Here is a 206,139-nt window from a genome sequence, read left to right on the forward strand (position 1 = left end):
GCCAGTCCATGCAGGCGGCCAATTGCAGCCAATCGCGATGGGTGCATCTGCGGAAAAATCAGCGCCGGGTATTGCAGGGCATCGTAAGCAAATGCTGCGGTCACGGGTTGTCCTCTTTGGGGAGCGCTTTGGCCGCCAAGACCGCGGCCAGCATTGCTTCGCGCAGGCGTTGCGGTGCTACAGGTTTGAACAGCACAGGGATGCGTTTGGATGTAATTATTGCAATCTGCTCGGGGCGGGTTTCGCCGGTCACCAAAAGCCTGGCAAAGCTCGGATGTGCGGGGTCACACCGATAGCGATGGCTGACCGCATCCAGCACATCAAGGCCACTGAGCTCCGGGCCAAGATGTAGATCGCTGAGAATGAGATCCGGTGGCAGACTCCAGTCCTCGAGTTGGATGAGAGCACTGTCAACATCGTGGGCGGTACGCACCTCGCACCCCCATTCCAGCAACAGCGCGCGTAGCCCCTCCAGAATACTGGGCTCGTCATCAATGGCGAGCACGCGCAGGCCACTGATATCGAGCGGAAAATCGAGACTGTCGTTATCCGTAGGCATCACTTCCACGCTGCGATCCAAGGTGAGTGAAACCAAGGTGCCGCGTGCGGGTCGCGATGACAATGTCAGCGCGCAGCCACATAATTCTGCCAAACGCCGCACGGTCGCCAGTCCCAGCCCAAGGCCGCGCTTGCGCTCACCGGCGGGCAAGGTGCTCTGTTTGACCTGATAGAACTCATCGAACACCCGCTGTTGGTGTTCCGGTGCAATCCCGCAACCGGTATCCCAGACATCAATGCGCACTTGGCCGTTGTCTTGATGACGAACCCCGACCAAAACACCGCCGCTATCGGTATAACGCAGCGCATTACTGACCAGATTGTTGAGGATCCGTGCCAGCATGGTGCGGTCACCCTGCACCCAAGCATCGGTCTTGCGTACAACCAGCCGCAGGCCGCGCGATTCGGCCAGCATGCGGAAGTTGCGACTGACTTCATCGAAGACATCATCCAGCCGCACATTGGACACGCTGGCCTGCATGCTGCCGGACTCCAGGCGTGACAAATCCAGCAATTCGGCAAACAGTTGATCCAGCGAGGCCACGCATTCCTGGATATGCATGATGCGGGTGATCTTGTCAGGATCGGTCTCGCCGGCGCGCAGTGTCGAGGAAAACAACGTCAGGGCATACAACGGCTGACGCAGATCGTGGCTGGCCGCGGCCAGCAGCCGTGCGCGTGACAAGTTGGCGGATTCCAGCTTTGCGTTTTTTTCGGCCAATTCAATACTGGTGCGCCCCAGCGCACTTTGCATCCGGTTCTGTACCTGGGCCACCGACCTGGATGCTTCCTGGATCGCGTATTGAAGTTGCCACAATGGATTGTCGCGGCCATCCAGCGCCAATTGCAGGGGGGCACCCTTGCCCAGACGCTGCACCGCCAGCGTCAAGGCATGTATCGATGCGCGGAAACGCTGGGCGATACCCCAGCTGATGACCAACACCACGAGCACCGCCATCAACAACAAGCCTGCCGCCTTCCATAGCGCTGACCGTAATTGGGCAGCGGGCAACTGGGTATCCAATGGAAGTGCGGCCAGCGCCAACAAACCAAACGCCAGCAGCGCGGCCATGACCAGTGGCAATACCACGGCAATGGCCCATTGCCGCAGCAGCGAAGGAGCTTGACCTGTCGGGGAAGCTGAATGGGGAGATGACGAGGACGGTGCCTGCATGCGCATATTGAACTGGCGGTTGCCGATCTTTACGCAATTTGCGGGGTTGTCGGGCCAGATGCAATCCATGATGCCAGCAAAACAAAAAACCGCCTTGCGGCGGTCTTTGACTGCTCCCGAATCAGGTGTTCTGCAGAGCACGGGATTTTTCATTACCCATGAAATCAAGCTTGCCCAAGCAAAGGGAGTTTGTTTGGGTCGCCGGCATCAATCAGGCGATCAACAGCCAATTTGGCGGCGGCAAAGTCCACCTGCTGATCTGGTGATGCGAACTGTGCCTTCAGACTGGCGAGGGGGGCAGAAGCCCGAACAACAGGAATGGCTGTTGCAAAGAACAGCCCTGCTAGCCAAACAAGCCAGAAGCGGCGAAGTAGGCTGCCCATGCGTCCATGCACCAGTCACGTGACCCGAATCCTAGCCAATCATGAAGAGGGGTGCGATTCGAGTGCAGTTACAGCATGCCTGCAATGGATCCAGAAGCAGCGCAATTGCACGTTGGTGCTTGCAATCTTGTTGTGACACCAAGCTGGCAACGAAAAAACCGCCTTGCGGCGGTTTTGTCGTAACACCTTGAATCTATTGGTCGGGGAGACAGGATTCGAACCTGCGACCTCTACGTCCCGAACGTAGCGCTCTACCAGACTGAGCTACACCCCGATGGTGAGCCGCCCATTTTATGGAGAAGATGCGACATCTGCAAGGGGGGCAATGTGGCGGGGCTCACGAGTCCAGCAGTGGCGCAAGATTGGGTTCCAGGAGTTGCCGGCGCCAACCTGCCAGTGCGCCGGTCCAGCCGCTGCCGTCCTGCAAGCCTTCCAGCAGGCGGCGGGAGGCCAGGACACCTTCGGGCAGGCCGAGGTCGGCGGCCAGTTTGGCTACGGCGGCCTGCATGGCGCGCAACTGCGCTTTGTTGCGATCGTCGCCACGCATGGGTGGCGCCTCGTTTTCGTCGGCCAGCGGTGTGCTCAACGCGAGCCATAGCGCCTCGCGCAGGCTGCGCGGGGATTTGGGCGAGGTATCCAGCAGGCCATCGCAGCTGCGCTTGTCGGGCGGATTCTGGCGCGCCAAGGTTACCGCCAGTTCGTTGTCTAGAATCCAACTGCGCGGTCGATCGCTGCTGCGTGCTTGCGCATCACGCCAGCGCAACAGCCGCAATAAGCGGCGTTGCCCCGCGGGGTCGAGAAATTGCGCGCTGCGCAGGGCCAAATGCGGCCAGCGTTCGCCATCGTCCTGCGCTGCATTGGCCAGTTGCCGGCGGCTGTCTTCGGCCAGCCAGTTGGCGCGGCTATTGGTGGTAAGCGCGGTCTGCAACTGACGGTGCAGCGCATGCAGATGGCGCACATCGTCCGCGGCATAGTCCAGTTGTGCGGGCGAGAGTGGCCGACGCAGCCAATCCGAACGGGTTTCCCCCTTGGCCAGTTCGACGCCGGTGATGGCGTGCACCAGTTTCTGGTAGCTCAATCCGGCCCCCATGCCGCACAGGGCGGCGGCGGCCTGGGTATCGAACAAGGGCGCAGGCAGTGCACCACAGCTGTGCTGGAATGCCACCAGATCTTCGCTGGGACTGTGCATCAGCTTGAGCACTTCAGGATTTTCCAGCATTGCGACCAAGACCGTGCAGATGCCGGGGACTTGCGGATCGACCAACAGGATGTCGTCGTCGGCTTCGCCCAGCGCAATCTGCACCAAAGCCAGTTGTGGCCAATAGGTGCGCTCGCGGATGAATTCGGTATCCAGCCCGATACAAGGAGGCAGGTGTTGTAAGCGCGCATGCAGCGCGTCGGGGGTGTCGATCCAGTGTGTCATCCGTGCATTATGCGGTTGCAGGCGCGTGGGGGATCACCTAACGTCACCCAGCATCCAATATCCAGCCTGCGCCGGGCAGGGTAAGGCGTTCATGGAGCATGCTTTGCGCACACGCGGTGTACTCACGTTGATGCTGTTGCTATTGGTCGGGTGCAAGCCTGCGGCCAATCCGCATGCCGTGACTGCGCAACCCCGCCAGCTGCCGACGTCCCCCCCCGCCAGGCCGGCGCAATCTGCTCAACCGCAAGGGCAGGTGCGCGTACAGGGGGACGACGCATTGGCGGTGGTGTTGAGCTGGTCGCTGCCAGAGGTAGCCATCTCCCATCCAGCAGCTGCGCGCTCTGCGGCGCGCAGGGCCTTGGCCAAGGGTGATCTGTTCGAGACTGCGCAATCGGCCATTCCTCTATTGCTGGCCCTGCAGAAGTTGCAGCCGGGCAATTTGCAGGACGCCAAGCTGTTGGAGAAATCGCGCACCGCGTTATTGTCCCAGGCATGGTCGGCATTGGCGGAAGACGAAGATCTGGCATCCCTGCGCTATGCCCAACGTCAAGCAACGGTATTGCGCAGTTTGTGGCCGGAGTATCCGCATGTGCAGGAATATCTGGCTGCAGTGGATCAGGTGGGTCAAGCGTTTGACCTTACCTTGGCGGGCGAGGCCAAACTGCGTGCAGGGGAATTGGACAGCGCCGGAGGCGCCCTCGAGAAATTCCGCAAGGCTTTGGTGCTGTGGCCGCCGCTGTTGCGTGCGCAGCGTGGACTGGGATCGGTGGAGGATGTTTTGGTTGCCAAGGCCCAGATGCTGGCGGCAGCAGGTGATTACGATGCCGCCTATGGCCTGCTGGCGCGTGCCGGCCAGGTACGGGGTAGCCCGTTGCTTGCACAAGTGGTGGGTGCGCGCATCGAAGCCGCGCGCAATGAACGGTTGCGACGTATGCGCGATGCCGGTTTGATTGCATTGGGAACCGGTAGTGGCCTGCAGTTTGCACGTGAGCAATTGGCGGACATGCTGCGCATTGCAAAACCCGGCGATGCCGCCAGTGTGGAGTTGCGCCAACGCATTGATATGGTCAGCCGGTACGACGTATTTCAGCCCAGGCAAGTGTTTACGGATGAAATGCCTGATGCCAGCCGTGGCCCATCGATGGTGGTGGTGCCGTTTGGCGAATTTCTAATGGGGTCTGCCAATGGTGAGATCGATGCCAATGCGGATGAACAACCCCAGCACCGAGTATCGTTCGAGCGTGGATTTGCGATGGGGCGTTACGAAATCACGGTGGGGCAGTTCCGTCGCTTTGTGGAGGCCACCGGTTACGTGGCGCGCGCTACCCAGCGCGGGCATTCGATGGCCTATGACGTGCGCAGCGGCAACTTCGTGCGCGGCAGCGGCATTGACTGGCGATCCGGGTATGACGGGCAGCCGGCCGTGGATGCCATGCCTGTGGTTCACGTCACCGCGCGCGATGCCGAAGCTTATGCGGCATGGCTGAGCCAGCAGACCGGCGCACACTACCGTTTGCCCAGTGAGGCGGAATTTGAATACGCGCTGCGTGCCGGGGGGCGAGGGCGTTATCCGTGGGGCAATGCATTGCCGCCAGCGGGGGTTGAAAATCTGGCAGGCGGCAAAGATGTTTCGCCCCGCGGCCGACACTGGAATAACGCATTTGCCGGATATGCCGATGGCTGGTGGGGGCCGGCACCGGTTGGGAGTTTCACGGCGAATCGGTTTGGCCTGTATGACATGGGCGGAAACGTCAGTGAATGGGTGGTCGATTGTTGGCACAAAGGCTATCGGCGTGCGCCGGCGCGCGGTGAGGCGTGGGTGAACCCGGGTTGCCGTAACCGGATGTATCGTGGTGGGGCATGGTCCAGTGCGCCAGTACAAGCGCGTTCTGCATGGCGCGTTTCGGGAGGCGTGGATATCACCAATGCACGGATCGGTTTTCGCTTGGTGCGGCAACTTTGAAACCAGGTGTTGGCAAAAGCTTGAAAAACTGACACCGCGACAGTCACATTGGCACAGAAGGAATCGAGGCATGAATCAATATCCAAGCGGGCAAAGTACGGGGCAACGCCGCGGCGGCTTGCGGCTATGGGTGTTACTGCTGTTTGCCGGTTATGCAGCGTGGTATTGGTTTTCCAACCGCAGTATTGATCCCTTGACCGGGCAAGCGGTGGTGATTGACAAGAGCATTTCACCGGAACAGGAGAAATCACTGGGCTTGCAGGCCTATCAACAAGTCTTGCAACAAGAAAAGCCTTTGCCCGCCGATGCCGAGGCTTCCAAACAAGTGCAAGCCATCGCCGAGCGTTTAATTGGAAAGATCCCGCAAGTGACCGATAGTTTGGCTGCCGAGCATCATCTGCAGGCCAGCCATATCGAAAAATCCTTTGACTGGGCGGTGACGGTATTGCAGTCGGATCAAGTCAATGCCTTCTGTTTGCCCGGCGGCAAAATTGCGGTGTACACCGGCTTGTTGCCGGTGGCGCAAAATGCCGATGCCATGGCAGTGGTGATGGGACATGAAATCGCCCACGCGCTGTTACGCCATGGTGCGCAGCGGATGACTCGCGGCAAGCTGGAGCAACTCGGCCAAATGGCAGGTGCGGCCAGCGGGATGGATTCGGGTACCTTGCAGACGGTGATGTCGGCCTATGGCTATGGCAGCGCATTGCCGTATGCACGCAGCCAGGAGACGCAGGCGGATGAGTTGGGCCTGATGCTAGCTGCTTCCGCCTGTTTTGATCCGCAACAAGCCATTCCGCTATGGCAGCGCATGGATCAGTCCTCCGGGGGCAGGGCACCCTCGGAGTTTGCGTCCACCCACCCCAGCGCCGGCACCCGGATCCATCAGTTGGAGGCATTGATGCCCAAGGCAGAAGCCTACAAGGCAAAGTTGTGTGGGGGTGCGCAGGCTGCCAGTGGCATGCACTGAATACGTCGAACTTGAAACAGCGCGGCGGTTATTTCCACCCGGTCGTATTGCAAGGTGCCGCTGCGTAGCGGTTCAGCGCGGCTTGCGCGTCTCTTTATTGCGCACACTGCCGGGGCCGGTACCCATGCTATTGCCCAGGTTTTGCTGGAAGTCTTTCCACAGCGCCATATTGCGATCAGTCAACTGGTTCAACATCGCCCACGGGGTTTGCCCCAGCATGCCACCCATCTGCGAGCGGAACTGCTGCTGCTGTTCCAAGAATAATTGCATCGAGCGTTCCAGGTAGTTGCCCATGAAGCCCTGCAATGAATCGCCATAAAAGCGAATCAATTGGCTCAGCAGCTGGGTGGACAACATCGGCTGCCCATCCTGCTCGTGCTCGGTAATGATCTGCAACAAGACCTGACGGGTCAGGTCTTCACCGGTTTTGGCATCACGCACTTCGAAGGATTCGCCATCCACGATCAACTGGCGCACATCCTCGATGGTGATGTAGCTGGAAATTTCGGTGTCGTACAAACGACGGTTGGGGTACTTCTTGATAACACGAATTGCAGACATTGAGCAATGACTCTAGTTGCACTATGCGCAGCATGGCGCAGTGCAGCAGCGCTTGCAACTGCTGACCGGAAACACGCTTGCCGGCGCAGCGTAAAATGGCGCATGGATACGCTTTGGAAAGAACGTTTTGGCGGTATCGACCGCCTGTATGGCAGCGGCGCGTTGGCGCGGCTGCGCGCTTGCCATGTGACGGTGGTCGGTATTGGTGGTGTGGGGTCATGGGCGGTGGAAGCGCTGGCGCGCAGCGGTGTCGGCAGGTTGACCTTGATCGATGCCGATGATTTGTGCGTGTCCAATACCAACCGGCAATTGCCGGCGTTGGATGGACAGTTCGGGCGCGCCAAGATCGAGGCGATGGCCGAGCGTTGCCGTGCGATCAATCCGCACATCCACTTGGATTTGCACCCGCAATTTGTCACCCCCGGCAATCTGGATGCACTGCTGGGAACGCCGGTGGATCTGGTGCTGGATGCCTGTGACAGTTTTCGCAGCAAGGTGGAGATGATTGCCTGGTGTCGTCGCCGCAAGCAGCCGATCATTGCGGTGGGCTCGGCCGGTGGGCGCAGCGATGTCACCCAGATTCGCGTGCGCGATCTGTCGCGCACCGAGCACGATGCGATGCTGTCGTTGATTCGCAAAAAACTGCGCGGCGAATTCAATTTCCCGAAAAACCATGACCGCTACTTCGGGGTGCCGGCGGTGTATTCGCTGGAAAACGTGCGCTACCCGCAGGCCGATGGCAGCGTGTGCGGTGTACGCCCGCAGTTGGGCAAGGACGAGGCGTTGAAGCTCGATTGTGGCGCGGGTTTGGGGGCAGCCACCCATGTGACGGGCGCGTTTGCATTTGCCGCAGTAGGCAAGGCGATGGAGTTGTTGTTGAAGCCGAAGCAGCCCTGATGCTATTGGAGCTCGCAGCCTCAGGCGGCGCACGCGGCCGCTTATTGCAGCGTGAGGTTGAATAAACGTTGTGCATTGGCCGTGGTCGCTGCGGCAAGCGTGTCTTGCGAGATGCCGCGCAACTTCGCCACCACGTCCAGTACCGCGACCAGATGGGCGGGTTCATTGCGCTGGCCGCGATGCGCCGATCCAGGTTGATCGGGGGCGTCGGTTTCCAGCAGCAATTGTTCCAGCGGGATGTGGGCCACCAGTTTGCGCAGGCGATTGGCGCGTTCAAATGTCACTGGCCCGCCGATGCCGAGCAGGAACCCCAGTTGGTGCAGCTGCGCGGCTTGTTCAGGGCTACCGGGGAAACTGTGGATGACGCCGCGCAGTCCGCCGGTGCGGCGAATCGCGGCAATCACCGCATCCACGGCGCGTCGTGCATGCACGATGACAGGCAAGTCAAACTCGCGCGCCAATTTGAGTTGTGCGTCGAAATAAAACAACTGCGTGTCGGCATCCAGTCCACCCACGAAAAAATCCAACCCGCATTCGCCCACTGCCACCGGGGTTTCGCGTTCAACCCAGTGGCGTAGTTCATCCAGATGTTTGCGCTGGTGCTGGTCCAGATACATCGGATGCAAGCCATAGGCAGGATGCAGGCCGGTTTGCGCAGCGCAAATGGTTTTCAGCTTGGGCCAGCCGGCGGCATCGACCGCTGGCACGATTTGGTCGGTAACACCTGCCGCACGTGCACGTGCTTGCACAGCGGCGCGATCGGCGTCGAACTCTGCGGCATCGAAATGGCAGTGGCTGTCGATCAAACGCATGGTTAGGGTAATGGTGGTGTTTCGCCAGATGGTTTTTTCCAGCGGGCCAAGAGCAGGGTTCCCAGTCCGAGCAGAATGTCGTCCCAGGGCACAAAATTCGGGATCGCGAGATCCACAACAAACAGCGCGCCAATCACAAGGAAAAGGCGAGGATGGCTGAGCTTGCCAAGCCAGCGCACCAGTGGGGCAATCAATGGATTAGGCATGAACGTGACCTGAGGGTGGGGCAGCTCGACTTGGCACCGAATGCGACTGGATCCAATGGTAAATGTCTACGCTCGGCCGGTGGAGGGAGTACCTCACCACTGCAATCAAATGTAGGCGGGGGTGCAAGCGCTGCTAATGTGATGATCGCAGTGCGGGCAGTAGCGGTGTGATGTCGCCATCATTACGCTCGGTCGGCAGTTGCAGCAAGCGCATCAGTAGCGGGTAAACGTCCACATTGTCGAACACGGGCAATTGCACGCCATGACCGAATGCAGGGCCGGCAGCTATAAACGTGGCACGCATCTGCGGCAGGTCGGGGTCGTAGCCGTGGGAGCCACGCGTGGTGGGTGGCTGTTGCATGCGGTAGGCGTATTTCTTGGGCCACAAGGCATCCCAGCCGGCATCCATCTGGCAGATGATGGCGGGAATGCGTGGGTGGCTGCCGTAATGCCATTGCACGGGCAAGTCTTGTTTGCGCCAGCACTGGTAGTGGTCATGGCGACCTAACAACAGCTGTTCGGCGTCTGGGGTTTTGCCTTGGATCGGTGCAAAGCCAATCACCTGCCCATCGCTGACGGCTTCGGCCACGCTGGGTGGGGCCATCTGTTCCACATTGAGTGTGTGCCCCGCAGGGACGGTGTCAAAGCCATGATCGGACACAACCAGCAGGTTGGTGTTGGCAATTTGCTTGTCGTTGGCCAGCCCTTGCAGCAGTGCCGCGATGGCGGCATCCACCTCACGCCGTGCGGCATCGGCTTGCGGTGAATTTGGCCCGTGGTTATGGCTGGCATCATCCACCTGATCCAGGTACATGGTGATGAACCGTGGCCGTTGGTTTGCTGGCAATGCCAGCCACTGCAGCACTTGCTGGACGCTGTTGATGGCGCGGGTGTTTTCGGCATAGTGGCGCCATTGCCAGGGATGCACACCGTCGATCGCCGCTTCGCTGCCCGGCCAGAACATGGTGGCGCTACGCAGCCCGGCGCGTTGCACGCTCACCCACACAGGTACGCCGCCCCACCAGTCTCCGGTTTCCACTGCGCTACGGTCGGCGGTGCGGAACTTGCCTAGTATGGAATCGGACATCGAGTTGTGAACGATGCCGTGACGATCCGGGCGCAGCCCTGTAACTAGCGCGTAATGGTTGGGAAAGGTCAGCGATGGGTACGACGGGCGCATGCCCACCGCGCGCACATTGGCATCACCCAGTGCATTCAATGTCGGCATGTTGGTGGCTGTGACATCAGTGGGGCGCAGCCCATCCACCGAGACCAGCAGCACGGTGGACGGTTGTAATGTGCCTGGCTGAGTGGCGCAGCCAGCCAGTAGCAGGAACACCAGCGCCAGCGTGGCGCGAAGCAAATTAGGCATATATTGATGATAGCGATTGTTGGCGAAGGAATCAGGCGCGCAAGCCGTCCAGGATTCGCTGCAACGAAGTTTCGTGGAAGCTGCGGAAGTTATGTTCATCAAAACTGAACCGCCCGGCGCGATACAGCGTTATCAAGCCATGCGAATGCGCCCACAGTGTCATCGCGATATCCCACGGCTCGCCTGCGCGCAACACCCCCGCCGCTTGTGCGGCGACCACGGCATCGTGGCCCACGTTGAATGTGGGTGAGCGACGTGCGTGGAAATCCTCCGGGAAACGCCGCGCATTGCCGCGATGCGATGAAAACGCATGCTCGAACACATGTGGATGCGCCAATGCGTAATCCAGATAAATGCGTTGCAGGGCGATGAGTTGCGCCAGCACATCGCTGCCGCTGCGCATGGCCAACCAGTGATGCGTGATCTCGTCGAAACTGTCGTCGGCCAGTCGTTGCAGCAAGGCATCGCGGTTGGCGAAATGGCGGTAAATGCCCATCGGGCTGATGCCGGCCAATTGCGCCACCTTGCGCATATGCACCGCAGCAACACCTTCGCGCTGCAGCAGGCCGCGAGCGGCGGCAACGATACGCTGTGCGGTGGGTGTGCCAGTCATGCGTACAGCGTACGCAATGGGTCTGTGTTTGGGCAAATTTCAGGCTGAATGCTTGCCAATGCCGATGGGTTGCGGGGTCAGGTGGTGGTGGTACGCGGGGACTCGGCGCAAAATTTTGCACACCGCACTTCCTGTCCCGGATCTCACCATGACCACCAGCAGCCGCCTCGATCCCTCCCGCAAGATTCGCGCGCCGCGCGGCAACCAGCTCAATTGCAAAAGTTGGTTGACCGAAGCGCCATATCGCATGTTGCAGAACAACCTGGATGCCGAAGTGGCGGAAGACCCCGCCTCGCTGGTGGTGTACGGCGGCATTGGTCGCGCCGCGCGGGACTGGGCGAGCTACGACAAGATTCTGGACACGCTGAAAACCCTGGGCGATGACGAAACCCTGTTGGTGCAGTCGGGCAAGCCGGTGGGGGTGTTCCCCAGCCATGCCGATGCACCGCGTGTACTGATCGCCAATTCCAATCTGGTGCCGCACTGGGCCACCTGGGAGCACTTTAACGAACTCGATAAAAAGGGTTTGATGATGTACGGGCAGATGACCGCCGGCAGCTGGATCTACATCGGCAGCCAGGGCATCGTGCAGGGCACTTACGAAACTTTTGTCGAAATGGGGCGCCAGCACTTTGGCGGTAGCCTCAAGGGGCGCTGGATTTTGACGGCGGGTTTGGGTGGGATGGGCGGCGCGCAGCCATTGGCGGCCTCGCTGGCCGGGGCGTGTTCGCTGACTATCGAATGCCGCCAGAGCAGCATCGATTTCCGCTTGAAGACACGCTATGTGGATGAGCAGGCCAGCGATATTGATGACGCATTGGCGCGCATCGAAAAATACACGCAAGCCGGCGCAGCCAAGTCCATCGCGCTATTGGGCAATGCTGCAGAAATCTTGCCGGAATTGGTCAGGCGCGGCGTGAAGCCCGATTGCGTGACGGACCAAACCAGCGCGCACGACCCGGTACACGGCTACCTGCCGATAGGGTGGACGGTCGAGCAATGGTTGGCCGAACAAAAAGCCAATCCTGACGCCGTGCGCGATGCCGCCAAGCAATCGATGCGTGTGCATGTGGAAGCCATGCTGGCGTTCCACGCACAGGGCATCCCGACCGTCGATTACGGCAACAACATCCGCCAGATGGCGTTCGATGTGGGCTGCGAGGACGCGTTCACGTTCCCCGGCTTTGTGCCGGCGTATGTGCGCCCGCTGTTTTGCCGTGGCGTGGGTCCGTTCCGCTGGGTGGCACTCTCGGGAGACCCCGAGGACATCTACAAGACCGATGCCAAGGTCAAGGAACTCATCCCGGACGACGCCCACCTGCACCACTGGTTGGACATGGCGCGCGAGCGCATCAGCTTCCAAGGCTTGCCGGCGCGCATTTGCTGGGTGGGTTTGGGCCTGCGCCACAAGCTGGGCTTGGCGTTCAATGAAATGGTCCGCAATGGCGAATTGAAAGCACCGATCGTCATTGGTCGCGACCATCTGGATAGCGGCAGCGTGGCCTCGCCCAATCGCGAAACCGAAGCGATGCGCGACGGCAGTGATGCGGTGTCGGACTGGCCGCTGCTCAACGCCATGCTCAATGTTGCCGGTGGCGCCACCTGGGTCAGCCTGCACCACGGTGGCGGGGTGGGCATGGGCTATTCGCAGCACAGCGGCGTGGTGATTGTGTGCGATGGCAGCGAAGCCGCCGGCAAGCGCATCGCCCGCGTGCTGTGGAATGACCCCGCTACCGGCGTGATGCGGCATGCCGATGCCGGCTACGAGATCGCGCAGCAATGCGCGAAGGAGCAGGGCCTCAAGCTGCCGATGCTGTAAGCCGATGCGCCGCCTGCCGGGAGTGCTGCTGACGCTGGTCCTGTGGGCGCTGGTCGCGTGGTCGGCGCTGGCGCGGGACATCCGCGTTCCCGCCGGACTGCACGGCGACGGACGCGCGATGCCGGCGCTGGCGCGCGAGGCGCTGGCCGCGTATCGCGGCGAGCATCCGGGCGATGCCGATCCGGGCGTGCTGTTCCGCTTGCAACTCGCGGCGGGGCAGTACCGGGAGGCGCTGGCCAGCATCGACGCGGTGCGCGCGCGCGGCGGCGCGGGCAGCGGCTGGCTCTATCTGCAATACGAACTGCATGCGCGGGCGAAGCTGCTGCAGGCGCAGCAGCGTGTGCCATATCCGCAGGCGTGGCGCAGTGCGTTCCGCGACCGCTTCGGTACGCTCGACGACGCGACCGCACTGCAGGCCGAGTTCGCCTTCGGCGGCAACCTCGTGCGCATGCGCGCCGATTTCGACGCGGCGCGCGCGGCGCAGGCGCACGGAACGATGCCGCTGGCGGATGCGCTGGAGCTGATCCGCAAGTACCAGGTGCAGGACGCCTATTCGAGCTTCGTCCCCCTGTTCGCCGCCGCGCTGGCCGAGGACGACGCGCGCCGCTACGCCATCGACCGCGACGCGCTGGTGCGCACGCCGGACGGCGCGAGCATTTCGACGCTGGTCGTGCGTCCGGCCGGCGCGCAACCGCTGCCGACGCTGCTGACCTTCACCGTCTACGCCAACGACGACTGGGCCTGGGCCGACGCCAAGAAGATGGCCTCGCGCGGTTACGTCGGCGTGGTCGCCTATTCGCGCGGCAAGGGACGCAGCCCCGACGCCATCGTTCCCTTCGAGCGCGACGGCGACGACGCCGCGGCGGTGATCGACTGGATCGCCGCGCAGCCCTGGAGCGATGGGCGCGTCGGCATGTACGGCGGCAGCTACAGCGGCTTCACCCAGTGGGCCGCGCTGAAGCATCGGCCGAAGGCATTGAAGGCCATCGCCACCTCGGCCACCGCCGCGCCCGGCATCGACACGCCGAAGGAAGGCGGCATCTTCCTCAATTTCATGTACGCGTGGCCGGCGTACGTCGCCAGCAACCGCGCCCTGGACGACGCCGACTACGGCGACGCCGCGCGCTGGGCGCGCGTCAATCGCGACTGGTATGCCAGCGGCCGCGCCTACCACGATCTGCCCACCATCGACGGCACGCCCAATCCGCTGTTCGCCAAATGGCTGACCCAGCCGGCTTACGACGCGTACTGGCAGGCGATGATCCCGCAGGGCGACGCATTCGCGGGCATCGACATCCCGGTGCTGGCGACGACCGGCTATTTCGACGGCGCGCAGATCGGCGCGCTGCACTACTTCCGCGAACACCTGCGGCATCGCCCGGATGCCGACCACACGTTGGTGATCGGCCCGTACGAGCATTTCACGATGCAGACCGGCGTGCCGCCGGTGGTGCAGGGCTATCCGCTCGATCCGTCCGCGCGTATCGACCTGCAAGGGCTGCGGCTGGACTGGTTCGACCACGTGTTCAAGGGCGCGCCGAAGCCGGCCCTGCTGGCCGACCGCGTGAACTGGCAGGTCATGGGCGCGGATGCGTGGCGGCACGCGCACACGCTGGAGGCGATGGCGCCGCGCACGCAGCGGCTGTATCTGGTGCCGGGCGCCAGCGGTGCTTCGCACGCGCTGTCGGCGCAGGCGCAGCCGCAGGCCGTCAGCGTGCAGCGCGTCGATTTCGCCGACCGCAGCGACGCGGACTGGACGCAGCCGCCGAACGTCGTCAACACCGCGCTCGATCCGCACCTGGGCCTGGCCTTCGTCGGCGAGCCGCTGCCGCGCGATGCCGAACTGTCCGGCCCGTTCTCCGGTGCGCTGGAGTTCACCGTCAACAAGCGCGACGTGGACGTCGCCATCGGCGTGTACGAACTGAACGCCGCCGGCGAATACCTCGACCTCGCGTTCTGGCTGCAGCGCGCCAGCTACAACGCCGACCGCCGCCAGCGCCATCTGCTGACGCCGGATCAGCCGCAGCGCCTCGACGTGCGCGACACGCGCCTGCTCGGCCGCAAACTGGCCGCCGGCAGCCGGATCGTCGTCGCGCTCGGCGTCATCAAGCAGCCCGACCGCCAGCTCAACCTCGGCAGCGGCAAGGAGCCTTCCGACGAAACCGTGGCCGATGCCGGCGCGCCGCTGGAGATCCGCTGGCACGGCAGCAGCTATCTCGATCTTCCCTTGCAGGACGTCCCATGACCCGCGTCGCCATCCTCACTCCCGATCCGGCGGAAGTCGCGTATCCCGACCTGTGGCCGAAAGTGCTGGCGCGCCTGCAACGCGCGCTGGACGGTGCGGGCATCGAGGCCGTGCCGACGCCGTGGACGGCGCACATGGACGATGCGGCTGGCCTGCGCGATTACGCCAGCGTGCTGCCGCTGCTGGTCTGGGGCTACCACCACGACGCCGCGCGCTGGCAGCGGGCCTGCGCGACCTGGGAGCGCGAAGGCGTGCGGTTGGCGAACCCGGCGAAAGTGTTGGCTTGGAACACCGACAAGCGCTACCTGCGCGAGCTGGCGGAACGCGGCGTGGCGATTCCACCGACCACGTTCACAGATGCGTTGTCGCAGAATGTGGTCGAACGCGCCTTCGCCGACACCGGCACGGACGAACTGATCGTCAAGCCGGCGGTGTCCGGCGGCGCATGGAAGACGCGGCGGCTGCGGCGCGGCGAAGCGGTCGGTGCGACGGACGGCATGGCGATGCTGCTTCAGCCCTTCCTTCCGACCATTGAAACCGAGGGCGAAACCTCGCTGCTGTATTTCGGCGGACGCCTGAGCCACGCGGTGAACAAGCGCCCGGTGGCCGGCGAGTTCCGCATCCAGGAGGAATTCGGCGGCCAGTACGCGCTGGTGCCCGAGCCGCCGGCCGCTGCGGTGGCGCTGGCAGAGCAGGTGCTGCAAGCCGTCGGCGAGCCGCTGCTGTACGCGCGCATCGACATGGTGCCGGATGCCGACGGCCGCTGGCTGCTGATGGAAGCGGAGCTGATCGAGCCGGATTTCTACCTGGGTGTGGATCCACGCCACGGTGCTGGATTCGCGCAGGCATTGGACAACCTCATTCGCGCCCGCGATGTGCGTTAAGCCGCAATCTCCAGCCAATGATTGCTGGGCATGGAATGACCAAACAGGAAGCCTTGCCCACGCGTGCAGCCGAGCTCAACCAACTGCAGGCGTTGCGCCTCGGTTTCTACGCCTTCTGCAATGACTTGCAGCCCTAATGATGCGGCCATCGCCAATACTGCGCGCACCACGGCAGCACTTCCACCGGCAGCCTCTGGTTCGAGGTCGCGCACAAACGAACGATCGATCTTGATCGCGTGCAAAGGGAAGATATGCAGGTAGCTGAGCGAGGAATAGCCGGTACCAAAATCATCCAGCGCGGCCATGACGCCGGCATCGCGTAGCTGGGCCAGCGTTGCCAGAACTTGATCGGGGTTTTCCAGCATCGCGTCTTCGGTAATTTCGATACGGATGCTGTGATGATCGACCTGATTGCGATCCAGTTGTGCCAGCAGGCGTTGGGCCAGGTCCGGTGCGTGGAAGCGTCTGGGTGAGACATTCAGCGTGACATAACGGTCACCCTGTGCAAGCGCTGGAATGGCCTGGCAGGTCAACGACAGCATTTGCCAATCAATTTGCTCGATGATTCCGGTGTCTTCTGCCACTTTCAGGAATTCACCGGGAGCCAACACCCCGCGGGTGGGGTGGTGCCAGCGCAGCAAGGATTCATAGCCAACGATATGACCGGACTGCAGATCGACGATGGGTTGAAAATAGGGTTGGAATTCATGTCGCGTGACTGCGTGGCGTAGCTCGCTTTCGAGCTCCAGCAAATGCAGCGCTTCCTGATGCAGGCGTTCGTCGAATAGCGCAAAGCACTGGCGACCGCGTGACTTGGCACGATACATCGCCACGTCTGCATCGCGCAGCAATTCCTCGGCCTGCCGATAGCGGGACCCGCCCAAGGAAATACCAACGCTGGCGGAAGTGAAAAGTTCCTTGCCATCAATCAACATCGGCTCGGATAGTGCGTGGATGGTGCGCTGTGCGGTATGACAAGCATCTTCAGGCCCATTCAAGCCGGTCATCAGAATGGCAAACTCATCCCCACCCAGCCGCGCCACGATGTCTTGGCCACGGATGCAACGAGACAGCCTATGGGCGGCTTCTTGCAACATCTTGTCGCCGAACATGTGGCCCACACTGTCGTTGACCACCTTGAATCGATCCAGGTCGAGGAACAGCACGGCAAAGATTTGATGCTGATCACGGTGGAAGCGCGCCAACGCCAGCTCGAGCGCATTGAGCAAGCAGGCACGGTTGGGTAGGCCAGTCAGCGCATCGTGCAAGGCCTCGTGCTGCAAGCGTTGTTCGGCCTGTTCACGCACTGTGATCTGCTCACGCAACTCATCCACGACCTTGGCCAATTCTTGCGTGCGATCTTCGACTCGGCGCTCCAGTTCGGACTGGGCTTTCTTGCGCTCCAGCGCGGTCATGATGTGCTGCGCCACATACGCCAGTAGTGCGCTGTCCTCCATGCTGTAATGCACGTCGTGTTCGTAAGTTTGCACTACCACTGCGCCGCGCACGCCATTGTCATCGATCATCGGCACCCCCAGAAAATCCAGCGCAGGCGTGCCAAGGCCAATGCCGGTAGCGATGTGAAGCTGCTCGGCAACCTTGCGCGCGGGCCCATGCACGGGTTTGCCATGGCGGATCAAGCCCAACGTGAGGCTGTCCTTCATTTCTGCCGCCGGCATTTCGCGGTCAATTTCGTAAAAGTTGATGTCCTTGGCATCAGCGAAGTAGATGAAACGCACACTATCGTTGCCCGAGTCATATAAGGCGATATAGAAGTTGTGTGCGTACATCAACTCGCCCACGGTGAGGTGGATGCGCCGCAACATGTCTTCCATGCTCAACTGGCTACTGGCCAGATCGGCGATGGAATACAGCGCGGCTTGCAATTTGGCCACGCGTTTGCGTTCGCGGATTTCTTCGGTCAGGGCTTGAGTGCGTTCCTCTACGCGGTGTTCGAGTTCATCCCGCGCTTGCCGTCTGGTCAGCGCAATCAGGATGTGATGCGATACAAATTGCAGCAGGGCCTGATCTTCCAAAGTGTAGCGTTTGGGTTGGTCATAGCTTTGCAGCACGATCGCACCCCGCACCAACCCATCGTCGATCATCGGTACGCCCAGCCAATCGGCGCTCTCGGGCCCGCATTCTTCGGAGGTTATGGGCAGCCCGAATTCCGCGCTCACCTTGCGCGATGGCCCCATCGCCGGGCGTCCGGCGCGAATGACGCTCAAGGTCAAGCTGTTGCCTAGTTCCTCCGCGCTGAATTCGTGCTCGGGATCGACGATACGCGGATCTTTTTCATCGGAAAAATAGATGAAGCGAATGCTGTCTTTGCTGCTGTCATGCAGGGCGATGAAGAAATTGGGTGCATACATCAATTCACACACCACAAGGTGGATGCGGCGCAGCATGTCCGACATGTCCAGTCGTGCCGATGCGAGGTTGGCCACTTCGAACAGGGCGGCTTGCAGCCGGGCCGTCTTGCCTAAGCGGTCTGCCGCAAGCTGCTGATCGCGCAGTTCGAGTGCAGTGCGGACCCTGGCGGCGATCAGCACCAGGAAGTCGGCCCATTCGGAGGACGCAGGATTGAACTTGCGGCCGGTCACCACACCTTCGGCGGACATCCAGGTACCGGGCGGTGTGCCCACAAGTTCAAACTGGTACGGCCGCTTGTCCGACGCGAGTCGCGGTGCATGCAGTGGCACCACGGCATGCGTGTCGTCCGCCAGTGGCGAGCTGCCCACCGTCGTTGCGACCCAGTGCAGGCGCAGTTTACTCAATCCAAAGCGTGACTCGGCTTCACGCGCAGTGAGAACCTCGATGTCATCGAGACTGGTCGTGGAAAACAGCGCCGATACGAAGTCGATGCCTGGCCCAGTCCCTGAGCCAGCGCCCCCCGCATCGCGCGGCCCCCCGTATTGGACGCGCGTGCTCATCTTGGATTCGAGTGTACGCCTATTTCAGGTGAGCATATCCCTCTGTGCATGGAGCGAGATGGCAGCAAAAAAGTCGCCACGGGGGATCATGATTTGCAGATGAAAACAGGCCGTCGACGTGGCTATCCGCCGCGCCACAGCAGCCCGCCGTAGACTGCCAGCGAGACCAAGACGTAGCCGTTGTTGACCCACTTGCGCCGTACCTGGCTGTCACGGCTGTGGGTGATGTCCAGCAAGAATTGGCGCAGCAAGAAGGTGTACAACACGTAGTACAAAAACGGGGTGACGTGTACCGGCCAGGGGTAGTTGTCGATGTTCTTGCCAAATCGTGCCAACAGCCAACCAATTTGCGAATAAATGCCAAGGATGCCGAGCGCGGCATTGATGAACATCCACCGGATTTCATCGCGACCGAAAATCAGCAGATAAAACGCGATGTACACGACAATCGCGATGCCGCCATGCAAATACAGAAACGTCAGGTCCGCATGCTCGGGTGCGTAGGCCAAAAGAAAGCCTGACAGCCCGAACATCAACATGTGAATGCCGAAGAACGGATAGATGAACCACCTCTGCGAGTGCATTTTGGCGGCGGTGTCGAAATCCTCGCGCTTGAGTTGGGTCATCGGCAGTCCCCTGAGTGCCTACGCATGATGCACCTGCGCGGTTGGGGTCAGAGCAAACTGACCCGAAATTTGCGCCCCTTGATCTTGCCGGCGCGCAGCTGCGCCAGCGCGTGCCTGGCGTGATTGCGGGCGATGGCCACATAGCTGCGGGTGGCAAATACGTCGATCTTGCCAATGCTGTCCTTGTGCAGGCCGGCATCGCCGGTCAGTGCGCCCACGATATCGCCGGGGCGCAGTTTGTCGGTGCGGCCGGCGTCAATGCGCAAGGTGGCCATCGCTGCCTGCGGCACGCCGCTGGGCTTGCCGGCCAGCGCGTCGATGCGTTCGAAGCGGATCGGCTGACCTTGGCGTTCTTCGATCAAACTTGCGCGATTGCGTTCGCTTGCGGCCACCAGACTCAATGCCAAGCCCTTGCGGCCGGCGCGGCCGGTGCGGCCCACGCGATGCAGATAGGTGTCGGCATCGGTGGGTAATTCGTAATTGATGACCGCGCCGATATCATCGATATCCAGCCCGCGTGCGGCCACGTCGCTGGCCACCAGCACCGTGCAGCTGCGGTTGGCAAAGCGCACCAGGACTTCTTCGCGGTCGCGTTGCTCCATATCGCCATGCAGGGCCAGCGCGGTGAAGCCGTAATGTGCCAGCGAGCCCACCACTTCCTCGGTGTCACGGCGCATATTGCAAAACACCACCGCCGAATCGGGGCGGAACTCCAAGAGCAGGGCGGCCAGTTGTGGTGCGCGGCGCGCAGGCTCGGCATCGAAGAAATGCGCGGCAATGGTGGCCGGTTGCGCACCGCCATCCACGCTGACCTCCAGCGGTTCGCGCAACATGGCAGTGGCCAGGCTGCGGATGCTGTCCGGGAACGTGGCGGAAAACAGCAGGCTCTGGCGTTCTTTTGGGGTGCGTTTGACCAGTGCGCGGATCGGTTCCTCGAAGCCCATATCAAGCATGCGGTCGGCTTCATCCAGCACCAGCGTGCGCACGCCGCGCAGGTCCAGTGCATCTTTTTGCACCAGCTCCAGTACCCGCCCCGGCGTGCCCACCACCACATGCGGCGCATGCGCCAGCGAGGCCAACTGCGGTGCCAGCGGAATGCCGCCGCACAGCACCGACAATTTCAGGTTCGCAATCCCGGTGGCCAGCTTGCGCAGCTGCTTGCCCACTTGGTCGGCCAGCTCGCGGGTGGGGCAGAGCACCAAAGCCTGCGTGCGCAGGCTGCCGGCGTCGATGGCGTGCAGCAGGCCCAACCCGAATGCCGCAGTCTTGCCGCTGCCGGTAGGGGCCTGCGCGATCAAGTCGCGGCCTTGCAAAATCGCAGGCAGGGCCTGCGCCTGGATGGCGGTCAGGGTGGTGTATTCAAGCGCATCCAGACCCGCACGCAGGGTGGGGTCGAGCGCCAGTTCGGCAAATGCGGTGGGGAAGGTCATTGCCTATGATCGCAGGCAATCGGCGGGAGGGGGGGATTTGTATGGGGTGATGTTGCCGCAGTGACGCGGTGGGTCTTGCATTTTGCTTGGCCGAGGCCTTTTGAAGTGGCGATGGTCACTGCCGCTGCCTTCGACTATGCCCTGCCGGTGGTGCAGGCATGGGCCGTTGTGCAGTCGCATGTCCGGCGTGGCAGTAGCCGGTGTTGACGGCAGTACGCCGGCTGGCGGCACGCTAGTTCACCCAAGGTTATGGGCAGACCGTGGAGGTGGCCCTAAACTTGGCTTGCCTCTTTCATGTGTGATGTTCTCGATGCGCCTGCGCTGGAGTTTGTTGTTGCTGTACCTGCTGGCCGGCGCCTGTAGTCGTCAACCCGCGGCTGTACAAACCAATGCGGGGCCGCTGGAGCCGCCTGCACAGGTGGTGCAGCGCAAGGAGCAGGCTGAAATTGATTGGTCGCCGGTGCGGTTGGAAGCCGGCGATGCGTGGGTTGATTGCAGCGCGGACTACCGCCAAGGCGATGGTCGCCCGGTGTTGTCGCTGGCTTATCTAGACCTGCGCAACACCATGCAAGACTGCCGTACCTCGGGGCTGATTCGGCTGCGCTACAAAGGCAAGGTGTCGGCCAGTTTTGCGGCGTTGGCCGAGCGAGTGGGCAAGGTGGCCAGTGATCTGGGAGTCGGCAAGCGCATTCTCGATATTGATTCGGGTGGTGGTAGCGTGGAAGCAGCGATGCGTGCCGGCGATGCCATTGGTGAGAACGATTGGACGATCTGGGTGCGTGGCGATTCGGTGTGCCATAGCGCCTGTGTGCTGCTGCTGGCGGCTGGCGATATGCGCGTGATCGTGGGCCCGGTGGGGGTGCATCGAATGATTCGGGTTAGGTCCACCGCGACCTCCCGCAAGGAGTTGGGTGAAGAATTGCGTCGCCTCAGCGAAGAATTGCGCAACTATCTGGAGCGCAATGGTGCTTCCATCGAAGTCTATGATCTGATGACTACGGTGCCCAACCGTACCTTGCGGATTCTTACCGATGATGAGTTGGAAAAGTTTGGCCTGGCCGGGGCCAACGCGGTGGAAGATGATCTGGATCGCATTCGCCTGGCGCGCCGTTGCGGGATTGAATTTTTGCAGCGGCGCGATGATTTTCGACGTGCATACGAGGCGCAGTGCGTGGCACCTGCGGACGCGGCACACCAGGATGTGGCCGATATCAACACCTGTGGCCTGACACTGCGCCACCGATACGGCTTTCCCGACCCGAAGTGTCCGGTGGAAAGCCCAATGGCCGAACTGGATGGCGCGGTGTTGGCGATGCCCGTCTCAACACCGCCCGAAGAAGCCCTGCAGGCCAAGCATGAAGACGAGCAGGCGGTGGACAGCAACCTGCCAAGCGTTGCACAACCGGGCAAGCCGCATCCTGAAGTTGCGCACCCGTGATCGACTCAGCGCCCGCCGCCACCACCGCCGCCGCCGCCACCGCCGGAAGAACCACCACCGCCGCCGCCTGAGCTGCTTCCAGGGGGGGTGGATGCCGAGGCAATCGACGCACTGAAACTGCCGCTGAGCCCGCTGGTGAACTGGTTCATGCTGGAAAATGCGCTACCGCTATACCAGCCCATCTGCGCAGTGGCCTGCTGTGCGGCGGCTGCGCCCACGGCGGCGGTGAATTTTTTTGTCCACGCGTCTTCCACGTCGAGTGCGATGGCATAGGGCAGGAGTGCCTGGAATTGATCGGAGTCCAGCGAGGGTGCCTGCATGCGCGCCAGATCGTCACGCTCGGCCACGCTGAGGTAGCGCTTCAGGCCATCGACTTCATCCAGCAGCTTGCGGCCTTCCGGGGTAGGTGCGGCGAGCAGGATTCCAAACCAGACCAGCATCATGAACATTGCGCCACAGGTCACAATCAGAACAACGGTGCCGGCACCGTTGGCGATCACGAATGCCGCGATCATGCCGGCAAGGCCAATCAGAAACGCCCAGCCCGAGGGGCCGCCGTTGCGCTTGAACATGCGACCGTTGTAGGCAGCATTCAGCGATTTGAACAAGGCGAGTTTGGCAGCCATCCATTTTTCGCGATTGGCGGGTGTCGCTGCCAGTGTCCTGGAGGATGCAAACAGCGACTGGAGCAACTCGCGCTGCAGCTTCGGCAAGTCTTCACCGGGCTGCAGCTCGGTGCGTTGCAGCGTCCACTCTTTGCTGCCAAGCAGCTTGGGTTCGCAGGAGATGTGGATCAGTCCCTTGATCGCCATGTCCACCAGATCCGCGGTAAAGCCAGCGTCATCGGGTGCCATCTTGCGGATGAAGCGCAGCGCTGAAGGCGGATAGCCGGCCGGGGGGGTGTAGCGGGCGATGATGATGCCCGGGTCGGGGTCGCGGCCGACGCGCAACCAACTCAGCAGCAAGTAGCAGAACATCAGCAGAAACGTGCCGAGCCCGAGCAGGATGGCTCGGTTGTCATGCAGGAACCAGCGCACGTATTGCCCGGTGGAAGGCTTGGCAATGATGCCCTTGGGAAAGCGCAGCACTATCGTCACCCCTTCGTGCGGCATCAGGGGTTGCGTCAGTATCCAGCGCGCCACGCCGGGCTCGGGAATGGAGGCGGCATAGCCTTGCCCCTTGCTGCCTTGCGCGCCGGTATAGCCTTCGGCCTGCATATCGGCCACTGGCACCGGCTGTGGCAGATGCACGCTGACGCTGGCGTGCTCGATGGGGAAATCCCAGCCGGTACCGATGGCATTCCAGTACAGCTCATCGTGATCGCTGAAAAAACCGACCTGGCGATTGGTGCGATAGCGCAGGGTGTATGTGTAAGTCGCGGGTACTTTCAGGAAATCATCGTTGCCAAAATTCACCCGAATGCCGTTGGACATGGATTCGGTAAACCACGGCTCCGCTTGAGCGTCGCGCTTGAGGCCGGTGACGTCGAACCCGACCACCACGTTGTTGCCGTAGCGGTCCTTGTAGCGAGTCGGAAAATCGCGATACAGACCGCGCCGAATCTGGACGCCCTGCGCCACCACGCGAATGGTTTCGGTGACATCCAGCGTGTTGTTTGCATGCGCGGTGACGTCGATGGCATACGACAGGATGCGTTCGCTGCCGCTGCTGGGATTGATTTGCGCCACAACGTCCTCGCTGCGGGGTGCGCTTGCGGGCGAGTGGGCATCCTGAGCTGGCGTGGTCTGCGCCAGCGCTGGAAACGTCAGCAGCGCCGCAAGGCATAGCAAGCGTCGTGCGAATGGATGATTCATCGGCCCAGCTCCACGTTTGGCGCCTGCTGGCTACCGTTCTCGGTTTGAAAAAACTCTGCGCTGCGAAAACCGAACACGCCGGCAATCAGCATGGCCGGAAAACGCTGGATGCCGTCATTGAAGTCGCGTACCGCGCCGTTGTAGAAGCGACGCGCATATTGCAGATGGTCTTCCACCTCCACCAGTGCCGCCGACAGCTGCGCGAAATTCCGGTTGGCCTTCAACTCCGGATAGGCTTCGCGAAGTGCGATCAAGCGACCCAGCGCTTGCGATAGCGCGTCTTCGGCCTGCCCTTGTACGGCTGCGCCATGCGCCGATTGTGCTTGTGCACGCAGCTCAGTCACCGCGGCAAGCGTTGCGCGTTCGTGGGCGGCATAGCCCTTCACGACTTCGACCAAGCGCGGCACCAGATCGTGCCGGCGCTGGAGTTGCACGTCGATATCGGCCCAAGCGGTGCGCGATTGGTTGCGCAGCCGTACCAGCCGGTTGAACGTGAGCATCACCCACAGTGCCGGCACGGCACACATCAAGACAACCACTATTGCCATTGCCGCGTTCCCGGTTGCGTTCAAGCATGGTAAACGCAGATTGCAGGTCAGCGCGGCAGTCCGGGCCAATCGCGCAGTCAAAACGCCAAGACCTTGTCCGGATTTTCATTCCGACCCCAGGGCAGGGTTCCGCAATTAATCGCGTTCGAACTGCCGCAGATCTTCAAGCTGTGCCAGCGCCTTGCGCAGACTGCCGCCGGTCAGGCTGTCATCGATCTTGCGGCCCAATTCGGCCCGTTCCGGGCGGCGTGCCCAGCGGTGGAACCAGCCCGTTGCCAGCAAGCCCACGATGCCGATAGCGTAGCCACTGACCACCAGCGAGGGTGCTTTGGCCAGCAAGTCCACATGCCCCAACCCGGCCAGCACTTGCAGCAGCGGAACCCACAAGAACCACCATGGCAGGCCGGCCAGCATGCCGCTGCGGATATACAGGCTGCGGGCACGCAGGAGTTGCTTTTGGATATCGAGCACCGGTTTGCCGTAGTCCACCTTGCCCAGCTGGCCCAGCACCACACCGGCACAGGTGATGGTCAGCACGCCATAGGCATGCACCAGCACGCCGGCGACAATCGTGGCGAGATGCACGGGATGGCTCATCCACAGCAGGGCGGCAAGTGCGATGAATGGCAGTGCAAACAGGATCTGTGCGATCTGTCCCCAGGCCAGTGGGCGCAGTGCGCGGCGGGCCTTGTGGGTGCTGCGCTCATGCAAGGCGTGCAGCTTGAGCCGGTTGTCCAGTTCCAGGCGGCGGTCGAGGCTCTGCCAAGCGGATTTGAAGTCGTCGAGTTCCATGATCGTGTCCATGTGGGTGATTGCAGTCAGAGGGTTTGCTGGATGCGCTGCTTGAGGCGTCCGATCTTGGTGGAGACATTGCTTTCGCTGATGCCCAGAATGTCGGCGATCTCGCGCTGTGGTCGTTCGTCCAGATACAGCAGCAACAAGGCGCGATCGAGCGGGGCTTGCTGCTGGATGAAGCGTTGCAGCAGCAAAAGGTGATGCCGGTGCTCGTGGTCGCTGGTATCGGTGCCGGTAATCTCGTGCAGCTCGGCATCCAGTGGCACGGCGTCGTGGCGCAGGCGCATGCTGTGTTCGCGCACATGGCTGATCGCCACGTTCAAAGCCACCCGATACATCCATGTGCTGAAGCTGCGCGCGGGGTCGTAGCGTGGCCATGCGTGCCACAACTGGGTGGCGATTTCCTGCGCCAGGTCGTCGCGATCGTCGGCTTGCCACGCATAGCTGTTGGCGACTTTGAACACGATGCCGCGGTGTTGCTGCAACAGCGTGCCGAAGGCCTTGCGTGGGTCATCCTGGGGGTTGGAGGCAATGGTGTGCATGGTGCTCCTGGCGCGGTGAGGGCGCGTGTCGAACCATGATTCGTACCAGGGCGGGCATTCTCACACCCGGCACCAAGACAATGTCAGCCTTCGGCCGTCACCCGGATCTCGACAGCACCTGCTTGCACCCGCTGCCCGGCGCGGATTTTGGCGGTCTTGCGCAGTTCCACCACGCCATCGACACGCACCGCGCCGCTGGCTACCAACTGCTTGCCGGCACCGCCCGAGTCGCACAGGCCGACCAGTTTCAATAATTGGTTGAGTTCGATGAATTCGCGACCGGCATCCAGTGCGAAGTGGAGTGCTTGCTTGTGCTGATTCATGGCAATGGGATCCGTGCGCGTTGGCCGTTGCGTTCGATCACGACGCCATTGCGTTCAATCGCAATGACACTGAGTGCGCCGCTGCGATCGCCTTCGCCCATGCGTTGACCGTCCAGAATGACAAAGCGCCGCGCCGGGTCGGCATCCCACATATGCATGCTCAATTTGACCGCCGGCAAGCTGGTGTCTCCGATATCGGGGGCGTCATTGCTGGCAACCGGCCGTGCGGTGTGGGCGGGTGCTGGTGGGGCAGGTGCAGGCGAGGGTACCGTGGCCACCGGTGGCGGTGGCGGCAGGATGGACGCGTCGGGGCGGGCCATGGATGCCGCAGGCGTTGTTGCGGGTGCCAGTGTGGGTGCGGCCGGGACCGGGGCCGGAGCGCGCACGGGCGCAGTGGGCTGACTCATGGTAGGGAGGGCAGATGCCGCTGGCGCTTCTGGAGTTGGCGGCGAACGTGTGGCGACGGATGGCGTGGCCGCAGCGGTTTGGTCACGCACGGCCATCCGGGTGCCCAACCACACGCCCAGTGCCAGCAATGCCGCCGTGCAGAGCAGTACCGGCCATAGCCAGGTGGGCATGCCGCGGCTGGCGCGGGGGGCGGGAGGGGGCAGCTCCAGGGCAACGTCGGGCGTGCTGTCGCGGCGGCGTTCGGCTTCGGATTTACGCAGGGCTTCCAGAATCAGGGACATCGGTTCAATCCAGTGCGCGCAACAGGCGCGGGCCGGGCAGGCCATTGGCCAGCGCCATCAGGGTCAACGGACCGGCCACGCCGTCCGTCGGCAGGCCGCGGGCATTTTGGAAATTGCGCACGGCATCGCGCAGAGTGGTGTCATAGGCGGCATCAGCACTGGCCGATTGCGGCAACAAGCGCAGCCACAGCCAGTTCACGGCCGGGCCCACGCTACCCGTAGTCGGGGGGGTATCCAGCACCGCCGGGCCGCGCCACAGCCCGGCATAGCTGCCATCCCATTGGGCTTGCAATACCTGCCGATCCACATCGAACCGCTGGCCGCCAAGCTCCAATCGCACACTGCGCGCATCGGCGCCGAGTAGCAGTGCCCAGGCACGGGTATTGCTGGCATGCAGACGCAGCAGGATCGGGCGATCGACCGCCAGCAGCGTGTCCAGCCGGCTACGGCCTTGGACGCAGTGCACCTGGTCTTGCAGCCGCTGGCATGGACCGGCCGGATCCACGGTGATGGCATTGGATGGCAGTGACCACTGCGCCAGCAGTGCTTGCCATGCCGGCAGCGGCGATGCCCCGGTTGCGGCGATGCGTCTGCTGAATTGATCGGCATCGAGGCTCTGCGTTTTTTGCGTGCGCGGGTTGCCGGTGGTTGCCGATGCGATGGCGGAGGGTGCTGCGGATGCCGGCGCACTGCGCCACTGCACGACGGCAAACCCCAATGTAGCCATGGCCGCAACAGCTGCGACAATCGCCAGCCAGCGCCAATGGTGCGATTGCATCACGGGTGGCAGCACTTCATCGGCGGCAAGGTCGATGAGCTTGGCATCAATGCCGGCGGCATCGCGCGCATACCCGGCCAGTAGCGCGCGTTCGGCAATCACATTGAGCAAACGTGGCACGCCGCCGGAGCGTGCGTGCAGGCGTGCCACTGCTTTGCCATCTAATGGAAAGCGGGTGCCACCGGCCACGCGCCAACGATGACGCAAGTAGGCATCGGTTTCTTTCGCATCCAGCGGGGCCAAGTGGTAGCGCGCGGTGATGCGCTGCGCCAGTTGGCGCAGTTCGGGTTTGCCCAGCAAGCTGCGCAATTCGGGCTGGCCCAGCAGCAGGATTTGCAGCAGCTTTTGGGTGTCGGTTTCCAGATTGGTGAGCAGCCGCACTTGCTCCAGCGTGTCGGCCGGCAGGTTTTGAGCCTCGTCAATCAACACCACCACGCGCAGGCCTTGCGCATAGGCCGCAAGTAAGAACGCATTGAGCGCGTCGATCAAGCCCTTGGCGCTGCCGCGCTTGCCGGTGATGTCGATGCGCAATTCTTCGCAAATCGTTTCCAGCAGCTCGATGGCGTTTTGCTTGGGGTTCAGTACCAGCGCGATGCGCGCGTGCTCGGGCAGTTGTTCCAGCAGCAGTCGGCTGAGCGTGGTTTTGCCGGTGCCCACTTCGCCGGTGAGTTGCACAAATCCGCCGCCACCGCCTTTGTCGATGCCAAAGAGCAGATGCGCCAAGGCATCCCGGTGGCGCTCGCTCAGATGCACGAAGCGCGGGTCGGGGGTGATCGAAAACGGCGGCTCGGTCAGGCCGTAATAGCGCAGATACATGGGCCTAGCGTGCCATGTCTTGGCGTGTTCTGTCTTGCCTCACTGCCGAGTTCTAATCGGCAATGTGGTGGGCTTCGCTCACGCCCACCTGCTCGGTGTGAACAGGTTTGCGCCGGGCAGCCAGCAAGCCTTGTGCAAACACCACGCCCAGGATGATGGCCACGCCAAGATAAAATTTGGCCGATAACTGCTGCTGCTCGCCAAACAAAATCGCGGCCAGCACGATCGCGTACACCGGCTCCAGGTTCACCGATAGCTGCGCGGTGAATGCGGATAAATGGCGCAGCGCCACCAGGCACAGTGCAAACGGCAGCAAGGTGCAGGCCAGCGCCAGCAGCAACAGCCAGAGCACATCCATGCCCGTAGGCACTACCAGCAGAGGCCCGGCAAATGCGGGGACCAGCGTCGGCATCAGCGGGGCCAGCAGGCTCAAGGTGAGCGTGCCTGCGCCCAATTCCAATGCCGTGACGGTCAGCGGATCGCCGGCATCCACCATGCGCTTGTTGAGGCTGCTGAACATCGCCACAAACAGCGCCGACACCACCCCGGCCACGATCCCCGCGTGCATGTCCGCGGGGACCCCGCCGACCACCAACCAAATGCCGGGCAGCGACACCACGCCCAGCAATAAATCACCCGGGCGGAAGCGTTGGCGGGTAAACAGCGGTTCCAGCAGTGCGGTGATCGGCGTGGCAAATGCAATGCAAGTTGCGGCGACCGAGGCATTGGCCAGCTTGATCGCGCCATAAAACGTCAGCCAGTGCAGCGCCACCAGCACGCCAATCCCGGCATATGCCCAGCGCGTGCGTGCCGGCATCGCGGCCAACCCGCGCCAGACCTTGGGTAGCAGCGCCAGCGTGGCCACCACAATCAGCATCCGCCACCACACCAGCGGTAGCGCCGGCAGGGTGATGAGCTTGCCCAGAATCGCGGTGAAGCCCCATAGCAGGACACAAAAATGGATTTGCCAGAGGGCGCGGGTGGTGTTGGGCAGGGTGTTGAGGGCGGACATCGTCCCATTATCCACGGCAGCACGATTCCATAGTTTCCAACATCCCGGCATGACCGATGGCGCATCCCATGGCTGGGCGGCTGCGGCATACTTCGCGCTTTCGATGGATAGGACGCGTTGCCATGCGGATCGCCCCACTTGCTTTGGCTTTGCTGTTGGCGCTGGGTGCCGCCAGCCCGGTGCTGGCGCAGCAAGCGCCACCGATTCGGGTGGATGACACGGCAGCGCCACTGGCCACGCAACTGCCCGATGCGGCGCGGCTGGCGCGCTTTGATGCGTTCGTCGCGGATGTGCAAAAGCGCTTCGACGTGCCCGGCGTGGCGGTGGCCATCGTCAAGGACGGGCAGGTGGTGATGGAGCGCGGCTACGGCGTGCGCGAGTTGGGCAAGCCGGCCAAGGTGGATGCGCACACGATGTTTGCCATCGCGTCCAACACCAAGGCATTCACCGCTGCCTCGCTGAACATGCTGCAGGACGACGGCAAACTGAAAACCACCGACCGCGTCATCGACCACCTGCCGTGGTTCCGCATGAGCGATGCCTACGTCACGCGTGAGATGCGCATCCGCGACCTGCTGGCGCACCGCAGCGGTCTGAGCTTGGGGGCAGGGGATTTGCTGTATTGGCCCACCACCACGTATTCCAGCCGCGAAGTGGCCGAGCGCCTGAAAGATGTGCCGCTGACTGGCGGTTTCCGCGAGCAATATGCCTACGACAACATCCTGTTCGGGGTGGCCAGTCTGGTGGTCGAGCAAGCCTCGGGCATGCCCTACAAGCAGTTCCTGCAAAGCCGCATCTGGCAACCGCTGGGCATGACCGAGACGCGTTTCAACAGCGATGATCTGAAGCCTTCCGACAACGTGGCGGTGGGCAACGCCAAGTTCGATTTCAAGGACCTGCGCCCGGTGGGCGTGACAACATGGCGCAATGTGTCGGGTGCGGGCGGCATTTATTCCAGCGTGCATGACCTCACCAAGTGGATGAACGCGCAGCTGTATGGCGGCGTGTATGCGGGCAGTGGCGAGACGGCCAAGCGCCTGTTCTCCGAGCAGCGCCAGCGTGAAATGTGGACGGTGCTGACGCCGATCCCGGTGCGCCCTGCCGCAATCCCGGAGTTGGTTGCGGCCACGCCCAATTTTTCCGGCTATGGGCAAGGCTGGCAGTTGTCCGATTACAGCGGCAACCGGCTGGTGTGGCATACCGGCGGTTGGCCGGGTCAGGTCTCGCGCTTGACCTTGGTGCCGGACAAGAAGATGGGTGTGATCGTGTTGACCAGCGCCGAAGTGGGCGTGGCTTTCAACGCAATCACCTACGAAGCGCTGGACATGATGCTGGGCAACGGCGGCCACGAGTGGCTGAAGGGCTACGGCATCGCCTTCGAGAAATCGCAGGGCAACGCCGACGCCGACTGGCAGAAGCACGTCGCCGCCCGCGACGCCGACAGCAAGCCGTCGCTGCCGCTGGCCAAGTACGCCGGCACCTACCGCGACCCGTGGTACGGCGATGTCGTGATCCGCCAGGGCGCGAAGGGCCTGGAGATGCAGTTCAGCAAGACCGCCGAGCTGCTGGGCGACATCGAACACTGGCAGCACGACAGCTTCATCGTGCGTTGGCGCGATCGCGGCCTGAATGCCGATGCCTTCGTCAATTTCACCTTGGACGCCGACGGCAAGATTCGGGAAATGCGGATGGAGCCGGTGTCGCCGCTGACCGATTTCAGCTTCGACTTCCAGGACTTGCGGCTGGTGCCGGTGGCGGCCCGGTGACGACGTGCCGGGTGTGCGTGGCGCGCCCCGCCGGCTCCACGCGACAACGGGGCGGGCCGGGCCGGCATCAGACGTCGGGCCAATCCAGCGTGCCGGCCACCACCGGCACCGCGCGGCCACCCGACCACACCTCGCCGTCGGTATCGACGGTGAGCTCGATGATGGCGTCGAAGCCCACTTCGCGGCCCTGGCTCACGCGGTAGAAGCCGTCGTTGCCCGGCAGGGCGCCGCGTTCGGCCAGCCACGCCGCAAGGGTGGCGTTGGCCGCGCCGGAGGCGGCGTCCTCGAAGCGCGCAGGTGCGCCGACGAAGGCGCGCACGGCAAAGTAATAAACCGGATCACGGCTGCGCGCATACACGAACAGGCCCATGCTGTCGGTGGCCTCGGCCAGCGCGGCGATGGCATCCCAGTTCGGGGTGGCGCTGCGCAGGTGCGCTTCGCTGGCGAGTTCCACCAGCCACCAGCGGCGACCACCGTCCATCAGCACCGGCGGCAGGGCGCCCAGGTCCAGCCCGGCCAGTGCGGCGGCCAAGCGCGCATCGTCGGGCGCGGCGATGTCCTGCGCGCACGCACGTGGTGTGCGCACGGCCACCGTGCGCGCCGTGCCCTCGCCGCGCACGCGCAGTGGCAGCAGGCCGGCGATGCCTTCCTGCACCAGCAGGCCGTTGCGCGGCGTCACCAGCCCTGCATCCAGCAATGCGTAGGCGGTGCCGACGCTGGGATGGCCGGCAAACGGCACTTCCCGGCGCGGGCTGAAGATGCGAATGCGGTGGGTGGCATCGGGCGAGGTGGATGGGAACACGAAGGTGGTTTCCGGTAGCCGTGTCCAGCGGGCGATGGCCTGCATCGCGGCATCGCCCAGTCCCTCCGCATCCAGCACCACGGCAAGCGGATTGCCAGCTCCGGGGCGCGAGGCGAAAACATCCAGTTGCATATAACGACGTGTCATGTTGCGATGCATCATCCAAGCGTGTAGGGCCGCTAGAATGCCTGACGTCGCAGCTTTCGCGACATCCCCTTCCGCAACCCATTCAGATGCCATGTCGTCGACATCCCCCGTCTCCACAGATCGCTGGCTTGTCCTCAAGTTTGGTGGCACATCGGTCTCGAAACGGGCGCGTTGGGACAACATCGGCAAGCTCGCCGCTGGCCGTGCCAAGGACAACGATGCGCGGGTGCTGGTGGTGGTGTCGGCACTGTCGGGCGTCACCAATGAGCTGACCGCGATTGCCGATGGCGCGGTTGATAGCGCACAGCGCGTGGCCAAGTTGGAGGTGCGCCATCGCGAATTTCTGGCCGAACTCGAACTCGATGCCGATGCCGTGCTGGGTGCACGTCTGGCCGCCCTGCATGGCTTGCTGACCGACCCGCGTGCCGCCACCCGTCCGCTGGATTGGCAGGCCGAAGTACTGGGGCAGGGCGAGCTACTGTCTTCCGCCCTTGGCGCGGCGTACTTGCATGCGCAGGGCTTGGACATCGGATGGATGGATGCCCGCCACTGGTTGGCCGCGCTGCCGCCACAGCCCAATCAAAGCGCATGGTCGCAGCGGCTATCCGTCAATTGCCAGGCACAGGCCGAGGGTGATTTCCGCCAACGCTTTGCGCAGCAGCCCACGCGCTTGCTGATCACGCAGGGCTTCATCGCCCGGCACCAGGATGGGCGCACCGCGATTTTGGGGCGTGGCGGTTCGGATACGTCGGCGGCCTATTTCGGTGCGTTGCTGGGTGCCCAGCGAGTTGAAATCTGGACCGACGTGCCCGGCATGTTCAGCGCCAACCCGCGTGAAGTGCCGGATGCGCGCCTGCTGACGCGCCTGGATTATTACGAGGCGCAGGAAATCGCCACCACCGGCGCGAAAGTGCTGCACCCGCGCGCGATCCGCCCCTGCCGCAACAGCGGCGTGCCGATGGCGATTTTGGATACCGAGCGCCCGCAGTTGCCGGGCACCAGCATCGACGGTGATGCCGAGCCGGTGCCGGGAGTGAAGGCGATCAGCCGCCGCAATGGCATCGTGCTGGTGTCGATGGAAGGCATCAGCATGTGGCAACAGGTCGGCTTCCTCGCCGATGTGTTCGCGCTGTTCAAGCAACATGGCTTGTCGGTAGACATGATTGGTTCGGCCGAAACCAATGTGACGGTGTCGCTGGATCCATCCGAGAATCTGGTCAATGGCGACGTGTTGGCGGCGCTGTCGGCCGACCTTGCCGGCATCTGCCGGGTCAAGATTATTGTTCCGTGCGCGGCGATCACCTTGGTCGGGCGCGGCATGCGTTCGCTGCTGCATAAATTGCAGGATGTGTGGGCGATGTTCGGGCGCGAGCGCGTGCACCTGATTTCGCAATCGTCCAACGACCTCAATCTGACCTTTGTGGTCGATGAATCGGCCGCCGATGGCATGTTGCCGAAGTTGCACGCGGCCCTGATTGATTCCGGCGCGATGCCGGTGCATGAAGCGGCCGTGTTCGGCCCGCGTTGGCGCGAGATTGAAGGCAGCTTCCGGCCGCGCCCAGCGCGCTGGTGGGAAGCCGCCGGCGCGCAGGCGGCGCTGCTGGCCTGTGCCCAGCAAGGCACGCCGCGCTATGCCTATCACTTGCCCACCGTGCGAGAGCGGGCGCGCCAGCTGAAAGCCATTGCGGCGCTGGATCGGCATTTCTATGCGATCAAGGCCAACGCGCACCCGCAAATTTTGCGCACGCTGGTGGACGAAGGTTTCGGGCTGGAATGCGTGTCGCAGGGCGAGCTGGATCGCGTGTTCGCAGCCGTGCCCACATTGGCACCCGAGCGCGTGTTGTTCACCCCCAGTTTCGCGCCGATTGGCGAATACGCCGCCGCGCTGGCGCGTGGGGTCAACGTCACCATCGACAATGTGGAGCTGCTGCAGCAATGGCCAGAGGTGTTCCGTGGCCGCAAGCTGTGGCTGCGCATTGACCTTGGGCATGGCGATGGTCATCACGAAAAGGTCAACACCGGCGGCAAGCAGTCCAAATTCGGGTTGTCGGCGCAGCGCGTGGACGAGTTGGTCGGTCTTGCACGCACCTTGGATGTGCGCATCACCGGCGTGCATGCGCATCTGGGCAGCGGTATTGAAACCGTGGGCCACTGGCAGGAAGTGGTGGACGAGCTGGCCGGCTTTGCGCGCCGCATCGGCAGTGTGGAAATTTTGGATTTGGGTGGCGGTTTGCCAATCCCGTACACCGAAGACGACGAGCCCTTTGATCTGCAGACATGGGCAAACGGGTTGGCCGCCATCAAAGCCGTGCACCCGGCGTTCCAACTGGCGATCGAGCCGGGCCGCTTCCTGGTGGCCGAGGCCGGTGTGCTGCTGACCCATGCCAATCAGGTGGTGGAAAAAGACGGCGTGCTGCGGGTGGGCCTGGACGCTGGCATGCATACCCTGATCCGGCCCGCGCTGTATGACGCCTGGCACGACATCGGCAACCTGTCGCGTTGGAATGATGCGATCGTGCAGGACTTCGATGTGGTCGGCCCGATTTGCGAATCCAGCGATGTGTTCGGCCAACGGGTCAAGCTGCCGCAGGCTACCGCCGCCGGTGATGTGATGGTGATTGCCGATGCCGGGGCCTACGGGTTCAGCATGGCAAGCACCTACAATCTACGTTCGCTGCCGGCAGAATCGATTCTGCCCAGCGCTTGAGATGGCAAGAAACGAGACCATGACCGACTGGATTTTCAATCGCGACACCATTGGCTGCTTCCGCTTCATGCGTTGCGCGTTTGATACGCAGACCGGCGTGGCGCAGTTGGTGTATGCCTTCGATGACGGCCCCGAGCTGACCGAAACCGTGACCCTTCCGGGCGCGCCATTTGCGCTGGATGCACAGCGCGAGGCCGCCGCCCAGCGTGCGCTGCGCCTGCTGCATCTCATCGCCGGGGTGAGTTATTACAAGGCAGCGGTGCCTTCCGGGATTCGCATTGATGACTACAGCATCGATGCCGAAACCGCTGCACTGTTGGAAGAGATCTATCACAACGGCTTGGGCGAGTTCGCCTACCGCAATGGTTTGGAGTTGCGTGGCAAGATCCGGTTTCCGGTTGCGGCATCGAATGCTGCCGCCGCGCCCACACTGGGCCTGCGTACGCACGCATTGGTGGCCATTGGCGGTGGCAAGGACTCGCTGGTCAGCATCGAGGCGCTGCGTGCCGAGGGCGTGGAACAGACCGTCACCTGGATCGGCGGTTCGCAGCTGATCGCCGCCTGCGCCGCGCACACCGGCCTGCCTACGCTCAATATCGGCCGCCAGCTTGCGCCGCAATTGTTCGACTTCAATCGGCAGGGCGCGTGGAACGGGCATATCCCCGTCACCGCAGTGAACTCGGCCATCTTGGCGTTCGCGGCGGTGGTGTCGGGTGTGGATCAGGTGGTGTTTTCCAACGAACGTTCGGCCAGCTACGGCTCGATGATCGTGTCCGCCGACGGCACGGTCACCGGCGAGGTCAACCACCAGTGGTCAAAGGGCTGGGCATTTGAATCGGCATTTGGCGACTACTTGCAAACGCATGTGGCCGCGGATTTGCAGTACTACTCCTTGCTGCGCCCACTCAGCGAGCTGGCGGTGGCGCGGCAGTTTGCCAAGACCGACCGCTATGACGCGCATTTTTCCAGCTGCAATCGCAACTTCCATATCCTGGGTGAACGCCCCACCAGCCGCTGGTGCGGGGTCTGCCCGAAGTGCCATTTCGTGTTTCTGGCATTGGCCCCGTTCCTGCCCAAGCTGCGCTTGGTGGGTATCGTGGGGCGCAACCTGCTGGACGATGCCGCGCAACAGGCGGGCTATGACGCGCTGTTGGAATATGGCGACCACAAGCCGTTTGAATGCGTGGGCGAAGGCCGCGAATCGCGTGCGGCGATGGCCACCTTGGCGCAGCGCGCGGAATGGCGTGAAGACGTGCTGGTCAAACGCTTTGCCAATCAGATTGCACCGCAGTTGGATGCTGGCGAATGGGTGATCGAGCCACTCTTGGCATTGAGCAACGAACACCGTATCCCCGCCGCGTTGTGGGAGCGTCTGCGTGTCCGTTTCGCTGCCTGAGTATCTGCGCATCGCCGACCTTGCCGGCCGGCGGGTGGCGTTATGGGGTTGGGGGCATGAAGGCCATGCCGCCTATCGTGCCTTGCGCACACGCTTGCCCAGTCTGCCGTTGACGTTGTTCTGCAGCGCGGCCGAAGCCTGCGAGGCGGCGGCCTTGAACGATGCGTTGCTGGCAATTGAGCTTGAGGCCAGCGGCGAGTGTTTGGCGGCATTTGAGGTGGTGGTGAAATCGCCGGGCATCAGTGCGTACACACCCGAAGCACTCTTCGCTGCGCAACACGGCACGCGTTTGCTGGGTGGCACCGCGTTGTGGTTTGCCGAGCATGCCGATACCAATGGCGAAGTTGCCAACGCGATCTGTGTGACGGGCACCAAGGGCAAGAGCACCACATCCTCGCTGCTGGCGCACCTGCTGCGCGCTGCGGGGTTGCGCACGGCCTTGGCCGGCAATATCGGCGTGCCATTGCTCTCGCTGTTGAACGCACATGCCGATATCTGGGCGATTGAACTGTCCAGCTACCAAACCCGCGATGTGGCGGCATCTGGCGCACACCCGCGGATTGCCATCGTCACCAATTTGCACCCCGAACATCTGGACTGGCACGGCAGCCAGGCGCGCTACATCGAAGATAAATTGGCACTGGTGACAGCGGCCCAGCCACGCATCGCCGTGCTTAACGCGGCCGACCCGCTGCTGGCGCAACTGGCATTGCCCGGCTGCGATATTCGCTGGTACGGCAATGCCGCCGGTTGGCACCTGCGCGAGGACGCGCTGTATCGCGGCGATGCCTTCGTGATGGCGACCGCCACGCTGCCGCTACCGGGCCGCCACAACCGCAGCAACCTGTGCGCCGTGCTCACTGCGCTGGAAGCCTACGGTCTGGATGCCGTGGCCTTGGCGCCACATGCGGCCAGCTTTCAGCCGTTGCCCAACCGCCTGCAAGCATTGGGGAAACACGGCGGTTATCTGTACGTCAACGATTCCATCAGTACCACGCCGATGGCCACCCAGGCGGCGTTGGACGTATATGCAGATCGCCCGGTAGCGGTGCTGGTGGGCGGCCATGATCGCGGCCTGCCGTGGGATGAATTTGCCGATGCCATGCGCGTGCATGCGCCCAACGCCATCATCACCATGGGCCAGAACGGCCCGCGGATCCATGCCCTGCTGGCGCCGTTGGCCACGCAAGCCGGCTTTGCACTGCGTGCGGCCAATGATCTTGCCGATGCGATGACCAAAGCCCGCGAGGCCTTGCCCGAGGGTGGCGTGATCTTGCTGTCGCCCGGCGCGCCCAGCTTTGGGGCGTATAAAAACTATGTGGCCCGCGGCCGCCATTTTGCCGAATTGGCCGGCTTTGACCCGGACATCATCAGCAGTATTGCGGGGATGGGGATTGGCTGAGGCCGGATTCACGCATACTGAACCCGGGCGCGCTACTGTTGGCGCTTTACGCCCTCGGATTTGCCATGACCCGTCTGTTGATGGCCATTGGATTGGCCCTGTTGTCCTTGCCTGCGGTGGCTGCCATGAAAACCCGGCCTGTCGAATGGAGTGCTGGCCACGATCACTTCAGTGGTTACGTGGTCTATGACGATGCCAGTGCCGCCAAGCGCCCCGGCTTGCTGATGGTGCCGGACTGGTATGGCGTGACACCTGCTGCGCTGGACAAGGCCAGGCAGCAAGCTGGTAGCGACTATGTGGTGTTCGTGGTGGACATGTATGGCAAGGGCGTGCGCCCGGCCGACGACAAGCAGGCGCTGGCGCAGGTGCAGGTGCTGTATCCAAAGCCGATGCTGATGCGCGCGCGCATGCAGGCAGCGCTGGATGCGTTCAAGGCGCAAGCTTCGGCGGTGCCGCTGGATGCCACGCGGATCGGGGCGTTCGGCTTCTGCTTTGGCGGCTCATCCGTACTTGAATTGGCGCGCAGCGGCGTGAAGCTGGCCGGCATCGTGACCTTCCACGGCGGGCTGCACACCGAACTCCCGGCGTCGCCGGGCGCCATCAAGACACCCATTCTGGTGTTGAATGGAGCCGCAGATCAAAGCCAGAAAGCGGCGATCGTGCCGTTCGAAGATGAAATGGACAGCGCGGGCGCGGATTGGCAGTTCGTCAACTTCGGTGGTGCGGTGCACTGCTTCGCGCTGGAAACCGCCAACAAACCCGGCTGCAAGTACGATCCGCGTGCCGCACGTCGCGCCTACGCCATGATGCATGGCTTTTTCGCTGGGCGATTTGCGCTGCGCGAGTGACCCGAGTCAGTGATCGCGATTGACCGCGTAATGCGCGAGTCCGCGTAGTGCGGCGGTGTAATCGTTATCGGGCAAGCCGCGCAGCGCCGCATTGGCGGTTTCGGCATACGCCAGTGCGCAGCGCCGGCTGTAGTCCAGGCTGTCACAGGCAGTGATAGCGGCTTGTGCGGCGGGTAGCCCATCCAGATCGCCATGCGCGACGATGTGGCGGAGCGTATCGCGGGTACCGGCATCCGATTGCGCCATCGCATGAATCAGCGGCAGGGTCATCTTGCCTTCGGCCAAATCATCACCGAGGTTCTTGCCCAAGGTGGCCGCGTCAGACGCATAGTCCAGTACATCATCGGCAATCTGGAAGGCATAGCCCAGATTCAGGCCATAGGTGTGCAGTGCATCCTGGGTGGTGGTATCGGCGCCGGCCAGCAGCGCGCCAAGCCGGGTGGCCGCCGCAAACAGAATGGCGGTCTTGCGTTCAATCACGCGCAGATACGCGGACTCGTCGGTGTCCGGGTTGCGCACATGCAGCAATTGCAGCACTTCACCTTCGGCGATCATGTTGGTGGTGTTGGCTAGAATTTGCTGCACCGCCATGGATTCCAGCTCCACCATCAACTGGAAGCTGCGCGAATACAGAAAGTCGCCCACCAGCACCGATGCCGCGTTGCCCCACACCGCATTGGCGGTCTTGCGCCCGCGCCGCAGGTCGGATTCGTCCACCACATCGTCGTGCAGCAGGGTTGAGGTGTGGATGAACTCCACCACCGCCGCCAGCTGGTGCGCATCCGCGCCGCGATGACCCAGGGCACCGGCCGCCAGCAGCAACAGCATTGGCCGCAGGCGCTTGCCGCCGGCCCCGATGATGTATTCGGCCACCTGGTTGATCAGCACCACGTCCGAGGCCAGCCGACGGCGGATCAGCGCATCCACCGCAGCCATATCGGCGGCGGCCAGCGCTTGGATGGCAGGAAGACCAGGTGGTTCGCTGCGGCATGGAGTCATGGGGCAAGTTCGACAATGGGCAATCGCAATTATAGGCGGTGCGGGGTTTCCCGACCCCCGGATGCGGAATCCACCGTATAGCCGGCGACAGGGCCGTTATACTTCAATGGCATCGTCCGGATTGGACGGTATTACATCGAGGAATCCCATGGCACGCGGCGTCAATAAAGTCATCTTGGTCGGCAATCTGGGCAATGATCCGGATGTGAAGTACACCCAGGGCGGCATGGCCATCACCACGCTCAGCGTGGCCACCACCCATGTGCGCAAGGATCGCGACGGCAACCAGCAGGAAAAGACCGAGTGGCACCGGGTCAAGCTGTTCGGCAAGCTGGGCGAGATCGCCGGCGAGTACCTGAAAAAGGGCCGTCAGGTCTATATCGAAGGCCGCTTGGAATACGGCAGCTACGAGAAGGACGGTGTGAAGCACTACACCACCGACATCATTGCCGATGAAATGCAGATGATCGGCGGCGGCGAAGGCGGCGGCCAGCGTGGTGGCAGCGAAGGTGGCGGCTATTCGCAGCAGCGTAGCGGTGGTGAGGGCGGTTATTCGCGTGACGGCGGTAGCGGCGGCAGCTATGGTGGTGAGCGCCCACAGCGCAGTGCCCCGGCACAACGGCGCGAGCCGGCACCCGCGGCGAAGGTGCAGGATTTTGACAGCAGCGTGCCGTTTGACGATGACATTCCGTTCTGATCAAACACCCACATGAGTGGCTCCCAGCGCCAGTTGACGCAGTGCTTCCTGGCCGAACCGTCGGATGTCAATTTCGGCGGCAAGGTACACGGCGGGCAGGTGATGCGTTGGATCGACCAGTGTGGCTATGCCGCAGCGGTGGGTTGGAGTGGCCGCTATAGCGTGACGGTGGCGGTGGGCGGCATTCGCTTTGTCGCCCCGATCCGGATTGGGGACTTGGTCAGTGTGGAGGCCACCCTGATCCATACCGGCACCACCTCCATGCATTTCGCGGTGGATGTGCGCGCCCGCGACCCCCGTGCGGATGCAGTACAGGCGCGGCTCTGCACGCATTGCGTGATCGTGTTCGTGGCCGTGGACGACGCGGGCAAGCCGGTCGCCGTGCCCGGCTGGACGCCGGACAGCGATGAGGATGTACGTCTGTCCGAGTACGCACTGAAGGTGATGGAGCTGAGCAAAGGCATCGAATCCACGATTGCTCGCTATCACCCGGCGGCAGAGTAGGCCTGAGCCAGCGATCAAGCCCAAATGCAAACGCCGCCTTGCGGCGGCGTTATCTGGCGGGGTACCCCGAATTAGCTGCCTGTGGCCAAGCGGCGGGCTTCCAGGTACTTTTGTGCCCAGTAGCCGGTGGTCAGGCTGGAAACGGTGACGTCGCGGCCGGTGCGTGGTGCATGCAGGAACTGGCCGTTGCCGATATAGATGCCCACGTGATCCACATGGCCCCGGCGGCCAAAGAACACCAGATCACCTTCGGCAAGTGCGTCACGGCTGGCCACCTTGGTGCCTTGGTCGGCCATCGAGCGGGACACCCGCGGCAGATCAATCCCGATCGTGCGGAATACATAGCCGACCAAGCCGCTGCAATCAAAGCCACCATCGGGGCTGTTGCCGCCCCAGCGGTAAGGCGTACCCAGCAGTGCGAATGCATTCTGGATGGCGGTACGCGCGCGGCTGACGGTGCTGATGCTGGCTGCGGTGTTCGGTGTCTTCGCGGTGTTGTCTTGGATGCTGGCGGCTGTGGCGACATCCGGGGTCGCAATGGCGGTTGTCGCTGGCAGCAAGGCCGATTGGACAGATGCGCCTGTGGTGGTCGCTGCAGTGGGATCTGCTTTTGCCGTGATCGGGTTCATGGCGAATGCCGGAACACTGGCGGCAAGCAGCAGGCCGGCAATGAGTAGACGAAACCCACGATTGGGGTGAATTTCGGCACGGCCGTCGGGCAGTTGGGCTGTCTTCACGCGGTCATCACATTGCAAAGCAGCGGCGACTATGCCCGGGATGGCCGGCGAAAGGGTCAAAAAAACGTTAGGCGGGCGAATATGAATGGGTAAAACACTGAATTTACCCGTTCATATTCGTGAATCTGTGGAAAAAATCACACCGAACCTCAGGCATTTCAAAACAGCAGGCGTCGCGCGCCGCTGTAATGCGTCTGCCACCAGCGGCCATCGAGCCGATCCAGCCGTACCGTGCCGCCGCTGCTGGGAGCATGCACAAAGCGACCATCACCCACATAGATCCCCACATGGCTGACCGTGCCTGCATCACCAAAAAACACCAGATCGCCGCTGGCCAATCGCGCCGGATCAATCTTTGGCCCTTGCAGCTTGGCCAGTTCACGCGTGGTGCGTGGCAGACGCAGATCCAACATGTCACGGAACACATAGCCCACCAGTCCGCTGCAATCAAAGCCACCTTCAGGCGTATTGCCGCCATAGCGATACGGAATTCCCACCAGGCTAATGGCACGCATCAGCACGGCGTTGGCCTTGGCCGGATCCACTGGGCGGGCATCTGTGCGTGGTGCATTGGGCGGCGGTCTATTGGGCCGCAACGGGCTGCCACCGCAGGCCGTCAGCAGCACGCTCACAATCGCAATGACCAGTACCGGTGATGGCGAAGGCAGGCCATTACACCGATAATAGGCGTCCGGTCGCTGCTGACAGTCGGCTGGTTTCATCATTTGCGCAGTGTTGCCGCATCGTTTCGCGGTGGCAAGCGCCCAACCGCAAGCATGAAGGCCCCCATGAAGATCGAACAAGACCGTGTCGTCCGTTTCCACTATGCCGTTGCCGAAACTGGACAGGAGGCGCTGGAAACTTCGAAGGATGCCGGTGAACCCTTGGCCATTCTGTTTGGTCGCGGCCACATCATCCCGGGGCTTGAAAAGGCGATGGCAGGCCGTGAAGCCGGCGAATCGTTCAAGGCGGACGTGACCGCTGCCGAGGCCTATGGTGAGCGCCGTGAAGGGCTTGGCCAGCGCATCCCCAAAAAGCATTTTGGCAATCAAAAACTGGTACCGGGCATGCAAGTGGTGCTGCAAACCAATTTCGGGCCGCGTGCAGTGACCATCGAAAAGGTCGGCATGAGCGTGGTGGACGTGGATCTGAATCATCCGATGGCGGGCAAGGATCTGACCTTCGACATCGACATCATCGACGTACGCGAGGCCAGCGAAGAAGAATTGGCGCACGGTCATGTGCACGGCGAGGGTGGTCACCAGCATTAATGACGGCCGCACGTCTCCGCTTTCCGTCGTTTGCGTTACATCATTTAGCGAGTCCTGTGCATCGTGAATGCTGCCAAGCCTGAAACTACCATCGACTGTTTGGTGATCGGTGCCGGTGTTACCGGCTTGGCGACCGCCTTGGCCTTGTTGGATGACGGTCGCGAGGTGACCATCATTGATCAGGGCTTGATCGGGAAGGGGGCATCGCACGGCAATTGCGGCACCCTCACGCCCAGTCATGCACCGCCACTGGCGGGGCCCAGCACATTGCAGCGTGCCGCACGTTGGATGTTCACGCCGGATGCGCCGCTATACATCAAGCCCACGCTGAATCCAGACACGCTGCGCTGGATGCTGGGGTTTGCGTTGCGCTGCAATCATCGCGATTACGAGGCCAGTGCGCGTGCAAAGTACACGTTGCTGGCAGACTCACGGCAGCGCATCCAGCAGTGGGTGACACGCTATCAGCTGGACTGCGAATTTGCAGAAACCGGTGAAGATTACGTGTTCAGAACCCGGCGCGACATGGATCGGGAGTTGGGCGACGTGCCAATGCTGCGTGAGCTGGGTGTGGATGTCGAAGTGGTGGAGGGGCGCGATTATGAGGCCCGCGACCCCGCCTTCAAGCCTGGTCTGGCTGGCGCATTGTGTTTTCGTGGTGATGCCGCTCTGCGCCCCGACCGTTACGTTGCGGAACTTGCGCGGGTAGTGCGCGAACGCGGTGGCCGCATCCTTGAACAATGCGCCTTGCTTTCGCTGGAATCCGGTGTGCAGGGCGTTGTGGCGAATACCGCACAGGGCCGGCTGCGTGCACGCGACGTGGTATTGGCCACCGGTGCGTGGGCGCCGCGTATTGCCAATGCCGTGGGGCTGCCTTGGTTGCGCAAGACCATTCAGCCAGGCAAGGGGTATTCGATCACCTATAGCTCGCCTGAGTTGACACCGAAGCGCCCGGTGATTCTGTATGAACCCTCCGTATGCGTGACCGCGTGGCCAAGTGGTTATCGACTTGGCAGCACGATGGAGTTCAGCGGCTACGACGACCGCCTCAATGCACAGCGTCTGGGTGCATTGGAGCGCGGGGCTGCGCAGTTCCTGCAGCATCCCGTGGGGCCAGAAGTACGCGAACAATGGTGTGGCTGGCGGCCGATGAGCCGTGATGACATTCCGCTGATTGGGCGCGCCCCGGGGCATGCCCATCTGTGGATGGCGGTTGGCCACGGCATGATGGGCGTCAGCATGAGTGCCAGCACCGGACAGCTATTGGCCGATATGATTGCCGGTCGCACACCCTGCGTGAACCCTGCGCCGTTCGACCCGGCGCGGTTTACCTGAGTACGCCCGGTGGCGTCCGGCAGCAGGTTGGTCGCCCAATCAGCTTAAATTGCTGGCACCGTATGTGACGATGGATGACCGGAGGCAAATCGATGCTCCCTGCAAGTCGACGGAAATACAGTGTCTTACAACAACTGCTGGGCCTGGCCGCAGCGTTGTTGGGTGCCTATTTCATCTGGTGGCTGCTGAATATGGCGTTCCCGGACAAGATGCATACCCTGATCGCTGCGGTCAGGGCGGCGTTGTGACGTCAGGCCGGAGTTATTCGCGGCTCTAGGATCAAGTCGCTCACAACAACCGAAGGCGGCCTGCGCCGCCTTCGGTTGTTTGATGCAGCGCAGGATTATTTTGCGTTTGATCCGATATGTTTCTTCAGGAATGCATCCATGCGGCGGAACAACTCGGCTCGATTTTCAGGCTTGTAGAAGCCATGCCCTTCACCGGGTGCCAGAAATGTCTCGACTGGCTTGCCGGCATCCTTCAGTGCTGCGGTCATTGCTTTATATTGATTCAGATCGGCAGTGTGGTCATCGCCGCCATGTACCAGCATCACGGGAACATTGATCTCAGCCACACGTTGCACCGGTGATACCTTCGCAAGGGCATCCATGTCAGTTCCCAGTGTGCGATCAAAAAAACGGGCGGTGCGTTTTGACTGTCCCATGTTTTTGTCAGTCTTGCGCATCAGTGGCAGGTCGTACACGCCGACATAGCCGATTGCGCATTTGTACATGCCTGGATTGAGGATTGGCTGGAATAGTGCGGTATAGCCGCCAAAGCTGGCACCAAAGGTGCAAATGCGGTTGGGCTCTGCCAGCTTTTGATCGATAGCCCAGCGGACGCCGTCGGTGATGTCATCCTGGATCGTCGTACCCCATCCTTTCCAACCGGCCTGCTCAAACTCCTCGCCGCGGCCACCCGAGCCACGATAGTTCACTTGCAATACCGCGTAGCCGTGACTGGCGAGGAACTGGACTTCGTCATCGAAGCCCCATGTATCATAAATGCCGAATGGGCCACCGTGTGCCATGACAACCATCGGCTTCGGGCCTGTGCCCATCGCGGTATAGAGGCCGAAGATATTCTGGCCACCGCGGTTGACGAACGTGATGGGGCGGGCTTTTGCCATCGTTTCAGGCTTGAGCCAAGGCCGATAATCGACCAATTTCTGTGCCTTGCCGGTGGCGCGGTCGAAGGTGTAGTAGCTGCCGGGATCGCGATCCGACCACACCGAGAACAGCACTTTGTTGCCGTCGCGACTGAAGCTGTTGAATGACAGCATTTCGCCGGGGAAGGATTTCATCAAGCCAGCATGCAGTTTTGCCCATTCCGATTCGGGGTCGATGTACTGGATCGACGGTGAGCGTGCGTCAAAGGTGACAGCAAATGGCAATCCTTCCAGCCCGCCGTACATGAAGCCGCTGACCGCAACGTCGGGATTACTCGCCAGCTTGGTGCGCGTGCCTGATTGGATGTCGACCCGGTAAGCCTGTGCGGGCTCCAGTTTGTCGGTGATCAGGGCGTACGCAGTGTTGTTGTCGGCGGCGAAACGGACGCTGTATATCTGACGGCCGGCAATCGATTTCGGCAGCGGTGCCCAATCTGCACCCTTGTTGCGACGGTAGTACTGAACGGGTTCATCGTTATCGTCCCAAGTGGTGCGAAGTCGCGCCTCACCGGTTTCGTCAAACTGGTAATACGCCCGGCCGCTAGTGCGTTCGACTTCTTTGCGTGCACCTGTGCGGGTGTCGACTTTGAAGATCACGGTATTGGGTTCGGTACCGCAATCCCAACACAGGAAATTCACCAGCGCCATGCCGGGCTCGTTAGGGAGGACCTTGGCAAGTACAGACCAACCGTGGTCATTGCGCTTGCCACGCTTGCCTTCGTGCTCCGGGACGTAGCCGAACAGCACGTCTTGGTTCTTGCCCTTTACGTCGGTGGTATAGAGCTCGCCTTGTGTGCTTGGGCGGGCTTTTAATGGTTCCATTTCTGCGCGGGCAACAACCAGTTGGTCGTCTGCGGTCCAGGTAATGTCAGAGACATGCTGTTGTGGGCCGAAGCGAAGGATTTGCGATTTTCCGCTTTGGATGTTGAAGATTTCCAGTCGGGTTTCCATTCCATCCGCAGTTGGTACCGCCATTGCCACGTATTGGCCGGAAGGAGAAAGGGACAACTCCCAGGCATCGGGTCGTTTTGCGAAATCTTCGGCACTGGGTGTCTGTGCTGTTGCCACCGTAGCGGAAAACAGCAAGAGTGACGCGAGCATATGCCGCGCATGGTATTGTTTTCTCATGTGGTTTCCTGTCCATGTGATGGCCGTTGCTCCCCAGCACGGCAGGGTCGATTTTAACGGTTTCGTGGCGGAAAGATGCAATAGGGCATCCCGGATTGAGGTAATCCATCGGATTGTCATCAGCGGCCAATCACGAATCGTTGATTGTGGGTGTGCCGGAGTGGCTTCATACCTCCAGTGTCGCCAAATCGCCCTTCTGTTCCAGCCATGTCTTGCGATCGGGTGCGCGTTTTTTTGCCAGCAGCATGTCCATCAGTGCGCGGGTGGCGCTGTCGTCATCCACGGTGAGTTGTACGAGGCGGCGGGTGTCGATGTGCATGGTGGATTCGCGCAATTGCAGCGGGTTCATTTCACCCAGGCCTTTGAAGCGCGTGACGTTGACTTGGCCTTTGAGTTTTTCGCGCTGGATTTTTTCCAGCAGCAGGCGTTTTTCTTCTTCGTCCAGTGCGTAGAACACTTGCTTGCCCACATCGACACGGAATAAAGGCGGCATCGCCACGAACACATGACCGGCGCGCACCAGTGCCGGGAAGTGGCGCAGGAAAAGAGCGCTCAACAACGTGGCGATGTGCAGGCCGTCGGAGTCGGCATCGGCCAGGATCACGATCTTGCCGTAGCGCAGGCCGTCGATGTCGTCCTTGCCGGGGTCGCAGCCGATGGCGACCGCAAGATCATGCACTTCCTGCGAGCCCAGCACTTGTCCGGAAGCCACTTCCCAGGTGTTCAGGATTTTGCCGCGCAGCGGCAAGATGGCCTGAAAGTCTTTATCGCGAGCTTGCCGTGCGCTGCCGCCGGCTGAATCGCCTTCCACCAAAAAAAGTTCGGTGCGCGAGAGGTCTTGCGAAATGCAGTCGGCCAGCTTGCCGGGCAGGGCCGGGCCTTGCGTCACTTTTTTGCGGACGATTTGTTTTTCGGTTTTAAGCCTTGCGCTGGCGCGGTCGATGGCCAATTGCGCGATTTTTTCGCCGAACTCGGTGTTGGTATTGAGCCACAGCGAAAATGCATCGTGCGCCGCACTTTCCACAAAGCCGGCCGCTTGCCGTGAGGATAGGCGCTCTTTGGTTTGCCCGGAAAACTGCGGATCGGTCATCTTCAACGAGAGTACAAACGCCACCCGGTCCCACACATCTTCCGGCGCAAGTTTCACCCCGCGCGGCAGCAGATTGCGAAAATCGCAAAACTCACGTAGCGCGTCGGTAAACCCGCTGCGCAGGCCGTTGACATGGGTGCCGTGCTGGGCGGTGGGGATCAGATTGACATAGCTTTCTTGCACCAGCTCGCCTTCGGCCAGCCACGCCACCGCCCAGTCCACCACTTCGGTGTCTTTTTTCAGGCTGCCAACGAATAGCTCCGGCGGTAGCAAGTCGCGATCGGTGAGTTCACCTTTCAAATAATCGCGCAGGCCATCTTCGTAATACCACTGTGCGCGCTCGCCGCTGGCCTCATCCCAAAAGCTCACGGTAAGGCCGGGGCACAGCACGGCTTTGGCGCGCAACAGGTGTTTCAGCGCGCGCAGGTTGAATTTGGGTGTGTCGAAATACTTGGCATCCGGCCAAAAACGCAGGCGGGTGCCGGTGTTCTTCTTGCCGACGCTGCCAGCTACCGATAATGCGGAGACACGATCCCCATTGGCAAAGCCCATGTGGTATTCGTTGCCGTCGCGCTTGATGAATACATCCACCTTGCACGACAGCGCATTGACCACGCTGACGCCCACGCCGTGCAGGCCACCACTGAAGGTGTAGTTCTTGTTGTTGAATTTGCCGCCGGCATGCAGCCGGGTGAGGATGAGCTCAATGCCGGGAATTTTTTCTTCGGGATGAATATCCACCGGCATGCCGCGGCCGTCATCGCTGACCTCGCAACTGCCATCGGCAAACAGGGTGATGCTGATGGCTTTGGCATGGCCGGCCAGCGCTTCGTCCACCGCGTTGTCGATCACCTCTTGTGCAAGATGATTGGGACGGGTGGTATCGGTGTACATGCCGGGGCGGCGCTTGACCGGATCCAGACCGGAGAGAACTTCGATATCGGCGGCGTTGTAGCGGGTATTCATTGGCGAAAACAAATCCTACGGGTCTTGCTTGGGCGTGCAAGTGTGCGGTCTTGCGGCGCGATTTGCACATGCGGTGCGGTCGGTTCACGCCCGGCAAGCCCTACAATAGGCGCACAGGGTGAATTGGCCAGCTGTTCGAGGGGGTTTTGTGGGGGATGTTGAAGGGCGCGGCACAACGCACGCGGCCACGTTGCCGTTGCTTGCCGCCGATGTGGGCGGCACCTATGCGCGGATCGGGCTGGTGCAGGTGGATGGCCAGACCATCACCCTGGGTTTCCATCAGCGCTATGCCTGTGCCGAGTTTTCCGGGCTGGCGGAGATCTTGTGCACCTTTCGGCAGGCGCTTGCCGACGCCGCTGGCGCGGAGTTTCCGGATACCTGTGTGGTGGCCATTGCCGGCGTACTGCAAGGCGATGTGCTGCTCAATAGCAACCTGCCGTGGCAGGTGTCGCTGGCCGAAACCAGGCAGGCCGCCGGGATCGCGCAGTTGCACCTGATCAATGATTTCGAAGCACTGGCCTGGGCACTGCCACAGGTACCGTTGTCACAGCTGGAGGTGCTCGGCAAGGGCGATGACAGCGGGCTGTCACTGCCGGCACTGTTGCTGGGGCCGGGAACGGGCCTTGGCGCGGCGCTAGTGGTGGATCAGGGCGGACGCATTGGGGTGCAGCCGAGCGAGGCCGGGCACGCGCAGTTGGCGGGCAACACCCCGTTTGAGTTGGATGTGGTGCGCCTGCTGCAGGCGCGCTTTGGTCATGTGGCCAGCGAGCGCGTGTTTTCCGGGCCCGGGCTGATCAATCTGTATCAAGTCCTGTGCGAGCTGCGCGATATCCAGCCGCGCTGGCGCATGCCGGCCGATCTGGTGGATGCCGCCGATGCCGGCAGCGATGTGCTGGCGGCCGAATGCGTGGCGTTGTTCTGCCGTTGGTTTGGTAGTTTTGCCGGCGATCTGGCGATTACCTTCCGCGCCCGTTCGGTGTGTCTGGCGGGCGGATTGACGGGGCATTTGCAGCACTACCTGCGGCAGGGCGGCTTCATGCAGCGCTTTATCGACAAGGGGGTGCTGTCCGACACCTTGCGTGAGGTGCCGGTGTACACGCTGGAACACGGCCAATTGGGCTTGATTGGCGCAGCGGCGTGGTACGTCGCGCGCACGCACGCTTGAAGAATTTGGGGGCTGCTGCGGCCACAAAAAGGCAACTTGCCGCCAGAAATCGCTAGAATACGGGTTTCCAGCGCCGCGCTGCTCACATGACAACCCCCAATTCCCATACGCCCTTGCTCTTTGTTACCGGGGGCGTGGTGTCTTCGCTTGGCAAGGGTATTGCCGCTGCCTCGCTTGCCGCCATTCTTGAGGCGCGTGGTTTGCGCGTCACCATGATGAAGCTTGACCCGTATCTGAACGTGGATCCGGGCACCATGAGCCCGTTCCAGCATGGCGAGGTGTATGTCACCGACGATGGCGCGGAAACCGACCTTGATCTGGGCCACTACGAGCGCTTCGTCAACACGCGGCTGTCGGGCCTGAACTCGATCACCACCGGGAAAATCTACGAGGCGGTGATCCGCAAGGAGCGGCGCGGTGATTATCTGGGCGGCACCGTGCAGGTGATCCCGCATGTGACGGATCAAATCAAGACCTGTATTGATGCCGCCACCGATGGATTTGATGTGGGCATCGTCGAAATTGGCGGCACTGTGGGCGATATCGAATCGCTGCCGTTTTTGGAAGCCATCCGCCAATTGCGTACCGAGCGCGGTGCTGACAAGGCGATGTTCATGCACCTGACCTTGGTGCCCTACATTGCTGCCGCCGGCGAACTCAAAACCAAGCCCACCCAGCATTCGGTGAAGGAATTGCGCAGTATTGGCATTCAGCCGGACGTGCTGATTTGCCGTAGCGAACAGCCGCTGCCCGAGGGCGAGCGCCGCAAGATCGCGCTGTTCACCAATGTGCCGGAAAAAGCGGTGATCTCGGCCATTGATCTGGACAACATCCACAAGATTCCACGCTGGTTCCATGCGCAGGCGCTGGATCAGATCGTGGTGGATCAGCTGCATTTGTCTGCGCGCGAGGCGGACCTGTCCGAATGGGATGCGGTGGTCGATGCCGCCAGCCACCCGGACGATGCCGTCACTATTGCCGTGGTCGGCAAATATGTGGATCACCAGGACGCCTATAAATCGGTGGGCGAAGCGCTCAAGCACGGCGGCATTCGCCAGCGCACCAAGGTGACGCTGAAGTGGCTGGAAGCCGAAGACGTGGAGCGCGAAGGCGCGGCGCAGGTGCTGGCCGGCGTGGATGGCGTACTGGTGCCCGGCGGGTTTGGCGATCGCGGTTTCGAAGGCAAGGTGTTGACCTCGAAATATGCGCGGGAAACCGGACTGCCGTACTTTGGCATCTGTTATGGCATGCAGGCGGCAGTGGTGGATGTGGCCCGCCATTTGGCTGGGTTGGAGGGTGCCAACAGCACCGAAAATGACAAGCAAGCCAAGCACCCCGTCATTGGTCTGATCACCGAATGGCGCACGCAAAGCGGTGATATCGAACGCCGCGATGAGGGCTCCGACTTGGGCGGCACCATGCGTCTTGGCTTGCAAGAACAGCGCGTCAAGCCGGGGACGCTGGCGCATGCGTTGTACGGCAAGGATGTGGTGGGTGAACGGCACCGCCATCGCTACGAATTCAATAACGGCTATCGTGAGCAGTTGGAAGCCGCGGGCATGGTGATCTCGGCCAAGTCGATGGATGACTTGTTGGTGGAGATGATCGAAATGCCACAAACCGCGCATCCGTGGTTCCTGGCCTGCCAAGCGCACCCTGAATTTTTATCCACCCCGCGCAGCGGGCATCCGCTGTTTGTGGGGTTCATCAAGGCCGCGCGTGAGCGCAAGGCGAGCAACCAGAAGTGAGTGCATCGATGAAACTTTGCGGCTTTGATGTGGGCTTGGAACACCCGTTGTTCCTGATTGCCGGACCCTGCGTGGTGGAAAGCGAACAGCTGCAATTGGATGTGGCCGGGCAATTGAAGGAAATCACCGGCCGGCTTGGCATCCACTTCATCTTCAAGTCGAGTTTCGACAAAGCCAATCGCACATCGATATCGAGTTTCCGCGGCCCCGGCATGGAAGAAGGCCTGCGTGTGTTGGCGGAAGTCAAACGTCAGATCGGCGTGCCGGTGCTGACCGACGTCCACGAATACACGCCGATGGACGAAGTCGCCTCGGTGGTGGATGTGCTGCAAACACCTGCCTTTTTAGTGAGGCAGACCGACTTCATCACCAAAGTTTGCGCCACCGGCAAGCCGGTCAACATCAAGAAAGGCCAATTCTTGTCGCCGTGGGACATGGCCCCGGTGGTGGAGAAGGCCAAGTCCACCGGCAACCAGCAGATCATGGTGTGCGAGCGCGGTGCCAGTTTTGGCTACAACAATCTGGTCAGCGACATGCGCTCGCTGAGCGTGATGCGCCAGACCGGTTGCCCGGTGGTGTTTGATGCTACTCACTCGGTGCAATTGCCGGGCGGGCAGGGCAGCACCAGCGGTGGTCAGCGCGAATTCGTGCCGGTGCTGGCGCGCGCTGCGATTGCGGCAGGCGTGGCCGGTATCTTCATGGAAACCCATCCGGATCCCAGCAAGGCGTTGTCCGACGGCCCCAATGCGTGGCCATTGGGCAAGATGGAAGCCTTGCTGACCACCTTGCTGGAACTCGATGCGATTACCAAACGCAGCGGTTTTCTGGAACACTCCCTGTAATCCCCTACGACTACTCAGCGACGCCCACACGATGACCACGATTACCCACATCCACGCCCGCGAAATTCTGGATAGCCGCGGCAACCCCACCTTGGAAGCGGAGGTCGCACTGAGCGATGGCTCGTTTGGCCGCGCCGCGGTACCGTCGGGCGCATCCACCGGCAGCAAGGAGGCGGTGGAACTGCGCGATGGCGATAAAACCCGCTATCTGGGCAAGGGTGTGTTGAAAGCGGTGGGCCACGTCAATGGCACGATTGCCGACACCCTGCGCGGATTTGATGCGGCCGATCAGGCCGGTCTGGACAAACGTCTGATTGATCTGGATGGCACCGACAACAAAGGCCGCTTGGGTGCCAATGCCTTGTTGGGCGTTTCGATGGCGGCGGCGCATGCGGTGGCCGCATCGAAAAAGCTGGCACTGTGGCAATACCTTGCCAGCCTGACTGGCGCAACCCCGGTGTTGCCGGTGCCGATGATGAACATCATCAATGGTGGCGCGCATGCCGACAACAACGTCGACCTGCAGGAGTTCATGGTGCTGCCGGTCGGCTTTGATTCGTTCTCCGAAGCGCTGCGTAGTGGGACCGAAATTTTCCATGCGCTGAAGTCGGTGCTGAAGGGGCGCGGCCTGTCCACTGCGGTGGGCGACGAGGGCGGTTTCGCCCCCGATCTGCGCAGCAATGAAGAGGCGTTGGAAGTGATCCTTGAAGCGATCGGCAAGGCCGGCTACAAGGCTGGCGAAGACGTGATGCTGGGGTTGGATTGTGCGGCCACCGAGTTTTACGAAAATGGCAAATACAATCTCACTGGCGAAGGCAAGCGGCTCAGCTCCGAACAGTTCGTGGACTTCCTGGCGCATTGGTGCGCGCAGTACCCCATCATCACCATTGAAGACGGCATGGGCGAAGACGATTGGGACGGTTGGAAGCAGCTCACCGATCGCTTGGCCGGCAAGGTGCAATTGGTGGGCGATGATGTGTTCGTCACCAATCCACGCATCTTCCGCGACGGCATCAGTCGTGGTGTGGCCAATGCCATTCTGATCAAGGTCAACCAAATCGGTACGCTCAGTGAAACGCTGGAAGCCATCGCGATGGCCGATGCGGCCAAGTACGCGGCGATCATCTCGCATCGCTCGGGTGAAACCGAAGACACCACGATTGCCGATATCGCGGTGGCCACCACCGCCACCCAGATCAAGACCGGCTCGCTGTGTCGCAGCGACCGCGTGGCCAAGTACAACCAATTGCTGCGCATCCAGCAGCAGTTGGGCAGCGCGGCACGCTACGCCGGGCGCGATGCCTTCGTGTCGATCGAGCGCTGACGGAGCCCCTGGATGCGACTGCTGGGTGTGTTGCTCGCGCTGGCGTTGCTGCTGGCCGCATTGCAATACAAGCTGTGGTACGGCCACGGCGGGCAGGCCGATGTGGTGGCGTTGAATGCACAAGTGCTGGCCCAGCAATCCGAGAACGGCAAGCTGCAAGCGCGCAATGACGCGCTTGCAGCGGAAGTGGCTGACCTCAAAAGTGGTGGCGAAGCAGTGGAGGAGCGTGCGCGTAGTGAGCTGGGTCTGGTCAAGCCTGGCGAGACCTTTTACCGCGTGATCGACCACGCGGCGGTGCAATCTGCGCCACCGCGAGCTGCGGAGCCAGCACTTGCACCTGCGCCTGTGGCAACTCCAGAAAAGCTACCTGTTGCGCAACCTGGAACGCCGCAAACAACGGCTGCACCGGCGCCTGCCGATGCCGCCGTCGATGAGCCAGTAGCCGACCCGGATGACGTTACGCCATGATCTGGGCGTTGGTACCGGCTGCCGGTAGCGGCCGCCGCTTCGGTGGCGATGTGCCCAAGCAATATCTGCATGCGGCGGGCAAACCGTTGATTGGGCACGCGCTGGAGGCATTGCTTGCGCACCCGCAGATGGATGGCGCGGTAGTGGCGTTGGCAGCGGACGACCCGCATTGGCCGGGTTGGACAACCCTGCACGGCAAGCCGGTGGTGACCTGTGTGGGCGGCCTTGAGCGCGCCGATTCGGTGCTGGCGGCGCTGTATGCGCTGCCAGAAAACGTGGCGCACGATGCTTTGCTATTGGTGCACGATGCCGCACGCCCCAATGTGCGCGGCTGTGATTTATCGACATTGATTGCCGCTGCCAACGCGCAGCGAGATGGTGCGATTTTGGCCGCGCCGGTGCGCGATACCTTGAAGGCTTCAGATGCCGATCACCGCATCGAAGCCACCGTGCCACGCGCCGGCCTGTGGCGCGCACTGACGCCACAAGCGTTTCGCCGTGACCTGTTGCAACGCGCACTGCAGGCGGCGCAGGCCGCAGGGGTGACGGTGACGGACGAGGCGATGGCGGTAGAGCGGTTGGGCCTGCATCCGGTACTGGTGGAAGGCCGCGAAGATAATCTCAAAGTCACCACCCCGGCGGATTTGGCGTTGGTGGAATTTTTGTTGGCGAGGGCGGCATGAGCATGCGCATTGGTCAAGGGTTTGACGTCCATGCCTTCGGCAGTGGTGATCACATCATGCTGGGTGGTGTGCGCATCGCACATACGCATGGCTTGCGGGCGCATTCCGATGGCGACGTGGTGCTGCACGCGTTGTGCGATGCCATGCTGGGCGCGTTGGCGCTAGGCGATATCGGCATGCACTTCCCGCCCACGGATGCGCGCTGGAAAGATGCAGACAGCCGCAGTTTCTTGCGTCACTGCACCGCGCTGATTCGCGGGCGTGGCTGGCAGGTAGGCAATTGCGATATCACCGTGATTTGCGAGCGACCCAAAGTGGGCCCGCATGCGCAGGCGATGCGCGCGTGCATTGCCTGCGATCTTGGGATTGCGGTGGACGCGGTGAGCGTGAAAGCCACCACCACCGAAACCTTGGGCTTCACCGGGCGTAGCGAGGGCATCGCCGCGCAGGCGGTGTGTTTGTTGGAGCGGCCGTGATGGAGCTGCCTTGCGCTCACGGCGCTGCGGTACTGGGTGCGCATATTCGCAGCACGGATGCAGATTTCTTCGTGGAAGAATTGCCGGGGTTCGAGCCCAGTGGTGCGGGTGAGCATCTGCTCATCAGCATCGAAAAACGCGGCATGAACACCGCGTTCGCCGCCAAAAGGATTGCGCAGTGGGCCGGCGTTGCCGAATCCGCAATTGGCTATGCGGGCCTGAAGGATCGCCATGCCGTCACCCGGCAGCGGTTTTCGGTGTGGATTCCGAAAAAGATCGCACCCGATATCGGCTTATTGCAAAGCGACGATTTGCGTGTGCTGGAACACGCATGGCATTTGCGCAAGCTGCCGCGTGGCGCACTGGCGGGCAACCGCTTCGTGTTGGTGCTGCGTGAGTTGGAGGGCGAACGTGTGGCGATTGAACAGCGCTTGCAGGCGATTGCCGCACACGGCGTGCCCAACTATTTCGGCGAACAGCGCTTTGGCCGCAAAGGCGACAACGTACAGCAGGCGGTGGCGATGTTTGCCGGGCGCAGGGTCAAGCGCGAAGAGCGCAGTCTGCTGTTGTCGGCAGCACGTGCTGAATTGTTCAACCGCGTGTTGTCGGCGCGGGTTGCGGCGGGCACCTGGAATGCTGCGCTTGACGGCGAAGTGTGGATGCTGGACGGCAGCCGTAGCGTGTTCGGGCCGGAAGCCCTCACGCCCGAGTTGCAGGCACGGCTGCAGGCATTCGATATTCATCCCACCGGCCCGTTGTGGGGCGCAGGCCAATTGCGCACGAGTGGGCCCGCACGCGCGTTTGAATTGGCTGCACTGGCAGGCGATACCGCATCAAGATTGCAGCGCGGCCTGGAGCGTGCCGAGCTGCAGCAAGAACGCCGCAACTTGCGCCTGCGGCCGGTAGAACTGGCATGGGCATGGCACGGTGACGGCGCATTGGAGCTGCGTTTTGCCCTGCCGCCGGGCTGCTATGCCACGACGCTGCTGCGTGAGCTGGGCGACATCCGGGATATTCACTCCGCAGTGACCTGATGCGAAGCACGAAAAGCCGCTCGCATAACGGGTGAACCTTGGTTCGAATCTTTGATGTGGCGCGAAAGAAAACGCCCGGCGGTAAGGCCGGGCGTTTCGGGATTGGTGGGCCGTCAAGGATTCGAACCTTGGACCTATTGATTAAGAGTCAACTGCTCTACCAACTGAGCTAACGGCCCCGAAAGAAGCGAAATTGTAGCAAACAATCCAATTCTTGCAAGCGCTGCAATGCAACAACAAGCGAAGAAGTGGGGTGGCTGAGGGGACTCGAACCCCCGACAACTGGAATCACAATCCAGGACTCTAACCAACTGAGCTACAGCCACCACAAAAAACCTCAAACCTTCACAACAATGGCGCGCCCGGCAGGAATCGAACCTGCAACCACCGGCTTAGAAGGCCGGTGCTCTATCCGGTTGAGCTACGGGCGCCCGATCCGGAGTGGTGCATCGTACGGTACCGAAATGGTCGGGGTAGAGGGATTCGAACCCCCGACATCCTGCTCCCAAAGCAGGCGCGCTACCAGACTGCGCTATACCCCGACGATGGAACCGAACATTTCGAAGACACTTGGTGGATGCTTCCTGTTCCCTGTCGTGGCACGCCAGCGCTACGAAAGGCCCGGCATTGTCCAGCGCTAGGCGTCGCATGTCAACGCCATTCCATCAGACAGGTGGCGCGAACGGGCAAAATCGGCGAAACTAGTACGTTCCGCGCGGCCATGCTGCGCCCGTCCAACCCTTCGTACCCGCAACCGGGCTGTGACATGCCCGCCCAGGAGTCATCGCATCATGCAAGTCTCGGTCGAATCCACCGGCAACCTCGAGCGCCGCGTCATCCTCAGCCTGCCCGCAGGCGACGTCGAAGCGCAAATCGGCAGCCGCCTGCGCGAAATCGCGCACAACGTGCGCATCAAGGGCTTTCGCCCAGGCAAGGTGCCGACCAAGGTGGTTGAGCAGCGTTATGGCGGCCAGGTGCGCGCCGAAATCGTGGATGGCCTGTTGCGCCAGGGGCTGGATCAAGCCGTGCGCGAAAACGAATTGCGCGTGGCCGGTCTGCCACAAGTGACGCCGGGAGAAGATGCTGCCGAAGGTGAGCTGAAGTATGTGGCTGCGGTCGAGCTGGTGCCGGAATTTGGCGACCTCGACATGACCAAGCTGGAAGTGGTTCGGCATACAGCGGAAGTGACTGATGCCGATATCGATCGCATGCTGGAAAACCTGCGTCAGCAGCGCGGCAGCTGGAGCAAGGTCGAGCGCGCTGCCAAGGCCGGCGATCTGGTCAATGTGGAAACCTACAGCATCCTCGACGGCGCCCGTATGCCTGCGGAAGGCGTGGAAAAGACCAGTACCGTGCTGGGCACTGCGGCGATGTATCCGGAGGTTGAAACCGCACTGGTTGGAATGCAGGCGGGTGAAGAAAAAACGCTGGATGTGACCCTGCCGGCAGACTGGCACGCCGTGCAATTTGCCGGCAAAACGTTGACATCCACCTTCAAACTGGGTGAAGTGTTTGAGCAGGCGTTGCCTGACATTGATGCCGCTTTCATTCGCAGCTTCGGTGTCAAGAGCGGTGACATCGAACAATTCAAGGCAGACATTCGCAGCAACCTGGAGCGTGAACTCAAGGGTGCGCTGATGAACCGCTTGCGCCGCGAAGTGGGTGACCAATTGGTTGCCGCTTACAAGGATGTGGAATTGCCGCCGCGTCTGGTTGAAAACGAAGCCAATGCGCTGCAAGCCAATGCCGCCGAACAAGCGCGCCGCCAAGGTCAGCAATTGAATGCCGATCCGTCCGCGTTCCAGGAGGCTGCGCGCAAGCGCGTATTGGTCGGCCTGTTGGTGGGTGAGGTTGCCCGCCGCAATGATCTGCGTCTGGAGCCCGAGCGCCTGAATGAGACCATGCGCCTGATTGCATCGACCTACGAGCAGCCGGAACAGGTGATCGCGCTGTATCGCAATGACCAACAGTTGATGCAGGGCTTGCAGAACCGCGTTATGGAAGAACAGGTCATCGACTGGATTGCGGAGCGTGCTCAGCATACCGAGCAAGCGCTGAGCTTCCAGGACGCACTTAACTCGTAAGCCTGCGACTGCCGGAACTCGCCGCTTCGGCGGCGGTCTGGCAAGGTAGTCGACAGTCATCCCGCAACACACGTCTTTCGCAGCGAGTACCCATGGATCCGATCAAAGCCCTCAATTTGGTGCCGATGGTGGTCGAACAGACCAGCCGCGGTGAGCGCGCCTACGACATCTACTCGCGCCTGTTGAAGGAGCGCGTGATTTTCCTGGTGGGCGGTATCGACGATCACGTGGCCAATGTGGTGTTGGCACAGATGTTGTTCCTCGAGGCGGAAAACCCCGAGAAAGACATCAGTCTGTACATCAACTCGCCTGGCGGGATCGTCACTGCGGGCATGGCGATCTACGACACCATGCAATACATCAAGCCGGACGTGAGCACCATTTGCGTGGGGCAAGCCTGCTCGATGGGTGCGGTGTTGCTGGCAGCGGGTGCTTCGGGCAAGCGCTATGCGCTACCCAATTCGCGCGTGATGATTCACCAGCCGCTGGGCGGTGCACAGGGCCAAGCCACTGATATCGACATCCAGGCACGTGAAATCTTGACGATGCGCGAACGCTTGAATGAGATTTTGGCGCGCCACACTGGCCAGCCGATCGAAACTATTGCCCGCGATACCGACCGTGACAACTTCAAGAGTGCCCAGGCTGCGCGTGAATACGGCTTGGTAGATGAAGTGCTGGTGCGGCGTCCGGACGAGTCGATTCAAGCCAATTGAACCAGCCTGCGCAGCCCCGATACTGGATTGCGCCGGCGATAAATCAGGGATGCACCGGCCTGTCAGGCCCGGCGGGTGCATATGGTATTCTCGGGCCGAAAGCGCGGATGCGCGGCAAGTGAGTGGCGAATGAGCGAAGACCGTCAGGGACGCAACACCGGCGACAACAGCAAGATCCTGTACTGCTCCTTCTGTGGAAAGAGTCAGCACGAGGTACGCAAGCTGATCGCAGGGCCCAGTGTGTTCATCTGCGATGAATGCGTGGAGTTGTGCAACGACATCATCCGCGAGGAGCTTGAGGAAAAGGCGCAGTCCAGCCGCAGTTCGCTGCCCAAGCCGCGCGAGATTCTCGAAGTACTCGATCAATACGTGATTGGCCAGCAGCGTGCGAAAAAAACGCTGGCGGTGGCGGTGTACAACCACTACAAGCGCATCGAGAGTCGACAGAAGTCGGACGACATCGAGCTGGCAAAATCCAATATCCTGCTGGTGGGCCCCACCGGCTCGGGCAAGACGCTGCTGGCGGAAACGTTGGCACGCATGCTCAATGTGCCGTTTACCATGGCCGATGCCACCACCCTGACCGAAGCCGGTTACGTCGGTGAGGACGTGGAAAACATCATTCAGAAGCTGCTGCAAAAATGCGATTACGATGTCGAAAAAGCGCAGCAGGGCATTGTGTACATCGATGAAATCGACAAGATTTCGCGCAAGAGCGAAAACCCGTCGATCACCCGCGATGTCTCTGGTGAGGGCGTACAGCAGGCGCTGCTCAAGCTGATCGAAGGCACCTTGGCCAGCGTGCCGCCGCAGGGTGGCCGCAAGCATCCGCAGCAGGAGTTCTTGCAAGTCGATACCCGCAATATCCTGTTCATTGTGGGTGGCGCGTTTGCCGGGTTGGACAAGGTGATTCAGCAACGTTCCAGCGAATCTGGCGGGATTGGCTTTGGCGCCAAGGTCAAGAGTGCCGAACGCAAGGCAGATATCGGCCAGGTGTTGTCGCAAGTGGAACCGGAAGACTTGATCAAGTATGGCTTGATTCCGGAATTTGTCGGCCGCTTGCCGGTGGTAGCAACGCTGGAGGAGCTGGACGAAGCGGCGCTGATCAAGATTTTGACCGAGCCCAAAAATGCCATCACCAAGCAGTTCAAGAAATTGTTTGACATGGAGGGCGTGGAGCTGGAAATCCGTCCCGACGCGCTGGCTGCGATTGCCAAAAAAGCAATCAAGCGCAAGACCGGTGCACGTGGCCTGCGCACCATCGTCGAATCAGTATTGTTGGACACCATGTATGACCTGCCCTCGCTGGAAAACGTCAGCAAGGTGGTGGTGGATGAATCCGTGATCGAGCACAAGTCCGAGCCATATCTGATCTACCAAAGTGCCCCGGCCAAGGTGGCAGCTGCCGATTGAGTTGCCTGCCGGTGGCTCCCGCAAGCCGCCTTCGGGCGGCTTGTTTGTTTTTTGGATTCGGTAACGTATTGATTTTCAGATTGTTTTTCTGTTGTTGCAAAAATGCTTGCAACACGGCGACAACAACCCCATAAACGAGTCAGGCATTGTGATTGCAGTGCCGCACCAGGAGATCTTGCATGTCTGCCCCTACTGACTCTACTGCCCACATCCTCCCAGTGTTGCCGCTGCGTGACGTGGTGGTGTTCCCGCATATGGTGATCCCGCTGTTCGTGGGGCGCGAAAAATCCATTCGCGCACTCGATATTGCCGTGGAAGGGGATAAACGCATTTTGCTGGTGGCGCAGACCTCCCCGGAGACCGACGACCCTGGTGCCACCGATCTGCACTCGGTGGGTACTTTGGCGCAGGTGCTGCAACTTCTGAAGTTGCCGGATGGCACCATCAAGGTGCTGGTGGAGGGCGTGACGCGCGCGCGCGTACAGCACGTGCATGCGCATGATGGTGCGCTATTTGCCGATGCGCAGGATGTGCCTGTCCCGATCAGCCGCGAGCCGCGTGAAGTCCAGGCCATCGGGCGCACGCTGCTGGCGCTGTTTGAGCAGTACATCAAGACCAATCGCAAATTGCCGCCGGAGCTGCTGCAAACCTTGGCCGGGATTGAAGAGCCCGAGCGCCTGGCCGATACCGTGGCTGCGCATCTGGGCGTGCGTCTTGCCGATAAGCAAAAACTGCTGGAAACCCTGGATACCGCTGAGCGCTTGGAATTGTTGGTGGGGTTGGTAGAGGGTGAAATTGATGTGCAGCAGATGGAAAAGCGCATTCGCGGGCGGGTCAAGACGCAGATGGAAAAAAGCCAGCGCGAGTACTACCTCAACGAGCAGATGAAGGCTATCCAGAAAGAGCTGGGTGAGCTGGATGAAGCGCCCAATGAACTGGAAGAAATCGCCAAGAAAATTGCTGCTGCCAAGATGCCCAAGGCGGTGGAAACCAAAGCCAAGACCGAGCTCGCCAAGCTCAAGCAGATGTCACCGATGTCGGCCGAGGCGGGTGTGGTGCGCAATTACTTGGATTGGTTATTGGGCGTGCCGTGGGACGTGCGCAGCAAGGTGCGCAAGAATTTGAAGGCCGCGCAAGACACGCTGGATGCAGACCATTACGGGTTGGAGAAGGTCAAGGACCGCATCCTGGAATATTTGGCGGTGCAGTCACGGGTCTCGAAAATGAAGGGCCCCATCTTGTGCTTGGTGGGGCCGCCTGGCGTGGGCAAAACCTCGCTGGGGCAAAGTATTGCCAAGGCCACCAACCGCAAATTCGTGCGCATGGCACTCGGTGGCGTGCGTGATGAAGCCGAGATTCGCGGCCATCGGCGCACGTATGTGGGCTCGATGCCCGGCCGGATCGTGCAGAATCTGAACAAGGCGGGTAGTAAGAATCCGCTGTTCATGCTCGACGAAATCGACAAGATGTCGATGGACTTCCGTGGCGATCCTTCTTCGGCCCTGCTGGAAGTGTTGGATCCCGAGCAAAATCACGCCTTCAACGACCACTACCTGGAAGTTGATCTGGATTTGTCCGAAGTGATGTTCGTGGCAACGTCCAATTCAATGAACATTCCAGGTCCATTGCTCGATCGCATGGAGGTGATCCGGATTCCGGGTTACACCGAGGAAGAAAAGCTCAATATCGCCAGCCGCTATCTGGTGCCCAAGCAGATCAAGGCCAACGGTCTGCGTGAGGCTGAGTTGGTGATTGCCGAGGCGGCGATTACCGACATCATTCGTTATTACACGCGGGAATCAGGCGTGCGCAACCTTGAGCGCGAGCTGGCCAAGATTGCCCGCAAAGTGGTCAAGGATATTGCGTTGCAAGGCCCGAAGGTCAAAGGCAGCACGCCCAAGACGATCACCGTGAATGGCAAGAACCTGGCCAAGTATCTGGGGGTGCAGCGCTTTGATTTTGGCCGTGCCGAAGCAGAGAACGAAATCGGCCTGGTCACCGGCTTGGCATGGACCGAAGTGGGGGGCGATCTGTTGCAAGTCGAGTCCACTTTGGTGCCGGGCAAGGGGCAGGTCATCCTGACCGGGCAGTTGGGCGATGTGATGAAAGAATCGGCATCGGCGGCGCTGTCGGTGGTGCGCGCGCGCGCGGCGCAACTGGGCATCGAAATTGATTTCCTGCACAAGCACGATGTGCATGTGCATGTGCCCGATGGCGCCACACCGAAGGATGGCCCCAGTGCAGGTATTGCAATGGCCACCGCGCTGGTGTCGATGCTGACCAAAGTGCCAGTGCGGCATGATCTGGCGATGACCGGCGAGATCACCTTGCGTGGCCGTGTAAGCGCCATTGGTGGGTTGAAAGAGAAATTGCTGGCGGCTTTGCGTGGTGGGATCAAGACGGTGCTGATCCCGGAGGAAAACCGCAAGGATCTTGCCGACCTGCCGGCGACAGTGACCCGGAACTTGAAGATCGTGCCGGTGAAATGGATCGACGAAGTGCTGGAGCTTGCGCTGGTGCAACCGGCTCCAGCACGCAAGACGGCTGGCAAGGCGGCGGCCAAAACGCCCGCTGTGCGCGTGCGGGCCGCAGTGCCAAAAGGCAGGGGGAAGGGCACCACCCGCCCTTCGCTCAAGCACTGAATATGGGGAAAATGCGACCTGATCCCAAATGAACCGCTGAAACCCGCACCAGAGCTTGTTTTCGTGTTGCATGCAGGAAATGGCACTGGTATAAAGTTTGGCAACCGTGGCGTGCACCTGTTCTCGCTGCGGTAAGCCCAAAGCACAGGCAGGGGAGCGCCTTTATTTTGGTCAACCGATTTCTTGCACCAACAACCGCAACGGAGCCAATACACCAATGAACAAAGCTGATTTCATCGAAGCCGTAGCCGATGGCGCTGAACTGACCAAGGCCGATGCCGGCCGTGCTGTCGATGCGATGATCGCTGCCGTTACCAAGGCCCTCAAGAAGGGCGACACCGTGACCCTCGTGGGCTTCGGTACCTTCTCGGTTCGCAAGCGCGGCGCCCGCACCGGCCGCAACCCGCGTACTGGCGACACCATCAAGATCAAGGCCTCCAAGAACCCCGCATTCAAGGCAGGCAAGGCATTGAAGGACGCGGTCAACTGATCGCAGCGCAAAGTTTTCGCGCAAAAGCCCGGCTAAATGCCGGGCTTTTGCATTTTGGTGGTTTCGCTGCGCGCACTGGCCTGCGATAATGTCGGCTCCGGGCACTTAGCTCAGCGGTAGAGCGGCTCCTTTACACGGAGCGGGTCGGGGGTTCGATCCCCTCAGTGCCCACCAGATGTGTAGTCGTGATCCAGACCGGATGTCCAATTCACATTGGGCATCCGGTTTTTTTATGGCACAAAGACCGAAGATTTGCGCTGCAGCATTTCAATGCTGTTACATTTGCTGCAATGCGGCATCTTTCCGCCGTTAGCCCGTTTTCATCGTCCCCATCGGGGTCACGGATCAGCCCTTGAACACCTTCGGCCATCTGCTGCGCGTCACCACTTTTGGCGAGTCGCATGGGCCGGCCATCGGCTGCGTCCTCGACGGCTGCCCGCCCGGCATCGCCATCGCGCCGGAAGACTTCGCGCATGACCTCGCACGCCGTGCCACCGGCAAGACCCGCCATACCTCGGCGCGGCACGAAGCGGACGAGGTCGAAATCCTCAGCGGCGTGTATGAAGGCGTCACCACCGGCACGCCGATCGCGCTGCTGATTCGCAACACCGACCAGCGCAGCAAGGACTACGCGAAGATCGCCGCGCAGTTCCGCCCCGGCCATGCCGACTACAGCTATTGGCAGAAGTACGGCACCCGCGATCCGCGCGGCGGCGGGCGCAGCAGCGCGCGCGAGACCACACTGCGCGTGGCTGCCGCGGTCATCGCCAAGAAGTGGTTGGTCCAGCGTGGCGTCACCGTGCGCGGCTGCATGACCCAGATCGGCGATGTCGTGCCACGTTTGCACGACTGGAGCGCGGTGGAAGGCAATCCGTTCTTCTGGCCTTGCGCAGAGCAGGTGGCCGAGCTGGAAAGCTACATGGACGCGCTGCGCAAGTCCGGCGATTCGGTCGGCGCGAAGGTCATGGCGGTGGCCGATGGCGTGCCGCCTGGCTGGGGCGAGCCGATCTACGGCAAGTTGGACGGTGAGCTGGCAGCGGCGATGATGTCGATCAACGCGGTCAAGGGCGTGGAGATCGGCGATGGTTTTGCTTCGGTGGCGCAATTGGGCAGCGTGCACCGCGATGTGATGACGCCGGATGGCTTCCTGAGCAACCATGCCGGCGGCATCCTCGGCGGTATTTCCACCGGGCAACAGATTTCGGTATCGGTGGCCTTCAAACCCACGTCCAGCTTGCGGCTGCCGGTGCAAGGGTTGGACGTGGACGGCCACGTGGTGGATGTGGTCACCACCGGCCGCCACGACCCCTGCGTCGGCATCCGCGCAACCCCTATTTGCGAGGCGATGCTGGCGCTGGTGCTGATGGATCAAGCGTTGCGTCATCGTGCGCAGTGTGGCGACGTGGGTGAGATGTCCCCGCGCATTGCCGGCAACATCAACATTACCGGCGCGAAACGATAGCGGCGCGCCGCCGGCTTAGCCCCCCACGGGCAGCGACGCGCCGCAGGCAATACCGCACACGAGCTTGGTTTCCTTCTGTCGGCGCAGGCTGCGCCGCACTCAAAATTTCAAAGGCAAAGAGTCATGAGCAACAAGTACAAGGTCGCGGTGGTGGGTGCCACTGGCGCCGTGGGTGAGGTCATGTTGTCGATCCTGGCCGAACGCAAGTTCCCGATCAGCGAATTGGTGGCATTGGCCAGCGAACGTTCTGCCGGCAGCCATATCGATTTTGGTGATGACGAGGTACTGGTGCAGGACTTGGCCAACTTCGACCCGTCCAGTGTCGATATCGCACTGTTCTCGGCCGGTGGCGCGACCAGCAAGGAATACGCACCGAAATTCGCCGCCGCCGGCGCGGTGGTGATCGACAATTCTTCCACCTTCCGCTACGACGATGATGTGCCGCTGGTGGTGAGTGAAGTCAATCCTGACGCAGCAAAAAACCGCCCGCGCGGCATTATTGCCAATCCCAATTGCTCCACCATGCAACTGATGCCGGTGCTGGCACCGATCCATCGCGAATACGGCATCGAGCGCGTCAATGTGGCGACCTATCAGTCGGTGTCCGGCGGTGGCCGCAGCGCGATGGAAGAGTTGGGCAGGCAAACCGCCGAGCTCCTGAGTTTTCAGGACATCGAACCGAAAAAGTTTCCGGTGCAGATCGCCTTCAATCTGATTCCGCATATCGACGAATTCCAGCCCAACGGCTACACCAAGGAAGAAATGAAGTTGGTGTGGGAAACCCAGAAAATCCTGGGGGACAGCACGATCCAGGTGAACCCCACCGCAGTGCGCGTGCCGGTGTTCTTCGGGCATTCCGAAGCGGTGAATATCGAAACCAAACACAAAATCACGGTCGAGCAGGCGCGTGCGCTGCTGGGCAAGGCGGCAGGGGTGGAAGTGGTGGATGAGCACAAGGCCGGCGGCTACCCAACCCCCGTCACCCATGCCTCCGGCAAGGATCCGGTGTTTGTGGGCCGCATCCGTGAGGATTTTTCGCACCCGCGCGGGCTCAATTTGTGGGTGGTGGCCGACAACATACGCAAGGGTGCGGCGCTCAATGCGGTGCAGATTGCCGAACTATTAGTGGCAGAAGGCTTGCCGCCGAAGGCCACTGGGGGCTAGAGTCGCAACGCCTACTAGCGGGGATGGAGAGCGTGTGAATCGAGCATTGCGCACAGCGGTGATGACCGCGTTGTTACTGGCGGCGGGAAATAGCTGGGCACTTGGGCTGGGCCAAATTCAGGTCAAGAGCAAGCGTAATCAACCGTTAGTAGCAGAAATTCCCATCATCTCCACCACCCCAGGCGAGCTGGCTGCGCTGCAAGCACGGCTGGCCTCTCCGGAGACGTTTCGCCGTATCGGGCTGTCGCCTCCCAGCGGGGCGGCTGCAGATTTGCAGTTCAGCTTAGGCAGCGATAGCAAGGGGCGCCCGGTGATTCGCGTCACCACGCTCAAGCCGGTGGATCAAGGCGCGCTCAATTTCCTGGTTGAAGTCGATTGGGGCACCGGCCGGCTGGTGCGCGAATATTCGGCTTTGGTAGATACCCCCGACACCGCTGCTGCCGGAGTGCAGCCGTCAGTGCAGTTGCCGCAGGCCCCGGCGGCGAATTTGGTGCAACGCCCGCAACCTGCGTTGCCGGCCCCGCTTGCCCCAGCGGCGGCCCCTGCGCCAGTTGCTGCTGCAACCCAGGCAAGCACGGCACCCGCCCAACCTGTTCCTGCTGCGTCCCCGCCAGAGCCCTTGCCTGCGCCAACCGCAAACATCGCACCAGTTCCTGCATCGATACCTGTACCGCCAACACCGGTGCCTCCACCAGCAGCACCAGTGGCAGCAGCCAGTGCGCCGACAGAGGCGCAGTATGGCCCGGTCAAGCGCGGTGAAACCCTGTCGAAAATTGTTGGTGCGGTTGGTTTGCGATCTGCATTTAGCCTTGACCAGTCGATGTTGGCGCTGTTGCGCGCAAACCCAGAGGCATTCCTGGGTGATGACGTGAATCGCCTGCGCAGCGGGGCGATTTTGCGTGTCCCCGGGCATGACGATGTCGCCAAGATCGATGCCGACGAGGCCACTCAGGTGGTACGCCAGCAGATGCAGCAGTGGCAGCAGGCACGTCATGCGGTGCGGCTGTCAGAGGAGACCGTTGCCACGCAGGCGGAGCCCACCCGTAAGCCTGCTGATAGTGCCGCTACAGCAGATGCCACCGAACCCAAGCAAGCGCCGGCGCACACGTCTGTTACCAAGAACGTTGCAACCGTCTCGCGCAAACCCGCTGCGTCCAGCAAACCCGCAACGGCGGCCAATCCACCTGCGCCAGAACACGCGCAGGCCAAACTACAGCGTCGAAACGAAGCGCGGTTGCAAATCGTGCCACCCACGGGGCCGGGCAAGGCCACAGGTATGAAGTCCGGCACCGACGCCGGCGGGAAGGGCAGCATGTTGCAACAAGAATTGCGTCAGCGTGACGAAGATATCGCCGCAAAAACGGCCGAAATTGGCGAGTTGAAAGAGCGCGTGGCTTCGCTCGAAAAACTCAAGGACGAGCAGCAAAAGCTCATCGCGCTGAAAGACACGGAATTGGCCACTGCACAGGCGCACCTGGCACAAGCCAACCAGGCACAAGCCCAAGCACAAGCGCAGGCACAAGCGCAGGCACAAACACCGGCCAAGCCGCAAACCGCAGCGCCAGTAGCCGCAACCACCACGAGCCAACAACCCGCGCCTGCACCTGATGCGCCCAAGCACAAGGCAATGCCCTATGTCTGGGGCGGGGTCGGTTTTGCTGCACTGGCGCTGTTGGCTTGGCTATTGGCAGGCCGCCGCAAGCCTGCTGCCACTCCGGTGCGCCGCAGTGTGTTTGACAGCGAAGCGCTGGCGGCCAGCATGGTGGCAATGACGACACCTGAGGACACGGCGGAGACTGCGGCAGAGCCCATCTTCAAGCCGATCGCCGGCGACGCTGTGCAAGCGGCTGAAGTTGGGAGTACAGCGCCGACGCCGGCACGCACCGACACACCCGCGTGGCATTCGGGCTGGGTCAAGGCCGAGCCCGAGCCGGAGCCTGCCGCACCTGCAGCGGACGCTCAAGCCGCTGTGCAATCCAATCCGGTCGCTGCGCCAGCCGCAGCGACAACTGAAGCAGCGCCAGCACATGCCAGCATCGAGCAGCGCTTCAAGCTAGTGGACGCGTTCCTCGATATGGGCGATAAAACTTCGGCGCAGCAGATCCTAGCCGAGTTGTTGAACGACGAGGATGATGCTGCCAGCGAGAAAGCGGGCCGCATGCTGAGCAAGTTGATGGGCTGAGGGTTGCCACAAACGCAATGCGCCTTGCTCTTGGTATCGAATACGACGGCAGCGGCTTTTCTGGCTGGCAGCGGCTGACTGCTGCCGGCACCCTGGTGCCCGATGGCAGCCTGCAAACAGCGCTGGAGATCGCGCTGTCGCGGGTCGCTGGTGCGCCGATTGATACCGTGTGCGCAGGCCGCACCGATGCAGGTGTGCACGGGCAATGCCAAGTGGTGCATTTTGATACCGAAGCGTTGCGGGATAGTCGTGGCTGGGTTTTGGGCGCTACCACCAACCTGCCACCGACGATGGCGGTGCGTTGGTGTGTACCGGTGGCCGACGATTTCAGCGCGCGTTTTTCGGCGTGCGCGCGCAGTTATCGCTATCGCATTCTCAACCGGGCGGTGCGGCCCGGCTTGCAGCGCCAGTATTTGAGCTGGGAACGCATGCCGCTGGATGCAGCAGCCATGCATGCGGCGGCGCAGGCATTGCTGGGTGAACAGGATTTTTCCGCGTTCCGTAGCGCGCAATGCCAAGCCAGTCATGCACGCCGCAATGTGCACACCATCCAGGTGCAGCGTAGTGGTGATGAAGTGGTGGTGGACGTGCAAGCCAACGCGTTCTTGCACCACATGGTGCGCAATTTCGTGGGATCACTGTTGGTAGTTGGGCGCGGCGAGCGTGCGCCGGAGTGGATCGCACAATTGTTGGCGGGCCGCAATCGCACCGTGGCCGGTCCCACCGCGCCATCCGCGGGGCTGTTGTTTCTTGGGCCGAAATACCCCGTCGAATGCCGGCTGCCAGCCGAGGTTACGCTGTGACAGATAGGGCGACGCGCATCAAGTTATGCGGCATGACGCGTAGCGAGGATGTGCAGTTGGCGGTGGCTTTGCAGGTGGATTTCATTGGCCTGATTTTTGCCACACGCAGTCCACGCAAGCTGGCGCTGACGCAGGCTGCCGACCTGCGTGTATTGGTGCCGCCAAGTACGCGGGTGGTGGCCTTGTTGATGAACAACGCACGCCACGATATCGACGCCATAATCGCCCGCACGCAACCGGATTTGCTGCAATTCCATGGCGACGAGGAGGCGGAGTTTTGCGCCAGCTTCGGGCTGCCGTATTTCAAGGCAATCGCGATGGGCGATACGGCCGATCCGCTGCCCGCCATGGCGGCGTTTCCCGGTGCGTCAGGCTTTGTGCTGGATGGTCATGGTGCAGGCGAGCAGGGCGGTAGTGGCAAGCGCTTTGACTGGTCAAGGTTGCCACGTGATCAACAGACCCCCATTTTGTTGGCGGGGGGTCTGAACGCCTGCAATGTGGCGCAGGCATTGCGCACGGCGCAGCCGTGGGGGGTGGATATTGCCAGTGGTATTGAAGTCGCGCCGGGGCAAAAGGATGCTGCCGCGATGCGCCGGTTTGTGGCGGCAGTGCGCGCCGAGGATGCCGCACATCAGGCGGCGATCGGTTAGGCTATACACACTCATGAATTCATCGTTTCGACCTGCTGCCCCGTTTGGACGCTCTTTGCGGCGTTGGCGGCGCGTGCCTGCGGCAGCAGTGAGATAAGTCCACCAGTTTCCTGTTGCCAACGGAACCGGCTTTCGACTTCCAGCATTATTCGCGCAGGCGACATTCGCCACAGGCGCACAGGTATTTCCGGAGACTTTCGCGTGACTACGCCCCATCCAACCGCCGATGCCAGCGCGGCCATCGACTTTCATGCCTACCCCGATGCCAATGGGCATTTTGGTCGCCACGGCGGCCGTTTTGTCGCGGAAACCTTGATTGGCCCGCTGCAAGAGCTGGCTGCCGCGTATGACGCCGCGCGGGTAGATCCCAGCTTCATCGCCGCGTTTTACAAAGATCTTACCCATTACGTTGGCCGGCCCAGCCCGATCTACCACGCCGAGCGGCTCAGCCGTGAAGTCGGCGGTGCGCGCATCTTGTTCAAGCGCGAAGACCTGAACCACACCGGCGCACACAAGATCAACAACACCATCGGCCAAGCGCTGTTGGCATCGCGCATGGGCAAGACCCGGATCATCGCCGAGACCGGCGCCGGCCAGCACGGCGTGGCCAGCGCCACCGTGGCCACACGCTTGGGTCTGGAATGCGTGGTCTACATGGGCGCCACCGATATCGAGCGGCAAAAAAGCAATGTCCATCGCATGCAGTTGCTGGGGGCCACCGTGGTGCCGGTCACCAGTGGCAGTGCCACCCTGAAAGACGCGCTGAACGAAGCCATGCGCGATTGGGTGACGAATGTGCAGGACACCTTCTACATCATCGGCACCGTGGCCGGCCCCGACCCGTACCCGCGCATGGTGCGTGATTTCAATTCCGTGGTGGGGCGTGAAGCCCGCCAGCAGATGCTGGCCGAATACGGCCGCCTGCCGGATGCCATCACCGCCTGCGTGGGGGGCGGCAGCAATGCCATCGGCATTTTCCATGCGTTCCTGAATGACCCCATGGTGCGCATCGTGGGGGCGGAAGCGGCGGGTGATGGCATCCAAACCGGCCGCCATGCCGCATCGTTATCCGCGGGTCGGGTGGGGGTATTGCACGGCAACCGTACCTACGTGATTTGCGATGACGATGGCCAGATCACCGAAACCCATTCGATTTCCGCCGGATTGGATTACCCCGGTGTCGGCCCCGAACACGCCTTCCTGAAGGACATGGGGCGCGCCGAGTACGTGGGCGTCACCGATGCCGAGGCGCTGGCCGCCTTCCACCGGCTGACCCGCACCGAAGGCATTCTGCCGGCGCTGGAGTCCAGTCATGCAGTGGCGCAAGCGATCAAACTGGCTGCGGACATGCGAAAAGACGCGATAGTGCTGTGCAACCTGTCTGGCCGTGGCGACAAGGATGTGCACACGATTGCCGCACGCGAAGGCATCGTTCTGTAAAGCGTGCCGGAGATCGCCATTTGGACTGCGCGCCGCTTTCGGCGACAATACGCGGTCAATTTCACCCTTAACAGCAGGAGTCTGGCCATGGCCGACGAGCAAGTACAACAAGCGCAGGATGCCAACCAAGGCGGCACCCAGTTCCCGCCGCAGTTTTTTGATTGCGTCAATGAATACCTGGAACTGACCAACAAACAGTCGCAGCAGTATGGCGACAAGAACATCAGCCTGGCGGCCCTGTTTGCCAGCGCCCGTTTCAATGCCCACGTATTCTTGAATAACGTCAAGCCGATCGCGGCTGCCGAAGAGCGCGCTGCGTTCCTCGACTACATGAGCACCATGTACCGCCGCATGCTCAATGAGCATCTGGATGGCATGGGCGAAGAGCGTGGTATTGATGTCGGTGATTCCGAGTTGGCCGATGAATACAAGGCCGCTGGCGTGCAGATTGGCCGCCTGAAGTCGGCTGGCGAAGTGGCTGCAGCGAACGAATGACCCGTTTGCAACAACGGTTGAGCGGCCTGCGCAACACAGGCCGCAAAGCACTGGTGCCGTTCATTACCGCAGGTGATCCTTCACTTGCGGCGACGGTGCCGGTCATGCACGCACTGGTACAAGCGGGTGCGGACGTGATCGAATTGGGCGTGCCGTTTTCCGACCCCATGGCGGATGGCCCGGTGATCCAGCGCAGCTCCGAGCGTGCGTTGGCTCGCGGGGCCGGGCTGGCGTACGTACTGGATTGCGTATGCGAATTTCGCATCACCAACTCCGCTACACCCGTGGTGCTAATGGGTTACCTGAATCCGGTCGAGATTCGCGGCGCTGCTGCCTTCGCCAAGGACGCAGCGCGTGCAGGTGTGGATGGCATGTTGCTGGTGGACTTGCCGCCCGAGGAAGCCGATGCCTACCGCGCAGCATTTGCGCACAATGGGCTGGCGCTGATTTCGTTAGCCTCACCCACCACACCGCAAGCGCGGTTGGAGCGGCTTTGCCAGCAGGCGGAAGGGTATTTGTATTACGTCAGCTATGCCGGCGTGACGGGCGCAGCGCACTTGGATGTGGTTGAGGCGGCGCGCCATTTGTCGCAGGTACAGGCGATGGCACAAGTGCCGGTATTTGCCGGATTCGGGATTCGTGATGCCGCCAGCGCCGCGGCAATGGCAGCCCACGCCGATGGCGTAGTGGTCGGCAGCGCCTTGGTTTCTGTGATGGAGTCGTGCACGCAGGCCGCTGATGTCGCCAACAGTGCAGCGGCATTCTTGCAGCCGCTGCGTGATGCACTGAACGGCTTGGCTGTTTCGGCCTGAGCTAGACTGCAACATCTTTCGTTTGACGCACCCTTTGGCAACGGCATGGCTATCGGGTACACAACGCAACTGCGGTGATTGAATTCAAATGAGCTGGCTAAAAAAAATCATGCCGGGTGCCGGCATCCGCACCGAGGCAGGCAGTGAGCGCAAACGCAGCGTTCCCGAAGGCTTGTGGGAAAAGTGCGAGCATTGTGGTGCGGCGTTGTATCGCCCCGAACTGGAAGCCAATCTTGAGGTGTGCCCCAAGTGCAGTTTTCATATGCCGATTCGAGCACGCGCCCGCCTTGCGGCACTGTTGGATGACGGCGTTGGGCGTGAAATAGGTGCCAGCTTGGGCCCTACCGATGTGCTCAAGTTCAAGGACCAAAAAAAATACGTCGACCGCATCAAGGCGGCACAAAAATCCACCGGTGAGCGTGATGCGCTGATCGCCATGGAAGGCAAGTTGATGGGGCGTGACCTTGTGGCCGCCTCGTTTGATTTTGCATTCATGGGTGGGTCAATGGGGTCAGTGGTGGGTGAACGTTTTACCCTTGCCGCCGAGCGTGCACTGGTGCTGCGTTGCCCGTTCGTGAATTTTTCCGCCAGTGGCGGCGCGCGCATGCAGGAGAGCTTGTTCTCGCTGATGCAGATGGCCAAGACCTCCGCCGCGCTGGGCCGCCTGCGTGCGGCGGGCCTGCCGTATATCTCGGTGCTCACCCATCCCACCACTGGCGGCGTGTCGGCCAGTTTTGCGATGTTGGGCGATTTGAATTTGGCCGAACCGGGCGCACTGATTGGGTTCGCCGGGCAGCGCGTGATTGAACAAACCGTGCGCGAGAAATTGCCGGAAGGCTTCCAGCGTAGTGAGTTTTTGCTCCAGCACGGCACCGTCGACCAGATCGTGGATCGTCGTGAAATGCGTGCGCGCTTGGCCCACATCCTGGCGATGCTGATGCGTCAGCCGGCACCTGCGGAAAGTACGGAGGTCGCGTGAGCGCACGCAAATATTTTGGTACCGACGGTATCCGCGGCCGTGTCGGCGAAGGCCCGATCTCGGCCGATTTCGTGCTGCGCTTGGGCAATGCCTATGGCCACGCATTGACCGCCGCCGCCCGCGCCGGGCAGGAGTGGCGCAAACCCCTCGTGGTGATCGGCAAGGACACCCGCATTTCCAATTACATGTTCGAAGCTGCGTTGGAAGCGGGCCTGGTGGCCGCCGGTGTGGATGTGCAACTGATGGGGCCCATGCCGACCCCGGCGGTGGCGCATCTGACCCATTCGATGCGCGCCGATGGCGGCATCGTGATTTCTGCGTCACACAACCCGCATCACGATAACGGCATCAAATTTTTCTCAGCACAAGGCGAAAAGCTCGATGATGCCACTGAGTTGGCAATCGAAGCCGCACTCGAAAAACCATTTTCCACCGTGCCTTCGGAGCAGTTAGGCAAGGCAGTACGCACCCGCGACACCATCGGTCGTTACGTGGAGGCATGCAAAAACTCTGTCCCCAAAGGCTTTCATTTGGGTGGCATGCGCATCGTGGTGGACTGCGGCCACGGCGCAACCTACCAATTGGCGCCGCTGGTGCTGCGTGAGCTGGATGCGCGGGTGGATGCAATTGGGGTGGAACCCAATGGCGTGAATATCAATGATGGCGTGGGTTCTACGCATCCCGAAGCACTGGTGGCGCGGGTGCGTGAAACCACCGCTGACCTCGGCATTGCGTTTGATGGTGATGGCGATCGGGTGTTGTTTGTCGATGCTGAAGGTCGTGTGTGCGATGGCGATGATCTGCTATACGTGCTGGCCTGTGATTGGCAAGACAGCGGGCGTTTGCACGGCCCAGTCGTGGGCACCTTGATGACCAATTACGGATTGGAGCAGGCGCTGGCCGCACGTGGGATTGGTTTTGTACGTGCCAAGGTGGGTGACCGCTACGTGCATCAGCAATTGTTGGCGCATGAGGGCGTGCTGGGCGGCGAAGCGTCCGGGCATATTTTGTGTTTGGATCGTGCCAGCACCGGCGACGGTATCGTCAGTGCGCTGCAAGTGTTGGAAGTGTTGCAGCGGCGCGGCATCGGCTTGGTGCAAGCACTGCAGGGTCTGCAGCGGGTGCCGCAAAAAACCATCAACGTGCGTTTTGAAGCAGGCCGCAAACCGGCCGAAGCGGACAGTGTCAAAGCCGCGCTGCAAGCTGCACAACGTGCGGTGGAAGGGCGTGGCCGCGCCTTCTTGCGCCCATCCGGAACCGAGCCCGTGGTGCGCGTCACGGTGGAGGCCGACGATGCGGTACTGATGGAAGCCACGTTGACCACGTTGGCAGATGCGGTGCGCGCTGCGGCGATTTAACCTGTCATTCCCGTGCCAGTGGGTGTGGCAATCATCGAAGAGACTTTCCCATGACCTCGCAGATTCCAACCCTCGACATTCGTCGCTTCACCCATCCGGCCAGCCCCGTAGATCGGCAGGCGTTCATCGACGAGCTCGGCGCGGCCTATCGCGAATGGGGCTTTGCCGGCATTCGCAATCACGGCCTCCCGCAGGCGCAGATCGACGCGGCCTACGCCACTTTCAAGGCCTTCTTCGCGCTGCCCGACGATGTGAAAAAGCACTATCACGTTGCCGGTGGTGGTGGTGCGCGTGGCTATACGCCATTTGGCGTGGAAACCGCGAAAGGCTCGAAGTATTTCGATCTCAAGGAGTTCTGGCACATCGGCCGCGAAATCCCGCGTGACTCCAAGTATGCCGCCGACATGCCGGAGAATCTGTGGCCTTCGGAAATCCCCGAATTCAAGCAGGTTGGCTACGGGCTGTATCAATCGTTGGATGCACTGGGCTCGCAAGTGCTGTCGGCGCTGGCGCTGCACATCGGGCTGGCGGAGGACTATTTTGCCGACAAGACCGACAGCGGCAATTCAATTTTGCGCCCCATCCACTACCCGCCAATCACCACCGATGATGTGCCCAATGTCCGCGCCGGCGCGCACGAGGACATCAACCTGATCACCCTGCTGGTGGGTGCCAGCGCGGAAGGCCTGGAAGTGCTGTCGCGCAAGGGCGAGTGGGTGCCGTTCACCGCCGACGCCGACACCATCGTGGTCAACATCGGCGACATGCTGCAACGCCTGACCAATCATGTGTATCCATCCACCACCCACCGCGTGGTCAATCCGCCGGGTGACAAGGCGCGCCAGCCGCGCTATTCCACGCCGTTCTTCCTGCACCCCAACCCCGATTTCCTGATCGACGTTTTGCCGTCGTGCATCAGTGCAGACAACCCCAGCCGCTACCCCGAGCCGATCACCGCACAAGGTTATCTGGAAGAACGCTTGCGCGAGATCAAGCTGAAGTAATTGGGGGGGGGGGCCCACCTTGCGGCGTGGCGTGCCATCAACTCATCCAAAAAAACACCGCGGCCATGCGTTCGTCGGCCAGCACACTGCCGCAGTAGGCGGTGGCGGTGTGGATCAGGGCGGCGCTGTACACCAACAGGCGGTTGAATTTGTGGGGGATGCGCACATCTTCCACAAAGGAGTTGGGCGGCACGAAGCGGGTGCCCAGGGCTTCCACCAGATTGGTATGCGGCCGGGTGACAAGATTGCCGCCCAGCTGGCCATTGGGCATGCGTTGCCGATAAAAGCTGGTGCCGCATTCCTGCGGCGCATCCGGGTTCAAGTACAACACGCCGGCATAGCGGCACAGTGCGAGTGAGTCGGTATGCGGGCGCGGGCCGGCCTCGTGCTTGCCGACCACTTGCACGCAATTGTGGTTGAGGGTCTTGCCGTCCGGTGTCGGTTGTACCCACAGCTTGCGCGTGCCGGTGGCCTGCATGACACGCGCTTCTACCTGGGTAAGTTCTTCGGCATCCAGCGCCGGAATCGCGCGCCGGCCCGGCCAGCTTTCGCCGGTATGCGGGAAGCCCAGCGCCCAATCCTGTTTGCCCAGACAGCGCTCGCGCACGCGATCGGCATTGGGCAGCACATCATCGAACAGCCAGTAGTCGCGGCCTTCGGTGGGCTTGCGGTAAGGCAGCATCCGCAACATTGGCGTGGGTGGAAATTGGGGTCTCATGGGCGCGACTATACGAGCCGATGCGTGTGGGTTGTTAAACTTGGCTGACAAATTGAATGGAGTAGCGCATGCGCCGCAAGATCGTTGCCGGTAACTGGAAGCTGCAGGGCAGCCGTGAATTCGCCGCAGCCTTGGTGGATGCCATCAAGGCAGGCGCGCCTGCCGGCGTTGGCTTGATCGTATTGCCTCCGTATCCGTATCTGGGGGAAGTGCTGGCCCGCTGCGCAGGTGCAGACATCGCAGTGGGGGCGCAGGATGTCAGCGCGCATGCAAAGGGGGCCTACACCGGCGAAGTGGCTGCCGCCATGCTGGCCGATGTGGGCGCACGCTATACCTTGGTGGGGCATTCCGAACGCCGCCAATACCATGCTGAAAGCAGCGAATTGGTGGCGCAGAAATTCCGGGCCGCGCAGGCCGCTGGCATCACTCCCATCCTGTGTGTGGGCGAACGTCTGGAGGAGCGCGAAGCTGGGCAGACCGAGGCGGTGATTGCCAGCCAATTGCGCCCGGTACTGGATCTGGTGGGCGTGGCGGCATTTGCCGATGCGGTGGTGGCGTACGAGCCGGTGTGGGCGATTGGCACTGGCCGCACCGCCAGCCCAGAGCAGGCGCAGGCGGTGCATGCCTTCATCCGTAGCCAAGTGGCCGATAGGGATGCTAAAATCGCTGATTCACTGCCGCTGTTGTATGGTGGCAGCGTGAAGCCCGACAACGCGGCCAGCCTGTTTGCGCAGGCCGACGTGGATGGCGGGTTGATTGGCGGCGCTTCCTTGGTCGCCGCAGATTTCCTGGCCATCGCAACTGCGCTGGCCTGACCGACTTCAGAGACAACCCCGATGCTGTTGCAACTTGTCAATATTCTGTATGTGCTGGTGGCCATTGGCATCATTGCTTTTGTGCTGCTGCAACAAGGCTCTGGTGCGCAGGCCGGCTCCGGCTTTGGTGGCGGCGCATCCTCCACCGTGTTCGGTGCGCGCGGCGCGTCGAACTTCCTAAGCAAGTCCACCAAGTGGTTGGCCATCGTGTTCTTTGTCACCAGCATGGGTATGGCGATGTATGCCAGCAAGCAGGCCGTTCGCGGCCCAGCCAAGGTGGACTTGGGCGTGATGGCGCAGCAACCCGCAACTAAGCCGGCTCCCAGCATTCCCACGGCACCTGCTCAGAGTGCGCCGACGGCTTCGGTTGTCGCACCGCCGGTTGTGCAGACCACGCCTGCAGCGACGACTGCCACGGTAGCGCCTGCTGCGCCGACCGCAGCCCCCAAGGCTGAGCAACCGGCGGCACCAGCACCGGCTAAATGACGCATTTGGCGACACGCTTTAAACTTGCAGTAACCGGCCATACGGCCGCAGCATTGCCCAGGTGGCGGAATTGGTAGACGCACTACCTTGAGGTGGTAGCGATTTAGGTCGTAGGGGTTCGAGTCCCCTCTTGGGCACCATTTGAGTTTCCCGCAACATCCCGCAAGACCACTAAACCCCTGATTTTCAGGGGTTTTTTATTGTCTTGGCGCCGATGTTGATCCCGTGACTTCCCGCCGTACCCCTACACTACCCCCAAGTTTGGGGGTATGGTTTGGGGGTAGTGGAAATCTTTGGGGGTACGACATGCCGAAACGAGTCCCTGAGTTGTCGCCGTCCGCCGTGAAGAACGCGCGGCCACGAACCGCAACGTACCGCCGACATGTCATTCTTGTCCAACATCATCGACGGCCAAACCGACCCGCTATCCATTGATTTTGACACCTTGATCGAGATCGCAGAGCGTGCGGAGAGTGCGAATGACACGGAGCTTTCCAGCTTGCTGACGCAAGCAATGGATATTGTCAGTGATGCGCTAGACAAGGCGACGCAGTAGGAAAATACGCGGTAGGTCTAGGGTGCGCGTCCGCCATGATGGACGCGCATTCTAGGAGAATTTCCGCCGTGCTGAACAGCCAACCACAAGCAATCAAGCCATTACTCGATTCATCTAGTGTACAAGCGGCTCCATTCTCAGATGTGGCGGCTTATTTGGCCGCCAATGTTTATGGCAAGCCAAAGGGCGAGCAGGTGCCTGATGCGCTGTTTGAAATTGGGCGGCTGCCGTCAGATGCGGTGGCAAAGTTAGCGAAATTTCGGGCAGGTTTTGCTGGTGATTCAATGGTTTTTGTCACAGGACGGGCATTGAAGCATGCCGACGAAATGCACCATGAGCACTTGGTTGCAATCGCACCGAAGCTGAAAGCCATCATCGGCGGTAGAGCACGCTTCGCCAAGAACCCAAAGCGCGTAGATAGCGTATTTCTGATCTACCCATTTGATGACAAGGGGGCATCCTTAATCGTCCTTGAGTTGAATAAGGATCATGGGCTAACCATGATGGTAAACGCATACAAGGGATGAAAAGGAACGATCAGTGGCTATCTTGCCAGTGGCGAGCTTGATTCGGCTGACTTGGAAGGACTGCAAAACGGGTTGCCCCGAAGTTCCCTTCATCCTCGCCCTTGGCGGGCGTCGCAGGAGCAGGTTTTCTGTAGTTCAAGCCAGCCAACGGAAATCTTAGTTGATTTGCAGGATGGCAGCAACCTTTCGCTTACCGTGGTGGATATGTCACTTGACGATGCAGGCGCTGGCCTGTCCGCGCTTGCTCGTGCGAAATGGCTACGCGCCTTGGCGATGGCTGCCACCGACTACAAGACGGCAACAAGCCCGCTGTTGAAGGCAAAGGCGCTCAAGGCGCGCAATGAGGCGCGTCTGGCGCTTGGTCTTGGCCGTGCGGCACCGGCAGTTGCGCAGGAATCCGCGCCGGAAGTGCGTGAGCCACGCAAGGCCACCAGCCAATTCTACGAATTCGACCCGAACCGCAAACACGCGCAACGCAAGAAAGACAATGCGGAGGCGATGGCGCTACTGCGCAAGATTGATGCGGGCGAGCTTGCGCCAGAACGGTTGACGGATGCAGACAAGGCGACATTGGCGAAGTATTCCGGCCTAGGTGGCGCGTTGACAGGCGCGGACGGCAAGACCGGCAGTGCGTATGAGTACTACACCCCGAAGCCCATTGCCGAAGGCATTTGGGCGATGCTTGGCGAGCTGGGTTTCTCGGGAGGCAAGGTACTTGACCCATGCGCAGGGGTTGGCATCTTTGGCGCGACTGCCCCACTCAGCGTGGCGGTTGACGCGGTAGAGTTGAATGAAACATCGGGACGAATCAACGGCTTGGTGAATGGTGGGCCGGGGTACACGGCGACGGTTTCCCCGTTTGAGAAAGTTGCAGATGCCACGCCGGATGAGCAATACGACGCGGTTGCAGTAGGATGCGCACTCACTCGATCACACCTATGAAGAGGTTTCCCCGCATGTTTGCGCGACTGTCACGGAGTTGGAGCCTGATCAAGGCCAGTGCGGGTGTGTTGGCCCAGGACAAAGAGCTGTTGGTATTTCCCTTGCTGTCGGCCATTTGCACGTTGCTGGTGGTTGCTGCATTCGTGTTGCCAGCGCTGGGGCTTGGGGTTTTGGATGGGGTGCGGGGCGGTGGCGCTTCACTGGCGATGTATGTGCTGGGGTTTTTGTTTTACTTGGTGCAGTACTTCGTAATTTTCTTTTTCAACTCGGCACTGGTGGGAGCTGCGTTGATCCGGCTGGATGGCGGTAATCCGACGCTGGGTGATGGGTTGCGTATTGCAGGCAGCAAATGGGTGTCGATTCTGGGGTATGCGGCAGTTGCCGCCACGGTGGGTTTGATTCTGCGTTCGCTGCAAGAACGTGCGGGCTGGTTGGGGCGTATTGCAGTGGGGTTCTTGGGGGTGGCATGGACGGTCGCCAGCTTTCTGGTGGTGCCGGTGCTGGTCAGCCGCAATGTGGGGCCGATTGATGCGATCAAGGAAAGTGCGTTGCTGCTGAAGAAGACCTGGGGCGAGAACCTGATTGGCCAGGGCGGCGTGGGCTTGGTGTTCAGCCTGATTTTCGTTGCGATGGCCACGTTGGGCGCGCTGGCAATTGTGGGTGCGGCAATGAGCGGTAGTGGTGTGGTCATCGGACTGGTGGTTGCGTTGGTGGTGATCGCCTTCTTGCTGGCAGCACTGATCCACGCGGCGCTCTCCGGGATTTATTCGGCAGCGTTGTACCGCTACGCCGTGGGCCAAGAGACGTCCACCGGATTTGATGGGCAGCTGCTACAGCGGGCATTTGCAGTCAAATAGCAGATGTTTCGTTGCAAATTTGAGTTCATTCGTGCTCAAATTGTAAGTATCGTTCTGATAATGGAAGTGTCTGTATGCAGGATCTCAATGACCTGTATTACTTTGTTGCGGTGGTCGATCACGGCGGGTTTGCCGCAGCCGAGCGCGCGCTGGGTATCCCCAAGTCACGCTTGAGTCGTCGCATCAGCGCATTGGAGGCCGAGTTGGGCGTGCGCTTGTTGCAGCGCTCGACGCGACGGTTTGCGGTGACCGATGTGGGCACCAGCGTGTATCGGCACGCACAGTCAATGCTGGCTGAGGCGCAGGCCGCACGCGAGGTGGTGGATCAACTCAGCGCCGAGCCGCGTGGCACCGTACGGGCCAGTGTGCCGGTGTCAATGGCGCAGCAACAGTTACCGAAGTTGCTGCCTGAGTTCTTGGCGCTGTATCCCAAGGTGCGGATGCAGTTGACCGTCAGCAATCGCCGCGTGGATGTGATCAACGAGGGCGTGGATGTGGCGATCCGCGTACGCAGCAAGCTGGATGATGATGGCAGCCTGGTGATGCGGAGTTTTGGCCAAATCCAGGAGTTGCTGGTGGCTAGCCCGCACTATTTGCAGCGCGCGGGTCGGCCGCAGTTGCCCGAGCAATTGGCCGAGCATGTCACCCTGAGCGTCAGCGAGGACGATGCGCGCCAGCGCTGGGAATTGCATGGCCCTGATGGCGAAGTTCGGCGCATTGAGTTGCAACCGCGCATCACTGGCTTTGATTTTCCAATGATGTTGACGATGGCGCGCGATGGCATGGGCATCACCTTGTTGCCGGAAACAGTGTGTGCCGAAGCGGTACGCCGCGGCGAACTGGAAGTGGTGTTACCGCAATGGCGGCTGCCGCAAGGGATCGCGCATGCGGTGTTTGCTTCGCGTCGTGGCATGTTGCCAGCAGTGCGGGTGTTCATTGATTTTTTGGCAGAAAAAATGCCACGCTTACTGGAGGCCGCACGGTTGGAGTGCAGTAGCCCGGAATGCCAGAAAAAGCGCACCCGCCAAAATCCTGAGCAACTCGCGCAGATGTCGGCGTAGTGCCAACCGGGTGTGGCATGCGACAATAGCGCGCACTGAATCGGAGAGATGGCCGAGCGGTTTAAGGCACCGGTCTTGAAAACCGGCGAAGGGTTATACCTTCCGTGGGTTCGAATCCCACTCTCTCCGCCACTTTTGCACATTGCAGAACGATACCGGAGAACGTTGAATCATGCGGTTCTCGTGGTCCATGGATGCACCAGCGGATATGCGCGATTCGGTGAGTCCCACCGCAGAGCACACGCGGGATCTGCAATGGATGCAGCATGCGTTGGCACTCGCGGCGCGCGCGCGCGATGAAGACAACGAAATCCCGGTTGGCGCGGTCATCGTTGATGCTGCTGGCAGGTTGCTGGGTGAAGGTTGGAACCGCAATATCCGCGAGCACGATCCGAGCGCACATGCCGAGATTATCGCGATGCGCCAGGCAGGGCGTGCGCTCAGCAATCATCGCCTGGTCGGTTGCACCCTGTATGTGACGTTGGAGCCGTGCGCGATGTGCGCGATGGCAATGGTCCATGCGCGGATCGCACGCGTGGTGTATGCCGCAGCCGATCCCAAAACCGGGGCTGCAGGGAGCGTGTTCGATCTGTTGCAAGATGCGCGCCACAATCACCGCGTGGAGGTTCGTGGCGGGCTGTTGGCAGAGCTTGCCGGGCCGATGCTGACGGCTTTTTTTCGCGCCAAGCGCGGGAAAATTTAAGCAAGGAATTCCGGAGGATTCTTGCCCGCGCACGCCTTGCTGCAACGTGAATGCGCACTGCCGACGAACGGCACTGTTTGAATGTGCGATTTAGCTCTTTTCTAACATCACCCGGCGTAAGGTTCCGGTTCCGGAGAAAAACTTCGCGGCGCGCAAAACGTCACGGAGAATCGCTCCGGCCACCCGACCCGGTCCCCTCCAGGCGCAATGCCCGCGAGACCGGGTCTTTTTTGCGCCGATGACGTGCCTAGCGTGTGCGCAGCTCGACGTCACCCTGCAGCTGGCCATCGCGATCCAACACCACGCGCACCCGTTTGCCGGCGTGATAGAAGCTGGCGCGATACAGACCCGCATCCTCGCCAGTGCCGCGTTCGCACAGTTGGTTGATTTTGTGTTGCTTCAGCAGTTGCAAAAACATATCGACTGGCAACTCCAATGCAGTGGCAATCGGGGCTGCTTCAATCTCGATCTCCAGCTTCGGGTTGAGCTCGATGGGGATGGCTTTGGGTGACGTGCGCGCTTGCATGGGGTGAGTTTCGGCATTCAAATCAATACCTGCACTGATGCGCGTCAATTGCAGTGCAGACAACAATAAGGCCCCCGGGGGGGCCGTTTGCAACACGTGTCAACCGCGATCAGTTGATGTCTTGAAGGTCACGCAACTGACGCGGCACACTGGCGAAATAGGCGGCCAAGTCGGCGATTTGCTGGTCGTTCAAGCCCTTGGCCTGCGCGGCCATCACGTCGGCGGTGGCACCGGCACGGGTACCGCCACGGTAGGCTTGCAGCGAATGCCCAAGGTAGTCGGCATACTGGCCGCCAATTTTCGGATACATGCCGTCGATTGGGGCATTGCCTTCCGCGCCATGGCAGGAGGTGCAGGCGGCGACGCCCTGCGTGCCCTTGGTGGCGATGTCGTGGCCAGCGGCAATATCACCCTTGGGCAGGCCGGCGGATGACGTGGTGTGTTCTGCGCCAGCACTGGCGTGTTCACTCTCGGCTTTGCCACCGCAGGCAGACAGGGCAAGTGCGCAGGCCAAGGCGAGCAGGGTCATGGAAGTCTTGGTCATGGCGCGGCTCACTTCTTCAAGCTGGACAGGTAGGCGGCGATATCGGCAATGTCTTGTTCGGAGAAACTCTCCGCTTGGGCCTGCATCGTTGGGTGTTTGCGCTTGCCGGTGCGGTATTCGCCCAGCGCATTACGCAGATAGGTTTCCGACTGGCCACCGATCATCGGCACGTGGTAGCTGGGGTAGGCGTTTTTATAGCCAGTCAACCCGTGGCAACCCTTGCAGGTGTACACCAAGCCCTTGCCGCGGCTGGAATCGCCTGTCAGTGCAGCGGCTGCGGGCGTAGCGGCGGCAACCGCCGGGGCTGCAGCAGGTGCTGGAGCGGTGGACTCTTGGGCAGTGACGGCAAATGTCGCAAGCAGCAGGGCAAGGCTTGCGGCAATCGGCAGCGGTCGCATCATCGGGCTGTTCCGGTTGAAAGTCGGTGGGTGAAGGCGATGCCGATAGTCGGCATCCGTTCAGGACGAGTATAACGGTGAAATCCGTTCGCCACATATGCGTCTCATCCGCATCCTTGAAGATGAACGCAAGGCGCGGACCAGAGAATGTTGGATGGCATGCATGACCTTCGGCGCATGTAAATAGGAATTTGCCTGGTGATATACTTGACTACAACACCAGTCAATGACCTGAACCCATGCCCAAGATGCCCACGACCACCGCCGATCGCCCTGGTCGCACGCTTCAGTTTGCCCGTTTGAGCCTGCTGGCCATTGCCCTGGGGCTGGCTACTTTCGGGCTCGCCGCCTGCAAGGGGGGGGGTGCCAATGGCCCGGGTGGCAAATTGGATCCCAAGGCCGACAAAGGCCCGGAAGCCGTGCCGGTGGAAGTGGCCACGGCTGGCCAGCGTTCGATCAGTGCCAGCTATAACGGCACCGCTGCACTGGAAGCCCGCGCGGATGCACAAGTGGTATCGAAGACCTCCGGTATCGCCTTGAAGGTGTTGGCCGATGTGGGGCAGCACGTCAGCGCAGGGCAAACCTTGGTCAGCATCGACCGTGACCGCGCTGTGTTGCAGCAGGCACAGGCCGATGCGCAGGTGCGCAAGCTGGAAGCCAATTACCGTCGTGCCACCCAGTTGGCCGAGCAAAAGATGGTTAGTGCCAACGATGTGGATCAGCTGCGGTTTGACTTGGACAACGCACGTGCGCAGTTGCGTATGGCCAAGCTGGAACTGGCCTATGGCAATGTGACTGCGCCGATTTCGGGGGTGGTGGCCACCCGCGACATCAAGCCTGGCAATTTCGTGCAGATCAACACGCCGATCTTCACCATTGTGGACACCTCGCGGCTGGAGGCCACATTGAACGTGCCCGAGCGCGAAATCGAAGTGCTCAAGGCGGGTCAGCCGGTGCAATTGCTGGTGGACGCACTACCGGGCAAAACCTTTGACGGCAAGATCGACCGCGTTTCGCCGGTGGTCGATGCCGGCAGCGGTACCTTCCGCGTGATCAGTGCATTTGATGGCGGCGGGCTGCTGCAACCGGGCATGTTCGGCCGCATCAAAATCCGCTACGACCAACGTGCCGATGCCTTGGTGATCCCGCGCAATGCCTTGCTGGAAGACGGCAATGCACCGGCAGTGTTTGTGGTGCGCGGCGGCAAGGCGGCACGCGCCACCCTGAAACTGGGCTATGACGATGGCCCGTGGGTGGAAGTGCGCAGTGGCCTGAAGGCCGGCGATCAAGTCGTGGTGGCTGGCAAGTCCGCGCTGCGCGATGGCAGTGCGGTGAAAGTCTTGGATGGCGCAGCTTCCGCGCAACCGGCGAAGGCCGCGCAATGAGCCCGTCCGACGATCTGCACGATCCGCTGCACCCGCCAGGCGGTGGTTTCAGCTTGGTGGAATTTGCCACGCGTCGGCGCGTCACCGTTGCCATGATGACGTTGACCTTGGTGCTGTTTGGCTTGATCGCACTGGGCAGCTTGAAGGTCAATCTGTTGCCCGACCTGAGCTATCCCACCTTGACCGTGCGCACCGACTACCCCGGTGCGGCACCGTCGGAAGTGGAAACCCTGATCTCGCAACCAGCGGAAGAAGCCTTGGGCGTGGTCAAGGGCTTGCGCAAGCTGAAGTCGGTATCGCGCACCGGGCAAAGTGATGTGGTGCTGGAGTTTGCGTGGGGCACCAACATGGATCAGGCCAGCCTGGACGTGCGCGACAAGATGGAGGCACTGCAATTCCCACTGGACGCCAAGGCGCCGGTGTTGCTGCGTTTCAACCCGTCCACCCAGCCGATCATGCGGTTGGCGCTCTCGCCCAAACAGGCTAGCAGCAGTGCGGATGAGATTCGTCAGTTGATGGAGCTGCGCCGCTACGCGGATGAAGATCTCAAACGCAAACTCGAACCGGTGGCTGGCGTCGCTGCGGTGAAGGTCGGCGGCGGCCTGGAAGATGAAGTGCAGGTGGATGTGGACCAGCGCAAACTGGCGCAGCTGGGGCTGACCATCGACAACGTGATCCAGCGCTTGCAGCAGGAAAACGTGAACGTCTCCGGCGGGCGCTTGGAAGAAGGTGCGCAGCGCTATCTGGTGCGCACGGTGAACCAGTTTGCCAATGTCGATGAAATTCGCAACATGCTGCTCACCACGCGTGCGGCGGCCAGCAGCAATAGCGGCACCCAGCAAGCGATGCGGGTGGCCGCAGCCAGCGGCAATGCCAGCGTGATGGCGGCGTTGTCGCAGGGTGGAAGCAATAATGCCGCCGGTGTCCAAGCCATTCGCTTGAAAGATGTGGCCGAGGTGCGCCAAGGCTACAAGGAACGCGAAGCCATCATCCGTTTGAATGGTCGTGAAACGGTGGAACTGGCGCTGTACAAGGAAGGCGATGCCAATACCGTGGCCACCGCCGATGCGCTGGAAGCAAAGCTCAAGGAGATTCGCGAAAAATTGCCGCGCGGGGTGGAGTTGACCACCATTGAAGACCAGTCGATCTTCATCCGCAATGCCATCCACAGCGTGAAATTTGATGGTGTGCTGGGCGGCATCCTGTCGATCCTGATCATCTTCCTGTTCCTGCGCGATGGCTGGAGCACGTTCGTGATTTCGCTGTCGCTGCCGGTATCGATCATCGCCACCTTCTTCATCATGGGGCAGCTGGGTCTGAGTTTGAACGTGATGTCACTGGGCGGCTTGGCGCTGGCCACCGGGCTGGTGGTGGATGACTCCATCGTGGTGCTGGAATCGATTGCCAAAGCACGTGAGCGCGGGCTGGGCATCCTTGAAGCCACCATTGCCGGTACCCGTGAAGTCAGCATGGCGGTGGTCGCGTCCACCTTGACCACGATTGCGGTGTTCTTGCCCTTGGTCTTCGTGCAGGGTATTGCCGGGCAGTTGTTCCGCGACCAAGCCTTGACGGTGGCCATTGCCATTGCGGTGTCGTTAGTGGTGGCAATGACCCTGATCCCGATGTTGAGCTCGCTCAAGGGGCGCGCGCCGATGGGCTTCCCTGACGAGCCGGCGCATCCGCGTTGGCAGGCGCAGAAGACGTGGCAGAAGCCGGTGATGTATGGCGGCCGCGGCGTGGGCGCACTGTTTCGTTATGGTTTCTTTGGTGTGGCATGGCTGATCGTGCGCATCTGGCGCGGCATTGCGGCGGTCGTCGGTCCCGTGATGCGCAAGGCCAGTGATGTGGCGATGGCCCCCTATGCGCGTGCCGAACGTGGCTACCTGCGCATCTTGCCTGCGGCCTTGTCGCGGCCGGTACCGATCTTGTTGGTGGCCGGCGTCGCATTCGCGTTGACGCTGGCGGTTGTGCCGCTGCTGGGGACGGATCTGATTCCGCAGTTGGCGCAGGATCGCTTCGAAATGACCGCCAAACTGCCCCCGGGCACGCCGTTGGCGCAGACCGATGCCTTGGTGCGCCAAGTGCAGGCCGCACATGGCAAGGATCCGGGGGCGCGCGTGCTGTATGGCGTGTCCGGCACGGGTACCCGACTGGATGCCAGCCCTACCGAAAGCGGTGAGAACATCGGCAAGTTGACCGTGGTGATGGACGGCAATCAGCACGAAGGTCCATTGACCGAAGGGCTGCGCAAGACCATGCGCGAGCATCCGGGCGTGCAGGTGGATTTCAGCCGGCCCGAGCTGTTCAGTTTGTCGCCGCCACTGGAAATCGAGGTGGAAGGGCAAGATCTGGATGCCATTCGCGATGCCGGCAACAAGTTGGCGCGCATGCTGCGTGCCAATGGCCACTACGCCGATGTGAAGTCGACGGTGGAGCAGGGCTTTCCTGAAATCCAGATCCGCTTTGATCAGGACCGTGCAGCGGCGCTGGGCTTGACCACGCGCCAGATCGCCGATGCCGTCGTCAATAAGGTCAAAGGCAATGTGGCCACCCGCTACAGCTTCCGCGATCGCAAGATTGATGTGTTGGTGCGTGCCGAAGCAAGCGACCGCGCGTCGGTGGATGACATCCGGCATTTGATCGTGAATTCAAACAAGGGCGCGCCAGTGGAATTGGCCGCAGTGGCCACGGTGACGGCCACCACCGGCCCCAGCGAAATCCATCGTGCCGACCATAAACGGGTAGCCATCGTCTCGGCCAATCTGCACGGGATTGACTTGGGCAATGCCATTCGTGAAGTGGACGCGATGGTGGCAGCTACCCCGCTGGGGGTGGAGATCGGCATGCGGATTGGCGGCCAGGGCCAGGAGTTGGATGAGTCGATTCGTTCGCTGCTGTTCGCGTTCGCGCTGGCGGTGTTCCTGGTGTACTTGGTGATGGCCTCGCAGTTTGAATCGCTACTGCACCCGTTCGTGATTCTGTTCACCATCCCGCTGGCGATGGTGGGGGCGGTGGCGGCCTTGTTGCTGACCCGTTCGGTGATTTCGGTGGTGGTGTTTATTGGCTTGATTTTGCTGGTGGGTCTGGTGGTGAAGAACGCCATCATCCTGATCGACAAGGTCAACCAATTGCGCGAAGACGGTGTAGCCAAGCGCGAAGCCCTGGTCGAAGGTGCACGCTCGCGGTTGCGTCCCATCATGATGACCACCTTGTGCGCGGTGTTCGGCTTCCTGCCGCTGGCGCTGGCATTTGGCGATGGCGCGGAAGTGCGCAGCCCGATGGCGGTGACGGTGATCGGTGGCTTGCTGGTCTCCACCTTGCTGACCCTGGTGGTGATCCCGGTGGTGTATGACTTGCTGGACCGCAAGCCAGACGAGTTCTATGCCGAACGTGGCCGGCGCGCGCGCAAGGATGCCGAAGCCGTGGCGAGCGTGCTGTCGCATGAGCATGATCCGTTGAATGGCGGCGCGAAGGGCTGATGCGATGAACATCACCGAGCTGTCCATTCGTCGCCCGGTCACCACCATCATGTTGTTCGTGTCGATGGTGGTGATTGGCTTGATCGCCTCGTTCCGCTTGCCGTTGGAATCGCAGCCGGAAGCCAGCGCGCCGTTCTTCTTCGTGCAGCTGCCCTATCCGGGCTCAACCCCGGAAGAAGTGGAGCGCAACTTGGTGCGGCCGATCGAGGAAGCGTTGTCCACCATGTCCGGTATCAAGTCGATGAATGCCAATGCCAGCGCCGATGGCGGCGGGGTGTTTGTGCAGTTCAGCGATTGGGGGCGCGACGTGGCGTTGGCGGCATCCGAGGCGCGCGAGCACATTGATGCGATCCGCGACCAGTTGCCGGATGACTTCAAGCGCTATTTCGTGCGGCGCTGGAGCACCGGTGATCAGGAAGCCATCAGCTTGCGCCTGACCAGCAATGAAAACTTGAGTGCGCGTGGTGAGTTGATCGACCAAAGCATCAAGCGCCGCTTGGAGCGTTTGCCGGGCGTGGCGCGGATCGAGGTGGAAGGCGTACCGGTGCAGGAAGTGGTGGTGGCCATCGAGCCCGACCGCTTGACCGCCAATGGCGTGGTGTTGAACGAATTGGTCAGCCGCCTGCAGTCAGCCAATTTTTCGGTATCCGCGGGCGAAATTACCGACAGTGGCCGCCGCTTGCGCATCCAGCCCAAAGGCGAGATGACCGACTTGGAGCAGTTGCGGCTGTTGCCCATCAATGCCCGTGGCGTGCGCTTGGGTGATATCGCCGAGGTCGCCCTGCAATCGCAACGCATGAACTATGTGCGGCAAATTGATGGCCGCCCCAGCGTGGGCGTGGACATCTACAAAGAGCGCGCTGCCAATCTGGTGGATCTGTCAAGATCGGTGCAGGCCGAACTGGAATTACTCAAGCAAGATCCTGCGCTGAAGGGCGTCAACATCACGGTGGTGGATGACCAGGGTGAGCAAGTCATCAGCTCGCTGTCGGCGCTGGCCGAGGCCGGTGGCATTGGCTTGTTGCTCTCCATCGCGGTGCTGTATTTCTTCCTGCGCCATTGGCCATCCACCTTGATGGTGACGCTGGCCATCCCGATCTGTTTCATCATGACGCTTGGCTTCATGTATTTTGCCGGGATCACCCTCAATATCCTGTCAATGATGGGTTTGCTGCTGGCGGTGGGCATGCTGGTGGACAACGCCGTGGTGGTGGTGGAAAGCATTTATCAGGAGCGCGAAAAATACCCGGGCCAGCCGCGTTTGGCATCGGTGATCGGCACCCGGCATGTGGCCATTGCACTGTCCGCCGGCACCTTGTGCCACTGCATCGTGTTCCTGCCGATGATGTTCGGCGAAAAGAACATGCTGACCATTTTCCTTGCGCAATTGGCGGTCACGATTTCGGTGTCGCTGCTGGCTTCGTGGCTAGTGGCGATCAGCCTGATTCCGATGCTGTCGGCACGCATGAAAACCCCGCCGGCGGTGAAATCCCCTTTCATCACCCGTCTGCAAACACGCTATGCCAAGGTGCTGCGTTGGAGCTTGGAGCATCGCGGCTGGAGCCTGACTGGCATCGTGCTGATCATTGCGCTGAGCTTCATTCCGATCCAGATGAGCAAGGGCGATTCGGGCAACGACGAAGATCCCACCAAGGTCGGCATTTTCTACCAATGGCAGGGCTCGTACTCGAAAGAGGAAATGGGTAAGGTCGTGGCGGACGTGGAAAAATACATCGACGCCAACCGCAAGCGTTTCGATGTCAAGCAGGTGTATTCGCGCTATGCCGAACAGGGCTGGGCGATGACCCAGGTCGAGCTGACGGTCAAGGACCCCATCAAGGCCAAGGCGATCCAGGACAAGATCCGCGAAGGTCTGCCGAAATCGGCACGCGCCAATATCGGGATTGGTCGGCAAGGCGGCATGGGCGGCGGCAGCGACCAGAGCATTTCGTTCAGCCTGACCGGCGATTCCACCCAAATACTGAAGACCCTCGCCGACGACATCTTGCCGATTTTGGGCAAGGGCAAGTCGCTGCGCGATGTACGCATCGATACCGGCGATGCCAACAGCGAGCTGGCGGTTCACGTCAACCGCGAGCGTGCGGCGGCTTATGGGTTCTCCGCGCAACAAGTGGCGCAGTTTGTGGGCATGGCGCTGCGCGGTGCCAGCCTGCGTGAATTCCAGCGTGGCGAGGTGGAAATTCCGGTGAGTGTGCGCTTCAAGGGTGCCGAAAATTACGGGCCGTCCGAGCTGCAATCATTCACTGTCAGCACTGCCGATGGTCGCAGCGTGCCCTTGCTGGCGATGGTGGATGTGGGTTTCCAAGCGGGGGCCAATACCATCCAGCGCATGAACCGGCAGACCATGCTCAAGGTGCAAGCCAGCCTTGCACCTGGGGCCAGCATGGAAAATGCAAAACAGGAAATCGAGTCCACCCTCAAACGCATCGACTTCCCGCCCGGCTATGGCTACACCTTTGAAGGTGGCGGCTTTGGCATGAACATGGACATGAACAAGCAAATGCTGCGCAATGTCGGCATCGCGCTGATCTTGATGTTCGTGGTGATGGCGGCAGTGTTTGAATCATTGCTGTTCCCGCTGGCCATCATGAGCTGCGTGGTGTTTTCGATCTTCGGTGTGTACTGGGCGCTGTGGCTCACTGGCACCCAGTTCAACATCATGGCCTTCATCGGCATTCTGGTGCTGATGGGTGTGGTGGTGAACAACGGCATCGTGATGATCGAACACATCAATAATCTGCGCCGACGCGGCATGAGCCGAACAGATGCGTTAGTGGAAGGCAGCCGTGAGCGTCTGCGCCCGATCATGATGACGATGGGGACCGCCATTCTGGCGATGGTGCCGATTGCACTTTCCAGCACCCAGGTGGCGGGTGATGGCCCACCGTACTACCCGATGGCGCGTGCCATTGCCGGTGGCTTGGCGTTCTCGACTGTGGTCAGTCTGCTATTCCTGCCCACCATCTACGCAATGCTGGACGACCTGCGCAGCGGCAGCTCACATCTGCTCGTCCGCGCAAGGATGACGCGGGCTGAACGTAGGGCGGCGCCAACATGAGCTTGCATCATGACTTGGGCGATGTAGGTATTGCATCGGCACTGCGTCGTGATGGGCGTGTCGCTGGTGCGTTGTATTTGGTGGTGGTGCTGACCGGCATCTTCTGTTTGGCGTGGGTGCCATCGCAACTGGGGACAGATGCAGCGGGTGCTGCCGCGCAGGTGGGTGTATTTCGCGCGGGCATCGCTGCATTTTTGCTGATGCAAGTCGCCTTTTTATTGTTGCCGCTGGCGATGTATCGCGTGTTGGGCGATATCAACCGACATGCCGCTGTGGCAATGGTGGCGCTGGCCACCGTCAGTGTGCCGATTGGGCTGGTGACACTCAGCCACCGGTTGGAGGCCTTGGCGTTGCTCGAGAGTATCGGTCAGCATCCGCCTGCTTCAGTCGATGCTGCGTTTCAACTGAGTTTGCAGCGCTACGGACACGGCATGTTCATCGCCAAATTGTTCTGGGGCTTGTGGCTGCTGCCGTTTGGCTGGTTGGTGCTGCGCTCAGGCCGTTTGCCGCGCGTGTTGGGCCTGCTGTTGTTGCTGGGGGGTGTGGGCTATGTGCTGCAGGTGTTCGGTGGCCTGCTGCCAGGCTTTGCCAACTCCAGTCTGTCCAACTACGCCACCTTGCCTGCTGCACTTGGCGAAATCGGTAGCTGTCTATGGCTGCTGCTGTTTGGCGTGCGTGTTGGCGTTGTTCGTACTCATTCGGCCTGAAATTCGATCTGAGGTCAACATGCAAACAGCAGTCACACCCAAAGCATTGGCAGACCCACCGTTGCCGCAACGCCTAAAGCTGTCGGCAGCATGGGCCAGCTTGACGTTTTGCTATTTGTATGGCGATTACTTTGGTTTATACAAGCCGGGCAAATTGCAGCACATGCTGGACGGCGCAGGACCGATGGGCGCGATCAGCCAGGGCTCGCTGTTGTTTGTTGCGTCGTTGCTGATCGTTCCCGGTCTGATGGTATTCATTTCTTTTGTGCTGCAGGCGCGTTTAGCGCGCTGGCTGCACATCGGGCTGGCATTGTTTTATGCCACGTTTGTGGCATTTACCATGCCCGGCGCATGGTGGTTTTACCTTGCCTACAGCACGGTCGAGATCATGTTGTGCGCAGCGATTGTTTGCCTGGCGTGGGCATGGCCGCGCGCGTCGGCACGCACAACAATGAAGTTGGCGTAACGCAGCCATCATCGGCTGCAGCAATAACGCCGCCCATGGGCGGCGTTATTGTGTGATCCAGTGCAGCGGGTGGGGTTACAACGCTTCGAAAACCCCCGCTGCGCCCATGCCGGTGCCAATGCACATGGTCACCATGCCGTACTTCTGTTGGCGACGACGCAGGCCGTGGACGAGGGTGGCGGTGCGCACTGCGCCGGTGGCGCCCAGCGGGTGGCCGAGTGCAATCGCGCCGCCCAGTGGGTTGACCTTGGCCGGATCCAAGCCGCAGTCCTGGATCACGGCCAGTGATTGCGCAGCGAAGGCTTCGTTGAGCTCGATCCAATCCAGTTGGTCTTGGCTCAACCCGGCTTGCTTGAGCGCTTTGGGGATGGCGGCAATCGGGCCGATGCCCATCACTTCCGGGCGCACGCCGGCCACGCTGAAGCTCACGAAGCGGGCCAGCGGGGTCAGCCCGTAATCCTTGAGCGCCTGTGCCGAAGCCAGCAGCACCGCGCCGGCACCATCGCTCATTTGCGAAGAATTGCCGGCCGTCACGGTGCCGCCAAACTGGCCATTGCGAAATACCGGGCGCAGTTTTGCCAAGCCTTCCACACTGGTGTCGGCGCGTGGGCCTTCATCGTGCTCGGCCACTGTGTTGCGGGTCAGGATGCGCCGGCCATCGGCCAGGTCCGGCTGGTGCGAGACGATTTCGTATGGGCTGATTTCATCCTTGAATTCACCGGCTGCCTGCGCTGCCAAGGCTTTCTGATGCGAGGCTGCGGCGAAGGCGTCTTGCGCCTCGCGGCTCACCTTCCATTCCTCGGCCACTTTCTCGGCGGTGATGCCCATGCCATAGGCAATATTGATGTGGTCGTTGTCGAATACGCTGGGCGCCATTGCAATCTTGTTGCCCATCATCGGCACCATGCTCATCGACTCGGTGCCGCCGGCCAGCATCAAATCGGCATTGCCCAGCCGGATCTGGTCGGCTGCCAATGCCACGGCCTGCAAGCCGGAGGAGCAAAAGCGGTTGATGGTTTGCGCTGCAATGGTATTGGGCAATCCGGCCAGCAACAGGCCGATGCGTGCCACGTTCATGCCTTGCTCCGCTTCCGGCATGGCGCAGCCGATGATGGCGTCGTCGATGCGATTGACGTCAACGCCGGGAGCCTGCGCGATCACGCTGCGCAGCACATGCGCCAGCATGTCGTCGGGGCGGGTATTGCGGAACATGCCTTTGGGCGCCTTGCCCACCGGGGTGCGGGTGGCGGCGACGATATAGGCGTCTTGGATATGTGTGCTCATGAAGCAACTCCGGAAGCGAAGTAATGTTCCCTCTCCCGGCGGGGAGAGGGTGGCGCGAAGCGCCGGGTGAGAAGGGCGAGGATCAATTCCGCAACGGCTTGCCGGTCTTCAACATATGCGCAATCCGCGCCTGGGTTTTTTCCTGCTGCGCCAGCGTGACGAAGTGCGTGCGCTCCAGCGTGAGCAGCCATTCCTCGTCCACCCATGCGCCGCGGTCCAGCTTGCCGCCGCATAGGATCGTGGCAATGCGTTCGGCAATCTCATTGTCGTAAGGGCTGATGAAGCGGCCCTCCAGCATATTGACCAGCAGCATCTTGAAGGTGGCGATGCCCACATCGCCGGCGACTGCAATCCGGTGCGCCGGCAGCGGCGGGCGATAACCGGCTTCGGCCAATGCGCGCGCTTCGGCCTTGGCGATATGCAACAGTTCGTGCGCATGGAACACGATCTTGTCATCGGCACGCAGCAAGCCCAATTCCTTGGCATTGAGCGCCGAGGTGGATACTTTGGCCATCGCGATGGTTTCAAACACTTTCTTCAATTCGGCAAACACATCGCCGCCAGTGGCATGTTGCGAGGCGCGCGTGGCCAGCTCTTTCAGTCCGCCACCGGCCGGGAGCAGGCCCACACCGGCTTCCACCAAGCCGATATAACTCTCCAAGTGCGCCACGGTGCGTGCGCTGTGCATCTGGAATTCGCAGCCGCCACCGAGCGCCAAGCCACGCACCGCCGACACCACCGGCACCTGTGCGTACTTGATGCGCTGGCTGGTGCGCTGGAAGTTTTCCACCATCGCGGTGAATGCATCCAGTTGGCCCGCCTGCAACGCGCCCAGTGCGCCGGCCAAGTCCGCACCGGCCGAGAACACATCAGCGTGCTGCCAAATCACCACGCCATCGAACTGCTGTTCGGCCAGCGCAATCGCCTGTTGAATACCATCCAGCACTGCGCCGGAAACGGTGTTCATTTTGGTTTTGAACGAAATGACGCCAATGCCGTCACCGTCGTGCCACAGACGCACGCCGTCGTTCTCGAAGGCGGTGGTTCCCGGCGCAAAACGCTCACCCAGGACCGGGTCCGGGAAGCGCTGGCGCTGATACACGGGTAGGGCCGAGCGCGGCACCATGGCATTGCGTGCCGGGCTGTAGCTGCCTTCGGCACTGTGCACACCCGTGCGGCCATCGGTCACCCATGCCGGCAGTGGCGCTTGGCTCATGCTCTTGCCGGCGGCGATGTCGTCATTGATCCACTGCGCAATCTGCTGCCAGCCGGCGGCCTGCCAGGTTTCAAACGGGCCAAGCTTCCAGCCGTAGCCCCAGCGAATGGCGAAATCCACATCGCGGGCGGTGTCGGCGATATCGGCCAAATGGCAGGCGCTGTAATGGAATAAATCGCGGAAGCAGGCCCACAAAAATTGCGCTTGCGGGTGCGAGGATTCACGCAATTTGGCGAATTTTTCCGCCGGGTTTTTCAGTTTCAGGATTTCCACGACGTCCGGTGCAGCGGCGCGGTCGGCAATCCGGTAGTCCTGTTTTTCCAGATCCAGCACCACGATGTCTTTGCCGACTTTGCGGAAGATGCCGGCCCCGGTTTTCTGCCCCAGCGCGCCCTTGCCGATCAATGCTTGCAACCACGCTGGCGATGCGAAATAGGCATGCCACGGATCGGCGGGCAGGGTATCGGCCATGGTCTTGATGACGTGCGCCATGGTGTCAAGCCCCACCACGTCGGAGGTGCGATACGTGGCCGACTTCGGTCGGCCCAGCAGCGGGCCGGTCAGTGCATCCACTTCATCAAACCCCAGCCCAAAGGCATGGGTGTGATGGATCACCGACAAAATCGAGAACACGCCGATGCGGTTGCCGATGAAGTTGGGGGTGTCTTTGGCAATCACCACGCCCTTGCCCAGCGCGGTGGTGAGGAAGGTTTCCAACCCTTGCAGCACGGCCGGGTCGGTGGTGTTGGCCGGGATCAGTTCGGCCAGATGCATATAGCGCGGCGGATTGAAGAAATGCACGCCGCAGAACCGATGGCGCAATTCTTCCGGCAACACCGACGCCAGCGCATTGATGCCAAGGCCCGAGGTGTTGGAGGCCAATACGGTATGCGCCGGCACGAACGGTGCAATCTTGCGATACAGGTCTTGCTTCCAATCCATGCGCTCGGCGATGGCTTCGATGATCAAGTCGCAGGTCTTGAGCTGCTCCAGACCGGTTTCGTAATTGGCTGGCGTAATCGCCTCGGCCAAGCCTTTGCCGGCCAGCGGCGCAGGCGACAGCTTGGCCAGATTGGCAATGGCTTTTTGCACGACGCCATTGGGGTCGCCGTCCTTGGCTGGCAGGTCGAACAGCACCGTATCCACACCGGCATTGGTCAGGTGCGCGGCAATTTGCGCGCCCATTACACCCGCACCCAAGACTGCGGCGCGGCGTACAAGCATTTTCTGAGACATGAGCATCAACTCCTGGACAAATCAAGAAGCGTCGGCATGAAAGCCGGCAACGGCGAAACGAATCAGCGCCTTGGCGGCGCGCTGGCGATGGGTGGCATCGGACACCCCGGCGGGGCGTTTGATCAGGCCAAAATCGGCCATCGCATAGGTCAATGCGCCGGACAAGAAATCCAGCCGGCGGTACAGCTCTTCTTTGCTCAACTCCGGCACGCAAGCGTGGATGGCCTTGGCGAAGGTGCGTGGGACATGGCCGTATTGGTCGGACAAAAACTTGCGCAAGCCGGCATTGCTCTCGGCATAGGCACGCGCAATCACCCGAATGAACGCCGCACCACCGTGGCGGTCTTGCGCCATCGCCAGTGCCGGCTCCACGAACGCCGCCAGGATCGGCTCCAGCTTGCCGGGTGCGGTATCGATGGCTTGCTGCAAGGCGGCAATACGCTGCGCGCTCATCTCGTCCATGCGCCGGCGGAACACCTCGTTGATGAGGTTGTCTTTGCTGCCGAAGTGGTAATTGACCGCCGCGATATTGACGTCGGCGCGGCTGGTCACCTGCCGTAGCGAGGTTGAAGCGAATCCCTGCTGGGCGAACAAATCCTCCGCCGCGTGCAGGATCCGATCCTTGGTTGAGAAGTGTTGCAGGCTCATGCAGGCTCCACATCGAATCAAACGCTTGTTTGAGATTATGCCGTACGCATGCGTATGTCAACCGGGGTGGGCCCATTTAAGCGTCGGGGTATCCTGCAATCAGGTGCAAAGCAATGGATTTGGCAGCGATGGGGGCGCTTGCTGTAAACCACTGGTACGGCCAATGCGGGGCAGATGCTGCAAGTGGTTGCCACCGTGTGCGCTGGCCCGGTTTGGCAATGTCCTGTCGGTCATAATGCACACATGAGCATCCAGGATTTCCTCGTCGCCATCCCCGCCCGTTTTGCCGCATCGCGCTTGCCGGGCAAGCCGCTGCGCTTGATTGGCGGCGAACCGATGGTGTTGCACGTAGCGAAGCGTGCGCTTGCCGCCGGTGCGCGTGCCGTGTGGGTAGCCACGGATGACGCCCGTATTGCCGAGGCATTGCAAAGCAGCGGTGTGCACGTGGCGATGACTTCGCCGGATCACGCATCCGGTACTGATCGGCTGGCCGAATGTGCACGCATCGCGGGTTGGCCGGACGATGCCATCGTGGTCAACCTGCAGGGGGATGAGCCGTTTGCACCCGCCGATGGCATTGCCTGCGTGGCGCGCACTGTGGTCGATAGCGGTGCAGGAATTGCCACGTTGGCTACACCGATTGCCGATATTGAATCGTTGTTGGATTCCAACGTGGTGAAAGTGGTGCGCGCCAGTCAAGGCGATGCCCTGTATTTCAGCCGTGCGCCGATTCCGTATCCACGCGATGCGTTTGCACACGATCGCAGCGTGATGCCGCAGGGCCAATGGCTGCGGCATATCGGCATTTACGGCTATCGGGTCTCGTCCCTGCGTGCATTTGCCGCACTGCCAGTCGGCGCGCTTGAGCGTACCGAATCGCTGGAGCAGTTGCGTGCGTTGGAGGCCGGCTGGCGAATTGCGGTGGCCTTAGCCCCGTCCGTCTTCCCACCAGGGGTAGATACTGCCGAGGACTTGGCGCGCGCCGAACGTATTTTCATGGAGCAAAACTCAAGGAGCGCACGTGGCTAAGCCATTTTCCATTCTCATGGTGTGCCTGGGCAATATTTGCCGCTCACCCACCGCCGAAGGTGTGTTACGCGCCCGGTTGACGCAGGCGGGGCTGGCCGATTGGGTGCACGTGGATTCAGTGGGGACTGGCGATTCGCATGTGGGGCAAGCCCCGGATTCGCGCGCCATTGCTTGTGCCGGTAAACACGATGTGGATATTTCCATGTTGCGCGCACGCCGGCTGACACTGGAAGATTTTGATGCATTCGATGTGTTGCTATGTGCCGACCGCACCATCTTGCACGATGCGCGCATCCGCAAACCACGCACCTCGCACGCGCAGGTGGAGTTGCTGCTGGAATGGGCGGGGATGGGGAAGAAAGATGTACCCGATCCGTACTACGGCAGTACACGCGACTTCGAACAGGCATTCAAATTGATTGATAACGCGGCATCAGCAATTGTTGAGCGGGTACGCGAGCGACGCTTTTAAGTGATCGATGTGAGCGTGCATTTGCATAGGAATCTGCAGCGTAGATGAGCCAGCACCCGCCCGATGCGGCTGTGTTTGATGGTCGCGCGTTTGCGGCATCATTGCCTTTGGTGCCGGGTGTGTACCGCATGTTCGACGCTGACGATGCAGTGTTGTACGTCGGCAAAGCGCGGGCGTTGCGCAATCGCGTGAGCAGTTACTTCAATGCCACCCCCAAGGTCGCACGCATCATGGCGATGTTGGCGCAGGTGGCGCGAATGGAGGTCACTGTCACCCGCAGCGAAGCCGATGCCTTGTTGCTGGAAAACCAGCTGATCAAATCACTCAAGCCACGCTACAACGTGTTGCTGCGGGATGACAAAAGCTACCCTTATATTCTGTTGACCAAGCACGCCTCGCCACGGATAGGTCTGCATCGCGGCCCGCGATCGGTGCCGGGGCGTTACTTTGGCCCGTATCCAAGCACCGGTGCCGTGCGCGACACCTTGAACATGATGCAGAAATTGTTTCGCCTGCGTAGTTGCGAAGACAGCGTGTTCAATAATCGCAGCCGGCCTTGCCTGCAATATCAGATTGGGCGCTGCAGCGCGCCCTGTGTGGATTTGATCAAGCCCGACGACTATGCCGAATCGGTCCGTCGTGCGACATTGTTTTTGGAAGGCCGCAGCGATGCGCTGACCGGCGAGCTGGAAATGGCCATGCAGGCGGCGAGTGAGCAACTGGAGTTCGAGCAGGCCGCACGTTTGCGCGATCTGATTGCTGGCATTCGCAAGTTGCAAGTACGCCAGTTTGTGGATGGTCGCAGCGCTGATCTGGATGTGTTGGCAGTGGCGCAACAGGGCGCGATGGCCTGTGTCTTGTTGCTGGCATTCCGTGATGGTCGAAATTTGGGGACGCGCGCGTTCTTTCCTAAAACCAATGGCGAAGAGAATGCACCTGACGTATTGGCTGCATTCGTATCGCAGTATTACGCAGAACAGGCACCGCCCAGCGAGATCGTGCTGGAGCACGACATCCCCGAGCGTGGTTTGATCGAGCAAGCGCTGAGCGAGCACGCGGGTCGAAAGGTTGAGTTGCGCTTCAACGTGCGCGGCGAGCGCGCCGCACACGTGGATATGGCGCGGCGTAACGCGCAATTGGCATTGGCCACCGAGTTGACCAGCAGCAGTGCGCAACACGCACGACTGGAAGGCTTGCGTGACTTGCTGGGCATGCAGGAGTCACCGGCGCGGATTGAATGTTTCGACATTAGTCACACCATGGGCGAGGCTACGGTGGCGTCGTGTGTGGTATTCGATGCCCAGGGCGCAGTGCGCAAGCAATATCGACGCTACAACATCAATGGCATCGAGCCGGGTGATGATTACGCCGCCATGCATCAAGCCCTGCAACGGCGGTTTCGGGCTGCTGCGGAAGGGCAGCCCGATGTCGTGCTGCCGGATGTGCTGCTGATTGATGGTGGTGCCGGGCAACTGGCGCAGGCGCGTGATGTCTTGATTGATGCGGGCATTCAAGGTGTGATTCTGGTGGGTGTGGCCAAGGGGCCGGCGCGCAAGGCGGGGGATGAAACCCTGCTGCTGCCGGATGGGCGTGAGGTGCAGCCAGGTGCGGCATCGCCGGCATTGCAACTGGTGCAACAAGTGCGCGACGAGGCGCACCGCTTCGCTATCACCGGGCACCGTGGCAAGCGCCAGAAGGCGCGCACCACCAGCCGCTTGCAAGATATCGCCGGTATCGGGCCTCGCCGACGAGCAGCCTTGCTCAAGCATTTTGGCGGTCTGCCGGCGCTGCGAGCAGCGGCGGTGGATGACATTGCGCGCGTCGATGGTGTCAACCGGGCTTTGGCCGAACGCATCTGGAACAGCTTGCACGGCCTGTCGCATGACGCAGATACGACGAGTGCCCCGTAGAATATACGCATGAGACTGACCATCCCGACCTGGTTGACCTTGGCACGCATTGCGTTGATTCCGGTGCTGGTGGTGGTGTACTACCTCGATTATCGCTGGACCAATATCGCCGCAACTGCGATCTTTGCATTGGCCTCGATTACCGATTGGCTGGATGGCTGGATTGCGCGCCGCTACCAGCAATTTTCCAGATTCGGTGCATTTTTGGATCCGGTGGCCGACAAGTTGATGGTATCCACCGCATTGGTCATCACTGTGCAACACCATCACACCGTGTGGATGGCGCTGTGGGCCAGCGTGATCATTGGCCGCGAGATCGCGGTTTCCGCATTGCGCGAGTGGATGGCTGAATTGGGCCTGCGCGGCAAAGTCGCAGTGGCGATGGTGGGCAAGGTCAAGACCACGGTGCAGATGATCGCGCTGGGATTTTTGCTGTACCGCGAGCCATTGTGGGGGATGCCGATCTTCCTGATTGGCGAATGGCTATTGGCAGCGTCCGCGCTGCTGACGTTGTGGTCAGGGTTTGAGTACCTGCGCGCGGCTTGGCCTTCACTGACTGCCGAAGATGAAAAAAGTTGAAATGCAGGCGTTGACTCAATCGAAACTTTCCGTACAATAGCGGGCTCAACGCGGGAATAGCTCAGTTGGTAGAGCACGACCTTGCCAAGGTCGGGGTCGAGGGTTCGAGTCCCTTTTCCCGCTCCAGTTTCAGCGAAGCCCCATTCGTGGGGCTTTATTGTTTAAGTGTTTGGTTCATGTGTTGCGTCATCCGGCCGGGTGGCAGAGTGGTTATGCAGCGGACTGCAAATCCGCGTACGCCGGTTCAATTCCGACCTCGGCCTCCACAATTCAAGCGGGAATAGCTCAGTTGGTAGAGCACGACCTTGCCAAGGTCGGGGTCGAGGGTTCGAGTCCCTTTTCCCGCTCCAGTGGTCTGAAGCCTCGCTCACGCGGGGCTTTGTTTTTTCGGTCGATTGGACCTGCCATGACGTAAGCTTGCACCCATGCCTGGGTGGCGAAATCGGTAGACGCACCGGACTTAAAATCCGTCGGTCGCAAGACCATGAGGGTTCGAGTCCCTCCCCAGGCACCATTGCAGCCACGCATTTGGAGGTGCCATGTCGCGCTATACCGCTTATGCCGCCAGCATTGCGCTGGCTTTCGGCGCGTTGGCACTGGCGCAGTGGCACCCGCATGCGTGGTGGGCGGTAGCAGTGTTTGCCGGGTTGGCGCTGCTGGGGACGCTGGACATGTTGCAGCGCAAAAGCACGCTGCGCCGCAATTTCCCGATCCTGGCGCATTTTCGCTATGGGCTGGAAACCATCGGCCCGGAGATGCGGCAGTACTTCATCCAGTCCGATACCGAGCGGGTGCCGTTTTCTCGCGAGCAACGCGCGTTGATCTACCAGCGTGCCAAGCATGTCAACGACGTGCGCCCGTTTGGCACCTTGCAGGACGTGTACGGCGTGGATTACGAATGGATCAACCATTCGATGGCACCGGCCGAAGTGGCCAATCACGATTTTCGTATCACGATCGGCGAGGACTGCGCGCAGCCGTATTCGGCCAGTGTCTTCAATATTTCCGCGATGAGTTTCGGTGCATTATCGGCAGCGGCCATTCGCGCACTCAATGGCGGTGCCAAACGGGGCGGGTTCTATCACGACACCGGCGAAGGCTCGATTTCGCCGTATCACCGCGAGGCCGGCGGGGATTTGGTGTGGGAATTGGGCTCGGGCTATTTTGGTTGCCGCAATCATGACGGCAGCTTCAATGCCCAGCGCTTCACCGAACAGGCGCGTGATGCGCAGGTGAAAATGATCGAGGTCAAGCTGTCGCAGGGCGCAAAGCCTGGCCATGGCGGGGTGTTGCCGGCGGCCAAACTCAGCGCCGAAATTGCCGCCACCCGCGGTGTGCCGATGGGCCAGGATTGCGTCTCGCCGGCGCGCCATTCGGCATTCTCCACGCCGCTGGAGTTGCTGCAATTTGTCGCCCATTTGCGTGAGTTGTCGGGTGGCAAGCCCACCGGCTTCAAGTTGGCGCTGGGGCATCCATGGGAATGGTTTGGCATCGCCAAGGCGATGCACGAAAGCGGTCTGCTGCCCGATTTCATCGTGGTCGATGGCGCTGAAGGTGGCACCGGCGCGGCTCCGGCGGAATTTGTGGATCATGTGGGCGTGCCGATGCACGAAGGTCTGATGTTGGTGCACAACACGCTGGTGGGTGTGGGGCTGCGGGATCGCATCAAAATCGGCGCGGCTGGCAAGATCACCAGCGCCTTCGACATTGCACGCACCTTGGCGATGGGCGCGGATTGGTGCAATGCCGCGCGCGGTTACATGTTTGCGCTGGGCTGCATCCAGTCCTTGAATTGCCATACCAATCGCTGCCCCACCGGGATTGCCACCCAGGACCCGTCGCGCTGGAGGCATCTGGATGTGCCCGACAAAACCACCCGCGTGTTCGAGTTCCACGACAACACCCTGCGCGCCCTGCGCGACTTGTTGTGCGCGGCGGGGTTGAGCCACCCGGATCAGTTAGGCCCGGAACACATCCTGCGTCGGGTCTCGCCCACCGAGGTGCGCTCGCTGGCTGCACGCTACCGCTATCTGGCACCAGGCGTGCTGCTGCGCGGTGATGATCCGGGGCATGCGGTGTTCCGCGATTATTGGGACACGGCGCGTAGTGATGCCTTTATGCCACCTGCGAATGTCCTGGAGCTGCGTGGCAGCAAGGCCAGCTGATACTCTTTGCTGCATCAAAAACGTGTTGTTGCTGCCTTGACTATCTCACTGTCTCATTTGGATCGGCTTGAAGCCGAAAGCCTGCACATCCTGCGCGAAGTGGCCGCCGAGTTTCAAAACCCGGTGCTGTTGTACTCAGTGGGCAAGGACAGCTCGGTGCTGTTGCACCTGCTGCTGAAAGCGTTTTATCCGGCGCGTCCGCCGATTCCGCTGTTGCATGTGGATACCGGCTGGAAGTTTCGCGAAATGATCGCCTTCCGCGACCAGCGTGCCGCCGAAACCGGCGTGCAGCTGCGCGTGCATCAGAATCCCGATGGCGTGGCGCAGGGCATCAGCCCGATCAGCCACGGTGCCACCGTGCATACCGATGTGATGAAAACCCAAGGCTTGAAGCAGGCGCTGGACAAGTACGGCTTCGATGCCGCCATTGGCGGTGCCCGCCGCGATGAAGAAAAGTCGCGTGCCAAGGAACGCATCTTCAGCTTCCGCAACGCCCAGCACCGCTGGGATCCGAAGAGCCAGCGCCCGGAGTTATGGAATCTGTACAACGCGCGCATCCACAAGGGTGAATCAGTGCGTGCCTTTCCATTGTCCAACTGGACCGAGCTCGACATCTGGTTGTACATCTATCGCGAAAACATCCCGGTGCCTTCGCTGTATTTGGCTGCGCAGCGCCCGGTGGTGGAACGCGATGGCGCATTGATCATGGTCGATGACGATCGCTTGCCGCTGCGTGAGGGTGAAGTGCCGATGCACAAGCAAGTGCGTTTTCGCACGCTGGGCTGCTACCCATTGACCGGCGCGATTGAATCACAGGCCGACACGCTGGAAAAAATCATTGCCGAAATGCTGGTGGCGACCACCTCGGAACGGCAGGGGCGGGTGATCGACCACGATCCCACCGCCTCGATGGAAAAGAAAAAGCAAGAGGGCTATTTCTGATGCGCATGGATGATGCCAACGCGCAGGTGGCCGCCTACCTGCAACAGCACGAAACCAAAGGCCTGCTGCGTTTCATCACTTGCGGCAGCGTGGACGATGGCAAGAGCACCTTGATTGGTCGCCTGCTGCACGACACCAAATTGCTGCTGGACGATCAAGTCAGCGCGCTGGAAGCCGACAGCCGCAAGCATGGTACCCAGAACGGCGAGATCGACTTTGCGTTGCTGGTCGATGGGCTGGCGGCCGAGCGCGAGCAGGGCATCACCATTGATGTGGCCTACCGCTTCTTCGGTACTGATCGCCGCAAATTCATCGTCGCCGACTGCCCCGGCCACGAGCAGTACACCCGCAATATGGCCACCGGCGCATCCACCGCGGATTTGGCAGTGGTGCTGGTGGATGCGCGCAAGGGGCTGCTCACCCAGACCCGTCGCCACAGCTACATCGTCAAACTGCTCGGCATCAAGCGGGTGCTGCTGGCCGTCAACAAGATGGACTTGGTCGGTTTCGATCAGGCCGTGTTTGAGGGCATTGCCGGGCATTACCGTGCGCTGGCAGCGCAGCTGGGGATCGCGCATGTGGACTGCATCCCGCTGTCGGCATTGCGCGGCGACAACATGATCACGCGCTCGGCAGCCATGCCGTGGTATCACGGCCCGGCACTGCTGGAACATCTGGAAACCGTGCCGGTAGAAGGCTCTTCGGCACATGCCGCATTCCGCATGCCGGTGCAATGGGTATGCCGGCCGAACCAGGATTTCCGCGGCTTTGCCGGCACCGTGGCCGCCGGTAAAGTGGCACCCGGGGATGCGGTCATTGTGCTGCCATCCGGTCGCCGTTCCAGCGTGGCGCGGGTGGTGACTGCCGACGGCGACTTGGCGCAGGCAGTCGAAGGCCAAGCCGTCACCTTGACGCTGGCCGATGAGATCGACGCCAGCCGCGGTGATGTGATTGCCGTCGTGTCTGATGTGCCGGAAGTGGCCGATCAATTTGCCGCGCATCTGTTGTGGATGGGCGATGCGCCGCTGCTGCCGGGGCGCCCGTACCTGCTCAAAGTGGGGGCGCGTACCGTGGGTGCCTCCATTACCGAAATCAAGCACAAGGTGGACGTCAACACGCAGGATGCGCTGGCCGCCAAGCATCTGGAGTTGAATGAAGTTGCGGTGTGCAATCTGCATCTGGATCAGCCCATCGCATTTGCCCCTTATGCCGATAACAAGGTGCTGGGTGGCTTCATCCTGATCGACCGTCAAAGCAATGCTACCGTCGCCGCCGGCACGCTGGATTTCGCACTACGTCGCGCCGGCAATATCCATTGGCAACATCTGGATGTGGACAAGGCTGCACGTGCACGCAGCAAACACCAAAGCCCGCGTTGCCTGTGGTTTACCGGCCTGTCCGGTGCCGGCAAATCCACCATCGCCAACTTGGTGGACAAGAAACTGCTGGCGATGGGGCGGCACGCCTATGTGCTGGATGGCGACAATGTGCGGCATGGCCTGAACAAAGATCTGGGATTCACCGATGAGGACCGGGTGGAAAATATCCGTCGCGTCGCAGAGGTGGCCAAACTCATGGTGGATGCCGGCTTGATCGTGCTGGTCAGTTTCATCAGCCCATTCCGTGCCGAACGCGACATGGCGCGTAGCCTGTTCGATGCGGGCGAATTCTTGGAAGTGTTCGTGGACACGCCACTGGCCGAAGCCGAACGTCGCGATGTCAAAGGCCTGTACGCCAAGGCGCGGCGCGGCGAGCTGCGCAACTTCACCGGGATCGATTCACCTTATGAGGCGCCGCTGACACCCGAGCTGCATCTGCGCACCGATGCCGCCGACCCGGTGGCGTTGGCGGATGAAGTGGTGACTGCATTATTGCAGGCACAAAAAAACGGCCTAAGCCGTTGATTTGATTGGTGGGCGGTGCAGGGTTCGAACCTGCGACCCTTGCCGTGTGAAGGCAATGCTCTACCGCTGAGCTAACCGCCCGGTGTTGCGAGCCGCGCATTCTACAGGAGTAGGTTGTGATGGCAAGCCCTTGCAGGCGAGCAAGGGCAATTTGTCGCTGAACTGTGCTTGCCTGCAGTGGCTGCGTTCAGCTGCGAAGTTGCGTACTGCGACGCACCACGCATAATGCTAGGTCCGAGAACGAGGTTCGTGCATGCGCAACGTGCTTTCCATCTTGCTGGTTTCCATGCTGTTATTGCTTTCGGCATGCGCGAGCACAGGCACATCCAGTGGCCAGTCGCATTCCTCAATCGTCAGCAATGAGGTTGTTGGCAACAAGCTGCCACCCCCGGATACCACCAGCGCATCGGGTGCTTATGAGGGCGCAAGTGATTACCGCATTGGTGCACAGGACTTGCTTGAGATCAGCGTGTTTGGTGTGCAGGACCTGGATAAGGAGGTGCGCGTCAATTCCAACGGTCAGATTTCACTGCCCTTGATTGGCGGTGTGATGGCCGGTGGCCGCACGATTCCGGAATTGGAGCAAGACCTCGCCGGGAAGTACGCCAGCGGATTCCTGCAAAACCCCCAAGTCAGCGTGTTTGTCAAAGAGTACGCAAGCCAGCGCATCACCCTTGAAGGCGCAATCGTCAAGCCGGGCATCTATCCGATTACGGGTAAAACCACATTACTGCAAGCGATTGCATTGTCGGGTGGCGTGGATGACAAAATTGCCGATTTGGGTGGCATCGTGTTAATGCGGCAAATCGATGGCAAGCGCATGGCTGCCGTCTATGACCTGCGTGCGGTACGACGCGGGAAAATGGAAGATCCACAGGTTTATGGAGACGACATCATCGTCGTCGAGGCTTCCGGCAGCAAGTCGGCTTATCGCCGCTTCATCGAAACCATGCCGGCGCTTGGTGTTTTCGGTTGGTTATTCTGAATTCATTCAAGGACGAAATTGCATGCCGCATGATCGCTTGCCTACCCCCTCGGCTGATGCTGGCCAGCAGCTTCAATCATCTGTCGCTTATCCAGCCTTGCCGCAACGCGGGGCATCCGCGTTATTGGTACATGAATTGCAGCAAAGCGATCGCCGCGATGAGGACGAGATCGACCTATTGGCGTATTGGCACATTCTGGTCAAACGGCGTCGATTGATTGCCAGCATTCTGATTGCAGTGGTTGCGTTGGCCTTGCTGGCGACCTTGCTGGCGACACCGATTTATCGTGCATCGGCGGTATTGCAAATTGAAAAGCAAAGTAGTCAGGTCATTCAGGTTGATGGAATTCAGCCGGGAAGCGATCTGGGTGGGTGGGATCCAGACTTCCTGCAGACGCAAATCGAGTTGATCAAGAGCCGATCCTTGAGTGAGCGTGTGGCGAGTGAATTGCACATGGATCAAGCGGCAATGGATCGTCTATATGCGCCCGGGTGGTTGGACCGCATGTTGGCCCTGTTGCAGCCAAAATCCAGGCAGGCGACGAGTGGCAAAGCTGACAAACCCGCCAATCAGGCCAAGGATTTGCTGAAGAGCGCTTCCGGCATCGTTGCTGGAGGTTTGAGCGTCGATCCTGTTCGTAATTCCAAGTTGGTGGTTATCAACTTCGATAGCCCGTCGGCGCAGTTCTCGGCACGCGCTGCCAACGCGCTTGCCGATGGCTTTATTGCTGCCGGATTGGAGCGCCGCTTTGGCGCGTCGTCATATGCCAAGACCTATTTGGAAGACCAGCTCAAGCTGACCAAGGCGCGGTTGGAAGAATCCGAGCGCAAGTTGGTATTGTTCGCGCAGCAGGAGAATCTGGTCGATACCGGTGACAAAGGGCAATCGCTTGCGGTGCAGAATCTGACGCAGCTCAATGCGGCGTTGGCCACCGCGCAGGATCAGCGCATCCGCGCGCAGGCGCGTTGGCAGCAGGCTTCCGGTGGGGCGATGCCGGCGGATATGATCGGTAATTCCAATATTCGCAATTTGCAGCAGCAAAAGGGTGCGCTGCAGGCGCAGTATCAGCTGAAGCTGCAGACCTTCAAGCCGGACTATCCGGACATGCGGCAGCTCAAGAGTCAGGTGGATGAGCTGGATCGCCAGATTGGGCAGGAAATTGGAGGGGTTCGTGCATCAGTCAAAGCCGAGTATGATGCTGCCGCGAAGCAGGAACAGATGTTGATGGGCCAGATTGCAGCGCTGCGCACGCAGGCGCTGGATGTGGATGGACGCAGCATCCAGTACAACATTCTGAAGCGCGAAGTGGACACCAACCGTCAGCTCTATGACGGCCTGCTGCAGCGCTACAAGGAAGTGGGCGTTGCCGGTGATGTACGTTCCAACAACATTTCCATCATCGACCGTGCCGAAGTGCCTGATGGGCGTTTCAAGCCCAGCCTGATCCGGAATCTGGCACTGGGGGTTTTGTTGGGCGCAATGCTGGGTGTGCTGATTGCGTTTCTACTGGAGTTCTTGGACGACACACTCAAGACCCCTGAAGACATCGAGCAGAAACTCAAAATGCCGGTGTTGGGTGTGGTGCCTAAATTGGGGCCGAAGGAGAGCATGGCGGCGGTTGCAAGCAATCCGCAGTCGTCGTTCTCCGAGGCCTATCGCTCGGTACGCACGGCGCTGCAGTTTGCAACGGATCATGGCGTGCCCAAAACGTTGTTGATTTCCAGCAGTGGCCCTGGGGAGGGTAAATCGACCACCGCGCAGGCGTTGGCGCGCAACCTCACCCAGCTTGGCAAGCGTGTCATGTTGGTAGACGCCGACCTGCGCAATCCTTCCTTGCATAAAGCCTTTGGCCTGCGTGCGGAGCATGGCCTCAGTAGCCTGCTGTCAGGTGCATGCAGCTTTGCCGACGTGGTACAGCCATCGGGAGAGGAACGTCTGGATTTGATTCTGGCCGGGCCGCTGCCACCGAACCCTGCCGAGCTTTTGTCCGGTACCAAACTGATTTCATTGCTCACCGTCGCATCCGAGCGCTACGACCACGTCATCGTTGATGGGCCGCCTGTATTGGGTTTGGCCGATGCGCCGATACTTGCCAATTCGGTGGATAGCACGCTGTTGATGATCTCCAGTGGCAAAACCAAGAGCGGTGCGGCACAAGCTGCGCTGAAACGACTGCTAACGGCACGGGCACGTATCGTCGGTTGTTTGCTGACCAAATACGACGCGCGTACTGCCGGCTATGGGTATGGCTACGGGTACCAATACGAGTCGTATTACGCCTATGGCAACAAGCCAAGGCTGACCAAGGGCTGATCGATGAGCGGCGCGAATGGGGACGCGCTGGAGTGGGCGGTAGCACTGTTGCATGCGCCGGGTGAACGGCATGCGTTGCGACAGCGCTCGTTGCCGGATGGGATCACCGAACTGCTGGGAATAGCCGCGACAACCTCGCCTGAGTCATTGGCCATTGCGGCCAAACACTTCGGTGAACCGGAGTCCCGTATGCGCGAAGCTGCCCAGTTCTATGTTCGCGAAATCCTGCTGTTTCCACAGGCAGATGCCTACCGCATCCTGGGTGTCAGCGATGACGCATCGCAGGACGTCATCAAAACCCACCATCGCTTGTTGCAGCGATGGCTGCATCCAGATCGATTGCAACATGCCGGAGATGCGGTATTTGCAGCGCGGGTGAACGTCGCGTGGCAGCGTCTTCGCAATACCGCACAGCGTGCTCAATATGATGCCCACTTGCGCCAAACAGACCATTTGCCAGCGGCGCTGGATATTGGCGCCATGCCGGTCGTGCGGGTATGGGGTGCAGAGCCGCCACCCGTTCCGCCGCTGCATCGTTGGCTGCGCCGGCTGCCATTGCTGATGTTGCTGCTGGTGTGTGGTGGCTTGTTCTGGATGGTGTTGCAAGATTGGCGTCGTGAGCCTGAGTTGGCATGGGGCGAGCCTGACGTTGCCTCGGCACCCGCGCAAGCGCAGTCAGCAATATCGAGTACTTCTCAGCCAGTTACCAAAGCAGCGCGGCACCAGCATGCAGCGCCACCGGATCCGCGGGTTCCCGCCGCGACTGCGGCGCACGTCAAGCCTGGCAGGATGGCAAGTGCACTTCCTGTGGTGCCTTCGCACGGATTGGGCGAGGCGAGAGCGGCATCCATTCCGATGACAACGGCGGCAAGCCCTGTTTCGCATCGCAATAGTCGATCATCGCAACCTGGAGTGACGGCACCTGCAGTGGTTGCCGACATGACAATGACAGCACCTGTTGTCGAACCCATCTCACCACCCCATGCGGCATTGCCATCACAGGCACAAATCGCTGCTGCGCAGCAGGTCGCGGACCAGTTGTTGCGGTATATGCAGCAATTGCAGCGACCGTCACCGTCGATCTGGAATAGCCCCGTGATTCAGGTCTCTGCGGAGCAGATGCGGAAGACATTGAATGCTGCGGGGGCGCCACGTTTTGGCGCTGTGCAATGGCGCATTGGTACCGATGCCGCAGACCTTGTATCGCGGTTTCCATCGCAACCGGATGGTAGCGGTGGTGGCACGTTCACTGCCGTACTGCAATGGCGCGAAGGCCGTTGGCTGGTGACCGGGGTAGGAATGGGGCAGGAGCAATGATGACCACGGCTCGCAACGTTGTCTTGATTATCGTTTCTGGTGTGCTGTTGTTCGCAGCGTGGCGGCTGGTTGGGCAGATACTGGCCGAACGCGATGCGACCGATAATCCGGTGGCAGCCTTGTCCTGGCGGCCCGCGGATCCGGTAGCGCTCCTGCAGCTCACCGAACAGCAACGCACCAGGCAGGATCTTGCGTCGGCTGCGCAGACAGCACGCCAATTGCTGGCACACGAGCCATTGAGTGGGCAGGCATTTCGAGAATTGGGGATGATCTCCGATCAACGCGGCGATCGCGCACAGGCGAAAAAGTTGTTTGACATCGCCGCACGCCGCGCGCCGCGAGACCTCCCCACGCATGCGTGGTTAGCCCAATATGCGCTGCGGCAGCACGACTATCCCGGTGCGATGCAGCAGTTTGACATCGTGTTTCGGCAGGCGCCGGAGCGACTGGCCAGGCTGGCCCCAGCCTTGGTGCAAATGGCGAAGGAACCGGCCTTTGCCGATGCGCTGGCCGCCAGCTTGCGTACCAATCCGCCGTGGCGTGCCGCGATGCTACAGGCGTTGCAATCGCGTACGGATGACAAGGCGCAGGCGCAAGTGATGCAAAGCCTGCAATCACGTGGTGGGCTCAGTGTTGAGGAGTTTTCCCATTGGTTGAATAGCCTGATGGCACAGGGCCGTTGGGGCGAGGCCTATGCGCGCTGGGCGGATACCGTGGTCAAGCCTGGCGGCAGGCTGCCGACGCTTTTCAATGGCGACTTCAGTACGGCTCCAAGTAGCGCTGGCTTCGATTGGTACCTGCGCGACATCCCCGGTGTGTTGTTGAACGTGGAGCGGCAGGCGGCAGCACCCACGCATCAGGTGCACGTTAGTTTTATGGATCGCGGTATTCCCAGTACGGGGTTGGAGCATCCCTTGTTGTTGATGCCAGGGCACTATCGGTTGACAGTGCAGGTGCGCGGGCAGGCATTGGCGAGCGAATTGGGGTTGCGGTGGGTGTTGGCGTGTCAGTCGGGCCCACAAATAGTGGCGTTGAGCCTGCCAGCAGATGGTAGTTTTGGTTGGCGCCAGTTGACCGGAGACTTCGAAGTTCCCGATAAAAGCTGCCAGGGGCAGTGGTTACGGCTCACCAACCCGGTGTCGGGTGGAGCCGGGCAGCGAGTTGCGGGCGAGCTGTGGTTGGCAAACATGCAGATTGAACGGCTTGCCAATTGATCGAGTCGTTGTAGTCCACCCAGCCTATTGCCATTATCGATGAATGCGCGGAGGATCAGGCCTACCGCGTGTCTTGCGCTTGCCGGAAGCAAGGGGGTGCTGCATGGACGTCGTGATTGTGGATGATCTGCCGTCGGCCCGCACGTTGATGCGGCATGTTGTTCAGGAAATCGGGCCGCAGCTCAATGTGCATGATTTTGGCGTGCCCGAAGACGCACTGAATTGGTGCGAGGACAATCGTCCCGATTTGCTGCTGCTGGATTACCGCATGCCGGGCATGGATGGGCTGGAACTGGCTAGGGCATTTCGCAAATCGCTGCGCAATCGGGATGTGCCCATCGTGCTGGTCACGGTGGTGGAGGATGCGCCAGTGCGGCAGGCGGCGCTGGATGCCGGTGTCATCGACTTTGTGGTCAAGCCCATTAAACCTCGTGACGTGCGTGCGCGCTGTCGTAATCTGCTGCAACTTCGGCAGCAGTCCGAATCGGTCAAGCAACGTGCGTTGTCACTGGAGCAGCGTTTGCTGGCCAGCATGCATGAAGTGGAAGAGCGCGAGCGCGAAACCCTGTCGCGGCTGGCGCGCGCCATCGAGTTCCGTGATACCGGCACCAGCGCTTATCTGGAACGCATGGCGCATGTGGCAGGGGTGATTGCAGAAGGACTTGGCTTGCCCGAAGAACAAGTGCGTTTGATCGAATTGGCGGCACCACTGCACGATATTGGCAAAATTGCCATTCCCGATGCCATCTTGATGAAGCCCGGCCCGTTGGAACCGCATGAGCGTGACCATATGAAGCAGCACCCGCGGATCGGCTACGAACTGTTGCAAGACAGCCAGAATCGTTTTATCCAAGTGGGCGCGCAAATTGCCCTGCGCCATCATGAATGGTGGGATGGCAGCGGCTATCCGGACGGGTTGCGAGGACACGCCATTCCGATTGAAGCGCGGGTGGTGACGGTGGCCGATGTGTTCGATGCGTTGCTGTCGCCACGGCCCTATAAGCAGGCGTGGAGCATTGGGCGCACACTGGAATACATCGGCTCACAAAGCGGCACTATGCTGGATCCAGGGTGCGTGCGTGCATTGATGAACAATTTGCCGCGCATCTACGACATCTGCGATCGGTATTCCCATGTCCAACCCGGCCGAGCCACGGGTTGAGGGCTTGCACGTGGGTATCGGCCTCATTTGGTCAAAGTTGCAACAGCGTGATGACAGCGAGCACACGCAAGTTTTTGTGCGCATTGTCATCACGTTTTTGTTCTGCCTGTATTTGGGGTGGCTAGTCGGCTCAGGCGACGCTAGTCCGCAGTTGCGCGCCACGTGGATGATTTTGTTGGCCGAGTTGGGGCTGTCGGTGGTATTGCTGGCGGCCATCGTAGCGTCGCCGGCCCCCTCGCACCCGCGTCGATGGCTGGGCATGCTGGCGGATTATGCGTCGATGGGCGGCGTCATGTACTTGCAGGGCGAGCAGGCCGCGCCGCTGTATGCCGTGTATCTGTGGGTCACCATCGGCAATGGTTTGCGCTACGGCTCGGGTTATCTATATGCCGCAACCGTGTTGGCGGCGCTGTCCTTTGGAAGCATGGCGGCGATGACGGCGTATTGGCAGCAAAATCCCTATCTGTCATGGGGATTGCTGTTGGGGGTGGTGGCGGTACCGCTGTATTTCGCCAGTTTGTTGAAAGCCTTGACTGTTGCGATGGAAGACGCGCGACGCGCGAATCAGGCCAAGAGCCGCTTCCTGGCAAACATGAGCCATGAGTTTCGCACCCCATTGAATGGGCTTTCGGGTATGTCCGAATTGTTGGCCAGCACCCGTCTGGATGCCGAGCAACGCGGTTATCTGGAAACCCTGCAAGCAGCAACGCATTCGCTGCTGGCATTGGTCGAGGATGTGCTGGACATTTCAGTGATCGAAGCAGGCAAGTTGAAGATACGCCAGGAAACATTCGAGTTGCCCGTGTTGCTGAATCAGATCAACTTGATGCTGCGCCCGCAGGCGCGCAACAAGCAGCTGGATTACGTGGTTACGTTGATGACCGACGTGCCGGCAAGGTTGCGCGGTGATCCCAGGCATTTGCAGCAGGTATTGGTGAATCTGCTCAGTAATGCCATCAAATTTACCCGGAAGGGTGAGGTGCGGATGACGGTGGCGCAAGCGGCTGCCAGCGATGGCCATGTGCGTTTGCGTTTTACCGTATCGGATACTGGAATTGGCATCCCTGCGTCAGCGCGCGCGCGCTTGTTTGATGCGTTTGAACAGGCCGACAACAGCTTGGTGCGCCGGCACGGCGGCACCGGGCTGGGTACCGCCATTGCCAAGGGTTTGACCGAAGCGATGGGGGGTAGCATCGGGTTTGAAAGCCGTGAGCATGTTGGCAGTCGTTTCTGGATTGAATTGCCGTTTGAAGTCCCAGTTGCGTTGGAATGCGCAAGCTTTGAATCCGCTCCGACACCACCACCTGTGCAGGTGGCAAGTCCGGCACCGGCGCTGAATATTATCGATTTTGCCGATCCCTTCTTGCGTCATCGTGCACGAGTCAAGCCCTTGCGTATCTTGGTCGCCGATGACCACGCTGCCAATCGCCTGCTGCTGCAGACCGTGTTGCAAAAGGCAGGGCATCGGGTGATGGCAGTGGAAGATGGCGAAGCGGCATTGGAGGCTCTGGCCAGCGGCGGTTTTGATCTGGCGTTGATTGACCTGCACATGCCATCCATGAGTGGCATTGACCTGTTGCGGCAGCTGCGGGTGATGGAGGCTGGCCGGCATGAGGCGACACCTGTCATTGTGGTCAGTGCAGATGCGATGGCCGACACCCTGCAAGCCTGCCGCAATGCGGGCGCACGCGCGTATATCACCAAGCCGTTTACCGCAGGCCGGTTACTTGAAGCCATTGCCGAAATCGTGTCCGGGGAGCGGCCGGGTGAAGCCGAGCCGGTGGTGCAATTGCAACATGACAGCAACGCGCAAGTACTCGATGCAACGGCATTGGATGAGTTTGCCGCACTCGGCATGGGCAAAGCTTTCGAAACCGAATTTATCGGCCAATGTGTGACCGATGCGCGGATGGCCTTGGTTCGGATGCGGCAGGCGATCGTGGTGGCTGATTGGGAGCAGTATCGTGATCAGGCGCACGCGTTGAAGGGCGTGGCCAGCAATCTTGGCTTGCGCCAATGCAGCACCTTGAGCAGTGCGCTGATGCGAATGAGTGGCATCGAGCTGGCCCGTGATGGTCAGCGTCATTGCGATACCCTGGCCGACTGCCTGCGGCGTGGTGAGCAAGCACTCGCGGCGCGCGGCAGCTGGGTGCCGGCGCGCGAGGAAACACCATAGCGGGGACTCAGGCGTGTGCCGTTACCGGCTCGCCGTGGCGGCGATACTGCGCACGTACCAGCCGTTCCATGGTGCGCAGGGATTTTTCTCCCAACTGCAATGCGGTCTCCACCCACACTGCGGTGATGGCCATCATGCCCTCCAAGCTGATCGGCTGGGCCATCGCGCGTACCTTGTGCATGGCGCTGCGTGCGTGCGCGATGCGGCGATTGCCGCGAATGACCTCGTCCACCGCCAACTGGCCTTGACCGCGGGGCGCCAGCACATCCACTAGGCCCATTCGGTACAACTCATCGCTGGAATGAATATCACCGGAGAGCATCAGTCTTTCGGCCTGATGCGGAGCAATGCGTTTGCACAGGAACGAATACGCGCCCATTCCCGGGAATAGGTCAAACAATACCTCCGGCAAGCCCATTCCCACGCCTTCCTCGGCAACGATGGTGTGGCAGCTCAGTGCAGCTTCAAAGCCACCGCCCAAGGCATCGCCTTGCACCAGCGCAATGCTGTGGGCGCCCGCATCCAGCCCCGCATGAAATGCATGTACGCCACGCACGCATTGCTGTGCATAGGTCAGCAAGGCAGGGCGATCTTGCCTGCGGATCGCATCGCAAAAATATTCCAGATCACCGCCTAGATTGAATGCATCGCAGTCCGAGGCCAGTACCACGTGGTGCAACCCGCCGTCGCGTTGTTGTGCTTCAACTTGCAGGCGAGCGCCGAGCAGATGTTGGTATTGCAGAATTTCGGCTACCAGTGCCGGCTTGAAGCAGGCACGGCCGGCGCGTTGCACCAGATCGGCGTGCATGTGGCACCAATGCACAGTGCCATCGGAAGTGGCGTGTGTGCGCAGAGTGGAGTAGCGGGGATTGGGGGAGAGTTGTTCAATAGTTGCAGTGGCCATGATCGCTCCAGACAGAGGCTGCCAGCGTGGGCCAGCGCGGCAGGGTGCGGAGGAAGCGGCGTGTGTTGGCCCGAGCTCTCTATGCGCCCAAATGGTTGAAAGTGCAACAAAAAAACCCCGGGTGCAGGGCATCCGGGGTGGGTTGATGCGTGGCGCTGACAGCGCCGATACTCAGGTTTTGGCGGGCTCGCGCAGCTCTTTGCGCAGGATCTTGCCGACATTGCTTTTGGGCAATTCGTTGCGGAATTCGACAAAACGCGGCTGCTTGTAGCCGGTCATGTTTTCGCGGCAGAACGCCTTTACTGCATCGGCCGTCAATGCCGGGTCTTTCTTGACGATAAACACCTTCACAGCCTCACCGGATTTGTCATCCGGCACGCCGATGGCGGCCACTTCCAACACACCGGGCATCATTGCAATCACGTCTTCCACTTCATTGGGATAGACGTTGAAGCCAGATACCAGAATCATGTCTTTCTTGCGGTCGACGATATAGAAATAACCTTGTTCGTCCATCTTGGCCATATCGCCGGTATGCAGCCAACCGTCGGCATCCATGACCTTGGCGGTTTCTTCGGGACGCTGCCAATAGCCCTTCATCACCTGTGGGCCTTTGACACAGAGCTCGCCAATTTCGCCCATGGGCAGGATTTGGCCATCTTCCCCTTTGATGCAGACCAGCGTAGATGGCACCGGCATGCCGATGGAGCCGTTATAGGCGCGCAAATCCAGCGGGTTGATGCACACCGCGGGTGACGTTTCGGTCAGGCCATAGGCCTCCGCCAAGGTGGTGCCAGTCACCTGTTTCCACTTGTCGGCCACGGCCCGTTGCACGGCCATACCACCGCCCAAGGTCAGGTGCAGATGCGAGAAATTCACTTGCTCGAAGCCGGGGGTGTTGAGCAAGCCATTGAACAGAGTGTTGACACCCGTGATCGCAGTGAAGCGGGTACTTTTGAGTTCTTTGACGAAACCGGGCATATCGCGCGGATTGGTGATCAATAGATTACTTGCGCCGAACTTGATGAACACTAGGCAGTTCGCGGTCAGCGCGAAGATGTGGTACAGCGGCAACGCGGTGACGATGGTTTCTTCGCCAAGCCTGATATTGGCCCCCACCCACGCCGCCGCCTGCTGCATATTGGCCACCAGGTTGCGATGGGTCAGCATCGCGCCCTTGGAGACACCGGTGGTGCCGCCGGTGTATTGCAGGAAGGCCAAGTCGTCCAGCGTACTGCGGAGTTGGGGCAGCTGGTGCATGCGGCCAAGTGTCAAGGTGTCGCCGAAGCGCACCGCACCCGGAATATTGTAGTCGGGCACCATTTTCTTGATGTACTTGAGCACGAAATTGATGAGCGCGCCCTTGGGGAAGCCCAGCATGTCGCCCAACCCTGTCGTGATGGCACGCACGCCCGGCATCTGCGCCAACACTTCTTGCGCCACGTTGCCGAAGTTGTCCATCACCAACAAGACACTGGCCCCGGAGTCTGCCAACTGGTGCTTGAGCTCACGCGGGGTATACATCGGGTTGGTGTTGACGACGACCAGCCCAGCGCGCAAGACGCCAAAAATCGCCACTGGATATTGCAGGCAGTTAGGCATCATGATCGCGACGCGATCACCTTTTTTAAGTTTCAACTCGCCAAGCAGATAGCCGGCAAAATCACGACTGAGGCGATCCAGTTCGGCATAGGTGATCGATTTGCCCATATTGATGAAGGCGGTTTTATTGCCATACTGCGCAATTGCCTTGTCAAACACATCGGTGATCGACGCGAACTCGTTCATGTCGATTTCGGCGGGCACGCCGGCGGGGTAGTGGTCTAACCAAGGCTGTTGCGAACGCATGCACTGTTCCCCTGCAAGTGAGCCGGCGCAGTAGGTGCGGCGGCGTATGGATTCCGCTTTGATTTGAGCATAGCCTCCGATGCGTGACAAGCCGATCTGGTCAAGAGCAGGAATGCTGCAATGCGCAATTTCCATGTATTTCCCCGCATTGTGCTCGCCACCGTGCCGGCCTTGCTACTGATGGTGTCCGCGGCCTGCCACAAACAAGTGCCGGAACAGGCCGTGCGGGCGCAGCTTGCGGCGTTGCAGGCGGCAATGGATGCCCGCGACGCCACTGCAGTGCGCGATTTGCTGGCAACCGATTTCATCGGCGAGCAGGGGCTGGAAAAACGCGGCGCGCATCAACTTGCTGCTGGCCTGTTTCTGCGCTACCGCGAGGTAAGCGCGAAGATCGGCCCGATCCAGGTCGAGGTGCTCGATCCCAGCAACGCCATCGCCCGCTTCAACCTGCTGGCCACGGGCGGCAGTGGTGGACTGCTGCCCGACAGTGGCCAAGTATTCGCGGTGGAAACCGGTTGGCAGTACATCGACGGCCACTGGCTGCTGCGCAACGCAAGTTGGAAGCCTGCGTTGTAATGCGTTTCAATCTGCGCGCGCCGCCAACTGCCGCAGCACATACTGCAACACGCCGCCATGACGGGCGTAGTCCACTTCCTTGGGTGTGAGCAGCAATACATCGACTTCAAAAGTGATGATGCGGCCATCGACGCGGGTGGCGGTGACGGTGGCAAGCTTCGAAGCGCCATCGGCCAGCCCGGATACCGCGTAGGTCTCATGGCCATCCAGGCCCAGGCTGGCGGCGTTCTGTCCCGCGCGAAATTGCAGCGGCAGCACGCCCATGCCCACCAAGTTGCTGCGGTGGATGCGCTCGAAACTTTCCGCAATCACCGCTTTCACGCCGAGCAGCAACGTGCCTTTGGCGGCCCAGTCACGGCTGGAACCGGTGCCGTATTCCTTGCCGGCGATCACCAGCAGCGGGGTGGCGTCCGCTTTGTAGTGCATCGCGGCATCAAAGATCGCCATTTTCTCCGGCGGCTGCGCGCCGAAGTACAGGGTGTTGCCGCCTTCTTCGCCACCGAAAAACAAATTCTTGATGCGGATATTGGCGAAGGTGCCGCGTACCATTACATCGTCATTGCCGCGCCGGCTGCCATAGCTGTTGAAATCTTGCGGGGCCACGCCACGGGCAATCAGGTAACGGCCGGCCGGCGACTCTTTCTTGATGCTGCCGGCCGGGCTGATATGGTCGGTGGTGATGGAGTCCCCGAAGTAGCCCAGCACGCGCGCGCCGTGGATGTCGTCGATGCGGCCCACCTGCATGGTCATGCCGTCGAAGTAGGGCGGGTTCTTGATGTAGGTGGACTCCGCATTCCAGGCATACAGTTCGCCATCCGGTGAGGCGATGGCGTTCCAGCGTGCATCCCCTTTGAACACGTCGGCGTAGTTCTGCTTGAACATGTCCGGGCCAAGCGTGGCCAAAATGGTGTTGTGGATGTCCTGGTTGCTGGGCCACAACTCCTTCAGATACACCGGTGCACCATGGGTATCGGTGCCCAGCGGCTCCTTGGTGATATCGAGTTCGGTGCTGCCGGCCAGCGCGTAGGCCACCACCAGCGGAGGGCTGGCCAGATAGTTCATCTTCACTTCGGCGTGGATGCGGCCTTCGAAATTGCGGTTGCCCGACAACACCGAGGCCACGCACAAATCACCGGCCGCAATTCCGGCGCTGACTTCGACCGGCAACGGGCCGGAATTGCCAATACACGTGGTGCAGCCATAGCCCACGGTGTAGAAGCCGATTTTTTCCAGCTCGGCCAGCAGCCCGGCGCGTTGCAGGTAATCCGTGACCACCCGTGAACCGGGTGCCAGCGACGTTTTGACCCACGGTTTGCGGGTCAGCCCACGTGCGGCCGCATTGCGCGCCAGCAGGCCAGCGGCCACCATGACGGCCGGATTGGAGGTATTGGTGCACGAGGTAATCGCGGCAATGACCACCGCGCCATCCTTGATCCGCATGTGGCTGCCGTCGATGGCGATATCGGCCTGGCCTTTGCCATGTTGTTCGTTGCCCACGGCCGCGCCACCACCTTCGGCGATGAAATCAGCCACCTCGCTGCTGCGCTTGTCGCGGGCGGCGGTGAGTTGGCTGATTGCCGCGCGGCTGGCACTTGGCATGTCGGTCAGCAAGACCCGGTCTTGCGGGCGCTTGGGACCGGCCAGCGAGGGCAGCACGGTGCCCATGTCCAGTTCCAAGGTGGCGCTGTACTGCGCGTGCGGGCTGCTGGCGTCGTGCCACAGGCCTTGCACCTTGGCATAGGCCTCCACCAGGGCGATCTGATCATCACTGCGACCTGACAGGCGCAGATAATTCAGTGATTCGGCATCAATCGGGAAAATGGCGCAGGTGGCGCCATATTCGGGCGACATATTGCCAATCGTGGCACGGTCGGCCAGCGGCAGGTGTTGCAGCCCAGCGCCGAAGAATTCGACAAACTTGCCGACCACACCGTGCCGACGCAGCATCTCGGTGACGGTCAGCACCAGATCGGTGGCGGTCGCCCCTTCCGGCAGTTTGCCGGTCAGCTTGAAGCCCACCACTTGCGGGATCAGCATGGAGGCAGGCTGCCCCAGCATCGCGGCTTCCGCCTCGATACCGCCCACGCCCCAGCCCAGAATGCCGATGCCATTGACCATGGTGGTATGGCTGTCGGTGCCAAACAGGGTGTCAGGGAAGGCCCACTGGACGCCATCCAGCTCACGCGTCATCACCACCCGCGCCAGATATTCCAGGTTGACCTGATGCACGATGCCGGTGTTGGGCGGCACCACCTTGAAGTTGCCAAAGGCCTTTTGCCCCCAGCGCAGGAAGCCGTAGCGCTCGGTATTGCGTTCGAATTCGATCCGGCCGTTGGCGTCCAGCGCATCGGGGCGGGCGAACACGTCCACTTGCACCGAATGATCAATCACCAATTCCGACGGAATCAGCGGGTTGATCTGCTCGGGCCGGCCGCCCAGTTTCACCACCGCGTCGCGCATCGCCGCCAGATCCACCACGCAAGGCACTCCAGTGAAATCCTGCAAGATCACGCGGGCCGGCATGAAGGCGATCTCGGTGGCAGGTTCAGCGGCGGGGTTCCACTGGGCCAGCGCTTCGATATGCGCCGGCAGCACGCTGACGCCGTCTTCATGCCGCAACAGGTTTTCCAGCAGGATTTTCAGCGAATACGGCAGGCGCGCGATGTCAAACCGCTGCCCCAGCGCCGGCAGGCTGGCGTAGGCATAGGTGTTGCCATTCACATCAAGCTGGGCGCGGGTGGCAAAGGAATTCAACATGGCAGGCTTCCGATTGCAGGGATGCCGCAAGTGTATGCGCTGAACTGTAAGCATTCCGTTGCAGTGGTGTAGCAACCAGTTCCTTGAAGGCGGCAATTGCGGGATTAAGTAGGGTTGAAAAAGTATGTATAATTCATGCATACCAAAGTGGATGTGCGCGATGGAAGCCACCGTTGCCGAGCGCGGCCAAATCACCTTGCCCAAAGCCGTGCGCGATGCATTGGGGCTGGCCAAGGGCAGCGTGCTGAAAGTGGAACTGGATGGCAGCCGCATTGTGCTGAGCAAGCATGTGGACGATGCGATTTCGCGCGTGCGCGGCAAGTTTGCGCTGGATGCCAGCCCAGCCAACAAAGGCAAGGCCGCGTGATTGCGGTGGATGCCCCGGTGTTGGTGGAATTGCTGGCCAATGGCCCACGCGCCGATGCGGTGGAAGTAGGGTTGCGGCAAGCCCTTGGCGCGGGCCGGGTGGTGATTTGCGATGCCGCACTGGCGCAGTTGTGCGCCAGTTTGCGTAACGGTGCCGACGCACTGGCCGCGCTGGAAGAAATGGGCGTGCATTTTGCCGCGATTGAACCCAAATCCGCCTTACGTGCTGGCGAAATGCAGCGCCGGCAACGCCAACGTGGGGCCGCCACACGCCCGATTTCCGATTTCCTGACTGGTGCCCACGCGCTGCTGCAATGCGATGCGCTACTCACCTTCGATGCCGAATTTCATCGCGACTACTTCAAAGGCTTGAAGTTGATCGTGCCAAACGTTTGATCGCACCACCTCACTGGAGACCTCCCCCATGTTGAATGCATACCGCCAACACCTTGCCGAGCGTGCCGCGCTGGGCATCCCCGCACTGCCACTGACGGTGCAGCAGACCGCCGAGGTCATTGAATTGCTGAAAGCCCCGCCGGCGGAGGAAGCTGAGTGCCTGCTGGACTTGTTGGTCAATCGCGTGCCGGCCGGCGTGGACGATGCCGCCAAGGTCAAGGCCTCGTATTTGGCGGCGATTGCGTTTGGCAGCGAAACCAATGCGCTGATTTCCCGCGCCCGCGCCACCGAGTTGCTGGGCACCATGCTGGGCGGCTACAACGTCGCCCCGTTGGTGCAATTGCTGGACGATGCCGAGATTGGCAGCGTGGCGGCCAATGCACTCAAGCACACCTTGCTGGTGTTCGATGCCTTCCATGACGTGCAGGACAAGGCCAAGACCGGCAACGCCAATGCGCAAGCCGTGCTGCAAAGCTGGGCCGAGGCCGAGTGGTTCACCAGCAAGCCGGAAGTACCGGCCAGCCTGACCATCACCGTGTTCAAAGTACCCGGCGAAACCAATACCGATGACCTGTCGCCGGCGCCGGACGCCACTACCCGCCCCGACATCCCGATGCATGCACTGGCAATGTTGAAAAATGCGCGCCCGGATGCACCATTCCAACCGGAAGAAGACGGCAAGCGCGGGCCGATTCAAAATATCCTGTCACTGAAGGACAAAGGTCATTTGGTGGCCTATGTGGGCGACGTGGTCGGTACCGGCTCCAGCCGCAAATCGGCCACCAACTCGGTGCTGTGGTGGACCGGCGATGACATCCCCTACATCCCCAACAAGCGCGCCGGTGGTGTGTGCCTCGGCGGCAAGATCGCGCCGATTTTCTACAACACCATGGAAGACGCCGGGGCGCTGCCGATCGAGCTGGATGTCAGCCAGATGCAACATGGCGACGTGGTCGAGCTGCGTCCGTATGAAGGCAAGGCACTGAAAGCTGGCGAAGTGATCGCCAGCTTCGAACTCAAATCCGACGTGCTGCTGGACGAAGTGCGTGCCGGTGGCCGTATTCCGCTGATCATCGGGCGTGGCCTGACCGCCAAGGCGCGTGAAGCGCTGGGCTTGCCGGCCACCCACCTGTTCCGCCTGCCGGTCAATCCGCCGGATACCGGCAAGGGTTTCACCTTGGCGCAGAAGATGGTGGGCCGCGCCTGCGGTCTGCCGGAAGGCAAGGGCATGCGCCCGGGCACCTATTGCGAGCCGAAGATGACCTCGGTAGGCAGCCAGGACACCACCGGTCCGATGACCCGTGATGAGCTGAAAGACTTGGCCTGCCTGGGCTTCAGCGCGGACCTGGTGATGCAGAGCTTCTGCCACACCGCCGCCTACCCCAAGCCGGTCGATGTGAAAACCCATCACACCTTGCCGCAGTTCATTTCCACCCGTGGTGGCATTTCGCTGCGCCCCGGCGATGGCGTGATCCACAGCTGGCTCAACCGCATGTTGCTGCCTGATACCGTGGGCACCGGCGGTGATAGCCATACCCGTTTCCCGGTGGGGATTTCGTTCCCGGCCGGCTCCGGCTTGGTGGCATTTGCCGCCGCCACCGGGGTGATGCCGCTGGACATGCCCGAATCGGTGCTGGTGCGCTTCAAAGGCGAATTGCAGCCGGGGGTCACCCTGCGTGATCTGGTCAACGCGATCCCGCTGTACGCGATCAAGGCGGGTTTGTTGACGGTGGCCAAGGCCGGCAAGAAAAATATCTTCTCTGGCCGCATCCTGGAAATCGAAGGCTTGCCGAACTTGAAGGTGGAACAAGCTTTTGAATTGTCCGATGCCTCGGCCGAGCGCTCCGCCGCTGGTTGCAGCGTGCGCCTGAACAAAGAGCCGATCATTGAATATCTCAACAGCAATATCGTGCTGTTGAAAAACATGATTGCCGAAGGCTATCAAGATGCGCGTTCGCTGGCGCGCCGCATCGAGAAAATGGAGGCTTGGTTGGCCAACCCGCAATTGCTGGAGCCGGATGCCGATGCCGAGTACGCGGCGGTCATCGACATTGATCTGGCCGACGTGCACGAGCCCATCGTGGCCTGCCCGAACGATCCGGACGATGTGAAAACCCTGTCCGATGTAGCTGGCGCGCAGATCGACGAAGTGTTCATTGGTTCGTGCATGACCAATATCGGCCACTTCCGTGCCGCTGCCAAATTGTTGGAAGGCAAACGCGACCTGCCCACCCGCTTGTGGATTGCACCGCCCACCAAGATGGATGCCAGCGAGCTGACCAAGGAAGGCCACTACGGCACCTTTGGCAACGCCGGTGCGCGCACCGAAATGCCCGGCTGTTCGCTGTGCATGGGCAACCAGGCGCAGATTCGTGAAGGCTCCACCGCGATGTCCACCAGCACCCGCAACTTCCCCAACCGCTTGGGCCGCAATACCAATGTGTACCTGGGTTCGGCCGAGTTGGCGGCGATTTGCGCACGCCTCGGCCGGATTCCCACGCGTGAGGAATACATGGCCGACATCGGCGTGATCAATGCCAATGGCGACAAGATCTATCGCTACATGAACTTCGACCGGATCGAGGAGTACAGGGCGATTGCGGATACCGTTGCGGCGTGATGCTTGCGCTGTAGTTTGAAACAGCAACGCCCGGCCCGACCGGGCGTTGCTGTTTCGGCTTTGGGTGCGCAACCTATTCCGGGTCGTAATCCAGATTGAACGACAGCCAGCGTTCGGCCTGCGCCAAATCCACGCCTTTGCGTTTGGCGTAGTCGGTCACTTGTTCTTTGCTGACCCGGCCTACCACAAAATAATGGCTATCGGGGTGGCTGAAATACAGACCCGACACGCTGGCTGCGGGGTACATCGCAAAGTGGTCGGTCAGGGTGATATTGGCGTTATCAGTGGCTTTGAGCAAGTCAAACACCACGCGTTTTTCACTGTGTTCGGGGCAGGCCGGGTAGCCGGGGGCAGGGCGGATGCCTTGATAGCGCTCGGCGATCAAATCGTCATTGCTCAACTGCTCGTCCGCGGCATAGCCCCACAATTCGGTACGCACGCGCTGGTGCAGACGTTCGGCGAAGGCTTCGGCCAAGCGGTCGGCCAAGGATTTGAGCAAGATCGCGTTGTAGTCGTCGTGCTCGGCGCGGAAGCGTTCCAGATGCGGCTCGATCCCCAGTCCGGTGGTCACCGCGAATGCGCCCACCCAGTCCTGTTTGCCACTGTCTTGCGGGGCGATGTAATCGGCCAAACACAGGTTAGGGCGCTCGATGGGTTTGTCGGCCTGTTGACGCAAGCAGCGCAGCCACACATCGGCACCGTCTTTTTGCAGCACGATATCGTCGCCCACGGTATTGGCCGGCCAGAACCCGCAGGCTGCTTTGGCAGTGAGCCATTTTTCACTGACGATTTGCTTCAGCATCGCACGCGCATCGGCGTACAACTCGCTGGCCTGTTTGCCCACGATGCTGTCGGTCAAGATCGCCGGGAATTTTCCGGCCAACTCCCACGCATTGAAGAACGGCGACCAGTCGATGCAATCCACCAGTTCCTGCAACGGGTAGTCATCAAACACATGCAGTCCCGGTTGCAATGGCGCCGGCGGGGTGTAGTTGGCCCAGTCGAAAGTGAACTTGTGCGCGCGGGCTTTTTCCAACGTCACCAAACGTTTGCCATCGCGTTGGCGATGACGCTGGCGGATATCGGCATAGTCGGCATCGTTGGCGGCCATGAAGGGTCCGCGTAGCTCCGGCGACAGCAGCGTTTGCGCGATACCTACCGCGCGCGATGCGTCTTTCACCCATACCGTGGGTGACTTGTAATGCGGGTCAATTTTCAACGCGGTATGCGCACGCGATGTGGTGGCACCACCAATCAGCAGCGGGATGGTGAAGCCCTGCCGCTGCATCTCGCGGGCAACGTGGCTCATTTCCTCCAGTGACGGCGTGATCAGGCCGGATACGCCAATCATGTCGGCGTTTTCGGCAATCGCGGTATCCAAGATCTTTTGCGCCGGCACCATCACCCCAAGGTCGATCACCTCGAAGTTATTGCAGGCCAGTACCACGCCAACGATATTTTTCCCGATATCGTGGACATCGCCTTTGACCGTGGCCATCACGATCTTGCCATTACTTTTGCCGGCGTCGCCGGTGCGCAGTTTTTCAGCTTCGATGAAGGGCAGCAGATAGGCCACTGCCTTTTTCATGACGCGCGCGGATTTGACCACCTGCGGCAAGAACATTTTGCCGGCACCGAACAGGTCGCCAACCACGTTCATGCCGTCCATCAACGGGCCTTCGATGACGTCCAGCGGGCGCGTGGACAGGCTGCGGGCTTCTTCGGTGTCGGTTTCGATATAGGCGTCGATGCCTTGCACCAGCGAGTGCGCCAAACGCTGGCCTACCGGCTTGTCGCGCCATGCCAGATCTTCGACTTTCTTTTCGCCTTTCTTGCCTTTGAAGCGGTCGGCGATTTCGAGCAAGCGTTCGGTGGCATCATCGCGGCGATTAAGCACCACGTCTTCCACGCGTTCGCGCAGATCCGCATCCAGACTGTCATACACCGGCAGTGCGCCGGCATTGACGATGCCCATGTCCATGCCGGCGCGGATCGCGTGATACAAAAACACCACGTGAATGGCCTGACGCACGGCCTCGTTGCCACGGAACGAAAACGACACGTTGGAAACGCCGCCGGAGATATGGCTAAACGGATGGCGGCGTTTGATTTCGCGGCAGGCTTCGATAAACGCCACCGCGTAATCGTTGTGCTCCTCGATACCGGTGGCAATGGCAAAGCAATTGGGATCGAAGATGATGTCTTCCGGCGGGAAACCAATTTCTTCGGTCAGCAGCGCGTACGCGCGCGAACTGATCTCAACCTTGCGCTCGACGGTATCGGCCTGGCCCGCTTCATCAAACGCCATCACCACTACCGCTGCACCATAGCGCCGCACCAGGCGCGCCTGCCGCAGAAATTCGGCTTCGCCTTCTTTCATCGAAATCGAATTGACGATGCCTTTGCCCTGCAAGCACTGCAAACCGGCTTCGATCACCTCCCATTTGGATGAGTCCACCATGACCGGCACTTTGGCGATGTCCGGTTCGGCGGCGATCAAGTTGAGGAACTCGACCATCGCCTTCTTGGAATCCAGCAGGCCTTCGTCCATATTGACGTCGAGCACCTGCGCGCCGTTTTCCACTTGCTGCCGCGCCACCACCACGGCCTCGTCCAAGCGGCCTTCCATGATCAATTTCTTGAATTGCGCACTGCCGGTGACATTGGTGCGCTCGCCCACGTTGATGAAGTTGGATTCCGGGGTAATGGTCAGCGGTTCCAGGCCGCTGAGGCGGGTTTGCCGAAGCAGGCGGCTCATGCCACGTCCTCCAACTGTGGTACCACGCGTGGCGGTAGCGCATGTACCGCTTGTGCAATCGCATGGATGTGTTCAGGCGTGGTGCCGCAGCAGCCGCCGACCAGATTGATCAAGCCGCTTTGGGCAAATTCACGCAGTACTTCGGCCATGTCTTCGGGGGTTTCATCATAACCACCAAACGCATTGGGCAGGCCGGCGTTGGGGTGACAGCTGACATAGGTGTCGGCCACTTGCGCCAGCACATCCACATGCTGACGCAGGTCTTTGGCACCCAGTGCGCAATTCAAACCAATGGCGAGTGGCTGCACATGTCGCAAGGAATACCAGAACGCCTCGGCAGTCTGCCCGGACAAGGTGCGGCCGGAGGCATCGGTAATCGTGCCCGAGATCATCACTGGCAGGCGTGCGCCGATTTCGTCGAACACATCATCAATGGCAAACAGCGCGGCCTTGGCATTGAGGGTGTCAAACACGGTTTCCACCATCAGCACATCGGCACCGCCTTCGATCAGGCCGCGTGCCGATTCTCGGTAGGCCTCGGCCAGTTCGTTGAAGGTGATGGCACGAAAGCCCGGGCGGTTCACATCCGGCGACAGTGAAGCGGTGCGGCTGGTGGGGCCCAATACGCCAATCACAAAGCGTGGTTGGCCGGGTGTATGCGCTTGCATGGCATCACATTCGACGCGTGCCAAGCGTGCACCTTCACGGTTCAACTCGCGCACCAGATGCTGCAAGCGGTAGTCGGCCAGCGAGATACTGGTGGAATTGAAGGTGTTGGTTTCAACAAGATCAGCGCCGGCTTGCAGATACTGGCGATGAATGCCGCCGATGATGTCGGGGCGGGTAAGACTGAGTAGGTCGTTGTTGCCGCGCTGGTCATGGCCTTCGCAGCCACAGCCGGGGCCGTGCTGGTGGCCTGCCTGCGTAAACAACGCATCGAAGCCGTCGGCAAAGCGTGTGCCGCGATAGTCGGCTTCGCTCAATTCATGGCGCTGAATCATGGTGCCCATCGCGCCATCAATGATCAGGATACGTTGGCTCAAAGCAGCTTGTAGCGCGGCAACCCGCGCCGGATGAAGCCAGGGGAGGGACATGACACGTATTCCTTACGGCTTGATGCCGGTCAGTGAAATCACTTCAAAATGCGGCGGGCGGCGCTCGCGGGTGACGGTGCCGCAATTGGCAATGCTCAAGCCGGCTTTTTCGGCAAATTTGCGCAAGTCCTTTTCGCCAAACCCGAGGTTGATATGGCCATATGCATCCACCACGGCGCGGTGTTCATGGCGGGCCAAGCTGGATAGCAGCAAGCGTCCGCCCTTGCGCAGCACACGTGCGGCTTCGGCAACCGCCTGTGCAGGCCTGGCGGCGTAGGTCAGGGCGTGCATCAGCACGACCAGATCGAAACTTTCGTCATCAAACGGCAGCGCGTGCATATCGCCTTCGCGAACCTCTACGTTGCCGTAGCGGCGCAGGCGCTCGCTGGCCGCCGCCACCACGCGTTGGCTGGAATCAATACATACATAACGATGTGCATGTGGTGCCAGTAACTCGGCCAGCACGCCGTCGCCCGAGGCGATATCCAGCACATCGCCCGGCCATAGCAACGGAATCGCGGTGCGTGCCAAGGCCTCCCACGTGCGCCCCGGCGAGTAATGGCGCTCCATGTCACCTGCCACCGAGTCGGCCCAATTTTGGTCAGCGGCACGCATCGCCAGCACGGCAGGCACGCGTTCGGCATCTTGGCGCAGCAGTGGGTCGTCGCTGCCGTGGCTGATCGAATGCCATAGCGCACGCTGCGGGGGCTCAATCGCGCTATCGTCAAAACGATAATAGGCAGAGACGCCGGCGCGGCGGTCGCGCACGAGCCCGGCATCCTTGAGTTTGGCAAGGTGGGTGGAGACGCGTGGTTGGGCCAGCTGGGTGATTGCAGAAAGCTCTGCCACCGTCAGTTCCTCGCCTTCCAGAAGCGCCAGCAGGCGCACCCGGGTGGCGTCGGCAAAAACCTTCAGATGCGACGACCAAGTTTCGAGATCCATTTATATCTTTCCATCGCGATTCAAAGATAATTGTTGCGCGATGCGGGATTGCGGTCAAGCGACTTCGGTGCCAGAGGTTGCTACAATGACGCTTCTTCGAAGCAGGCGAGGCGGTTGTGGAGTTCGGATATAGCGAAGAGCAGCGGATGCTGCAGGATGTTGCCCGCCGCATTGCGCGCGAAAAAATCGCGCCAAGTGCAGAACACCACGACCGAACCGGCGAATTCCCGCTGGAGAATATCCGTGCTTTGGGCGAAAACGGTTTGATGGGGATCGAAGTCCCCACCGAATACGGTGGGGCCGGCATGGATTCAGTTAGCTATGTGCTGGCGATGATCGAAATTGCAGCTGCGGATGCAGCGCATTCCACCATCATGTCGGTCAACAATTCGCTTTTCTGCAATGGCATTTTGACCTTCGGTAGCGAAGCGCAGAAGCAACAATACGTGCGCGATATTGCCGAAGGACGCGAAATTGGCGCATTCGCCTTGACCGAGCCGCAATCAGGTTCAGATGCCACCGCAATGCGCTGCAAGGCCGTCAAGCAGGTCGATGGCAGCTATGTCATCAACGGCAAGAAGAGCTGGATCACCTCCGGGCCGGTGGCCAAATACATCGTGCTGTTCGCAATGACCGATGCCGACAAGGGCGCACGTGGCATCACCGCGTTCATGATCGACACCACGCGTGCCGGTTTTCATCGCGGCAAAACCGAGCCGAAGTTGGGCATACGCGCGTCAGCCACCTGTGAAATCGAATTTACCGATTACGTGGCATCCGCCGAAGATGTATTGGGCAGCGAAGGTCATGGCTTCAAGATCGCGATGAGCGTGCTGGATGCCGGCCGTATTGGTATCGCCTCACAGGCGATTGGCATCGGCCGTGCTGCTTATGAAGCCACCTTGGCGTATGTGAAAGAACGCAACGCCTTTGGCGCACCGATTGGCACCTTCCAGATGACGCAAGCCAAGATCGCGGACATGAAGTGCAAGCTGGATGCCGCGTTGCTGCTTACGCTGCGCGCAGCGTGGTTGAAGGGCCAGGGTCAGCGGTTTTCCACCGAGGCCGCCGTGGCCAAGCTCACCGCGTCGGAGGCGGCAATGTGGATCACCCATCAAGCGCTACAGATCCACGGTGGCATGGGCTATTCGAAGGAGATGCCCATCGAACGCTATTTCCGCGACGCCAAAATCACCGAGATTTACGAAGGTACCAGTGAAATCCAGCGGCTGGTCATTGCCCGCCACGAAACCGGTTTGCGATAACCCTTACCTCACATCCCTGCGGCCGCGCCCTCTGCGCGGCCGCTTCCCTTTGGAGACGCGTCAAATGAACAAGTCAGCCGAAACCAACGCAGGCGAACCTCTGAAACCGATTCTCGATGCCTTGGCCAAGCGGGTAGACAAGGCCACGCTTGAGCAGGCTCGCGCCTTTGCGGCAGCGTTCTGCAGGCGCATGGATGCCGAGGAAATTGGCCGCCATGGCGCCGCCGGCTGGGCCGAGCGTATTGTCGGGATGCTCGAGTTCGCACGTACGCGCAAGCGCGGCAAGGCCAATATCCAGCTGTTCAACCCGGTGCTGAAGGCTGACGCGAAGGTGTCGCCACACACCGTGCTGCAAATTGCCAATGACGATATGCCGTTTCTAGTGGACTCGGTGAGCATGGTATTGGCCGAACTTGGCATCGGTGTACATCTGTTGGGTCACCCGGTGGCGCGTTTGAATCGTGACAAGACCGGCAAGTTGGTGGCGGTGGGTGACGGCAGCAACGAATCGCTGATGTATCTGGAAATCGACCGCCAGCCGCAGGCGGCGCTGGCGAACATCAAGGCGCAGATCAGCAAGGTGCTGGATGATGTGCGCGCCATCGTCAACGACTGGGAGCCCATGCGCGACCGTATGCGCGAAGTCGCCGAGGAGTTGGGTGCGCGCAAACTGCCGGTAAGCGATGCCGGCAAACACGAGGCGCAAGAGTTTTTGCGTTGGGCGGCAGACGAGCATTTCACTTTCTTCGGCTATCGCGAATACAAGATCGAAAAACAGGGCAAGGATGATGTGCTGGCGTCGGTGCCGGGCAGTGGCATGGGCCTGTTGCGCGGGGACGATACCGGCAAGGCACGTCCGGTGAAGTCATTGGCGGCGCACTACATGCCGCAGTCTGGTTCGGTGGATGCGTTGATCCTGACCAAGACCAATGCACGCGCCAGCGTTCACCGGCAAGGCTACATGGATTACATCGGTGTGCTGGGCTTTGATGGCAAAGGGCGCGCCATTTCTGAACAGCGCTTCGTTGGTCTGTATACCTCCAGTGCTTACACCCGTCGGCCGTGGGACATCCCGTTGGTGCGTGAGCGCCACGCCTACGTGATGGAGCAATCCGGGTTGGATCCCAATAGCCACAGCGGCAAGGCCCTGCGCCACATCTTGGAAACCCTGCCACGCGACGAGCTGTTCCAGGCCAGCGAAGACGAGCTATTCAAGATCTGCATGGGCATTCTGGGTTTGCAAGAGCGCGTGCGCAGCAAGTTGTTCGTGCGGCGTGATCGCTATGGTCGCTATTTCTCGGCCTTGGCGTATGTGCCGCGGGAACGTATGAGCACCCAGGTGCGCCATCGCATCGAGGCGATGCTGCGCGATGCCTTGGGCGGCGATCGTGTGGATACCAATGTGCAGATCGGCGATTCACCACTGGCCCAAATGCACATCATCATTCGCCCCAGCCAACGGAACGACGAGGTCAGCATTGACCTGCCAGCGTTGGAGGCGGGGCTGGCAAAGATCGTGCGCGATTGGCGCGATGAGCTGCGCGAGCGTCTGGTGGCACGTCACGGTGAAGAAGCCGGTCTGCGTCTTGCCGCTCGCTTTGGCAATGCCTTGCCGGCAGGCTATATCGAAGAGGTCAGCCCCGACATCGCTGCTGACGACGTGGAATACATTGCAGCATTGACCGGCCCACAAGATTTGCGCCTGTCGTTGTACGTGGATCCACGCAAACAAGACATGCGCTTCAAGTTATACCGCCAGTTGCAGGATATTCCGCTGTCGGATGCGTTGCCGATGATGGAAAACATGGGTCTGCGCGTGATCACCGAACACCCGTACCGCGTGGATGGCGAGGCCGGGCTGGCATGGATTCAGGAATTTGAAGTGCAGTCTCTGCTTGGTCCGCTGGATGTGGATGCTTTGGATGAAGATTTTGAAGATGCCTTTGCGGCGGTTTGGCGTGGCGATGCCGAAAATGACGGTTTCAACCGGCTGGTGTTGGCAGCAGGGCTGACTTGGAAGCAGGTCGCCATGCTGCGTGCCTACTGCAAATATCTGTTGCAGACGGGTGTGCCGTTCTCGCAAAGTTACATGGAGGCCACGCTGGCGCGCTATCCGTTGTTGTCGCGTTTGTTGGTGGAATTGTTCGAGGCGCGTTTCCACCCGGCCACGGGTAACGAGAGTGCGGCCGAGATCAAGCAGGGCATGCAGCGCTTTGGCGGCAGCCTCAAGTTGTTAGCTGCCGGCGATGATGCCGCGTTGGGTGCGCTGCAAGCTCTGGTCGCCGTGCGTGAGGGTAATCGCGAGCAACAAATCGACGCTGCACGCAGCGCCTTGACAGGGCTTTTGGATCGCGTCGCCAGTTTGGATGAAGACCGCATTTTGCGCAGCTTCATCGGCGTCATTGACGCGACGTTGCGCACCAATTACTACATCAATTACAAGGATGGCCTGCGCAAGGACGGTGGTCCGGCCGACTACATCAGTTTCAAGTTCGATACTGCCAAGGTGCCGGATCTGCCCAAGCCACGTCCGTTCCGCGAAATCTGGGTGTGTGGCCCGCGCGTGGAAGGCACCCACTTGCGGTTTGGGCCGGTGGCCCGCGGCGGCCTGCGTTGGTCGGATCGTCGTGAAGATTTCCGCACCGAAGTATTGGGCTTGGTGAAGGCACAGATGGTGAAAAACACCGTGATCGTGCCAGTGGGCAGCAAGGGCGGCTTCTATCCCAAGCAATTGCCCAATCCTGCGGTGGATCGTGATGCTTGGTTGGCCGAAGGCATCGCCTGCTACAAGCGCTTCATTAATGGATTGCTGGACATTACCGACAATCTGAGCGTGTCCGGCAAGGTGTTGCCACCGGCGCAAGTAGTACGGCATGACGGCGATGATCCGTACTTGGTGGTTGCAGCAGATAAGGGCACCGCCAGCTTCTCCGATATCGCCAACGCCATTGCGCAGGCGCATGGTTATTGGCTGGATGATGCGTTTGCCTCCGGCGGCAGCGCCGGATACAGCCACAAGGGCATGGGTATCACTGCACGCGGCGCGTGGGAATCGGTGAAACACCATTTCGGTGCGCTGGGTCGCGATTGCCAAACCCAGGATTTCACCTGTGTGGGAATCGGTGACATGTCCGGTGACGTGTTCGGCAATGGCATGTTGTTGTCCGAACATATCCGCCTGCTATGCGCGTTCGACCATCGCCATATCGTGCTGGACCCGAACCCGGATGCGGCGGTGTCGTTCAAGGAACGCCAGCGTTTGTTTGACTTGCCGCGTTCCAGCTGGGCCGATTACAACGTCAAACTGATCAGCAAGGGTGGCGGCATCTATCCGCGTTCGTTGAAATCCATCGACATCACACCGCAGGTGCGCGAAGCCTTGGGCATTGCCGATGGAATCAAGTCAATGACACCGAACGAGTTGATGCATGCGGCGCTGCGTGCACCGGTGGATCTGCTGTGGAATGGCGGCATTGGTACCTATGTCAAATCCAGTAAGGAAACCCACGCCGATGCCGGCGATCGCGCCAACAACGGCTTGCGTGTCAATGGAGCCGATCTGCGCTGCAAGATCGTGGGTGAGGGTGGCAATCTGGGCATGACCCAGCTGGGCCGTATTGAAGCCTCGCAAGCCGGTGTGTTGCTCAATACCGACTTTATCGACAACTCGGCGGGTGTGGATACTTCCGACCACGAGGTCAACATCAAGATTCTGCTCAATGGCGAAGTGCAGAAGAATCGCTTGAAATTGGCCGAACGCAACAAGTTGTTGGCCAAGATGACCGACGAAGTGGCGCAGTTGGTATTGAATGACAACTACCGGCAAAACCAGGCGCTGACCTTGATGGAGCGCATGAGCGCGACCCGTCTTGGCTCGAAGATGCACTTCATCAGCACCTTGGAAGCCGAGGGCTTGCTGGATCGGCAGATCGAATTCCTGCCGACCGATGCTGAAATTGCCGAACGCAAGCTGCGCGGCCAAGGTCTGACCCGGCCGGAGCTGTCCATCTTGCTGTCGTATTCGAAACTGGTGGCATATCCGCAGTTGCTGGCTTCGGATGTGCCGGAAGATCCGTACCTCTCGAAGGAGCTGGTGCGTTACTTCCCCGAGCCGCTGCAAAAAAAATACACCAAAGCGATGGAAGGCCACCGCCTGAAGCGCGAAATCATCGCCACTGCGGTCACCAATTCAACCATCAATCGCATGGGCGCGACTTTCTTGATGCGCATGCAGGAAGACAGTGGTCGCAGCATCGGTGAGATCGCCCGGGCCTATACGATTACCCGGGAAACCTTGGACGCCCGCGAGTTGTGGGCCAAGATCGACGGGCTGGACGGCAAGGTGCCGGGCAGTGTGCAGGTGGATGCGCTGCAAGTCATTTGGGAGCTGCAACGCGGCTTCACCCGCTGGTTACTTTCGCGCCCCGGTGCAGTACCGGCGATTACCACTGCGGTGGAGCGTTACCACGATGGCTTCCGCGACATTCGTGCTGGCGAAGGCATTTTGCCGCCGTCGCAGCGTCCGGTGTACGAGGCCAGCCGCAAGCAATGGCGTGAAAAAGGCGTGCCGACGGCATTGGCCGATCAGCTGGCTGCATTGCCGTACCTGCAAGCCAGCCCCGACATTATCGAGTTGGCGCGTGAGCGCAAGATGCGCCCAATCGACGTGGCCAAGGTGTATTTCCGCCTGGCCGATGCCCTGCATGAGCCGTGGTTGAGCGAGCAAATCGATGGGCTCAAGGTGGATGGCCGTTGGCATGCCGTGGCACGCGGCGTGCTGCGCGACGAATTGGCGGCACAAATGCGCGCACTGACCGGCCTGGTGTTGGCGATGCCGGGCAAGGATGCCGATGCCAAGGTCAAGGCGTGGCTGGAACGTGACGACAGTGGGCTGCGTTTCACCCTGGCCATGTTGACCGAGTTGGCAGCACAAAAAACCCTCGATTACCCCACCTGCTCGGTGGCGGTGCAACGCGTGGCACAGTTGGCGCAACGCGGCTAAGCGTCCTGTTGCAAGTTGCCCTCTCCCGTTCGCGGGAGAGGACAGCGAACGCGGGCGCTGGCGGCTCTTGCTATCCTGCTGCGCATGACGAATCCCCGTATTGCCCTGCTAGCCAGCCCGACCGATGACGCGCAAGCCGCATTCGCGGCATTGGTCAAGCGCTACGGTACCCATTCCCCGCAAGATGCCGACGTCATCGTCCCCTTGGGTGGGGATGGCTTCATGCTGCAAACCCTGCACCGGTACGCCCATTTGGGCAAGCCGGTGTATGGCATGAAGTTGGGGACAGTGGGGTTTTTGATGAATCATTTTCGAGAAGACGATGATTTATCGACCCGCATTGATACCGCCGAACCCGCCGTGCTGCACCCACTGGAGATGCTGGCACAAACCGAGTCTGGCGCCAGCGTAAGCTCGTTGGCGTACAACGAGGTATCGTTGTTGCGGCAAACCCGGCAGGCTGCACATGTGGGTATTGAACTCAATGGTGAAGTGCGATTAGACGAGTTGATTTGCGACGGTGTGATGCTGGCAACGCCTGCTGGCAGCACGGCTTATAACTTCTCTGCACATGGCCCGATTTTGCCGCTGGGGGCCAATGTGATGGCATTGACTCCAATTGCTCCATTCCGGCCACGGCGCTGGCGCGGTGCTGTGCTTAAATCCGGCACCGAGGTGCGGTTTAGGGTGCGGGATCCACACAAGCGTCCGGTCAGCGCCACTGCGGATTCGCATGAGGTGCGCGATGTGACTGAGGTCTTGGTGCGTGAGTCACGTGATCGACAGGTGACACTATTGTTTGATCCGGAACACAATCTGGAAGAACGCATTCTGATCGAGCAGTTTGCAGTGTAAGGTTTGCCCGGCAAGGAGCGCAGCATGGTCCCATCAGGAAGCACGATGCCATTTGCCATTGACAACACCAGCACCGTGCCAGACCCAACATCACCCTCGCGACGGGTGCCCGCGTGGGCGTGGGCATTGCTGGCATTCTTGCTGGGTATCGGCCTGACGTTGTGGTTGGCCTATGGCGAAAAGCAACGTGATATCCGCGATGCGCGGCATGGGTTCACTGCGGAAACGGTGAAGATTGCCGGCAGTATCCAAACCCAACTCGAGCAGTGCGAACGCTTGATTCGCGCATTTCAATCGGTGTTCCTAGCATCCGACCAGGTGACTGCTGATGAATACGCACGCGCTTATCAAAACATGCAAACCAATACCGAGGTGCGTATTGGTTTGCTGGCATTGGCCTATGCACAGCGGCAGGTGAAGCCAGATGGCGATCACTTTCCGACGTTATTGTTTGCACCACAGCCTGGAAACGAAGCCATACGTGGGCTGGACGTGGCCACCCAGCCGATGAATCTTGAGGCTCTGTTGCGCAGCCGTGACAGCAATCAAGTGGCGATGTCGGCCCCGTTTCGTTTGGTGCAAAGCGGCAACGGCAACAAGCATTCAGATGGCTTTATCTTGCGGTTGCCGGTGTACGCGGCGGGCCAGGTCCCGACCAGTGTCGACGCACGGCGGCAAGCGCTGGTTGGCTCGATCGGTGCATCATTCCGGATTGATGATTTACTCGGGGCGGCCATTCCCAGGGATCCGATCGCATTGGCGGATGTCACCATCAATGATCTGACCGATGGCGAGCCTCGAACCTTGTTTGCTCGCCACTTTGATGCCCCGGCATCGTTGCCTGCGCATGTGGTGAAAGTGCAGTTTGGCGGTCGCTTGTGGAGTGTTACTGCGCATGCGAGGCACGATATTTATGCGGCCGGCAATTGGAAGACCGTGCTGTGGGTCGGGGGCGTCATCAGCATGTTGCTGGCAGCACTGACGTGGTCGCTGGCCAGCACTCGCGAACGTGCCCTGGTGTTGGGAACCGCGCTGAGCCAACGGGTTGTCGCCAGTGAGGAACGTTTTCGGCGGCTCAATGAACTATTGCCTTGCTTGGTTTTGCTGATTCGAAAAGATAACGGCGCAATCGTATACCGCAATGCCGTGGCGCGGGAGCGGCTTGCGGACCGGCTCGAGTTGGCCGGTTTGCCTCTGTCAGAGCCAGTCGCAAAGGATGCTGCTGCATCGCCAGTTGCCGGCACAATGGCCGGTACTGACATCCAGCTGCAGGCCGCCGACGGCAGCTTGTTTTGGGCCAGCACCTGGATCAGCAGTATAGAAATTGACGGTACCCCGATGTGGCTGTTGGTGGCCAGCGATAACACCGTGCAACGCCAGTTGACCGAGAAATTGGGATATCAGGCCAGCCATGACTCGTTGACGCGTTTGTACAACCGCCGTGAGTTTGAAGCGCGGGTGCAGACCTTGCTGGCCAGCCCGGCGCGTGACGACGGTGCATTGCTGTTTTTGGATCTGGATCAATTCAAGTTGATCAATGACACATCCGGTCACCGCGCTGGGGATGAATTGCTGGCGCAGTTGGCCGCGGTGATGCAGGAAAAGTTGCGCCCGGTTGATGTGCTGGCGCGCTTGGGTGGGGATGAGTTTGGGGTGTTATTGCCAGGCATCATTGAACTTGAATCTGCGGTACAGGCCGCCGAGCGGCTGCGCCGCTGCATTGAGGCCTTCATATTCGGTTGGGAGGGGCGCACTTACACCAGCAGTGCGAGTATTGGTGTGGTCATGCTGCGCAATGCGAGCTCGATGCAGGCCTTGTTTACCCATGCCGATGCTGCCTGTTACTTGGCCAAGGAAGCCGGCCGTAATCGCATTCATGCCTATGCCGAAGATGATGCCGCCATTACCCACCGGATGAGCGAGATGGAATGGGCCAACCGGGTGCGTGATGCACTGCGTGATGACCGATTGTTACTGGATTATCAAGAGCTGCATGCGTTGCAAGCAAATGCTATCGGTGGCGTGCACATCGAGCTGCTACTGCGCTTGCGAGGCGAGGATGGTGGCGTAGTGCTTCCGGGTGCATTTCTGCCCGCAGCCGAGCGCTATGGATTGATGCCGCAGATCGATCGTTGGGTCGTTGAAACCGCACTGAGTCAGCTGGATCGGCTGCATCCCGATGGCGCAGATTTGGCGAACTGTGCCATCAATTTGTCGGCCGCCAGTTTGGAGGATGAGGGTCTGTTTGATTGCATTGCCGAGCTTTTGACCGAGCACCGCGTGACACCGCAGCGGGTGACCTTTGAAATCACCGAGACTGTGGCTATGCGTGATTTTGCTGCCTCCAGTGTGTTGATTTCGCGCCTGCGCGGCTTGGGCTGCAAAGTGGCACTGGATGATTTCGGTGCAGGCATGTCCTCGTTCGGGTATTTGAAAAATCTGGAACTTGATGTGGTGAAAATCGACGGCAGTTTCGTGCAGAATCTGGCCGGGGATGCGATGTCGCAATCCATCGTGCGTGCGGTGACGGAAATTGGTCACCTGCAAGGTTTGCAAGTGGTAGCCGAATGGGTGTCATCACCGCAGCTGTTGGCCATGCTGGCCGCGATGCAGGTCGACTACGCGCAAGGCTTCGCCTTGCACCATCCGCAGCGCGTGTGCTTCCAGCGTAATGGCAATGATTGATTCGCCCGCGCGTGCTGCGGTTGCAATGCCGCTGGTGGTGGCGATTACCGCTCGGGCATTGTTTCACATGGAAGACAGTCATGCTTTGTTCGAGCGTGAAGGTATTCAAGCCTTTGCCGATTTCCAGCGCCAGCGTGAAGATGACGTGCTGCCGCCTGGTATCGCATTCCCGTTGGTGCGCAAGTTGTTGGCACTCAACCAGGGGGCCACCGTGGATGCGCCGCGAGTTGAGGTGATCTTGCTATCACGCAACTCCTCGGATACCGGCCTGCGCGTGTTCAATTCGATCCAGCATCATGGCTTGGATATTCGGCGCGCCACCTTCACAGCTGGTGCTCCGGTGTGGCCCTATATCAAGCCGTTTGGTGCGCAGCTGTTCTTGTCGGCCAATCCAGAATCGGTACGTGCGGCGTTGGCGGCAGGTGTCGCAGCGGCCACTATTTTGCCGGAGCGTGCCAGTGAGCCGCGCCAGCGCCAATTGCGCATCGCCTTCGATGGCGATGCGGTGATTTTTGGTGATGAAAGTGAGCGTGTATCACGCGAGCAAGGCTTGGAAGCGTTTGGACGACACGAGCGCGCATTGGCGCATGAACCACTGTCGGGTGGACCGTTCCGTGGGTTTTTGGCCGCATTGCACGGGCTGCAAGCAGCGTTTCCGGTGGGTGAGGATTCACCCATACGCACCGCCTTGGTCACTGCGCGTTCGGCACCCGCGCATGAGCGCGTGATTCGCACCTTGCGCGAGTGGAATGTGCGGTTGGATGAAGCCTTGTTTCTGGGTGGGCGCGATAAAGGCCCGTTCCTGGAAGCGTTTGGCGCCGATATTTTTTTCGATGACTCACCTCATAACATCGATTCGGCACGTCGGCATGTCGCTGCTGGCCACGTTCCGCACGGGGTGGCCAACGCCGATTGAACGCGGTGTTGCAATGCTTATAGGGGCAAACGCAAGCCGTCCAATTTCCACGCCAAACCGTGCCGATGAAATTCGAAGATCACTGGCTGCCCCTCGGCATTTTGTACGGTGGCGGTGAGCAGGCTTGTGGATTCGAAATGGGTGACGGCTGTCTTCAATGGATCATTGGGGGGGGCCTTGCCGGACGTCGAGATAGGCGTACTTCTGGCCAATGAGCTGCCCTGCAGCAGCACGGCAAACCCTTGTGGCGAGGTCATGGCATCAATCGCCGGTTTGGCTAGCATGACGGTGACTTCTCCCACGTTGCGCGCGCTCTGCGTATTGCCGGTACGGGCGAGAATGCTTTGTGCGATTTTCTGTTGCAGCTGCGGGCGCACGCTTTCGCGCAGGCTGTCGAAATCGACAAAACGCCAAAGTTCCTGAGTCTGACCGCGGGCTACCAGATCGCGGATGCTGTGGATGGCAAGGAAAGGGCCGGCAGCCACATAGCCCAACACGGCAAGTAGCAGGAGCAGGAGCGGGCTGGCCAGCAACCAGCGGATGCGAGAAGTGAGTTTCATGTGTGCATCCTGCAAAAATGCAGACGGCCGGGCAAGCCCGGCCGTCGCCTCAACCTGTACGCCAATCAGAAACGTGCCGCGTGCGCACGAATTTCCAGCGGTGCCATCCGGCTTTGGTCATGCAACTCCAACTGCTGCAGTTCATACGGTGCGCCATAGCCGCTGGGCAGATGCGCTTTGGAGAATGGAAGTTGCAGCGTGTGCTGGCCGGGCTGCATCCATGCCGCCGCATGGGCCTCACTCACCGCCCGTAGCTGGCCATCGGGTGCAGTTGCGTACAAGGTGCCCCTGGCTTCGTAACGCCCTGCAGATGCCGCTTGCACCGGCAGGCTGACGTGCAAGTCCGCAGACTGGGCAACGCTGCCATTGAAGCGTGCGGTCGGTTGGCCTACCGCAAATGCGGTGCGCACATCGCGCGGGGTGTCGCCCAGCATGCCGAACACTTGCAGCTCCCAAAGCCCCGCCACACGGTTGTTGCGCAGTGCTGGTGTGAATATCGCTTCCAAGCTGCCATCGGTGGCACGCTGCACCTTGACGGGCGCATTGCTGCCATCAGGTGCTACCAGCAAGGCCTGCGCCTGCAAGGGCAGAGCCTGTGCAGCACGACTGGCGACAATGCTTACGCGCATGGTTTGGCCGGCCAACACCGCATTTCGATTGGCTTGCGCGTTCAAGACGATATCGCTGGTCGGCTCGAACACATGCACCACGTAGTTGCCGCGGGCATTGGTGGCGCGTAGCTGGACGTGCCCGGCACCGCTGCCTGCGCCCAGCCGCAGCACTTGCGTGCCATTGCTGACCGGCATGCCGGCTTGTTGCAGGCTTTGCGCATCGGCCAGTTGTGCGATGGCAATGGAGCGACGACCGGCCGTAAACGACAGTGCATCTGCTGGCAAAGGGGCTGCGCCTTGCGCCGGGCTGATGCGAATCAGTGCGCCGGCGGTGGTCATCGGCAAGTCCACACCTTTGGCCAAGGTTGCAGCATCCACCGTTTGCCAATATTCACGACTATCGGCGGCCAGTGGCGCTGGCTGTGTCAATGCAGCAGTGGGATCCAAGGCCCAGGCAAAAGTCACCGGCTTACGCTCGATGACGCCTTTCGGTGCCGGCTGGGTACTCAACAGGGTGGGAACTTGGTCGCTGGTGGTTGCTGGCAGCAAGCGTTGCGCGGCGTGGGCGGCTTGGGCCATGCCCAGTACGAGGACGCAGGACAGGCCAAGGCGAGAGATATTCAAGGTGTGCATGGTGGTCTGGCCTCACTTCATGTCGTTGCGCAGGACGGTGTCGAGGCCAAAGCAGGCGCGCCGGCTTTGGTTATGGCTCAGCGGCTCTTGGCCTGCCATCTTCGATTTGTCCTTGAACCAGACCGCGCCGGCGGCCGATTGGCTGCTGCAATTGAGGAAGCCATCGGAACAGCTATCCAGCCACCATTGCGTGGTTTCCAAACCTAGGTTTTCCGCATATCCGCCGCAGTAGCTATCGCTATCCCATACGGCAGTTTCCACGTCGGTACCGACGACTGCGCGGAACAGCTTGGGCAGTGATGGCCGTCCGGAGGTGCCATACAGGTTGTTGGCGTTGTAGCTGGCCATCCAGCTGACTTGCTGTTGGCGTACCGCATCCGACTTATAGCCCAATAGCCAGCCCAGTGAAGTTTCAAATACATTGCCGTTCAGCACGGCATCGGCCAACGGCGTACCGGCAGAGGAGGGTGCCAATGCGTCTACCCGCACGATCTTGTTGATGATGTTGGGGTAGCGACTGTCATAGGTTGGGTTGGACATCACCCAGCGCATGACGTTGCCGCCATTGGAATGGGTGATGATGATCAGGCGGGTGATGCTTTTGCTTTGAATGAAATTGGTGAGCTGGTCGGCCAAGCACCCCGCAGCACGGCTATCCCACATGTATTGATTGAAATCGCAGTTGACCACCACGTAATTGGATGGATTGGCCAAGCCGCCGCGGACATTATTGACCATGGCGGGTTGCCAATAGTCTTGATAGGCATTGGTTTGCTTGCCGGTGCCGTGGACAAAGGCAACGCCGGTGACATCGGCGGCATAAGCGGTGGTGGCAGTGAATGCGGCGGCGCAAGATAACAGCGCGGCCAAGGCGACTTTACGCATGGACTCTCCCCAAAGGATGCCGCGTGGCCTGCGGCGGGCTTTGTCAACAACCCCGACAGCACCCCCGTACTGTCCGGTACGGCGAGCATACGCATCGGTATGGCAAAGTCATGCCGCACTGCGGCATCGGTCACAGTTTTGAGGCTGACTGGGGATTCTCGAGGCTTACGCCAGCTCGCGGGCGCGCTGTTGGCCCCAATCTTCCAGCTGATCCAGCAGCACTTGTTTGCGGCCATCGCCCACATAGGTGGCGCGCAGTTCGCTGATTTGTGCGAAGAACTGCTCCAGTGTCAGCTCGGACTGGCCGGCATCCGTCAGCAGGCGTTGGCGGCGGTAGCTGTCCCACTGTGCCTGTTCGGACGGCAGCAGGCTGTCTGGCCAGTTGCGGGCGCGATAGCGCAACAACAACGCGGACAGGCGGGTGTCGCGGAATGCGAACTGTGCTTTTGCCAGCAGTTGCGGCGGGGTGCCGCGGACTTGCGCGCACAGTTTTTTGTCGGCATCACAGATGAAGCCATCGTACAGCGCAGCATCGGCATCCACTGGCGTCGCCGGACGGTCACGTGCGAACACCAAGCGCATTTTTTCGGCGATGGCAGGGCCGTGCATACGCAGCCGATCGGCGCGTTGCTGCACGATCTCGGGGCTGATTCCAAGGCGCGTGAAATCGTTCTGGCGCAGGTGTTCCCAGCGCACCAGTGCCGGGCATTTGTTGGTATGAATTTCTTTCAGCGCAACCCGCGTTTCACCTTCGGGCAAATCGGATTGGCGAATGTACAGACGCTCGGCGATGGCGTCGGCATCCAAGCTCAGCAGCGGTTCGGGATCGGTATCCAAATCCACGGCAATAAAGCGCGATGGAATCGACGGGTGCTGCGCCAACGGCAATACCGGCGCGGCGCACAGGCGCACTGCCGGGTAGCGCTGTGAAATATGCAGCAGTGGTGTCATCGCAATGGGGTCCAGCAAGGATGCGGCAAAGCGTTTGTCGCGCAGGCGCAGTGCGTAGTCCCAGAGTTTGGGCTGATGCCGGCGAAACAGGCGGGCAAGGCCGATCAATGCACGCACATCGCTCAGTGCTTCGTGCGCGATGCCTTCACGCAGGCCGTTGTCTTCGGCCAGATGCTCCAGTTTGAAGCTGGTGCCTTGGCCATCCTCACGCTGCCGCCACACGATGCCATCGGGGCGTAGTGCATGCATCAGGCGCAGTGCATCCAGCAAATCCCAACGCGAGTTGCCGGCGCGCCATTCGCGCTCATACGGGTCATGAAAATTGCGATACAGGCCATAGCGCACGAACTCATCATCAAAGCGCAATGAGTTGTAGCCGGCGCTGCAGGTGTCCGGGCAGCCCATGGCATCCAATATGCGAGCGAACGCAGCGGCCTCGTTGACCCCATCCCGCAATGCGGCTTGCGGAGTGATGCCGGTGATCAGCGTGGCGATCGGTGCGGGCAGCAGGTCATTGGCGGGCTGCACGAAGAAGCTGATGGGCTCGCCGATTGGCTGCAACTGCGCGTCGGTGCGGATCGCGGCAAATTGCGCGATGCGGGTTCGGCGTGGGTCGGCACCGAAGGTTTCCAGGTCGTAAAACAGAAACGAGGCGGACATCCTTGCGCTTACCGTACTGGAGAAAACACGATAGGCACTCGAACTTCGCTGGCAACCGGTTGCCCGTTGCGGGTGGCCGGCTTGAATTGCCAGCGACGGACAGCATCCAATGCCGCGCGATCCAGGTCGCGATTGCCGCTGCCTTCGGCTACTTCAACCTTCGCCACACTGCCATCGGGTGCGACATTGGCGAGCACCTTGACGGTGCCCCCCACACCACGCCGCAACGCTGCTTGCGGATAGCGCGGAGCGGGTGAGCGTTGCGCAACAGCATCGTTGATGACAGGTGTGGATGCAGGTGGTGCAGTGGTCGGAGGAGGGGAAGCTGGCGGGTGGGGTGCCGGTGGTCTTGCAGGTGGCGGAGGTGCTACAACGGGCCCATCCTTGGGCAGACTCAGGCCGCTGGCATTGCTGCCGGGGTTGCCATCGCCACTGGCCAGATCGGGCGGCAGCGGGGCAGGCAAGGTGCTGGTCTGGCTGGCGCTGGCGTCGGTGCCATCCGCTTTATAAAAATCATAGTGGTGGCGCGATTTCAGCCACACCAGAAGAAACAGCAACAGGCCAGCGGCAAAAGCGATTGCCAGCACTTTTACTGCCTGTGGTGGCAAAAGTGGCGTGCGTGCGTTCGGGGTGGAGTCGGGTGCGGACATAGCTGCATTCTGGCATGTGCAAGGCGCAATACCGCCATCGGCGATCTGCTCAGGCGATAATAGGCATTCCCTGACCGTCCTGCCCGCGCCCATGCTTGATCCCAATTTGCTGCGTTCCAACCCTGCCGAGCTTGCCGACCGCCTGCGCACCGCGCGCGGTTTCGAGCTGGATGTGCCTGCACTGGAGGCGTTGGAGGCCAGCCGCAAGCAGATTCAGATCCGCACCCAGGAATTGCAGAACTTGCGCAATACCCGCAGCAAGCAGATCGGCATGCTCAAAGCCAAGGGCGAGGATGTGTCTGCGGTGATGGCCGAGGTGGCCGGCTTTGGTGAAGAGCTGAAGGCTTCGGAAGTGGAGCTGGAGCGCATTCGCGGCCAGATCGAAGCGATCGCGTCGGGTATCCCCAATCTGCCGGATGCATCGGTGCCTGCCGGCAGTGATGAACATGGCAATGTTGAGCAGCACCGCTGGGGCAGCCCGCGTGTGTTCGACTTTGAGGTCAAGGATCACGTGGAATTGGGCGCACGCCATGGCTGGTTGGATGGCGAAACCGCCGCCAAGTTGTCGGGTTCGCGCTTCACCGTGCTGCGTGGGCAACTGGCCCGCCTGCATCGCGCATTGGCGCAGTTCATGCTGGATCTGCACAGTGGCGAGCATGGCTACGAAGAAACCAATGTGCCGGTGATCGTCAATGCCGATTCAATGCGCGGCACTGGGCAATTGCCCAAGTTCGAGGAGGACTTGTTTTCCACCCAACTGGGCGAGCACAAGCGGTATTTGATTCCCACCAGCGAAGTGCCGCTGACCAATATCGTGCGCGACGACATCCTCGATGCCGAGCGACTGCCGCTGCGGATGACCGCGCATTCGATGTGCTTTCGCTCCGAAGCCGGCAGCGGTGGTCGCGACGTGCGCGGCATGATTCGCCAGCATCAGTTTGAGAAAGTGGAACTGGTCAGCATCAGCAAACCCGAGGAATCCGACGCCGAACACCAGCGCATGACCCTTTGCGCAGAGGCTGTGCTGGAGAAACTGGGCCTGCCGTACCGCCGCATGCTGCTGTGCAGTGGCGACATGGGCTTTGGTGCCACCAAGACATTTGACCTGGAAGTCTGGTTGCCCTCGCAAAACACCTATCGCGAAATTTCATCCTGCTCCAACTGCGGCGATTTCCAGGCCCGCCGCATGCAGGCGCGCTGGCGCAATCCGGCTACCGGCAAGCCGGAATTGGCGCATACCTTGAATGGCTCCGGCGTGGCGGTGGGCCGTGCATTGATCGCGGTGATGGAGAACTACCAGAACGCCGACGGCAGCATCGATGTGCCGGACGTGTTGCGCCCGTATATGGGTGGCGTTGCGAGTATCTGCTAAGACGGCTTGCGTTGCGGGTGCCGATGCTGGCCTGAGTCGCTTGCGTATTGGCGGCACCTCGGCCGTGGCCACCTCATCGGCAATGACGATGAAGCAGGCCGGCGTGGTGAGCAATGTTCAGGCGTTGGGAGCCTTCTATTTGCTTGTTATCGCAAATTTCGGGTAACAAAAAACCCCGCCATGGCGGGGTGTTTTGTATTCAACCTGGTGCCCGGAAGAGGACTCGAACCTCCACGAAGTTGCCCCCGCTAGCACCTGAAGCTAGTGCGTCTACCAATTCCGCCATCCGGGCCGGTTGAAGCCGCGCATTTTCCAGTGATCGGCCATGACTGTCAATAGGGGTGTTGTGCTGGCATGGAAAAGATCGAGTTCATCGCAGGCTGTACTATCAGAAGATGAAGAAACCATCAGGCAAGCGCGGCAACGGCCGCGGCAAGCAGGGCGCGGCAAGCGGCTCCGGCACTACGCCACGCAAAGGATCCGGGAAATTGCCGGGCTGGCTGCCGGCATCACCACAGGCAGGCGTGGGGCGCACTGGCAAGCCCGGCACGGATAAAAAAGGCCCGCGCGTGGCTACCCATCCCACCGCGCCACGGTTTGATCCACATGCGCAGCGCGAGGCGCAGCGCTACGACAACCCGATTGCCAGCCGCGAAATGATTTTGCAGGTGTTGGCCGCGCACGACGGCCCGATGAGCGCCGACGAATTGGCGCACAAACTGGCGCTGACCGCCGACGACCGCTATGCCGCGCTGGAAAAGCGCTTGCAGGCCATGTTGCGCGACGGCCAGTTATTGCAAAACCGACGTGGCGGGTTTGTGCCGGCATCGCGCAATGATCTGTTGGCCGGCACCGTGATTGCCAACCCGGATGGGTTTGGCTTCTTGCGCCCAGAGGCCGGTGGCGATGATTTGTTCCTGACGCCGTTTGAAATGCGCAAGGTCAGCCACGGCGACCGTGTATTGGTCAGCATCACCGGCGTGGACCGACGCGGGCGTGGTGAAGCCAGCATCGTGGAGGTGCTGGAGCGCCGCCTGACCCGCCTGCTGGGCCGCTATGCTGAGGAAGCGGGGATTGGCTATGTGGTGCCGGATGACAAACGCATCCAGCGCAATGTGATGATCCCGCAGGATGCGCGCAACGGGGCCCAATCGGGGCAGTTGGTGGTGGCTGAAATCACCACCCCGCAAGACACGCACCGGCCGCCGATTGGCCGCGTGTTGGCGGTGCTGGGTGACAAGCTCACCGCCAGCCAGGCGGTGGAAGCGGCGATCCACGGCCACGATATTCCGCATGAATTTTCGCCGGAGGTGCTGGCGCAGGCGATGGCGGTACCGTTGACGGTGGATGCGGATGCCGTGCTCTCGCCAGCACCCTCGGCGCACGCGACCGATAACCTCAAGCGCGCGGATCTGCGCAAGATTCCACTGCTGACGATTGACGGCGAAGATGCCAAGGATTTTGACGATGCGGTGTGGTGCGAACCCAATGCCGATGGCTTCCGCCTGATCGTGGCGATTGCCGATGTGTCGCATTACGTGCGTCCGGGTACGCCGCTGGATGACGAGGCGCAATTGCGCGCAACCTCGGTGTATTTCCCCGGTTTTGTGGTGCCGATGCTGCCGGAAACGCTGAGCAATGGCATTTGCTCACTGAACCCAGCGGTAGAGCGGCTGTGCTTCTGTTGCGATATGCAGGTGGGGCGCGATGGCAGTGTCACCGCAAGCAGTTTCTATCCGGCACTGATGCATTCGCATGCGCGGTTGACCTATACCGATGTGTGGAATGCGGTGGGCGAGGGTATCCCTGCCGATGACCACGACGCGGCACTGGCCAAGATCGGCACGTTGCTGCCGCAAATCCAACACTTGCATCAGTTGTACAAGGTGTTGGACAAGGCACGTGCCAAGCGCGGTGCCATCGAGTTCGAGAGCAGCGAAGTCCGCTTCGTGCTGGATGCCAAGGGCGCGGTGTCGCAAGCCGGCATGCTGCAACGCAATGATGCACACAAGTTGATTGAAGAATGCATGATCGCGGCCAATGTGCAGGCGGCCAAATTCTTGTTGGGCGCGCATATCCCTGCACCGTATCGCGACCACGACAAGCCACCGGAATCCAAATACGCCGACCTTGAGGAATTCCTCAAGGAATTCCAATTACGGCTGCCGCCATGGGGCAAGGTCAAGCCCAAGGATTTTCGCGCCTTGCTGGAAAAAATCCGCGAACGCCCCGATGCCGCCTTGCTGGAAACCGTGATCCTGCGCAGCCAATCGCTGGCGGTGTACGCGCCGGACAACATCGGTCACTTCGGGCTGGCGCTGGAGGCATATGCGCATTTCACGTCGCCCATTCGCCGCTACCCGGATCTGCTGGTGCATCGCGCCATCAAGCATGCGTTGGCCGGCGGCAAGCCGGAAACGTACACCTATTCGCCGCACGCCATGGCCGCGTTATCGCTGCAATGCTCCGAACGCTCGCGACGTGCCGACGAAGCGCAGCGCGAAGTGGACGAACGCTACCGCGCCGCGTGGATGGAAACCCACATTGGCAAGGAATTCGACGGCACGATCAGTGGGGTGACAAGTTTTGGTTTGTTTATCGAATTGGATGCATCCAAGGTTAATGGCTTGGTGCACGTCACCCAACTGCCACGCGATTTTTATCATTTCGACGCAGTGCGTAAAACCTTGTCCGGGGAGCGTCGTGGCCGCGAATATCGGCTGGGTGACCGCGTGCGCATCGTGGTGCTGAAAGCCAGTGTGGAAGAGCGCAAGATCGACTTCCGGCTGGTGGAGGAGGAGGGCACCGGTGCTCTGCCGCCAATGCCGGAGCGCGGCAAACCGGCCAAGCGCGTGAAGCAGAAGTATTGAGCTGGCAAACTACGCAGATGAGCAAACCTACCCAATGGATCGTCGGCCTGAACGCGGTGGCTTCCGCGCTGGAGCACGACGCCGAGAACGTGCGCGAAGTGCTGCTGGAAGCCGGTGGCAAGAATCCGCGGATCACCGAGATCGAGCAAGAAGCGCGCCGCAAGGATATCGACGTGCGGCGCGTCAACCAGCAGGCGCTGGACGGCGTGGCCGGTGGTGTGCGCCATCAGGGCGCGGCGGCGCGCTATGCGGCGGCCAGGACCTGGGACGAGCATGAGCTCCCCGCGTTGGTCGAAGCCGCCGAAGGCCGCGCCTTGCTGCTGGTGCTGGACGGCGTGCAAGACCCGCACAACCTTGGCGCGTGCCTGCGCAGCGCGGCGGCGGCGGGTGCCACCGCGGTCATCATTCCCAAAGACAAAGCGGTGCAGATCAATGCCACCGTGCGCAAAACCTCGGCCGGTGCGGCCGACATCCTGCCGATTTTTTCGGTCACCAATCTCTCGCGCAGCCTGCGTGAACTGCAAAAACTCGGGGTGTGGATTTATGGGTTGGCTGGCGAAGCCGATGCCTCGCTCTACGCCATTGACCTGAAGGGCAATGTGGCCTTGGTGCTGGGCAGTGAAGGCGACGGCCTGCGCCGCCTGACCCGCGACAACTGCGACCAACTGGTCAAGATTCCGATGCCGGGCAATTTCGAAAGTCTCAATGTATCGGTGGCTACCGGTGTGGCCCTGTTTGAAGCTGTACGCCAGCGGAGCGCGTGATGGCCCTAGAATTGGCGTGGTACGACTGGGTGGGTATCGCCGGCACGCTGGCGGTGTTGGTGGCGTTTTTCTTGCTGCAAGCCGGCAAGTTGTCCGGCACCGGCATCGTCTATCAGCTGCTCAATCTGTTTGGCTCCGGCGGCGTATTGGTGTCGCTGCTGGGCAAGTTCAATGTCTCGGTGTTTGTGCTGGAAGCGGTATGGATGGCGATCAGCGCCTACGGCATCATGCGCACGCTGAAGTTGCGGAGCGCGCAGCCACCGCGTTAGTGCGACGTGTGCGTTGTGTTGGTTTCGGAGCAGAGCCCGTGCATGGTTTGCTCATGGCGTGTTGCAATCCCGCCCGCGCCAGCCATTGGCAATCGTGCAAAACAGTTTGGCGGTTTGTTCGGTGTCGTACACCGCGCCGTGCGCCTCGTTGGGGTCCCAGCCCAGGCCTGCGGCCATCGCTGCGCGGGCCAGCACGGTTTGGCCGTAGCACAGGCCGGCCATGGTGACGGTATCAAACACGCTGAACGGGTGAAACGGGTTGCGCTTGTGGGCAACGCGCGCCACCGCAGCATTCAAAAAATTGAGATCGAAGTGGGCGTTGTGGCCGACCAAAATGGCGCGGGTGCAGGCGTGTTTTTTCATCGCGGCGCGCACCGGCACGAAGATCGCATCCAGGCCTGTGCGTTCGTCCACTTCACCGCGCAATGGATGGCCAATTTTGATGCCCGTCACTTCCAATGATTTCGGGTCGATGCTGGTGCCGGGTGCGGGCGCGATGTGGGCGTGCGCCACTACGCCGGGCATGTAGTTGCCGGCCTCGTCCAGTTCGATGGGCACCGCGGCGATTTCCAGCAACGCGTGCTTGTTCCAATCAAAACCACCGGTTTCCACATCCACGACCACCGGCAGGTAGCCACGAAAGCGTTCGACCATCGGCGTGATGGGGTTGGGGGGTGTGGGCTCGGACATCGTGAAAGGTTACCCGATGCGGGTTCCCAGCAGCACCCCGCTGGCATGCAGACGCGCCAACATCGGGTGCACATCGGCCACAAACGCGTTGAAGTCCGGATGGCCTATTTCGGCTGCAAGCGATCGCAAACATTGCTGCCCGGTGTAGTGGGTATTGGCTTCCAGCAATGCCAATAGGCGATACAGCACCGGCGAGAGCTGCGAAAACTGCACGCGCCCGTCGGCTTGACGATGGAGCAAGATCACGCTGGGTTCGGCTGGCAAATCGACAGGTCGGTAGTGCGGGCCAATCTGATGCACGGGCCATTGGTAGGCCAGTGGCCACGCCAGTGGCGAGAGCACCGGCACGCCCTCCAGCAGGTCGCCTTGCGGATCATGCGGTGGCGCGGTGGCATCACACAGTTGCAGGCCCAGCTCGGCCCATTCGTAATGTGCAAGCTCGGCCAGCCATGGGCGTGTGGGGTTGGCATGGGCTTCGAGGAAGGCGACAAATTCAAGCCCCAGCCGGGTGAACAGCGGCGTTTCGCTGCGATGGTGGATGAGGAAATCGCGCAACAGTGTTTGCCACTCGCGTTCGCCCAACGTCTTGCACAGCACCGGAAAGGTGCCGGCGAGCAGGCCCTGCAAATTGTTGAAGACCAGCTCGCGATACACGCGCAGCCGGCGCTCTTCAATACCCACTGGTCCGGCATGATGGGCCGGGTCGCGCACGTGTGCAGCCAGCGCCTGCAATTGGGTATGCAGCGTGCTCATGCGACGCGTGCCTGTGCGCTGCGGATAAGGGCCACTTCATCCAGCAGTTGCGCGAACGGCGGGAAATTGAAATCACGTTCCAGCACGGTGGGGCGCAGGCCGTGGTGGGCATAGCTGAAGTCGAGGAGTTGCCACACAGCGTCCTTGACCGGCATGCCGTGGGTGTCGATTTTCAAGTCATCGGCTTCGTCGAAATGCCCCGCGATGTGGTAGCTGGCGATGCGCTGGCTGGGCATGGCGGTGATGAATGCGCGCGCATCGTAGCGATGGTTGATGGCATTGACGTACACATTGTTGACGTCCAGCAGCAAATCGCAATCCGCTTCGGCCAGCACTGCGGCGATGAAGTCGATTTCGGAAAGTTGTTGGAACGGCGCGGCGTAGTAGCTCACGTTTTCCACCGCAATGCGCCGGCCCAGCACGTCTTGCGCGGTACGGATGCGGGCAGCGACATGGTGTACGGCGTCCTCGGTGAACGGTAGCGGCAGCAGGTCGTATAAATGGCCGTCTGCGCTGCAATAGCTCAGGTGCTCGCTGTACAGCACTGCGTGGTGCCGATCCAGAAATTGCCGGGTCTGCTGCAACAAGGCGATGTCCAGCGGGTCGGGGCCACCCAGCGACAGCGACAGTCCATGGCAACTCAGCGGATAGCGCGCGGTCAATGTGGTGAGTTGTTCGCCCAATACGCCGCCAACGCCAATCCAGTTATCGGGTGCGCATTCCAGAAAATCGAAAGCGCCCGCAGGCGCTTCGATGAGTGAATCAAGTAATGCGCGGCGCAGCCCAAGGCCGGTGCTGCGCGGGGGCAGGGCGGTGTGCATGCGGCTTTACATGCTGCCGCCGCATTTGCCCTCGCCACACTTGCCTTCACCGCATTTGCCTTCGCTGCCTGCGGTTTTGCCACCGGCACCGGTCGCTTTGGCATCACCACCGCATTTGCCTTCGCCCATGGCCTTTTGCATGGCGGCGTGGTGGGCGTCGAATTCCTGCTTGCTGATGAAGCCATCGCTATTGCCATCGATGCCGGCAAACTTGTCGTCCTTGCCAGCATGCGCCGCGGCAAATTCAGTGCGCGAAATGCGACCGTCTTTGTCGGTATCCAAACCTTCAAAGGTATGCATGGGGGTTGCTGGGGCGGGCTTGGCCTCATTGCCGGCCATCATTGCCGCGCCGCATTTGCCTTCGCCGCATTTGCCTTCGGTAGCGGCGGGCTTGGTCTTGCCTGCGTCTTGCAGGTAACCGTTGGCCAGCGCGTCCATCGAAAACAAGCTGCCTGCGGCCAAGCCGGCACTGGCGATGGCGGCGCTGATGGCCAGGGTGATGGGTGTGCGGGTGTTCGACATAGACAACTCCTTGGCGCGTCAGCGCGGGTCAGTCTGCCGATGCTACTGCGCGCGAGTGCTTGCGGCTAGTGCAAGCCGGCAAGTGCTGGATTTTGTGTTTTTGTACAGGCCGGATATTGTGACGCGCTGCAAAGCCTGTGAATGCACGGCGAAGGGGTGTCATGGAAGGACTGGCGGTATTACTGGTGTTGCTGGTGTTGGCCGTGCCCATTTTGTTGGTGGTGGCCCTGGTGAAGTTGGCGGGGCTGCGGCAGCGGGTGGATGCGTTGGAAGCGGCGGTTGCACAGCAGCCATTCGCACCAAGCGCATTGGCTGCAGCTGTAGTCGATCGTGCGCAGACTGCTGCCCCGCCGGCTTCCATGCAAGCGCCGGTGTTCGTGATGCGGCCGCTGCCTGATGTCGCGGCCACAACCCAGGCTGCGGCTGATGTTGAACCTGCGCGAGCATCCCAGACTGAAGAAGCGCCGCAGCTTGTTCCGCCACTTCTACCATCCTCACGGCAGCCAGCAGAACCCGACGCAATCGAACGCGCCCTGCAACGGGTCAAGGGCTGGTTCACTACCGGCAATGTGCCGGTCAAGGTGGGCATCTTGGTACTGTTTGCGGGGGTGGCGGCATTGCTGCGCTATGCCAGTGACCAAGGCTGGCTGCGCATGCCGGTTGAGCTGCGCTTGGCGGGCATCAGTGCGGCGGCCTTGGTGGCCTTGGTGTTTGCATGGCGCAAGCGCGACAGCCACCGCAGCTTTGCGCTGGCGCTGCAGGGCGGCGCGATTGGGGTGTTGTTGCTGGTGACGTTTGCTGCGGTCAAGTTGTATGCCCTGATTGACCCCGCGCCCGCATTTGCCATCAGTGTGATGCTGATTGCCGGACTGGCGGTGATGGCGGTGCTGCAAGAGTCGCGCACGCTGGCCATTTTGGGGGTGTTGGCCGGCTTCCTTGCGCCGCTGTGGCTGTCCACCGGCAGTGGCAACCATGTGGGCTTGTTCAGTTATTACGCACTGCTCAATGCGGGCATTTTTGCAATTGCATGGGTGCGGCCGTGGCGCATTCTCAATCTGCTCGGATTTGCGTTTACCTTCGGCATCGGCACTGTATGGGGCGTATTGCAATACAAGCCGGAGCACTTCGCCAGCACCGAGCCTTTCCTGCTGCTGTTCTTCGGGTTCTATCTGCTATTGCCCTTGCTGTATGCACGCAAGGCGCAAACGCCGGGCGGTGCGCGGATCGACGGCAGTTTGTTGTTTGGCACGCCGCTGATTGCGTTCTCGCTACAGGCCGGGTTGTTGCAGGGCGAGCGCATGCCGCTGGCACTGTGTGCCTTGGGGCTGGCCGTGATGTATGTGGCGCTGGCATGGGCGCTTCGACATAAAGAAAAGCTGCAATTGCTGGGACGTGGCTACGCGATCTTGGCAGTGGGCTTTGCCACCTTGTCGATCCCGCTGGCGTTGTCTGCGCACGCCACGGCCTCGGTGTTTGCATTGGAAGGGGCCGGCTTGGTGTGGTTGGGTCTGACCCAGCAGCGTCGCCTGCCGCGTTGGGCCGGGATCGGTTTGCAGTTGGCCGCCGCGCTGGCACTGGTGTTGGCGGAGCCAAATTTGTTGGGCCGCGGGGATACCGCAATCGCGGTGATCAACGCCAACTTCATGAGCGCGTTGTTGATTGCCGCCGGCGGATTTGCCACGGCATGGCTGTATCGCCAGCATGGCGATGCTGTGGTGGCGGTGTTGGCCTACCTCTGGGGCGTGTTGTGGTGGGCCGGCAATGGCCTCCATGAAATCAACAGTTTCGCGGCAACAGCGGATCGCCTGCATGCCTATTTGCTGTTGGCTGGCGCTACCGGCTGGTTGGCCGCAGAAGTACAGCGCCGGCAGCCGGCACGCGCATTGGCATTGACCACATTGGCCGGACTTGGGCTGGCGTTCCCATTGGCATTTGCGCAAATGCAAAGCAATGGCCAGCCATTTGCAGGCCAAGGCGTATGGGTGTGGCCGCTGTTTGCGGCACTGGGGCTGCGCAGCCTGTTGTGCTTGCGCAATAGCAGTGATTCGGTGGCGGGGCTGGCGCAATTGCTGTGGTGGTTGTTGTGGCCCACGGTGCTGTCGTTGTTGGCGTCGTTCATTGGGTCGCGCTTTGAGCTGGCCGATGGCTGGGTGGGGATGTTGCTGGCCCTGCCTTGGTTGGTGTTGGCATTGGTGTCGTTGCGCCGGGACGTGTGGCTGTCGGCACCCTTGGCGGAGCTGTTTGCACCGTTCCAATCCGTGCTGCGGCTGTTGGTATTCATTGCACTCGGGCTGTGGTGGTTGCTGATGCTGTTCAATGCCGGGCAAAGTGCACCGCTGCCGTGGCTGGCGGTGCTCAATCCGCTGGATTTGGCGCAGCTTTCGGTGCTGCTGTTGCTGGCGCTGTGGCTGCGTGATGGTGTGTCTGCACGCACGCCGCTGGCGTCGCAGCCGGTGATGGCGCTGGCGCTGGCGGGCTTGTTGTTGGTGACGGTGATGACCTTGCGCGGCGTGCATCACTGGGGCGCGATTGCATGGGATGGCGCGTTGCTGGGCACGGGCTTGGCGCAAACCAGTTTGACCGTGGTCTGGAGCTTGCTGGGGATGGCCGGCTGGGTCTCGGGTTCGCGCCGTGGGCAGTGGGGCTTGTGGTTGGCCGGTGCCATTTTGATGGGCATCGTGCTGCTGAAACTGCTGTTGATCGACCGCAGCAATTTGGGTGATCTGCTCGGCATCGGCGCGTTTATCGCCTACGGTCTGCTGTGTACTTTGGTGGGCTGGCTGGCACCGGTACCGCCACGGCGAACGGCAGCGCAGGATGCGGAACATATCGACAACGCATACACAGGCGAGGAGACAGCATGAAGCGGTGGATGCTGGGGGTGCTGTTGCTGCCATTGGCCGCACACGCAGGTGATGACTACGCGCAGCAATGGCCGTTGCAGTTATCGCGCCCCGATGCCGGTGCGTATCGGGTGACGCTGGATGCGGCGGTCTATCGTGCGGCGTATTGGCGCGACCTGCGCGATGTGCGGGTACTGGATGCCAGCGGCAAGCCGGTGGCCAGCGTGCTGCAAGCACGGCCGGATGCGTCGGCCGGGCAAGCGCAGCACGTCGCACTGCACTGGTTCATGCTGCCGGTGACAGCCGCATCGCAAGACAGCGATTTGAGCGTGCTGGTGCAGCGTTCCACCGATGGCGCGGTCGTGTCGGTGCGCAGTGGTGCAGTGGCCAATAATGATGTGGTCACCGCGTCTGCGTGGCTGGTCGATCTGGGCAAAGACAGCACCCACATGCACGCACTGCTGCTGGATTGGGCGGATGTCGCGCAGCCGTTGGATGCTGGCTATCGGCTGGAAGGCAGTGATGATCTGCGCAATTGGCGCACTCTGGATCCACAGGTGCGCCTTGTGCAATTGCGCAATCAAGGGCAGGAACTGCGCAGCAACCGGATTGCGTTGGATACGCCGCCACGTTATTTGCGATTACTGCCGCTGCAAGCAAGCCCGGCGATCGCGCTGCGAGCGGTGCAGGGTGAATGGCGCGCAGCAGCCGGCACCAACAATTGGCAGTGGCAACCGGTGCCCGTGGCCGCAGGCACGCCGGCCAAGGGGGGCTTTGACTATCACAGCGATGGCCGCTTCCCGGTGCAGCGCGTGGATGTGGTGATGCCCGCCAATACCAGTGTGCGTTGGTCTGTACTCAGCCGCGATGCGGATGCGGGCACGTCTGCGCAGGCATCAATGGCATGGACGCCGCGCGCCTATGGTTGGAGCACATGGCAGTTGCAGGATGGTGCCAGCACACAAACTTCGCCGCCGCTGGATCTGAATACCAGCATCAGCGATCGCGAGTGGCGCTTGCAGCTGGAATCGGGCGATCTGCCAGCCTCTGCTCCCACTCTGAAGTTAGGGTATCAGCCCGCCAGTATTGTGTTTTTGGCGCAGGGCACGCCGCCCTATGTCCTGGTGGCAGGAAGCGCCGCCGCACAGAACACGCAAGATGCGGTAGCGCCCATGCTGGCAGCCTTGCGCGCACGTCACGGTGCGCAATGGGTACCGGCGGTGGCAACGCTGGGGCCGGTCAGCCCGCGCGCAGGCAGCGCCGCCTACACGCCGCCTGCCAAGCCCCGTGACTGGAAAACCCTGACCTTGTGGGCATTGCTGGTGCTGGGTGCACTGCTGGTGGGCGGAATTGCGTTCAGCCTGTTGCGCGGCAAGTCGCAGTCTGCCGGCCAATAGGCCCGCCACGGGTCATGCGACGGGTTTCAAACTGTCGTCGCGTTTATTGCGCGGTGGCAGCGGTGTATCACCATGCAACAAGAACCACACGTTCTCGGCGATATTGGTGGCGTGGTCGCCAATGCGTTCCAGATTTTTGGCCATGAACAGCAGATGCGTGCACGGCGTGATCGCACGCGGGTCTTCCATCATGTAGGTGAGCAGTTCACGGAACAGCCCGGTGTACAGCGCATCCAGCTCGGCATCGGCATCGCGCACCCGCAACGCATCGTCGCCATCGCGTTGCTGATAAGCGCGCAGTACATCGCGCAATTGGTGCGCCGCCATTCGCCCCAACGCATCCAGCCCACGGGTATGGGAGAGTGGCGGCGACTGGTTCAGTACCAGGGAACGTTTGGCGATATTGGCCGCGTAATCGCCAATGCGCTCGATGTCGGAAGCTACCCGCAACGCCGCCAAAATCACGCGCAGGTCGCTGGCCAGCGGGCCGCGCTGGATCAGGCGAATCGCATCATGATTGATTTGCTGTTCAAGTGCATCAATGCGTTCGTCATTGGTGATCACTTCATGCGCGGCGGCCGCATTGCGCTGGGTCAGCGCATTCAGTGCGGATTCCAATTGGCTGGTGGCCAACTGGCCCATGTAAATCAGCGTGTCACGCAAGGCGGTTTGTTCGTCGTCGTGACTCTTGACGATATGCTGATGTTGCTCGTTCATTAGCCGAACCTCCCGGTGATGTAATCCTCGGTCTGTTGTTTGACCGGGTTGGAAAAGATCTGCTCGGTGGCGCCATGCTCGATCAAGTCGCCCATGTACATGAAGGCGGTGTAGTCGGACACGCGCGCCGCCTGCTGCATGTTGTGGGTAACAATCATGATCGTGAATTCCTGCTTGAGTTCCTCTACCAGCTGCTCGATGCGGCTGGTGGAAATGGGGTCCAATGCCGAGGTGGGTTCATCCAGCAACAGCACGTCGGGCTTGAGCGCAACGGCACGCGCAATGCACAGACGCTGCTGCTGGCCGCCGGACAAGCTCAGGCCACTGTCTTTCAACTTGTCTTTCACCTCGTCCCACAGCGCGGCTTGGCGCAGTGCCAGTTCCACGCGGGCTTCCATGTCGGCTTTGTTCAGACGCTCATGGTGGCGAATGCCATAGGCCACGTTTTCGAAAATGGTCATCGGAAACGGCACCGGTTTTTGAAACACCATGCCCACCTTGCTGCGCAGCCGGTTCATCGGGTACGCAGGGGCCAGAATATTTTCGCCATCCAAGAGTACTTCGCCCTTGGCTTCCAACTTCGGGTACAGCGCATAGATGCGGTTGAACACGCGCAGCAACGTGGACTTGCCGCAGCCGGACGGGCCAATCAGCGCGGTCACGTGCTTTTCCGGAACCTCCAGGTTGATGTTTTTGACCGCATGAAACTTGTCGTACCAGAAGTTCAATCCGCGTGCGGCAATTTTCACCGGCGGGGGGGGCGATGCTGCAGTGTGCTGGACTGCATGCGCAGTGGCGAAATGGGCTGTGTTCATCGGAGGAGTTCGCAGGTCAGTCATGAGTGGCGCGATTGCGCAAAAGCAGGAAGCGGGCCAGCAAGCTGATGGCCAGCACGAACAAGGTAACCAGCAGCGCACCGGCCCATGCCAGCTGCTCCCAATTTTCAAAGCCGGCACCGGCGAATTTGTACATCACCAGTGGTACCGCGCTCATTGCGCCGGTGATTTTCAGGCTGAAAAATTCATTGCCAAATGCAGTGAACAGCAGGGGGGCGGTTTCGCCTGAAATGCGCGCCAAGGCCAGCAGTACACCCGTCACGATGCCGGGCAGCGCGCTGCGGTACAACACCTGTACGGTCACTTTCCACTGCGGTACACCCAACGACAACGCCGCTTCGCGCATTTGTACCGGCACCAGTCGCAACATTTCGTCGGTGGTGCGCACCACTACCGGCAACACGATGAACGCCAGCGAAAGCGCGCCAGCGATGGCGGAGAACTTGCCTCCGGTATTCATCACGAAGGCGGCATACACGAACAGGCCCAGCACGATCGACGGTGCCGACATCAAGATATCGTTGACGAAGCGCACCGCTGTACCCAACCGGCTATGCCCCCCCACTTCCGCCAGCCAGGTGCCTGCGGCAATCCCCATCGGGGTACCGATGGCGACGCCCATTCCGCACATCAACAAACTGCCGACGATGGCATTGCGCAAGCCGCCGGCTTCCATCGGCGGCGGCTGATCCTGCAAGAACAAGGCCATGTTCAAATGGGCGAGGCCTTTGGCAACCAGCGTCCACAAAATCCAACCCAGGAAGACCAGGCCAAACACGGCGGCAGCGCAGGCCAGGGTGATGGCAATGGCATTGATGATACGACGCCGTTGATACAACGCTGCGGAAAACGTACTCATCGGTTGCCCTCCTTGCGCGCCAGGTTTGACAACATCAGGCGTGCCAGTGCCAGCACGACGAAGGTCACCATGAACAACACAAAGCCCAGCAGCAGCAAGGCGGCGCGGTAGGTTTCGGTGGCCTCGCCAAAGTCATTGGCGATCAAGGCGGCAATCGTGGTGGAGGGTTCCAGCAGTGAGGTGGTGAAGCTCACGCTATTGCCAATCACGAATGCCACCGCCATGGTTTCGCCCAGTGCCCGGCCAAGGCCAAGGAAGATGCCGCCGATCACTGCCGAGCGGGTGTAGGGCAGCACGATGTCCCAACTGACTTCCCACTTGGTGGCACCTAATGCGTAGGCCGATTCTTTCAAGCGGGTGGGCACGGTCAGGAATACCTCGCGCATGGTCGAGGCGATAAACGGAATCACCATGATCGACAGCACCAGGCCCGAGGTCAGCATGCCTGCGCCAATCGGTGGCCCGCTAAACAGCGCGCCGATCACCGGCAGCGGGCCGATGTGTTCATCCATCCACGGGATCAAGCTTTCACGCATCACCGGCATCAGCACGAAGAAGCCCCACATGCCGTAGATGATCGACGGAATGCCGGCCAACAATTCAATCGCGGTACTGACCGGCGTGCGCAGCCAGCGCGGTGCCACTTCGGTCAGGAAGAAGGCGATGCCAAAGCTCACCGGCACCGCAATCAACATGGCGATACAGGCGGTCACCAAGGTGCCGTAAATCGGCACCAGTGCGCCGTATTTGTTCTCAACCGGGTTCCAGTCGCTGGACAGGAAAAAATTCAGACCCTCGCTGGCCAGCACGCTGCGGCCGCCCCACAGCATCGACAAGGCCGCACCGGCAAGGGTCACCAATACGAATACCGCAGTGACGGTCAGCAGCCAACGAAATCGCCGGTCGTGGCGGGCATCGGTGGCATCGCGATGGCTGGGGAGTGTGGCGGTGGAAGTGGCGATAGCACTCATGGAATATGCGTGTCCTGCCCTGGCAAATGGGCAACAGGTGGCGTTCGTCGTGCGTGTATGATTCGATGTTTTTATGACAGTGCGATGACGTAATTCGAAGAATCGTCATGATGCTCGCCAGATACTAAAATGGCGGACCCGAGGGCCCGCCATTGTTAGTTCAAAACCATATTGCTTATTTGACGTTTTGCGCCCAGTAGGCCTGGATCTGCTGCACCAGCGATTCCGGCAGCGGCACATAGCCCAGCGACTTGGCAGCGCCATCGCCATTGGCATACACCCAGCGGAAGAACTCCACCGCGGCCTTAGTGCCGGGTTTGCCGTTCTTGTGCACCAGCATGAAATTGGTGGCGGTGATCGGCCAGGCATTGGCACCCGGTGCATTGGTGACGATCAGGAAGAAATCCTTGGCCGACTTCCAGTCGGCGCTGGCAGCGGCTTCGGCAAAGCTGTCATCGCTCGGGTTGACGTAGTTTCCGGCGGCGTTCTTCAGACGCGAGTAGGGCAGTTTGTTTTGCACGGCAAATGCCAGTTCGACATAACCAATGCTGCCTTTGATCTGCTTGACGTAGGCTGACACGCCTTCGTTACCCTTGCCGCCGATCCCCACCGGCCACTTCACCGCGGTACCTTCACCCACCGCAGACTTCCACGCCGGGCTGACCTTGGACAAATAGTTGGTGAAGTTGAAGCTGGTGCCGGAGCCATCAGAGCGATGTACCACGGTGATCTTCAATGCCGGCAGGGGCAGGCCCCGGTTGCTGGCAGCAATGCGCGGATCGTTCCACATCGTGATCTTGCCGAGGAAGATGTCGGCCAGCACATCCGGGTCCAGCTTCATCGTGCCGGCTGCGATGCCTGGCAGGTTGAACGCCGGCACGATGCCGCCGATGACCGACGGAAATTGCCCCAGGCCGGAGCGGGCCAGTTCTGCGGGCGGCAGTGGTTTGTCGGACGAACCAAAATCCACGGTGCCAGCCTTGATCTGGGCGATGCCGCCGCCGGAGCCGATGGACTGATAGTTCACTTCCTTGCCGGTGGCTGCCTTGTAGTCAGACGACCACTTGGACATGGCCGGGTACACAAACGATGCGCCTGCGCCGGTGACATCGGACGCGAATGCGCTGGTGGCAAAGCCGCTTGCCAGTACGAGTGCAGCGAGGCGGAACGTGAAAGACTTGGACACGAAGAGCTCCTGAGTGTGCGGATACGACGGGGTTTGCCCGTTTCGCAGTGCATTCAAGCGCGAGTTCGTGACAGACAGGCGTCGCTTGTATGACAAATTCATGACGCTGAGCGGCTGCGCGGTGCCACGGGTTATGCGCGTGGCTGTTTGGCGGCGGGCAACTTGAAAACAGAAAAAAATCGTAAACGGAAATAAATCTGCAACCGTTGGCAGGTGAAATACACGACATGCGTGACGGGGGGAAGACCTGCGCGCAGTCCCGAACCATACAGCCATTTCACTGACACTGGAGCACCTCCATGCGCACCACCCGATTAGCCGCCGCGATTGTCCTGATTGCTGCTGGCAATATGAGTTTCAATGCCGCGGCACAGAGCGCGCCCAGCGCCAAAGACATTGCCGAAATGAAGGCGCAGATCGCCGCGCTGCAAGCTCAGATCCAGAGCTTGGAAGATCGCTCGCAAGATCTCGAGGCGCGCAGCGATGCGCAATCCGATGTCAATGTGGAGCAGGCCAAGGCGAATGAATCGCTAGCCACCATCGACTCACTGAAGAAATTGGTCAACGACACCAAGCTCAGCGGCCGCTTGTATTACGACCTGACCAATATCAACGACAGCAGCAAGGGCGTGAAGACCGACAAGTCCGGTTTCGCCTTCGACATCAAGCGCTTCTATTTGGGTGTAGACCACAAGTTCAACGATCAGTGGTCGATGAATTTGACTACCGACTTCCAGTACTCCTCGGCAATCTCCTCCACCGAGGTGTATCTGAAGAAGGCCTACATCCAATACAAACTCAGCGATGCCTTCGTGCTGCGCGCCGGTGCCGCCGATCTGCCATGGGTGCCGTTTGCCGAGAACTACTACGGCATGCGTTATATCGAAAACACCCTGACTGATCGCCTGAAGTTCGGCACTTCGGCGGACTGGGGTGTGCATGCCGGTGGCAAGCTGGCAGGCGGCGCCGTGGAGTACGCAGTGGCTGCGCTCAATGGCAATGGCTACAAGAACCCAAGCCGCAGCAAGGGACTGGATTTTGAAGGCCGCCTGAGCTTTGCGCCGACCGAGCAAACCGTGATTGGCGTGGGCGCGTATTCCGGCACCTTGGGTAAGGAGAAGCAAACGGTGAATGCCCTGCACACGGCCAATCGTGTGGATTTCCTTGCCGCCTACATGTCCGGCAATACCCGCTTGGGCGTCGAGTATTTCCAAGCCAACAACTGGAACAACGTCACCAGCGTTGCATCCGACAAGGCCAGTGGTTGGTCGTTGTGGGGCAGCGTGGGGTTGAACGACAAGGGCGTCACCCTGTTTGGCCGGTATGACAACACCGATGTCAGCAAGACACTGGATCCAAGCTTGCAGGACCGCTACTACAACATCGGCGTTGAGTGGCCGGTGGCACCTGGTGTGAAATTGGCGACGGTGTACAAGCACACCGACCAGCGCAACACGCTGCGCAGCAAGGATCTGAAGACCGACGAATTTGGCGTGTGGGGCGAATTCCGGTTTTGATCGCGCGTTTGCGTGCTGCGGCATCATTGCGGCGGGCTTCGGCCCGCCGTTTTCGTGATCAGGTTTCCCAGCTCGACGGCCCCTTGTCAGGCCAGCGACAGAGGTCGTGGATGGGGCAGTGCAGGCAATCGGGTTTGCGTGCTTTGCACATGTAGCGACCGTGCAAGATCAACCAGTGGTGCGCATCACGGGCAAACTCGCCGGGCACCAATTTCACCAGTTTGTCTTCCACTGTACGCACGTCTTTGCCCGGCGCAAGGCCGGTGCGATTGGCCACACGAAAGATATGCGTGTCCACGGCAATCGTGGGTTCGCCAAACGCGGTATTGAGCACCACATTGGCGGTCTTGCGGCCCACGCCTGGCAAGGCTTCCAGCGCGTCGCGGGTGCGCGGCACTTCGCCAGCGTGCAGGTCCAATAACTGCCGGCACAGCGCAATCACATTCGCCGCCTTGGCGTTATATAGACCAATGGTATTGATGTAGCCCTTCAGTCCGTCTTCCCCCAGTGCAAAGACCGCTGCCGGCGTGTTGGCGATCGGGTACAGCTTGCGCGTGGCTTTGTTGACGCCCACATCGGTGGCCTGCGCGGATAGCACCACCGCCACCAGCAATTCGAAGGGTGTGGTGTATTCCAGTTCGGTGGTGGGATGCGGGTTGGCATCGCGCAGGCGCGTGAATACTTCGCTGATCTGATCCGGGGACAGCTTGCTGTCACGTGCAGCTCGCGGTTTGCGCGACGCGGTCATGTGTGGCGCGCCTTCACTTTCGCCAAGGCCCGCGCCAGTGCATCGGCCGCGGCCGACGGCAACACGGCGGCTTGCGTTGCCGCAGGGGCCGGCGGTGGGCGGCGTGCGGCGTCCCGCTCGGCCTTGATCCGGGCCAGCCGTAGGGTACGGCTGCGGTAGCGCTCGCGTGCGGCCAGCGCGAAACGGCGTGCATCGCGAGCGGCGAGCAAGCGCGCAGTGCATGCGGGCGTGCAGGTTGGGCAGGCGGTGGCCTGCAGCAAGCCGAGTGTCAATGCTGCATCCCAATCCTCTTCCTGCAGCGCCCGGTGCAGCCGGTGCGCGGTGGCATCGGCTGCGCACGAGCAATGCGGGCATGGGGTAGGCATCAGCGGCCGTGGAAGCCGGGTTTGCGCTTTTCCAGAAACGCGCCGGTGCCTTCGCGCATATCGTCGGTGGCAAACATCAGCCCGAATTGCGCCGACTCATACTCCAGGCCTTCCTCGATCCCGCATTCGCTGCCCACGTTCACGCAGTCGATCATCCCGCGCAGCGCCAGCGGTGCGGCATTGGCCAATTGCGTGGCCAGCTTGGTGGCTTCGGCTTCCAACTCGGCGGCAGGCACCACCCGGTTGACGATGCCCAGTTGCAGTGCGCGTTCGGCGCTGATCGGCGCGCCGGTCAGGCACAGCTCCAGCGTGGCGGCGCGCCCACACAGGCGCAGCAGGCGTTGGCTACCGCCAAAGCCGGGGATCAGGCCGAGGTTGATTTCCGGTTGACCCAGTTTGGCACTATCGGCGGCGATGCGCAGATGGCAGCACATCGCCAGCTCCAACCCGCCACCCAGTGCAAAGCCATTGATCATCGCGATCACCGGCTTGTTCAGCTTTTCCACCCGCCGCATCATGCGCGTGCCACGCAAGGAAAAATCGCGGCCCTGCACCGGGCTCAAACGGTTCATTTCCGCGATGTCAGCCCCGGCCACAAAGGCCTTGGGGCCCGCGCCGGTCAGCACCACCACGCGCACGGAGTGGTCAGCCGCGGCATCGGCGAAGGCGGCGTCCAGCGCGTCCAGCGTGGCGGCATTGAGCGCATTGAGCTTGTCGGGCCGGTTGATGGTGACAGTGCGAATGCCATTGCAGGTGTCAATTTGCAGGATTGTTGGACTCATACGGCCTCTTGCGGAGTTGATTTGCGTTTGGATACCAAGTGGTTAAGTCGAAGCCGGGAACTTTCCACCCATGACCGGGTCGCAAAGTGGCCTCAGTGGCGGTTAAGCCTCTTGGCCGTTATCCTAGCGTGTCCAATCCGGGTCGGTTCGACCGGAGTGCCACAAATACCGCACAGCCAATCGGTTGTGGCGGATCCCAGGGCGGCATTGCCGCCCCAAATTTTGAACGAGGTTTGTAAATGAAGTTGCGCGTGCTTGCTGCCACAGTGGCGGCCCTTACCCTGACCGCCGGCATCGCAACGGCGCAGACCAAATCCGCACCGGCCAAAGCGGTAACACCTGCTGCCAAGCCCGTCGCTGGTGCTGCTGCAATGCCGGTGGTCGACAAGACTCATGCCAGCTACGCCTTCGGCTGGCAACTGGGCCAGGAACTGGCCAATACCGATGAGCCGATCGACATCGCTACCGTTGTGCGCGGCGTGCAAGATGCTTATGCCAAGAAGCAGCCGGCCTACACCGAGCAGCAGCTGGGTACCGCTTATTCCGGCTTCCAGAAGCGCATGGAAATCAAGGCGCAGGAAGCGTTCCGCAAGGCACTGGCCGACAATCAGGCGCAGTCCGCTGATTTCGTCACCAAGTTCAAGGCCCAGACCGGCGTGATCACCATGCCCAGCGGCATCATGTACCGTGTGGCCAAGGCCGGCACCGGCGCCAAGCCGACCGCCAACAGTGAAGTGCAGATCGCATTCCGCAGCTTCCTGGCTGCCGTTGGCGTGCCGCTCAGTGGCGTGCAGACGCCGCCGGCATTCAAAGTATCCGATGCGCCGATCGCCGCGCTGAAGGAAACCCTGCCGCTGATGCAGCAGGGCACCGTGTACGAGGTCATCATTCCGCCGGGTAAGGGCTTGGGTGGGGCTCAGAATGAACAGTTCGCGCAGCAGGCCGTGGCTTTGCAGATCGAGTTGGGCGCAGTGAAATAAGTACGAGCTTGCGTTGATGTGGTTCCAATGCGCCGGCTTCGTGCCGGCGCATTGCATTTGGCCGCTAGTAAACTACGTTCAATGAGCACGCCTTATCACACCGTCCTGAGTCCCTGCACTGGCATATGCACGTTGGCTGACGATGGGCTGTGCATTGGTTGTCATCGTAGTGGTGGTGAAATTGCGGCGTGGTCGGTGATGCACGACGACCTGCGCCTGCATATCATGGATGTGGTGCTGCCAGAACGTGCCGCACGTCGGGAACCCATGTGAAGCCCACCGACACCCTGCTGGCAAGGTTGCGCGGCGCAATCCACCCATTGTCCGCACCGCCGCAGACGCCAGCATGGAATCTGGCTGAGTTGGACGGCCTGCCTTTGCCGGCCATGCCCAGGCCCGCAGCGGTACTGGTGGGGATTATCCCGCGTGTGGATGGCGCAGAGGTCCTGCTGACCCGTCGCACCGATCGGTTACGACATCATGCTGGCCAAGTCAGTTTCCCCGGTGGCAGCATCGAGCCGGGCGACCTGCATCCTGCCGACGCTGCCCTGCGCGAGGCGCGGGAGGAGGTGGGCCTTTTGCCAGCCCAGGCGCAGGCGCTGGGCTATCTGGATCCGCTGCTCACACTGACCGGCTTTCAGATCTTGCCCACCGTGGTTTGGGTGGATCCGGCATTTCATCCGCAGCCGGACCCTGACGAGGTGGCGGATGTGTTCGCAGTGCCTCTGGAGTTGCTGATGGATCCTGCTCAGCTGGATACCATCGAACTGCAATTGGGCGGACGCACGCGCCACGTGTTCCAATACCGCTATGCACATCAGCGTATTTGGGGTGTGACCGCTTCGATTCTGTACAACCTGCGGCAACGGTTGGCCAGTGCAACAACCGGGAGAACGTGATGGCTGGATGGACAACCGTGGTGCAGGCCGATATTTTTTCGATGGCCTTGAACCGCACCGACGTGGTGATCCTGGATTGCCGGTTTTCGCTGCTGGATCCGGTGTTGGGAGAGCAAGCGTGGCGGCAAGGGCATTTGCCAGGTGCACAGTACGCGCATCTGGAGCGCGATCTGTCGGACATGACCCAGAAGGGGCAGGGGCGACACCCGTGGCCGCAGGTAGAGACGTTCGTCAGTAAATTGGCGCAATGGGGGATCGATCCTTCGACCCAGGTCATTGCCTATGACGACGGTGATGGTGCATTCGCGGCGCGGCTGTGGTTTTTGTTGCGCAGCCTTGGCCATGAAAAGGTTGCGGTGCTGGATGGTGGTTGGTCACACTGGGTGTCGTTGGGTTTGCCCACCACATCGATGCAGCGTGCGCCGATGACTGTGCGCCCGTATCCCGCGGTGTTTGATACCACGTATTTGCTGGATGCCGACGCCGTGCAAGCGCATTTGGATGATGGCGGCATGTTGCTGGATGCACGTGCAGCGGTGCGCTTTCGCGGTGAGGAAGAACCCATTGATCGAGTTGCCGGGCATGTGCCGGGCGCGATCAATCGGCCGTATGCGCAAAATTTGGGGCCAGATGGCCGATTCAAATCACCGATGCAATTGGCTGCCGAATTCCGTGAATTATTAGCCGGGCGCGACCCCGTTGAAGTGGTCAGCATGTGCGGCTCAGGTGTCACTGCCTGCCACACGCTGCTGGCGATGGAGCGCGCAGGGTTGCGCGGTGCACGCCTGTACACCGGATCGTGGAGCGGCTGGATCACCGATCCTACCCGGCCGGTGGCGACGGGCGCTTGAACATGGCTCAAGTTGAAATCTGGCATCGCCCAACTTGCAGCAATTCACGCGGGGCATTGGAACTCATTCGTGAAGCCGGCATCGAGCCTGTGATCGTGGATTACATCCGGCATCCGCCCAGTCAGGCGCAATTACGCAAAGCGATTGCCGATGCCGGGTTGACGGTGCGCGAGGCCATGCGCAACAAGGAGCCGGAATACGCCGAACAAGGGTTGGGTAATCCCGTGCTGAGTGACGACGCATTGCTGGATGCGATGGTTGCCACGCCGAAGCTGATCAATCGCCCGTTTGTGTTTACCGGCAAGGGTGTCCGTCTGTGCCGGCCGCCGGAGATGGTGCTGGATCTGCTCTGAAGTCGGGCTTATTTCCCGATCCGCGCCAACATTGCACGCAGCGCCGCCTGTGTGTCCGGTTCCATCCACGCGGACACGAAACGATCCAGATCGATGCGCTCATCACGCAGGCAGTCCACCACTGCCGCGCGTGCAATGCGGCGGGTTTCGCGCATTGGCATCGTGGGCAGCTTCAATAAATCCTCCAGCCATGCACGGGCGCGTACCGCCACGTTGTCGATATCGGTCAACTCGTCTACCAACCCGATCTGCAGGGCTTCGGCAGCTTCTGGCATTGCCCCGGCGACCAGTAGGCGTTCGGCGCGATGGGGACCCACGGCGCGAGACAGTAAAGCCTGGATACCTTCCGGGGCGACCAGGCCCACTTGCGTTTCGTTCAAGCCAATGCGGTATGGGCCGTCGGCCAAGATGCGGTAATCGCAGCACAGTGCCAGCACGCAGCCGCCCGCCGGCGCGTGCCCAGCCATCGCGGCCACGACCGGTACGGAGCAGCTGGCCAGTGCGTGTGCCGCATTGAAAAATGCCCGCCATGCGCGCAGCAGTGCGTCCTGATCATCGCCTAGTGAAAGCAGGTACGGCACATCCAATCCGGCAGAAAAGACTTTGGGGCCACCGGCCAGCACGATGCCTTGCGCACCTTGCTCAATTGCCGCCTGGACTGCATGCGTCAACGCATTGCACAGCTCCGGGTTCAGCGCGTTGACGGGCGCACGCTGCAGGCGCAGTTCGTGGATATTGTGATGAACGCTGCTTTCAATCAGGGACATGGCGATTCCTTGTGCAACTCGGCCTGCAATGTAACGTGCAACCTGGTTTGAAGCTCAAACCGTCTGAATACGCTCAGAAGCTCGACGTACTGCAGGGGGGAGCGGGGTTGGCTTGCCGCTGCGGCGTTCCACCCACACCGCGACTACATTGCCATCGCAATGTAGTGTGCCATCTGCAGCCACGATGCGGTGGCCAATCACCACGCTGGTGGTGCCCAGGCGTTCGGTAAAAAGTTCGACGAATACATCGGCTGGATATTCGATGGGCCGTTTGAAGTGGAGGGTGGCCGAGGCCACCACGGGCGCGGCAGTGTCGGTCACCCAATCTTCGCCGATGGTGGCAAACCACTCGATGCGCGCCTGTTCCAGAAACGTCAGGTAACGCGCATTGTTGATGTGGTTGAACGCGTCCAGATCGCTCCAGCGCAAATGGATCGGAGTACGGAAGGGTGTGCTCATGTGCTGGTTTTCTTCTTCGATTTGACGGGTTTGCCTGCGGCAGAGGATGCGCGTGCTTTTTCGAGCAAAGGCGCAAGGAAACGGCCGGTATGCGAGGCCGGATTGGCGGCCACGGTCTCTGGCGTGCCTTGCGCGATGATTTGCCCGCCGCGATGGCCACCTTCCGGGCCCAGATCCACCACCCAGTCGGCGGTTTTGATCACGTCCAGATTGTGTTCGATCACCACCACCGTGTTGCCGTCATTGCGCAGGCGATGCAGTACATCCAGCAGGGCTTCGATATCGTGGAAATGCAGGCCGGTGGTGGGTTCATCGAGGATGTACAGCGTGCGCCCGGTATCGCGGCGCGAGAGCTCTTTCGACAATTTCACGCGCTGCGCTTCGCCACCGGAGAGTGTGGTCGCACTCTGCCCCAGCTTGATATAACTCAGACCTACGTCGATCAGCGTTTCCAGTTTGCGCGCGATGCTGGGCACCGGTGCGAACAGATCCAGCGCGTTCTCCACCGTCATTTCCAGTACGTCGCGGATGCTGTGGCCCTTGTACAGGATTTCCAATGTTTCGCGGTTGTAGCGTTTGCCTTGGCAGACATCGCACGGCACATACACATCCGGCAAGAAGTGCATTTCCACCTTGATCAAGCCATCGCCCTGGCAAGCTTCGCAGCGACCGCCGCGCACATTGAACGAAAAGCGTCCCGGTGAATAGCCGCGCGCGCGCGCTTCCGGCACCTGCGCATACAGTTCGCGCAATGGCGTAAACAGGCCGGTGTAGGTGGCGGGGTTACTGCGCGGGGTGCGGCCAATCGGGGATTGGTCGATATCCACCACCTTGTCGAATAAATCCAACCCGATGATGTCCTTGTAGGGTGCGGGGGTGTGCGAGGCACCATTGATTTCATTGGCGGCCAATGCATACAACGTGTCGTTGATCAGGGTGGATTTTCCCGAGCCAGACACACCCGTTACGCAAGTCAATAACCCCGCTGGAATTTCCAAATCCACGTGCTGCAAATTGTTGCCGTGCGCACCCTTGAGCTTGAGCAGCAGTTTGCGGTTGGGCGGATAACGCAGCGCCGGCACGGCAATGGCTTTTTTGCCCGACAAGTATTGCCCGGTCAACGAGCGCGGTGCTTGCAGTACATCTTGCAGGCTGCCTTGTGCCACCACTTCGCCGCCGTGCACGCCGGCACCCGGGCCGATGTCCACGATGTGGTCGGCCAGTCGGATCGCATCCTCATCGTGCTCGACCACGATCACCGTGTTGCCCAGATCACGCAGTCGCGTCAGTGTGCCCAGCAGGCGTTCGTTGTCGCGCTGATGCAGGCCGATGGATGGCTCGTCCAGCACATACATCACCCCCACCAAGCCCGCGCCAATTTGCGACGCCAAGCGGATGCGCTGCGCCTCGCCGCCGGATAGCGAATCCGCCTTGCGTTCCAAACTCAAGTAATCCAGCCCCACATCGACCAGGAACCCCAAGCGTTCACGAATTTCCTTGACGATTTTGGCGGCGATCTCCCCGCGCCAACCGGGCAGCGACAATGTCTCAAAAAAGCGCAGGCAGGCATCAATCGGCAATACCGCGATTTCGGGCAGCGGCTTGTCGGCCACGAACACATTGCGTGCCTGTCGATTCAAGCGTGCGCCACCGCACTCGGTGCAGGGCCGTTCGCTGATGTACTTCGAAAGTTCCTCACGCACCGCCGCACTTTCGGTTTCGCGATAACGGCGCTCCAGATTTGGCACGATGCCCTCGAATGCATGCTTGCGCTGATGTTTGCTGCCCGACTCACTGACGTAAGTCAGCGTGATCGCCTCAGTGCCGCTACCGTGCAAAATGATGTTGCGGGTGGCTTCCGGCAACTCCTGCCATGGCATATCCACATCAAAGCGGTAATGCTTGGCCAACGAGGTAATCATCGAAAAATAATAGGCGTTGCGGCGATCCCAACCGCGCATCGCACCGGCCGCCAGCGAGAGCTCCGGGTGTGCCACCACCCGCACCGGGTCAAAAAATTGCGCCACACCTAACCCATCGCAACCGGGGCAGGCGCCGACCGGGGAGTTGAACGAAAACAGGCGTGGCTCCAACTCCGGCAACGAATAGTCGCACACCGGGCAGGCGTATTTCGAGGAAAACAGCAGTGGTTCGCGCGTGACATCGTCCATCGATTGCACGATGGCCATGCCGTCGCCCAATTTGAGCGCAGTTTCAAACGACTCCGCCAGCCGTTGGCGAATATCGGCACGTGGCTTGAAACGGTCGATCACCGCTTCGATGGTGTGCTTCTGCCGAAGTGCCAATGCCGGCACCGCATCGATTTCGTGCAGCACACCGTTCACCCGTACCCGCACATAGCCTTGCGCACGCAGCTGGTCGAACACGTGCAGGTGTTCGCCCTTGCGTTCGCGCACCACCGGTGCCAACAACATCCAGCGCTGGCTTGCCAGCGTTGCATCGGACTCCATCGCCAGCACTTGGTCCACCATCTGGCTGACCGTCTGCGCTTCCAATGGGAAATGATGGTCCGGGCAACGCGGGCTGCCCACGCGCGCGTACAGCAGGCGCATGTAGTCGTGGATTTCGGTGATCGTGCCCACCGTCGAGCGCGGATTGTGGCTGGTGGATTTCTGCTCGATCGAAATTGCCGGGCTCAAGCCCTCGATATGGTCCAGATCGGGCTTGTCCATCACGCTCAAAAACTGCCGCGCATACGCCGACAGCGATTCCACGTAGCGACGCTGGCCTTCGGCATAAATCGTGTCGAATGCCAGCGACGACTTGCCCGAGCCGGACAATCCGGTGATGACGATCAACTTGTCACGCGGCAAGTCGAGATCGATATTTTTGAGGTTATGCGTCCGTGCGCCGCGTAGGCGGATTGTGTCCAGCGCCATTGCCGTATGTCCTGCCGATGGGGGCGGCCAGCGCTGTGCGCAGGCCAATGGACAAGCGTAGCGAGTGCGGGATTTGCGGGCAAATCGCCTGGTTTGCTTCATTCAGGTGCTTGGTTGACCGTAAGCCGATGAATCCCTTACAATTCCGCTCCTGTCTGCCCGCTGGGCGGCAGGACGTAGCAAAACCATCCAAGCACTACTCAAGAAAAACTACAGAATCGAGAGACCTACCATGTACGCAGTTGTAGTCACCGGCGGTAAGCAATACCGCGTGATGCAGGGCGAAACGCTCCGCGTCGAATTGCTCGAAGCCGAAGCCGGCAGCGAGATCAAGTTGGACAATGTGTTGATGCTCGGCGATGCCGACGGTATCAAGATTGGCGATGCCATCAAGAATGCCGCTGTCACCGCTACCGTGGTTGGCCACGGCCGCGCCGACAAGGTGCGCATCGTCAAGTTCCGTCGCCGCAAGCATCACCGCAAGCAGATGGGTCACCGTCAGCATTACACCGAAATTCAGATCACCGGCATCAACGCCTGATCGTCAGCCTGGAGGATTCAAGCAATGGCACATAAAAAGGCAGGCGGCAGTACCCGTAACGGCCGCGATTCCAACCCGAAGTACCTGGGCGTGAAGATGTATGGCGGCCAGGCGATTGAAGCCGGCAACATCATCGTGCGTCAGCGTGGCACCCAGTTCCACCCGGGCACCGGCGTGGGCCTCGGTCGCGATCACACCCTGTTCGCGCTGGTCGATGGCAAGGTGGAGTTCACCACCAAGGGCCCGAACAAGCGTCGCACGGTCAACATCGTCGCCGCGCAATAATTGGTGGTGGCGTGTTGCGAAGAGCCCCGCTTCGGCGGGGCTTTTCGTTTCTACGACGCGCGGCTCCGCAGGCGGGCGTCTGACAACTTTGCTTTAATGACAGCAAGATACTGAAAGCTCCGGCCCAGGCGGGAGTGGTGAGAAGGCAGGCATGAAACTCGTAGACGAAGCAGAAATCATGGTGACCGCCGGCAATGGCGGCAACGGCTGCATTGCGTTTCGGCGCGAGAAATTCATTCCGCTGGGCGGCCCCAATGGCGGCGATGGCGGTGCTGGCGGCGATGTCTGGCTGCTGGCTGACGAAAATCTCAATACCTTGGTGGATTTTCGTCACGAAACCCGCTTCAAGGCCCAGCGCGGTGAAAACGGCATGGGTAGCCAGATGTATGGCAAGGCCGGCGAGGACAAGACCATCACGGTGCCGGTGGGCACGGTGGTGCACAACGTCGATACCGATGAAATCATCGGTGACCTGACCACGCACGGTCAGCGCCTGCTGGTGGCCAAGGGCGGCGTGGGCGGACTGGGCAATATGCATTTCAAGAGCTCGGTCAACCGCACCCCGCGCAAGGCGACATCGGGTACCGAGGGCGAGAGCCGCGTGCTGCGGCTGGAATTGAAGCTGCTGGCCGACGTGGGCCTGTTGGGTTTTCCCAATGCCGGCAAAAGCACGTTCATCCGTGCGGTGTCGGCGGCCACGCCCAAAGTGGCGGACTACCCGTTCACCACCCTGTACCCGAATTTGGGCGTGGTCAGTGTGGAAGTGGGGCGCAGTTTCGTGATTGCCGATATTCCCGGCCTGATCGAAGGCGCGGCCGATGGCGCGGGGCTGGGTAGCCTGTTCCTGCGCCATGTGCAGCGCACCCGCCTGCTGCTGCATTTGGTGGATATCGCGCCGATGGAAGGCGGTATCGAAGCCTCCCCGGCCGAACAGGTGCGCGCAATTGAAAACGAGCTGCGCAAATACGACCCGGCGATGCTGGAAAAACCACGTTGGCTGGTGCTGAACAAGGCCGACTTGATGTTCGAAGACGAAGCCAAAGCCGCTGCTGAAGCGATTGTGGCCGAGTTGGGCTGGACCGAGCCGTGGTACCTGGTTTCAGCGCTGGGCCGTGAAGGCACCCGCCCGATCATGCTGGCGGTGCAGACCTTCTTTGACCGGTTGCGTGAAGACGCGCTGGAAGCGGCGGCAGCTTCGGCGCCTTGAACGGGGCTTGCGGTACAAGCAACCCCCAAACAAAAACCCGGCTTGCGCCGGGTTTTCGACCGAATCCAACGGGCCCGGAATCAGGCGGTTTTAAGCGCCTTGATGCGGGCGGTCAGGCGCGACTTGTGACGGGCGGCCTTGTTCTTGTGGATCAGGCCACGTGCAGCGAAACGATCCAGCAGCGGCTGGGCGGTGGCGAATGCTTCGGTGGCGGCGGTAGCGTCATTGGCGTCCAGCGCCTTGATGACTTTCTTGACGGCAGTGCGCAGCTGCGAGCGCTGGGCAACGTTACGTTCGTTGCGCACCACGGTCTGCTTGGCGCGCTTTTTGGCGGACTTGATATTGGCCACTGGAAATCCTGAAGTGTCTGGGGTGTCGGCGGGATGCGTCCGCTGGCACAATAGCCGGCGAACGATGGATTCGGGAAGACTAAGAATTATGGCGGATTCAATGGCTTGGGTCAACAAACCTCCAAAGCAAGCCCCGCGACTGCGCGCCCGGCGGGCTGCGCAAGCGTGAGCAAACCAGTACAGGCCGGCGGCGGCAAGCCGCGCAGCATGGCCCGCGGGGTGCTTTCGTTTGGCGGCATGACCCTGCTCAGCCGAGTGTTCGGGCTGGTGCGTGATCAGGTGTTCAACACTACCTTTGGCACCAATTGGATGACCGATGCATTCTGGGTGGCGTTTCGCATTCCCAATTTCATGCGTCGCTTGTTTGCCGAAGGTTCATTTTCCACCGCCTTCGTGCCGGTATTCACCGAAATCAAGGAAAAGCGCGGCCACGCCGAACTGCGCGAGTTGATGGCGCGCACCGCCGGCACCTTGGGCGGCATCTTGCTGCTGGTGACCGCGCTGGGGATGATCTTTGCGCCGCAATTGGCCGCCGGGTTTACCCAAGCCGATCCGGCGCCGGGCCAAAACCAGTTGATTACCGATCTGCTGCGGCTGACCTTTCCATTTTTGCTGTTTGTTTCGCTGACAGCATTGGCGGCCGGTGCGCTGAATAGTTTCCAGCGGTTCGGCTGGCCGGCGTTTACCCCCATCATCCTCAACCTGTGCATGATCGCCGGTGCGCTGTGGGGCTCGAAATTCACCACCCCGCCGATCATGGCGATGGGCTGGGCCATTCTGGCCGCGGGCGTGCTGCAACTGTTGTTTCAGTTGCCGCAATTGGCGCAATTGGATTTGTTGGTACTGCCGCGCTGGGGCTGGCATCACCCGGATATTCGCCGGGTGGTGACCTTGATGGTGCCCACGCTGTTGGGCTCGTCGGTGGCGCAGGTCAACCTGCTGTTTGACACATTCATCGCGGCGATGCTGGTGCACGGCTCGCAGAGTTGGCTATCCACCGCCGACCGCTTTCTGGAGTTTCCGCTGGGCGTGTTCGGCATTGCATTGGGCACGGTGATTTTGCCCACGCTGTCGCGCCATCACGTCAATACCGACCGTATCGGGTTTTCGAAATCATTGGACTGGGGGCTGCGCACGACCATGATCATCATCCTGCCGGCCATGCTGGGCTTGATGCTGCTGTCGCTGCCGCTGGTGTCCACCATTTTTCAATATGGCAAATTCACCGCCGAAGCGGCACGCATGACCGCCTTGTCGGTGTTCGGTTTGAGCTTTGGCTTGCCTGCATTTGCATTGGTCAAAACTGTGTTGCCGGCGTTCTATGCACGGCAAGACACCAAAACCCCGGTGCGCGCCGGGTTGGTGGCGATGGTGGCGAATATGGTGTTCAACGTGGGCATGTTGGCACTGCTGTATCAGCTGTGGGTGCCCGCATCGGCCAAGACGGGCGGGGTGATGGAGACCTTGGCCAATGTGCCGGGCCTGCATTTTGCACTGGGCGTGGCCAGCGCGCTGTCGAGCTATCTCAATTTGCTGCTGCTGTGGCGCTGGCTGCGCAAGGCCGACGTGTTCGATTTGCAGCCGGGCTGGTCAAGTTTCTTGCTGCGCACGCTGCTGGCCAATGCGGCAATGGCGGCGGCGGTGCTGTATGGCTTGCATCTGGCACCGGACTTCACCGAAGTCGGCAAATGGCAGCGGTTGGGCTGGCTGGCATTGTTGGTGGGTGGTGGCGCGGCCACGTATGGCGCGGCGATGCTGGCGCTGGGCTTCCGCCCGCGTGATTTCCGCGAGCACTGAGGTGCTTGCGGGGCCGCCCCGGATGCTGCACCGCAGCTATACTTGGCGATACTCATGAACCACCTCTTCCGCGACACCACCGGGCCGGCGCTTTGCCCACAAGGATGCGTGGTCTGCATCGGTGCTTTCGATGGCCTGCACCTGGGGCATCGTGCGCTGGTGGGCCACGCGGTGGCGCGTGCGCGGGTGTTGGGTGTGCCGGCAGTGGGGCTCAGCTTCGAACCCTTGCCGCGTGAGTTCTTCGCTGCCGCGCAACTGCCACCGCGCTTGATGCTGCCACGTGCCAAGGCCGAGGGCCTGCGCGCACTGGGCTGCGATGGCGTGGGTCTGTTGCGCTTCAATGCAGCGATGACGCAAATGCCTGCGGAGGAGTTTGTGCGCACGGTGCTGGTGGCGCGCTTGGACGCACGCGAAGTGTGGGTGGGCCCTGGCTTTCGCTTTGGGCATGCACGCGGCGGCGATCTGGCACTGCTGCAAACCATGGGCGCGGCCTTGGGCTTTAGCGCACAGGCGATTGAACCGGTACTTGCAGATGGCGAGCGCGTGTCCAGCACGCGCATCCGCAGTGCCTTGCAGGGGGGCGACTTCGCGCAGGCCACGCGCCTGTTGGGGCGGCCGTATGCCATTGGCGGACATGTGGTGCGTGGACGGCAATTGGGCCGCACCTTGGGGTTTCCTACCGCCAATTTACGCTTTCGCGGCAAGACTCCGGCGCTGCACGGGATCTATGCCACGAGGGTGCATGGCGTGACGGACACGCCGTGGCCTTCGGTGTCGAGTTTTGGCACGCGGCCCACCGTGGATGGCGTGGAGCCATTGCTGGAAGCGCACCTGTTTGATTTTTCTGGCGATCTGTATGGTCGTCGCATCGACGTTGAATTCGTGGCGCATTTGCGCGACGAAGAAAAATTCCCCGGCTTGCCCGCACTCGTCACCCAGATGCGTCTGGATGAAGCACGTGCACGGGCTATCCTTCTTACGAACGCATCGACCCAACAGGCATCCGCGTGAGCGAACAGAGCGAAAACCCCTACAAGTCCACCATCCTGCTGCCGGACACCGCATTCCCGATGCGTGGCGATTTGCCCAAGCGCGAGCCAGACACCTTGGCGCGCTGGGAAGCGGAAGGCCTGTACACGCAAATTCGCAGCGCCGCCAAAGGCCGCCCGCAATTCGTGCTGCATGACGGCCCGCCGTATGCCAATGGCGCGATCCACCTGGGCCACGCGGTCAACAAGATCCTGAAAGACATCATCGTCAAATCGAAGACCTTGGCCGGTTTCGATGCACCGTACATCCCCGGCTGGGATTGTCACGGGCTGCCGATCGAAATCGCCATCGAAAAGAAATTCGGCAAGGTTGGCGTCAAGCTCGATGCCACCGAGTTCCGGCAGAAGTGCCGTGAATACGCGACCGCGCAGATCGACGTGCAGCGCAAGGACTTCAAGCGTCTTGGCGTATTGGGTGACTGGGACAACCCGTACCGCACTCTCGACTTCAAATTCGAGGCCGATGAAATCCGCGCGCTGGCCAAGGTGGTGGATAACGGCCATCTGCTGCGCGGGGTGAAGCCGGTGTACTGGTGCTTCGACTGCGGCAGCGCACTGGCCGAAGCCGAGATCGAATATCAGGACAAGACATCGCCGGCGGTGGACGTGGCCTACAGCGCGCGCAACCCGCAGCAAGTCAGCCGCGCGTTTGGCAGCGAATTGCCGGAAGGTGTGGAGGTGGCGATCCCGATTTGGACCACCACGCCGTGGACGCTGCCGGCCTCGCTGGCGATCTCGTTGGGGCCGGAGCTGGAATACAGCCTCGTGGAAGGCCCGGCCAAGGCCGACGGCACGCCGCGCTGGCTGGTGCTGGCGAGCGCGTTGGTGGAAAAAGCTTTGGCGCGTTATGGCGTGAACGACGAGGCAGTGCACGGCCGCGCGCTGGGTGAGAAGCTTGAAGGCCTGCTGTTTGCGCATCCGTTCTACGCCGAGCGCGATATCCCCGTGCTGGTGGGCGATCACGTCAGTGCCGAAGACGGTACCGGCGCGGTGCATACCGCCCCCGGCCACGGCCAAGAAGACTTCGTGGTGGGGCAAAAATACGGCTTGATCGAAAAGTACACGGCAGCGCAGCTCAATCCGGTCGATGGGCGCGGCGTGTATCTGCCGTCCACACCGAACGCCGGCGATGTGGACCTGACCCAGTTGCATGTGTGGAAAGCCAACGACGCGATTGTCGAGGTGCTGCGTGACAACGGCACGCTGCTGGCTTTCAGCAAGATCACCCACAGCTATCCGCATTGCTGGCGGCACAAGACGCCGATTGCGTTCCGTGCCACCCCGCAGTGGTTTATTTCGATGGAGCAAGCCGGCCTGCGCCGCGATGCCTTGGCCGCGATTGAAACGGTCAAGTGGTACCCGGAGTGGGGACAGGCGCGCATCGCCGGCATGGTGGATGGGCGTCCGGACTGGACGATCTCGCGCCAGCGCACCTGGGGCGTGCCGATTGCCCTGTTCGTGCATCGCGAAACCGGCGACATCCACCCGCGCACGGTCACGCTGATGCACGAGGTGGCCGCCAAGGTGGAGCAGGGTGGTATCGATGTCTGGTATTCACTGGACACTTCCGAGTTGCTGGGCGACGAAGCCAAGGACTACGACAAGATCACCGACATTCTGGATGTCTGGTTCGACTCCGGTGTCACCCACGAATGCGTGGTGGCCGCGCGCGGTTTGGGCAAGCCGGCGGATTTGTATTTGGAAGGCTCCGATCAGCATCGTGGCTGGTTCCAGAGTTCGCTGCTGACCGGTGTGGCGATGGACAAGGCTGCGCCGTATCGGCAATGCCTGACCCACGGCTTCACCGTCGATGAACACGGGCGCAAGATGTCCAAATCACTGGGCAACGGGATCGAGCCGCAGGACATCATGAACAAGCTGGGCGCGGACATCCTGCGCCTGTGGATTGCCAGCACCGACTACAGCAACGAGATGTCGCTGTCGCAGGAAATCCTCAAGCGCAATGCCGACGCCTACCGCCGCATTCGCAATACCGCACGCTTCTTGCTGGGCAATCTGTCCGGCTTCGATCCGGCGCAGCATCTGGTTGCAGCGCAAGACATGGTGGCACTGGATCGCTGGATCGTGCATCGTGCCTGGCAGGTGCAGCAAACCATCGAGGCGGCGTACGCCAATTACGATTTCGCCCTGGTGGTGCAAACGCTGATGAATTTCTGCAGCGTCGATTTGGGCTCGCTGTATCTGGACGTCACCAAGGATCGTCTGTACACGATGCCGGAAAACGCAGCCGGCCGACGCAGCGCGCAGAGCGCGATGTATCTGATTGCGGAAAGCTTCACCCGCTGGATTGCGCCGATCCTGAGCTTCACCGCCGACGAGTTGTGGGGCCATTTGCCTGGCCAGCGTGAAGGCAATGTGCTGCTGGCCACATGGTTCACCGGGCTGACCGCGCTGCCGGAAGACGCACCGCTGGCAGCCAAGGATTTCGAAGGCCTGCTGGACCTGCGCGAACATGTCACCAAGGCGTTGGAGCCACTGCGTGCCGAGGGCAAGATCGGTGCGGCGCTGGAGGCAGACATCGAACTGCATTGCAGCGTGGCCGATCAGAATTGGCTCTCGCCCTTGGTCGATGAGCTGCGCTTCCTGCTGATCAGTGGCGATGTGACACTGGTGCCGGATGCCGATGCCAAGACGATTGCGGTTTCCGTGCAGCCAACGCAGAAGCACAAATGCGTGCGCTGCTGGCATCATCGCGAAGACGTTGGCACACACGCCACGCATCCGCTGTTGTGTGGCCGCTGCGTGAGCAATGTGGACGGTGCTGGCGAAGTGCGGAAGTGGTTCTGATGAACAGACTTCGCCCCAATGCACTTCCCTGGCTGGCGGTCTCGATGCTGGTTCTGGGCCTCGACCAATGGTCGAAGTGGTGGGTGCTGGCCAACTTGCCCGAATACACCGCAGTACCGGTGATCGATGGTTTCTGGAACTGGTACCGCACCTACAACACCGGTGCGGCGTTCAGTTTTCTGGCCGATGCCGGTGGTTGGCAGACATATTTTTTCGTAGTGTTGGCGTTTGCCATCAGTGGCTTGATGGCGTGGATGCTGGCGCGCACGCCACGCAGTGACTGGAAGCAGGCGCTGCCGCTGTCGCTGGTGATCGGCGGCGCGCTGGGCAATGTCATCGACCGCTTCGCGCATGGGCACGTGGTGGATTTCATACAGTGGTATGTGGGCACGCATTACTGGCCAGCATTCAACATCGCCGATTGCGCGGTAGTGGGGGGCGCGATCGGCATGGCGCTGTTTGGCGTGCTGGGCGGCAAACCCGCATCGAAGCAAGGATAATCACGCTATGGCCGTCATGCTTGCCAACCCTCGCGGCTTTTGCGCCGGCGTGGATCGCGCGATTGAAATCGTCAAACGGACGCTGGAGATTTACGGCGCGCCGATCTATGTGCGGCATGAAGTGGTGCACAACAAATTCGTGGTTGATGATCTGAAAGCACGCGGTGCGGTGTTCGTGGAAGAGCTCGATGAAGTGCCTGACGGCGCCACCGTGATTTTCAGCGCACATGGCGTCTCGCAAGCGGTACGCGCCGAAGCCGGTCGGCGCGGTTTGAAGGTGTTCGACGCCACCTGCCCACTGGTGACCAAGGTGCATTTGGAAGTCAGTCGTACCCATCGGCGTGGCCGCGACATGGTGCTGATTGGCCATGCCGGGCACCCGGAAGTGGAAGGCACGATGGGCCAGTGGGGGCGCGGCGGCAACGATGGCCAGATCCATCTGGTGGAAGACAGTGACGACGTAGCCACGTTGCAACTCAAGCAACCCGACAACTGCGCCTACACCACGCAAACCACCCTCAGCGTGGACGATACCCGCGACATCATCGCTGCGCTGCGGGCGAAGTTTCCGAATATTCAAGGCCCCAAGCACGACGACATCTGCTACGCCACCCAGAACCGCCAGGACGCGGTGCGCGATCTGGTGCGCAATGGCTGTGAGGTGGTGTTGGTGGTGGGCTCCCCCAATTCGTCCAACTCCAATCGATTGCGTGAGCTGGCCGAGCGCGAGGGTGCACGTGCATGGCTGATCGACGGAGCCGACGAAATCGACCCGGCGTGGGTAGCAGGCGGCGTACGCATCGGTGTAACGGCAGGCGCATCCGCCCCGGAAGTCCTGGTGCAGGGCGTGCTGGCCCGCCTGCATGCGTTAGGCGCGGCCAATGTGCAAGAACTGCACGGCGAGCCCGAGAGCATGGTGTTTGCCCTGCCCAAGGAACTGCGTGTGTTGGCAGACTGAGCCGGCAGCCGGTATCATAGCCAGCTGCGCCGAAGTAGCTCAGTCGGTAGAGCAACTGATTCGTAATCAGTAGGTCGGAGGTTCGATTCCTCTCTTCGGCACCAATTTAGTTTCCTCAGACTTGCCGTAATATCGATGAAACCGCGCTACGGCGCGGTTTTTCATGTAGCGACCAGTCGCCACGCAGGGCAGATCGTTGACGCACAGTGGCCAGTAATACCTGCATGATGACCGGGTGCTTCAAACAAAAACGCCCAACTGAGAACAGTTGGGCGTTGTGTATTGGTGGTGGAGTTTAACAGAAAACCAAACCCACATATCAGTAGGCTCTCAGCCCCGGTCGGAAGCCTTGAGACCTTCGCGCGATTCCGGGGAAGGATTTCGCGCAACCGCACATGCCCATGATTGTAAGTTCAGAGAGGCAGATTGGCACTCGCAGTTGCCACGACTGCCGGGGAATCTCGGGGCCGCAACTTGGCTTTCCTCTCGTTTGTCGCCGTAATGCCCGGCACGAACGACGAAAGGAAATGCCATGCAAACCGAACCCGCCTTCACCGAAACGGAGCTTGCACATCGGTGGAACGTCAGCATCAAGACCCTACAACGCTGGCGCAGCGAAGAACGCGGCCCGCCGTATATCAAGCTCTCAAAGGCTGTCCGCTATCCAGTGGATGAGATCGTCACCTATGAGCAGGCGATCCGCCAGGGCATGTCCAACGAAGCGCCGTTGCCATCTTTATGCGACGCGCAGCCCGTTGTCGAATCTCCCGCGCCCGCCGCCCCCGAACCAAAGCGGTACTACTTGAGCGAGGCCTTCGCACTCATCGCGCAGTACGGCAGTCTTGAAGCGGCCGAGGCCGCGCTGACGGAGGCGCGCGATGAAGCCCAAGGTTGATGCCAACAAGCAGGGCGTTGCGCCCAGCCCGGATGAGCCAGTCATCACGTATCCGGTCCTCGATGAAAACCAGTTGTCCTCGAGGTGGAATCTCTCACCCAAGACGCTGCAAAAGTGGCGCTCGGAAGGAATCGGCCCGCCCGCCTGGCACCTCAACAGATCTATCCGTTACCTTCTGATGGAGGTCGAGGCCTTCGAGCGCAAGGCTCGGGTCACTTGGAAATCCCCAACCGGACGCCCGTTGTCCGAATCGTCACCCACAGCACGCGAAGACGCCATCGAGCAGATGATGCTGAAGCGGCCGGAGCGCCGTGACCGGGTTTTCTACTCCGCCAAAGATGTAGTCGACATCACTGGCTTGCCCGGTTACTGGATTCACCAGAATCAGGAACGCCTGCGGCTCGGCATTCCTTTCTACCGGATCGCAAACGGTGACGTCATCCGCTTCAGCATCGAGGAACTCTTCCTCTGGGAGATGCATCACCTGCGCCCATGCCGGTACCCGGCAAAAGGGAATGCTGATGCCCCGTAGTTGGGACGGGGCGTGGCGAAGTGTGTTGCCCTAAGTTCCGATATTTCGTTGATTAGTTGAAATTGGAGAACAAATGGAACACACTCCATCAATGCTCTCCGAGACCCACACCCAGCGCATCCTTGATCTGGCCAGCCGGAGAGGGCTGCTACGTGCCAGCGACTTGGACGCCATCGGCTCGCCCCGGGTCATCCTGACGCGCATGACTGCAGCAGGACTGCTGGAACGGGTCGGGCGTGGTCTTTACCGTCTGCCAGGCGCACAGGTGACGGAATTTGAGAGTCTTGCCCTTGTCGCCACCAGGGTGCCACAAGCCGTGTTCTGCCTGCTCACCGCACTCCAGTTTCACGGGCTGACCACCCAACTACCGCGTCAAGTCTGGATCGCCATGCCACGCGGCAGCCACTCACCCCGGATCGACTATCCGCCGATCCGGATGGTTCAGATGGCCGGTAGCGCTCATCTGGCAGGCGTCGAGGAGCACTTGTGCAACGGGGTGAAGGCGCGGATCTACAGCCCGGCCAAGTCCGTGGTCGATTGCTTCAAACATCGCAACAAGATCGGTCTGGATGTGGCGCTGGAGGCCTTGAAAGACGCCTGGAGGACGCGCAAGGCGTCTGCCGATGATCTGTGGCGCTACGCTCAGGATTGCCGCGTCGCCGCCGTGATGCGCCCCTACATGGAAGCAGTTGCCCACGACTGACACCACGGCCGCCGAGACGGGCGGGCTTCTCTTTGGTTTAAAAATTTTGTAGGATTGCGGTTGTTTTAAACCCAACTCAAGGAGGCGTCATGATTGCAGATCGCATTCGTCAAGCACGATTGGCGGCAGGTCTGACCCTGGGTGCGTTGGGCGAACAGGTGGGTGTTTCTCACACCGCCATCCAGAAGTACGAGAAGGGTCTGCTGACGCCTTCGTCGACTCAGCTGCTCAAGCTGGCCCGCGCCTGCGGCATTCGGACCGAATACTTCTTTCGTACGCATACGGTTGAACTGCTGCAGCCCGAGTTCCGCAAGCTCTCGACCTTTGGCAAGACGGCGCAGGATGCGCTGAAGATCAAGGTCGTCGAGTTGGTGGAGAAGCGCGTGGAGTTGCTCGGCGCATTTCCCGAACTGCCGTTCCCGGCTTTTGCGCCGCCCGCGAATCTGCCCGAGCACATCACCTCGCTGGATGAGATCGATGCGTTCTCGGATTCGGTCCGCAACGCTTGGCAGTTGGGGCTGAATCCGATTGCTGACCTCACCGACACCCTCGAAGGCCTTGGCTTGCTGGTCATCGTGGTCGATGAAGAGAACCCGGGCTTCTCTGGCTTGACGGCCAAGGCACAGACCGAAGATGGCCGGGAGTACCCGGTCGTGGCTGTTTCCAAACGCTGGCCCGGTGATCGGCAACGGTTCACCCTGGCGCATGAGCTGGGGCACCTGCTGCTCGAAGGGCGACTGGCTGACGGCATCAACGAGGAGAAAGCCTGCGACCGGTTCGCCGGTGCCTTCCTGGCTCCGCGTGTCGCGGTGTTGCAGTTGCTTGGGGCACAACGCCATGCGCTGGAATGGCAAGAGCTGTATGTGCTTAAGCACGAGTTCGGTCTGTCGATGACCGGATGGCTGCAGCGCGCCAAACAGTGTGGCGTGATCACCGAGGCGGCTCATCTCTCCATGTTCAAGCGGTTTTCGGCCAAGGGCTGGCGCAAGACTGAGCCTGGCCAGCCACTGCCGCAAGAGCATCCACGACTGTTTGATCAATTGGTGTACCGCGCCTTGGCCGAGCAATACATTTCCGAAGGCAAGGCGGCGGAATTGCTGGGCATCCCGATGATGCGCTTCCACAAAGAACGCCAGCTGGAGTCATCGGATGCGGTTGCTCATCAGTGATGCGAACATCTTGATCGATATGGAAGCGGGAGCGTTGATGGAGACGCTCTTCCAGCTTCCGATGCAGTTCGGTATCCCTGATCTGCTGTACTACGAAGAAATTGAACCGGGCAGCCCTGGCCTTGAAGACCTGGGCTTGCAGGTCATGGAGGTCAACGGCGATTTCGTGGCGTATGCCGAGCAGTTGCCAGGCCAGCACAACCATCTGCTTCCCGCGAAAAACGGTCCCAAGCCCAGTCACAACGACTACTTGGCACTGGCGCTTGCAAAGCAAGAGACTTGCACTTTGCTGACCGGCGACGCCAATTTGCGGATTGTTGCCAACAAGGAGCAGGTCAACGTCATGGGCACCATCGGGCTGCTGTGCGCCATGATCGAGAACCAGCTGCTGTCAGTCGACGACGCCTTCAAGGCACTTGACCGAATGAAGTCTGGCAAGCGACGGCTGCCCTGGCCGGAAGCCGAAAAAGTACTGAACGCGCTGCGCTGATCAGGTTCTGCCATCGGCAGTCAACCACTGCGGGCCAGTGGCTTTAGGCCAATGCCCGCTGCAACGTGCTCCATGCGGTAGCCCAGTCGATCCGCTCCTGCTCCAAGCGAACGTTTTGCCCCCAGCGCTGCTGCTTGAGATCCCGATAGAGTTGCTGCTCTTGCTCCGTCAGAAGCGTCAGTTCCGTTGATGGATGCTGCGCCGACTCATCCACCCACAGCGCTTTGTGTTGCAGCAAGGTGTCTTCGTCCATGAGCACGGATTGCAACTCTGGAATGTATGAACGGGCTCGATGCAGGATGGCAAATCCATGGGTGTCCAAATCACCCCAGTAAATGCACTTTGCGCGGGCAAGCCATGGGAAACGGGCCAACACGTCGACGTTATAGCCAAGGCGCATGAACACGACAGCGCCCGGCATGTCGGACATTGCCAGTCCCGTTTGAAGGTTCTCGACAATAAACACATGTGAGACCGGCAAATTGAGACCTGCCAGATCTTCCACGGGTGCAGTGATGTCACCCACGCCGCCGACCCTGGCTCGCAATGCCTGATCCAGCACCCGCATTCGCACAAGGAGTGGAGGTGCCTTCAGTCCGCAGCGCTGGTAGAAGTCCAGGTCGCTGGAGGAGTCCTCATGTATTGCGGCCACCAGATCCGTCAGCAGCCCTTTGCGCCCATCAAGCCATTTGCTATCCAGCCCGGACACCGGCAGCTGGCGGGGGTAGAGGTCGGATTGTGGATGGTTCGCGATCCAATCCAGCATCTCTGCAAGCCGACGAAAATCGGCATCGCCGTAGTCCGCCAGGACATCAAAGTACCTTGGCAACGGCTGCGCCAGTACCGGCCAGCGAGCGGTGAGTGTCCGGTAGCGAGATTGAGCACGCTCCCATCGCGCGGACTCACCAATCCACATGGCAACATCCTCTGGGCCGCCCAACGCTAGCTTCTCCGGTAGTCGCTGAACGCCAAGCGCTTTCCACCTGCGCTCACACCAGGACAAGGAGCCGACTCCTTGCCAACCTTGCCATGCGCTCACCCAAGCACGAACGCCGTCGACCTGCCTTAGCGCAGCCTGTTCCGTCGGTATGCCGAGCGGAACTTCCAGCGGCCATTGATCCTCGCCCGCATCACCAATCAACCACTCGCGGTGCTTGCTTTGAAAGCGACGGGCAAGGAACTGCCGAACATCGTCAGGAAGCTTCAACGCCAGCCTCCTCTCGTGCGTGCTCTGGCAGCTTCAACCGCTGACGATCACCGTCGTACTCGATCAGCAGAACGCCTGACACGCGTCGGTCGCTGATATCCACGAAGCAGGCGCCACCGATGAATGGCTCAAGGGTCATGACGGACTTCAATGGCGTAGCGACCACCATCTGGAATCCGAAATTGGTAAAGATGTTCATCGCCAAAGCAGTGAACTCGTTATCCGCCTTGTCGAAGGCTTCATCCAGCACGACGGGCGCATACATCGGCACGCCGTGGTCGTTCCCGCCCAGTTGATATCGCAGGGCTGCGGCCAAGCACGTAGTGGCCAGTTTCTGTCGTTGGCCGCCGGACTTGCCTGCTCCGCTGCGGTAGATCTCGACCTCGACACCGCTTTCGTCGATTTCCCGTCCGATGAACTCAACATGCTGTCGAACATCGAGCACAGTCTCACGCCAACGTTTCTGCTCGGGGTCCTGACTGGCGAGTCGATCAACAAGTCGTCGCAAGGCCAGAAACCGTGCCTCGGCAAACTCGCGATCCTCCGTCCATGCATGACTCAGCGCCTGCTGGATCTCCTGCTTGAACTCCTTGACGTCGACAAGCTGCCGGTCACTGGCGTCGATGTGGAGATAGGTGCGTTGATTGGCACTCTGGTTGAAGGGCACCTGGCCAAGACTGTCGTTGACCAGATCCATCCGTTCCAGGATCGCCTTACGCGCATCGTTCAGGTAGGTGGAAAGCGCCGCCAGATTCTGGTGACTTTGGTTCTGTAGCAGTTCAAAGAATCGCTGCTCATAGGCGGGCAGTCCATCCGTCTCCAGCCGAACCAGTTTGGCGAAGAAATCTGGCGCGCTGGCAAGGCTCGTGTCCATGTCGCCCGCGTCCATCGGCCATTGCCTTTTGAAATCAGCGAAGCGTGCTTCTATTTCCTTCTCGCAGGCACCAATCCCACGGTTGACCTCTTCGATCTCCGCATTGAGTGCGCGTTCTACGGTCGTTGTCACCTTGTCGAGGTTGTCGAGCCGGACTGCATCTGACTGCTTGGCGAAGCGCTCGTCGAGACCCGACACCTGATGGGGCGTCAATGGAACGATAGACGCGTCCTGCAAGAGGGATTCCAGTTTCTGGGTGCTGGTCTTGATCTGGTCAAGAATCGAGTCGTGCGCGCGTGTTGCCTGGCGAAGCTCCTTGTCAGCATCCTCGACGAGCTTCTTTTGTTCACCGATCTGCTCGCTGATTTGCAGCAGGGTGGTATTTCCCTCCCGCGCTTCGCGGATCTGCCGTTCAATGCTGGAGATGCGATCCAGCAATGGGAGCACATCTATTTCCTGCCACTGGAGATTCACCAGAGTCTGGCACTGCATCGCTCGGGCCGCACGATTCTTGTCCTGGTCGGAGAGCTTGTCGATCTCCCCGCCGAGGCGCGAAATGGTGTCAGCCAGCTCCTGAGCCTGAGCTTGAAAGAGCCCGAGCTTCTCGCGGTTATCGAATCCGAGCACCCAGTTTCGCCGGTCGCCGACACTTCTGCGGTCGTCTTTCTCGTGCCGGGTTTTGCTGTGCTTGACCTGACCCTCGCGGGTGATGGCGCGATCAGCACTCCTGAACGACTGAATGGAATCGACGCACGCGTAATCGAAGCGTTGCCGTAGCTCGGCCTGGAGCCAATCGGCATACGCCCCCTCCTTGACGTTCAGCTTGAGGACAAGCGAGTTGCCACCAATGGGCTTGGCCTGCCAGGTCTCCGGGCGGCCAGTCCGGTAATAAACCAGGCGCTGGCCGAGGTGGGTGGTGTTGATGTGGTTGGCTAGCGCTGAATACTGGCGCTCGTCTACCAGGAGTGAGAGCGCGAATCCATGCAGTACGCGCTCAATGGCCCCCTGCCATTCGGCCTCGTCAGGCTTCACCTCGACGAGTTCGCCAACAAAGGGAAGTGCCGACTCCGAGATGCCGATGGCGGCGGCGATGTCTCTACGCATTTCCAGCATGTCCGCCGGAATGTTCGATGGTTGGCGCTGAAGTGCCTGCACTTCTTTCAGTGCTTGCGAAAACGCGGTCTCGGCATCTTTCTTTTCTCGGTCCAGGCGGAACTGCTCGGCCCGGCTATCGTTACTGCGCTGTTCCCAATTTTCGACTTCCTGCCGCGCGTTGCCCAACAGTTCTGCGAAGGCTTGAGGCGAATCAGGAAGGCTCCAGCCCAGCTTCTTGCACGCATCTTCGGCCTGACCGCGTTTGCGCAGGCGATCCGTGCGCTGGCCCTCCAGCCCCGATTTCTCGGCTTCCCATTGCTCGATCTGATCACCGCCTGCTTCACGGTGCTGCCGCTCCAGATCGCGCAGGATTGCGGCGTGGTTATCCAGCTTGCTTTGACGTCGCCCCACTTCACCTTCTGAACCGTTGGCTTGCACCCCCAGGGATGCCACGTGCTCTTTGAGGAGCTCAATACGGCGAGTCTCACGGTAGCCATCAACCCCCAACCGAAGCTCATCCAAGCCATTGCGCTGCAGCATCAGCGAGTCCCTGCGCAGGTGCTGGTCCCGCGCTGGCGCGAGCGTTTGAACCTGCTCGCGGGCCGTGACGACTGCCTGGTGGGCCGCATTGAGCTCTCCAAACTCGGTGACCAAGCGATCCGCCACCTCGAAGGTCTCGGGCTTGTCGAGCATGAAGTCGCGCAGGAAGGTATTGAGGTCGCCGAGGTTTTTAGCCGACTGGGTTTTGTGCAGCAAACGCAGCGCCATTTCGCTCTCGATGCCGAGCAGACGGCAGAACCGTTCGCAATAGGGACGAAATTCGTCGCGGGCGAATGCCTCCGGGAAGGACTGCTTGAGCTTACGGATGTCGAAGTTGGATTGGCCGAAGTCCTCCAGCTCGCGCAGGTCAAAGGCCCGCTCCATGACAAGGTAGTGGCGTTTGACGTCGGTGCTGCCGTTCGCATTGCCCCGCAGCCAGAACACCTGAACCAACACCACAGACTGGCCCAAGGCGTTCTGGTAGCTCAGTGCCAAGGCTGACCACGTTGTCCCCGAGCGCAGGTAGCGCGTTGCGATCTCACCCGACTCCCCATCCTTCTGTTCTGCCCACGCACCACGTATGTAGGTGACGAGGTTCCGGTCTCGGCCACTGCGGTCTGCCTCGCGCGCAGCCGCATTGAAATCGATCCAGCGAGGTGGCGTCAGCAACGCCGAAAATGCATCGAGCAGCGTCGACTTCCCAGCGCCGGATCGACCCACAAACAGAAAGCCTCGCTCGCTGATCGGCACGTCGTGCAGGCCGGAGAAAGTACCCCAGTTGTAAACCTGCAGGCGGGTCATCCGGAACTGCTCGCGGGCAAACAAGGAGGCGGTTTGGGGTTCCGGGATCATTGGTCAGCCTCCTCATCAGCTTCAGTCTGAACCAGCTGCGCTGGCGTTTCTCCGGCCGCCATGCGCTGATACAGGTGCGTCAGCGCTTGTATTTCCTCTGCCGAGAAGAGGAGCTTCAGCGTCGGCGAAATCTCGAAGCGATCCTCACTCGAGCGAATTTTCTGAAGAATGCTGTGCTTCTTGATCTTCTCGATGGAGGCATGAACCCGTTTCACGAACCCTGCACGGTCGGTGTTGGCGGCGCGCTCATAGAGGGAGAGAAACTCCGTGATCTCGTCTGTCGACACCACGGCACGGTCGCCCTGCGAGTCCGCCTGGGTCAATCGCTGGCGAAGGTGGAGCAGCAGAATGGAGTCAATGAACGTCAGCTGGGCACGACGCAACAGGAGAGGCACCTCAAGGTCGCCGGTATCTGCCTGGCGCGTGAAAGCCACTTGTACGTCTCGGTCGATAACCAGTTCGAGAAACAGCTCGGCAAGACGCCGACGGATCACCGCTTCGTCTCGTACCAAGATCGGCCAGAGTTTTGGATGCCGACGTCCGTCGAGCGATGGCCCTGCCAGCAGCTGCACCAGGGCGCGCCGGGTATCCAGTGGCAACTCGCCGCTGTCGCCCAGGAACAGGGTGTTGGCGGGTGCCTGAGCAGCATCTGGAGCCTGTGCTTCGGCTGGCACTGCCGATTCGTCGCTGATGGACCCATTTTCAGACCAGTTCATTGGCCCGCTCCCTCAAAAAGAAGATCTTTGGAATTCGGGCGCTACGACGCTCGTCGTCGCCTCCAACCCAGCCTACGGTTTCACTGTGGTCGGCCTTGAACCCATGCCGACTACCCAACGCCAGCAGGCCGACGACGCTGCCCAGCCCCTGTGCAGCAGGGAACTGCTCCAGCACGTCGGCAATTGATGCCTGGGAGCGTTGCTCCAGGACTGCCAGCACGTTGGCCTTCAGGGTTCGGAAGTCGATCTCGGACTGTGCGACCAGTTCGCTCACAGACTCTAGATCGATGGGCGGCGCATCCCCTGCTGCCATCTGACCGGGCAATGCTTGTAGGGATGGGTCGTGCAGAACCCATTGAGACAAGGAGCGCAACCGACTGCTCGTGAGTTCCAGCGTGTACTGGAGGGTTTCTGTGGCCCTGACTTCATCCTTCAGGGCCAGTGCTGCGCGCTGGGCGTCTTTCAACAGGTGATTGAGTCGGCGTTGCTCGAGGTATTCACGACTCTGGACGAAGTACTTCAGGCTGCGCGCGAAGGTCTGGAGCACCTCGTGAACCATGCCGCCCTGCTCAAGAAGGGTGCGCGTCAGCCGCAGAAGGAATCGTCGCTCCTTGGCTTCGAGCTGCCCCACGAACTCCCGCGACATGACGTTATCGAGCGCCTGGTCGAGCGTGGCCGCCTGTTCTGGGTCCGTCAGCAATCGCCAGAAAGCGGAGAAAGTCCTTCCGGCGTCGCTCTCTGAAATCAGGTCGATTCCGGCAAACAGCGAATCCAGCACATCTCCACGATTGCCATCGTTGTCCATGATGCGTTCACGCAGATCGCGATTCAGCTGGTCGAACTGATCTCGAACACGGCGGAAATCACCTGCCAGATCATCGGCCAGCGTGATGATCTCCCGCGTGCGCTCGAGTGCCGTCGTATGGGGCAGCACGCGCATCTGCCCCTTCTGGATAGCGTCAATCTCCTTGTCGATGCGGGCTTGCTCGGCCATGAGCCGGTCGATGCGGCGGAACTTGTCGGTGTCTGTGTCCTCGGCAAGTCGGGCCAAGGCCTCGATGACGAGCGTCAGGCGGCTTTCGGTCGCGGCTGAGTGCGGCTGTGCCAGTCCAGAGACAAACCGAATGGCTTCGACGGCCGCCGTGGAGAGTTCATATTCCTCTTCTGAAGCCCCAGCCGGGAAGCGTCGCTCGAGGAACCCATCGGCGAGCCAGCTGGCGACATACGCCTGTGCCGTTTGGGGAAAGTCTTCGCCTTGGGCGCGCAGCTCTTCCAGATCCCTTGCGATGCGTTCGTGAAAAATGGAGGCAGGGAGGCTTCGCTCGCCCTCATACAGATGGGACTGAAGCAGGCCAATGACGGTAGGCCCGGTAGTCGAGGCAAGCAGACGCCACAGCGGCTGCGCCCGCATGCGCCGGTAGGTCGCGATGGCTTTGTCTGCTTTCACTCCCATGCTCCAAAGTGCGGGCATCACCCGTCATGTGGTAATCACAATGCAACGCATACAAGAATCAAAAACATTGCATTGCCACATTCTAGAGCAGCTTATATACTTACCGCAATAACCCGCACAAGTATTCGTTAACCCGATAGAGCACTCAGGAATGCCCAAAGACCAACTTGCAGAACTGACCCAGCCTCAGCGCGATCGGCTCGCGTTCATTGAGCTGCGTGTGCGCTTCGTGGGGGAGATCCGTAGGCAGGACTTGGTTGGGCGGTTTGGCATCCAGTCCGCAGCGGCAACCCGGGATTTGGCACTCTATAAGGAGTTGTCTCCGGGCAATATCGACTATGACCCCAAAGGCAAGGCCTACGTCCTGGGGCCGGACTTTCGCCCCATCTTCGACTTTCCTCCGGAGCGGGTCCTGTCTTGGCTGACGCAGGGCTTTGGCGACGGCGAGCCGATGCGGCTCAAGGCGTGGGTGGCCAGCGAGAGTCCGTCGCGGCTCACGTATCCGGATCTGGATGTGCTGGCGAGCGTGACCCGGGCAATTCACCAGGAGTGTCCGCTCGGCATCGAGTACCACTCCATCTCCAGCGGCCGCACGGAGCGGGAGATCGTGCCGTTTGCTCTGATCGACAACGGCCTGCGCTGGCACGTCCGCGCCTTCGACCGGAAGTCCCAGGAGTTCCGCGATTTCGTCATTACCCGGATCAAGTGCCCAGTGGTGCTCAAGGACCATCCCGTCGCCCCGCACGAAACAAGCAATCAAGACATCCAGTGGACGCGCATCGTCGAACTGGAGCTTGTCCCGCATCCAGACCAGCCCCGGCCGGAAATCACCGAGATGGACTACAGCATGGATGGTGGTGTGCTGCGCATGAAACTGCGCGCCGCTACAGCCGGGTACATCTTGCGTCAGTGGAGCGTCGACTGCTCGCCAGACCACAGCCTGCGCGGCCACGAATACCGACTCTGGCTGAGAGATCATCTGGCGCTCTACGGCGTAAAAAACGCAGTGCTGGCCCCGGGTTACCGATCGCCTGACTCGCAAAACATCATGGGCAAGGCCGACTGATGCGCCACGCCACGCCACGACAGAACAACCAAATTTGACTGGATTTCCTACATGCCCTTAACCCTGCCACAGCTAGAACGCCACCTCTTCAAAGCCGCCGACATCCTGCGCGGCAAGATGGATGCCTCCGAATTCAAGGAATACATCTTCGGGATGCTGTTCCTCAAGCGCTGCTCCGACGTGTTCGACCAGCACCGCGAAAAGATCATCCAGGAGGAAATGGCGGCAGGTTTGACTGAAGCCGAGGCCATCGAGAGTGCCGATCAAAAAGACTGGTACATGGAAGAAGGCTCGTTTTGGGTGCCGCCGCAGTCACGGTACGAATACCTGCTGAACGATGCACACCAAAACGTCGGTGATTTTCTGAACAAGGCGCTGGCCGGACTGGAAACCGGCAACACCAGCCTCTACGACGTGCTCGAACACATCAACTTCACCCGCAAGGTCGGACAGAGCAAGATCCCCGACATCAAACTGCGACAGTTGATCACCCATTTCAGCCTGCACCGCCTGCGCAATGAGGATTTCGAGTTCCCCGATTTGCTGGGTGCCGCCTATGAATTCTTGATCGGTGACTTTGCAGACTCCGCCGGCAAAAAAGGTGGCGAGTTCTACACGCCGCGCACAGTCGTGAGCATGATGGTGCGCCTGATCAAGCCCGAGTTGCACCATCACATCTACGATCCCTGCTGTGGCTCCGGCGGCATGCTGATCGCGGCAAAGGAATACATCGACGAGCAAGGTCAAGAAGGCCGCAAGGCCAACCTGTACGGGCAAGAGGCCAACGGCACCGTGTGGTCCATCGCCAAGATGAACATGCTGCTGCATGGCATCAGTACTGCCGACTTGCACAACGAAGACACGCTGGCCAAGCCGCAGCACGTCAAGGGCGGCGAGCTGCGCCGCTTTGACCGCATCCTCACCAATCCACCGTTTTCCATCCCCTGGGGCACCACCGACAAAGACCAGAGCGGTCAGTCCACCTGGGCCCCCGAGTTCCGTTCCGAGCGCTTCAGCTACGGCGAAGTGCCACTCGGTGCCAAGAAGGCGGACTTGATGTTCCTGCAGCACATGGTGGCGGTTTTGGCCGATGGCGGGCAGATAGCAACCGTCATGCCCCACGGCGTGCTGTTCCGGGGTGGCGAAGAAAAGACCATCCGCGCGGGCATGATCGAAAACGATCTGTTGGAAGCCGTCATCGGCGTCGCCCCCAACCTGTTCTACGGCACGGGCATCCCCGCGTGCATCCTGGTGCTGCGCCAACGGGTGCAGAACGGTGCAGAGCGAGTCAGCGGCAAGCCGAAGGATCGCCAAGGCAAAGTGCTGTTCATCAATGCCGACCGCGAATACTTCGAGGGCCGGGCGCAAAACTTTCTGATGCCGGAGCACATCGAAAAGATCGTCACCACCTTTGAGGCCTTCAAGGAAGAGCCGGGCTTTTCGGCCATCGTGGACAACGCCACGCTCAAGGCCAACGGCTACAACCTCAACATCCGCCGTTATGCCGACAACGCCCCGCTGCCCGAGCCGCACGACGTGCGCGCTCATCTCCTAGGTGGCATTCCGAAGGCCGAGGTGGCGCACCCAGCGAAGAAGGCCCTGTTCGATGCACACGGCCTGAACCCGACGGACTTCTTCGTCGAGCGTGACGCCACCTATTACGACTTCAAACCCACATTCACAGCGAAGATCGAGCTCAAACCGGCCATCGAGTCCAACGCCGGGCTGCAGGCCAAGGAAGCCGACATCCGCGCAGCTTTCGAGGCTTGGTGGGCTGCCCACAGCCAGCGCATTACCGATTTGGCAGGAGCACAAAGTTTTGTAGCGCTGCGCAACGAGCTGCTGGCCAGCTTCAGCACCTCGCTGGAGCAGATTGGCCTGCTTGATCCATTCCAGGTGCGTGGCATCGTGGCCGGATTCTGGAACCAGTCCAAGTACGACTTCCTCACCCTGATGGCACGAGGATCGCACGGCGTGGTCGATGCTTGGCGCACCAGCATCGTCACTGCGCTGGAAGACAAGGCCAAGAAAGAAAGCCCGCTGGAACACAAGCTGGTCAAGTTCCTCATGGGCAGCTTTGTGGCCGAACTGGAAGAACTGGAGTCCAAAAAGCTGGAGCTGGAAGCGCAGATCAAGGCAGCCAACCCGGAAAAAGGTGACGATGGCGATGAGGCTGCCGAAGCGGAAGAAGCGGACGAAGACAACGCCGTGGATGAGGCGCAGCTCAAAGCCTGGAAGAAGGAACTGACCGCACTGAAGAAACTGATCAAGGCCAGAAATGACAGCCTGACCCAAGAGCTGGACAAGGCGGTAAGCCAACTCGACGAACAATCGGCGCGCAGCCTGTTGCTCACCATCCTGCACGACGACATGAAGCGCATCGTCGAGCGATACATCACGAACCAACGTCAGCAAATCGTTTCGGCGTTTGAGAACTGGTGGGACAAGTACAAGGTCACGCTCACTGAGATCGAGCACGACCGCGATCAGGCGGCCAAACAGTTGCAGGCATTTTTGAAGGGGCTGAAATATGTCTGAGCCCGTCAACACCGCTCCGCGTCATCAGTACGAGGCATTTCTACGTCAACTGCCAGCCGATTGGGATCACCAAGAAATCACGCAGCTTGGTGCTGTCGTTGGGGGAGGCACGCCGTCGCGTGAGGTGCCATCGTTCTGGCGAGGCCCAATTCCCTGGGTCACGCCTGGCGAAGTCAGCGGCGAGGCCAGTAAGCTGCTTCACGATACGCAGGAGCACATCAGCCCGTCAGGCTTGGCCGGGAGTGGCGCGAATCTATTGCCAGCCGGGTCGCTGCTGGTGACGACACGAGCAACGCTGGGAGCCCGTGTGATCAATGCAGTGCCAATGGCGACCAATCAGGGTTTCAAGTCGATCGTCTTCAAGAAGCCAGAGGAAGCCAGCTACTACTACCACCTATTTGAGAAGGTGAAGCCTGAGCTGGTGCGTCGCGCGTCCGGGACCACCTTCTTGGAAATCTCAGGAGCAGAGTTTGGCTCGATCCAGTTGCCCAGCCCCTCGCCCGAGGAGAAGCTGAAGATCGCTGAGTTGCTGGACACTCTCGACACAGCCATCCATCAAACCGAGGCCATCGTCGACAAGCTGAAGCAGGTGAAGCAGGGCTTGTTGCATGACCTGCTGACGCGCGGTGTAGATGCCAATGGTGAACTGCGTCCATCCCGCACAGAAGCACCAGAGCTCTACCAGTCATCACCCATGGGATGGATACCCAAGGCATGGTCACTGGAGTCAGTAGGTCTCGAGTTTGAGATTCAGCTTGGGAAAATGCTTGATGCCGAGAAGAACCTTGGCGTTTACAAAACCTACATCGGTAACAAAGCGGTGCAATGGGGGGGTATCGATATGGGCGCGGCACAGTTCGTGAAGATGACACGTTCTGACCTCGTGCGCTTTCGCCTTGCAAAGGGTGATCTACTTGTTTGCGAAGGCGGGGAGGTTGGACGCGCTGCCATTTGGGACGAGCCGATTGACGAGTGCTACTACCAAAAGGCGCTGCACCGGCTTCGTCCTCTGCGCGGCTATAGCCCCCATTTAATGTTGGCCTTCCTCAGATACTGGACGAGTCGTGACATGTTGGCTGACTACGTTTCACAAACAAGCATTGCTCACCTGACTCAAGAAAAATTTGCTTCGGTGCCGTTGCCGGTTCCGGAACGCGATGAGCAGTTGGCAATAGCTGCTAGGTTGATGGCTCAGGACGCCAAAGCAAAATTCGAGGATCAAAAACTGTCGAAGATGCGCGAAATGAAGTCCGGCTTGATGGACGACCTTCTCACCGGCCGCGTCCGGGTCACGCCGTTGCTGGCGCAATAAGAAAAGGGCCGGAATATGGGATGGGAACTTGAAGACGTAGAAAAACCGTTCGTCACGCAACTGGAAGGTCTGGGTTGGACGCACATCGAGGGAAGCATTGACGACCCCGTGATCACCGGGCGCAGCAGCTTCACCGAAGTCATTCAGGAAGGCGTGCTGCGCAAGAAGCTGGCCGAAATCAACTTGCGCGAAGTCGATGGGGCGCTCGTGCCCTGGCTGGATGATGAACGCCTGTCTGAGGCCGTCGCCGCGATCACGCGCATTGCGCGGCCCAAACTCATCGAGGCCAACCAGGCGGCGACGGAATTGCTGTTGCTCGGCATCACCGTTGATGGCCTGCCCGGCTGGGATGGTGGACGTGGCCAGACCATTCGCTTCATCGACTGGGACACTCCCGAGAACAACAGCTTCACGGTCGTTAACCAGTACCGCGTGGATTGCCCGCCCGGCTACAACAGCGGCAAAGCCTTCATCGTGCCGGATCTGGTGTTGCTGGTGAACGGGATTCCGCTGGTGGTGGTCGAGTGCAAGAGCCCCTCCGTCCCGGAACCGCTGGCCGAGGCGATTGACCAGTTGCGCCGCTACAGCAACCAGCGGCACGCCAACTACGAGGTGGAAGACTTTGAGGGCAACGAGCCGCTCTTCTTCACCAATCAGCTGTTGATCGCGACCAGCTTTGACGAGGCGCGCGTGGGCACCATCGGCGGCTTGTTCGAGCACTTCGCCAGCTGGAAGACGGTGGCCCCGGCGCGAGAGGCAGACGTTGCGGCCAGCCTTGGTGTTGAGCATCTTTCCGAGCAGCAACGCTTGGTAGCGGGCATGCTCACCCCAGCAAACCTGCTGGACATCGTGCGCCACTTCACCCTGTTCATGCAGGCCGGTGGGCAGACCATCAAGGTGGCTTGTCGCTATCAGCAGTTCCGCGCCGTGAACAAGGCGATTGAGCGCCTGCAGAGCGGCAAGACTCGCTTGCAGGATGGCGAGTACGACCGGCGCGGGGGTGTGATCTGGCACACCCAGGGCTCTGGCAAATCGCTAACCATGGTGTTCCTGGTGCGCAAGCTGCGAACGAATGCCACTCTGCGCCGTTTCAAAGTGGTGGTGGTTACAGACCGCAAAGACTTGCAGGACCAGCTCAGCGCCACCGCAACGCTGACCGGCGAAGTGGTGGAGGTGGCCACTTCGACGGTGGCCGCGCAGAAGCTGGTGCGCCGCAAGGGCCCCGGTCTGCTGTTTGCCACGATCCAGAAGTACCGGGACCCGGATGCCGCCGGTGAGCCGGGCTTGACCGAGGACGACATCCCGGAGGGCTGGCAAGACGGGCAGATGGGCGTGAAGGAGCCTGCTGCGGCCACCTATGTGGCCAAGCCTGCGGCGAAGACCTTCGAAGTGTTGAACGAGGACGACACCATCCTCGTGCTCGTCGATGAGGCGCACCGCACCCAGGCGGGTGACTTGCACGCCAACCTGCTGGCCGGGCTACCCAACTGCGCACGTATCGGCTTCACCGGCACGCCGATCATCATGGGTGACAAAAAACGCACCCACGAGATCTTCGGCGAATTCATTGACCGCTACACGATCAAAGAGGCCGAGGAAGACGGTGCAACGGTGCCTGTGCTGTACGAGGGGCGTACCGCGCAGGGTGCAGTCAAAGACGGGGCCAGTCTGGATGAGTTGTTCGAGGACTTGTTCCGCGAGCGTAGCGCGGAAGAACTGGAGGCGATCAAGCAGAAGTACGCCACCAAGGGCCAGATCTTCGACGCCCCGCTGCTGATCGCGGACAAAGCACGCGACATGCTGCGCCACTACGTGACCAACATTCTGCCCAATGGCTACAAAGCGCAGGTGGTGGCCTACAGCCGCTTGGCCGCTGTGCGTTACGTAGCCGCGTTTGAAACGGCCAGGGCCGATTTGCTGGCCGAGGCCGAAGCGCTTCCACCCGAAGACAAGGCGCTGGACGACGAGGCGCTGTGCCAGCGGCCGCCCAAGGTGCAGGCTATCGTGCAGGCCTGGCGCTACCGCGACACGCTGAAGAACATCGAGTTCGCGGCAGTGATCTCCGGCAGCAACAACGACGATCCGGCCTGGAAGCAATGGACGGACGCGGCGGCCAACGAGACGAGGATCAAGCGCTTCAAGAAGCCGCTGTTCCACACCAAGCCAGAGAAGACCGACGCGCTGGCCTTCCTGGTCGTGAAGTCGATGCTGTTGACCGGCTTCGATGCGCCGATTGAAGGCGTGATGTACCTCGATCGCCCAATCCGCGAGGCGGAATTGCTGCAGGCCATTGCCCGCGTGAACCGCACAGGGTTTGGCAAGCGCTGCGGCATCGTGGTGGACTACTACGGCGTCGCCCAGCACCTGAAGGAAGCCCTGGCGGCCTACGCCGACGAGGACATTCAGGGCGCACTTCAAAGCCTGAAAGACGAAGTGCCGGCGCTGCGCGATCGGCACCTACGCGTAGTGGACCTGTTCCGCAGCCGCGGCATCGAGTCACTGGATGACGTGGAGGCCTGCGTTGAAGTGCTGGCGGACGAACGGCTGCGCGCGGAATTCACCGTCAAGCTCAAGCAGTTCCTTGGTTCGCTGGACATGGTGTTGCCGCGCCCGGAAGGCTTGCCCTTCTCCAAGGACGCCAAGACCCTCTCGTACATCTACGCCCGAGCCCGCAACCGCTACAAGGACACGCCGGTTCTCGGCAAGGATGTCGGCGCCAAGGTCCGCAAGCTGATCGATGACCATGTGATTTCCTTGGGCATCGATCCGAAGATCCCGCCGATTGCACTGACCGATGCTGAGTTCGACACGCATCTGTCGCGGCAGGCAAACGACCGCGCCAAGGCGTCCGAGATGGAACACGCCATCCGTTCGCACATCCGCAAGCATCTGGATGAGGACCCGGTGCTGTTCCGCAAGCTCAGCGAACGACTGAACGAGATCCTGAAGACGTTGGCAGATCAGTGGGATGACCTGATCGCAGCGCTGCAGAAGATCATCAGCGACATGCGCGCGGGCGCCTCCAGCGATGACGCTGGCCTGCCCGACATGCCAGAACACTACGTGCCGTTCCTGCGCATGCTGCTGGAGGCCGTGGTGGGCACCGAGCGTCCGAGTGACGAGCAGTTGCTGAAGATTCGCGACCTGACTGTGGAGCTCGTCGACATGATTGCCGGCGAACTGACCGACACCTTCTGGGAGCCACACAAGCGCCCGGCACAAGACGCTCTAGGGGCACGCATCTTCAGAACGCTGCGCACATCCCGCCTGGTTGCACCCGGTGATGTGTCAGCCCTGAAAGATCGCCTGCTTGAACTCGCCCGCGCCAACCATGAGAGGTTGACCAAGGCATGAGCGTGCTGACCGTAGACGATCTCTCCTTCGAACTGAAGCCGAGCACCCGGCGCAGGACCCTTCAGATCACCGTGGATCGCAGCGGTGAGTTGGTGCTGTCGGCACCGCCCGATGTCGAAGAGGAGCGCCTGCGCGAATTCGTTCTGGAAAAGCGCTTCTGGATCTACACCAAGCTGGCCGAGAAGGATCGCCTGCAGAAGGCCGTGCCGACCAAGAGCTATGTCGATGGCGAGGGCTTTCTATACCTGGGTCGAAGCTACCGGCTGCGCTTGGTGGATGAGCAAGACGCCGCTTTGAAGCTGCTCAACGGGCGTTTCATGTTGCGCCGTGACGTGGTCGATACCGCCCGCGGCCATTTGATTCAGTGGTACGGCGCCCGGGCCAAGGTATGGCTTTGGGACAAGGTGCAGGACTACGTGGCGCGCATGGAGGTCCAGCCCGTCGGCCTGAAAGTGCAGGACCTGGGCTACCGCTGGGGCTCATGCGGCAAAGGCGACTGGCTGTACTTCCACTGGAAGACCATCCTGCTGCCGCCACGCATTGCCGAGTACGTGGTCGTGCATGAACTGGCACATCTGCATCAACCGCATCACACGCCGGATTTCTGGCAGAGAGTCGAGCGAGCACTGCCTGACTTCGAACGGCGAAAGACCTGGTTGGCCGAGCACGGCATGGACGTAGAAGGGATTTGAGGCGATGGCACAGAACTATTTCAACAACGACCATTTCAAGCTGCTGAACAAATGGAAGGGGACGGTCTACGACAAGACCAACCCGGAGCAGCAGCGCGTCTATGAGGAGCTTGGGCAAGCCTACGACGTCACCAAGCACTGGGCCGAGGCGCTGCAACAGCAACTGTTCAAGGATGGGTGGACCAAGACGGTCCGCAAGCCCGCGGATCGCAGTGGGAAGTTCACGGCCTACAACTGGGCACGGATCTACCCAGAGCAGAAATCTCACAAGGGCTTGGCATACACCGTAGGCATTGATGCCGCTCTCGGCTTCATCGTCAAGATAGACCTCGTTGACACCCAGGTTAGCGACCCCGGTCTGCGCAAGAAGTATGAAGAGATTCGCGGCAGCTTCACGGCCTCCCCCATCGTGGCCATCAAATCCATCGCAGATGGTCTGGCACTCGACTTCACGGCACTGGTGGATTGGAGCGCAGAAGCCATCAAGAATTTCAAGATCAGCTACGAGGATGTCGCCGAAAAGCTGGGTCTGTCCGCAGACGAGGACCACAAGAGCCTGCTGGCCCACTTCCAGGGGCACGAGGACTTCGTTGAACGGCAGCCGCTGTGGACCAGCACCACGACTGAGCTGTTCGGCCGACTTGCCCGTGCTGTGAACGAAATGGGGTTGGACTGGTGGTTCATCCGGGCCACCAACAGCCAGCTGCGCTTCGGCCGCAAGGAAAAGGGTGTGGTGAAAGGCGGTCCAGTCGGATGGCTGTTTTTGCGCAAGGACGGCATCCGAGTCAGTTGGTCCGCCTTTGCCGGGTTGGATGAGCTTGAGCCAACTGATCTCACGAGCGAGCTTGTCCAAATCTTCGAAGCCGCCGACAAGGACGAAGGCAGTTGGCCGGCCAAGCTTGGGGCGCGGTCTGGACGCAACGGCTACTGGCCCGATGACTACGACATTGAAGACGAGCCCAAGAGCGACAAACCGCCAAAGAATGTCATCTACTACGGCCCGCCCGGCACCGGCAAGACGTTCGACCTGCAAGCCCTGCTCGTGTCTGATTACACCGATGCCGAGTACGGCGAGCGCTACGAGTTCGTCACCTTCCACCAGTCCTATGGGTATGAGGAGTTCGTGGAGGGCCTGCGCCCCGTCATCACCAAGCGAGGCAAGAAGCGCGCGGCGGAAAGCGAGGCAGCCTCGTCGTCAAATGGGGAGGTGCGCTACGAGATCAAACCAGGCGCCTTCTTGAGGCTGTGTGACAGAGCGCGGAAGAACCCGTCGCGGCAGTACGCGATGGTGATCGATGAGATCAATCGCGGGAACATCAGCAAGATCTTCGGCGAGCTCATCACACTCGTGGAAGTCGACAAGCGCGAGGGTGCGAAGTACCCCGTCGCCGTGACGCTGCCGTATTCCGCAGAGACCTTCAGCGTGCCGTCGAACGTTGATGTCATCGGTACGATGAATACGGCGGACCGCTCATTGGCGCTGGTCGATACCGCGCTTCGCCGTCGCTTCGAGTTCATCGAGTCGATGCCCAAGCCCTCAATTCTTGCGGGCACCATCGTCTCCCACAACGGCGTGGACATCGACATCGAGCAGCTGCTGACCATGCTGAACAAGCGGATCGAGGCTCTGTACGACCGCGACCACACGGTGGGACATGCCTACTTCACACGCATCAAAGACCTGAAAGATGCCGATCGCTTCAATGAGTTGAGGACCGTGTTCAGGAACAAGATCATTCCGCTCCTGGAGGAGTACTTCTTCGAGGACTGGCAGAAGATTCGACTGGTTCTGGGCGATAACCAGAAGGCCAAGCAGGACCACCAATTCGTGCATGAAATCGGCCGCGAGGAGGACCTGCTGGCTCTCTTCGGCCGCGAGCACGAGCTGGATCAGTACGCGATTCGTTCTCGCTACCAGTTGAACGCATCCGCGCTCGATCAGCCGGACGCCTACGTAGGCATCTATGCGCCCAAACCTGCCGTGACCGCCGGATGAATTCCCTGACGATCTTTGAGTTCGACAAGGTCGTCGAAGCAAAGGCCGGAGCGGTCGGACTTGCTGTGCCCAGACGTGTCTTCGCCTGGCTGGACATGCAGTCCCTGCGAAATGATGACGATGCCCCTGGTTGGCTCAAGCCGACCCACCTGAGCGGCCAGCGGGCCATTCAGGTCACCAGCTATGTGGGCGTCATTCGCGCCCCATGCGGATTTCAGATCGAGGTACTGCCAAAGACTGGGAGGAATACGTCACCTGACGAAGCACGCGCGCTCCTCATCGAGATGTTGAAGTGCCTGGCCGGGTTTCGGCACATCAAGACAGCCAACGCGGACTTGGTCGCTGAGCGCATGCCCCTCCTGGAGGTCTTCATCCAGCAGTTCCTGTTGGCCGTCGGTTCGCTCGTCAAGCGCGGACTGCGCAGTGACTATGTCGCGCGACAGGACAACCTCTTTGCGCTTCGTGGGCGGTTGTTGGTGGCACGGCAGATCACCCAGAATCTGGTCAGGCGTGACCGGTTTTTTACCGAGCACGACGAGTTTTCGCAGGACCGTGCAGAGAACCGCCTGATTCACACGGCGCTTCGCCATGTTCTGACCCTCTGCAGATCGCAGGAGAGCCAGCGTGTCGCACGCGAACTCAGCTTTGTCTTTTCAGATGTTCCGCCGTCAGTCGATGTTGCCCAAGACATTCAGCGAATCAGGCTGGATCGAGGCATGGGCTACTACGAGTCCGCACTGGACTGGGCCAAGCTGATCCTGCAGGGTCTCAGCCCCATCTCTGGGATGGGAAGTCACCATGCCCCGTCGCTGTTGTTTCCGATGGAAGCAGTGTTCGAGGCCTATGTCGAGAAGCACTTGGCAAGGCAGTTGCGTGCTGACTTCGTCCTGAAGGCACAGGCAAGCAGCCAGCACCTCGTTGCGCACGATGACCAGCGATGGTTCCGCTTGAAGCCCGACCTGTTGGTAAAGCAGAAGCAAACCACGCGCTTGGTCCTGGATACGAAGTGGAAGCTGCTGGATGCGGCAAAGAAAAACGGACGCGAGAAGTACCAACTCAGCCAGGCCGACTTCTATCAGCTGTACGCCTACGGTCACCACTACCTGGACGGCACCGGGGACATCGTATTGATCTATCCAAAGACGGACACCTTCACAGAGCCGTTGCCAGTCTTTGACTTTCCGAAGGCCATCGGGATGCGCCTTTGGGTGCTGCCGTTTTGCCTCACGAAGCGCCAACTCATGCTGCCAGCTTCGCCAGCATTCGACGTCGCATTCATTCAGGACAATTCAAGTAAAACCCGGGCCGACAACTTGAACGCTGTCCCGGCTTGAGACCAAAGAAGATTGGGGAAACATAGATGGCACTGAACCTTGGCAAAGTGGTTGTGGACTACCTGGCCACGCATCCAGAACAGAAGTTCTCCGCTCGACAGATCGCCGAGTGGATTTTTGAAACTTATCCTACAGAATGCCAAGAAAAGCGATCCAATAGTCGGGGCGATTACATCAAGACCGATGCCGACTTGGTTCAACAACTAGTAGCGGAGATCAGCTCTCAGCGACCTCGCTTGCAGAAACGTAACCCGGAGCTAAAGACAACCGAGGGGCGGCCACGCAAGTATTACTACTCGACAATGTCCGATGTCGCTGAAGTGGCTGCGGTCGAGAGCGTGATTGCCACGCCTGCTGCAGACGCAAGTGGAAAGTCGCAGGGAGAGCACGCGCTGTACCCGCTGCTCTCGCTGTATCTGTGGGAAGAGTTTGGGGTTTACTCAAAGCGCATCGATGAGAAGTGAATCGCCCCGGCTTTCATGGAGGCCGGTTGGTTTAAGTTAAATGGCATCTGCCGTCATGGCGATTTGCCGGTAGTAGTTTGCCTCAGCTTCGGCCGGCGGGATATAGCCGATTGG

172 protein-coding genes, 15 tRNA genes and 2 pseudogenes (1 of these 189 running past the window's edge) are annotated in these 206,139 nt (G+C 60.8%); 118 read left to right on the top strand and 71 right to left on the bottom strand.

Going from position 1 to position 206,139, the window contains the following annotated elements; translation table 11 throughout:
• From K7B09_RS07115 to rnd, 5 genes are all read right to left on the bottom strand, one after another.
• Window positions 1-104: the start of a class I SAM-dependent methyltransferase gene (locus K7B09_RS07115; protein ID WP_223628273.1), read on the bottom strand. 1,501 nt of this gene lie to the left of the window's left edge; the window shows 104 of its 1,605 coding nt (coding positions 1-104); it begins with the start codon at window positions 102-104; the stop codon falls past the left edge of the window.
• On the bottom strand, window positions 101-1,801 hold the full coding sequence (locus tag K7B09_RS07120) for an ATP-binding response regulator (RefSeq protein ID WP_223628277.1): 1,701 nt from the start codon (window positions 1,799-1,801) through the stop codon (window positions 101-103). The genes K7B09_RS07115 and K7B09_RS07120 overlap by 4 nt, the downstream gene beginning before the upstream one ends.
• 95 nt (window positions 1,802-1,896) lie before the next feature.
• A complete protein-coding gene (locus K7B09_RS07125) occupies window positions 1,897-2,115 on the bottom strand; it encodes a hypothetical protein (RefSeq protein WP_223628280.1) in 219 nt (72 codons plus the stop codon).
• Between the two features lie 197 nt (window positions 2,116-2,312).
• Window positions 2,313-2,389, bottom strand: a tRNA-Pro gene (locus tag K7B09_RS07130).
• 63 nt (window positions 2,390-2,452) lie between these two features.
• Window positions 2,453-3,538 carry a ribonuclease D gene (gene rnd, locus K7B09_RS07135; RefSeq protein WP_223628282.1) on the bottom strand — a complete coding sequence of 362 codons (1,086 nt, stop codon included), beginning with the start codon at window positions 3,536-3,538 and terminating at the stop codon, window positions 2,453-2,455.
• A gap of 91 nt (window positions 3,539-3,629) precedes the next feature.
• Here rnd and K7B09_RS07140 point away from each other — a divergent pair, with 91 nt between their 5' ends.
• Together K7B09_RS07140 and K7B09_RS07145 are read left to right on the top strand one after the other, a co-directional pair.
• Window positions 3,630-5,501 carry a formylglycine-generating enzyme family protein gene (locus K7B09_RS07140; RefSeq protein WP_223628285.1) on the top strand — a complete coding sequence of 624 codons (1,872 nt, stop codon included), beginning with the start codon at window positions 3,630-3,632 and terminating at the stop codon, window positions 5,499-5,501.
• A gap of 70 nt (window positions 5,502-5,571) precedes the next feature.
• On the top strand, window positions 5,572-6,471 hold the full coding sequence (locus tag K7B09_RS07145) for a M48 family metallopeptidase (protein WP_223628288.1): 900 nt from the start codon (window positions 5,572-5,574) through the stop codon (window positions 6,469-6,471).
• Window positions 6,472-6,543: 72 nt separating this feature from the next.
• On the opposite strand, the gene phaR is transcribed toward K7B09_RS07145, so the two are convergent.
• The gene (gene phaR / locus K7B09_RS07150) at window positions 6,544-7,032 is read right to left on the bottom strand and encodes a polyhydroxyalkanoate synthesis repressor PhaR (RefSeq protein WP_223628290.1); all 489 of its coding nucleotides are present in this window, start codon (window positions 7,030-7,032) and stop codon (window positions 6,544-6,546) included.
• 102 nt (window positions 7,033-7,134) lie between these two features.
• Between phaR and K7B09_RS07155 the strand changes: the two genes are divergently transcribed.
• Window positions 7,135-7,929 (top strand): tRNA threonylcarbamoyladenosine dehydratase, encoded by a 795-nt coding sequence (locus K7B09_RS07155; RefSeq protein WP_223628293.1) that lies wholly within the window; start codon window positions 7,135-7,137, stop codon window positions 7,927-7,929.
• Window positions 7,930-7,970: 41 nt separating this feature from the next.
• Here the strand turns inward: K7B09_RS07155 and K7B09_RS07160 are convergent, their stop codons facing one another.
• From K7B09_RS07160 to K7B09_RS07175, 4 genes are all read right to left on the bottom strand, one after another.
• Window positions 7,971-8,741: a TatD family hydrolase gene (locus K7B09_RS07160; protein ID WP_223628295.1), complete on the bottom strand. Its 771-nt coding sequence runs from the start codon at window positions 8,739-8,741 to the stop codon at window positions 7,971-7,973.
• A 2-nt stretch (window positions 8,742-8,743) separates the two neighbouring features.
• Complete coding sequence (locus K7B09_RS07165; RefSeq protein ID WP_223628297.1) at window positions 8,744-8,947, bottom strand: DUF6116 family protein; 204 nt, start codon at window positions 8,945-8,947, stop codon at window positions 8,744-8,746.
• A gap of 133 nt (window positions 8,948-9,080) precedes the next feature.
• On the bottom strand, window positions 9,081-10,319 hold the full coding sequence (locus tag K7B09_RS07170) for an alkaline phosphatase family protein (protein WP_223628300.1): 1,239 nt from the start codon (window positions 10,317-10,319) through the stop codon (window positions 9,081-9,083).
• 31 nt (window positions 10,320-10,350) lie between these two features.
• Window positions 10,351-10,932 (bottom strand): TetR/AcrR family transcriptional regulator, encoded by a 582-nt coding sequence (locus tag K7B09_RS07175; protein ID WP_223628304.1) that lies wholly within the window; start codon window positions 10,930-10,932, stop codon window positions 10,351-10,353.
• A gap of 148 nt (window positions 10,933-11,080) precedes the next feature.
• On the opposite strand from K7B09_RS07175, the gene hutU reads away from it, so the two are divergent.
• From hutU to K7B09_RS07190, 3 genes are read left to right on the top strand one after another with little or no spacing between them, the layout of a single operon-like run.
• Window positions 11,081-12,751 (top strand): urocanate hydratase, encoded by a 1,671-nt coding sequence (hutU, locus tag K7B09_RS07180; protein WP_223628306.1) that lies wholly within the window; start codon window positions 11,081-11,083, stop codon window positions 12,749-12,751.
• Window positions 12,752-12,755: 4 nt separating this feature from the next.
• The gene (locus tag K7B09_RS07185; protein ID WP_223628308.1) at window positions 12,756-14,996 is read left to right on the top strand and encodes a CocE/NonD family hydrolase; all 2,241 of its coding nucleotides are present in this window, start codon (window positions 12,756-12,758) and stop codon (window positions 14,994-14,996) included.
• Window positions 14,993-15,880, top strand: a complete 888-nt coding sequence (locus tag K7B09_RS07190; RefSeq protein WP_223628313.1) for an ATP-grasp domain-containing protein — start codon at window positions 14,993-14,995, stop codon at window positions 15,878-15,880. The genes K7B09_RS07185 and K7B09_RS07190 overlap by 4 nt, the downstream gene beginning before the upstream one ends.
• Here the strand turns inward: K7B09_RS07190 and K7B09_RS07195 are convergent.
• The 3 genes from K7B09_RS07195 to dbpA all read right to left on the bottom strand — a co-directional run bounded on the left by K7B09_RS07195 (window position 15,877) and on the right by dbpA (window position 20,869).
• Entirely contained in the window at window positions 15,877-18,813 is a 2,937-nt protein-coding gene (locus tag K7B09_RS07195) for a bifunctional diguanylate cyclase/phosphodiesterase (protein ID WP_223628316.1), read from the bottom strand. The two genes, K7B09_RS07190 and K7B09_RS07195, sit on opposite strands and share 4 nt — an antisense overlap.
• 122 nt (window positions 18,814-18,935) lie before the next feature.
• Window positions 18,936-19,439, bottom strand: a complete 504-nt coding sequence (locus tag K7B09_RS07200; protein WP_223628318.1) for a hypothetical protein — start codon at window positions 19,437-19,439, stop codon at window positions 18,936-18,938.
• 47 nt (window positions 19,440-19,486) lie between these two features.
• On the bottom strand, window positions 19,487-20,869 hold the full coding sequence (gene dbpA / locus K7B09_RS07205; protein WP_223628321.1) for an ATP-dependent RNA helicase DbpA: 1,383 nt from the start codon (window positions 20,867-20,869) through the stop codon (window positions 19,487-19,489).
• A 283-nt stretch (window positions 20,870-21,152) separates the two neighbouring features.
• Here dbpA and K7B09_RS07210 point away from each other — a divergent pair, with 283 nt between their 5' ends.
• Complete coding sequence (locus K7B09_RS07210) at window positions 21,153-22,307, top strand: COG3904 family protein (RefSeq protein ID WP_223628323.1); 1,155 nt, start codon at window positions 21,153-21,155, stop codon at window positions 22,305-22,307.
• Between the two features lie 5 nt (window positions 22,308-22,312).
• Here K7B09_RS07210 and K7B09_RS07215 read toward each other — a convergent pair whose 3' ends face one another.
• The 8 genes from K7B09_RS07215 to K7B09_RS07250 all read right to left on the bottom strand — a co-directional run bounded on the left by K7B09_RS07215 (window position 22,313) and on the right by K7B09_RS07250 (window position 29,606).
• Window positions 22,313-24,121 (bottom strand): DUF2207 domain-containing protein, encoded by a 1,809-nt coding sequence (locus tag K7B09_RS07215; protein ID WP_223628325.1) that lies wholly within the window; start codon window positions 24,119-24,121, stop codon window positions 22,313-22,315.
• On the bottom strand, window positions 24,118-24,669 hold the full coding sequence (locus K7B09_RS07220) for a LemA family protein (RefSeq protein ID WP_223628329.1): 552 nt from the start codon (window positions 24,667-24,669) through the stop codon (window positions 24,118-24,120). The genes K7B09_RS07215 and K7B09_RS07220 overlap by 4 nt, the downstream gene beginning before the upstream one ends.
• A 135-nt stretch (window positions 24,670-24,804) precedes the next feature.
• Entirely contained in the window at window positions 24,805-25,473 is a 669-nt protein-coding gene (locus K7B09_RS07225; RefSeq protein WP_223628332.1) for a serine/threonine protein kinase, read from the bottom strand.
• A gap of 14 nt (window positions 25,474-25,487) precedes the next feature.
• Complete coding sequence (locus K7B09_RS07230; protein WP_223628334.1) at window positions 25,488-26,006, bottom strand: sigma-70 family RNA polymerase sigma factor; 519 nt, start codon at window positions 26,004-26,006, stop codon at window positions 25,488-25,490.
• An 83-nt stretch (window positions 26,007-26,089) separates the two neighbouring features.
• A complete protein-coding gene (locus K7B09_RS07235; protein WP_223628336.1) occupies window positions 26,090-26,329 on the bottom strand; it encodes an RNA-binding S4 domain-containing protein in 240 nt (79 codons plus the stop codon).
• The gene (locus K7B09_RS07240; RefSeq protein WP_223628338.1) at window positions 26,326-27,018 is read right to left on the bottom strand and encodes a general secretion pathway protein GspB; all 693 of its coding nucleotides are present in this window, start codon (window positions 27,016-27,018) and stop codon (window positions 26,326-26,328) included. Before K7B09_RS07240 ends, K7B09_RS07235 begins: the two co-directional genes overlap by 4 nt.
• A gap of 4 nt (window positions 27,019-27,022) precedes the next feature.
• Window positions 27,023-28,612: an ExeA family protein gene (locus K7B09_RS07245; protein ID WP_223628341.1), complete on the bottom strand. Its 1,590-nt coding sequence runs from the start codon at window positions 28,610-28,612 to the stop codon at window positions 27,023-27,025.
• A 52-nt stretch (window positions 28,613-28,664) separates the two neighbouring features.
• Window positions 28,665-29,606 carry a DMT family transporter gene (locus K7B09_RS07250; protein ID WP_374349027.1) on the bottom strand — a complete coding sequence of 314 codons (942 nt, stop codon included), beginning with the start codon at window positions 29,604-29,606 and terminating at the stop codon, window positions 28,665-28,667.
• 140 nt (window positions 29,607-29,746) lie between these two features.
• Between K7B09_RS07250 and K7B09_RS07255 the strand changes: the two genes are divergently transcribed.
• On the top strand, window positions 29,747-31,390 hold the full coding sequence (locus K7B09_RS07255) for a serine hydrolase (RefSeq protein ID WP_223628345.1): 1,644 nt from the start codon (window positions 29,747-29,749) through the stop codon (window positions 31,388-31,390).
• A gap of 67 nt (window positions 31,391-31,457) precedes the next feature.
• Here the strand turns inward: K7B09_RS07255 and K7B09_RS07260 are convergent, their stop codons facing one another.
• Window positions 31,458-32,339, bottom strand: a complete 882-nt coding sequence (locus tag K7B09_RS07260; protein ID WP_223628348.1) for a PhzF family phenazine biosynthesis protein — start codon at window positions 32,337-32,339, stop codon at window positions 31,458-31,460.
• A gap of 91 nt (window positions 32,340-32,430) precedes the next feature.
• Here K7B09_RS07260 and K7B09_RS07265 point away from each other — a divergent pair, with 91 nt between their 5' ends.
• The 4 genes from K7B09_RS07265 to K7B09_RS07280 all read left to right on the top strand — a co-directional run bounded on the left by K7B09_RS07265 (window position 32,431) and on the right by K7B09_RS07280 (window position 38,692).
• Window positions 32,431-35,046 carry a bifunctional aspartate kinase/diaminopimelate decarboxylase gene (locus K7B09_RS07265; protein ID WP_223628350.1) on the top strand — a complete coding sequence of 872 codons (2,616 nt, stop codon included), beginning with the start codon at window positions 32,431-32,433 and terminating at the stop codon, window positions 35,044-35,046.
• A gap of 19 nt (window positions 35,047-35,065) precedes the next feature.
• Window positions 35,066-36,442, top strand: coding sequence for a UDP-N-acetyl-alpha-D-muramoyl-L-alanyl-L-glutamate epimerase (gene murL, locus K7B09_RS07270; RefSeq protein WP_223628353.1), 1,377 nt, complete (start codon window positions 35,066-35,068; stop codon window positions 36,440-36,442).
• Window positions 36,443-36,446: 4 nt separating this feature from the next.
• Complete coding sequence (murD, locus tag K7B09_RS07275; protein WP_223628769.1) at window positions 36,447-37,844, top strand: UDP-N-acetylmuramoyl-L-alanine--D-glutamate ligase; 1,398 nt, start codon at window positions 36,447-36,449, stop codon at window positions 37,842-37,844.
• A gap of 65 nt (window positions 37,845-37,909) precedes the next feature.
• Window positions 37,910-38,692 (top strand): dienelactone hydrolase family protein, encoded by a 783-nt coding sequence (locus K7B09_RS07280; protein ID WP_223628355.1) that lies wholly within the window; start codon window positions 37,910-37,912, stop codon window positions 38,690-38,692.
• Window positions 38,693-38,698: 6 nt separating this feature from the next.
• On the opposite strand, the gene K7B09_RS07285 is transcribed toward K7B09_RS07280, so the two are convergent.
• On the bottom strand, window positions 38,699-39,691 hold the full coding sequence (locus K7B09_RS07285; protein ID WP_223628357.1) for a polyprenyl synthetase family protein: 993 nt from the start codon (window positions 39,689-39,691) through the stop codon (window positions 38,699-38,701).
• A gap of 148 nt (window positions 39,692-39,839) precedes the next feature.
• Here K7B09_RS07285 and ssb point away from each other — a divergent pair, with 148 nt between their 5' ends.
• Window positions 39,840-40,388: a single-stranded DNA-binding protein gene (gene ssb, locus K7B09_RS07290; RefSeq protein WP_223628359.1), complete on the top strand. Its 549-nt coding sequence runs from the start codon at window positions 39,840-39,842 to the stop codon at window positions 40,386-40,388.
• 12 nt (window positions 40,389-40,400) lie between these two features.
• Window positions 40,401-40,892 carry an acyl-CoA thioesterase gene (locus K7B09_RS07295; RefSeq protein ID WP_223628361.1) on the top strand — a complete coding sequence of 164 codons (492 nt, stop codon included), beginning with the start codon at window positions 40,401-40,403 and terminating at the stop codon, window positions 40,890-40,892.
• Between the two features lie 71 nt (window positions 40,893-40,963).
• On the opposite strand, the gene K7B09_RS07300 is transcribed toward K7B09_RS07295, so the two are convergent.
• Together K7B09_RS07300 and K7B09_RS07305 are read right to left on the bottom strand one after the other, a co-directional pair.
• A complete protein-coding gene (locus tag K7B09_RS07300) occupies window positions 40,964-41,629 on the bottom strand; it encodes a C40 family peptidase (RefSeq protein WP_223628363.1) in 666 nt (221 codons plus the stop codon).
• Between the two features lie 158 nt (window positions 41,630-41,787).
• Window positions 41,788-42,354, bottom strand: coding sequence for a C40 family peptidase (locus K7B09_RS07305; protein ID WP_223628365.1), 567 nt, complete (start codon window positions 42,352-42,354; stop codon window positions 41,788-41,790).
• 63 nt (window positions 42,355-42,417) lie between these two features.
• On the opposite strand from K7B09_RS07305, the gene K7B09_RS07310 reads away from it, so the two are divergent.
• The 3 genes from K7B09_RS07310 (at window position 42,418) to K7B09_RS07320 (ending at window position 44,483) form a co-directional block, all read left to right on the top strand.
• Window positions 42,418-42,900: an FKBP-type peptidyl-prolyl cis-trans isomerase gene (locus tag K7B09_RS07310; protein ID WP_223628368.1), complete on the top strand. Its 483-nt coding sequence runs from the start codon at window positions 42,418-42,420 to the stop codon at window positions 42,898-42,900.
• A 63-nt stretch (window positions 42,901-42,963) separates the two neighbouring features.
• The gene (locus K7B09_RS07315) at window positions 42,964-44,235 is read left to right on the top strand and encodes an NAD(P)/FAD-dependent oxidoreductase (protein ID WP_223628370.1); all 1,272 of its coding nucleotides are present in this window, start codon (window positions 42,964-42,966) and stop codon (window positions 44,233-44,235) included.
• A 74-nt stretch (window positions 44,236-44,309) separates the two neighbouring features.
• Window positions 44,310-44,483, top strand: a complete 174-nt coding sequence (locus K7B09_RS07320) for a hypothetical protein (RefSeq protein ID WP_223628372.1) — start codon at window positions 44,310-44,312, stop codon at window positions 44,481-44,483.
• A gap of 95 nt (window positions 44,484-44,578) precedes the next feature.
• Here K7B09_RS07320 and K7B09_RS07325 read toward each other — a convergent pair whose 3' ends face one another.
• On the bottom strand, window positions 44,579-46,531 hold the full coding sequence (locus tag K7B09_RS07325) for an alpha/beta hydrolase family protein (protein ID WP_223628375.1): 1,953 nt from the start codon (window positions 46,529-46,531) through the stop codon (window positions 44,579-44,581).
• A 166-nt stretch (window positions 46,532-46,697) separates the two neighbouring features.
• Window positions 46,698-48,587 carry a DNA topoisomerase IV subunit B gene (gene parE, locus K7B09_RS07330; RefSeq protein WP_223628377.1) on the bottom strand — a complete coding sequence of 630 codons (1,890 nt, stop codon included), beginning with the start codon at window positions 48,585-48,587 and terminating at the stop codon, window positions 46,698-46,700.
• A gap of 148 nt (window positions 48,588-48,735) precedes the next feature.
• On the opposite strand from parE, the gene K7B09_RS07335 reads away from it, so the two are divergent.
• The 8 genes from K7B09_RS07335 to truD all read left to right on the top strand — a co-directional run bounded on the left by K7B09_RS07335 (window position 48,736) and on the right by truD (window position 56,327).
• Complete coding sequence (locus K7B09_RS07335) at window positions 48,736-49,752, top strand: glucokinase (RefSeq protein ID WP_223628381.1); 1,017 nt, start codon at window positions 48,736-48,738, stop codon at window positions 49,750-49,752.
• 86 nt (window positions 49,753-49,838) lie between these two features.
• Window positions 49,839-51,500, top strand: a complete 1,662-nt coding sequence (gene pyrG, locus K7B09_RS07340; RefSeq protein ID WP_223628382.1) for a CTP synthase — start codon at window positions 49,839-49,841, stop codon at window positions 51,498-51,500.
• A gap of 8 nt (window positions 51,501-51,508) precedes the next feature.
• Window positions 51,509-52,342: a 3-deoxy-8-phosphooctulonate synthase gene (gene kdsA / locus K7B09_RS07345; RefSeq protein WP_223628384.1), complete on the top strand. Its 834-nt coding sequence runs from the start codon at window positions 51,509-51,511 to the stop codon at window positions 52,340-52,342.
• A 31-nt stretch (window positions 52,343-52,373) separates the two neighbouring features.
• Entirely contained in the window at window positions 52,374-53,666 is a 1,293-nt protein-coding gene (eno, locus tag K7B09_RS07350) for a phosphopyruvate hydratase (protein WP_223628386.1), read from the top strand.
• Between the two features lie 12 nt (window positions 53,667-53,678).
• A complete protein-coding gene (gene ftsB, locus K7B09_RS07355; RefSeq protein WP_374349471.1) occupies window positions 53,679-54,134 on the top strand; it encodes a cell division protein FtsB in 456 nt (151 codons plus the stop codon).
• A complete protein-coding gene (gene ispD, locus K7B09_RS07360) occupies window positions 54,131-54,817 on the top strand; it encodes a 2-C-methyl-D-erythritol 4-phosphate cytidylyltransferase (RefSeq protein WP_223628388.1) in 687 nt (228 codons plus the stop codon). Before ftsB ends, ispD begins: the two co-directional genes overlap by 4 nt.
• Window positions 54,814-55,293 carry a 2-C-methyl-D-erythritol 2,4-cyclodiphosphate synthase gene (gene ispF, locus K7B09_RS07365; RefSeq protein WP_223628391.1) on the top strand — a complete coding sequence of 160 codons (480 nt, stop codon included), beginning with the start codon at window positions 54,814-54,816 and terminating at the stop codon, window positions 55,291-55,293. Before ispD ends, ispF begins: the two co-directional genes overlap by 4 nt.
• On the top strand, window positions 55,293-56,327 hold the full coding sequence (gene truD / locus K7B09_RS07370) for a tRNA pseudouridine(13) synthase TruD (protein ID WP_223628393.1): 1,035 nt from the start codon (window positions 55,293-55,295) through the stop codon (window positions 56,325-56,327). Before ispF ends, truD begins: the two co-directional genes overlap by 1 nt.
• A gap of 103 nt (window positions 56,328-56,430) precedes the next feature.
• Here the strand turns inward: truD and K7B09_RS07375 are convergent.
• The 4 genes from K7B09_RS07375 to K7B09_RS07390 form a co-directional block, all read right to left on the bottom strand.
• Window positions 56,431-56,506: transfer RNA gene (locus K7B09_RS07375), tRNA-Lys, on the bottom strand.
• Window positions 56,507-56,576: 70 nt separating this feature from the next.
• A tRNA-His gene (locus tag K7B09_RS07380) sits at window positions 56,577-56,653 on the bottom strand.
• 28 nt (window positions 56,654-56,681) lie between these two features.
• Window positions 56,682-56,758: transfer RNA gene (locus tag K7B09_RS07385), tRNA-Arg, on the bottom strand.
• A gap of 34 nt (window positions 56,759-56,792) precedes the next feature.
• Window positions 56,793-56,869: transfer RNA gene (locus tag K7B09_RS07390), tRNA-Pro, on the bottom strand.
• 249 nt (window positions 56,870-57,118) lie between these two features.
• Between K7B09_RS07390 and tig the strand changes: the two genes are divergently transcribed.
• From tig to K7B09_RS07480, 17 genes are all read left to right on the top strand, one after another.
• Entirely contained in the window at window positions 57,119-58,411 is a 1,293-nt protein-coding gene (gene tig / locus K7B09_RS07395) for a trigger factor (RefSeq protein ID WP_223628395.1), read from the top strand.
• A gap of 92 nt (window positions 58,412-58,503) precedes the next feature.
• Window positions 58,504-59,127 carry an ATP-dependent Clp endopeptidase proteolytic subunit ClpP gene (clpP, locus tag K7B09_RS07400; protein WP_223628397.1) on the top strand — a complete coding sequence of 208 codons (624 nt, stop codon included), beginning with the start codon at window positions 58,504-58,506 and terminating at the stop codon, window positions 59,125-59,127.
• Window positions 59,128-59,256: 129 nt separating this feature from the next.
• Window positions 59,257-60,540 carry an ATP-dependent Clp protease ATP-binding subunit ClpX gene (gene clpX / locus K7B09_RS07405; protein WP_223628401.1) on the top strand — a complete coding sequence of 428 codons (1,284 nt, stop codon included), beginning with the start codon at window positions 59,257-59,259 and terminating at the stop codon, window positions 60,538-60,540.
• Window positions 60,541-60,719: 179 nt separating this feature from the next.
• Window positions 60,720-63,182 carry an endopeptidase La gene (lon, locus tag K7B09_RS07410; RefSeq protein WP_223628403.1) on the top strand — a complete coding sequence of 821 codons (2,463 nt, stop codon included), beginning with the start codon at window positions 60,720-60,722 and terminating at the stop codon, window positions 63,180-63,182.
• Between the two features lie 217 nt (window positions 63,183-63,399).
• On the top strand, window positions 63,400-63,672 hold the full coding sequence (locus K7B09_RS07415; protein WP_223628405.1) for an HU family DNA-binding protein: 273 nt from the start codon (window positions 63,400-63,402) through the stop codon (window positions 63,670-63,672).
• Between the two features lie 99 nt (window positions 63,673-63,771).
• Window positions 63,772-63,846, top strand: a tRNA-Val gene (locus K7B09_RS07420).
• 178 nt (window positions 63,847-64,024) lie between these two features.
• The gene (gene aroC, locus K7B09_RS07425; RefSeq protein WP_223628407.1) at window positions 64,025-65,134 is read left to right on the top strand and encodes a chorismate synthase; all 1,110 of its coding nucleotides are present in this window, start codon (window positions 64,025-64,027) and stop codon (window positions 65,132-65,134) included.
• A gap of 123 nt (window positions 65,135-65,257) precedes the next feature.
• Window positions 65,258-66,298 carry an aspartate-semialdehyde dehydrogenase gene (locus tag K7B09_RS07430; RefSeq protein WP_223628410.1) on the top strand — a complete coding sequence of 347 codons (1,041 nt, stop codon included), beginning with the start codon at window positions 65,258-65,260 and terminating at the stop codon, window positions 66,296-66,298.
• A 34-nt stretch (window positions 66,299-66,332) separates the two neighbouring features.
• The gene (locus K7B09_RS07440; RefSeq protein WP_317851751.1) at window positions 66,333-68,480 is read left to right on the top strand and encodes a FimV/HubP family polar landmark protein; all 2,148 of its coding nucleotides are present in this window, start codon (window positions 66,333-66,335) and stop codon (window positions 68,478-68,480) included.
• Window positions 68,481-68,497: 17 nt separating this feature from the next.
• Complete coding sequence (gene truA, locus K7B09_RS07445) at window positions 68,498-69,283, top strand: tRNA pseudouridine(38-40) synthase TruA (RefSeq protein WP_223628412.1); 786 nt, start codon at window positions 68,498-68,500, stop codon at window positions 69,281-69,283.
• Between the two features lie 32 nt (window positions 69,284-69,315).
• Window positions 69,316-69,933, top strand: a complete 618-nt coding sequence (locus K7B09_RS07450) for a phosphoribosylanthranilate isomerase (RefSeq protein WP_263296720.1) — start codon at window positions 69,316-69,318, stop codon at window positions 69,931-69,933.
• 240 nt (window positions 69,934-70,173) lie between these two features.
• On the top strand, window positions 70,174-71,373 hold the full coding sequence (gene trpB, locus K7B09_RS07455; RefSeq protein WP_223628774.1) for a tryptophan synthase subunit beta: 1,200 nt from the start codon (window positions 70,174-70,176) through the stop codon (window positions 71,371-71,373).
• Between the two features lie 87 nt (window positions 71,374-71,460).
• On the top strand, window positions 71,461-71,868 hold the full coding sequence (locus K7B09_RS07460; protein WP_223628418.1) for a DUF3144 domain-containing protein: 408 nt from the start codon (window positions 71,461-71,463) through the stop codon (window positions 71,866-71,868).
• Entirely contained in the window at window positions 71,865-72,680 is an 816-nt protein-coding gene (trpA, locus tag K7B09_RS07465; RefSeq protein WP_223628420.1) for a tryptophan synthase subunit alpha, read from the top strand. The genes K7B09_RS07460 and trpA overlap by 4 nt, the downstream gene beginning before the upstream one ends.
• Before the next feature lie 88 nt (window positions 72,681-72,768).
• Window positions 72,769-73,659 (top strand): acetyl-CoA carboxylase, carboxyltransferase subunit beta, encoded by an 891-nt coding sequence (gene accD / locus K7B09_RS07470; protein WP_223628423.1) that lies wholly within the window; start codon window positions 72,769-72,771, stop codon window positions 73,657-73,659.
• Window positions 73,656-75,017 carry a phosphoglucosamine mutase gene (glmM, locus tag K7B09_RS07475; RefSeq protein ID WP_223628425.1) on the top strand — a complete coding sequence of 454 codons (1,362 nt, stop codon included), beginning with the start codon at window positions 73,656-73,658 and terminating at the stop codon, window positions 75,015-75,017. Before accD ends, glmM begins: the two co-directional genes overlap by 4 nt.
• Before the next feature lie 50 nt (window positions 75,018-75,067).
• Window positions 75,068-76,021: an isopenicillin N synthase family dioxygenase gene (locus K7B09_RS07480; protein ID WP_223628428.1), complete on the top strand. Its 954-nt coding sequence runs from the start codon at window positions 75,068-75,070 to the stop codon at window positions 76,019-76,021.
• A 37-nt stretch (window positions 76,022-76,058) separates the two neighbouring features.
• Here the strand turns inward: K7B09_RS07480 and K7B09_RS07485 are convergent, their stop codons facing one another.
• Window positions 76,059-76,739, bottom strand: coding sequence for a DUF6445 family protein (locus tag K7B09_RS07485; RefSeq protein ID WP_223628431.1), 681 nt, complete (start codon window positions 76,737-76,739; stop codon window positions 76,059-76,061).
• Window positions 76,740-76,807: 68 nt separating this feature from the next.
• Here K7B09_RS07485 and tpiA point away from each other — a divergent pair, with 68 nt between their 5' ends.
• The 10 genes and pseudogenes from tpiA (at window position 76,808) to tadA (ending at window position 82,686) form a co-directional block, all read left to right on the top strand.
• Window positions 76,808-77,554, top strand: a complete 747-nt coding sequence (tpiA, locus tag K7B09_RS07490; protein WP_223628434.1) for a triose-phosphate isomerase — start codon at window positions 76,808-76,810, stop codon at window positions 77,552-77,554.
• A gap of 21 nt (window positions 77,555-77,575) precedes the next feature.
• Entirely contained in the window at window positions 77,576-78,040 is a 465-nt protein-coding gene (gene secG, locus K7B09_RS07495; protein ID WP_223628437.1) for a preprotein translocase subunit SecG, read from the top strand.
• A 55-nt stretch (window positions 78,041-78,095) separates the two neighbouring features.
• A tRNA-Leu gene (locus K7B09_RS07500) sits at window positions 78,096-78,180 on the top strand.
• 242 nt (window positions 78,181-78,422) lie between these two features.
• Window positions 78,423-78,596, top strand: coding sequence for a hypothetical protein (locus K7B09_RS07505; protein WP_223628439.1), 174 nt, complete (start codon window positions 78,423-78,425; stop codon window positions 78,594-78,596).
• A gap of 68 nt (window positions 78,597-78,664) precedes the next feature.
• The gene (locus tag K7B09_RS07510; protein ID WP_223628441.1) at window positions 78,665-79,123 is read left to right on the top strand and encodes a hypothetical protein; all 459 of its coding nucleotides are present in this window, start codon (window positions 78,665-78,667) and stop codon (window positions 79,121-79,123) included.
• 204 nt (window positions 79,124-79,327) lie between these two features.
• Window positions 79,328-80,065 carry a class I SAM-dependent methyltransferase gene (locus K7B09_RS07515; protein WP_223628445.1) on the top strand — a complete coding sequence of 246 codons (738 nt, stop codon included), beginning with the start codon at window positions 79,328-79,330 and terminating at the stop codon, window positions 80,063-80,065.
• A 14-nt stretch (window positions 80,066-80,079) separates the two neighbouring features.
• A complete protein-coding gene (locus K7B09_RS07520; protein WP_223628447.1) occupies window positions 80,080-80,922 on the top strand; it encodes a DUF6159 family protein in 843 nt (280 codons plus the stop codon).
• A gap of 74 nt (window positions 80,923-80,996) precedes the next feature.
• A pseudogene (locus K7B09_RS07525) lies at window positions 80,997-81,914 on the top strand (LysR family transcriptional regulator); the annotation flags it as partial.
• 111 nt (window positions 81,915-82,025) lie between these two features.
• Window positions 82,026-82,115 (top strand) — tRNA-Ser (locus K7B09_RS07530).
• 76 nt (window positions 82,116-82,191) lie between these two features.
• Window positions 82,192-82,686: a tRNA adenosine(34) deaminase TadA gene (gene tadA / locus K7B09_RS07535; RefSeq protein WP_223628776.1), complete on the top strand. Its 495-nt coding sequence runs from the start codon at window positions 82,192-82,194 to the stop codon at window positions 82,684-82,686.
• A gap of 247 nt (window positions 82,687-82,933) precedes the next feature.
• Here tadA and K7B09_RS07540 read toward each other — a convergent pair whose 3' ends face one another.
• From K7B09_RS07540 to K7B09_RS07550, 3 genes are read right to left on the bottom strand one after another with little or no spacing between them, the layout of a single operon-like run.
• Window positions 82,934-83,275 (bottom strand): DUF6522 family protein, encoded by a 342-nt coding sequence (locus K7B09_RS07540; protein WP_223628451.1) that lies wholly within the window; start codon window positions 83,273-83,275, stop codon window positions 82,934-82,936.
• Window positions 83,276-83,321: 46 nt separating this feature from the next.
• Window positions 83,322-83,756: a c-type cytochrome gene (locus tag K7B09_RS07545; protein ID WP_223628453.1), complete on the bottom strand. Its 435-nt coding sequence runs from the start codon at window positions 83,754-83,756 to the stop codon at window positions 83,322-83,324.
• Between the two features lie 8 nt (window positions 83,757-83,764).
• Window positions 83,765-84,154, bottom strand: a complete 390-nt coding sequence (locus tag K7B09_RS07550; protein WP_223628777.1) for a c-type cytochrome — start codon at window positions 84,152-84,154, stop codon at window positions 83,765-83,767.
• A 248-nt stretch (window positions 84,155-84,402) separates the two neighbouring features.
• Between K7B09_RS07550 and K7B09_RS07555 the strand changes: the two genes are divergently transcribed.
• The 6 genes and pseudogenes from K7B09_RS07555 (at window position 84,403) to K7B09_RS07575 (ending at window position 93,270) form a co-directional block, all read left to right on the top strand.
• Window positions 84,403-85,539, top strand: coding sequence for an efflux RND transporter periplasmic adaptor subunit (locus K7B09_RS07555; RefSeq protein ID WP_223628455.1), 1,137 nt, complete (start codon window positions 84,403-84,405; stop codon window positions 85,537-85,539).
• Window positions 85,536-87,219, top strand: a pseudogene (locus K7B09_RS13310) (efflux RND transporter permease subunit); the annotation flags it as partial. The gene K7B09_RS07555 and the pseudogene K7B09_RS13310, both read left to right, overlap by 4 nt.
• 170 nt (window positions 87,220-87,389) lie before the next feature.
• Window positions 87,390-89,018, top strand: a complete 1,629-nt coding sequence (locus K7B09_RS13315) for an efflux RND transporter permease subunit (RefSeq protein WP_374349511.1) — start codon at window positions 87,390-87,392, stop codon at window positions 89,016-89,018.
• Window positions 89,019-89,022: 4 nt separating this feature from the next.
• Window positions 89,023-92,097, top strand: a complete 3,075-nt coding sequence (locus K7B09_RS07565) for an efflux RND transporter permease subunit (RefSeq protein WP_223628460.1) — start codon at window positions 89,023-89,025, stop codon at window positions 92,095-92,097.
• Window positions 92,094-92,804, top strand: coding sequence for a DUF4386 domain-containing protein (locus tag K7B09_RS07570; protein WP_223628462.1), 711 nt, complete (start codon window positions 92,094-92,096; stop codon window positions 92,802-92,804). The genes K7B09_RS07565 and K7B09_RS07570 overlap by 4 nt, the downstream gene beginning before the upstream one ends.
• A gap of 19 nt (window positions 92,805-92,823) precedes the next feature.
• Window positions 92,824-93,270, top strand: coding sequence for a DUF6326 family protein (locus tag K7B09_RS07575; protein WP_223628464.1), 447 nt, complete (start codon window positions 92,824-92,826; stop codon window positions 93,268-93,270).
• 75 nt (window positions 93,271-93,345) lie between these two features.
• On the opposite strand, the gene K7B09_RS07580 is transcribed toward K7B09_RS07575, so the two are convergent.
• The 3 genes from K7B09_RS07580 to K7B09_RS07590 all read right to left on the bottom strand — a co-directional run bounded on the left by K7B09_RS07580 (window position 93,346) and on the right by K7B09_RS07590 (window position 97,654).
• Window positions 93,346-94,554, bottom strand: coding sequence for an acetyl-CoA C-acyltransferase (locus K7B09_RS07580; RefSeq protein WP_223628467.1), 1,209 nt, complete (start codon window positions 94,552-94,554; stop codon window positions 93,346-93,348).
• Between the two features lie 82 nt (window positions 94,555-94,636).
• A complete protein-coding gene (locus K7B09_RS07585) occupies window positions 94,637-97,006 on the bottom strand; it encodes a 3-hydroxyacyl-CoA dehydrogenase/enoyl-CoA hydratase family protein (protein WP_223628470.1) in 2,370 nt (789 codons plus the stop codon).
• A gap of 21 nt (window positions 97,007-97,027) precedes the next feature.
• Window positions 97,028-97,654: a TetR/AcrR family transcriptional regulator gene (locus K7B09_RS07590; protein WP_223628472.1), complete on the bottom strand. Its 627-nt coding sequence runs from the start codon at window positions 97,652-97,654 to the stop codon at window positions 97,028-97,030.
• A 249-nt stretch (window positions 97,655-97,903) separates the two neighbouring features.
• Between K7B09_RS07590 and kdsB the strand changes: the two genes are divergently transcribed.
• The 11 genes from kdsB (at window position 97,904) to cysN (ending at window position 106,655) form a co-directional block, all read left to right on the top strand.
• A complete protein-coding gene (gene kdsB, locus K7B09_RS07595; protein ID WP_223628778.1) occupies window positions 97,904-98,683 on the top strand; it encodes a 3-deoxy-manno-octulosonate cytidylyltransferase in 780 nt (259 codons plus the stop codon).
• Window positions 98,684-98,699: 16 nt separating this feature from the next.
• Window positions 98,700-99,155 (top strand): low molecular weight protein-tyrosine-phosphatase, encoded by a 456-nt coding sequence (locus K7B09_RS07600; RefSeq protein WP_223628779.1) that lies wholly within the window; start codon window positions 98,700-98,702, stop codon window positions 99,153-99,155.
• A 44-nt stretch (window positions 99,156-99,199) separates the two neighbouring features.
• Window positions 99,200-101,065, top strand: coding sequence for an excinuclease ABC subunit UvrC (uvrC, locus tag K7B09_RS07605; RefSeq protein ID WP_223628475.1), 1,866 nt, complete (start codon window positions 99,200-99,202; stop codon window positions 101,063-101,065).
• A 9-nt stretch (window positions 101,066-101,074) separates the two neighbouring features.
• Window positions 101,075-101,644, top strand: a complete 570-nt coding sequence (gene pgsA, locus K7B09_RS07610) for a CDP-diacylglycerol--glycerol-3-phosphate 3-phosphatidyltransferase (protein WP_223628477.1) — start codon at window positions 101,075-101,077, stop codon at window positions 101,642-101,644.
• A gap of 50 nt (window positions 101,645-101,694) precedes the next feature.
• Window positions 101,695-101,770: transfer RNA gene (locus tag K7B09_RS07615), tRNA-Gly, on the top strand.
• Window positions 101,771-101,836: 66 nt separating this feature from the next.
• A tRNA-Cys gene (locus tag K7B09_RS07620) sits at window positions 101,837-101,910 on the top strand.
• Between the two features lie 8 nt (window positions 101,911-101,918).
• Window positions 101,919-101,994 (top strand) — tRNA-Gly (locus K7B09_RS07625).
• 77 nt (window positions 101,995-102,071) lie between these two features.
• Window positions 102,072-102,158 (top strand) — tRNA-Leu (locus tag K7B09_RS07630).
• 25 nt (window positions 102,159-102,183) lie between these two features.
• Window positions 102,184-103,809: an FMN-binding glutamate synthase family protein gene (locus tag K7B09_RS07635; RefSeq protein WP_223628480.1), complete on the top strand. Its 1,626-nt coding sequence runs from the start codon at window positions 102,184-102,186 to the stop codon at window positions 103,807-103,809.
• 9 nt (window positions 103,810-103,818) lie between these two features.
• Complete coding sequence (cysD, locus tag K7B09_RS07640) at window positions 103,819-104,751, top strand: sulfate adenylyltransferase subunit CysD (RefSeq protein ID WP_288969226.1); 933 nt, start codon at window positions 103,819-103,821, stop codon at window positions 104,749-104,751.
• Window positions 104,752-104,756: 5 nt separating this feature from the next.
• Complete coding sequence (gene cysN / locus K7B09_RS07645; protein ID WP_223628486.1) at window positions 104,757-106,655, top strand: sulfate adenylyltransferase subunit CysN; 1,899 nt, start codon at window positions 104,757-104,759, stop codon at window positions 106,653-106,655.
• A 6-nt stretch (window positions 106,656-106,661) separates the two neighbouring features.
• On the opposite strand, the gene K7B09_RS07650 is transcribed toward cysN, so the two are convergent.
• Window positions 106,662-106,736, bottom strand: a tRNA-Val gene (locus tag K7B09_RS07650).
• A gap of 172 nt (window positions 106,737-106,908) precedes the next feature.
• Between K7B09_RS07650 and K7B09_RS07655 the strand changes: the two genes are divergently transcribed.
• From K7B09_RS07655 to K7B09_RS07680, 6 genes are all read left to right on the top strand, one after another.
• Entirely contained in the window at window positions 106,909-107,640 is a 732-nt protein-coding gene (locus tag K7B09_RS07655) for a polysaccharide biosynthesis/export family protein (RefSeq protein WP_223628489.1), read from the top strand.
• A 22-nt stretch (window positions 107,641-107,662) separates the two neighbouring features.
• Window positions 107,663-109,954, top strand: coding sequence for a GumC family protein (locus K7B09_RS07660; protein WP_223628493.1), 2,292 nt, complete (start codon window positions 107,663-107,665; stop codon window positions 109,952-109,954).
• 3 nt (window positions 109,955-109,957) lie between these two features.
• Window positions 109,958-111,271: a J domain-containing protein gene (locus tag K7B09_RS07665; RefSeq protein WP_223628495.1), complete on the top strand. Its 1,314-nt coding sequence runs from the start codon at window positions 109,958-109,960 to the stop codon at window positions 111,269-111,271.
• Window positions 111,271-112,485, top strand: coding sequence for a tetratricopeptide repeat protein (locus tag K7B09_RS07670; protein ID WP_223628497.1), 1,215 nt, complete (start codon window positions 111,271-111,273; stop codon window positions 112,483-112,485). The genes K7B09_RS07665 and K7B09_RS07670 overlap by 1 nt, the downstream gene beginning before the upstream one ends.
• Before the next feature lie 103 nt (window positions 112,486-112,588).
• Window positions 112,589-113,647 carry a response regulator gene (locus K7B09_RS07675; protein WP_223628499.1) on the top strand — a complete coding sequence of 353 codons (1,059 nt, stop codon included), beginning with the start codon at window positions 112,589-112,591 and terminating at the stop codon, window positions 113,645-113,647.
• The gene (locus K7B09_RS07680) at window positions 113,619-115,823 is read left to right on the top strand and encodes an ATP-binding protein (protein ID WP_223628503.1); all 2,205 of its coding nucleotides are present in this window, start codon (window positions 113,619-113,621) and stop codon (window positions 115,821-115,823) included. Before K7B09_RS07675 ends, K7B09_RS07680 begins: the two co-directional genes overlap by 29 nt.
• Before the next feature lie 7 nt (window positions 115,824-115,830).
• On the opposite strand, the gene K7B09_RS07685 is transcribed toward K7B09_RS07680, so the two are convergent.
• Both K7B09_RS07685 and K7B09_RS07690 read right to left on the bottom strand, forming a co-directional pair.
• Window positions 115,831-116,727 (bottom strand): crotonase/enoyl-CoA hydratase family protein, encoded by an 897-nt coding sequence (locus K7B09_RS07685; protein ID WP_223628505.1) that lies wholly within the window; start codon window positions 116,725-116,727, stop codon window positions 115,831-115,833.
• A gap of 171 nt (window positions 116,728-116,898) precedes the next feature.
• Complete coding sequence (locus K7B09_RS07690) at window positions 116,899-118,575, bottom strand: AMP-binding protein (RefSeq protein WP_223628509.1); 1,677 nt, start codon at window positions 118,573-118,575, stop codon at window positions 116,899-116,901.
• A gap of 120 nt (window positions 118,576-118,695) precedes the next feature.
• Between K7B09_RS07690 and K7B09_RS07695 the strand changes: the two genes are divergently transcribed.
• A complete protein-coding gene (locus K7B09_RS07695; RefSeq protein ID WP_223628513.1) occupies window positions 118,696-119,151 on the top strand; it encodes a nuclear transport factor 2 family protein in 456 nt (151 codons plus the stop codon).
• A gap of 6 nt (window positions 119,152-119,157) precedes the next feature.
• On the opposite strand, the gene acnA is transcribed toward K7B09_RS07695, so the two are convergent.
• Window positions 119,158-121,908 carry an aconitate hydratase AcnA gene (acnA, locus tag K7B09_RS07700; RefSeq protein ID WP_223628518.1) on the bottom strand — a complete coding sequence of 917 codons (2,751 nt, stop codon included), beginning with the start codon at window positions 121,906-121,908 and terminating at the stop codon, window positions 119,158-119,160.
• Between the two features lie 160 nt (window positions 121,909-122,068).
• Between acnA and K7B09_RS07705 the strand changes: the two genes are divergently transcribed.
• The 3 genes from K7B09_RS07705 to acnB are packed head-to-tail and all read left to right on the top strand — an operon-like array spanning window position 122,069 to window position 125,290.
• Window positions 122,069-122,275 carry an AbrB/MazE/SpoVT family DNA-binding domain-containing protein gene (locus K7B09_RS07705; protein ID WP_223628520.1) on the top strand — a complete coding sequence of 69 codons (207 nt, stop codon included), beginning with the start codon at window positions 122,069-122,071 and terminating at the stop codon, window positions 122,273-122,275.
• Entirely contained in the window at window positions 122,272-122,670 is a 399-nt protein-coding gene (locus K7B09_RS07710; RefSeq protein ID WP_223628524.1) for a type II toxin-antitoxin system VapC family toxin, read from the top strand. Before K7B09_RS07705 ends, K7B09_RS07710 begins: the two co-directional genes overlap by 4 nt.
• A gap of 28 nt (window positions 122,671-122,698) precedes the next feature.
• Entirely contained in the window at window positions 122,699-125,290 is a 2,592-nt protein-coding gene (gene acnB, locus K7B09_RS07715) for a bifunctional aconitate hydratase 2/2-methylisocitrate dehydratase (protein WP_223628528.1), read from the top strand.
• 73 nt (window positions 125,291-125,363) lie between these two features.
• Here the strand turns inward: acnB and metH are convergent, their stop codons facing one another.
• Genes metH through K7B09_RS07730 form a run of 3 tightly spaced genes read right to left on the bottom strand, consistent with a single transcriptional unit; the run spans window position 125,364 to window position 130,084 of the window.
• Window positions 125,364-128,048, bottom strand: a complete 2,685-nt coding sequence (gene metH / locus K7B09_RS07720; RefSeq protein ID WP_223628530.1) for a methionine synthase — start codon at window positions 128,046-128,048, stop codon at window positions 125,364-125,366.
• Window positions 128,045-129,142, bottom strand: coding sequence for a homocysteine S-methyltransferase family protein (locus tag K7B09_RS07725; protein WP_223628533.1), 1,098 nt, complete (start codon window positions 129,140-129,142; stop codon window positions 128,045-128,047). Before K7B09_RS07725 ends, metH begins: the two co-directional genes overlap by 4 nt.
• Before the next feature lie 12 nt (window positions 129,143-129,154).
• Window positions 129,155-130,084, bottom strand: coding sequence for an ArsR/SmtB family transcription factor (locus K7B09_RS07730; protein WP_223628535.1), 930 nt, complete (start codon window positions 130,082-130,084; stop codon window positions 129,155-129,157).
• Between the two features lie 146 nt (window positions 130,085-130,230).
• Between K7B09_RS07730 and K7B09_RS07735 the strand changes: the two genes are divergently transcribed.
• The 5 genes from K7B09_RS07735 to K7B09_RS07755 all read left to right on the top strand — a co-directional run bounded on the left by K7B09_RS07735 (window position 130,231) and on the right by K7B09_RS07755 (window position 140,807).
• On the top strand, window positions 130,231-131,349 hold the full coding sequence (locus tag K7B09_RS07735) for an acyl-CoA dehydrogenase family protein (protein ID WP_374349297.1): 1,119 nt from the start codon (window positions 130,231-130,233) through the stop codon (window positions 131,347-131,349).
• Window positions 131,350-131,413: 64 nt separating this feature from the next.
• Entirely contained in the window at window positions 131,414-136,351 is a 4,938-nt protein-coding gene (locus K7B09_RS07740) for an NAD-glutamate dehydrogenase (protein WP_223628539.1), read from the top strand.
• A gap of 84 nt (window positions 136,352-136,435) precedes the next feature.
• Window positions 136,436-137,206 carry an NAD kinase gene (locus tag K7B09_RS07745; protein WP_223628542.1) on the top strand — a complete coding sequence of 257 codons (771 nt, stop codon included), beginning with the start codon at window positions 136,436-136,438 and terminating at the stop codon, window positions 137,204-137,206.
• Between the two features lie 45 nt (window positions 137,207-137,251).
• Window positions 137,252-139,891, top strand: a complete 2,640-nt coding sequence (locus K7B09_RS07750) for a bifunctional diguanylate cyclase/phosphodiesterase (protein ID WP_223628544.1) — start codon at window positions 137,252-137,254, stop codon at window positions 139,889-139,891.
• Window positions 139,892-139,916: 25 nt separating this feature from the next.
• Entirely contained in the window at window positions 139,917-140,807 is an 891-nt protein-coding gene (locus K7B09_RS07755; RefSeq protein ID WP_223628780.1) for a 5'-nucleotidase, read from the top strand.
• 17 nt (window positions 140,808-140,824) lie between these two features.
• On the opposite strand, the gene K7B09_RS07760 is transcribed toward K7B09_RS07755, so the two are convergent.
• The 5 genes from K7B09_RS07760 to K7B09_RS07780 all read right to left on the bottom strand — a co-directional run bounded on the left by K7B09_RS07760 (window position 140,825) and on the right by K7B09_RS07780 (window position 145,757).
• The gene (locus K7B09_RS07760; protein ID WP_223628545.1) at window positions 140,825-141,367 is read right to left on the bottom strand and encodes a DUF2939 domain-containing protein; all 543 of its coding nucleotides are present in this window, start codon (window positions 141,365-141,367) and stop codon (window positions 140,825-140,827) included.
• 65 nt (window positions 141,368-141,432) lie between these two features.
• Entirely contained in the window at window positions 141,433-142,611 is a 1,179-nt protein-coding gene (locus K7B09_RS07765; protein WP_425507847.1) for a DUF4785 domain-containing protein, read from the bottom strand.
• Window positions 142,612-142,623: 12 nt separating this feature from the next.
• Entirely contained in the window at window positions 142,624-143,496 is an 873-nt protein-coding gene (locus K7B09_RS07770; protein WP_223628550.1) for an alpha/beta hydrolase family protein, read from the bottom strand.
• Between the two features lie 165 nt (window positions 143,497-143,661).
• Window positions 143,662-145,107 carry an exodeoxyribonuclease I gene (gene sbcB / locus K7B09_RS07775; protein WP_223628552.1) on the bottom strand — a complete coding sequence of 482 codons (1,446 nt, stop codon included), beginning with the start codon at window positions 145,105-145,107 and terminating at the stop codon, window positions 143,662-143,664.
• Window positions 145,108-145,115: 8 nt separating this feature from the next.
• Window positions 145,116-145,757, bottom strand: a complete 642-nt coding sequence (locus tag K7B09_RS07780; protein ID WP_223628555.1) for an energy transducer TonB — start codon at window positions 145,755-145,757, stop codon at window positions 145,116-145,118.
• 91 nt (window positions 145,758-145,848) lie between these two features.
• Between K7B09_RS07780 and serS the strand changes: the two genes are divergently transcribed.
• Window positions 145,849-147,129 (top strand): serine--tRNA ligase, encoded by a 1,281-nt coding sequence (serS, locus tag K7B09_RS07785; protein WP_223628557.1) that lies wholly within the window; start codon window positions 145,849-145,851, stop codon window positions 147,127-147,129.
• Window positions 147,130-147,334: 205 nt separating this feature from the next.
• On the opposite strand, the gene K7B09_RS07790 is transcribed toward serS, so the two are convergent.
• A tRNA-Leu gene (locus K7B09_RS07790) sits at window positions 147,335-147,421 on the bottom strand.
• A gap of 103 nt (window positions 147,422-147,524) precedes the next feature.
• Between K7B09_RS07790 and rnr the strand changes: the two genes are divergently transcribed.
• Genes rnr through K7B09_RS07805 form a run of 3 tightly spaced genes read left to right on the top strand, consistent with a single transcriptional unit; the run spans window position 147,525 to window position 151,032 of the window.
• Window positions 147,525-149,999, top strand: a complete 2,475-nt coding sequence (gene rnr, locus K7B09_RS07795) for a ribonuclease R (RefSeq protein WP_223628559.1) — start codon at window positions 147,525-147,527, stop codon at window positions 149,997-149,999.
• Between the two features lie 17 nt (window positions 150,000-150,016).
• A complete protein-coding gene (rlmB, locus tag K7B09_RS07800; RefSeq protein ID WP_223628561.1) occupies window positions 150,017-150,763 on the top strand; it encodes a 23S rRNA (guanosine(2251)-2'-O)-methyltransferase RlmB in 747 nt (248 codons plus the stop codon).
• A complete protein-coding gene (locus tag K7B09_RS07805; protein ID WP_223628563.1) occupies window positions 150,763-151,032 on the top strand; it encodes a CBU_0592 family membrane protein in 270 nt (89 codons plus the stop codon). The genes rlmB and K7B09_RS07805 overlap by 1 nt, the downstream gene beginning before the upstream one ends.
• Window positions 151,033-151,083: 51 nt before the next feature.
• Here K7B09_RS07805 and rnt read toward each other — a convergent pair whose 3' ends face one another.
• Genes rnt through K7B09_RS07825 form a run of 4 tightly spaced genes read right to left on the bottom strand, consistent with a single transcriptional unit; the run spans window position 151,084 to window position 153,818 of the window.
• Entirely contained in the window at window positions 151,084-151,722 is a 639-nt protein-coding gene (gene rnt / locus K7B09_RS07810) for a ribonuclease T (RefSeq protein ID WP_223628565.1), read from the bottom strand.
• A 9-nt stretch (window positions 151,723-151,731) separates the two neighbouring features.
• The gene (locus K7B09_RS07815; protein WP_223628567.1) at window positions 151,732-152,475 is read right to left on the bottom strand and encodes an HvfC family RiPP maturation protein; all 744 of its coding nucleotides are present in this window, start codon (window positions 152,473-152,475) and stop codon (window positions 151,732-151,734) included.
• Window positions 152,472-153,296 carry an HvfB family MNIO-type RiPP peptide maturase gene (locus K7B09_RS07820; RefSeq protein ID WP_223628570.1) on the bottom strand — a complete coding sequence of 275 codons (825 nt, stop codon included), beginning with the start codon at window positions 153,294-153,296 and terminating at the stop codon, window positions 152,472-152,474. The genes K7B09_RS07815 and K7B09_RS07820 overlap by 4 nt, the downstream gene beginning before the upstream one ends.
• Before the next feature lie 6 nt (window positions 153,297-153,302).
• A complete protein-coding gene (locus K7B09_RS07825) occupies window positions 153,303-153,818 on the bottom strand; it encodes an HvfA family oxazolone/thioamide-modified RiPP metallophore (RefSeq protein WP_223628574.1) in 516 nt (171 codons plus the stop codon).
• 161 nt (window positions 153,819-153,979) lie between these two features.
• On the opposite strand from K7B09_RS07825, the gene K7B09_RS07830 reads away from it, so the two are divergent.
• Complete coding sequence (locus K7B09_RS07830; RefSeq protein ID WP_223628577.1) at window positions 153,980-156,682, top strand: DUF2339 domain-containing protein; 2,703 nt, start codon at window positions 153,980-153,982, stop codon at window positions 156,680-156,682.
• Window positions 156,679-158,058: a DUF3999 domain-containing protein gene (locus tag K7B09_RS07835; RefSeq protein ID WP_223628579.1), complete on the top strand. Its 1,380-nt coding sequence runs from the start codon at window positions 156,679-156,681 to the stop codon at window positions 158,056-158,058. Before K7B09_RS07830 ends, K7B09_RS07835 begins: the two co-directional genes overlap by 4 nt.
• Window positions 158,059-158,070: 12 nt before the next feature.
• On the opposite strand, the gene phoU is transcribed toward K7B09_RS07835, so the two are convergent.
• From phoU to pstS, 5 genes are all read right to left on the bottom strand, one after another.
• Window positions 158,071-158,775 (bottom strand): phosphate signaling complex protein PhoU, encoded by a 705-nt coding sequence (gene phoU / locus K7B09_RS07840; RefSeq protein WP_223628583.1) that lies wholly within the window; start codon window positions 158,773-158,775, stop codon window positions 158,071-158,073.
• Window positions 158,775-159,590 (bottom strand): phosphate ABC transporter ATP-binding protein PstB, encoded by an 816-nt coding sequence (gene pstB / locus K7B09_RS07845; protein ID WP_374349321.1) that lies wholly within the window; start codon window positions 159,588-159,590, stop codon window positions 158,775-158,777. The genes phoU and pstB overlap by 1 nt, the downstream gene beginning before the upstream one ends.
• A 16-nt stretch (window positions 159,591-159,606) precedes the next feature.
• Window positions 159,607-160,470, bottom strand: a complete 864-nt coding sequence (gene pstA / locus K7B09_RS07850; protein WP_223628590.1) for a phosphate ABC transporter permease PstA — start codon at window positions 160,468-160,470, stop codon at window positions 159,607-159,609.
• Window positions 160,467-161,441 carry a phosphate ABC transporter permease subunit PstC gene (gene pstC / locus K7B09_RS07855; RefSeq protein WP_223628592.1) on the bottom strand — a complete coding sequence of 325 codons (975 nt, stop codon included), beginning with the start codon at window positions 161,439-161,441 and terminating at the stop codon, window positions 160,467-160,469. The genes pstA and pstC overlap by 4 nt, the downstream gene beginning before the upstream one ends.
• A gap of 175 nt (window positions 161,442-161,616) precedes the next feature.
• The gene (pstS, locus tag K7B09_RS07860; RefSeq protein WP_395648471.1) at window positions 161,617-162,627 is read right to left on the bottom strand and encodes a phosphate ABC transporter substrate-binding protein PstS; all 1,011 of its coding nucleotides are present in this window, start codon (window positions 162,625-162,627) and stop codon (window positions 161,617-161,619) included.
• Window positions 162,628-162,926: 299 nt separating this feature from the next.
• Between pstS and K7B09_RS07865 the strand changes: the two genes are divergently transcribed.
• A complete protein-coding gene (locus K7B09_RS07865) occupies window positions 162,927-164,144 on the top strand; it encodes a porin (protein ID WP_223628593.1) in 1,218 nt (405 codons plus the stop codon).
• A gap of 58 nt (window positions 164,145-164,202) precedes the next feature.
• On the opposite strand, the gene nth is transcribed toward K7B09_RS07865, so the two are convergent.
• Genes nth through K7B09_RS07880 form a run of 3 tightly spaced genes read right to left on the bottom strand, consistent with a single transcriptional unit; the run spans window position 164,203 to window position 166,039 of the window.
• Window positions 164,203-164,892 (bottom strand): endonuclease III, encoded by a 690-nt coding sequence (gene nth / locus K7B09_RS07870; RefSeq protein ID WP_223628596.1) that lies wholly within the window; start codon window positions 164,890-164,892, stop codon window positions 164,203-164,205.
• The gene (locus K7B09_RS07875; protein WP_223628598.1) at window positions 164,889-165,257 is read right to left on the bottom strand and encodes a hypothetical protein; all 369 of its coding nucleotides are present in this window, start codon (window positions 165,255-165,257) and stop codon (window positions 164,889-164,891) included. Before K7B09_RS07875 ends, nth begins: the two co-directional genes overlap by 4 nt.
• Window positions 165,257-166,039 (bottom strand): enoyl-CoA hydratase/isomerase family protein, encoded by a 783-nt coding sequence (locus K7B09_RS07880; protein ID WP_223628600.1) that lies wholly within the window; start codon window positions 166,037-166,039, stop codon window positions 165,257-165,259. The genes K7B09_RS07875 and K7B09_RS07880 overlap by 1 nt, the downstream gene beginning before the upstream one ends.
• A gap of 239 nt (window positions 166,040-166,278) precedes the next feature.
• On the opposite strand from K7B09_RS07880, the gene K7B09_RS07885 reads away from it, so the two are divergent.
• From K7B09_RS07885 to arsC, 5 genes are all read left to right on the top strand, one after another.
• On the top strand, window positions 166,279-167,019 hold the full coding sequence (locus K7B09_RS07885) for an FKBP-type peptidyl-prolyl cis-trans isomerase N-terminal domain-containing protein (RefSeq protein WP_223628603.1): 741 nt from the start codon (window positions 166,279-166,281) through the stop codon (window positions 167,017-167,019).
• Between the two features lie 81 nt (window positions 167,020-167,100).
• Window positions 167,101-167,292, top strand: coding sequence for a DUF1289 domain-containing protein (locus tag K7B09_RS07890; protein WP_223628607.1), 192 nt, complete (start codon window positions 167,101-167,103; stop codon window positions 167,290-167,292).
• Window positions 167,289-167,918 (top strand): CoA pyrophosphatase, encoded by a 630-nt coding sequence (locus tag K7B09_RS07895; RefSeq protein WP_223628611.1) that lies wholly within the window; start codon window positions 167,289-167,291, stop codon window positions 167,916-167,918. The genes K7B09_RS07890 and K7B09_RS07895 overlap by 4 nt, the downstream gene beginning before the upstream one ends.
• Entirely contained in the window at window positions 167,918-168,769 is an 852-nt protein-coding gene (locus K7B09_RS07900) for a sulfurtransferase (protein ID WP_223628613.1), read from the top strand. Before K7B09_RS07895 ends, K7B09_RS07900 begins: the two co-directional genes overlap by 1 nt.
• Before the next feature lie 2 nt (window positions 168,770-168,771).
• Window positions 168,772-169,122 carry an arsenate reductase (glutaredoxin) gene (gene arsC / locus K7B09_RS07905; protein ID WP_223628615.1) on the top strand — a complete coding sequence of 117 codons (351 nt, stop codon included), beginning with the start codon at window positions 168,772-168,774 and terminating at the stop codon, window positions 169,120-169,122.
• 8 nt (window positions 169,123-169,130) lie between these two features.
• Here the strand turns inward: arsC and K7B09_RS07910 are convergent, their stop codons facing one another.
• The 3 genes from K7B09_RS07910 to uvrA are packed head-to-tail and all read right to left on the bottom strand — an operon-like array spanning window position 169,131 to window position 173,248.
• Entirely contained in the window at window positions 169,131-169,889 is a 759-nt protein-coding gene (locus K7B09_RS07910; RefSeq protein ID WP_223628619.1) for an enoyl-CoA hydratase/isomerase family protein, read from the bottom strand.
• Window positions 169,890-169,943: 54 nt separating this feature from the next.
• Window positions 169,944-170,348, bottom strand: a complete 405-nt coding sequence (locus K7B09_RS07915; protein WP_223628621.1) for an acyl-CoA thioesterase — start codon at window positions 170,346-170,348, stop codon at window positions 169,944-169,946.
• On the bottom strand, window positions 170,345-173,248 hold the full coding sequence (gene uvrA, locus K7B09_RS07920) for an excinuclease ABC subunit UvrA (protein ID WP_223628622.1): 2,904 nt from the start codon (window positions 173,246-173,248) through the stop codon (window positions 170,345-170,347). The genes K7B09_RS07915 and uvrA overlap by 4 nt, the downstream gene beginning before the upstream one ends.
• A 232-nt stretch (window positions 173,249-173,480) precedes the next feature.
• Between uvrA and rplU the strand changes: the two genes are divergently transcribed.
• The 3 genes from rplU to obgE all read left to right on the top strand — a co-directional run bounded on the left by rplU (window position 173,481) and on the right by obgE (window position 175,281).
• Window positions 173,481-173,789: a 50S ribosomal protein L21 gene (gene rplU, locus K7B09_RS07925; RefSeq protein ID WP_223628623.1), complete on the top strand. Its 309-nt coding sequence runs from the start codon at window positions 173,481-173,483 to the stop codon at window positions 173,787-173,789.
• 24 nt (window positions 173,790-173,813) lie between these two features.
• Window positions 173,814-174,074 carry a 50S ribosomal protein L27 gene (rpmA, locus tag K7B09_RS07930; protein WP_223628626.1) on the top strand — a complete coding sequence of 87 codons (261 nt, stop codon included), beginning with the start codon at window positions 173,814-173,816 and terminating at the stop codon, window positions 174,072-174,074.
• 151 nt (window positions 174,075-174,225) lie between these two features.
• A complete protein-coding gene (obgE, locus tag K7B09_RS07935; protein ID WP_223628629.1) occupies window positions 174,226-175,281 on the top strand; it encodes a GTPase ObgE in 1,056 nt (351 codons plus the stop codon).
• An 80-nt stretch (window positions 175,282-175,361) separates the two neighbouring features.
• Here the strand turns inward: obgE and rpsT are convergent, their stop codons facing one another.
• Window positions 175,362-175,631 (bottom strand): 30S ribosomal protein S20, encoded by a 270-nt coding sequence (rpsT, locus tag K7B09_RS07940; protein WP_223628633.1) that lies wholly within the window; start codon window positions 175,629-175,631, stop codon window positions 175,362-175,364.
• 207 nt (window positions 175,632-175,838) lie between these two features.
• Here rpsT and murJ point away from each other — a divergent pair, with 207 nt between their 5' ends.
• The 11 genes from murJ to K7B09_RS07995 all read left to right on the top strand — a co-directional run bounded on the left by murJ (window position 175,839) and on the right by K7B09_RS07995 (window position 186,532).
• Entirely contained in the window at window positions 175,839-177,428 is a 1,590-nt protein-coding gene (murJ, locus tag K7B09_RS07945) for a murein biosynthesis integral membrane protein MurJ (RefSeq protein WP_223628785.1), read from the top strand.
• 54 nt (window positions 177,429-177,482) lie between these two features.
• A complete protein-coding gene (locus K7B09_RS07950) occupies window positions 177,483-178,439 on the top strand; it encodes a bifunctional riboflavin kinase/FAD synthetase (protein WP_223628635.1) in 957 nt (318 codons plus the stop codon).
• A 59-nt stretch (window positions 178,440-178,498) separates the two neighbouring features.
• Window positions 178,499-181,285: an isoleucine--tRNA ligase gene (gene ileS, locus K7B09_RS07955; RefSeq protein ID WP_223628787.1), complete on the top strand. Its 2,787-nt coding sequence runs from the start codon at window positions 178,499-178,501 to the stop codon at window positions 181,283-181,285.
• Window positions 181,285-181,785 (top strand): signal peptidase II, encoded by a 501-nt coding sequence (gene lspA / locus K7B09_RS07960; protein WP_223628636.1) that lies wholly within the window; start codon window positions 181,285-181,287, stop codon window positions 181,783-181,785. Before ileS ends, lspA begins: the two co-directional genes overlap by 1 nt.
• Before the next feature lie 7 nt (window positions 181,786-181,792).
• Entirely contained in the window at window positions 181,793-182,743 is a 951-nt protein-coding gene (gene ispH / locus K7B09_RS07965) for a 4-hydroxy-3-methylbut-2-enyl diphosphate reductase (RefSeq protein ID WP_223628637.1), read from the top strand.
• A gap of 28 nt (window positions 182,744-182,771) precedes the next feature.
• Window positions 182,772-182,847: transfer RNA gene (locus tag K7B09_RS07970), tRNA-Thr, on the top strand.
• A gap of 428 nt (window positions 182,848-183,275) precedes the next feature.
• A complete protein-coding gene (locus K7B09_RS07975; RefSeq protein ID WP_223628639.1) occupies window positions 183,276-183,638 on the top strand; it encodes a helix-turn-helix transcriptional regulator in 363 nt (120 codons plus the stop codon).
• Window positions 183,622-184,170, top strand: a complete 549-nt coding sequence (locus K7B09_RS07980; protein WP_223628642.1) for a helix-turn-helix domain-containing protein — start codon at window positions 183,622-183,624, stop codon at window positions 184,168-184,170. The genes K7B09_RS07975 and K7B09_RS07980 overlap by 17 nt, the downstream gene beginning before the upstream one ends.
• 91 nt (window positions 184,171-184,261) lie before the next feature.
• Window positions 184,262-184,873, top strand: coding sequence for a type IV toxin-antitoxin system AbiEi family antitoxin domain-containing protein (locus tag K7B09_RS07985; RefSeq protein WP_223628648.1), 612 nt, complete (start codon window positions 184,262-184,264; stop codon window positions 184,871-184,873).
• Between the two features lie 89 nt (window positions 184,874-184,962).
• Window positions 184,963-186,042, top strand: coding sequence for a helix-turn-helix domain-containing protein (locus K7B09_RS07990; protein ID WP_223628655.1), 1,080 nt, complete (start codon window positions 184,963-184,965; stop codon window positions 186,040-186,042).
• A complete protein-coding gene (locus K7B09_RS07995) occupies window positions 186,023-186,532 on the top strand; it encodes a PIN domain-containing protein (protein ID WP_123237538.1) in 510 nt (169 codons plus the stop codon). The genes K7B09_RS07990 and K7B09_RS07995 overlap by 20 nt, the downstream gene beginning before the upstream one ends.
• 43 nt (window positions 186,533-186,575) lie before the next feature.
• Here K7B09_RS07995 and K7B09_RS08000 read toward each other — a convergent pair whose 3' ends face one another.
• Genes K7B09_RS08000 through K7B09_RS08015 form a run of 4 tightly spaced genes read right to left on the bottom strand, consistent with a single transcriptional unit; the run spans window position 186,576 to window position 193,263 of the window.
• The gene (locus K7B09_RS08000; RefSeq protein ID WP_223628660.1) at window positions 186,576-187,739 is read right to left on the bottom strand and encodes a Wadjet anti-phage system protein JetD domain-containing protein; all 1,164 of its coding nucleotides are present in this window, start codon (window positions 187,737-187,739) and stop codon (window positions 186,576-186,578) included.
• Entirely contained in the window at window positions 187,726-191,100 is a 3,375-nt protein-coding gene (locus K7B09_RS08005; protein WP_223628663.1) for an ATP-binding protein, read from the bottom strand. The genes K7B09_RS08000 and K7B09_RS08005 overlap by 14 nt, the downstream gene beginning before the upstream one ends.
• On the bottom strand, window positions 191,097-191,816 hold the full coding sequence (locus tag K7B09_RS08010; protein WP_223628666.1) for a DUF4194 domain-containing protein: 720 nt from the start codon (window positions 191,814-191,816) through the stop codon (window positions 191,097-191,099). Before K7B09_RS08010 ends, K7B09_RS08005 begins: the two co-directional genes overlap by 4 nt.
• Window positions 191,803-193,263 (bottom strand): DUF3375 domain-containing protein, encoded by a 1,461-nt coding sequence (locus K7B09_RS08015; RefSeq protein WP_425507848.1) that lies wholly within the window; start codon window positions 193,261-193,263, stop codon window positions 191,803-191,805. The genes K7B09_RS08010 and K7B09_RS08015 overlap by 14 nt, the downstream gene beginning before the upstream one ends.
• A 157-nt stretch (window positions 193,264-193,420) precedes the next feature.
• Here K7B09_RS08015 and K7B09_RS08020 point away from each other — a divergent pair, with 157 nt between their 5' ends.
• Genes K7B09_RS08020 through K7B09_RS08055 form a run of 8 tightly spaced genes read left to right on the top strand, consistent with a single transcriptional unit; the run spans window position 193,421 to window position 206,025 of the window.
• Complete coding sequence (locus tag K7B09_RS08020) at window positions 193,421-194,335, top strand: helix-turn-helix transcriptional regulator (RefSeq protein WP_223628669.1); 915 nt, start codon at window positions 193,421-193,423, stop codon at window positions 194,333-194,335.
• 51 nt (window positions 194,336-194,386) lie between these two features.
• A complete protein-coding gene (locus tag K7B09_RS08025; RefSeq protein ID WP_223628672.1) occupies window positions 194,387-196,873 on the top strand; it encodes a type I restriction-modification system subunit M in 2,487 nt (828 codons plus the stop codon).
• Window positions 196,866-198,185, top strand: coding sequence for a restriction endonuclease subunit S (locus tag K7B09_RS08030; RefSeq protein WP_223628676.1), 1,320 nt, complete (start codon window positions 196,866-196,868; stop codon window positions 198,183-198,185). Before K7B09_RS08025 ends, K7B09_RS08030 begins: the two co-directional genes overlap by 8 nt.
• 15 nt (window positions 198,186-198,200) lie before the next feature.
• Window positions 198,201-201,539 (top strand): type I restriction endonuclease subunit R, encoded by a 3,339-nt coding sequence (locus tag K7B09_RS08035; RefSeq protein ID WP_223628681.1) that lies wholly within the window; start codon window positions 198,201-198,203, stop codon window positions 201,537-201,539.
• On the top strand, window positions 201,536-202,231 hold the full coding sequence (locus K7B09_RS08040; protein ID WP_223628683.1) for a M48 family metallopeptidase: 696 nt from the start codon (window positions 201,536-201,538) through the stop codon (window positions 202,229-202,231). Before K7B09_RS08035 ends, K7B09_RS08040 begins: the two co-directional genes overlap by 4 nt.
• 4 nt (window positions 202,232-202,235) lie before the next feature.
• Window positions 202,236-204,227: an AAA family ATPase gene (locus K7B09_RS08045; protein WP_223628686.1), complete on the top strand. Its 1,992-nt coding sequence runs from the start codon at window positions 202,236-202,238 to the stop codon at window positions 204,225-204,227.
• Window positions 204,224-205,561: an McrC family protein gene (locus K7B09_RS08050; RefSeq protein WP_223628688.1), complete on the top strand. Its 1,338-nt coding sequence runs from the start codon at window positions 204,224-204,226 to the stop codon at window positions 205,559-205,561. Before K7B09_RS08045 ends, K7B09_RS08050 begins: the two co-directional genes overlap by 4 nt.
• 26 nt (window positions 205,562-205,587) lie before the next feature.
• The gene (locus K7B09_RS08055) at window positions 205,588-206,025 is read left to right on the top strand and encodes a hypothetical protein (RefSeq protein WP_223628690.1); all 438 of its coding nucleotides are present in this window, start codon (window positions 205,588-205,590) and stop codon (window positions 206,023-206,025) included.
• Window positions 206,026-206,139 lie beyond the last annotated feature (114 nt).

The organism is Thermomonas beijingensis (assembly GCF_020034655.1).
GTDB lineage: Bacteria > Pseudomonadota > Gammaproteobacteria > Xanthomonadales > Xanthomonadaceae > Thermomonas > Thermomonas beijingensis.

What these genes read in the sequence shown, in the direction of transcription:
- K7B09_RS07835 (WP_223628579.1), top strand. Translation starts at nt 156,679, where the DNA reads ATGAAGCGGTGGATGCTGGGGGTGCTGTTGCTGCCATTGGCCGCACAC.
- K7B09_RS07910 (WP_223628619.1), bottom strand. Translation starts at nt 169,889, where the DNA reads ATGTCCCTGATTGAAAGCAGCGTTCATCACAATATCCACGAACTGCGC.
- K7B09_RS07880 (WP_223628600.1), bottom strand. Translation starts at nt 166,039, where the DNA reads ATGAGTCCAACAATCCTGCAAATTGACACCTGCAATGGCATTCGCACT.
- rnd (WP_223628282.1), bottom strand. Translation starts at nt 3,538, where the DNA reads ATGACACACTGGATCGACACCCCCGACGCGCTGCATGCGCGCTTACAA.
- K7B09_RS07770 (WP_223628550.1), bottom strand. Translation starts at nt 143,496, where the DNA reads ATGCGTAAAGTCGCCTTGGCCGCGCTGTTATCTTGCGCCGCCGCATTC.
- K7B09_RS07200 (WP_223628318.1), bottom strand. Translation starts at nt 19,439, where the DNA reads ATGACCCAACTCAAGCGCGAGGATTTCGACACCGCCGCCAAAATGCAC.
- K7B09_RS07975 (WP_223628639.1), top strand. Translation starts at nt 183,276, where the DNA reads ATGCAAACCGAACCCGCCTTCACCGAAACGGAGCTTGCACATCGGTGG.
- cysN (WP_223628486.1), top strand. Translation starts at nt 104,757, where the DNA reads ATGGATGATGCCAACGCGCAGGTGGCCGCCTACCTGCAACAGCACGAA.
- acnA (WP_223628518.1), bottom strand. Translation starts at nt 121,908, where the DNA reads ATGTTGAATTCCTTTGCCACCCGCGCCCAGCTTGATGTGAATGGCAAC.
- K7B09_RS07660 (WP_223628493.1), top strand. Translation starts at nt 107,663, where the DNA reads ATGCCGCATGATCGCTTGCCTACCCCCTCGGCTGATGCTGGCCAGCAG.
- K7B09_RS08020 (WP_223628669.1), top strand. Translation starts at nt 193,421, where the DNA reads ATGCCCAAAGACCAACTTGCAGAACTGACCCAGCCTCAGCGCGATCGG.
- ispF (WP_223628391.1), top strand. Translation starts at nt 54,814, where the DNA reads ATGAGCATGCGCATTGGTCAAGGGTTTGACGTCCATGCCTTCGGCAGT.
- K7B09_RS07900 (WP_223628613.1), top strand. Translation starts at nt 167,918, where the DNA reads ATGGCTGGATGGACAACCGTGGTGCAGGCCGATATTTTTTCGATGGCC.
- K7B09_RS07430 (WP_223628410.1), top strand. Translation starts at nt 65,258, where the DNA reads ATGAGCAACAAGTACAAGGTCGCGGTGGTGGGTGCCACTGGCGCCGTG.
- K7B09_RS07725 (WP_223628533.1), bottom strand. Translation starts at nt 129,142, where the DNA reads ATGTCCCTCCCCTGGCTTCATCCGGCGCGGGTTGCCGCGCTACAAGCT.
- K7B09_RS07740 (WP_223628539.1), top strand. Translation starts at nt 131,414, where the DNA reads ATGAACAAGTCAGCCGAAACCAACGCAGGCGAACCTCTGAAACCGATT.
- obgE (WP_223628629.1), top strand. Translation starts at nt 174,226, where the DNA reads ATGAAACTCGTAGACGAAGCAGAAATCATGGTGACCGCCGGCAATGGC.
- pstC (WP_223628592.1), bottom strand. Translation starts at nt 161,441, where the DNA reads ATGAGTGCTATCGCCACTTCCACCGCCACACTCCCCAGCCATCGCGAT.
- truA (WP_223628412.1), top strand. Translation starts at nt 68,498, where the DNA reads ATGCGCCTTGCTCTTGGTATCGAATACGACGGCAGCGGCTTTTCTGGC.
- arsC (WP_223628615.1), top strand. Translation starts at nt 168,772, where the DNA reads ATGGCTCAAGTTGAAATCTGGCATCGCCCAACTTGCAGCAATTCACGC.
- K7B09_RS07505 (WP_223628439.1), top strand. Translation starts at nt 78,423, where the DNA reads ATGTCATTCTTGTCCAACATCATCGACGGCCAAACCGACCCGCTATCC.
- K7B09_RS07160 (WP_223628295.1), bottom strand. Translation starts at nt 8,741, where the DNA reads ATGCGTTTGATCGACAGCCACTGCCATTTCGATGCCGCAGAGTTCGAC.
- ileS (WP_223628787.1), top strand. Translation starts at nt 178,499, where the DNA reads ATGCGTGGCGATTTGCCCAAGCGCGAGCCAGACACCTTGGCGCGCTGG.
- K7B09_RS07875 (WP_223628598.1), bottom strand. Translation starts at nt 165,257, where the DNA reads ATGCCTACCCCATGCCCGCATTGCTCGTGCGCAGCCGATGCCACCGCG.
- K7B09_RS07485 (WP_223628431.1), bottom strand. Translation starts at nt 76,739, where the DNA reads ATGAGACCCCAATTTCCACCCACGCCAATGTTGCGGATGCTGCCTTAC.
- phaR (WP_223628290.1), bottom strand. Translation starts at nt 7,032, where the DNA reads ATGTCTGCAATTCGTGTTATCAAGAAGTACCCCAACCGTCGTTTGTAC.
- K7B09_RS07225 (WP_223628332.1), bottom strand. Translation starts at nt 25,473, where the DNA reads ATGGACACGATCATGGAACTCGACGACTTCAAATCCGCTTGGCAGAGC.
- ssb (WP_223628359.1), top strand. Translation starts at nt 39,840, where the DNA reads ATGGCACGCGGCGTCAATAAAGTCATCTTGGTCGGCAATCTGGGCAAT.
- K7B09_RS07950 (WP_223628635.1), top strand. Translation starts at nt 177,483, where the DNA reads ATGAACCACCTCTTCCGCGACACCACCGGGCCGGCGCTTTGCCCACAA.
- K7B09_RS07990 (WP_223628655.1), top strand. Translation starts at nt 184,963, where the DNA reads ATGATTGCAGATCGCATTCGTCAAGCACGATTGGCGGCAGGTCTGACC.
- K7B09_RS07745 (WP_223628542.1), top strand. Translation starts at nt 136,436, where the DNA reads ATGACGAATCCCCGTATTGCCCTGCTAGCCAGCCCGACCGATGACGCG.
- K7B09_RS08035 (WP_223628681.1), top strand. Translation starts at nt 198,201, where the DNA reads ATGGGATGGGAACTTGAAGACGTAGAAAAACCGTTCGTCACGCAACTG.
- K7B09_RS07750 (WP_223628544.1), top strand. Translation starts at nt 137,252, where the DNA reads ATGCCATTTGCCATTGACAACACCAGCACCGTGCCAGACCCAACATCA.
- K7B09_RS07285 (WP_223628357.1), bottom strand. Translation starts at nt 39,691, where the DNA reads ATGACTCCATGCCGCAGCGAACCACCTGGTCTTCCTGCCATCCAAGCG.
- K7B09_RS07825 (WP_223628574.1), bottom strand. Translation starts at nt 153,818, where the DNA reads ATGTCGAACACCCGCACACCCATCACCCTGGCCATCAGCGCCGCCATC.
- K7B09_RS07980 (WP_223628642.1), top strand. Translation starts at nt 183,622, where the DNA reads ATGAAGCCCAAGGTTGATGCCAACAAGCAGGGCGTTGCGCCCAGCCCG.
- K7B09_RS07730 (WP_223628535.1), bottom strand. Translation starts at nt 130,084, where the DNA reads ATGGATCTCGAAACTTGGTCGTCGCATCTGAAGGTTTTTGCCGACGCC.
- pstA (WP_223628590.1), bottom strand. Translation starts at nt 160,470, where the DNA reads ATGAGTACGTTTTCCGCAGCGTTGTATCAACGGCGTCGTATCATCAAT.
- K7B09_RS07195 (WP_223628316.1), bottom strand. Translation starts at nt 18,813, where the DNA reads ATGAGCACGCGCGTCCAATACGGGGGGCCGCGCGATGCGGGGGGCGCT.
- K7B09_RS07450 (WP_263296720.1), top strand. Translation starts at nt 69,316, where the DNA reads ATGACGCGTAGCGAGGATGTGCAGTTGGCGGTGGCTTTGCAGGTGGAT.
- K7B09_RS07760 (WP_223628545.1), bottom strand. Translation starts at nt 141,367, where the DNA reads ATGAAACTCACTTCTCGCATCCGCTGGTTGCTGGCCAGCCCGCTCCTG.
- K7B09_RS07415 (WP_223628405.1), top strand. Translation starts at nt 63,400, where the DNA reads ATGAACAAAGCTGATTTCATCGAAGCCGTAGCCGATGGCGCTGAACTG.
- K7B09_RS07480 (WP_223628428.1), top strand. Translation starts at nt 75,068, where the DNA reads ATGACCTCGCAGATTCCAACCCTCGACATTCGTCGCTTCACCCATCCG.
- K7B09_RS07565 (WP_223628460.1), top strand. Translation starts at nt 89,023, where the DNA reads ATGAACATCACCGAGCTGTCCATTCGTCGCCCGGTCACCACCATCATG.
- K7B09_RS07145 (WP_223628288.1), top strand. Translation starts at nt 5,572, where the DNA reads ATGAATCAATATCCAAGCGGGCAAAGTACGGGGCAACGCCGCGGCGGC.
- serS (WP_223628557.1), top strand. Translation starts at nt 145,849, where the DNA reads ATGCTTGATCCCAATTTGCTGCGTTCCAACCCTGCCGAGCTTGCCGAC.
- pyrG (WP_223628382.1), top strand. Translation starts at nt 49,839, where the DNA reads ATGACAACCCCCAATTCCCATACGCCCTTGCTCTTTGTTACCGGGGGC.
- rlmB (WP_223628561.1), top strand. Translation starts at nt 150,017, where the DNA reads ATGAGCAAACCTACCCAATGGATCGTCGGCCTGAACGCGGTGGCTTCC.
- K7B09_RS07165 (WP_223628297.1), bottom strand. Translation starts at nt 8,947, where the DNA reads ATGCCTAATCCATTGATTGCCCCACTGGTGCGCTGGCTTGGCAAGCTC.
- K7B09_RS07680 (WP_223628503.1), top strand. Translation starts at nt 113,619, where the DNA reads ATGTCCAACCCGGCCGAGCCACGGGTTGAGGGCTTGCACGTGGGTATC.
- K7B09_RS07830 (WP_223628577.1), top strand. Translation starts at nt 153,980, where the DNA reads ATGGAAGGACTGGCGGTATTACTGGTGTTGCTGGTGTTGGCCGTGCCC.
- uvrC (WP_223628475.1), top strand. Translation starts at nt 99,200, where the DNA reads ATGAGCCAGCACCCGCCCGATGCGGCTGTGTTTGATGGTCGCGCGTTT.
- K7B09_RS08050 (WP_223628688.1), top strand. Translation starts at nt 204,224, where the DNA reads ATGAATTCCCTGACGATCTTTGAGTTCGACAAGGTCGTCGAAGCAAAG.
- K7B09_RS07170 (WP_223628300.1), bottom strand. Translation starts at nt 10,319, where the DNA reads ATGCCTAATTTGCTTCGCGCCACGCTGGCGCTGGTGTTCCTGCTACTG.
- K7B09_RS07515 (WP_223628445.1), top strand. Translation starts at nt 79,328, where the DNA reads ATGTCACTTGACGATGCAGGCGCTGGCCTGTCCGCGCTTGCTCGTGCG.
- K7B09_RS07665 (WP_223628495.1), top strand. Translation starts at nt 109,958, where the DNA reads ATGAGCGGCGCGAATGGGGACGCGCTGGAGTGGGCGGTAGCACTGTTG.
- K7B09_RS07635 (WP_223628480.1), top strand. Translation starts at nt 102,184, where the DNA reads ATGTCGCGCTATACCGCTTATGCCGCCAGCATTGCGCTGGCTTTCGGC.
- K7B09_RS07580 (WP_223628467.1), bottom strand. Translation starts at nt 94,554, where the DNA reads ATGAGCACACATATCCAAGACGCCTATATCGTCGCCGCCACCCGCACC.
- parE (WP_223628377.1), bottom strand. Translation starts at nt 48,587, where the DNA reads ATGAATACCCGCTACAACGCCGCCGATATCGAAGTTCTCTCCGGTCTG.
- K7B09_RS07155 (WP_223628293.1), top strand. Translation starts at nt 7,135, where the DNA reads ATGGATACGCTTTGGAAAGAACGTTTTGGCGGTATCGACCGCCTGTAT.
- ispH (WP_223628637.1), top strand. Translation starts at nt 181,793, where the DNA reads ATGGCCGTCATGCTTGCCAACCCTCGCGGCTTTTGCGCCGGCGTGGAT.
- K7B09_RS07575 (WP_223628464.1), top strand. Translation starts at nt 92,824, where the DNA reads ATGCAAACAGCAGTCACACCCAAAGCATTGGCAGACCCACCGTTGCCG.
- K7B09_RS08005 (WP_223628663.1), bottom strand. Translation starts at nt 191,100, where the DNA reads ATGATCCCGGAACCCCAAACCGCCTCCTTGTTTGCCCGCGAGCAGTTC.
- K7B09_RS07265 (WP_223628350.1), top strand. Translation starts at nt 32,431, where the DNA reads ATGTCGTCGACATCCCCCGTCTCCACAGATCGCTGGCTTGTCCTCAAG.
- lspA (WP_223628636.1), top strand. Translation starts at nt 181,285, where the DNA reads ATGAACAGACTTCGCCCCAATGCACTTCCCTGGCTGGCGGTCTCGATG.
- K7B09_RS07460 (WP_223628418.1), top strand. Translation starts at nt 71,461, where the DNA reads ATGGCCGACGAGCAAGTACAACAAGCGCAGGATGCCAACCAAGGCGGC.
- K7B09_RS07685 (WP_223628505.1), bottom strand. Translation starts at nt 116,727, where the DNA reads ATGGCCACTGCAACTATTGAACAACTCTCCCCCAATCCCCGCTACTCC.
- K7B09_RS07190 (WP_223628313.1), top strand. Translation starts at nt 14,993, where the DNA reads ATGACCCGCGTCGCCATCCTCACTCCCGATCCGGCGGAAGTCGCGTAT.
- K7B09_RS07915 (WP_223628621.1), bottom strand. Translation starts at nt 170,348, where the DNA reads ATGAGCACACCCTTCCGTACTCCGATCCATTTGCGCTGGAGCGATCTG.
- rnt (WP_223628565.1), bottom strand. Translation starts at nt 151,722, where the DNA reads ATGTCCGAGCCCACACCCCCCAACCCCATCACGCCGATGGTCGAACGC.
- clpX (WP_223628401.1), top strand. Translation starts at nt 59,257, where the DNA reads ATGAGCGAAGACCGTCAGGGACGCAACACCGGCGACAACAGCAAGATC.
- phoU (WP_223628583.1), bottom strand. Translation starts at nt 158,775, where the DNA reads ATGAACGAGCAACATCAGCATATCGTCAAGAGTCACGACGACGAACAA.
- K7B09_RS07295 (WP_223628361.1), top strand. Translation starts at nt 40,401, where the DNA reads ATGAGTGGCTCCCAGCGCCAGTTGACGCAGTGCTTCCTGGCCGAACCG.
- K7B09_RS07885 (WP_223628603.1), top strand. Translation starts at nt 166,279, where the DNA reads ATGAAGTTGCGCGTGCTTGCTGCCACAGTGGCGGCCCTTACCCTGACC.
- K7B09_RS07865 (WP_223628593.1), top strand. Translation starts at nt 162,927, where the DNA reads ATGCGCACCACCCGATTAGCCGCCGCGATTGTCCTGATTGCTGCTGGC.
- acnB (WP_223628528.1), top strand. Translation starts at nt 122,699, where the DNA reads ATGTTGAATGCATACCGCCAACACCTTGCCGAGCGTGCCGCGCTGGGC.
- K7B09_RS07655 (WP_223628489.1), top strand. Translation starts at nt 106,909, where the DNA reads ATGCGCAACGTGCTTTCCATCTTGCTGGTTTCCATGCTGTTATTGCTT.
- K7B09_RS07820 (WP_223628570.1), bottom strand. Translation starts at nt 153,296, where the DNA reads ATGCACACCGCCCTGCCCCCGCGCAGCACCGGCCTTGGGCTGCGCCGC.
- K7B09_RS07670 (WP_223628497.1), top strand. Translation starts at nt 111,271, where the DNA reads ATGACCACGGCTCGCAACGTTGTCTTGATTATCGTTTCTGGTGTGCTG.
- pgsA (WP_223628477.1), top strand. Translation starts at nt 101,075, where the DNA reads ATGAGACTGACCATCCCGACCTGGTTGACCTTGGCACGCATTGCGTTG.
- K7B09_RS07185 (WP_223628308.1), top strand. Translation starts at nt 12,756, where the DNA reads ATGCGCCGCCTGCCGGGAGTGCTGCTGACGCTGGTCCTGTGGGCGCTG.
- murL (WP_223628353.1), top strand. Translation starts at nt 35,066, where the DNA reads ATGACCGACTGGATTTTCAATCGCGACACCATTGGCTGCTTCCGCTTC.
- K7B09_RS07555 (WP_223628455.1), top strand. Translation starts at nt 84,403, where the DNA reads ATGCCCACGACCACCGCCGATCGCCCTGGTCGCACGCTTCAGTTTGCC.
- rplU (WP_223628623.1), top strand. Translation starts at nt 173,481, where the DNA reads ATGTACGCAGTTGTAGTCACCGGCGGTAAGCAATACCGCGTGATGCAG.
- K7B09_RS08030 (WP_223628676.1), top strand. Translation starts at nt 196,866, where the DNA reads ATGTCTGAGCCCGTCAACACCGCTCCGCGTCATCAGTACGAGGCATTT.
- metH (WP_223628530.1), bottom strand. Translation starts at nt 128,048, where the DNA reads ATGAGCCGCCTGCTTCGGCAAACCCGCCTCAGCGGCCTGGAACCGCTG.
- K7B09_RS07235 (WP_223628336.1), bottom strand. Translation starts at nt 26,329, where the DNA reads ATGAATCAGCACAAGCAAGCACTCCACTTCGCACTGGATGCCGGTCGC.
- trpA (WP_223628420.1), top strand. Translation starts at nt 71,865, where the DNA reads ATGACCCGTTTGCAACAACGGTTGAGCGGCCTGCGCAACACAGGCCGC.
- murJ (WP_223628785.1), top strand. Translation starts at nt 175,839, where the DNA reads ATGGCCCGCGGGGTGCTTTCGTTTGGCGGCATGACCCTGCTCAGCCGA.
- K7B09_RS07765 (WP_425507847.1), bottom strand. Translation starts at nt 142,611, where the DNA reads ATGCACACCTTGAATATCTCTCGCCTTGGCCTGTCCTGCGTCCTCGTA.
- K7B09_RS07120 (WP_223628277.1), bottom strand. Translation starts at nt 1,801, where the DNA reads ATGGATTGCATCTGGCCCGACAACCCCGCAAATTGCGTAAAGATCGGC.
- K7B09_RS07325 (WP_223628375.1), bottom strand. Translation starts at nt 46,531, where the DNA reads ATGAGAAAACAATACCATGCGCGGCATATGCTCGCGTCACTCTTGCTG.
- K7B09_RS07805 (WP_223628563.1), top strand. Translation starts at nt 150,763, where the DNA reads ATGGCCCTAGAATTGGCGTGGTACGACTGGGTGGGTATCGCCGGCACG.
- accD (WP_223628423.1), top strand. Translation starts at nt 72,769, where the DNA reads ATGAGCTGGCTAAAAAAAATCATGCCGGGTGCCGGCATCCGCACCGAG.
- K7B09_RS07705 (WP_223628520.1), top strand. Translation starts at nt 122,069, where the DNA reads ATGGAAGCCACCGTTGCCGAGCGCGGCCAAATCACCTTGCCCAAAGCC.
- K7B09_RS07780 (WP_223628555.1), bottom strand. Translation starts at nt 145,757, where the DNA reads ATGTCCGCACCCGACTCCACCCCGAACGCACGCACGCCACTTTTGCCA.
- pstB (WP_374349321.1), bottom strand. Translation starts at nt 159,590, where the DNA reads ATGAACACAGCCCATTTCGCCACTGCGCATGCAGTCCAGCACACTGCA.
- dbpA (WP_223628321.1), bottom strand. Translation starts at nt 20,869, where the DNA reads ATGACCTTCCCCACCGCATTTGCCGAACTGGCGCTCGACCCCACCCTG.
- K7B09_RS08045 (WP_223628686.1), top strand. Translation starts at nt 202,236, where the DNA reads ATGGCACAGAACTATTTCAACAACGACCATTTCAAGCTGCTGAACAAA.
- K7B09_RS07310 (WP_223628368.1), top strand. Translation starts at nt 42,418, where the DNA reads ATGAAGATCGAACAAGACCGTGTCGTCCGTTTCCACTATGCCGTTGCC.
- rnr (WP_223628559.1), top strand. Translation starts at nt 147,525, where the DNA reads ATGAAGAAACCATCAGGCAAGCGCGGCAACGGCCGCGGCAAGCAGGGC.
- ftsB (WP_374349471.1), top strand. Translation starts at nt 53,679, where the DNA reads ATGCGACTGCTGGGTGTGTTGCTCGCGCTGGCGTTGCTGCTGGCCGCA.
- K7B09_RS07755 (WP_223628780.1), top strand. Translation starts at nt 139,917, where the DNA reads ATGCCGCTGGTGGTGGCGATTACCGCTCGGGCATTGTTTCACATGGAA.
- K7B09_RS07570 (WP_223628462.1), top strand. Translation starts at nt 92,094, where the DNA reads ATGAGCTTGCATCATGACTTGGGCGATGTAGGTATTGCATCGGCACTG.
- K7B09_RS07280 (WP_223628355.1), top strand. Translation starts at nt 37,910, where the DNA reads ATGACCCGTCTGTTGATGGCCATTGGATTGGCCCTGTTGTCCTTGCCT.
- hutU (WP_223628306.1), top strand. Translation starts at nt 11,081, where the DNA reads ATGACCACCAGCAGCCGCCTCGATCCCTCCCGCAAGATTCGCGCGCCG.
- K7B09_RS07220 (WP_223628329.1), bottom strand. Translation starts at nt 24,669, where the DNA reads ATGGCAATAGTGGTTGTCTTGATGTGTGCCGTGCCGGCACTGTGGGTG.
- K7B09_RS07815 (WP_223628567.1), bottom strand. Translation starts at nt 152,475, where the DNA reads ATGAGCACGCTGCATACCCAATTGCAGGCGCTGGCTGCACACGTGCGC.
- K7B09_RS13315 (WP_374349511.1), top strand. Translation starts at nt 87,390, where the DNA reads ATGGCCCCCTATGCGCGTGCCGAACGTGGCTACCTGCGCATCTTGCCT.
- K7B09_RS08010 (WP_223628666.1), bottom strand. Translation starts at nt 191,816, where the DNA reads ATGAACTGGTCTGAAAATGGGTCCATCAGCGACGAATCGGCAGTGCCA.
- K7B09_RS07890 (WP_223628607.1), top strand. Translation starts at nt 167,101, where the DNA reads ATGAGCACGCCTTATCACACCGTCCTGAGTCCCTGCACTGGCATATGC.
- K7B09_RS07245 (WP_223628341.1), bottom strand. Translation starts at nt 28,612, where the DNA reads ATGTATCTGCGCTATTACGGCCTGACCGAGCCGCCGTTTTCGATCACC.
- K7B09_RS08040 (WP_223628683.1), top strand. Translation starts at nt 201,536, where the DNA reads ATGAGCGTGCTGACCGTAGACGATCTCTCCTTCGAACTGAAGCCGAGC.
- clpP (WP_223628397.1), top strand. Translation starts at nt 58,504, where the DNA reads ATGGATCCGATCAAAGCCCTCAATTTGGTGCCGATGGTGGTCGAACAG.
- K7B09_RS07260 (WP_223628348.1), bottom strand. Translation starts at nt 32,339, where the DNA reads ATGACACGTCGTTATATGCAACTGGATGTTTTCGCCTCGCGCCCCGGA.
- kdsA (WP_223628384.1), top strand. Translation starts at nt 51,509, where the DNA reads ATGAAACTTTGCGGCTTTGATGTGGGCTTGGAACACCCGTTGTTCCTG.
- K7B09_RS07590 (WP_223628472.1), bottom strand. Translation starts at nt 97,654, where the DNA reads ATGAGCCTGCAACACTTCTCAACCAAGGATCGGATCCTGCACGCGGCG.
- ispD (WP_223628388.1), top strand. Translation starts at nt 54,131, where the DNA reads ATGATCTGGGCGTTGGTACCGGCTGCCGGTAGCGGCCGCCGCTTCGGT.
- lon (WP_223628403.1), top strand. Translation starts at nt 60,720, where the DNA reads ATGTCTGCCCCTACTGACTCTACTGCCCACATCCTCCCAGTGTTGCCG.
- K7B09_RS07520 (WP_223628447.1), top strand. Translation starts at nt 80,080, where the DNA reads ATGTTTGCGCGACTGTCACGGAGTTGGAGCCTGATCAAGGCCAGTGCG.
- K7B09_RS07690 (WP_223628509.1), bottom strand. Translation starts at nt 118,575, where the DNA reads ATGCGTTCGCAACAGCCTTGGTTAGACCACTACCCCGCCGGCGTGCCC.
- K7B09_RS07140 (WP_223628285.1), top strand. Translation starts at nt 3,630, where the DNA reads ATGGAGCATGCTTTGCGCACACGCGGTGTACTCACGTTGATGCTGTTG.
- K7B09_RS07675 (WP_223628499.1), top strand. Translation starts at nt 112,589, where the DNA reads ATGGACGTCGTGATTGTGGATGATCTGCCGTCGGCCCGCACGTTGATG.
- nth (WP_223628596.1), bottom strand. Translation starts at nt 164,892, where the DNA reads ATGACCGCGTCGCGCAAACCGCGAGCTGCACGTGACAGCAAGCTGTCC.
- sbcB (WP_223628552.1), bottom strand. Translation starts at nt 145,107, where the DNA reads ATGTCCGCCTCGTTTCTGTTTTACGACCTGGAAACCTTCGGTGCCGAC.
- K7B09_RS07305 (WP_223628365.1), bottom strand. Translation starts at nt 42,354, where the DNA reads ATGATGAAACCAGCCGACTGTCAGCAGCGACCGGACGCCTATTATCGG.
- rpmA (WP_223628626.1), top strand. Translation starts at nt 173,814, where the DNA reads ATGGCACATAAAAAGGCAGGCGGCAGTACCCGTAACGGCCGCGATTCC.
- K7B09_RS07215 (WP_223628325.1), bottom strand. Translation starts at nt 24,121, where the DNA reads ATGAATCATCCATTCGCACGACGCTTGCTATGCCTTGCGGCGCTGCTG.
- K7B09_RS07230 (WP_223628334.1), bottom strand. Translation starts at nt 26,006, where the DNA reads ATGCACACCATTGCCTCCAACCCCCAGGATGACCCACGCAAGGCCTTC.
- K7B09_RS07255 (WP_223628345.1), top strand. Translation starts at nt 29,747, where the DNA reads ATGCGGATCGCCCCACTTGCTTTGGCTTTGCTGTTGGCGCTGGGTGCC.
- uvrA (WP_223628622.1), bottom strand. Translation starts at nt 173,248, where the DNA reads ATGGCGCTGGACACAATCCGCCTACGCGGCGCACGGACGCATAACCTC.
- tadA (WP_223628776.1), top strand. Translation starts at nt 82,192, where the DNA reads ATGCGCGATTCGGTGAGTCCCACCGCAGAGCACACGCGGGATCTGCAA.
- K7B09_RS07545 (WP_223628453.1), bottom strand. Translation starts at nt 83,756, where the DNA reads ATGACCAAGACTTCCATGACCCTGCTCGCCTTGGCCTGCGCACTTGCC.
- K7B09_RS07550 (WP_223628777.1), bottom strand. Translation starts at nt 84,154, where the DNA reads ATGCGACCGCTGCCGATTGCCGCAAGCCTTGCCCTGCTGCTTGCGACA.
- K7B09_RS07735 (WP_374349297.1), top strand. Translation starts at nt 130,231, where the DNA reads ATGCTGCAGGATGTTGCCCGCCGCATTGCGCGCGAAAAAATCGCGCCA.
- tpiA (WP_223628434.1), top strand. Translation starts at nt 76,808, where the DNA reads ATGCGCCGCAAGATCGTTGCCGGTAACTGGAAGCTGCAGGGCAGCCGT.
- K7B09_RS07240 (WP_223628338.1), bottom strand. Translation starts at nt 27,018, where the DNA reads ATGTCCCTGATTCTGGAAGCCCTGCGTAAATCCGAAGCCGAACGCCGC.
- K7B09_RS07985 (WP_223628648.1), top strand. Translation starts at nt 184,262, where the DNA reads ATGCTCTCCGAGACCCACACCCAGCGCATCCTTGATCTGGCCAGCCGG.
- K7B09_RS07585 (WP_223628470.1), bottom strand. Translation starts at nt 97,006, where the DNA reads ATGTCTCAGAAAATGCTTGTACGCCGCGCCGCAGTCTTGGGTGCGGGT.
- eno (WP_223628386.1), top strand. Translation starts at nt 52,374, where the DNA reads ATGACCACGATTACCCACATCCACGCCCGCGAAATTCTGGATAGCCGC.
- K7B09_RS07125 (WP_223628280.1), bottom strand. Translation starts at nt 2,115, where the DNA reads ATGGGCAGCCTACTTCGCCGCTTCTGGCTTGTTTGGCTAGCAGGGCTG.
- K7B09_RS07995 (WP_123237538.1), top strand. Translation starts at nt 186,023, where the DNA reads ATGCGGTTGCTCATCAGTGATGCGAACATCTTGATCGATATGGAAGCG.
- K7B09_RS07320 (WP_223628372.1), top strand. Translation starts at nt 44,310, where the DNA reads ATGACCGGAGGCAAATCGATGCTCCCTGCAAGTCGACGGAAATACAGT.
- K7B09_RS08055 (WP_223628690.1), top strand. Translation starts at nt 205,588, where the DNA reads ATGGCACTGAACCTTGGCAAAGTGGTTGTGGACTACCTGGCCACGCAT.
- secG (WP_223628437.1), top strand. Translation starts at nt 77,576, where the DNA reads ATGCTGTTGCAACTTGTCAATATTCTGTATGTGCTGGTGGCCATTGGC.
- K7B09_RS07695 (WP_223628513.1), top strand. Translation starts at nt 118,696, where the DNA reads ATGCGCAATTTCCATGTATTTCCCCGCATTGTGCTCGCCACCGTGCCG.
- tig (WP_223628395.1), top strand. Translation starts at nt 57,119, where the DNA reads ATGCAAGTCTCGGTCGAATCCACCGGCAACCTCGAGCGCCGCGTCATC.
- truD (WP_223628393.1), top strand. Translation starts at nt 55,293, where the DNA reads ATGGAGCTGCCTTGCGCTCACGGCGCTGCGGTACTGGGTGCGCATATT.
- K7B09_RS08025 (WP_223628672.1), top strand. Translation starts at nt 194,387, where the DNA reads ATGCCCTTAACCCTGCCACAGCTAGAACGCCACCTCTTCAAAGCCGCC.
- K7B09_RS07600 (WP_223628779.1), top strand. Translation starts at nt 98,700, where the DNA reads ATGGTGTGCCTGGGCAATATTTGCCGCTCACCCACCGCCGAAGGTGTG.
- K7B09_RS07175 (WP_223628304.1), bottom strand. Translation starts at nt 10,932, where the DNA reads ATGACTGGCACACCCACCGCACAGCGTATCGTTGCCGCCGCTCGCGGC.